Annotated in this window: 157 protein-coding genes, 4 tRNA genes, 6 rRNA genes and 4 pseudogenes (2 of these 171 only partly in view); 76 read left to right on the top strand and 95 right to left on the bottom strand. The window is 55.3% G+C overall.

What is annotated here, in order from left to right; all coding sequences use genetic code 11:
- Positions 1-171, top strand: partial view of a hypothetical protein gene (locus PT279_RS01070; protein WP_277164619.1) — the end only. The gene continues 234 nt to the left of window position 1, outside the view; 171 of the gene's 405 nt are visible here — the last part of the coding sequence; its start codon lies beyond the left edge, outside the window; the stop codon is at positions 169-171.
- A 154-nt stretch (positions 172-325) separates the two neighbouring features.
- Here the strand turns inward: PT279_RS01070 and PT279_RS01065 are convergent, their stop codons facing one another.
- From PT279_RS01065 to PT279_RS01035, 7 genes are all read right to left on the bottom strand, one after another.
- Entirely contained in the window at positions 326-3,085 is a 2,760-nt protein-coding gene (locus PT279_RS01065; RefSeq protein ID WP_277164617.1) for a KUP/HAK/KT family potassium transporter, read from the bottom strand.
- 240 nt (positions 3,086-3,325) lie between these two features.
- A complete protein-coding gene (locus PT279_RS01060) occupies positions 3,326-4,282 on the bottom strand; it encodes a TatD family hydrolase (protein ID WP_277164615.1) in 957 nt (318 codons plus the stop codon).
- A gap of 586 nt (positions 4,283-4,868) precedes the next feature.
- Positions 4,869-5,891, bottom strand: coding sequence for a 16S rRNA (cytidine(1402)-2'-O)-methyltransferase (gene rsmI, locus PT279_RS01055; RefSeq protein ID WP_277164613.1), 1,023 nt, complete (start codon positions 5,889-5,891; stop codon positions 4,869-4,871).
- A gap of 75 nt (positions 5,892-5,966) precedes the next feature.
- On the bottom strand, positions 5,967-6,653 hold the full coding sequence (locus PT279_RS01050) for a hypothetical protein (RefSeq protein WP_277164611.1): 687 nt from the start codon (positions 6,651-6,653) through the stop codon (positions 5,967-5,969).
- Positions 6,654-6,655: 2 nt separating this feature from the next.
- Positions 6,656-8,002, bottom strand: coding sequence for a hypothetical protein (locus tag PT279_RS01045; RefSeq protein WP_277164609.1), 1,347 nt, complete (start codon positions 8,000-8,002; stop codon positions 6,656-6,658).
- Positions 7,999-8,736 carry an ABC transporter ATP-binding protein gene (locus tag PT279_RS01040; protein WP_277164607.1) on the bottom strand — a complete coding sequence of 246 codons (738 nt, stop codon included), beginning with the start codon at positions 8,734-8,736 and terminating at the stop codon, positions 7,999-8,001. The genes PT279_RS01045 and PT279_RS01040 overlap by 4 nt, the downstream gene beginning before the upstream one ends.
- An 87-nt stretch (positions 8,737-8,823) precedes the next feature.
- On the bottom strand, positions 8,824-9,198 hold the full coding sequence (locus PT279_RS01035; RefSeq protein WP_277164605.1) for a hypothetical protein: 375 nt from the start codon (positions 9,196-9,198) through the stop codon (positions 8,824-8,826).
- 1,067 nt (positions 9,199-10,265) lie between these two features.
- On the opposite strand from PT279_RS01035, the gene PT279_RS01030 reads away from it, so the two are divergent.
- Positions 10,266-11,090, top strand: a complete 825-nt coding sequence (locus PT279_RS01030) for an alpha/beta hydrolase (protein WP_277164603.1) — start codon at positions 10,266-10,268, stop codon at positions 11,088-11,090.
- A 487-nt stretch (positions 11,091-11,577) separates the two neighbouring features.
- Here the strand turns inward: PT279_RS01030 and xylA are convergent, their stop codons facing one another.
- From xylA to PT279_RS00990, 8 genes are all read right to left on the bottom strand, one after another.
- Entirely contained in the window at positions 11,578-12,921 is a 1,344-nt protein-coding gene (gene xylA, locus PT279_RS01025; protein ID WP_277164601.1) for a xylose isomerase, read from the bottom strand.
- A gap of 272 nt (positions 12,922-13,193) precedes the next feature.
- Positions 13,194-13,502, bottom strand: a complete 309-nt coding sequence (locus PT279_RS01020) for a hypothetical protein (protein ID WP_277164599.1) — start codon at positions 13,500-13,502, stop codon at positions 13,194-13,196.
- Between the two features lie 343 nt (positions 13,503-13,845).
- Positions 13,846-16,155, bottom strand: a complete 2,310-nt coding sequence (locus PT279_RS01015) for a glycosyl hydrolase family 65 protein (RefSeq protein ID WP_277164597.1) — start codon at positions 16,153-16,155, stop codon at positions 13,846-13,848.
- A 388-nt stretch (positions 16,156-16,543) separates the two neighbouring features.
- Entirely contained in the window at positions 16,544-17,686 is a 1,143-nt protein-coding gene (locus PT279_RS01010) for a glycoside hydrolase family 172 protein (protein WP_277164595.1), read from the bottom strand.
- Positions 17,687-17,950: 264 nt separating this feature from the next.
- Positions 17,951-18,835, bottom strand: a complete 885-nt coding sequence (locus tag PT279_RS01005; RefSeq protein WP_277165193.1) for a carbohydrate ABC transporter permease — start codon at positions 18,833-18,835, stop codon at positions 17,951-17,953.
- Between the two features lie 171 nt (positions 18,836-19,006).
- Complete coding sequence (locus PT279_RS01000; protein ID WP_277164593.1) at positions 19,007-19,945, bottom strand: sugar ABC transporter permease; 939 nt, start codon at positions 19,943-19,945, stop codon at positions 19,007-19,009.
- Positions 19,946-20,026: 81 nt separating this feature from the next.
- Entirely contained in the window at positions 20,027-21,334 is a 1,308-nt protein-coding gene (locus tag PT279_RS00995; protein ID WP_277164591.1) for an ABC transporter substrate-binding protein, read from the bottom strand.
- Positions 21,335-21,553: 219 nt separating this feature from the next.
- Positions 21,554-22,741: a LacI family DNA-binding transcriptional regulator gene (locus tag PT279_RS00990; protein WP_277164589.1), complete on the bottom strand. Its 1,188-nt coding sequence runs from the start codon at positions 22,739-22,741 to the stop codon at positions 21,554-21,556.
- 662 nt (positions 22,742-23,403) lie between these two features.
- On the opposite strand from PT279_RS00990, the gene PT279_RS00985 reads away from it, so the two are divergent.
- From PT279_RS00985 to PT279_RS00970, 4 genes are all read left to right on the top strand, one after another.
- The gene (locus tag PT279_RS00985) at positions 23,404-24,123 is read left to right on the top strand and encodes a VTT domain-containing protein (RefSeq protein WP_277165191.1); all 720 of its coding nucleotides are present in this window, start codon (positions 23,404-23,406) and stop codon (positions 24,121-24,123) included.
- Positions 24,124-24,577: 454 nt separating this feature from the next.
- Positions 24,578-25,402, top strand: coding sequence for a (Fe-S)-binding protein (locus tag PT279_RS00980; RefSeq protein WP_277164587.1), 825 nt, complete (start codon positions 24,578-24,580; stop codon positions 25,400-25,402).
- Positions 25,399-27,168 carry a LutB/LldF family L-lactate oxidation iron-sulfur protein gene (locus PT279_RS00975; protein WP_277164585.1) on the top strand — a complete coding sequence of 590 codons (1,770 nt, stop codon included), beginning with the start codon at positions 25,399-25,401 and terminating at the stop codon, positions 27,166-27,168. Before PT279_RS00980 ends, PT279_RS00975 begins: the two co-directional genes overlap by 4 nt.
- Before the next feature lie 3 nt (positions 27,169-27,171).
- Positions 27,172-27,873, top strand: a complete 702-nt coding sequence (locus PT279_RS00970) for a lactate utilization protein C (protein WP_277164583.1) — start codon at positions 27,172-27,174, stop codon at positions 27,871-27,873.
- A gap of 118 nt (positions 27,874-27,991) precedes the next feature.
- Here PT279_RS00970 and PT279_RS00965 read toward each other — a convergent pair whose 3' ends face one another.
- The 6 genes from PT279_RS00965 to PT279_RS00940 all read right to left on the bottom strand — a co-directional run bounded on the left by PT279_RS00965 (position 27,992) and on the right by PT279_RS00940 (position 34,527).
- Positions 27,992-28,684: an L-ribulose-5-phosphate 4-epimerase gene (locus PT279_RS00965; protein ID WP_277164581.1), complete on the bottom strand. Its 693-nt coding sequence runs from the start codon at positions 28,682-28,684 to the stop codon at positions 27,992-27,994.
- Positions 28,685-29,025: 341 nt separating this feature from the next.
- A complete protein-coding gene (locus PT279_RS00960) occupies positions 29,026-30,393 on the bottom strand; it encodes an MFS transporter (RefSeq protein WP_277164579.1) in 1,368 nt (455 codons plus the stop codon).
- A 145-nt stretch (positions 30,394-30,538) separates the two neighbouring features.
- Positions 30,539-31,489: a sugar kinase gene (locus PT279_RS00955; protein ID WP_277164577.1), complete on the bottom strand. Its 951-nt coding sequence runs from the start codon at positions 31,487-31,489 to the stop codon at positions 30,539-30,541.
- Positions 31,490-32,015: 526 nt separating this feature from the next.
- A complete protein-coding gene (locus PT279_RS00950; protein WP_277164575.1) occupies positions 32,016-32,867 on the bottom strand; it encodes an L-ribulose-5-phosphate 3-epimerase in 852 nt (283 codons plus the stop codon).
- The gene (locus tag PT279_RS00945; RefSeq protein WP_277164573.1) at positions 32,864-33,532 is read right to left on the bottom strand and encodes a 3-keto-L-gulonate-6-phosphate decarboxylase UlaD; all 669 of its coding nucleotides are present in this window, start codon (positions 33,530-33,532) and stop codon (positions 32,864-32,866) included. Before PT279_RS00945 ends, PT279_RS00950 begins: the two co-directional genes overlap by 4 nt.
- A gap of 5 nt (positions 33,533-33,537) precedes the next feature.
- A complete protein-coding gene (locus PT279_RS00940) occupies positions 33,538-34,527 on the bottom strand; it encodes a hypothetical protein (RefSeq protein WP_277164571.1) in 990 nt (329 codons plus the stop codon).
- A 329-nt stretch (positions 34,528-34,856) separates the two neighbouring features.
- Between PT279_RS00940 and PT279_RS00935 the strand changes: the two genes are divergently transcribed.
- Both PT279_RS00935 and PT279_RS00930 read left to right on the top strand, forming a co-directional pair.
- The gene (locus PT279_RS00935; RefSeq protein ID WP_277164569.1) at positions 34,857-35,822 is read left to right on the top strand and encodes a sugar-binding domain-containing protein; all 966 of its coding nucleotides are present in this window, start codon (positions 34,857-34,859) and stop codon (positions 35,820-35,822) included.
- A gap of 215 nt (positions 35,823-36,037) precedes the next feature.
- Positions 36,038-36,110, top strand: a tRNA-Ala gene (locus tag PT279_RS00930).
- Between the two features lie 36 nt (positions 36,111-36,146).
- Here the strand turns inward: PT279_RS00930 and PT279_RS00925 are convergent.
- The 4 genes from PT279_RS00925 to rhmD form a co-directional block, all read right to left on the bottom strand.
- A complete protein-coding gene (locus PT279_RS00925) occupies positions 36,147-37,052 on the bottom strand; it encodes an HAD family hydrolase (protein WP_277164567.1) in 906 nt (301 codons plus the stop codon).
- A 156-nt stretch (positions 37,053-37,208) separates the two neighbouring features.
- Positions 37,209-38,018: an IclR family transcriptional regulator gene (locus PT279_RS00920; RefSeq protein ID WP_277164565.1), complete on the bottom strand. Its 810-nt coding sequence runs from the start codon at positions 38,016-38,018 to the stop codon at positions 37,209-37,211.
- Positions 38,019-38,145: 127 nt separating this feature from the next.
- Positions 38,146-38,916, bottom strand: a complete 771-nt coding sequence (locus tag PT279_RS00915; RefSeq protein WP_277164563.1) for an HpcH/HpaI aldolase/citrate lyase family protein — start codon at positions 38,914-38,916, stop codon at positions 38,146-38,148.
- Between the two features lie 59 nt (positions 38,917-38,975).
- Entirely contained in the window at positions 38,976-40,202 is a 1,227-nt protein-coding gene (gene rhmD, locus PT279_RS00910; RefSeq protein WP_277164561.1) for an L-rhamnonate dehydratase, read from the bottom strand.
- Positions 40,203-40,594: 392 nt separating this feature from the next.
- Here rhmD and PT279_RS00905 point away from each other — a divergent pair, with 392 nt between their 5' ends.
- Positions 40,595-41,950, top strand: coding sequence for an MFS transporter (locus tag PT279_RS00905; protein WP_277164559.1), 1,356 nt, complete (start codon positions 40,595-40,597; stop codon positions 41,948-41,950).
- A 244-nt stretch (positions 41,951-42,194) separates the two neighbouring features.
- Here the strand turns inward: PT279_RS00905 and PT279_RS00900 are convergent, their stop codons facing one another.
- The 5 genes from PT279_RS00900 to PT279_RS00880 all read right to left on the bottom strand — a co-directional run bounded on the left by PT279_RS00900 (position 42,195) and on the right by PT279_RS00880 (position 48,049).
- Positions 42,195-42,887, bottom strand: coding sequence for a helix-turn-helix transcriptional regulator (locus PT279_RS00900; protein WP_277165189.1), 693 nt, complete (start codon positions 42,885-42,887; stop codon positions 42,195-42,197).
- 389 nt (positions 42,888-43,276) lie between these two features.
- Positions 43,277-44,329, bottom strand: a complete 1,053-nt coding sequence (locus tag PT279_RS00895; protein WP_277164557.1) for a DnaJ C-terminal domain-containing protein — start codon at positions 44,327-44,329, stop codon at positions 43,277-43,279.
- Positions 44,330-44,453: 124 nt separating this feature from the next.
- On the bottom strand, positions 44,454-45,131 hold the full coding sequence (gene grpE / locus PT279_RS00890; RefSeq protein WP_277165187.1) for a nucleotide exchange factor GrpE: 678 nt from the start codon (positions 45,129-45,131) through the stop codon (positions 44,454-44,456).
- A 185-nt stretch (positions 45,132-45,316) separates the two neighbouring features.
- Positions 45,317-47,203 (bottom strand): molecular chaperone DnaK, encoded by a 1,887-nt coding sequence (dnaK, locus tag PT279_RS00885; RefSeq protein ID WP_277164555.1) that lies wholly within the window; start codon positions 47,201-47,203, stop codon positions 45,317-45,319.
- 393 nt (positions 47,204-47,596) lie between these two features.
- Positions 47,597-48,049, bottom strand: a complete 453-nt coding sequence (locus tag PT279_RS00880) for a MarR family transcriptional regulator (protein ID WP_277164553.1) — start codon at positions 48,047-48,049, stop codon at positions 47,597-47,599.
- Between the two features lie 90 nt (positions 48,050-48,139).
- On the opposite strand from PT279_RS00880, the gene PT279_RS00875 reads away from it, so the two are divergent.
- Positions 48,140-49,114: an NAD(P)-dependent alcohol dehydrogenase gene (locus tag PT279_RS00875; protein ID WP_277164551.1), complete on the top strand. Its 975-nt coding sequence runs from the start codon at positions 48,140-48,142 to the stop codon at positions 49,112-49,114.
- Positions 49,115-49,206: 92 nt separating this feature from the next.
- On the opposite strand, the gene PT279_RS00870 is transcribed toward PT279_RS00875, so the two are convergent.
- A complete protein-coding gene (locus tag PT279_RS00870) occupies positions 49,207-49,776 on the bottom strand; it encodes a helix-turn-helix transcriptional regulator (RefSeq protein ID WP_277164549.1) in 570 nt (189 codons plus the stop codon).
- A gap of 238 nt (positions 49,777-50,014) precedes the next feature.
- The gene (locus tag PT279_RS00865; protein WP_348519357.1) at positions 50,015-51,745 is read right to left on the bottom strand and encodes an MFS transporter; all 1,731 of its coding nucleotides are present in this window, start codon (positions 51,743-51,745) and stop codon (positions 50,015-50,017) included.
- 255 nt (positions 51,746-52,000) lie between these two features.
- Between PT279_RS00865 and PT279_RS00860 the strand changes: the two genes are divergently transcribed.
- From PT279_RS00860 to PT279_RS00820, 9 genes are all read left to right on the top strand, one after another.
- On the top strand, positions 52,001-52,801 hold the full coding sequence (locus PT279_RS00860; RefSeq protein WP_277164545.1) for a TetR/AcrR family transcriptional regulator: 801 nt from the start codon (positions 52,001-52,003) through the stop codon (positions 52,799-52,801).
- Between the two features lie 284 nt (positions 52,802-53,085).
- A complete protein-coding gene (locus tag PT279_RS00855; protein WP_277164543.1) occupies positions 53,086-53,718 on the top strand; it encodes a hypothetical protein in 633 nt (210 codons plus the stop codon).
- A gap of 13 nt (positions 53,719-53,731) precedes the next feature.
- Complete coding sequence (locus PT279_RS00850) at positions 53,732-54,412, top strand: hypothetical protein (protein ID WP_277164541.1); 681 nt, start codon at positions 53,732-53,734, stop codon at positions 54,410-54,412.
- Between the two features lie 51 nt (positions 54,413-54,463).
- Positions 54,464-54,697 (top strand): hypothetical protein, encoded by a 234-nt coding sequence (locus PT279_RS00845; protein ID WP_277164539.1) that lies wholly within the window; start codon positions 54,464-54,466, stop codon positions 54,695-54,697.
- A gap of 48 nt (positions 54,698-54,745) precedes the next feature.
- The gene (locus tag PT279_RS00840) at positions 54,746-55,015 is read left to right on the top strand and encodes a hypothetical protein (RefSeq protein WP_277164537.1); all 270 of its coding nucleotides are present in this window, start codon (positions 54,746-54,748) and stop codon (positions 55,013-55,015) included.
- A gap of 323 nt (positions 55,016-55,338) precedes the next feature.
- Complete coding sequence (gene nrdH / locus PT279_RS00835; protein ID WP_277164535.1) at positions 55,339-55,614, top strand: glutaredoxin-like protein NrdH; 276 nt, start codon at positions 55,339-55,341, stop codon at positions 55,612-55,614.
- 58 nt (positions 55,615-55,672) lie between these two features.
- Entirely contained in the window at positions 55,673-56,227 is a 555-nt protein-coding gene (nrdI, locus tag PT279_RS00830) for a class Ib ribonucleoside-diphosphate reductase assembly flavoprotein NrdI (RefSeq protein WP_277165185.1), read from the top strand.
- Positions 56,228-56,398: 171 nt separating this feature from the next.
- Positions 56,399-58,558, top strand: a complete 2,160-nt coding sequence (gene nrdE / locus PT279_RS00825) for a class 1b ribonucleoside-diphosphate reductase subunit alpha (RefSeq protein ID WP_277165183.1) — start codon at positions 56,399-56,401, stop codon at positions 58,556-58,558.
- A 146-nt stretch (positions 58,559-58,704) separates the two neighbouring features.
- Entirely contained in the window at positions 58,705-59,952 is a 1,248-nt protein-coding gene (locus tag PT279_RS00820; protein ID WP_277164533.1) for a ribonucleotide-diphosphate reductase subunit beta, read from the top strand.
- Between the two features lie 164 nt (positions 59,953-60,116).
- On the opposite strand, the gene PT279_RS00815 is transcribed toward PT279_RS00820, so the two are convergent.
- The gene (locus PT279_RS00815) at positions 60,117-61,604 is read right to left on the bottom strand and encodes a putative ABC transporter permease (RefSeq protein ID WP_277164531.1); all 1,488 of its coding nucleotides are present in this window, start codon (positions 61,602-61,604) and stop codon (positions 60,117-60,119) included.
- A gap of 307 nt (positions 61,605-61,911) precedes the next feature.
- Between PT279_RS00815 and PT279_RS00810 the strand changes: the two genes are divergently transcribed.
- From PT279_RS00810 to PT279_RS00800, 3 genes are all read left to right on the top strand, one after another.
- On the top strand, positions 61,912-63,561 hold the full coding sequence (locus PT279_RS00810) for a BspA family leucine-rich repeat surface protein (protein WP_277164529.1): 1,650 nt from the start codon (positions 61,912-61,914) through the stop codon (positions 63,559-63,561).
- 283 nt (positions 63,562-63,844) lie between these two features.
- Positions 63,845-66,445 (top strand): YhgE/Pip domain-containing protein, encoded by a 2,601-nt coding sequence (locus PT279_RS00805; protein ID WP_277164527.1) that lies wholly within the window; start codon positions 63,845-63,847, stop codon positions 66,443-66,445.
- Positions 66,442-68,850: a YhgE/Pip domain-containing protein gene (locus PT279_RS00800; RefSeq protein WP_277164525.1), complete on the top strand. Its 2,409-nt coding sequence runs from the start codon at positions 66,442-66,444 to the stop codon at positions 68,848-68,850. Before PT279_RS00805 ends, PT279_RS00800 begins: the two co-directional genes overlap by 4 nt.
- A gap of 42 nt (positions 68,851-68,892) precedes the next feature.
- Here PT279_RS00800 and PT279_RS00795 read toward each other — a convergent pair whose 3' ends face one another.
- The 8 genes and pseudogenes from PT279_RS00795 to PT279_RS00760 all read right to left on the bottom strand — a co-directional run bounded on the left by PT279_RS00795 (position 68,893) and on the right by PT279_RS00760 (position 79,385).
- Positions 68,893-70,140, bottom strand: coding sequence for a Fic family protein (locus PT279_RS00795; protein ID WP_277164523.1), 1,248 nt, complete (start codon positions 70,138-70,140; stop codon positions 68,893-68,895).
- Between the two features lie 194 nt (positions 70,141-70,334).
- Entirely contained in the window at positions 70,335-71,126 is a 792-nt protein-coding gene (locus PT279_RS00790; RefSeq protein ID WP_277164521.1) for an ABC transporter ATP-binding protein, read from the bottom strand.
- A 56-nt stretch (positions 71,127-71,182) separates the two neighbouring features.
- Positions 71,183-71,821, bottom strand: a pseudogene (locus PT279_RS00785) (FtsX-like permease family protein); the annotation flags it as partial.
- 540 nt (positions 71,822-72,361) lie between these two features.
- Positions 72,362-72,883, bottom strand: a pseudogene (locus PT279_RS00780) (ABC transporter permease); the annotation flags it as partial.
- A 243-nt stretch (positions 72,884-73,126) separates the two neighbouring features.
- Positions 73,127-74,491, bottom strand: a complete 1,365-nt coding sequence (locus PT279_RS00775; RefSeq protein ID WP_277164519.1) for an FtsX-like permease family protein — start codon at positions 74,489-74,491, stop codon at positions 73,127-73,129.
- Between the two features lie 182 nt (positions 74,492-74,673).
- A complete protein-coding gene (locus PT279_RS00770; protein WP_277164517.1) occupies positions 74,674-75,948 on the bottom strand; it encodes a Fe-S-containing protein in 1,275 nt (424 codons plus the stop codon).
- 479 nt (positions 75,949-76,427) lie between these two features.
- Positions 76,428-77,069, bottom strand: coding sequence for an iron transporter (locus tag PT279_RS00765; RefSeq protein WP_277164515.1), 642 nt, complete (start codon positions 77,067-77,069; stop codon positions 76,428-76,430).
- A gap of 339 nt (positions 77,070-77,408) precedes the next feature.
- On the bottom strand, positions 77,409-79,385 hold the full coding sequence (locus tag PT279_RS00760; protein ID WP_277164513.1) for an FTR1 family protein: 1,977 nt from the start codon (positions 79,383-79,385) through the stop codon (positions 77,409-77,411).
- Positions 79,386-79,671: 286 nt separating this feature from the next.
- On the opposite strand from PT279_RS00760, the gene PT279_RS00755 reads away from it, so the two are divergent.
- From PT279_RS00755 to PT279_RS00745, 3 genes are all read left to right on the top strand, one after another.
- Positions 79,672-80,379: a hypothetical protein gene (locus PT279_RS00755; RefSeq protein WP_277164510.1), complete on the top strand. Its 708-nt coding sequence runs from the start codon at positions 79,672-79,674 to the stop codon at positions 80,377-80,379.
- The gene (locus PT279_RS00750; protein ID WP_277164508.1) at positions 80,376-80,699 is read left to right on the top strand and encodes a transcriptional regulator; all 324 of its coding nucleotides are present in this window, start codon (positions 80,376-80,378) and stop codon (positions 80,697-80,699) included. The genes PT279_RS00755 and PT279_RS00750 overlap by 4 nt, the downstream gene beginning before the upstream one ends.
- Positions 80,700-80,905: 206 nt before the next feature.
- On the top strand, positions 80,906-81,778 hold the full coding sequence (locus PT279_RS00745) for an alpha/beta hydrolase (RefSeq protein ID WP_277164506.1): 873 nt from the start codon (positions 80,906-80,908) through the stop codon (positions 81,776-81,778).
- Positions 81,779-82,348: 570 nt separating this feature from the next.
- Here PT279_RS00745 and rrf (PT279_RS00740) read toward each other — a convergent pair.
- From rrf (PT279_RS00740) to PT279_RS00700, 8 genes are all read right to left on the bottom strand, one after another.
- Positions 82,349-82,465: ribosomal RNA gene (gene rrf / locus PT279_RS00740) — 5S ribosomal RNA — on the bottom strand.
- Positions 82,466-82,630: 165 nt separating this feature from the next.
- A 23S ribosomal RNA gene (locus tag PT279_RS00735) occupies positions 82,631-85,698 on the bottom strand.
- Between the two features lie 419 nt (positions 85,699-86,117).
- A 16S ribosomal RNA gene (locus PT279_RS00730) occupies positions 86,118-87,641 on the bottom strand.
- The 16S, 23S and 5S rRNA genes sit together here, the layout of an rRNA operon.
- A gap of 1,027 nt (positions 87,642-88,668) precedes the next feature.
- Positions 88,669-88,932, bottom strand: a complete 264-nt coding sequence (locus PT279_RS00720) for a type II toxin-antitoxin system Phd/YefM family antitoxin (protein ID WP_277164504.1) — start codon at positions 88,930-88,932, stop codon at positions 88,669-88,671.
- A 203-nt stretch (positions 88,933-89,135) separates the two neighbouring features.
- A complete protein-coding gene (locus PT279_RS00715) occupies positions 89,136-89,582 on the bottom strand; it encodes a GNAT family N-acetyltransferase (RefSeq protein WP_277164502.1) in 447 nt (148 codons plus the stop codon).
- 485 nt (positions 89,583-90,067) lie between these two features.
- Positions 90,068-90,184: ribosomal RNA gene (gene rrf, locus PT279_RS00710) — 5S ribosomal RNA — on the bottom strand.
- Positions 90,185-90,349: 165 nt separating this feature from the next.
- Positions 90,350-93,417, bottom strand: a 23S ribosomal RNA gene (locus PT279_RS00705).
- A 419-nt stretch (positions 93,418-93,836) separates the two neighbouring features.
- Positions 93,837-95,360: ribosomal RNA gene (locus PT279_RS00700) — 16S ribosomal RNA — on the bottom strand.
- 912 nt (positions 95,361-96,272) lie between these two features.
- Between PT279_RS00700 and PT279_RS00695 the strand changes: the two genes are divergently transcribed.
- The 3 genes from PT279_RS00695 (at position 96,273) to PT279_RS00685 (ending at position 98,006) form a co-directional block, all read left to right on the top strand.
- Positions 96,273-96,578, top strand: a complete 306-nt coding sequence (locus PT279_RS00695; RefSeq protein ID WP_277164500.1) for a hypothetical protein — start codon at positions 96,273-96,275, stop codon at positions 96,576-96,578.
- Positions 96,579-96,690: 112 nt separating this feature from the next.
- The gene (locus tag PT279_RS00690; protein WP_277164498.1) at positions 96,691-97,449 is read left to right on the top strand and encodes a Sir2 family NAD-dependent protein deacetylase; all 759 of its coding nucleotides are present in this window, start codon (positions 96,691-96,693) and stop codon (positions 97,447-97,449) included.
- Positions 97,450-97,586: 137 nt separating this feature from the next.
- Positions 97,587-98,006 carry a pyridoxamine 5'-phosphate oxidase family protein gene (locus PT279_RS00685; protein WP_277164496.1) on the top strand — a complete coding sequence of 140 codons (420 nt, stop codon included), beginning with the start codon at positions 97,587-97,589 and terminating at the stop codon, positions 98,004-98,006.
- Between the two features lie 162 nt (positions 98,007-98,168).
- Here the strand turns inward: PT279_RS00685 and ilvA are convergent, their stop codons facing one another.
- Together ilvA and otsB are read right to left on the bottom strand one after the other, a co-directional pair.
- A complete protein-coding gene (ilvA, locus tag PT279_RS00680; RefSeq protein ID WP_277164494.1) occupies positions 98,169-99,434 on the bottom strand; it encodes a threonine ammonia-lyase in 1,266 nt (421 codons plus the stop codon).
- 58 nt (positions 99,435-99,492) lie between these two features.
- On the bottom strand, positions 99,493-102,171 hold the full coding sequence (gene otsB / locus PT279_RS00675) for a trehalose-phosphatase (RefSeq protein ID WP_277164492.1): 2,679 nt from the start codon (positions 102,169-102,171) through the stop codon (positions 99,493-99,495).
- Between the two features lie 504 nt (positions 102,172-102,675).
- Here otsB and PT279_RS00670 point away from each other — a divergent pair.
- Positions 102,676-103,443, top strand: coding sequence for a sulfite exporter TauE/SafE family protein (locus tag PT279_RS00670; RefSeq protein ID WP_348519360.1), 768 nt, complete (start codon positions 102,676-102,678; stop codon positions 103,441-103,443).
- Positions 103,444-103,738: 295 nt separating this feature from the next.
- On the opposite strand, the gene PT279_RS00665 is transcribed toward PT279_RS00670, so the two are convergent.
- The gene (locus PT279_RS00665; RefSeq protein ID WP_277164488.1) at positions 103,739-104,314 is read right to left on the bottom strand and encodes a nucleoside deaminase; all 576 of its coding nucleotides are present in this window, start codon (positions 104,312-104,314) and stop codon (positions 103,739-103,741) included.
- A 151-nt stretch (positions 104,315-104,465) separates the two neighbouring features.
- Here PT279_RS00665 and PT279_RS00660 point away from each other — a divergent pair, with 151 nt between their 5' ends.
- Positions 104,466-106,544 (top strand): Na+/H+ antiporter, encoded by a 2,079-nt coding sequence (locus tag PT279_RS00660; protein WP_277164486.1) that lies wholly within the window; start codon positions 104,466-104,468, stop codon positions 106,542-106,544.
- A gap of 144 nt (positions 106,545-106,688) precedes the next feature.
- Here the strand turns inward: PT279_RS00660 and PT279_RS00655 are convergent, their stop codons facing one another.
- The 10 genes from PT279_RS00655 to PT279_RS00610 form a co-directional block, all read right to left on the bottom strand.
- The gene (locus tag PT279_RS00655) at positions 106,689-107,009 is read right to left on the bottom strand and encodes a hypothetical protein (protein ID WP_277164484.1); all 321 of its coding nucleotides are present in this window, start codon (positions 107,007-107,009) and stop codon (positions 106,689-106,691) included.
- Complete coding sequence (locus PT279_RS00650; RefSeq protein ID WP_277164482.1) at positions 106,978-108,237, bottom strand: nitroreductase family protein; 1,260 nt, start codon at positions 108,235-108,237, stop codon at positions 106,978-106,980. The genes PT279_RS00655 and PT279_RS00650 overlap by 32 nt, the downstream gene beginning before the upstream one ends.
- On the bottom strand, positions 108,221-110,389 hold the full coding sequence (locus tag PT279_RS00645) for a YcaO-like family protein (protein ID WP_277164480.1): 2,169 nt from the start codon (positions 110,387-110,389) through the stop codon (positions 108,221-108,223). The genes PT279_RS00650 and PT279_RS00645 overlap by 17 nt, the downstream gene beginning before the upstream one ends.
- A gap of 1 nt (position 110,390) precedes the next feature.
- Positions 110,391-111,215, bottom strand: coding sequence for an ABC transporter permease (locus PT279_RS00640; RefSeq protein ID WP_277164478.1), 825 nt, complete (start codon positions 111,213-111,215; stop codon positions 110,391-110,393).
- A complete protein-coding gene (locus PT279_RS00635; protein WP_277164476.1) occupies positions 111,212-112,174 on the bottom strand; it encodes an ABC transporter ATP-binding protein in 963 nt (320 codons plus the stop codon). Before PT279_RS00635 ends, PT279_RS00640 begins: the two co-directional genes overlap by 4 nt.
- A complete protein-coding gene (locus PT279_RS00630; protein WP_277164474.1) occupies positions 112,167-113,156 on the bottom strand; it encodes a DUF2961 domain-containing protein in 990 nt (329 codons plus the stop codon). Before PT279_RS00630 ends, PT279_RS00635 begins: the two co-directional genes overlap by 8 nt.
- On the bottom strand, positions 113,137-114,309 hold the full coding sequence (locus PT279_RS00625) for a cytochrome P450 (RefSeq protein WP_277164472.1): 1,173 nt from the start codon (positions 114,307-114,309) through the stop codon (positions 113,137-113,139). The genes PT279_RS00630 and PT279_RS00625 overlap by 20 nt, the downstream gene beginning before the upstream one ends.
- A 148-nt stretch (positions 114,310-114,457) precedes the next feature.
- Positions 114,458-114,772, bottom strand: coding sequence for a hypothetical protein (locus PT279_RS00620; protein ID WP_277164470.1), 315 nt, complete (start codon positions 114,770-114,772; stop codon positions 114,458-114,460).
- 525 nt (positions 114,773-115,297) lie between these two features.
- Positions 115,298-116,092 carry an alpha/beta hydrolase-fold protein gene (locus tag PT279_RS00615; RefSeq protein ID WP_277164468.1) on the bottom strand — a complete coding sequence of 265 codons (795 nt, stop codon included), beginning with the start codon at positions 116,090-116,092 and terminating at the stop codon, positions 115,298-115,300.
- A 172-nt stretch (positions 116,093-116,264) separates the two neighbouring features.
- Positions 116,265-116,981 carry a hypothetical protein gene (locus tag PT279_RS00610; RefSeq protein ID WP_277164466.1) on the bottom strand — a complete coding sequence of 239 codons (717 nt, stop codon included), beginning with the start codon at positions 116,979-116,981 and terminating at the stop codon, positions 116,265-116,267.
- A 567-nt stretch (positions 116,982-117,548) separates the two neighbouring features.
- Between PT279_RS00610 and dcd the strand changes: the two genes are divergently transcribed.
- Both dcd and rlmB read left to right on the top strand, forming a co-directional pair.
- A complete protein-coding gene (gene dcd, locus PT279_RS00605) occupies positions 117,549-118,130 on the top strand; it encodes a dCTP deaminase (protein ID WP_277164464.1) in 582 nt (193 codons plus the stop codon).
- A gap of 188 nt (positions 118,131-118,318) precedes the next feature.
- Complete coding sequence (gene rlmB / locus PT279_RS00600) at positions 118,319-119,326, top strand: 23S rRNA (guanosine(2251)-2'-O)-methyltransferase RlmB (RefSeq protein ID WP_277164462.1); 1,008 nt, start codon at positions 118,319-118,321, stop codon at positions 119,324-119,326.
- Positions 119,327-119,876: 550 nt separating this feature from the next.
- On the opposite strand, the pseudogene PT279_RS00595 reads toward rlmB, so the two are convergent.
- Positions 119,877-121,235, bottom strand: a pseudogene (locus tag PT279_RS00595) (DUF4032 domain-containing protein); the annotation flags it as partial.
- A 149-nt stretch (positions 121,236-121,384) separates the two neighbouring features.
- Complete coding sequence (gene ugpC / locus PT279_RS00590; protein WP_277164460.1) at positions 121,385-122,512, bottom strand: sn-glycerol-3-phosphate ABC transporter ATP-binding protein UgpC; 1,128 nt, start codon at positions 122,510-122,512, stop codon at positions 121,385-121,387.
- 624 nt (positions 122,513-123,136) lie between these two features.
- On the opposite strand from ugpC, the gene PT279_RS00585 reads away from it, so the two are divergent.
- On the top strand, positions 123,137-123,487 hold the full coding sequence (locus tag PT279_RS00585) for a hypothetical protein (protein ID WP_277164457.1): 351 nt from the start codon (positions 123,137-123,139) through the stop codon (positions 123,485-123,487).
- Positions 123,488-123,498: 11 nt separating this feature from the next.
- On the opposite strand, the gene PT279_RS00580 is transcribed toward PT279_RS00585, so the two are convergent.
- The gene (locus PT279_RS00580) at positions 123,499-127,014 is read right to left on the bottom strand and encodes an FtsX-like permease family protein (protein ID WP_277164455.1); all 3,516 of its coding nucleotides are present in this window, start codon (positions 127,012-127,014) and stop codon (positions 123,499-123,501) included.
- 2 nt (positions 127,015-127,016) lie between these two features.
- The gene (locus tag PT279_RS00575) at positions 127,017-127,718 is read right to left on the bottom strand and encodes an ABC transporter ATP-binding protein (protein WP_277164453.1); all 702 of its coding nucleotides are present in this window, start codon (positions 127,716-127,718) and stop codon (positions 127,017-127,019) included.
- A gap of 337 nt (positions 127,719-128,055) precedes the next feature.
- Between PT279_RS00575 and PT279_RS00570 the strand changes: the two genes are divergently transcribed.
- Complete coding sequence (locus tag PT279_RS00570; RefSeq protein ID WP_277164451.1) at positions 128,056-131,310, top strand: InlB B-repeat-containing protein; 3,255 nt, start codon at positions 128,056-128,058, stop codon at positions 131,308-131,310.
- 534 nt (positions 131,311-131,844) lie between these two features.
- On the opposite strand, the gene PT279_RS00565 is transcribed toward PT279_RS00570, so the two are convergent.
- The 3 genes from PT279_RS00565 to PT279_RS00555 form a co-directional block, all read right to left on the bottom strand.
- Positions 131,845-132,861, bottom strand: a complete 1,017-nt coding sequence (locus tag PT279_RS00565; protein ID WP_277164449.1) for a class C sortase — start codon at positions 132,859-132,861, stop codon at positions 131,845-131,847.
- A 229-nt stretch (positions 132,862-133,090) separates the two neighbouring features.
- Positions 133,091-135,094, bottom strand: coding sequence for a hypothetical protein (locus PT279_RS00560; RefSeq protein ID WP_277164447.1), 2,004 nt, complete (start codon positions 135,092-135,094; stop codon positions 133,091-133,093).
- A 97-nt stretch (positions 135,095-135,191) separates the two neighbouring features.
- Complete coding sequence (locus PT279_RS00555) at positions 135,192-140,639, bottom strand: hypothetical protein (RefSeq protein WP_277164445.1); 5,448 nt, start codon at positions 140,637-140,639, stop codon at positions 135,192-135,194.
- A 615-nt stretch (positions 140,640-141,254) separates the two neighbouring features.
- Here PT279_RS00555 and PT279_RS00550 point away from each other — a divergent pair.
- Both PT279_RS00550 and PT279_RS00545 read left to right on the top strand, forming a co-directional pair.
- Positions 141,255-141,581 carry a hypothetical protein gene (locus PT279_RS00550; protein ID WP_277164443.1) on the top strand — a complete coding sequence of 109 codons (327 nt, stop codon included), beginning with the start codon at positions 141,255-141,257 and terminating at the stop codon, positions 141,579-141,581.
- 413 nt (positions 141,582-141,994) lie between these two features.
- Positions 141,995-142,375 (top strand): hypothetical protein, encoded by a 381-nt coding sequence (locus tag PT279_RS00545; RefSeq protein WP_277164441.1) that lies wholly within the window; start codon positions 141,995-141,997, stop codon positions 142,373-142,375.
- 241 nt (positions 142,376-142,616) lie between these two features.
- On the opposite strand, the gene PT279_RS00540 is transcribed toward PT279_RS00545, so the two are convergent.
- The gene (locus PT279_RS00540; RefSeq protein ID WP_277164439.1) at positions 142,617-144,134 is read right to left on the bottom strand and encodes a hypothetical protein; all 1,518 of its coding nucleotides are present in this window, start codon (positions 144,132-144,134) and stop codon (positions 142,617-142,619) included.
- Positions 144,135-144,513: 379 nt separating this feature from the next.
- Here PT279_RS00540 and PT279_RS00535 point away from each other — a divergent pair, with 379 nt between their 5' ends.
- Both PT279_RS00535 and PT279_RS00530 read left to right on the top strand, forming a co-directional pair.
- Positions 144,514-145,233, top strand: a complete 720-nt coding sequence (locus PT279_RS00535) for a LytTR family DNA-binding domain-containing protein (RefSeq protein WP_277164437.1) — start codon at positions 144,514-144,516, stop codon at positions 145,231-145,233.
- Positions 145,230-146,555, top strand: a complete 1,326-nt coding sequence (locus tag PT279_RS00530; protein WP_277164435.1) for a sensor histidine kinase — start codon at positions 145,230-145,232, stop codon at positions 146,553-146,555. Before PT279_RS00535 ends, PT279_RS00530 begins: the two co-directional genes overlap by 4 nt.
- Positions 146,556-146,691: 136 nt before the next feature.
- Here the strand turns inward: PT279_RS00530 and PT279_RS00525 are convergent, their stop codons facing one another.
- From PT279_RS00525 to PT279_RS00515, 3 genes are all read right to left on the bottom strand, one after another.
- On the bottom strand, positions 146,692-147,267 hold the full coding sequence (locus PT279_RS00525; RefSeq protein ID WP_277164433.1) for a GtrA family protein: 576 nt from the start codon (positions 147,265-147,267) through the stop codon (positions 146,692-146,694).
- A complete protein-coding gene (locus PT279_RS00520; protein WP_277164431.1) occupies positions 147,264-149,711 on the bottom strand; it encodes a glycoside hydrolase family 3 C-terminal domain-containing protein in 2,448 nt (815 codons plus the stop codon). Before PT279_RS00520 ends, PT279_RS00525 begins: the two co-directional genes overlap by 4 nt.
- A gap of 417 nt (positions 149,712-150,128) precedes the next feature.
- Entirely contained in the window at positions 150,129-153,065 is a 2,937-nt protein-coding gene (locus PT279_RS00515; RefSeq protein ID WP_277164429.1) for a glycoside hydrolase family 3 N-terminal domain-containing protein, read from the bottom strand.
- 271 nt (positions 153,066-153,336) lie between these two features.
- Here PT279_RS00515 and PT279_RS00510 point away from each other — a divergent pair, with 271 nt between their 5' ends.
- From PT279_RS00510 to PT279_RS00495, 4 genes are all read left to right on the top strand, one after another.
- Complete coding sequence (locus PT279_RS00510; RefSeq protein ID WP_277164427.1) at positions 153,337-155,991, top strand: glycoside hydrolase family 2 TIM barrel-domain containing protein; 2,655 nt, start codon at positions 153,337-153,339, stop codon at positions 155,989-155,991.
- Positions 155,992-156,313: 322 nt separating this feature from the next.
- Entirely contained in the window at positions 156,314-157,153 is an 840-nt protein-coding gene (locus PT279_RS00505) for a histidine phosphatase family protein (RefSeq protein WP_277164425.1), read from the top strand.
- 100 nt (positions 157,154-157,253) lie between these two features.
- Positions 157,254-159,620 (top strand): serine/threonine protein kinase, encoded by a 2,367-nt coding sequence (locus PT279_RS00500; RefSeq protein ID WP_277164423.1) that lies wholly within the window; start codon positions 157,254-157,256, stop codon positions 159,618-159,620.
- A 198-nt stretch (positions 159,621-159,818) separates the two neighbouring features.
- Positions 159,819-160,775, top strand: a complete 957-nt coding sequence (locus PT279_RS00495; protein ID WP_277164421.1) for a thioredoxin domain-containing protein — start codon at positions 159,819-159,821, stop codon at positions 160,773-160,775.
- An 89-nt stretch (positions 160,776-160,864) separates the two neighbouring features.
- Here the strand turns inward: PT279_RS00495 and PT279_RS00490 are convergent, their stop codons facing one another.
- Positions 160,865-161,860, bottom strand: a complete 996-nt coding sequence (locus tag PT279_RS00490) for a thioredoxin domain-containing protein (RefSeq protein ID WP_277164420.1) — start codon at positions 161,858-161,860, stop codon at positions 160,865-160,867.
- A 527-nt stretch (positions 161,861-162,387) separates the two neighbouring features.
- On the opposite strand from PT279_RS00490, the gene PT279_RS00485 reads away from it, so the two are divergent.
- From PT279_RS00485 to PT279_RS00470, 4 genes are all read left to right on the top strand, one after another.
- A tRNA-Thr gene (locus PT279_RS00485) sits at positions 162,388-162,461 on the top strand.
- 529 nt (positions 162,462-162,990) lie between these two features.
- The gene (locus PT279_RS00480) at positions 162,991-164,484 is read left to right on the top strand and encodes a G5 domain-containing protein (RefSeq protein WP_277164418.1); all 1,494 of its coding nucleotides are present in this window, start codon (positions 162,991-162,993) and stop codon (positions 164,482-164,484) included.
- Positions 164,485-164,799: 315 nt separating this feature from the next.
- The gene (gene rsmA, locus PT279_RS00475; RefSeq protein ID WP_277165178.1) at positions 164,800-165,690 is read left to right on the top strand and encodes a 16S rRNA (adenine(1518)-N(6)/adenine(1519)-N(6))-dimethyltransferase RsmA; all 891 of its coding nucleotides are present in this window, start codon (positions 164,800-164,802) and stop codon (positions 165,688-165,690) included.
- A gap of 225 nt (positions 165,691-165,915) precedes the next feature.
- Complete coding sequence (locus PT279_RS00470; protein WP_277164416.1) at positions 165,916-166,545, top strand: LytR C-terminal domain-containing protein; 630 nt, start codon at positions 165,916-165,918, stop codon at positions 166,543-166,545.
- Between the two features lie 68 nt (positions 166,546-166,613).
- Here the strand turns inward: PT279_RS00470 and PT279_RS00465 are convergent, their stop codons facing one another.
- The gene (locus PT279_RS00465) at positions 166,614-168,041 is read right to left on the bottom strand and encodes a CCA tRNA nucleotidyltransferase (RefSeq protein WP_277165176.1); all 1,428 of its coding nucleotides are present in this window, start codon (positions 168,039-168,041) and stop codon (positions 166,614-166,616) included.
- Between the two features lie 533 nt (positions 168,042-168,574).
- Between PT279_RS00465 and PT279_RS00460 the strand changes: the two genes are divergently transcribed.
- The 7 genes from PT279_RS00460 to PT279_RS00430 all read left to right on the top strand — a co-directional run bounded on the left by PT279_RS00460 (position 168,575) and on the right by PT279_RS00430 (position 180,125).
- Positions 168,575-169,231 (top strand): NUDIX hydrolase, encoded by a 657-nt coding sequence (locus PT279_RS00460; protein ID WP_277164414.1) that lies wholly within the window; start codon positions 168,575-168,577, stop codon positions 169,229-169,231.
- On the top strand, positions 169,228-172,080 hold the full coding sequence (locus PT279_RS00455; RefSeq protein WP_277164412.1) for a DUF6049 family protein: 2,853 nt from the start codon (positions 169,228-169,230) through the stop codon (positions 172,078-172,080). The genes PT279_RS00460 and PT279_RS00455 overlap by 4 nt, the downstream gene beginning before the upstream one ends.
- Positions 172,077-174,188 carry a murein biosynthesis integral membrane protein MurJ gene (gene murJ, locus PT279_RS00450; RefSeq protein WP_277164410.1) on the top strand — a complete coding sequence of 704 codons (2,112 nt, stop codon included), beginning with the start codon at positions 172,077-172,079 and terminating at the stop codon, positions 174,186-174,188. Before PT279_RS00455 ends, murJ begins: the two co-directional genes overlap by 4 nt.
- A 3-nt stretch (positions 174,189-174,191) precedes the next feature.
- Positions 174,192-174,806 carry a hypothetical protein gene (locus PT279_RS00445; protein WP_277164408.1) on the top strand — a complete coding sequence of 205 codons (615 nt, stop codon included), beginning with the start codon at positions 174,192-174,194 and terminating at the stop codon, positions 174,804-174,806.
- Positions 174,807-174,968: 162 nt separating this feature from the next.
- Positions 174,969-177,425: a hypothetical protein gene (locus PT279_RS00440; RefSeq protein WP_277164406.1), complete on the top strand. Its 2,457-nt coding sequence runs from the start codon at positions 174,969-174,971 to the stop codon at positions 177,423-177,425.
- Between the two features lie 243 nt (positions 177,426-177,668).
- Positions 177,669-179,081: a PLP-dependent aminotransferase family protein gene (locus PT279_RS00435; RefSeq protein WP_277164404.1), complete on the top strand. Its 1,413-nt coding sequence runs from the start codon at positions 177,669-177,671 to the stop codon at positions 179,079-179,081.
- Positions 179,082-179,093: 12 nt separating this feature from the next.
- Positions 179,094-180,125 carry a D-alanine--D-alanine ligase gene (locus PT279_RS00430; protein ID WP_277164402.1) on the top strand — a complete coding sequence of 344 codons (1,032 nt, stop codon included), beginning with the start codon at positions 179,094-179,096 and terminating at the stop codon, positions 180,123-180,125.
- A gap of 193 nt (positions 180,126-180,318) precedes the next feature.
- On the opposite strand, the gene PT279_RS00425 is transcribed toward PT279_RS00430, so the two are convergent.
- On the bottom strand, positions 180,319-181,086 hold the full coding sequence (locus PT279_RS00425) for a rhomboid family intramembrane serine protease (protein WP_277164400.1): 768 nt from the start codon (positions 181,084-181,086) through the stop codon (positions 180,319-180,321).
- A gap of 455 nt (positions 181,087-181,541) precedes the next feature.
- Here PT279_RS00425 and PT279_RS00420 point away from each other — a divergent pair, with 455 nt between their 5' ends.
- Both PT279_RS00420 and PT279_RS00415 read left to right on the top strand, forming a co-directional pair.
- On the top strand, positions 181,542-181,757 hold the full coding sequence (locus tag PT279_RS00420) for a hypothetical protein (RefSeq protein ID WP_277164398.1): 216 nt from the start codon (positions 181,542-181,544) through the stop codon (positions 181,755-181,757).
- Positions 181,758-181,859: 102 nt separating this feature from the next.
- Complete coding sequence (locus tag PT279_RS00415) at positions 181,860-182,276, top strand: sterol carrier family protein (protein ID WP_277164396.1); 417 nt, start codon at positions 181,860-181,862, stop codon at positions 182,274-182,276.
- A gap of 158 nt (positions 182,277-182,434) precedes the next feature.
- Here PT279_RS00415 and PT279_RS00410 read toward each other — a convergent pair whose 3' ends face one another.
- A complete protein-coding gene (locus PT279_RS00410; RefSeq protein ID WP_277164394.1) occupies positions 182,435-182,851 on the bottom strand; it encodes a DUF3073 domain-containing protein in 417 nt (138 codons plus the stop codon).
- Positions 182,852-182,990: 139 nt separating this feature from the next.
- On the opposite strand from PT279_RS00410, the gene trpS reads away from it, so the two are divergent.
- Complete coding sequence (gene trpS / locus PT279_RS00405) at positions 182,991-184,100, top strand: tryptophan--tRNA ligase (protein ID WP_277164392.1); 1,110 nt, start codon at positions 182,991-182,993, stop codon at positions 184,098-184,100.
- 109 nt (positions 184,101-184,209) lie between these two features.
- Here the strand turns inward: trpS and PT279_RS00400 are convergent, their stop codons facing one another.
- The 3 genes from PT279_RS00400 to PT279_RS00390 form a co-directional block, all read right to left on the bottom strand.
- Entirely contained in the window at positions 184,210-184,755 is a 546-nt protein-coding gene (locus PT279_RS00400) for a hypothetical protein (RefSeq protein ID WP_277164390.1), read from the bottom strand.
- Between the two features lie 359 nt (positions 184,756-185,114).
- A complete protein-coding gene (locus PT279_RS00395) occupies positions 185,115-186,026 on the bottom strand; it encodes a hypothetical protein (RefSeq protein WP_277164388.1) in 912 nt (303 codons plus the stop codon).
- Between the two features lie 74 nt (positions 186,027-186,100).
- Complete coding sequence (locus PT279_RS00390) at positions 186,101-187,864, bottom strand: threonine/serine exporter family protein (protein ID WP_277165174.1); 1,764 nt, start codon at positions 187,862-187,864, stop codon at positions 186,101-186,103.
- Positions 187,865-188,882: 1,018 nt separating this feature from the next.
- Here PT279_RS00390 and PT279_RS00385 point away from each other — a divergent pair.
- A complete protein-coding gene (locus tag PT279_RS00385) occupies positions 188,883-191,747 on the top strand; it encodes a phosphoenolpyruvate carboxylase (protein ID WP_277164385.1) in 2,865 nt (954 codons plus the stop codon).
- 206 nt (positions 191,748-191,953) lie between these two features.
- Here PT279_RS00385 and PT279_RS00380 read toward each other — a convergent pair whose 3' ends face one another.
- Positions 191,954-193,762 carry an FAD-dependent oxidoreductase gene (locus PT279_RS00380; protein WP_277164383.1) on the bottom strand — a complete coding sequence of 603 codons (1,809 nt, stop codon included), beginning with the start codon at positions 193,760-193,762 and terminating at the stop codon, positions 191,954-191,956.
- 215 nt (positions 193,763-193,977) lie between these two features.
- Positions 193,978-194,541 carry a redoxin domain-containing protein gene (locus PT279_RS00375; RefSeq protein WP_277143034.1) on the bottom strand — a complete coding sequence of 188 codons (564 nt, stop codon included), beginning with the start codon at positions 194,539-194,541 and terminating at the stop codon, positions 193,978-193,980.
- Positions 194,542-195,033: 492 nt separating this feature from the next.
- On the opposite strand from PT279_RS00375, the gene PT279_RS00370 reads away from it, so the two are divergent.
- From PT279_RS00370 to PT279_RS00335, 8 genes are all read left to right on the top strand, one after another.
- Positions 195,034-195,795, top strand: coding sequence for a carbonic anhydrase (locus PT279_RS00370; protein ID WP_277164381.1), 762 nt, complete (start codon positions 195,034-195,036; stop codon positions 195,793-195,795).
- Between the two features lie 334 nt (positions 195,796-196,129).
- Positions 196,130-197,170, top strand: a complete 1,041-nt coding sequence (locus PT279_RS00365) for an NAD(P)-dependent alcohol dehydrogenase (protein WP_277164379.1) — start codon at positions 196,130-196,132, stop codon at positions 197,168-197,170.
- A 387-nt stretch (positions 197,171-197,557) separates the two neighbouring features.
- Positions 197,558-197,986, top strand: a complete 429-nt coding sequence (locus tag PT279_RS00360) for a hypothetical protein (RefSeq protein ID WP_277164377.1) — start codon at positions 197,558-197,560, stop codon at positions 197,984-197,986.
- Between the two features lie 45 nt (positions 197,987-198,031).
- On the top strand, positions 198,032-198,346 hold the full coding sequence (locus PT279_RS00355; RefSeq protein ID WP_277164375.1) for a hypothetical protein: 315 nt from the start codon (positions 198,032-198,034) through the stop codon (positions 198,344-198,346).
- A gap of 24 nt (positions 198,347-198,370) precedes the next feature.
- Positions 198,371-198,646, top strand: a complete 276-nt coding sequence (locus tag PT279_RS00350) for a hypothetical protein (protein WP_277164373.1) — start codon at positions 198,371-198,373, stop codon at positions 198,644-198,646.
- A gap of 49 nt (positions 198,647-198,695) precedes the next feature.
- Positions 198,696-199,862 (top strand): hypothetical protein, encoded by a 1,167-nt coding sequence (locus PT279_RS00345; RefSeq protein ID WP_277164371.1) that lies wholly within the window; start codon positions 198,696-198,698, stop codon positions 199,860-199,862.
- Positions 199,859-200,473, top strand: a complete 615-nt coding sequence (locus PT279_RS00340; RefSeq protein ID WP_277164369.1) for a hypothetical protein — start codon at positions 199,859-199,861, stop codon at positions 200,471-200,473. The genes PT279_RS00345 and PT279_RS00340 overlap by 4 nt, the downstream gene beginning before the upstream one ends.
- 53 nt (positions 200,474-200,526) lie before the next feature.
- Entirely contained in the window at positions 200,527-201,117 is a 591-nt protein-coding gene (locus PT279_RS00335) for a hypothetical protein (RefSeq protein ID WP_277164367.1), read from the top strand.
- Positions 201,118-201,283: 166 nt separating this feature from the next.
- Here PT279_RS00335 and PT279_RS00330 read toward each other — a convergent pair whose 3' ends face one another.
- Complete coding sequence (locus tag PT279_RS00330; protein WP_277164365.1) at positions 201,284-203,833, bottom strand: leucine-rich repeat domain-containing protein; 2,550 nt, start codon at positions 203,831-203,833, stop codon at positions 201,284-201,286.
- A gap of 534 nt (positions 203,834-204,367) precedes the next feature.
- On the opposite strand from PT279_RS00330, the gene PT279_RS00325 reads away from it, so the two are divergent.
- From PT279_RS00325 to PT279_RS00315, 3 genes are all read left to right on the top strand, one after another.
- Complete coding sequence (locus tag PT279_RS00325; RefSeq protein WP_277164363.1) at positions 204,368-205,717, top strand: hemolysin family protein; 1,350 nt, start codon at positions 204,368-204,370, stop codon at positions 205,715-205,717.
- A gap of 248 nt (positions 205,718-205,965) precedes the next feature.
- Positions 205,966-207,033 carry a Fic family protein gene (locus tag PT279_RS00320; protein ID WP_277164361.1) on the top strand — a complete coding sequence of 356 codons (1,068 nt, stop codon included), beginning with the start codon at positions 205,966-205,968 and terminating at the stop codon, positions 207,031-207,033.
- A gap of 276 nt (positions 207,034-207,309) precedes the next feature.
- Positions 207,310-207,807, top strand: a complete 498-nt coding sequence (locus PT279_RS00315; protein ID WP_277164359.1) for a DNA starvation/stationary phase protection protein — start codon at positions 207,310-207,312, stop codon at positions 207,805-207,807.
- 197 nt (positions 207,808-208,004) lie between these two features.
- Here PT279_RS00315 and PT279_RS00310 read toward each other — a convergent pair whose 3' ends face one another.
- Positions 208,005-208,832 carry an SDR family oxidoreductase gene (locus PT279_RS00310; RefSeq protein ID WP_277164357.1) on the bottom strand — a complete coding sequence of 276 codons (828 nt, stop codon included), beginning with the start codon at positions 208,830-208,832 and terminating at the stop codon, positions 208,005-208,007.
- Positions 208,833-209,005: 173 nt separating this feature from the next.
- Positions 209,006-209,602, bottom strand: a complete 597-nt coding sequence (locus PT279_RS00305) for a SprT family zinc-dependent metalloprotease (protein ID WP_277165172.1) — start codon at positions 209,600-209,602, stop codon at positions 209,006-209,008.
- Positions 209,603-209,739: 137 nt separating this feature from the next.
- On the opposite strand from PT279_RS00305, the gene PT279_RS00300 reads away from it, so the two are divergent.
- The 3 genes from PT279_RS00300 to PT279_RS00290 all read left to right on the top strand — a co-directional run bounded on the left by PT279_RS00300 (position 209,740) and on the right by PT279_RS00290 (position 211,362).
- Positions 209,740-209,813: transfer RNA gene (locus PT279_RS00300), tRNA-Ile, on the top strand.
- Positions 209,814-209,870: 57 nt separating this feature from the next.
- Positions 209,871-209,943, top strand: a tRNA-Ala gene (locus PT279_RS00295).
- A gap of 192 nt (positions 209,944-210,135) precedes the next feature.
- A complete protein-coding gene (locus PT279_RS00290) occupies positions 210,136-211,362 on the top strand; it encodes a site-specific integrase (protein ID WP_277164355.1) in 1,227 nt (408 codons plus the stop codon).
- Positions 211,363-211,919: 557 nt separating this feature from the next.
- Here PT279_RS00290 and PT279_RS00285 read toward each other — a convergent pair.
- From PT279_RS00285 to PT279_RS00270, 4 genes are all read right to left on the bottom strand, one after another.
- The gene (locus PT279_RS00285; protein WP_277164353.1) at positions 211,920-212,309 is read right to left on the bottom strand and encodes a hypothetical protein; all 390 of its coding nucleotides are present in this window, start codon (positions 212,307-212,309) and stop codon (positions 211,920-211,922) included.
- Positions 212,302-212,691, bottom strand: a complete 390-nt coding sequence (locus PT279_RS00280) for a hypothetical protein (protein ID WP_277164351.1) — start codon at positions 212,689-212,691, stop codon at positions 212,302-212,304. The genes PT279_RS00285 and PT279_RS00280 overlap by 8 nt, the downstream gene beginning before the upstream one ends.
- On the bottom strand, positions 212,688-213,014 hold the full coding sequence (locus PT279_RS00275; protein ID WP_277164349.1) for a helix-turn-helix domain-containing protein: 327 nt from the start codon (positions 213,012-213,014) through the stop codon (positions 212,688-212,690). The genes PT279_RS00280 and PT279_RS00275 overlap by 4 nt, the downstream gene beginning before the upstream one ends.
- A gap of 115 nt (positions 213,015-213,129) precedes the next feature.
- Positions 213,130-213,678 carry a hypothetical protein gene (locus tag PT279_RS00270; protein WP_277164347.1) on the bottom strand — a complete coding sequence of 183 codons (549 nt, stop codon included), beginning with the start codon at positions 213,676-213,678 and terminating at the stop codon, positions 213,130-213,132.
- Between the two features lie 362 nt (positions 213,679-214,040).
- On the opposite strand from PT279_RS00270, the gene PT279_RS00265 reads away from it, so the two are divergent.
- Positions 214,041-214,511 (top strand): hypothetical protein, encoded by a 471-nt coding sequence (locus PT279_RS00265; protein ID WP_277164345.1) that lies wholly within the window; start codon positions 214,041-214,043, stop codon positions 214,509-214,511.
- Between the two features lie 50 nt (positions 214,512-214,561).
- Here the strand turns inward: PT279_RS00265 and PT279_RS00260 are convergent, their stop codons facing one another.
- A complete protein-coding gene (locus PT279_RS00260; RefSeq protein WP_277164343.1) occupies positions 214,562-215,575 on the bottom strand; it encodes a class I SAM-dependent methyltransferase in 1,014 nt (337 codons plus the stop codon).
- A 120-nt stretch (positions 215,576-215,695) separates the two neighbouring features.
- On the opposite strand from PT279_RS00260, the gene PT279_RS00255 reads away from it, so the two are divergent.
- The 4 genes from PT279_RS00255 to PT279_RS00240 are packed head-to-tail and all read left to right on the top strand — an operon-like array spanning position 215,696 to position 219,371.
- Entirely contained in the window at positions 215,696-215,974 is a 279-nt protein-coding gene (locus PT279_RS00255) for a ferrous iron transport protein A (RefSeq protein ID WP_348519356.1), read from the top strand.
- A gap of 57 nt (positions 215,975-216,031) precedes the next feature.
- On the top strand, positions 216,032-216,229 hold the full coding sequence (locus PT279_RS00250) for a hypothetical protein (RefSeq protein WP_277164339.1): 198 nt from the start codon (positions 216,032-216,034) through the stop codon (positions 216,227-216,229).
- Positions 216,229-218,958 (top strand): ferrous iron transport protein B, encoded by a 2,730-nt coding sequence (gene feoB / locus PT279_RS00245; protein WP_348519355.1) that lies wholly within the window; start codon positions 216,229-216,231, stop codon positions 218,956-218,958. Before PT279_RS00250 ends, feoB begins: the two co-directional genes overlap by 1 nt.
- A complete protein-coding gene (locus PT279_RS00240) occupies positions 218,955-219,371 on the top strand; it encodes a hypothetical protein (protein ID WP_277164337.1) in 417 nt (138 codons plus the stop codon). Before feoB ends, PT279_RS00240 begins: the two co-directional genes overlap by 4 nt.
- A 236-nt stretch (positions 219,372-219,607) precedes the next feature.
- On the opposite strand, the gene PT279_RS00235 is transcribed toward PT279_RS00240, so the two are convergent.
- From PT279_RS00235 to PT279_RS00210, 5 genes and pseudogenes are all read right to left on the bottom strand, one after another.
- Positions 219,608-220,000, bottom strand: coding sequence for a hypothetical protein (locus tag PT279_RS00235; RefSeq protein WP_277164335.1), 393 nt, complete (start codon positions 219,998-220,000; stop codon positions 219,608-219,610).
- A 192-nt stretch (positions 220,001-220,192) separates the two neighbouring features.
- Positions 220,193-220,827, bottom strand: a pseudogene (locus PT279_RS09230) (CshA/CshB family fibrillar adhesin-related protein).
- A 636-nt stretch (positions 220,828-221,463) separates the two neighbouring features.
- Entirely contained in the window at positions 221,464-224,997 is a 3,534-nt protein-coding gene (locus PT279_RS00220; RefSeq protein WP_277164329.1) for a CshA/CshB family fibrillar adhesin-related protein, read from the bottom strand.
- Positions 224,998-225,542: 545 nt separating this feature from the next.
- Positions 225,543-229,517 (bottom strand): CshA/CshB family fibrillar adhesin-related protein, encoded by a 3,975-nt coding sequence (locus tag PT279_RS00215; RefSeq protein WP_277164327.1) that lies wholly within the window; start codon positions 229,515-229,517, stop codon positions 225,543-225,545.
- Positions 229,518-229,939: 422 nt separating this feature from the next.
- A protein-coding gene (locus PT279_RS00210; RefSeq protein WP_277164326.1) for a helix-turn-helix domain-containing protein crosses the window boundary here: on the bottom strand, positions 229,940-230,686 show its 3' portion. Its footprint extends 246 nt past the window's final position; 747 of the gene's 993 nt are visible here — the last part of the coding sequence; its start codon lies off the right edge, out of view; its stop codon occupies positions 229,940-229,942.

Below are 230,686 nucleotides of genomic sequence, written 5' to 3'. Positions count from 1 at the left end.
TGGTTCGCCAATTTGTTCGTCTTCCCGGTTCACGGCTCTATCGCCATACTTTTCATGCACTGCACCTGGGACAACGCTTTTGTCCGCGCGGGTCAGTTCATGGACATCGCAGAATCAATTCAGCTCGTCGATGATGAACCTAACGGGAAAGGCTCGCACGACGAAGAATGACACCTGGCACGGGTCTCGTATCATTCTTTTCTGTCGCTCAATCGGCAGAAACAGGTTATCTCATATTGTTTTTGGAGCAATAAGCAAGGGGCACCATCCGCATTGAAACGGATGGTGCCCCTGTTAGTTGCCTGCCTAGCTACCCAACCTCAAGTTATGACTGCTTTTCGGATCCGGTGCCGGAAGTATCGGGACGCTGCATAATCTTGGTCTGCTCGCCGGTATCCTCCATCGACGCTGTACCTTTCTTGGCGAGATTGGCCAGCTCCTGTTTCGCGACCTGCGAGACACGCAACGCCTTGTCGGCCTGAACCGCGCGGACCGCCTTCAACGTTTTGGCGGCGCGCAACGCCTTGGCCTTTTCGCTTTCACTCAACGTCTCGTTTTCGGCTTTGGCCTTCACTTCATTAAGCGTCACACGCTTGGCGGTTTTGGCGGAAGCGCCGGCTTCGCCCTTTTTGTTTTCCGTGGCCTTATCAGTACGCGAATCCTTGGATTCGACGCGACGCTTGCCGGTGCTGGCACGCAGCGAGACACGCTTGAGGCGCGGGGGACGGCGGGTGGAGACGAAGAGCGGCTGCACCTCGACCACCGGGTTATAGGGGGCCAGGCCGAACCACTTGACCGGCGAACCGGCCACATGGCGAATGGCGTACTTCATCTTGAGCGACAGCGACTCACGCGCCGTCAGCTTCGATTCCGGCATCAGGGCCTTATGCACCAAGACATAGCGGACGGTGCCGATGTCGGGATCGGCATCGACCTTCGGATAGACCGACTTCTGCTCCGGAAGATCGCCGGAAGCGGACAGGTCGTGCATGATCTGATGAATATAAGCAGGAATCGATTGCGAGACCTTGAAACCGAGCCTGATCCGCACACGGAAGATATAATCGGTACCGAAGTCCTCAACAGAGTACTCACGCGTGAACGGCTCATCCGTGGTGACCACCGAGACGGCCCACCAGGCGCGGGCACGCTTGGGATGGTCGGCGAAAATCGAGAAGAAGATATCCGTGTCAAGACGGTGCATTTCCCAATCGGAGGTCAGGTAGACGATGTTGTCGGCGAAATAAGGAATGCGGAAATCATCATGCAATTTCGCGAGCGCAGGCTTGAAATCGCGCGGCTTCATATGGCGACGCTGCGAACGTTCAATCTTGGTGGCGTCGTTCCAAGTGATCATAATCAGGAGGATCAATGCCGTAAGCAACATCGTGAACCAGCCGCCGTGTAGGAACTTCGCCATGGAAGCGACGAAGAACAACGTCTGGATGGCGATGAACACCACGAAGAAGACAATGGCGAACACGCGATTGTGCTTGAACCAGAGATAGACGGTGAGCAAGATCGTCGTCGTAATCATCGTGACGGTCAGCGCCAGACCGTATGCCGCTGAAATATGTTCGGAATCCTTGAAAATGGCCAGCACTGTAAGGGTTGCCACGCACAGCACGACGTTGACCACGGGGATATAAAGCTGGCCGCGCGTACGTGCCGGATAACGCACCTGAAGATGCGGCATCCAGTTCAAACCGGTGGCCTCGGAGACCATCGTGAACGCGCCGGTAATTAGAGCCTGCGAGGCGATGACGCCAGCGGCCACCGAAAGGATGACGCCGACGTAACGGACATTCGGGCTCATCATCTCAAAGAACGGATTGACGTTGCCAAGCGCGGTGTTGCCTTGGTTGCGCAGCATCCACGCGCCCTGTCCGAAGTAGTTGAAGACCAGCGCCACGAAAATGAACGGCCAGGTGAAGTAGATATTGCCACGGCCGACGTGACCCATATCGGAGTAGAGCGCCTCGGCGCCGGTGGTCGAAAGGAAGACCGTGCCCATGATGGCCAGGCCAGCCAGATTATGTTTGCTGAAGAGGAATTCGATGCCGTAAACCGGGTTGATGGCCTCGAAGATGCTCCAATCACCGCTGATATTGACGATGCCGGTGATTGCGAGGAACGCGAACCAGACCATGACCACCGAGCCGAACACCTTGCCGATACGCTCGGTGCCACGCGATTGGACGCAGAAGAGGATGACGATGATCACGACGGTGATCACGAGTGTCAAACTCGTGTTTTCATGGAACACAGGTTCGAAAAGCGGAATGGTCTTGAGACCTTCAACTGCCGAGGAAATCGAGACTGCCGGCGTCAGGACGGAATCCGCCAGAAACGCGGCGCCTCCAAGCATTGCAGGAATCACCAGCCATTTGCCATGGTGACGAATCAGCGAGAAGAGTGCGAAGATGCCGCCTTCACCTTTGTTGTCGATACGCATGGCGACGAGCACATATTTCACGGTCGTAATCAGCGTAATCGACCAGAAAACCAGCGAGAGCAGACCGAGAATCGCAGGACGGTCGATATTGCCGAACCCGCCCTGACCGACAATGAAGGTCTGCGAAGTGTATAGCGGAGAAGTGCCGATGTCGCCGTAAACCACACCGAGGGCAACGATGGCCATGCCGAGGGTGACTTTGTCCTGACTGGACTGCATCTTGCGCCACCAGCGACCGATCGGACCGTGCGAGGAGGCCTTGGTCAGTTTTTCGGCTTCCTCCTGTTCCTCCTTGTCATGCTTGGCGATTTCCTCGCGCTCCTCTCGGGTCAACGTGTCGCGCGAGACCTTGGGGGCGTTGGTGAACGTGTCGGCACGCAGCAACGCCTTCTTTTCGGCGTTCACCGCACGTTTTTCGGCTTTAAGGGCCTTCTCTTCGGCGCTAACAGCTTGCTTCTCTGCCTTTGATACGACCTTGCTGGCCTTGTCGGTTTCCCGGACGAGCTTACGAACGGCTTTCTTCTCCGTCGGCTGTTTGTCTACGCCGCTATTCTCGGTTTGATTCTTGCCGCGACGACGGTTTCTTCGATTTTGAGGCTGCTTCGACTCGCGATCCTGCGATTGCGCCATGACCTTGCCCTCCAAAACGGGAAAGCGGACACTCTCCCGTATTTATCTTCTTTCAAGCCCGGCTACCGGGCGCTCTCGTTTATAAACCAAGGCGCTAGTTTAGTCTGGCACCCCAAATAAACCAAAATCAACCCGGAAGAAAGAACATAGGGAAACTTGCAAAATCAGGTCAAATTCATATAAATTTTTGCAATTGCATATTTTTCACCAAAGTTGCGCAAAAATCGCTGTAGCTTAGCTTTATACTCCGTACACGGCCCTCGTTGTTTGGCGCGTCGCCTTTGCGACTTCACCTACCGGCAAATCAAGGGTGTCCGCCAGTGCTTTCAAGGTATAAGGAATCATATACGGAGCATTTGGGCGGCCACGGTAGGGCATCGGAGTGAGGTAGGGAGCGTCGGTTTCCACCATGATGTGATCGAGGCCCACAATGGCAGCGGACTTGCGGATTTCCTCGTTGCCCTTGAAGCTCGAAGCTCCTGAGAAGCTCAAATACCAGCCCTGCTCTCGTGCGATTTGCGCGAGCGAGGTGTCGCCGGACCAGCTGTGGAAAACGGTGCGCTCGGGACTGCTGTCTTTGAGCAGGGTTTCGATGACCTCGTTATGTGCATCTCGATCGTGAATCTGCATGGGCAGGTTGAGTTCCTTGGCCAGTGCGATATGGGCGCGGAAGGCGTCGCGCTGGATTTCCATCGCGGCCTCGCCTGTGCGGAAGAGGTCCATGCCGGTCTCTCCGATAGCGACCACCTGCTCGGGGTATGTTGTGGCCAAGCGGTGGACTTCCGCGAGCGCATCTTCAAAACTCACGTCGTGCCAGGACTGATACTTCAACGGCAATCCATCCGGACCGGGGACTCCGCGATGGCCGTGCAGAACCGCTTCGTTAGGGTGGATTGCCAGACCAGCGTGAACAGTCCCCGGATGATCGAGCGCCATCTGCACCGCAACCTTGAGATTCGGCAACTCGCAACTCACGTCAATGACGCCTTCAACGCCAACGGCCTTGGCCTGGTCCAGAATCTCGTCGACGCTGTAAACCGGCACTGGCGGCTGGCTGCGCTCGATGGCCTGCCGGTTCATCTCGCGCGCGAACGGCACCACACTGGCTACATGCGTATGGTCGTCGACCACATGCACTCCATCCGGAAGTGCCTCCGGTGCCGGCGCCCAACTACGATCCCGATGTTTCTTGCTCATGCCGCCCAAGTCTAGTGAAAGCCGTAACAGAGCACGCCAGCAAAAGCCAACGATTCTGCGACTTTCAGACGTTCGTTGCCAGTTTTGCGCTAGGAAAATCAACAAAGAGAAAACACAACGCACAGCATAAAACTCGCTGCGCTGATGAAATGCGACTAAACGATACCTACCGAGCCAATCGCAAGCATCACGATATTAATGAAACTATGGCTGAAACGAATTGGCGGAAATTTTTACGGGACACCTTCGTACCGAACTCAGACCGCCAGACAAGGGAGAGGCACCAGCTTCTGATGCTGGGTTGTCTACTCAATCGCTCCACATAACGAACGCGATGCCTACTCCGATTTTCATCCTATCTGCACATCAGATCAGCCGAAAAGATGCACAATAATAGGAAGCAAGCCGTTCAAAGGGCCGAGTATCGCGTGGAAAGCACCGATAAGAGGTCCAACAATAGCTCCGAGCATCAAAATCACCCCCTTCCATCAAATTGACAACGGATGTTTTATATCATAAAAGACTGGACATTAGCTATTTATAACTGCCATGCACGCTCAATTTCTCTCTCGAAAACCCAGCACTATCACTTCAGCTTGAGGGCGGCGGTGTAGACGGACTTGCGATTCGGAAGGGAGCCGTCGGGCAGTGGGTGGACTTTGACCACCTCGGCAATGGCGTCTTTGATGCGTTCGTTGGTTTTGGCGGCACGTTCGACGGCAAGCGCAGCTAGATCATCGACGCTTAAGACCGTTGCCGTCGCTTCGCCGGCTTTGAGGGCTTCGTCCTCGCTCGCGCCGGCGATGACCAAGACGATTTCACCGCGCGGTGGATCGTCGATGACCGACTGATGAATCTCGCTGACGGTTCCGCGACGAATCTGCTCGTAGTCCTTGGTCAGCTCGCGGCACAGGGCCATCGGGCGATTCGGGCCGAACATCTCCAGCAAATCGTCCATCGTCTCGGCGATGCGGTGCAAGGTCTCGTAGAAAACGATGGTGCGCCGCTCCCCCAGCAGCGAACGGAAGCGCTGGATGCGTTCGTTGTGTTTGCGCGGCACGAATCCCTCGTAGCAGAAGCGGTCGGTCGGAAGACCGGAAAGCGCGAGCGCATCGAGCACAGCGGAGGGGCCGGGGGCGCAGGTCACCGGCAGATCGCGCTCGATTGCGCGGCGGACGATGGCTACGCCCGGATCGTTGACGGTGGGCATGCCCGCATCCGAAACCACCAGCACCGTCGCTCCACGCTCGACCTCGTCAAGCAGGCCGTCGGCCTTCGCACGCTCATTGTGATCATGATTGGCGACGACGCGACCACCCACATGCACGCCGAGCCGGTTCGCCAAATCATAAAGCCGTCGCGTATCCTCCGCCGCAACGATATCCGCACGCTCAAGCAACGCGCGCAACCTGGCCGAAGCATCGCCGACGTTGCCGATCGGCGTGGCCGCCAACACGACGGTTCCACGCGGAATCTCGACCATCACGCCGTCTTCCGGAACTTTGTCACCGTCAGGGTTTTCACGAATATTGTGTTCGCCAATCACGTCTTCCAGCACGTCACGTTCACCGGTATCGTTCTCCGCAGATTCCATATCGCTTGCTTTCATATCTCAAGTATCCATCACCACAATGACGCATCGCAAAACGAATATCCCCTACTGCAGACTAGCGCAAGAACAGAGCTAACGATCACCACGAAGCAGCGGCGCACCAGCACTAGTGACATACCATACACACAACGATGCAACAAGGGCGACGGCAGCCACGATCAACGAGACAAAAGCCCCACTCGGACTACGAGCAAAGCCCCCTTGCAGAAATTCGTTTTCAGGATAGGCCGCCGCAAGCAATGTGTAGACGATAAAAGCAAGAAACGAAACGGCCACACCGAGAATCTTACCCATCAAAGCTATGGATATGACCGCAATCGCCATATACACCGCAATGCATATGCAACAGAAGACCGGCAACGAGAAGGAGATCGCATCACCGAACCGCAAACCACCAGTGATGTAATTCTTATAATCGGGAACCATTCTCAATGGCACAACAGAAAAAAGGCCATACCATATATACGGGCCGATGCATGAAACCAACACGATACAACCCACAACAATTGTATTGCATACTCTTACTTTTGTAACCGAAAGATAGTCGACAAGCGGCAACCTGGGAGAAACACAAACAATCGCCATCGTCCCACAAACGTGACTCACCACCACCGGCAAGGTCAGATATGTGGGTATACCTTGTCCGGTAAGATAAAATGCCGGACGAACATACCAATACCTAGCGCTCAGACAAAATCCCACAACCACAAGCGCCACAGAAAGTACGAGGAAACGGCCTCTGGCATAATAACGAATCATCCTCAAGGCAGATCCTTTTCCGTAATGGCACACGATGCAACCAGTTGCCGGTGCTCCTTAAACCAAGCCGCGAATTGCGCATCGCTCATAGCCCTGAAACCATGACCAAGAGTCTCATTCGGACTCACCGCTTCCCCATCCGACATAGTCGAACCGGACACATCCATGCCGACTCTGCGCTCCAGCTCACGGTGCACAAGACCCGCAGCAGTACTGTTTACCCCAGGTTTTGTGCACCTATCATCGGGAAACACAATCTGTCCGGTGAGCTGAGTCAGAATCTGCTCAGTATCGAGGTTTCCATGTCCGTCATCGTCGATATTGAACGATATGCCAATCGGATTCTTGCCTGTCACCCACTCCGAATACACGCTTCGCTCCGTGCCCGTAAGCCCAGCGACCTTATCAACCAGAGGAGCCAACTCTCTTCTTGCTCGAGCATCCGCAGGATGCAGACACAACTTCACACCCATCTCCGTAACAGCACATTCTTGAGAAAATGGTTCCGGAATGACTAGCTTCTGCGGAATCGCTATGACAAAAACGAGCATGCAAGATATTGCCACAGCCCAAACCCCCGACAACGAATCCAACAGCAACGTATTCCCATCCAAAATCCTCGTGGCAACACATACGACAAGTAAGACGAGCATGGAGAAAAACAGAATGCGCATCACATGTGTGGATATTGACACTTGATACCCAAGATAAGGGTTTTCATCGCCCCAAATAGGCGAAAGCATCAACGAAGAATACCCCGTGTTCACTAGTACCCATTCGTTGACGAACCGCAGACAGACCGAAGCCAAGAGCAACGCGGCCGGGACAACCATTACGCCCCAAGGGCGAGAGCACACCAACGCCAATACCATGCCAAAGGCAACAAAGAAAATCAACACGCTATAAGAATCCGGTAACGCCCACCAATCTACGCTACCCCAAGTGGCATTTGCCGAAAGCCTCACCAGCAACGGAATAAAGCCGATGGTATATCCCACGATGACGGCAACCACAAGTCTGATGACATGATGGAGCCATATGCTCCTTGTTCCCCTTGAGGCGACCCGACCGACAATCACGTTTGAGGGACCGAAATTGCGCCCGACCAAGAACGTCATAACGCCGATAACCAGTGACGGCAACAACACACCCTCACGGCAGGCAACGGTAAATGAGGACCAACAAGTCAAAAAGCCAGACAAAGAACCAAGAGAAGAAAAAAATGACGAAACTGCGCACAACAGCATCGTAACCGCCAGCAACCCTAAAGATGGAAACCATACAGGCAATTTTCGATCAAACAACCGATGGCCCCGCGGACAGGTAAGAGAGATTTCAGAAGCACTCATGACGCCATCATCCTGAAAGCCGTTTCGATGGCCACCGTTCGATCAACGGCAGTCGGCACCTTCGCCACAAGATCATCCACGCTACCATCAAATACCAATCGGCCACAATCCATAATCAGCACACGGTCAGCAAGCCTAGCAACATCCTCCACCAGATGCGTGCTCAGAAGTATGGCAGAACTTTTACCAAGTTCGGCAATCATGCCCCTCAACGCATCCCTTTGAAGCGGATCCACGCCCACCGTCGGTTCATCAAGCAACAACAATTCGGGCTTATGCGCTGTCGCGCATGCAATACCAAGGCGTTGACGCTGTCCCCCGGAAAGGGTGCGCACCCTCCGTTTCGCCAATTCGTCAAGCCCCACCGCTTTCAACGTCTCAAGCGTAACGGCACGCACATTCTGTTCATCAACGCCATGAGCCCATGCCGCATATTCCACATTCGCCTCTACCGTGGAAAAATTCATTACTTCAAAAGATTGAGGCAGATATCCCAAATATCGCCTAGCCTCGATACTTCCTGCACGGGCGGTCACATCCTGCCCCGCCACTTCAACACTGCCGGATGAAGGTCTACGCAACGTGGCCAACAGACGAATCAGCGTGCTTTTGCCGGCACCGTTCACTCCTAACAGACCTGTGATACCGGGAGAGAGACAAAAAGAAATATCCGACAATACAGGATGCCTCCCATAAGAGAAGCTCACCCCCCTGCACTCGGCAATGGTATTCATCGGCAAACCCCTTTGAAAATTCAAAGCCGGTCATGCATATCTGACAATAAATCACTGAATGTGCATGACCGGCCTCATAAGAAACGACTACCGGAATACAGTACGATTGGACTGCGTCTTCGCTCCGGTATCCGAGTATGTTTCCGTATAATATTGCTGACCTCTGGTACCACCAACACGTGTTGTTATCGTACCGTGTCCATAACGAATCAAATAATTCGAAAAGACCTGGTCAGGACCAAATGACACATCACGCTTTGCCAGAACATGAGTATCGGAATTATTGGAACAGTTAACCCGCCCACCTCTAAAAACAACATTGCCACCAGACTGCCATGATTGCGCAACAAGAGAGCATCCCGCCGCCTGGGCGCTAGAAGGTAAAACGGTAAACATTCCCAAGGATAATGCGGCTGCAATAAGCGCAACCAGCGACTTCTTTGTCTTCGACTTTTCAGTCATGATAACTTCTCCTTAAATAAGTTGTTACAGCTTAAAATAAGAGGGTTATATAACCAGTTTTATTATAGACCTAAAATTATCAAATCAGATAACGACACGCCGAACATTGTAACATTCTGTTATAAACTGATCAATCTAGCCTGAAACGTACGATTGTGATCTAAAAAACTTGGGGTACGGACGGAAAGTTAGGGGTGTTTTCCTGTTTTTCGTTGTCTGACCATGCCATGAGGCCGAAAGCCCAGCAGCGTTGGTCAGAGCTTCGGTAGACGAACTGGCCTTGATTATGAACGGTGCTGTACCATTCGATGCACTCTCAGGCCCTGGCGATGACCTGTTCACCGGTGAGTTTCTTTTAGTGTTTGGAACAGATGACTTCGATCTTCAGCCTGCCGAAGAACCATTCCACTGCGCTGTTGTCCGGTGAACAGTCCTTCCGGCTCATAGAGCTTCTGAGACCGGACGCCGGTAGTGGCCCCAGTCGGAATGCATAACTGACCGCCGCCCGCCCCCGGGCGGGAATAGCCACCGCCGTTCTGAGCGACGAGTTCGTCAGTTGGCGTCAGGGTGGTGGCCGGATCTTTTTACCAGTGCCACTACTTCCCGCAATAGGTCGCTCTCCAGCCGCTGGTCCAGCAGCATATGCTTCAATACTTCCGGATCATCCGGCAAGACGCGGTGCCATCTCAGATCTGTGCGGACCCACTCACCCAACGTCATCAACCCCGGACACCCTCCTCGCCGACGCAGCGCCTCTCTAAACCCCACTCGAAACATTCCGCCTGAAGAAATCGCTATACATCGGACCGGAACTCCCATCCAGTCTCCAACCTTCCGCCTGCCCCGCTGCATTCTCAGCAGCAATAACCATTTAGTGACGTGATTGACCGGTTGGAGGTAAGGAAGAAATAAAATTCAGAAGCATTAAATTTATCCTTATCGATCGAGTGCACAACCGTCGGGCAACCTTCTTAGAATCCGGAAGTAGGAATCAGTTGGTTCGACAGCATCATTGATAATTATTGATAAGACACGAAAAGACCACTGACTACAAAAAGGGGCATGAAATGCAATATATTACTAAGACCATCAAGGGTATCGACGGCAGCGTCGCCACGCTGACCGGTTATATCATCGACAATTCCAAGGAAATCGACCCAGACCGTCGGCGTCCGGCGGTGCTCATCTTCCCCGGCGGCGGATTCAACAAGGTGACCGATCGCGAGGCCGAACCCATCGCGATGATGGCCGTGGGCGCGGGCGTGCAGGCATTCGTGCTGCGCTATTCCATCGCGCCCTCGCGTTACCCGGTACAGATGCTCGAAGGTGCCGAAGCCATGAAAATCATCCGCGAGAACGCCGAAGCCTGGCACACCGACCCCGATGCAGTCACCGTGATCGGCTTCTCGTGCGGCGGCCAGCTTGCAGCGTCGATGGCAACGACCACCGGCGACGATGTGATGCGCGAAAACGGCTACGACCCCGACCAGGTGCGTGCCAACGGCCTGGCGCTGGGTTATTCCGTGCTCACCGCCGGCAAATACACGCATGCTGGCACTGTTGACAAGCTACTGGGTGAAAAGAAAACCGACCAGAAGATGCTCGACGAAATCTCTTGCGAGAAGCACGTCGACTCCAAGACGCCGACCACTTTCATCTGGCAGACCGTCACCGACGCGGTGGTGCCGGTGCAGAACTCACTGCTCTTCATCAACGCCTGCGTCGATGCCGGCGTGCCTGTCGAAGCGCACATCTTCCCACACGGCCCGCACAGCCTGGCCCTCGCCACCGCCGAGACGGCCGCAGTCGGCAACGCCGCGCAGATCGAGCCGAGCGCACAGGTCTGGCCGAGCCTCTGGGCTGCTTGGATCAAGCGCAATTTCGTGAAATAAAGTATCGAAATCGAAGGGCTGGTTTGTGCAATGACGCAGAAACCAGCCCTTTGACGGTAAAACCACAACGTTAAAAACTGACTGCCGTTAAAAGCAAGGCATCCGTAGCATTGAAGCCAGAAAACACTCGCTTCACGCTTCAATGCTACATAACACAAAAACGCTGAGGGACAGATTCGCGCAATGATGCCGTTTTCTGAATAACGCTCAATGTGCAGACTACCAAAACGCAGCTTTAAAGCCCAAAATCACGGTTCCCGTCGTTCCGCGCTACACGCACCGAGGAATATACCACCTCAGAGCGCAAGTTTCCCTGAAATCCAAGAAAGTCGGCCCCCGAATTCTCATTCGGCATCCGAGCCTACATACCCATTTCATACAAGGCATTTTGACCGATAACCGACATTTGGCCGGTCACCCGATTGTGGGTGACCGGCCAAATGCTTATAGAAAGAAAAGTATGAAATGGGACTGCAGTTGCCTGGCCTTACTCGCTCAAAGCTTCGATTATGTAGTTGTTGATCGTGGCCTTGACGGACTCAAGGTGATCGGAGTGCGTGGAGGCGATAAGGTCCTTCTGCGGCATATCGATCGCATAGTCTTCGAGCGTGGCCAGCGTGGCGGTGCCGTCTTCGACGGTCTTGCCGATGCCGGAATCGAAGGATTCGTAGCGCTTAGAGACGAGATCCTCGATGTACTTGTCCTCGTGCATCTTCGCGGCGACCAGCAGACCGGCGGCGAAGGAATCCATGCCCGCGATATGGGTACGGAAGAGGTCTTCGGCTTCGAAGGAGCTGCGGCGCGGCTTGGCGTCGAAGTTCAGGCCGCCGTGAGGGCCGATCTGGCCTTCGTCGAGGACCTCCCACATCACTGCGGTGGTCTCGTAGAGGTCGGTCGGGAACTCGTCCATATCCCAGCCGATGAGCTTGTCACCCTGGTTGGCGTCGAGCGAACCAAGCTCGCCGGCGTCGCGCGCAATGCGAATCTCGTGCTGGTAGGTGTGGGTGGCGAGGTTGGCATGGTTGCCTTCGAGGTTGAGCTTGAAGGTGCCCATCAGGTCGTACTTCTGCAGGAACGAGATGGCGGTGGAGGCGTCGAAGTCATACTGCAGGCTGCAGGGCTCCTTGGCCTTCGGCTCGATCAGGAACTGCGCGTTCATGCCGATTTCCTTGGCATAGTCCACACACATGTGGAAGAACTCAGCCATGTGATCCTTTTCGCGGGCCATATCGGTGTTCCAGAGGTTTTCATAGCCTTCACGGCCACCCCAGAAGACGTAGTTCTCGCCGCCGAGGCGCTTGCCGATCTCCAGGCTGTGCTTCAGCTGTGCGCCGGAATAGGCGAAGATGTCGGCGAACGGCGAAGTGGAGGCGCCGTCGACAAAGCGCGGGTTGGTGAAGAGCGATGAGGTGTTCCACAAGAGCTTGACGCCGGTGGACTTCATGTTCTCTTCGATCTTGTCAACGACCTTGTCGAGGTTGGCGTTGGTCTCGCGCAGGGTGTCACCTTCCGGCGCCAAGTCGCGATCATGGAAGCAGAAGTACTGCACGCCGAGCTTCTGGAACAGCTCAAAAGCGTAATCGACCTTGGCAAGCGCCTGATCCATCGGATCGGTGTACTTGTAATAAGGACGATGGGCGGTGCCGTCGCCGAACGGATCGACGAGCTGCTGGTCGAAGGTGTGCCACCAAGCCACGGCGAAACGCAGCCAGTCCTTCATCGGCTTTCCGGCAACCACACGGTCGGCGTCATAATAATGGAAACCAAGCTCTTCCTTGACTCCCTTGTCATGCCCGACATACTGAATTTTGTCAACATCCCACAACCCCATAGGTTGCTCCTTTGCGCACATGCCGTCGTTGCAGGCGACATTGGTTAATTCGTTTCATTTACATCGTAAACCGCCCGATCCTATTATGTCAAATCATTTAATTATTGTGCGGGAAAAAATCCGTTCTCACTCGAAGCTATGTTCCGGGCGTCAAATAGCCTGCGCCGATATCCTCGCCATTAGCGACCCAATCGCAACAAACAAAATCCGCCACCAGCAACATCAATTGCAGGCGGCGGATTCCGTTTCCTATAAATATTTAATTGTTTGCGTTAGCCTTCAAGGCTGCGGGCGCGCAACTGCGTCTTTCCGATCGTACCAGAGCCGTTGCTACGTTCAATATTGATAGTGGCGCTCGGCGACGCGCCGGACCCCTTGCCACCATCGAACGTGAGGACGTTGGTCGTCATTTCATCCGCCGTCCCCTCCTGCCAGCTAACCGTCGAAGGAGCAGCCGCGGCAGTGGGCTCGGCACCCCAGAATGTTATGGAGCCTTTGAGAGAAGCATCATCAGAGGAGTTCGGACTGGTAAATGAGACGGAAACCGAACCATCGGAGAACTGCTGGGCTTGATAATTCACACCGTCACTCTGCCAGGTTATCGGCGACTGATCCAAAGGCTGTGTGGGTTGGGCAGCAAAAGCTACCGACGGGCTGACAAACGCCACGCTCGCAAGTAGCGCCGCAGGCAGACGCCGCGCCCAAAAACTGCTTTTTGCTGTTACTCATGATGCACTTCCTTCGCCAATGAATCGGAGTTGATAAACCGCTTAGCGATAGATTATACCTTATAAAGCAAGCCAAGCGATACCGCCACCAACCACATATATGTCGAGAAATACGCGACCAACGATATCGTCAGAAACCGCCGAAAAGCACCGAAACATCCCGGGAAAAGACGTCACAGAAAGTGTCGGCCACAACTCAGACCGTGCGAAGCTCGCCCTTGACCTTGAGCGTCACCGAGTCGCCGGAAACTCGGCGGACCGTGACTTCGCCGTGGGTGACGGTGATGACCAGGCGCGAGCCATGGATGGTGAGCCGGTAGGTGAGGCTCTCCCACTCATTGGGCAGGTGCGGATCAATCGAAAGCTCTTCGCCACCCGAATCGCGCAGGCCGCCGAAGCCGGCGACCACCGACATCCACACGCCGCCGGCCGAAGCCAGATGGATGCCATCGGAGGTGTTGCTGTGCAGGTTGGCGACATCGGCGTAGAGCGACTCCAAAAAATACTGCATGGCCAAATCGCCATAACCGACCTCGGCCGCCAAGATGCACTGCGAGGCCGCGGAAAGCGAGGAATCACCCGTGGTCAGCGGGTCATAGAAGTCGAAATCGCGCCGCTTGACGTCCAAGCCGAAATTCGAGGAAAGCAGGTAGAGCGCCAGCACCGTATCCGTCTGTTTCAGCACGCGACGGCGGTAAATGACCATCGGGTGATAATGCAGCAGAAGCGGGCGCTCGGTATCGTGTTCGAAATCCCAAGGTTCGCGACGCATGATGTCGTCGTCCTGAAGGTGGATACCGAGCTTCTCGTCGTACGGCAATTTCATCAGTTCGGCGATCTCGCGCCAGCGCATCGATTCACCAGGCTTGATCGAAAGACGCTGGACCACGGCGTTGAGCTCCTCGCCCTCAAGCGATTCCAGAGCGTCTGCGGCCCGGCGCAGGTTGAACTGGGCCATAACGTTGGTGTAATAGTTGTCATCCACCAGGGCGGTGTATTCGTCCGGGCCGGTGACCGTGTTGATATGGAAGGTGCCATCCCAGCCCATATAGCCCAGGCTCGCCCACATCCTCGCGGTCTCGACCAGAATATCGATGCCTTCCGTGGCCAAAAACTCGTGGTCGCCGGTCACCGAAACGTACTGGTTGACGGCGTAGGCGATGTCCGCATCAATGTGGCATTGGGCGGTTCCGGCCTCGAAGAAAGCCGAGGCCTCCTCACCGTTGATCCCACGCCACGGGAAGAGCGCGCCTTCCACGCTCATCATCCGGGCACGTTTGCGGGCCGCCGGCAGCATGCGGAACCGATAGGAAAGGATGTCGCGGGCGCGCGCCGGGTTCGTATAGATAAGGAACGGGACGATATACGTTTCCGTGTCCCAGAAGTAATGGCCGGAATAGCCGGTGCCGCTCAGGCCCTTGGCCGAGACGCCGTTGGATACGGTGGCGGTCGCCTGCGCGAGCTCGAAAAGCTCCCAACGCAACGTCTGCTGAAGCCGGCCTTCGCCGTCATCGATGACGACGTCGGATTCCTCCCAAAAACGGTTCAGCCATGCCCGCTGTTGCTGCTGCAACTGCTCAAGACCTTGGGCGACGGCCCAGTTCAAAGTTTCCGCGCAAAGCCTGATCAGCTCAGCGGAATTCTGGGTTTCGAAAGTGGAAACCTGGAGTCCTTTATCTATTCCGATAGGATTTATCCGATATGTATTGTAAGCGGCGTAGCGCAAAACTTGCTTTTCACCGCCATCGGGCACATTGACATCGAAGATTTCGGGAATCATGTCGTCGTCGAGCTGCTGGCAGAAGCCGACGCCCATCGTCAGACCGGAATGCAGGCAGTGGAAGGCACCGAAACTCTCGTCGGCCACGCCTCGGGAAATGGCATCGACCTCGAGCTTGCGCAGGCCGCCGTCGGCGATCAGGTCGGCCTTGCGCGGGTCGACGTCGCGGGAAACCACGGGATGGTCCGTGTTCATCTTGCCTTCAACGTGGATGTTCAGGTCGCGCCCGCTGGCACGGAACGTCAAGGTCGTGGCCATCAGATCGGCGCGGAAAAGGCAGACCATGGTGACAATATCGACCTCGAGGCTCACACCGTCATCAACGTCATACGTATAGGAACGGGTGGCAGTACCTTCTTTGAAATCGAGGCTCTGCGAGACATCATGGGGATCGCTCAGCTCCTTGCCGTCAACGGAAAACTTGAAATCCACCGTATCGGGCACGCCCTGCACCACCTGGCCCACACGCGCGAAGCCGTAGGCCTCCTCAGCGTGACGGATGGCAAAAGTCTCATGGAAACCGCTCAGGAACGTGCCGGCACCGAGATTACGCGGCGCGTTAGCCTCGCCGCGCACACCGATGGTGCCGTTGGAAAGGGAGAACAGCGTGGCGCTTTCGGCCGTCGGCTCACCATATTCGGTGAATTTCCACGGGTCGATAGGGTAACGGCCAGTATCGAGCGGGTCGTCTTGCAAGTCCAGTTGCCGAATCTCGTTACTGTCCAACGCTTTCCTCCAATATTTTTAACATTGTGCCGTCTACGGATGCCTCCGTCGACATTACTCACGGTTGGTAAGCATACTCCATATGGAGTAATGGCGTGGCCTGAAGGCAGCTTTAAAAATCTACAATTTGCGTCATAAACAAGCCGCTGACAAACCCCTAGCGGCTCAAAAATGACACAACCCGGCACCCCGCCATGGCAAGACATTGGGGCCCGCTCAGCGGCTTGCCTATGGAGCAAGCATGCTCGAATTGTTGGCGCTGCGGCACTGCCGGAAGCACGGAGACTGGCCGCCGACCAGAGCACGGCGAATCGGACATGACTTTTGTGCCGAATCCGAAGACCAGCCACCTCACCAGCTTTTTATCGCCCGCAATCTCACCTGCTGGTTACCTGGGCTGGCGGAAACGGCGGCCACCAATCGGCGCGAACGGTGCGTGCGGCTCGCGCTGATACCAATAGGCGACGCTGGCCACATCGTCGCTGCGTTCGAAGAGGCCAGTCTCGTCGGCGCCTATCTGCTGGATGGTCACGCGCAGGTCATCCTCAAAATAAATGGGGTCAGGAATGTGCCAACGATAAAGGCCGCGAGTCACCGGCGTGGCTTGGTCCCAATAGTCGCTTTCGCGACCAACCAAGTTCTGCGAACGGAACGGGAAACCGACGAACGGGGCACAATACGTCTGTTCGTGCATGCGATGATTTTCATCGAAATCGGCGAAGCTCCAGGCCCCGCCGAAATAATCCTCGGTGCCAGTGCTGGTAATCGTGGGAAAATCGGTGTCGCCGTCAAGATAGAACTTGACCTCGCCCTCGCCCCACCAGCGACTTTCCAGCGCCGTCAACGCCAGGTAGGTGCCGACATAGGTGCCCTGACCGCGCACGTTGTCGAGAATGGTGTAATCCTGCTGTTCCTTGGTGACCCGCTCACGACGCCACTGGGCGTGGAAACGCATCGCATCAGCCGGCAACGCATCGTATTCGGTGTAATCAATCTGGTAGAAGAACGCCGGAACGTCCTCGTTGTGATCGTTGCGCAAGACGATTTTGGCGTGCTCGAACGGCATGGCGAAATAGCAGTTGAAGCCGCGGTTGGGCGCGACCATGATGGGCATGGAGTTGACGCGGCAATCCTGCGCATGGCCGCAGCAGAAGAAGTCGCCGATCGGGCAGAGCACGGACGGGGTTTCCTCGCCGTCCCAGTAGAACTCGAGGATGAGGTTGCGCAAGACGTTCGGGCCGGTAGGGCTGGTCTTATCTGTCACGGTCATCCAGATATGACGGATCACGGCCGGGCCGTCGACGTCCATCAGGGTCACGGATTCGCCGGCCGGAACAGAACCAAGGCAAGGCGTCCCCTTACGAGAGGGGCCAAGTTTGCTGGCGGTTTGCGCCGCGACTGCCTTGTCACCGGTCGGGTTTTCGGCATTGATGCAACGCGAGCGCCCGCGCGAGGCCGTCGCCAGCCCGTCCATTATGCCGAGCCCGTAACCTCCAAGCCCTTGGGCTGCCTCCGCCGTTACATCGTTCATCGATCTTGCCTTTCCTTGATTTATATATCATTATTCTTACCGGCACATATGACACTGGCATGACATCGAATCCGATGCCAAAACCTCTGATTGCGCCATAGTTGCACCATATACAAGCCACTCATCCACTTCCAGCGGCCCAAATATGGCGCAACCCACCAATCCCGCCATTTTCAAAGCCACTCAACTTCTCTCAGCGGCTTGAAAATGGCGACAACATAGACTTGCGCCATATTCAAGCCGCCAGACCAGCTGAAGAACCAGCTACTTCACCGCGCCGGCGACGATGCCCTGGTTGAGCTTGCGCTGGAAGATGATGAAGAAGATGATGGTCGGAATGATGCTCAACAGCGACGCGGCGGCCAAGGTGGTCGCGTCCATCGTGTGCTGGCCCTGCAGGGTGGCGAGCGCCAGCGGCACGGTCTGCACGTTGTCATCCATCAGGAAGGCCATCGGGATCATGTATTCGTTCCAGGTCCACACGAAGAAGAAGACGAACAGGACGCTGATGGTCGACCACGAAATCGGCAGCACAACCTTCAGCAGCGTCTCCCAGCGGGTTGCGCCGTCAAGCGTGGCCGCCTCAAGGATGGCTTGTGGGAAGGTGCCGTATACCGAGGAAAGCAGATAGGTGCCGTATGCGCTTTGGATGATGGTGAAGATGACGACGATCGCCCATTGCGTGTTGTAAAGGCCGATGTGCTTGAACATCGTGTAAAGCGGGAACAGCAGCGCTTCCTGCGGCATCATGTTGGCGAGCATGATCGCCAGGATGATCCAGCGGTTGCCTTTGACCTTACCGATGCCCAGTGCGAAGGAGTTGAGCACGGAAAGCACCACGCCCAGCACCGCGACGATCAGCGAGATCAGCAGGGAATTGCCCAGCTTCACCGGGAAGTCGCTCATCTTCCAGAAGCTGACGATGCCGCTCATCGTGGGGTGCGCCGGCAGGGATAGCGGGCCGGTGGCGTTGTAGTCGCCGATGGTCTTGAAGGCGTTCATGGTCAGGATGATGATCGGGAAGAGCATGATCACAGCACCTACAATCAGGAGGATCAGCGCCATCCAATCGCCCCACGACCTTATGTGTTTGGCTTTGGGGTTGACCTGCGCGGTTTTCGCCTCGCTTTGTTCCCGTTCGCCGCTCATAGCGGTTTTTGCATCACCTTGCCCGGAAGACGAGCTGGTTTGCGCCATGCGAACGTAGCGCAAACTGCGCGCGTTGCGCCTTACGGTTTTAATGGCCGTTGACTTTGCACCTGATTTTGCGTTGCCCATTGCGGCAGCCGATATTGTTGCTTCAGACATGTTGCACTCCCCTCAGTCGTCCATGTTCTTCTCGACATGGCCCTGGAAAATCGTGAACACCACGGAGAACACGATGATGACCAAGGTCAGCGAAGTCGAGATGGCGGCGCCGTAGCCGACCTGATGGATTTGGAAGAATTGGTTGTAGGAATAATAGGACGGCACGATCGTTGTGGTGCCGGGGCCGCCTTTGGTCAGCAGATAGACCGGGCCGAAGGTCTTCAGCGCGCCGATGGTGGCGGTGAGGATGACGACCATCAGCTCCGGCATGATCGACGGCAAGGTGACCACGCGGAACTTCTGCCACCAGTTTGCGCCGTCAAGCCCAGCGGCTTCGTAAAGCTCGGGGTCGACGCGCTGCAGGCCGGACATGAATATCACAATCGGATAGCCCAGCTGAATCCAAATGAGGATGAACATCAGGCTTGGCAGGGCGAGTTTCGGGTTGCCGAGCCAGTTGATGGCGACCGGGCCGCTGGTGAACTTGGCGATGAGCGCGTTGATGGCACCGTCGTCCGGGCGGAAGATCCAGCCCATGATGATGGCGGCGACGGCCACCGGCAGCAGCTGCGGAAGATAGTAGAGCGCGCGGATGAACGAAGCCGTCTTGGAGCCGAACTTTTTCTGGATGACGTCGGTCAATACCGAGGAAATCAGCAGGCCGAGGATGGTCGGAATGACCACGATGGCCACGATGATCCAGAACGAATTAAGGAACGATTTCCAGAACGTCGCGTCGGCCATCAGCCGGATCCAGTTCTTGGTCCCGACGAACTTCAACGGCCCCACCCCGCGCCAACGCGTGAAGCTCAGGCAGACGTTCCACAGGAACGGGACGATGATGATGACCGCTAGCCCGAGAACGCCAGGAATGAGGTAGGGAATGAATTTCGAGGATTTATTGCCGGGAAGGCGCGACATTGCGGGCCTCTTGGCTTTGTCTTTTTGCATTACAACCTCCTTGGAAGTAATGAACTGATGAATTAATGGTTGCGCCGATTGGGGCAGATCGGAACGGAACGAAAACGCCGCTCAATCCTTGAAGCCCATGTCGACCACACCGGTGTCGTAGGACTTGTGAAGCGAATCGAGCACCTGCTTGGGCGTCTCGGTGCCGTTGACGAGCTCCTGGAATTGCGCGGAGATGTCGTCGGTCAGGTTCGAGGCCGGGTAATCCGGGTAGTAGGAAAGATCGCCTTTCTTGGAATACTGGGAATATTCCTTGATCATCTCTTGATTCTTCACGTTGGTGATCTTGCCCATATCGGCCGCCAACGGGATGCCGCCGGCATTGCCGATACCGTCCTGGTTCTCCACGAACAGGACGTTGTTCAGAAGCTTCGCGGCAAGGTCCTTGTGATGCGATTTGGTGGGGATGGTCAGCAGATTGCCCGTGCAGCCCTGCAGCATCTTGGTGCCCGGCAGCGCGGCCGCGGTCCATTCGAAGTTCTTGACCTGGTCGATGAAACGGCTTTGGTTCCACGTTCCGGTCTGGTAGATCGGATATTGACCGCCTTTGATGAAGGAGTTTGTGGTGTCTTCGGCCTTGAGGCCCGTGGCGCTGCGGGAGATATAGCCTTCCTTGACCCAATCGTTGATGGTGTTGGTGGCATAGGTCAGCGGTTCGGCGTTCCAGTTGACATCGTGCTTGTACATCTGCCAGTCGGCGATGAATTTCTTGTCGGACTTCGTGCCAACAAGCGACCACCAGAGCCACATCACGCCGTATTCCTGGGCATCGGCGGCAATCGGCGTGATGCCATGCGACTTGAACTGCTTGCACGCCTGCTCGAATTCAGCCATCGTGGTGGGAATCTTGATGCCGTATTTGTCGAACATCGTCTTGTTGTAATAGACACGCTGATATTCGGCGTAGCTGGGCAGACCGACCCACTTGGTGCCATCCATGATGCCCATCGCATCATATTTGGCGATTGAGGCGTCGGCTTTGGTGATCTTCTTGTCCCAACCGTATTTCTTGACGTACGGCTTCAGATCGCTTAAGAGCTCCATCGAGGAAAGCATGCCGGCCGAGCCGTTGCCGCGGTTGGATTCCATGATGTCCGGAGCCTGGTTCGAGTCAAGGAACTGGCTGGAGTTCTGCGCGATCTGCGTGAACGACTTGACTTCGAATTTCACCTTGACACCGGTCTGTTTGGTGAACTGGTCGGCCGCCTTCTTCCAAGCCTCAGTCTGGGCCGCGGTCGGCAAATCATAATACCAGAACGAGATGCTTTGCGGATGCGCGTCGTCCTGGGCGTTGCTCGACCCGCAGGCCGAAAGCGCCGTCAACGAGAGCACCGCCGCGAGCGCTGTCGCGACAATCTTCCTTATCTTCATCTTTCCTCCTTGAATGTTTACTTATGAATGGAATTAAGCTACTTATAATCGAAACGTTTCGATTTACAGGACAATAAAACTGCTTTTTCTATTTTCGCGCAGTTTCCTTACTTCATTGAAAGGCAGAATCAAAAGCCGTCACGCGCACCGGGCCCTCATCGCTGAAAACCTGGCCACCGGGCCGCCGGTCCTTCACTCAACTCAACGTTTGGTATCGAGTCAACCCATAGGCTCCCCCTCCAGGTCACTGCTTTGAAGAGCAGAGGCGATTGGTCTCGAAGTCGAAGTTCCACAGTTCGCGCGAGCCGAACCCTCCGGCTGTGTCTGCTCCGTCCGTCTGCCGTCAAAAGACGCGGAAACGGAAGTCTCATCGTCGCCAGAACCCAAATTTTGCGGGGCGGAAGCAAGCGAACCGCGATCGATGAATTTTGGATCGATCAGCGTCACCTGTCCGGCGATGCCCTGACGCTTTTCAATCGATGAAACCAACGAGCCCATGGCGATCGAGCAGAGGCGTTCCGGCTCGAATGGTTCCTCGCTGACCGGCCGGCGCATCGGTTCATCACGCAGAAAAGTGCCGCAGGAAAGCACCGAGATATCCTCAGGGATTTTCAAACCGGCGGACATCAAAGCGGTTACCGTCAGATTCAAAATATTGATCCCGGTCTGACTAACCAAAGCCGTCGGGCGTGGATTTTGCACAAGCATATCAGCCACGAATTTTCTGGCGTCGAACGTTGCGTTGTCGACGGGGCCGGATTCGAAGACCTCAAGCCCGATTTCGTCGGCACGTGCGAGGAACGCCTCGTGGAATAAAAGCACATAACCGGCACGGCGCTCGTAGTCAATCTCCTGGGCACGCAGCAACACGACCCGACGATGCCCCAACGCAAAAAGCCTGTCGGCGCTACGTCGACCCATCTTGGCGAAATCAATATCGATGCAGGCGCAATCCCTATGGCTTTTCGGCAGTCCGATGGCCACGCAGGGCTTGCGGTATCGGGCGGCATGCGTCACACGCGCATCACGCTCCTCCACGTCGAGCAGGAGCACACCGTCGACGAGATTGCTGTGTGTCACGCGCTCAATATCGTCCACGGCATCGGGGCCGGTAAGAAACAGCACATCATAGCCGGCGCTTCTGGCCTGCCAGGCGGACTGCATGAAGTAGGCACTATATTGCATCTGGTTCATGCCCTCGTGCATCGGTTCGCTGATGGCGATGATGTGGTTTAACCGGCCGCGCATCTTCTGCGCGCTGGCGTCGGGGATATAGCCGAGCTCGTCGATGGCCTTCAAGACCTTGTCGGTGGTTTTCGAGGATATGGGGCGCTTACCGGACAGCACATAGGAAACGGTGGAAACGGACACTCCCGCCGCCTTTGCAACGTCCTTGATGCCGGCCATGCGCTCATCTCCTTCTGCATTCCTTGCACGGCACTGGCGCAACGACCACTTAGTCGCTTGGTCGCCAAAGTCGCCCGCTGATCGCTTCAATTTCGATTAATATTATCGAAACGTTTCGAGACTTTCATTAGTTTATAATAAGGTCCATTAAAAAGTCAATTTTTTGATTTCTTGAACGTTTCTTACCTTTATTATCTAATTCACGATTCGCCGCCAAAAGCCGTCAATCGCTATGATGCCCGGTCTCAGCGGCTTAAATATGGCGCAAACGGCTCAATCCCGCCACATTCAAACCGCCGACCAACCCCCAGCGGCCCAATTATGGCGCAAACGGGCGGCGGAACCCGACAAGTGCGATGTCCGCTTAAGACCGGGGTGGATCCGCTCCTTCCCGCGTCCGCAAGAGCGAAAATCAACTCCACTTCTGAGTTTGTGCAGATTCATGGAAAACTCAGTTAACGCCAAGCCCTATCCATGCCTCGGCTGATAAAGTGGCGAAGGTTAAAGAACCTTGGGAGCTCAGGCAGGCAGTCCGACATGGAGACGCACGTCGAAGCCCGCGCCGCTCTTCGAGTTTCTCTACAGCGGATTTACGTAACGCCTCCCCATTGCGGTTCAAGCGCGAAGGCGACACCACAGATTTCAGCGACAGACGGGACACCATGGGCTTCATTCACTTTCTCATCGAGCTTCTGAAAGACCCGCGCACCATCATCGCCGGCTGGATCTCGATGGGGGTGGCGCCGACACTCGGGTTCATCTTCCTCATCGTCTTCATCGAGACCGGCGTGGTCTTCTTCCCGTTCCTGCCCGGTGACTCGCTGCTCTTCGCCGCCGGCTTCTTCGCCGCGCCCGACGCTGTGACCGGTAAGTCCGCACTTCCTTTGATCGCGCTGCTGCCGGTTGTATGGAGTGCGCCCATCATCGGCGACCAATGCAACTACTTCATCGGTCATTTCTTCGGCCGCAAGATCATCGAAAGCGGCAAGGTCAAGGCCATGACCCCCGAACGCCTCGCCAAAACGGAAGCCATGATCGACAAATGGGGGCCGCTCGCCGTCTTCCTCGGCCGCTTCTTCCCCTTTATCCGCACGTTCATGCCCTTCATCTCCGGGCTTTCTGGGATGCGCTGGCGCAGGTTTACGCCCTTCTCGATGCTCGGCGGGCTCACCTGGTCGACGCTCTTCACCCTGCTCGGCTACTTCTTCGGCGGCATTCCCATCGTTCAGAAGAATTTCGAGCTGGTCATCGTCGCCATACTCGTCATTTCGCTTTTGCCCACCATCATCGGCCTGCTGAAGGCGAAGTTCGGCAAGAAAAAAGACAACGGCGAAGCCACAGGCGCTTCCATCACGCTCGAAGAAGGCGAAGCCTCCGAATGAACGGCGTCTTGTCGGTAAAATTAGATGTCAAACGTTATTATCATCTTGAAACCTACCATTTGCTGGCTAACAGAAAATAAAAAAGACTGCTCAATGAAAACAGCGGAATCAAGCAAAATGCGTTTCGATATCTTTAAAAACGCCGCAAACCGATAGAAGTATAGGCTTGGCCTATACTTATTAAATCGGCTAGTTCATTTGGTTTATCGACTTTTCCAAGTCTTCTATTGCAACAATAATATGCAAGATGGCTAATTTTATTGAAAAATGTGAGCAAACTCACATTGACAATTTCCGATTTACGATAAATCGCGGCCTTTTTTAAATCTTTGGCATATATCGTTATAAGTTGAAGGTTATTTTTGATGGAAAATTGAACGTTATATTTACGCGCAAAGAAGCCATCGATACAAGCCTAATACTAATAAGTCTAAGGCCACTCGAAGGAGTCAAGATGAAGGTAGTGATTTTCTCCACCTGCCTGGTCGACCTGATATTTCCCAACGTCGGGAAAGCCATGGTCGAAGTTCTGGAAAGGTTCGGCTGTGAAACTTACATGCCGATGCAACAGATCTGCTGCGGGCAGATCACGTTCAACAGCGGGTATGTCAAGGAATCCAAAAAGGTAATGCACAATGAAATCGACGCACTGATGAGCGTCGACGCGGACTACATCGTCGGGCCCGCCGGTTCCTGTGTCAATATGCTCAAGGAATTGCAGTTCCACCTGCCCAAGGGCGATGACGCATACAAGGCCAAGGCCCACGAAATGGCCAACAAGACCTACGAATTTTCGCAGTTCCTCTACCGTGTGCTCGGCGTGCTCGACGCGGGCGCGGAGCTTGACGCTGTGGCCACCTACCATCGTTCCTGCCATATGACCCGCCTGCTCGGCGAACGCGAGAGTCCTTACATTCTGATGGACCACGTTAAGGACCTCAAGGTCCAGGAGCTGCCTCACATCGAAAACTGCTGCGGTTTCGGCGGTATGTTCTCCATGAAGATGCCCGAAGTCTCGCGGGAAATGGTCAACGAGAAGGTCGCGGACGTTGAGAGCACCGGTGCTCAGATACTGATTTCCTGCGATCCCGGCTGCCTGATGAACATCGGCGGACGTTTCAACCGGCTTGGCAAGAAAATCACCATCATGCATCTGGCGGAAGTGCTCAACAGCAATGTCGACATGAGCCGCGTGAAGTATGTCGACGCCGCACAGCGCAAGGCCATCGACCAACAGACCCTGCAACATTCCAACGCGCACGAGGAGGCCTTGGTATGAGCAACACCCAGATGGACGACACCCTGTTCAAACGCACCGGCAAGAAAACCGGCACGATGCTGCAATATGGCGATCCCGATTTCGTCAAGCGCGTCGAAATCAATGAAAAAGACAAGTTCGCACACAAGGCCATTTCCAACGCGCAAGACGCCCAGTGGGTCAAGCGCGAGACCGCCCGCGCCGAACTCGGCAACTGGGAAGGCTGGCGTGACCTCGGCGAGCAGATTCGCCAGCAGTGCGTACGCTACCTGCCCGACTATCTTGAGGAGTTCTCCGATAACGTTGAAAAGCGCGGCGGACACGTCTTCTTCGCGCAGACCGACGTCGAGGCCCGTGATTTCATCACCGACTTGGTGAAGAAAAAGCAGGCGCACAAGATCGTCAAGCCGAAGTCCATGGTCACCTCGGAAATCGGGCTCGACAAGGCGCTGCTGAAGATTCCTGATGTCAAGGTCACCGAAACCGACTTGGCCGAATTCATCCTCGAGCTCGACCACTGGGACGAACCCTCCCACCTCGTCTTCCCTGCCCTGCACAAGAACCGTGACGAGGTGCAGAAACTCTTCCAAAAAATTGGCTACACCGGCGACAACGACCCGCAGCACGAAGCGCGTTTCTCCCGCAAAGTGCTGCGTGAGCGGTTCCTTGAGGCCGATATGTCCATCACCGGCTGCAACTTCGCCGTAGCTGACCAGGGCATGGTCAACATCGTCACCAACGAAGGCAACGCCGATCTTTCCATGTCCATCGCGCCCACACAGGTGGTCGTCATGGGTATGGAACGCATCGTGCCGACGCTGCGCGAGGCGGAGACGATGGACAACATGCTGGTCCGTTCCGCCGTTGGTTCCAAGCTTACGTCCTACTGCAGCTTCGTTTCGCCGAAACTTCCGGACGAGGCCGACGGCCCCGAGGACTTCTACGTGGTCATCGTCGACAACGGACGTTCCAACGCGCTGGGCACCGAGTTCGAGCCGATTCTGCAGTGCATCCGCTGCGCTTCCTGTCTGAACGTCTGCCCGATCTACCGCAACATCGGCGGCAAGGGCTACGGCTCCATCTATCCGGGGCCCATCGGCGTCGTGCTCTCCCCGTTGCTGCAAGGCGACTACGACGAATTCCACGACCTGCCCTACGCCTGCTCGCTCTGCTCGGCGTGCACCGCGACCTGCCCGGTGAAGATTCCGCTGCACGAGCTGATTTTGAAGCACCGCGAAGTCGAAATGAACGACAAGCACATGGGCGATCTCATCGCCGACACCGTGATGAAAGTCGTCGGCATGGGTACCGGCCATTCCTCGCTCTTCCGCACCGCGCTCACCTTCGATCACGTCGCGATGAATACTATCGCCAAGAAGGGCGTCAAGGATTCGAGCGGCAAACGCGTGCCCGATACCGCCAAGAATCTCGACGAAAACGGCAAGCACGAGGAATGGATGCCGTTCGTCTTCGGTGGATGGACCAAGGTCCGCGATCTGCCGGAACCGCCGGCCCATTCCAAGAACTTCCGCACCTGGTTCAACGACCGCAAGACCAAGCAGTACAAGGCCGCGGGCAATGATGTGGAGTTCAACAAGGAGCAGGCCAAGATTCTTGCGCAGAACCCGAACACCCCTGACTTCGGATCGTATGACAACAGTGTTTCGGCGCGCAAGGCCGCGAAGAACGGCACTACCGAGCCCGCACCGCTTTCGGATGCGACCGTGCCAGTGGCTCTGGGATCGATAGAGGAAGCCGGCACCGGCAACTATGGGAAGAAGGACTGAGCAATGACCGATCGCGAAGTATTTCTTGATTACCTGGCAGCCAAGAGCGGCCGCCCGCGCCATCAGCTCAAGGATCATCCGATGGTCCCGGTCAACGATCTTCCCGAAAGCACCCTTTCCGGGCATACCCAGGACGAACTGCTTGAAATCGCACGTAAGAACGCGCCTGCGGTTCACGTCGATTTCCAGACGACCGACAAGGCCGGACTGCCTGCCACGCTCAACGAGTTCATCGCGGCCAAGGCCGACGGACGGCTGATGCTGCCCACCTATGACGAGAATTATCAGGCGTTCGGACTGGAAGCCTGGCGCGACACGCTCGACCCGAAGCCTTCTTTCTGGGTGCCGGGTGCGGGGCGCGAAGCCAACATCGATACCGCGAACCATTCGGAGGCAGCCATCGGTTTCGCCGACTTCCTGTGCGCGGAATCCTGCACCATCACCGCTCCGACCACTCCCGGCCAAGGCCGTGCCTTCCACTTCCTGCCGGTTCATTATCTGAGCATCATCCGCAAGTCGAAGATCGTTCCAAGGACCCGCCAAGCGATGGATTACTACGAGCCGGCGCTGAAGTCGGGCGAGCTGAAGACTTCGAACATCAACTTCATCACCGGCACCTCATCGACCGGCGATATCGAGATGGTTCTGGTCGTCGGCGTCCACGGCCCGTTGGATATGACCTATCTGGTCGTCGAGGATATGTGATTGACGTCGCCTTATCTGTTGCCTGACTAGTCACAGGCGATAGATAACAGCTGAGAATAATAAATTGGGCACTCCCTGAATATTCAGGGAGTGCCCAATTGCTATGTACTGATATTTTTTAGTGCTGACCGTATACGTTCTGATAACGGTCATTCAATTTGTCGATATCTTCCTGAGCGATGGGGATGATGTCGCCGATCTGATGGGCGGCCCACATCGTGTGCGCCACCTCTTCGGTCATCGCAGCAGCCTTGACCGCATCCTCTCCGTCCTTGCCGATAGTGAACGGCCCATGATTCTGCATCAGCACAGCCGGCGAAAGCGGGTACTTCTTCAAGGTATCCACCACGCCCTTGCCGATGGCTTCCGAACCAATCAGCTCGAACGGGCCCACCGGAACCGGGCCGCCGAATTCGTCGCCCATCATCGTCAGGCCGCACGGAATGTTCTGGCCGGTGGCCGCCCAAGCCGTCGCGTAGGTGGAATGGGTGTGCACGACGCCATAGACACCGGGCATATTACGGTAAATATAAGCATGAGACTTGGTGTCGGAGCTGGGAGCAGCCAGTCCGTCAACCGGATCGCCGTTGAGGTCGCAGACAACCATCGACTCCGGGGTCAGGCTTTCATAGCGCATGCCGGAGGGCTTGATAACCATCAGATCAGCGGAGCGCAGACGCTGCGAGACATTGCCGGCGGTCCACACCACCAGGTTCCACTTGATCAGCTGCTCGTGCAGCGTGGCGACGACCTCGCGCACCTGCTTGACCTCGGCGCGAACCTCGGGCCCAAAATCATTCAATGTAGTCATAATGGCTGTTCCTTTCAGTTGCGATCACCGCCGACGCGAACGTGACTTCGCAGCACCGGCAATCAACTATTCCTTTTTGATATTTCTAACATACAGTATCTATGTTACCGCTCACATAAGCACGGCGGGGAACGCGGCCGAAACCCGCCGTAAACAAGACACTCACCTCAATCCAATGTTTCTTTTTATGGGGGAACTGCTTAAATCCGCCATAAACAAGCCACTGCGAGCGCATAAGCGACCCTAAAATGTCGCTACAAAAAAATTCCGCCATATTTGAGCCGCTGACAACAAGTGAGCGGATTGAATATGGCGGAACCTGACAACAACCTCATCCGACCTTACAGGCTCTCGAGGTCCTTGCCGCGGGTCTCCTTCGCGAACAGGTAGGTGATCGCGCCGATGACCAGGCAGATACCGAAGAAGCTGAACGCCTTGGTGATCACGGAGATGTCGATGTGCTGAGCGACGAAGCTGCCGCCGACGAGCACGCCCATGAGCGCCGGGCCGATGACCTTGGCGATGGCGCCGAGGCCGTAACCCAGGCCGAGTCCGGTGGAACGCACGTCGTTCGAGAACTGCTCGCCGCCGAAGGCATTGAGGATGCCGAAGGCGCCGTCGGCGAAGGTCATGATGATGAGGATCGCGATGTAGAACGCCCAGCCGGAGCTGTGGAAGAACGCAGCATAGAAGCAACCCAGAGCACCGACCATGCCGAAGATGAACATCGTCCAGCGACGGCCGATGACGTCAGCGAGCCAGGCGGAGCCGAAACGACCGATGCAGTCGGCTACCGAAACGCCCATGAACAGGTAGGCGACCATCTGCGGAGTGAAGTGGAACGCGTCCTTCAAGAGCGTCTGGCCCCAAGACTGGATAGCGAAGCTGCCCATCATGAAGCAGAAGGAACCGATGGTGATGATGACCAGCGGACGCATGTGCTTGCTGAAGAGCTCGCCGTAGCCGACCTTCTTCTCAACCTCGACGGCCGGCAGAGTGCCGACTTCGCTGACCGGAAGTTCCATGGCCCAAGCGAGGGCTTCGCGCGCCTTGTCGTCCTGACCCTTGGTCTGATAGAAACGAGGAGATTCAGGCACATAGTGCAGCCAGACGAGCAGCAGCACAGGCAGAGCGCCGATGGCGATGAGGATGCGCCAGTTGTCGCCGACGATGCTCTGAGAGAGGGAGCCGAGCAGCAGGCCAAGCGGGATGAAGACCGAAGCGAGGCCGGAAAGCATGCCGCGGTTCTTGCTCGGGACGAACTCCTGGACGTAAGGGATGGAGGTGATGTTGAGACCGCCGACACCTACGCCCACGCCGACGCGCAGGAAGGCAAGCAGCGCCCAGGCGCGATCGGGCAGGAACACCGAAAGGACGGTGAAAATGACGAAACAGATCACGCACCACTGGAAGGCGCGCTTACGGCCGAACTTGTCGGCCAGACGTCCCCAGAGAATGGAGCCGATGACGGTGCCGAGGCCCGAGCAAGCCAGAATCACGCCGGCTTCGAAGCCCGTGAGCTTCCAGGCGGTGGTCAGCAGCGAGACGACGAAACCGATGAGGAACATGTCGAAGAACTCCGAGACGTTGCCCAGGATCACCAGGGAGATGATGCTCTTCTGATGGCCGGTCAGCGGCTTGGAATCCATCTGCTCATACGCCGTGACCGGTTTGGTCGACGCCGCTGGAGCGTTTGTATTGGTACTCATATTCTTTTTCCTTGTTTCTTTTTAATATTTTGCAATAATACATGCCGTCGTTTTGAAAGCCCAGACCAGCGGCCTTACGAACCAGCGGACTTAGAGACGAACGGCCTCAGGAGCTAACGGTCTTAAGAACTAACGGACCAACAGGCTATCGGTCGATATCGCTGCCAAGCGGGATGTCCAGCTCGTCGGGACGGATACGGGTCAGGTCGCCCTTGTGGGTGATGGCGAACTTGGACGCGCGCTGGCCCCACTTGACGCCTTCGGCGATGTCGTCGGAAAGGTAGCCATGCAGCGTGGCGGCGACGAACGAATCGCCGGCGCCGGGGCGATCGATGACCGGAACCGGTGTGGTCTTGTATTCGGTGAAGCCTTCGTGGGTGCGCAGGTAGGGGCCGTCCATGTGGTTGGTGGAAACGACGTACTCCGGCTCAAAGCGCTTCATGAGCTCGGCGGTCACCTCTTCGGGCGTGCCGGTGATGCCGAAGACCTTCTCGGCGTCCGCAATCGAGCAGAAGATGACATTGGACTCCTCGGCAATGGGGGTGAGTACCTTGCGCGCCTGTTCGCCGCTCCACAGCTTGTGGCGGAAATTGACGTCCAACGCGAGTTTGGCACCGCGCTCGATGGCATGATCGGCGGCATAGCGCACCACTTCGGCGGTGGTGTCGGTAAGCGCGGCGGTAATACCGGTGACGAACATAAGTTTGGTATCGAGCATCGAGTCCCAGTCGTAATCGTCGATGCCGGTGTCGCGGAACGAGGTCCAATCGCGGTCATAGATGACGTTCGCAGGCATCGGGCCGGCTCCCGGCTCCATGAAGTAGAGGGCCGTGCGGCCGCCGGGCTTACGCACCATGGTCTTCATGTCGACGCCGACGGAACGGTACTCGGTCAAAATGTAATCGCCGAGATCGCCTTCCGGCAGCGAGCTGGTCCACAGCGTCTTGCGCCCGAGCTGGGCCAGCAAGCCGGCGACGTTCGCTTCGGAGCACGCCGGGTTCATCGAAACCGAACGTGTGAACATGAGACGTTCCCCGCTATTGACAGTGAAACGAATCTGGCCTTCACCGATGGTGGAAAGATCATAAGTTGCCATATCAGCACTTCCTTGTAACTAGTTGCTTTATGCCACGAAACGCTTGGAGAGCGTTACGCCTCTTTTCCCGCCGAATTTCCGACAGGCTGATATCACGACGATTCGGACGTTGCCGGATTTTGCGTTTTGCGCAAGGAACAGGAAACCGACACCTTCCGAACCGTCATTTCGGGCTGCAGCCGTGTCACGCAAACACGGCCGAACCGAAAACCGTTGACCTATATCCTTCAGTTGACGCAGACAACGGCGAAGCTGCATCCGACCACAATCACGAGTGCAGAACCATGAAGTTATGTATCAGCGCAACAGACCTGCCTTGGCACCGGTATCAGCGCCAGGCGCAAGCCGTCTGTTTCGTTGTTTCCGATCGCGGTGATGAATTTGCGGCATCAAAGCGGCAGACCACAAATCCATCACCACAATCAGTTGTATTTAATTATAATTATTCAATTATGTTAATTCGTCCATTGCGACATGTTTCGCAACGTTTTGCTTCGAGCCACACGACGCAGGAAACGACAAACCGTCAGCGCGAAGCGACATCGATGCCGGCATCGGCCAGCCAACCGGCGACCTTCTGACGGGCCGCGGAGCTGATCTCGCTGGAATTCGGAGCATCGTCGTTCCACATCTCGAGCATCATCCGGCCGGACCAATCCTGCCGCTTGAGCTCCTTGAATGCGGCGGCGAAATCGGTGACTCCGGTGCCCATGGGGATGCGGCGCGGCTGGCCTGGCAGCACGTCCTTGACGTGGATGGCAAGCATCCGGCCTTCCCCGGCCCGCAGTTCCGAAGTGGTATCGAGCTGCTGCTCGGCGAGGTTGCCGATATCGGGGTACATCGTCAGCCATTGCGAATGAATCTCATCGCAAATCGCGAGACCCTTGGTGATCGAAGTGACATCGTTGCCATCGACGTTCTCGATACCCAGCATCACACCGGCCTGCGCGGCATACGAGGCCGCTCGGCGCAGGGAATCGACGTAACGGGCACGCTGTCCGACGTCCGGCTCCTCGTAATAGGCGTAATACCCGGCGACCTGCACCACAGGGATACCGGCCTCATGGCAAAGGTCGATAGCCTTGCGGAAGATATCGTCGGCTTCCTGGCGGACTTTCGGATCGGCGGAACCCGGCCCCACCTTGCGATGGCAGCTCAGGCACATGCCCCCAATCTGCACGCCTTGGCGGTCGGCCGCGGCTCGGAATTCACGAGCCTGAGCCGGCGACCAATTAAGACGGGCCATACGCTCGGGCGACTCATCGACGGAGATGTCCATGAACATGAACCCGCCGTCGCGCACCTGGACGAAGAACGAATCCCAGTCGTCGGTATGCTTGAGCGCCTTCTCGTAGATGCCAAGCCTGACGGTGCTCATTGCGGCCACACCTCGCTGATGGTGTCCTGCAGATGCTTCGCGGCGGCCAGCGGATCGTCGGCCTTCACGATGCCACGCCCGGAGATGATAACCCCGACCGGCGCACCCTTGAAGAACGGCAGGTCGTCGGCTTTCACGCCGCCGGTGACGGTGACCATGAAGCCCATATCGTGCAGCTCCTTGATGCGCTGGATGTCGTTGGGGCCCCAAGTGAGCTTTCCGGCGACTTCCGCGTCACGCGAGCGGTGCACGATGACCTGCGTGGCACCCAAACGACGCCATTCACGGGCCTGCTCCGGGTCGTACTTCTCACCGAGCTCGATCTGGACTTCGCCGCCGAACTCGTTGGCGACCTTGACGACCTGCTCGACGGTGGTCATCGAAGCGCCGGCCACCACCGAAACCCAGTTGGCTCCGGCTTCGAAGCAGTTGCGGGCGATCAGGGCACCGGCCTCGGCGATGCGCACGTCGGCCAGAATCGTCTTGTTCGGATAGAGAGCACGCACCTCGCGTACGGCCTTGAGACCTTCGGCGATGATGAGGATCGTGCCGCATTCGATGACGTCAATCTGACTTACCGCCTGATTCAACGGGCGCAGGGCGCTCGGCATATCGGTGGTGTCGAGAGCGATCTGCAGCTTCGGACGTTGCAATTTCTCTGCCATCGCGCTCAGCCTTCCTTCTTGAAGGTGAAGAACTTGGCGGCGTTCTTGATCAGGAGCTTGTCGACGTACTCAGGGTCGAAGCCCTCGTCGATCATGCGCGGACCGTCGACGGCGGGGTTGTAATCCACGCCGGAGACGGAGCCATAGGCCTTCTGATAGGAGCGCTTACCGGAATCGGTGCCAAGCAGGATGCGGTCTTCGAAGCCATCCTTCTTAAACGCGGCGAGTTCCTTCATACGGTTGGAATCCGGCTGGTACTTGATGCGGTTGGTGCCGTCGATCTCGAGGTAGACGCCCAGGTCAAGAATCTTCTCGAGGTAATAAATATCGGCGTTGCGCTGGATATGGCCGATGGCGATCTGGTCGGCAGGCACGCCCTGCTTCAGGAGCTCCTGGGCCTGCTCGAGGCCACAGGTGCCGTAAGTGGTATGCGTGTTGACCGGAGCGCCGGTCTCGATGGCGGCAGCGGCAGCGGCCTCGAGGCACTTGTGCTCGAACGGGGTGATTGCACCGTAAGCGGTGCCGACCTTGATGACGCCGGCCTTGTATGGCGTGCGGTTGACGAATGGGCCAGTGTAATCGTTCTGGTCGACGCCCTCGCGGATGTCGGCAATCACGAGTTCGGTGATCTGGTCGACGGAATAGCGGTTGACCCAGTGCGACTGGGTTTCCAGATAGACGTGCTCGCGATGGAAGCCGGTGGCACCGATGACCTTCAGGTCCTTGACGTTCTTGGCGACCTCGACAAGCTTGGCAGGGTCACGGCCGCAGTTGATGGGGCACATATCGACGATGGTGCCGCCGTACTTGCTCCACTTCTTTGAGGCCTCGGCGAAGCGGGTGGCCTCCTCCTCGGCCTTTTCGACGGAATCGAGCTGATGATCGCCATCGATGTAGACCTCGCCGGCGCCGACGCGGATGAGATGGTCGTGGGCGTCGACCACACCGAGGGTGCTCGGATCGACATCGCCCAGAATCGTACGTGCAAACGACATTGTTAACTCCTTGTTTGATTCGCCAACTGTTGATTTGTGGATTGCCGACTGTCTGCCGCCGAATATTCACGGCCGGCTGCCGGTCACTCGCAATTCCTTACGCAACGGATTCGTCCGGATTGCAGACTTTCGAAGCGACAAATCGAAGCCACGGAACTTTTGCAATCTCGTCCACTGCGTTTCGGTTTTTACGATATGCGATTATCGACGGAATAACTCGCCTATCCATGAACATATGTTCATCAAGAAGTACTACAAAAATTTCCCAATATATTAAAAATCTCAAGAAAATCAATATAAAACTTATTAAAATGTGATAAGATGAACATATGTTCAGCGACGAATCATTGGCAACCAGCTCATCACGGCAGCATATCGAACTCGTGCTGCGCGTGGCGCGGTCCTATTATCTGGAAAACAAGACGCAGGCCCAAATCGCTCGCGATATCGGCTACTCCCGCCCCACCGTCTCGCGGCTGCTCAAGGAATCAAGGGACTCGGGGATGGTCCATATTTCCATCGGCCATGAATTGGAACGCATTCGTGAGCTCGAGCAGAAGCTGGAACGCAAATTCGGGCTCAAACATGTGCGCGTGGCAACGGTGAACGACGGCGAAAGCTCGGGCCAGGTCGTACCGAGATACGCGGCGGCGCTGTTCTGCGAACTTTGCAAGCCTGATTCGCTGGTCACTGTCTCCAACGGGCGGGCCGTGGCGGCAACGGTGCATGAAATGCCGATTTGCGAATGGCCAAAATCCAACGTCGCGCAGATGATCGGCGCTCTGAGCCCCGACAACCCGATGATCGACTCCCCCGACATCTGCCGCATGCTCGCCAGCAGGCTCGGAGGCACTTTCACTGCCCTGCCCGTGCCAATGATTCTTTCAAACGCGAAAATCGCCAACAGCATGCGTAAGGAACCACAAATCGCCACAGTTCTCGCACTCGGGGGAGGGGCCGATATCGCCATCGTGGGGGTCGGTGCCGCCACCGAAGACCGGCTGGGCCACATTTTCGATGAATACGTGGATCCCGCCACCGCCCGAACCCTGCACCAGCGCGGCGTCGTGGGGCACATCTGCGGCCATCTCATCGACGCGGAAGGCAATCTCGTCCATTCCGACCTTTACGAGCGCACGATCTCCATCGATTTCGGACGACTCAAAAAAATACCAATGGTCATCGGGGTAGCCTGGGGTGCCGCGAAAGTCAACGCCATCCATGCCTGTCTGGTCGGGCATCTCATCTCCGCCCTTGTCACCGACCAAAAAACCGCCGAGGCCTTGCTGGCCTGATAAAACAGCGGTCAGGCCTGCACATCGCGTTCACTGTTTGCGCCATGAACAAACCACTGACACCGGCCTAGAGGCCTATTTATGGTGCAAAAATATAAACTGCTATATTCCGCCAATCCATGGCCGGCACCGCTTCGCCAACGCGCCAGATTGTGCTTGGGATTGGGTTGTACTAGAATATGTAACGTTGTCTTGAGCGACGAACTCAAAGACATGGGGCTGTAGCTCAGTTGGTAGAGCGCTTCGTTCGCATCGAAGAGGTCGTGGTTTCGATTACCATCAGCTCCACAAGCAGGGTTTCCGGGATTTTCCGGAAGCCCTTTTTCAATCTTCCATAGTTGCCAGCCGCTGCTCGACATAACGTTCAAGCGATTCCGCGGTAAGACTTTCGTAACTATCGATCGAGGCGAACTGGGGGCCGGCAGACGTGTCCGTTCCGATAAAACCGGTTTGGGCTATCGTCGTCGCGCCGGAGGCAGCCGCGGACTCGAGGCCGGTCATCGAATCCTCGAGGGCTACGCATCTCGCCATTTCCCGGTGAAAAGCAGCCAACCGTGTATCATCCGCGGATTCCGCAAAACGGCGAGAAGCAGAAATATTGCGACTATCCACGTTGCCGAGACTATCGGAATCCGATATACGAGACGAAATGCCGGTATGGCTGGTAGCGCCATCGTCTGTCCGGGCCGCCATACCGTTTGCCGTCAGAATCCCTTCCGGAACCTTGACACCTACAATCTTTGCAGCGGCAAGGTACGGCGCGGGATTCGGCTTTTTCGGCAGCTCATCCTCGCCGCAAACATAGCCGACGAACGCGCCTTGCGGAGCCTGGCGCACCAAATTCTCGGCCATGCGCCGAGGCGACGCCGTGACCAGGACCGAGGGGATGCCGGCAGCGACCAGTGAACGCAGCACGTCCTCAACACCTGCAATCCATGGCATATGCTCCGCTTCCTTGCGGGCCACACCTTCGATCATGAGCCGCTGCACTTCGCAGACCGGCAGTTTGGTACCTTTGTCAATCATGAGCTGAGCGACCTGTGGCACCGGCTTGCCCGAGCAGGTCCAGCCGATATCCTCACTCCAATAGCCGCCATGCTCGCGCGCAATGTCCATTTCGACCTGGTGCCAGTAAGGCTCCGAGTCGATCAATGTGCCGTCCATATCCCAAAGCACGGCTTTGAGCAGAGTCGAGCCAGACTTATCATTTGCCGAATGCAGTACCATCATCTAACCTAATTCGTTCTCAAATCGTTTTGCTGACGCACAAAACATCGAAAACCGGCTAACCGTCAAAAGCAACTACCCACAAACCTGTGAACGATTCTCTTTAGCAGTTTCCCTATAATTCTGCACGTGACAAACCATTATAGAGGAAGGCCAAACTCAGGATTCCGACTTTGTAGAGATATCGTCTGAAATCCTATATCCCATCTCTTCAGAAATCTCCTTGGCATATTGCTTGATACGCACTCCCAGCTTGCGCATACGCTCAGTCGGCATAAACGTGGCAATCGCGGAAATCGATATAGCCGCGATAATCTTGCCATTAACCCCTTTGATGGGTGCCCCCACGCAACGTATGTACTTTTGGTTCTCCTCGAGGTCGTATGCGAACCCTTGTCTTGCGAACTTTGCCATCGCATTCGCAAAAATGTTGGCATTGGCATAATCGTGTTCGGGCGAACGGTCTTGCAGGCTCCTGTCCTGCAAATATTGAGAAGTCCAACGCTTGGAATCATCGATGAGAAGCGCCTTGCCGATGCCAGTATAGGTCAACGGCATCCGGCAGCCAGGCCACGAACGAATCTCCACACCTCGTTGGCCATGTATCTTGTCAAGATAAAGCACGCTCCCGCCATCCTCTATAGCTAAGTGAATCGTGTCTTTCGTCTCGTGACCCAAATCGACGAGATATGGGCGAGCGACTTCCTGTATCGAGATGCTGTCGCGGGCCTTAAACCCCAACTCGATAAGAGCTGGCCCCAAGCTCAGGCCGCTTCTGCCTTCATCTCTCAGAAAACGTTCACTGCACAAAGCCTGTACCAATCTATGGGCCGTGCTTCGGTTCAAATGAGTGGAGGCCACAATCTCCTTGAGGTTCCTGGCTCCGTCTGACACCGCCCTCAACACGGCGATTCCATGCATTAACGTCTGTGTTCCTGCTGGAGCTTCATTACCATCCATATAATCCATAATATCGCCATTTTTATCCAATAAACGTTCGAACACGATACAGAAAATGGCCGTGCAGCAAAACCGCAACGGCCATATTCCGTGACTAGAACTTATTGACTTCCGACAGACATTGATGACTCCACGACTACCGGAACTGCTCAAGTTCCTCGCTCAGGGCATGCACATAAAGATCGGTGTCCCCCGCAACTGCGACGAAATTAGCTCCCCAGTCAAAATACTTCTTGGCGAGATCAGTGTCGAAAGCCAGTGATCCTATAGCCTTGCCATGCGAAGCAATCACATCAAAAGCATGGTGGATTGACTTTTGGACATCTGGATTCTCGGCATCGTCTGGATGACCAAGGGAAGCCGACAAATCGGCCGGTCCGACGAACACGCCATCAATGCCATCGACGGAGGCGATCTCATCCACATTCGCAAGTGCTTCCTTGGTCTCCACTTGCACCAAGACGCAAATGTCATCGGCGGCAACGCGCATGTAATCGGAAATCCGCCCCCAACGCCCGGAGCGAGCCAAAGACGCGCCTACACCTCGGAAGCCTTCTGGGGCGTAGTGAGCGGCGCGAACCATTGTTTCGGCTTGTTCTCGAGTGTTGACCATCGGCAACAACAAGGTCTGGGCGCCAAGGTCGAGGACTTGCTTGATGAGCACAGGATCGGAGTTAGCCGGTCGCACGATCGGATTGACCGGATACCCATAAAGGGCGCGCAACTGGTCGAGAATGGTCGTCAGGTCGTTCGGACCATGTTCGCCATCGACCAATACCCAATCGAACCCGGCATCCGCTGAGATTTCAGCAGCGGTCGCCGACCCGAATGCGAGCCACAGGCCCAACAGTTTCCGGTCGCTTTTCAACGCCTCCTTGAAGGCGTTATGTGGATTTGTATATTCCACGGGTTTTCCTTTCCTATAAAATTTATCTCATCTACCTTCAGATGACGCCCAAACGCAAATCAGTGCGTGTAAGGACGCTCGAGCGGGCACTCGGTGTTCAGCTCAACGCCGAAGCCAGGCTTGTCGAGTTCTTCGGCGGTGATGATGCCGTCATGAGGCACGGGCTCACCAATGAGGACCGGGTCGAACTGCGGACGAATGTGATCGGCCTTCGGAGCAACCATGAGCATCTCGCTGAACGGCGTGTTCGTGAAGGTGATGACCGCATGGTGCGAATACACTGAGGAGCCATGAGGAACCACCAGCTGACCATGCGACTTCGCCAAGGCAGCGATCTCGCACAGCGAGGTGATGCCACCGCACCAACCGACATCGGGCTGCAGAATGTCAACTCCTGCCTCGCACAGTTCCTTGAACGAGCTGAGATTACCAGTGTGTTCACCCGTGGTCATCATCATGCCCTTCGGCATATTGGCCTTGAGCTTACGATAGCTCTCAACGTCAGCCGGCGGGAAGGATTCTTCCAGCCACTTGAGGTTATAAGGTTCAGCTGCTTTGGCAAGCTTCGTAGCGTAATTAACGTCCTGGCTCATCCAGCAATCGAACATCAGCCAGAAATCATCGCCGACCTTCTCGCGCATATCTTTAAGACGCGCAATATCTTTCTGGATGCCTTCATCCCCGAAAGCAGAGCTCCAATGCGTCGTCATCTTTCCACCGATGAAGCCCAGTCCCTTAGCGAGATCCGGACGATCGCCGGTCGCGTAGAAGTGGATCTCGTCGCGAACCGCACCCCCGAGGATCTTATAAACAGGCAACCCAAGGACTTTGCCATAAAGATCCCACAGCGCCAAATCAACGCAGGAAATCGTGTTCATCACGACACCGCCGCCACCGGAGTAGAACCAAGTGGAATTAATCATCTGATCGTGGATCAGCTTGATCTGATCAACACGCTTGCCCTCAACAAAACGGTTCAGGTGCTTCTCGACGATGAAGCAGCCAACCTGCCCTGCCGTTGAAATAGCAAAACCTTTGGTACCGTCGGAAGCCTCAACTACAACCACCAGCGTGCCCAGCACGTTGAGGCCGAAGGACTGACGAGACTGCTCATATTCCTTATACTTGCTCATCGGGGTCGCAATATGATTGTCGATCCAATGACCCTTGGGCTGGTCGTGGTAATCGCCACCGCCTTGCCCATGGACTTTGGCAGCGGCACCACCCATATTGTAGGCTCTGATCGCCGTAATCGTTGGTAGCTTCATTGCTGCTTTTAGCGACATATCTGTCTCCTTCATAGACGTTTCAGAACAGCCTCTATACCGTTCTGTATTGCGCAGCCCCACCTAACTACACGTGGTGGAGCCGTTAATTGCCACTATAAGATTCACAAATGGGGCATCCCTATATATGAACAACTCCTCACACAAACGGATAAGCAAACCGCACTTCTCTCTTTATTTTTTAATGTAACCTAAATCACATTTGTTCACATACCGGGACGGCCTTTACCTCCCACATACGATAGTGGCAACAGAGAGAACAGGCTTAAACCTTATTTATGGTCGTCATTAGGCTATATTGCGCGCAACGTCGCGTAAACATTCAATCAAACACAGGCCTGAACTTTTTGTTGCGATATATGTTCGATTTGCCGTGCAACAGGGAGGTTTATATGGCGGAAACAAACGTTTCAACGAAGAGACAGGAAACAACGAAAGAAGATAAGCGGGCAGAGCTGACTCGAATCATCAGCAAGACTGCACGGCACCTTGTTCCGTTCCTGCTACTGATGTACGTCATGGCGTTCTTCGACCGCAGCAACATCAGTTATGCACAGCAGTCATATATGGCAGACACCGGGCTGACCGCTCAAGGATATGCGTTGGGTTCAGGCATGTTCTTCGTCATATACGCGTTCCTCGGCACACCGGCAAACCTGATGCTCCGAAAGGTCGGAGCTCGTAAATGGCTGACGATACTGACCATCGTTTGGGGCATCGTCGGCGCTTCGATGGCGTTTACCAACGGCACCTCTTCCTTCATTATCGTTCGAGTACTACTGGGCGTGGCTGAAGCCGGGTTCTTCCCCGGTGCGATCTACCTGACCACAATTTTCTTCCCGAAGAAGCAACAGGATCAGATACGTGGCCTCTTCTATATGGGCGTTCCGATAGCCATGGTCATAGGCGCTCCGCTTTCCGGCTTGCTGCTGCAGATGCACGGCCTGCTCGGAAAGCCTGGCTGGTTCTGGATGTTCCTCATTGAAGGCATCCTCGCTATTTTCGTCGGCTTTGCGGCTTGGTATTGCCTCGACGATTCACCGCGCGTGGCACGCTATCTCACTCGTGATGAGGGCGAATTGCTCTCGCAGGCAATCGAGGAGGAAGCCAATTCCGGTGAGGTCAAGACCGAATCCAGCATGTCTGGAGCCATCAAATCCTGGCGCGTGTGGGTCCTCTCCATCGTCTATTTCATGATTCAGATTGGCGTCTATGGAATCACCTTCTACCTTCCCACCCAGGTCTCGGGGCTTATCGGCAAGAAAGTCGGCATGACCGTCTCGCTTGTTTCAATGATTCCATGGGCTTGCGCACTTTTGGGAACCTGGCTGCTTCCGAAGATTTCTTCAAAGTATGGCCATCATCCTCAATTCGTAGCCCTTATCCTGCTCGTCACCGGACTGGCCATCGCACTTTCGCCATTCGTCCCGCCCGTGCTCGCCATTGTGTGCCTCTGCTTCGCAGCGACTGGCGTTGTCGCTTCGCAACCAATCTTCTGGAGAATGCCCACCGAGCTGTTCACCGGTGCCGCTCTCGCCGGCGGTATCGGCATGGTCAATATGGTTGGCAATTTCGGCGGATTCTTCGCTCCCAACCTCCGCGTTTGGTTCGATACGTTGTTCGGCACCCTTGGTTCCGGTAAGGCGGGCCTTGTAGCGCTCGGTTCCTTTGTTCTGGTAGGAGCTTTGCTTTCCTGGATCGTAGGATTGTCAGAACGGAAGCCGAAGAACAAAGCCACATCGAAGTAAATAGCCGAACCTCAAAAATCGAGATATAACGGCCAGCTTTCGTCCAGTCAGCGTCAACTAGTCAACGCTGACTGGACGAAAGGTCTGTAAATCTCAAATCGACCTCAATCAAACCAATGGTCTGGGGCTTTTGGAAACACACATTATTGTGCAATATCCAAAAACCTCAGACCATTTTGTTTTCCAGATTCAGCAGTTTACGATTCCGGTTATTTTTGTTTCATCTAAGTGCCACAATAACCAATCACTCGAAATAGTGGCCCCAGACGACCAACGAACGCGGATCAACGAACGGATCGGAATGCGGCGAATCACCCTCAGGCTTCGCGGCATGGCGAGGTTTGTGAGCAGTGGCTTGTGTCTGTGATACCTCGGAGTCAGCACCATCCGCTTGCCTATTTGGTGCATACGAATTGGTGGCATCGTTGGCATAATAGGGTCGGCCGGGGAGCTCGCGCGTGTGGGCCTGCACGTCGTGACGCCAGCGACGGGCCTGACGCGAGCGCTGGATCTCGGTGATGTCACCGTCGGAATCCGCCGCGAAAATGCTGGAACCGCGTGGACGCTCGAGACGCTTCACCTCACGCCGCAACTGACGGTTCTCCTCCTGCAAGTCGAGGATGCGCGAAATACCGGCGAGGTTGATGCCATCCTCCTGGCTCATCTGCTGGGCTTCGGCGAGCTTGTGGACGTCGCGCAGGGAGTAGCGGCGAGCGCCGCCTTCCGTGCGCTGCGGGACGATGAGCCCCTGACGATCATATTGACGCAGAGTCTGCGGATGGATGTTTGCCAGATCCGCAGCGCGACCCACGCTGAAAACCGGCAGATCGATATCGAAACCGACATCATCGGCACCATCCAGATCCGCGCGCTGCTCGACCAGCGCGACCGCGCACAGTCCATAGAGTGCCTGTACCTCACGAGAAATTCGAGCCATCATTCACCTCCGCTCGTCATTGTCCATAACTTCATTCATAACGTATGACGTTGACCGCCTTATCCGTCATTGTCATACAAACTGCCTAGCCGACCCAGAACTGCTTGATTGGCCTATCCGTAACATTCTTACACGGTCACGAATAGACCAATCAGACAGCCTATCGCTCGACTCGGTAAATGCGATCGGCAATCGCTATTCACCAAATCAATATGTCAAACACATATCCCAACTAGCATTCAAACCAAAGCAGCGGTTCTTTCAGCCAGCCGTTTTCATCGCGAGGTTCGGCGGCCGATTACAACCAACCAGCCGACAAATCAATTACCCAAACTCAAGCCGGATATTGCCTATCCCCTACCCGGCTTTTCGCCTCCACACCACGCGAATCACTCGCGCTCTTTGGCCACCTCGTCGACGAACTCGCCGGAATTCTTGTCGAATTCCTTGGCATCGTGCTTCTGCGCCATGCTGGGCCTGCTCGGCACGCGAATCTCAACGCGTCCGACCAAGTCGCCATCACGGCCAGGAACACCCTTGCCGCCGACACGCACCTCGGTGCCGCTTGACGTGCCGGCCGGCACGCGGAACGTCACTTCGTTGCCATCGAAGTCCAACGCCTTGACGCGCGCGCCCGCAACGGCCTCGCCGATGGTCACTGGCAACGGCATCACGATGTTGTTGCCGTCGAGGCTAAACTTCGTGTCGTTCTTCACGTGAATCTGCAGGTACATATCTCCTGCGGACCCGCCGTTGGAACCAAGCTTGCCCTTGCCGGGAAGCCGAATCTTCTGCCCGTCCTTCACACCGGCCGGAATATGGGTCTTGAACTTGCGTCCGCCTGCTTTAAGCGAGACGGTCGCACCCTTCACGGCCTGACGGAACGTCAGCGTGATCTTCGAGTTACGATCCTCGCCGCGCACCGGTTCCTGCGGTTCGCGGTAAGTGCTCGACCCACCACCGAAACCGGAGCCGTAAGACGAGCCCGTTCCCGCACCTGCATAGCCGCCGGCACCCTGGCCAGCCGCGTTGCCGAACATCGAGAAGATGTCGTTGAGGTTGGTCGGACCACCACCGGAGGTCGAGAAACGAACCCCACCGGGGCCGCCGGCACCTCCGCCAAACATCGAACCGAAGATGTCGGAGAAGTCGGAGGCGCTGCCGCCGAATCCGCCTTGTCCGGAGCCGCCGGCGAACCTTGCGCCGCCACCCGCGAACTGGCGAATCGCGTCGTACTTGCGCCGCTGATCCTCGTTGTTGAGCACATCGTAGGCCTCCGAGATGTCCTTGAACTTCTCCTCGGCCTCTTTGGTCTTGTTGAGATCGGGATGGTACTTACGCGCGAGCTTGCGGTAAGCCTTGGTAATCTCTGCGCTCGTCGCGTCCTTGGAGACGCCGAGCACCTTGTAAAAATCTTTATCTAGCCATTCATTCTCAGCCATATCACTGCCCTCCTTTTCGGGCTAAGCCGATACATTCCCTGCAACGACTCTACAAAACGATAAGTGCGACCCTCCGGCCACGCGGGGAATCGCACTCTACGTACTACGTCATTGCGGAAACCCGCTAGGCCTTCGGGGAAGCCACCACCACACGGGCGGCCCGGATCACCCGGTCGCCGATGCGATAGCCCGCCTCTACGACGGTGTCCACAGTCTCTTCGGTCGCGTTGGCATCCGGTTTGTGAAGTATCGCCTCGTGTTTGGTCGGATCGAAGGCTTCGCCCTTCTTGCCGAACTTCTCCACGCCGAACTTCTCGAACGCCTTGTCGATCTTGTTGGCAACCGCGGCGAAGGAATCGTCCAAGTCGCTGTGCTCACGAATACGATCAATGTCGTCGAGAGCCGGGAGCAACGCGGTCAGCACATCGATGATGCCGTGCTGGCGGAAGATTTCCTGCTCTTTCTTGGAGCGGTTGCGGAAGTTGACGAACTCGGCACGCTCACGCTGGAGCGCATCGAGATAGTCGGCAGCTTCCTTCTTCGCCTGCCCGAGCGGTGTCAGCGTGTTCTCGCCGTCTTTGCCATCGGTAGCATCGTCCGTTGCTTTGTCGCCATTAGCGGCAGCTGCAGCACCAGAAGCATTGGCCTGGCCGTCGTCAGTCTGCTTGCCGCCCTCGCCCGTTTGTGCGGAACCGTTGCCTGCGTTCACGTTGTCGTTGTTGTTGGCAGCTGAAGCGGCAGTACCTTCTGGGTTCTGCTTCGCTTCGTCGTCGGCCTTGTCATTCGACTGTTCGGAGCTCATTGTTTCACCCGCCTTTTCGCCGGCTGCACCGGCGCTAGTCTGCTCGGGTTCTGCGGAACCATCCCCATCGGGGAACCCGCCGAATCCCGCACCCGGCGCATTGAACCCAGCCATGGAGTTGAGCCATGCGTCGTCGGGATCCGGCAGATCCTTCAGATAGTCGTCCTTATCGAACCCGGACATAATTACTTGTTGTCCTTCTTGTCGTCATCGTCGTCAACGACCTCGGCGTCAACCACGTCGTCGTCATCGGACGAGGACGAGCCTGCGGCACCAGCACCAGCCGCGCCCTCAGCGCCAGCGGCACCTTCAGCACCCTGCTGCGCATAGAGCGCCTGACCGATCTTCTGCGAGGAAGTAGTCAGCTTCTCCTGGGTGGACTTGATCTTGTCGATGTCGTCGCCCTTCAGGGCTTCCTTCAAATCGTTGACATCAGCCGTGACTTCCTTGACGACGTCATCGGAGAGCTTGTCCTTGTTGTCGTTGACCATCTTCTCCATCTGATAGGCGAAGGATTCGGCGGTGTTGCGGGTCTCAGCCTCGTCCTTGCGCTTCTTGTCGTCGGCCTCGTGGGCTTCGGCTTCCTTGACCATGCGATCGATCTCGTCCTTCGGCAGAGCGGATCCGCCGGTGATGGTCATGGACTGTTCCTTGCCGGTGCCCTTGTCCTTGGCGGAGACGTGCACAATGCCGTTCGCGTCGATGTCGAAGGTAACCTCGATCTGCGGGACGCCACGAGGAGCCGGAGCGATGCCGGTCAGCTCGAAGGTGCCCAGCGGCTTGTTGTCACGGGCGAACTCGCGCTCACCCTGATAGACCTGAATCAGCACGGAAGGCTGGTTGTCCTCAGCGGTCGAGAAGACTTCGCTGCGCTTGGTCGGGATGGCGGTGTTGCGGTCGATGAGCTTGGTCATGATACCGCCCTTGGTCTCGATGCCGAGGGAAAGCGGGGTGACGTCGATCAGCAGGACGTCCTTGCGGTCGCCCTTGATGACGCCGGACTGCACTGCGGCGCCAATCGCCACGACCTCATCCGGGTTGACGGACTGGTTTGCGGCCTTGCCACCGGTGAGTTCCTTGACGAGCTCCTTGACGGCGGGCATACGGGTCGAACCACCGACGAGGACCACATGGTCGATGTCGGAAACCGAGATGTTCGCATCGTGCAGCACGTTGTTGAACGGCGTGCGGCAACGGCCGAGCAAGTCGGAAGTCATTTCCTCGAAGTGTGCGCGAGTCAGCGTCTCATCGAGGTGGACAGGCGTTCCGTCAGGGGTCATGGCCAGATACTGCATCGAGATGTTGGTCTCGGTGGAGCTGGAAAGTTCCTTCTTGGCCTGTTCCGCGGCTTCCTTCAAGCGCTGCAGAGCGATCTTGTCCTTGGACAGATCGACGCCATACTTGTTCTTCACTTCGCCGACGAGCCAATCGATGATCTTCTGATCCCAATCGTCGCCGCCGAGCTTGTTGTCGCCGTTCGTGGCCTGCACCTGAATGGTGGAGAAGCCGTCGTCATCCTTGCCGATCTCCAGCAGGGACACATCGAAGGTGCCGCCGCCGAGGTCGAAGACCAGGATGCGTTCGTCTTCCTTGCCCTTTTCAAGGCCATAAGCGAGTGCCGCAGCCGTCGGCTCGTTGATGATACGCAGCACGTTGAGGCCTGCGATCTTGCCGGCGTCCTTGGTCGCCTGACGCTGTGCGTCGTTAAAGTATGCAGGGCAGGTGATGACCGCGTCGGTCACCGGCTCGCCCAGGTACGCCTCGGCGTCCCTCTTCAACTTCATAAGAATCTGTGCGGAAATTTCCTGCGGAGTCCACTTCTTGCCGTCGATATCCACCGACCAGTCAGTGCCCATGTGGCGCTTGACCGAGCTGATGGTGCGGTCGACGTTGGTCACGGCCTGACGCTTGGCGACCTCGCCGACGAGAATCTCGCCGGACTTGCTGAACGCAACCACCGACGGGGTGGTGCGAGCGCCCTCGGCGTTCACGATGACCGTGGGTTCGCCGCCTTCGAGCGTCGCGATGCAAGAGTTTGTGGTACCCAAATCAATACCTACTGCACGTCCCATATTCGTTTCTCCTTATTCGTTACGTTTCACATCTGTTCGCTCAGGTCCGGAAACCGTGCCGAGACTTTGTTTCTCGTTCGCGGCCCGCATCCAGGTTCGCACCTGATTGATGTTCCAAAACCTGAGCCTACTTCACTCAACTTTGTATTGTCAAATTATATTCCCGAATTTCCGAAAAAACTTGAGTCTTTTTGGCTCAAGTTTTTGAAAAAGCTAGTTCAACAGCATGAAAACGTTGGTATTCCAGCAATCTTTAAATTCAATTAACGAAAAAATATATCCAAAAACTTTATTTTTTAAATCAACTAGATCATCAGCAAAATAGCAAAACCCACACCGATGAACACCGACCCATACCGAAAAACTCAGAAAAAATCTGTGTACGAGACACCATCAACGAGTCCGCTCAAGCTCCGCAACAACCCGGTTGAGAGCAGCCGTAAGCATCTTCATGTCATCGCCGACAGGCTCGGTAAACACACTATGGATAAACGCAACGTGGCTTCGGACCGCCTCCTGGCATACCTCACGCCCTTTATCGGTAATCCGGGCAAGGATGGCACGCTGATTGCCTTCGGCATGACCACGCTTCACAAGTCCAGCCTTCTCCAGCTGGCCTATCTGATAGGTCATGCCGTTGCGCGAATGGTTGAGACGCGCAGCGAGATCATACATACGCAGGCCGCCCTTTGATTGAATAAGCGCATACAGAATCTCAAGCTGGATGGCGGTGAGCCCCGCGTCGGCGGCGGCCTGACGCTCGGATGCCTGACCGAGAAGCTTGGCGCAGCGCATAAGGGCAGCGTAACCGTCAGTTTCTTCCGGAGCAGGGCGCACAGTAGTCATGGCAGCAATTCTACCTCTTCATTGAATTCTAATTAGAATTCGTGCTATAGTAATTGAGTTCGAATAGGAACTCAATCAGGAGGATACGGGATGAAGGCCGTTATCTATACGAAGTCAGGCGATTTGGACGGGCTGAAAATCCAAGATGCGCCAACCCCAACACCCAACGACGACCAAGTGCTGATCAGAGTCAAGGCATGCGCGCTGAACGTCCTCGAATTTACTCATTTTACGAATAAAGACAAGCAGCCAAGCCTATTCAGCAAACTTACCGACAAAATGACCGGAGTCCTGGGCCATCCCCTAGGAGGAGAAGTCGCAGGCATCGTCGAACGGATCGGCGCAGACGTGAAAGGCCTGAAGGCGGGAGACGAAGTATTCGGCGTGACACCAGGGTCGTTCCCAATCGGCGGTCTGGCGGAATACGCTGTGCTCGACAAGAACAACGTAGCACTCAAACCGGCAAACCTGTCATTTGCTCAAGCCGCTTCCGCCACACTCATGTTCGAAACGGCTTTAGGCGCGCTGCGCAAGGCAAAAGTGAAAAGCGGCGACCAAGTCTTGATCTATGGTGCCTCCGGCGGAGTCGGACAGTATACGGTTCAAATCGCCAAGGCCATGGGCGCGGAAGTCACGGGAGTATGTAGCACCAGAAACATCGAGCTGGCCAAGGAAATGGGCTGTACGCAGGTCATCGATTACCGGACAAAGGACTTCAGAAAGACGGATGCGCGTTTCGACGCTGTCCTCGCAGTCAACGGCTCTGTAGACATCAATGACTTTCTGAAAATGCTCAAACCAAACGGCGTACTGATTCCAGTCGGCCAGCACTATACCAAGGCCATATTCCGAGCACCGTTCAACAAACATATTGCCACCTACGCGCAGCCCATGGCCCCGCAGAAGGACTACCTGCAAGTGGCCACCAAACTTGCCAACGCAGGCAAACTGGCACCCCACATCGACCACGTCTGGCCCGCTTCCGAAGCCAAGCAGGCGTTCGAATATGCCCTCACCCAGCATGTGCAAGGCAAGATTGTCATTGCTACCGATTTCAGCGAATGACAAAGAGTGTTCACAAGCGATTGCCAACCATGCCAATTAGGAATAAAGCCAAGATATGGACAATGGCCGGCCATTACGTAACAGCGTTCTTTTCACCAGCTCAGCCAGATATAGACTCCGATGAAAAGCACAACTAACAGCACGCCCGCAACGATGGACACAACATTGTTGCGATGGGAACGATCCACCGGTTTGCCGGAAACGTAGGACAGCAGCTCCTTGAACGTTACGACATCGAGCTTTTTCTGCAATTTGTCGCAATGCACGGCCGAACCGGCAGCGGCGAAAGCCACGGGAATAACGATAAGGCTCCACCATTTGTTCCAATATCGCCCGCGCGTATAAGCGTCAACAAAGGCGAATACGACGCAGAATGCGAACAAGACCCACATCACGATCGTCCAGAATAGGATTTTCCGCCTGTTGCGCTTGATTTCTTCATTCATGGTTTCCACATCCCCTTTGACCAGTTCGTCCAGTGTGATGCCGAAAAAATTGCCGAGCAACAGAAGGTTCTGCACGTCGGGATAGGTGCGGCCGGTCTCCCAATTCGAAACCGTCTGACGAGACACGAAGATCTTTCCAGCCAAGTCATCCTGAGATAAGCCCATTGCCTCGCGATGGTCACGAATCTGACCACCCAACTGCATCTCGACCGCCATCGTCGTGCCTTTCCTTCTTACCACTCTGCAGCCGTTCCGCTGCCATGCGCTCAATCAAGAGTACTTCAAATCATCCTTGCTTCTGCAATTGCGAATGAATACTCTTGTTCAAACCGCAGGAACCATTTCGGCAATTTCAACGTAACCCAACACGCTCGGACACTTCAAGCCAGAGTATAAAAAAGCCCTGTCAAAAGTCTTTGACAGGGCGGAATTCCAACGATTTTAGGTTCGCATTTTACGCTTCAACTTCGTCGCGCTTGGCGGCACGGGCGACCCAGATCGAGGCGATGAGGCCGATGGCAAGCAGGACGATGGCGGCTACCAGCGTCCATTGGCTGGCACGGGTGAAGGCCGAAGCCATCGCATCGACCACCTGCGGACCAAGGACGCCAAGCTTGCCATGGATGCCCTGGGCACGAATGCCGACAATGGCCGAGCCCGCTGAAGCGTCCAGCGAGGTGGTGAGGCTGGAAACGAGCTGCGACGATAGACCATGCACACCTTGCAGTGAGGCCGGCGCAATATGCGTGACCATCACGGAAAGCACCAAACCTGCGAGCGCGGCACCCACACCGGTTCCAAGCTGGCGGACGGTGGATTGCGTAGCGGAGCCCTCTCCGGACTGGGCGATGGGCACTTCGGAAAGCACAAGACTGGTGAGCTGGGCGGCGGCGAAGCCGAGGCCGAAACCGTAAAGCACGAACGGCACAAGAAGCCAGACGACGGAAACGCCGGGCCGCATCATCACCATCAGAATGATTACGCTCAGCACCTCGACAATCAGGCCGAACTGCACGGTATGCGGGGCACCGATTTTTTGGGTGACGGGATGCGCGAGACCGCCGGAAACGATGGAGCCCAGGCCCATGGTTGCCAACAGCGCACCTGTCGGAATCATCGCGAGGCCGCGCACATTAATAAGGTAGAGCGGCAGCACGAACATGATGACGAACTGGCCGGCCTGGATGGTGCCGGCGGCGATGTTGCCCATCGCGAAGGTCGGGATACGGAAGAGCGTCAAATCGAGCATCACCGGCAGCGAGCGCTTGGCACGGCTGTTTTCGGTATGAATGAACAGCACGAAGAAAACGATGCCGAGCACGATGCAGATCGGAATGACGGAAATCGGCCAATTCGCACCCCACTTGAAGCCAAACATGCCGAAATCACCCTTGGGCTTGGCCCAGCCATAGGTCTGGCCTTCGATCAGGCCGAAGAGCAGGAACGCGGAACCCAGCGCGGAAAGTACGATACCCAGCGGGTCGAAGCCATCAGGTTTGGCGGCGGACTTGGAAGCATCGGCGGCGGCGAGTTTCTGCGCAGCCGCTCCCATAGCAGAGGCTCCGGCCTTGCCGCCGGTTTTCGGCACGAAGAATATGGCCGAAACGAACACGATAAGCCCAAGCGGGACGTTGACGAGGAATATCCAACGCCAACCGATAGTCCCGGTCAGCAAACCGCCCAAGAACGGGCCGACGGCTGCGGCCGCGCTCATCACCGAGCCCCATACGCCGAATGCGATGGCACGGTTCTTGCCGCGGAATGAAGCGGAAACAATGGAAAGCGTCGAGGGCATCACCAGCGCCCCGCCGATGGCCTGCACGGCACGCGCGCAAAGCAAAAGCGTCGCGCCGTTGGATGAGGCGGCGAGCACGGAACCCACGACGAAAACGACCACGCCAACCTGCAAGGTCATCTTGCGGCCCTTGAGATCGCCGAGCTTGCCGAACGGCAGCAGCAACGCGGCCAAGATAATGTTGTAAAGCGAAGTGACCCATTGTGCGTCGGTCAGGTTCAGGCCGATTTCGCGGATCATTGTCGGCATGGAAACGTTGACGATGGAGCTGTCGAGCACGATCATCGCCAACGCGAGCGCCAAAACCCACAGAGCGTTCCACGGAGGCTTAACCGCGGAAGCCGTCTCTTTGCTCCCCTGAGCAACCTGGCCATTTTGTTGTTGAGTCATTATCAGTCTTTCGTAATGGCGGCGAAACACATCGTACCCCTGTAAGACAGATCGCCTGCAAATGCCTATTTTTGCGACTCTACGTCGCAAACCTTCGGAGACTATACGCCCTCCTGGTAGGCCGCGCAAATCCATACGCTTCATTTAGCCGGAAGCCCAGAAATCCAGCACAAACGGAACACGGACAAGACACACGGATAACATAGAACGTAACAGTGCCGCCAGCAGCTGCGCTCAACAAAACGAGAGGACGATATGCCACGCATCAATGAGGCAAACCTTGAGGAACATCGCCGTCACACCATGAACGCGCTGCTCGATTCGGCAGAGAAGATCATGCGCGAGCAAGGCGGAGAGGCCCTCACTCCGGCCAACGTCAGCAAGGGTGCCGGCATCGCGCGCAACTCGATATACCGTTACGTCAAAGACATGAAGGACCTCCGCCGCCAGCTTATGGCACGGCACATGCCGCAGTGGGTCGCGGCGCTCGAAAAGGGCTTGGGCGGCATCACCGATCCGGCCGAAATCATCGTGCAGTGGGTCAAGATCAATCTCGAACAGTCCATTTTGCAAGGTCACGACTGGATGACGCAGATACCGCTGAGCGACGCCCAAAGCTATCGCGACGACAAGGGACTTTGGCCAAAGCCCGGCAACGACAACGACGATGGCCACGAAACAGAAGACCAGCCTGCAGCAAATCGCGCTCAATCAGCGGGAAACGACGAGAACGTAAAGGGCAACGTTTCGCGGTGCCCGATAGACATACCACCGGCCGCCTTGCGCGAGGGCGACGCGCAAGCTCCCACCGACCAACCGCTAGAACCGACGCAGCCGAGTCTGCACGAACGCATAAACGCCCCTATCGTCAGGGCCTGGGGCCAATTGAGCCCGACCAGCCCGCAAGTCGGCATCGCGACGACCGAAGGCCTGGTTTCCAGCGGCATGAAATTGCTCAGCGGCAAAGAGCAGACCGAAGAACTGCAAGCCGCCGAAATCGGTGACATCGAACGCTCCATCCGCGCCATCGTCAAAGAACTGCGCGAAAACCAGTAGCCTCACGAATACTCGCAGCCAACCAGACATTTTCGCAGCCCAGGCAACGGCATACCGTTTCCCAGAAAAACTGAAATCGTCATATCAGAGCGCCTGCGCTACCGCAGCGAATTCCTGCATGCCAAATCAAGTAGCTTACTTTGCGTCAACGGCGATCTTAAAGTCATTATAAAAAGATAATTATCATTCTTTATAGTAGTATGGAATCATTCCAACATGGAGATGAGCCAATGCCGCTTCCCCCAATCCCTCCCTTCGTCCCCGCATTCTGGAAGAACCTCCGAATGGAAAAATCTCAGTTACGACAGAAAACCGGCCTGCAGACAACAACCGCACTGCTGCTCGTCACCCTCACCATATTCTTCGCCACCGCATGCGGTTCAGTACCCCAGGCCAGCACACCGACACCTTCTCCAAGACCGGGACACAAAACCGAACAAGTTGTTTACCCGGCACAATTCCTATACACCTTTGGCTTTGAGAACAATCTTAACGGATCGCGCAAAGCAGCTAAAAAATTCAAAGAGACAGGCGATTTCACGGATGTCTACGTGAAGAAAAACGGCGACGTCATTATCGTAGTCACGGAACAGCAACGACAAGAACGGATACAAAAAAACGACAAATGGATTGAAACTGGAGAAGAAAATTTCCAGCAAGTCAGTTCCAATTATCGATATGAAATCAATTCCGACGGGACCGCCATGACCATATGGACAGACAGAAACCTCACTCCTACTGGTGGGGACATTCTCACCGTCACACCCATAGAATACGGCTACAACTACTACTTGAAAGGCAACACCGGCATCTGGGATATGACAATCACAGTCCGCAACTGCCACACCGATCAGCTCATCCACCAATACCAATTCTCACAAGGCTGGGGTTTCAACGCTGACCAACTCGGCGACTAATCTAAGGACAAATATGCAACACGGAAACCGCACACGCCAAGAAGCGAGACCAGCTGCTTCCCGGCAGCGCAAGAAACAGCAGACCAGCCTACAGACAACCGCCACACTGTTACTCGCCGTGCTCACCATGCTTCTCATCACTGCATGCGGATCCGCACCCACGGCCCACACGAAGCAAACCGACAAGTCACAGCCCAAGACCGAAAAAATCGTATACCCCGCCCAATTCGTACGCACTTTCGGATACTACGATGACATAAAAACACCTGCCGCCGTGGCAAAAAGCATGGAAGACACCGGCCAGAAGTATGTAACCAAAGCATACGCCGACAACAACGGCGATGTCGTCGCACTCGTCACCGAGCGGCAACGACAAGCCAACATCCAAGCCAACAACGAATGGATCACCAAAGGAGAAAGGTACTTCCGGGAAGGCAGCCCGGACTACCACTACCAGATCAACCAGGACGGCACCGCCATGACCGTATGGACCGACAAGCACCTCACCCCCAACCCCAGCATCGGTATCTTCACCACAGTGCCCGGCTACAGCGGCTACAGCTACTACCTAAAAGGCCACGCTGGCCCCTGGGACATGACCATCACCGTACGCAACTGCCACACCGACCAACAGGTCGGCCAATTCACCGCTACACAGGGCTTCACCCTCGACCCCGCCACCTTCGGCGACTGAGCGCGTTAAAACCATCGTGAAACAAACGAATATTTTGAGCAAGGAGCAGAGATGAAGGAAGAGAGCATTTTCGACAGGGCGGTAACGCTTATGATTCCGGATAGCTACGAACGTTGGGACGAGAACACACAGCAATCCGATGACGCAGCAGAAACCGCATCATCACAGACCAGCGCCGCCGAAGATCCGTACAATGCCCAATTCATCCAAAACCTCGCGCTCAGCGGCTTGTTCAAAGCGCGCACCGACACATACGTCACCGGGGTGAAAAGCGAGAATCCTTGACAACCCAACAAACTCAGCGAGCGCCTTAACGACTATTACCAAACCGCCATGCGCAGCCTACCGATGGTGCGCAACGGCGAAATCGGAACCCACCCGGCCTCATGCGGCGAGGAAACTCAGGAAATCGGCATGCTTCAATACACGTTCGCAACCCCGACATGCGACTGGTTCGCCTGCACGATCCTCCTGCCGGTCGCCTCCAACGAAGCCACGCTCACCATGCTGTGCACGCTCGACCATGCCGTCTTAGGAGCCATGGAATTCATGTCCATCGCTGACTCCATCACGCTCAATCAGCTTTCGCCAGCACAAGAATAATTCTTGTTCCAATTCTCGTAATCGATAATCCGGAATCCGGAAAATCGCGTATTTATCCACAGATGTATCCACGTTTTTCCACATCAATTCACTTGTCTATTTTCTTTTGCCGGCTTGTATTGTGAAATATCCCACATCGTATGTAATACACAATGTTACGGCTCTTTGCGACACCCGTTGTGGCATCTACCTTTACAGACCTTAAGCACTATATCTAGTGGTCAATAAACCGACACGCTACTAGAAGTTGGGGTTCAGTTTGGAACTACATCCATGTAGTCTGAGTTTTTGAAAGCTTACCAGACATCAATTCGGAGGTTACGATGACCGTCACTGTTTTCACCAAACCACGCTGCCCGCAATGCGAAGCGACCAAGCGTCAGCTTACTCGGGCGAATATCGCCTTCGAGACCGTGGATCTGACTGAAAACCCCTCCACCCTCGAGCAGCTCACGCAGGCTGGCTTCCGCCAGGCGCCCGTGGTCATCACGCCCGACGCTTCCTGGAGCGGCTACCGTCCGGACCTCATCAAGCAGCTTGCGGTCAACGCCGTCGAGACTCCTGCTGACGCCACGGCTCCACAGACCGTTCTCGCCTAACCCGCCGATGAACCAGACCAACCACATCAACCAGACGAATCCCAGAGAGAAGGCGATGATGGCGAACGCGGGTATCGATGACGCCGCCACCACGGACACGAAACCTTACGACGACGAATGCGTTACACCAAGCGAGCCGGAGGCCAAGTCCAAAGGCGAGCATATCGGCGCCGTAGTCTATTTCTCGTCAGTTTCGAACAACACCGCGCGCTTCATCGAAAGCTGCGGCTTCCCCGACGAGGGCATCAACGTCTACCGCATCCCGCTGCGTCCGAAAGATGCACCGCTCCAAGTTCGCGAACCTTACATTCTCATCGTACCGACCTACGGCGGCGGCAACATCCAGAAAGCGCTGCTACCGCAAATCCGCAAATTCCTGAACGGGCACAAGAACCGCAGCTTCATCCGCGGCGTCATCTCCTCGGGGAACAGGAACTTCGCAACGGCCTTCTGCGCCGCCGGCGACATCATCTCCAAGAAATGCCACGTCCCGTTCATGTACAATTTCGAGCTTTTGGGCACCCCGGACGACCAGCGTCAGGTGCGCGAGGGCGTTCGCGACTTCTTCCTCAATGCGAAGAAGGAACAGAACGAACCAGGCCAGCAGCAGTAAACGCTGCAACCAAGAAGTTATAAAAGTTTTGCGCCGCCATCTTGCCATTCATCGGCCAAGCAGCAGCCATAAAAATTCAATTTGATATAGACAATAGACAATTGCCGCGTTTTGACGACGGCACCGTAAGAAGATAGGAACACAATGGCTCTCAACGACACAGCGCTGAGCATGGATAACACCGTCGAAGACACCGGTTTCGACCCGGAACACGACTACCATTCGCTCAACGCGATGCTCAACCTCTACGACGAAGACGGCAAGATCCAGTTTGACAAGGACAAGGAGGCCGAGCGCGCCTACGTCAGCACCCACGTCGCGGAGAACACCAAGAAATTCGGCTCCACCGCCGAGCGTCTGAAGTACCTTATCGACAATCTGTATTACGATGGAAAGGTCTTCGAGCAGTACACCCCCGAGTTCCTTGATTCCTTCTACAAGCACATCGAAGACTTCGGCTTCGAGTTCGAGACCTTCCTTGGCGCCTTCAAGTTCTATCGTTCCTACGCGCTGAAGACCTTCGACGGCAAGCAGTACCTCGAGGACTTCCCGCAGCGCAGCGGCGCTGTGGCGCTTGAGCTCGCAGCCGGCGACGAGAAGCTCGCCGTCAAGTACGTCGACGAGATTCTCTCCGGACGTTTCCAGCCTGCCACCCCGACCTTCCTGAATCTCGGCAAGGCGCAGCGCGGCGAGCCCGTCTCCTGCTTCCTCGTGCGCATTGAGGACAACATGGAGTCCATTTCCCGCGGCATCAACTCCGCCCTCCAGCTCTCCAAGCGCGGCGGCGGCGTGGCCCTGCTGCTCACCAACCTGCGTGAGCAGGGCGCTCCGATCAAGCACATCGAGCACCAGTCCAGCGGCGTCGTGCCGGTGATGAAGCTCTTGGAGGACTCCTTCTCCTACGCCAACCAGCTCGGCGCACGTCAGGGCGCGGGCGCGGTCTACCTCAACGCTCACCATCCCGACATCCTGCGTTTCCTCGACACCAAGCGCGAGAACGCCGACGAGAAGACGCGAATCAAGTCGCTGTCGCTCGGCGTCGTCATCCCCGACATCACCTTCGAGCTTGCCAAGCGCAAGGAGAAGATGGCCCTCTTCTCCCCCTACGATGTCGAGCGCGTCTACGGCAAGCCTTTCGCAGATATTTCGGTCACCGAAAAGTATGACGAGATGCTGAACGACGACCGCATCCACAAGACCTACATCGACGCCCGTGAGTTCTTCATGACCCTCGGCGAGGTGCAGTTCGAGTCCGGCTACCCCTACATCCTCTTCGAGGACACGGTCAACAAGGCCAACCCGATCGACGGCCGCGTTACCATGTCCAACCTCTGCTCCGAAATTCTGCAGGTGCAGGAACCCTCCACCTATAACGCCGACCTCAGCTACGACCATGTCGGCAAGGACATCTCCTGCAACCTCGGCTCCCTCAACATTGCGAAGGCGATGGACGGCGGCCTGGCCGACCCGGTGGAGACCGCAATCCGTGCCCTCACTTCCGTTTCCGAGCAGACCCACATCGATTCCGTGCCGTCCATCAAGCGCGGCAACGAAGAGGGTCACTCCATCGGCCTGGGACAGATGAACCTGCACGGCTTCCTTGCCCGTGAGCACATGTATTACGGCTCCGAAGAGGCGCTGGACTTCACCGACATGTACTTCATGACTGTGGCCTACCACGCCTACAAGGCCTCGCACAAGCTGGCCGTCGAGCGCGGTCACGCCTTCGCAACCTTCGACAAGTCCGATTACGCCAAGCCGGCCGGCCAGGGCAACTACTTCGACAAGTACACCGACGGCCGCCGCTCGCTCGAGCCCAAGACCCAGACCGTGAAGGACCTCTTCGAGCGCTTCGGCATCCACATCCCCACCGTCTCCGACTGGGAGACGCTGCGCGACGAGATCCTGAAGGACGGCATCTACAACGAGTACCTGCAGGCCGTGCCGCCGACCGGTTCGATCTCCTACATCAACCACTCCACCTCCTCGATCCACCCGATCGCCTCGAAGATCGAGATCCGCAAGGAAGGCAAAGTCGGCCGCGTCTATTATCCGGCGCCGTACATGACCAACGACAACCTCGATTATTTCCAGGACGCCTACGAAATCGGCTGGAAGAAGATCGTGGACACCTACGCCGAGGCCACCCAGCACGTCGATCAGGGCCTTTCACTCACCCTCTTCTTCCCCGCTGGCGTCACCACGCGTGAGCTCAACAAGGCGCAGATCTACGCCTGGCGCAAGGGCATCAAGACCCTCTACTACATCCGCATCCGCCAGCAGGCGCTTGAGGGCACCGAGGTCGAAGGCTGCGTCAGCTGCATGCTGTAAATCCAGCGCTCAAGCCTCAAGCTGAAAAACACAAGTGCCCGCCAGATATCCGTTGATATTGGCGGGCACTTGCATAGATGCCTCTTACGGAATTGAGCAGCCGTGCGATACTGATAGATAATCACATACCTTATAAAGGAACTTTCATGACTTTTACCGCGATGGACTGGAATCTTGGCGGAGCGGACGCCGATGCAGACCGCGACACATTCAACACCATGACCGCGAATCTCTGGACACCCGAGCAGGTCTCACTTGCCGATGACGCAGAGGATATTCGCGGGCTGAGCGACAACGAACGAGTGGCGCTGAGCCGCATTTTTGCCGGGCTTTCCGCACTCGAATCGCTGCAGACCAGCAGCGCAACCAGCGCTTTGAGTACTGACGCCGAGCGCGATGGCGCCGGCACAAGGCAGGCGGTTTTGACCGCTATCGCCTTTGGCGAGTCGGTGCACACCAAGGCTTATTCAGCACTGATTGCCGCACTTGAAAGTAATATAAACAAAGCAAAAGGCATCAATAACAGCGAAAACAATGATTCCGCACAATCCGCGTTTGCTTGGACACAACAGAACGAATCAATGCAGGAAAAACTGCAGCTGCTCGAAAATGAGTACGCCGCTGCTTCCAATAATTCGAATACCTCCACCGCTGAAAACAATGGCCAAAACCAGGATTCGCCTGCCGATTCATCGAGTATTTCTTCGCCGACGGAAATTGCCACGCCGAACGCCCCGGTTTCCGATTCCGATTCCGCCACAACCAACATCCCCGACCTCGGCGCGCTCAAGCGGCTCGCGGCGGCAGTGCTAGCTGAAGCGCTGCTGGTCGAGTCCGGTTTCTATCTGCCAATGTGGCTTTCCAGCCGCGGAACGATGACGAAATCCGCCGATATCATTCGCCTGATCAATCGCGACATCGTCACATCCAGCTCATATCTCGGCTCGATTTACCAGCAAAAACTCGAACAGCTTGACGATGCCACGCGTGAGACCATACGCCAGTATGCCTACGATCTTGCCAATAACCTGTACTTTGCTGAGGAAGATTACAGCTATACGCTGCCTTACGCCGATTTCGGCCTCGACGACGATATCGAAAAATTCCTGAGCTACAACGCCAACAAGGCCCTCTCCTACCTGGGCTACCCTGCCCTGTTCCCCGCCGAAATCAGCCAACCGAACCCTGCGGTAACCGACGAATTGAACGATATGGAATCGTTGGCATCTGCCCTCAAACCCGCCAGCCTGTTCGGTGGCAATGGCATTAATTTCGGGTCAACCGCTTCCGCGGGTGCCACCGCCGGGATATCCTCTCCTTCGACCCCGGCCTCAACCGGTGCAAACTCCGCCAACAAGGCCGAAGAAACCAGCGACGACGACTGGGATTTCTGATGCCAGCCCATCGCGGTCCTTCGTCTGAAGATTGCACCAAAACAAGCCACTGACCAGTCTGGATTACCCTTCAGCGGCCCGAAAATGGCGGAACTGGGAAACTGCGCCATTTTTACGCCACCTATGGGCCGTCAGTGGCTTGTTTATGGCGGTATTGAGAGGATTCAGCCGCGACCCGACCACTTCGGGTTGATGCTCATGGTCTGGAAACGGTGCTGCATCATGGCGTTGTCGAAATGCTCGCCGAAGAAACGCGCGACCGGTGAGGTCTGCGGCAATCCGGCGATGCGGCCATACCAGCAATCGAACGCCATCAGGGTGACCGCGATATCAATGAGCATGAACACCAACATGACGGCGGTCAGCGCGTAACGCCATTTCCACGGGATGAGATTGATGAACTTCAGCAGACGCGGCAGCAGCTCGCGCAGCCAGACCAGGCCCGCTAACCCCCAGAAAAACATGTATTTGCCACAGGTCTTCCCACCGAAAAGAGGTAGCCAGTCGTTCGAATAATTCCATGCAATGATGCCGAACGCAATCTGCATAAACCATGCCACAAACGATTCAAAACAACCGCCGATAATCGCACTGGCGAAGAAAATCAGGATGGCGTTGGCATGCCACAAACGATTCAGGCACATCGTCAACACCACGACGCCGAAGCCGTAAATCGGCGAGAACGGGCCCCAAATGAGCCCTGCGCGGTCCTGCCATTCGTTGAAGAAGATGAGATGGTAGATTTCCTCGACGATGAGCCCGCCGACGCAGCCGACCACGAAAAGCCAGAACACATTGAAAATGTTGAGTTCGACGTAGCCTTTGCCGCTCGGATCCCGGCCGAGCATACCGGCACCTTTGGCCTCGATGTATTCGTCGTGCTCGTCCATCCGTTTGAGTTTGCGCTGCACAACGCGTTCGCCGATCAACGCTGGATCGAGCGCGATGGCAAGCGCCACCAGAATCGCGATCTGAATAAGCGATAGCCCAACGCCGGGCCCAAGCCCCTGCAATGCCAACGAAAGCATGCCTTGGACGAACGTCACCGCCATAAGCACATATGCCCATTGCGCCGCATGCTTGCGCAGGTCACGCAGCAGCATCACACCAAAAACAATCAGGGCCGCGGCATTGGCCAGCGAGACGACAGCCTGCGCGCAGGTCAACAGGAACGTCAGATCGAGCGGGTCGGCATGGAGCCTGCCGGTAAAGAATTTATGGATGCCGTCGAAAATCGCATAACCGACGTATGGCACGCCAACGAGTCCGACCAGCAGAACCAAAACACCATAGACACGGCCAATCAAAGTGAGATGTCCGGACGCATGGTTGGCGAAGTTGCGGGAAGCGTCGCTGACGCCTTCGGCGGCACGGGCGGCTGAATGCGCCACGGCACCCGCGGCAGAGCTCGCCGCCTTGCCAAGTGCGTTTGCCGAGGATTTAGCCGAGACCGTCACCCTGTCTAGAGCTTTCGCCGAAGATTCCGCGGAATTGTACAAAGTTTTGTCGGCATTTCCGGCGCTCTCGGCTTCGCCGGCTTTACTCGCCCGCCCTGTCTTGCCGGCGTTGCCGATTTTGCCGGCTTTGCGAGTCAGCGGTTTCCCCGAATTTTCGTCACCAGGAGCAGCCCCCATAGTCCCACTCCCCTTCATAGCACATCTTCTCAGCAATCCTCTCAAGGGTACCTTGCACTGCGGTCGGGTTCAAATCCGATTTGAAAAGAATCAATATAAATTAATCAATATATTCTTATTTGTCCCATAAAACCGATACGTTGGATTTGGGGATATTTCATATATCACACCGAAGATGGCGTGACGTCATCGCTCATAACCAAACACACGATCTTTTAGATCGTAAACTACGCGAACAAACAAAAATCAGAAAAACAAAAGAACAAAATTAGACAATTAAAAAGAACGACCGACCATCCGACTAACGAATGATCAGGAACAATCAATGAAGACACGAAACGTAATAGCCACTGCGGCCATCTCATTGGCCGCTGCCGCCCTTGCCATAGTGCCGCAAACCGCGATGGCCGGCGAGCATGAGCCATCCTTCGAGAGCACCAATCAGGCATCAGTCGCTCAGGCCCACTGCGATGCCAGCAAACGCTCGTTCGGCACCGACGCTTACTGGCAGTTGAGTTCGGACTGCTCGCAACTGCATCTTGGAACCAGATACGAGGGACGCATCGGCACCTTGCCCAACACCCGCCCGTGGTATTCCGTCAGGTACTCGATTAAAACCGTGACGGTGGATTCGCCCGTCAAGGCCCACGTCGACTCCTCCCAGATGTTTTATGATATGCCGTATCTGACCAGCATCGACCTGACCGGCCTCGATACCAGCGACGCAACCGATATGAGAAACATGTTCTATAAGAACCCGTCGCTCGGCAGCATCACTTTTGGCGATAAATTCGACACCAGCAATGTGACCGATATGAGCTATATGTTCGCAGCGAATTCCACGCTCCAAAGTCTTGATTTAGGGGACAAATTCGACACCTCCAAGGTCACCAACATGAATCACATGTTCGGAGGCATGAAAAGCGTGACATCAATCAACATGGGCTCATCGTTCTCCACCGGCAACGTGATTACCATGGCCGCCATGTTCCGAGGCGACTCTGCGCTCAAAAGGCTCGACCTTTCTGGCTTCGACACCAGCAAAATCAGCAGTGACGACCGAATCGACAATATGTTCGAAGGCTGCACCGACCTGCGCTTCGTCAACGTCGGGGCCAACGCGGCGTTCAGAGGCGCGGCAAACGCACCTTCCGCCAAATGGAAAAGCCAGGACGGTAATTGGACAGGCAATCCGGCCCTCGGTTTCGGGCAGGACTCACCAAGCACGACTTGGTACGGCAAGGCCGAGGTTTCGGTGAGCTTCAGCGCCAACGGAGCGCAGGGTGCAGCCCCGGCGACGATGACGCGCGACGCTTGGCCGGGCACGTCAGCCGAATTCGAGATGCCCGGACAAGGCGAAATGATCAATACGGACCATACCTTGGCGGGATGGTCACACGATCAGGATGCCCAGGAACCCCATTATCTGGCCGGTTCCGTATTCACTGCGAACAATAACGACAACGCCACGATGCACGCGGTGTGGCAGCGTTCGGGAGGCGAAGGCGGAACCGAGACTGGAGAAGGGGAAAGTGGAACGGAGCCCGGCGAAGGCGGATCCGAGATTGGTGAGGGAGAAACCGCACCCGGCGAAGATGAAGGGGAAGTCAGCGGCAGCGAAGGAGAGAGCGGGATCGACGAAGTCGAATCCGAAGAAGGCGAAACCGACATCGACGAAAGTGAAGTCGAGCCAGAGGACGAGGAAACCGAGCCAATCGTCGCCGGGCCGACGTTGCCGGGAACGCCCGGCCACTCACCGATAACCAATCCGGACCACATCCCATCGCCCGCAGTCTTCACACAAAAGCCCGCAGACGCGTCCAAAACATCCGGCCAACAGCAAACAGAAGGCGCGCAGCGGCAAAACGGGCTGGCGCAGACCGGCTCACCCATCCTGCACCTCGCCATCATCGCCGTCGCCCTGACGCTCACCGGTCTGGCCATAATCTTGCGCGGGTTCTCGGCCGGCTGCTAATCGATCTAGACAAACCATCCCAATCAACGAAGCACGCGCAATGCGGCGGGAATGGAAGCACCGGCTCCATTCCCGCCGCATTCATAACCTCGCAACAATCACCGTTTCGACCGCGCAATCACCCAGCCCGCAAACCATCAGATTTATTCGCTTTAAACAGAAGATTCAGGGCTTCAAATAGGGTGATAACATCGGGGATAATAGTAGATACAAGCGGGAATCGTCAGATCGAGTCCGATGTCGTTATTCCCTTCCCAACAGAACAAGCCCAAGGAGCCCATTCATGAGCAACGTGATGGCCATTGCGCGACGTGACATCGCACGTTTGCTGCGCGTCCCTGCCGCGTGGGTCGTCCTCTTCGGGCTCGTCTTCATCCCGCCGCTTTACGCGTGGTTCAATATCGCGGGTTTTTGGAACCCCTACGGCAACACCAACGCCATTGAAGTAATCGTCGTCAACAACGACCGCGGCACCGATTCGAAGACCATCGGCAAAATGAACATGGGCGCGCAAATCGTCCGCCAGCTCAAAAGCAATACTCAGCTGGGCTGGAAATTCGCTGACCAGTCCGCAGCCATGCAGCGCGTGGAATCCGGGGCCAGTTACGCCTCCATCATCATCCCGGGAGATTTCAGCGACCGCGTCGCCGGAGTCATCGAAGGACATAGCACGCGCCCGACGCTGGAATACTATGTCAACGAAAAGGCCAACGCACTGGCAAGTCGCATAACCGATACCGGCGCATCCACGGTCGATAGCCAGGTCAATGAGACCTTCGTTTCCACAGTAAGCAAGGTGGTTTCCGGCGTTGTCAACAAAACCGATGCCGAAATCAATACCAAAGCCGACAGCGCAACGGCCGACACACTTGCCGACCTCAACAAGGCACAGCAGTCCGTCGCCGATATCCGCAGCAATATCAGCGACTTGACGACTACATTGAATGGCGTTCCCGACAAGACCAAAGCAGCTCGGGGAACCCTTGACAAAACTCAAAAAGCCGGAGCCGGCACTTCCCAGCAGTTGAACGACGCGTCTTCCGCCATTGCAAAAACGCAAAACACCCTCAACGACTTCGTCAACGGCGCCGGCGGCACGCTCGACCAAAGCTCGAGTCTGCTTTCACAAGCAAGCTCGCAATCGAACGTCGCTATCAATTCGATTGCAGCCGGACTGACGAAAGCCAACGGGGACGTGGGTTCGGCACTTTCCACGGCCCAGCAGATCAACACGGATACCGGTAGCCTCATCAGCCGCTTGGAAGCGGCGGGCGTGCCAGGAAGTTCTAGCGCCATCGCCGATCTCAAAACGCAAAATCAACGTCTCGGAGATTCCATTAATGCCCTGAGTGATCTCAATTCCAGCAAGAACCTTGGCTCGACGGTTTCCAGCACCGTTTCGGCGGCCAACGGCATCAATACTTCCACGCAATCGGCTTTGGGCAACGCTGCAAACGCAAGGAAAACCATTACAACGGGCGCGCTTCCGCAGCTCAACAACGGCCTCAACGGACTTTCGAGCGTCGCAGCGACGTCTTCGGCCAACCTCGCTTCGCAGGGCTCATTGATTACGCAATCCACGCTCGTCCTGAACCAGCTCGATCAAGCCGCCACCACCGCCGCCAAGGCCCTCGCCGGCACCGACAAAGGCTTGGCGAATCTGCAAAGCCATCTGACGACACTCACCACCGATATTTCCGCACTTTCCGGCTCTTCGACGCTTGGCAGCTCGGGGATACTGGCGAAATCCGTGGGCGGCGACGGCAAGCTCGACGCTGCGAAAATCGCGGATTTCATGCTCTCACCGACCGTCCTCGACACGAAAATCGTCTATCCGGTGAGCACTTACGGCTCCGGCATGGCACCGCTGTTCACGAACCTGACGCTGTGGGTCGGGGCGTTCATGCTCGTCGTCTTGATGAAGCTGGAAGTGGACGATGACGGGCTGGAAAACGAGCCGACGCCCGGCCAGCGCTACTGGGGTCGCTGGATTCTTTTCGCGCTTATCGCTTCGATTCAGGCCGTCGTCACCGTGCTGGGCGAGCTGATCATCGGTGTGCAATGTTACAACGTGCCGATTTTCATCATTACCGCGATACTTGCCTCGATAGTCTACGTCAGCATCACCTACGCGCTTTCCGCTACCTTCCTGCACGTCGGCAAGGCGTTATGCGTCGCGCTGGTCATCATCCAGATTCCCGGTTCGTCAGGCATGTACCCCATCGAAATGATGCCGAAATTCTTCCGTGCCCTGTACCCCTACCTTCCGTTCACCTATTCCATCAACGCGTTGCGCGAGACCATCGCCGGCTTCTACCGCGCCGACTGGTTCGCCAATATGGGACGCCTGATGATTTTCGCCATTCTGTTCTTCATCCTGGGGCTCGCAGTCAAGCCACATATGGGCAATCTGCAGCGCTTGGTCGACCGCCAGCTCAAGGCCAGCGACATCATCAGCAGCGAACCGGCACTGCACAAGTCCGGTGAATACCCGATTTCTCAGGCTCTGAACATGTTGGCCGACAAAGAGGAATATCGCGCCGGCATCGAGGAACGCGCTAGGAAATTCGCCCTGCTTTATCCAAAGCTCATGCGGGGCGCGCTGGCATTCGGCATCGCGGTTCCGGCAGCTATGGCCATCACGTTCTCGCTGACCACCGGCACCAAGCTGATAGCGCTGGCCGCGTGGGTCATTTGGTTCCTTGTCACCATTATCTTCCTGGTCGTCGTCGAGTCGATTCGCGACAGTCTCGCCCGGCAAGTGCGCCTCGGCAATCTGGAAGACGATGCCGTACGAACGCTGCTATACGAACGCCAGCGACCACGCAAGAAGGCAAAAGCCAAAACGGCTCATAAGAACACGGAAGGAGGCGACCTTCAATGAGAACCATTTGGAAACTCTTCACTGGCGACATTCGGCGCATCACCAGCAATATCATTTCGATCATCATCCTGATGGGCTTGGTCGTCATCCCCGCGCTGTTCACCTGGTTCAATGTCACCGCGAGCTGGGACCCGTTCGGCAACACCAAAAACCTCAAATTCGCCGTGGCAAGCGTCGACGAAGGCTATTCCAGCGACCTTATGCCGGTGAAAATGAAACTCGGCGACCAAGTCATCGGCCAGCTTCGCGCCAACAGCCAACTCGATTGGACGTTTACGACCAAAGACAAAGCCATCGAGGGCACCAAAGCCGGCACCTACTACGCGGCGGTCATCATTCCCAAGGATTTCAGCCGCAACATGATGACCTTCTTCTCCTCCGACGCCAAACACGCGACACTCGAGTATTACACCAACGAGAAAAAGAACGCCGTCGCGCCGAAAGTCACCGGGCAAGGCGCCGACCAGATTTCCAAAGAAGTCAACGAGATGTTCGCGAAGACCATCACGAGCACCGCACTGAGCGTAGCCTCCGGATTGTCGAAACAAATGGATTCCTCTGACGCCCGCGAGCGCCTGACCACATTCAATGGCAATATCAACGATTTGGCCAGCCAGCTCAACGATTCCGCAACCAACGTGGATGTCTACGCAAGTCTTATCGACATTTCCCAAACCCTGCTTTCCAGCTCCTCGGCCCTGCTCAACAACGCTTCGAGCGATGCCGGCAAATCATTGAAACAGCTCAACAAGGCAGGCGGCAACGTCAAGGACGTTTCGGACGCGCTCGATACCGCGACTTCCACACTTTCGCAGGCGTTAAACGCCAGTAGCTCGAGCAACGCCGCCATCGGCACGGATATCGGCAACGCTTTAGACAGCGCCGGCAAATCCTCCGCCGACGTCTCGGCGACACTGCGCAAACAGGCCGGACTGATAGGAGACCAAGCAGCTCAATATCAGAAAATCCGAGACACGTTGGCCGGGTTGCCGTCCCCTCCAACCGAGGCGCTCAAGACCCTTGACGGCATCATCGCCCGTCAAAATGCATTGCAAACCACTCTGAACACCTCAGCCAGCGACCTTGATGCCAAAACCGGGGATGCGACAGCGCAACGCGAACAAATCGTCGGCCTGGCCAACCAATCCAAAACGGCCATCGACGGGCTCAACACCAATCTTTCCAAGACCCTGAAACCGCAGATTGCAAGCATCACTTCATCGCTTTCCTCCGTTTCCGGGACTCTCGGTTCCGGCGCCTCAGACCTTAACAACAGCATGACGGATCTCAATAACACGGCCAACCAAGCCAACGGCAAACTTAAGCAGGCGCGCGCCACGCTCGCTGACACCTCAGCCACGCTTTCCGATGCAAGCAGCAAACTGACCACTTTCAGCCAGCAATTGACCAATGCGCTCAACAGCGGCGACATGGCTAAAGTCAAAAAGCTGCTTTCCGGCGACCCCGACAAGCTCGCTGCAACCCTCGCCGCACCAGTTGCACTCAAACGCAACGCAGTGTTCCCGGTCGAGAATTTCGGTACGTCGCTGACCCCGTTCTACACGTTCATACCGTTGTGGGTCGGTTCACTTCTGATTGCGCTGACCATCAAAACCAACGTTTCACGTGAAACGCGACGCAAGTTGGGCGAAGCCAGTTCCGGAACCGGTTGGAGCTGGTTGCACAGACGTCGTCGTCAAAAGAATCCCGGCACGAAAACAAATGCGGCCATTGCAGACAAAGCGGATACACTCGTTCTCAGCAATCCAATCGATGCCAATAACGAGACCACACAACCCATAGATACCACCGATACCCGTGTTGAAGCCAAGACTTTCGCAAGTCCCGCTTCGCCGGAAGATGAATCCGTCTCCATCGATGATGCCGGACGCCTTTTCGACGAACCGAAATCCTACCAGCTCTTCCTCGGCCGTTTCGGCATTTTCGCCCTCATCTCTCTGCTGCAAAGCACATTCTCCTGCGCAGGAACCTTGCTGTTCCTACGGGTTCACGCGGTCCATCCGATGCTGTTCATGCTCGCCGGATGGGTTTCCGGCTTGGTCTACGCGTTCGTCATCTACACGCTGGTGGCCTGCTTCGGCACCATCGGCAAAGCAACGACAGTCATTATTCTGGTGATGCAGATTTCCGGCTCCTCTGGCACTTACCCGCTGCAGGTGCTGCCGAAATTCGTACAGGTCATCAACCCGTTCCTGCCCGCAACGCATTCGATCCAGGCCGCCCGCGCCGCCATCGCCGGCATCTATCAAGGCGACTTCTGGATTCAGATGGGCATCGTCCTGGTCTACGCCGCCGTGATGCTCGTCATCGGCCTCATCATGCCGAAGCCCTCGAAATTCAACACCTGGTTCTCCGGCCAAATGGAACGCACCAAGTTGATTTAATAACCCGAAAGAACGAAATCTAAATGACGGGATTCATGGACTCTAAGCATACATCCGTTTTCTCAATTCCTCGGAAACGGTGAAACTCAATGGTCTTCTTGTACGAATCGAGACCAAGCCTTTCCGTTCAAGCTCGACGCAATATTTGCGTACGGTTTGCTTTGAGCACTTACATTGCTGTGCCAAGGTGTCAAGTTCTACAGCATCGTTGACACCGAATAAATTTTGTTTCATGACACACTCCAATATCTCCGAAGCCTTATGGCTCAGATTGTCCTCGAGTCTAAGCTGGAAATGAAGCTTTTCTGCCCGCTTGTCAATTTCGTTTTTCATGAGCAGCTCATCAATAAGCTGATTCTGCGCCAATTTTATAAAATCAAGCATGTCGGAAACAAAGAAAGTCAGTTCCCCGCAATTCAACGTATCCTCAGCTTGTGAAAACGCTTTATAATACTTTCCCTTGTTATCTGCGATCACTTTGGCTAATGATAGAACGGTCGGAAGTGTCAATACTTGTCGCAAATACAAAGCCAACAAATATCTACCAGTGCGTCCGTTTCCATCATAAAACGGATGAATATATTCAAATACAAAATGGACCACCAACGCACTAAACAACCCGGTAAGCCTATCGGTTGAACCCATCTCAAGCATGCCATTCAACAAAGCCTCGATATGCGCTTCCCCGCTCACACCAGAATGGACAACCCCATGAGGACCTATAATTTCTTCGTCACCAGAACGGAACAATTTTCCATCCGGCCTATCAACGTCAGTTATCTCACCTTGGGTGACTTGATCATAAATATGCCGCAAATCCTCCAAAGTTCTTGGCAATTTATTGTCATCCCGCGAAAGTTTCATATATAATTTCGCAAATTCACCAAAACGGATAGTCTTGGAAAGAGGTTTAGTCTTACCGCCGTTGAGAACTTCACGTGCCGAAGAAACCGCCAAATCAGTTTCTTTTCTAGTGCTGCGTACGCCTTCCATCTGGTTAGTCGACAACAATTCCCCAGAGATAAAATCATCGATAAATTCGTCTCTCATCAGATCGGACAAATCCATCCACATAGGTAGGATACCTATTTCCATGATAAAAATATCTTCAACTTGCCGAGATAGAGTTCGAGGCACTGCTACAAACAGCTCACCTAACTGAGTGATAATCCCCGTACGGAAGGTGGAGCGCGCCTCGAGCCGTTCATGCGCTAATTGCAAATGTTTGGTCCTGCTTGAATCTTTATCAGCATGAAATAGACTCGCCAATGAACGGTAATCTTTCATCATTTTTGCCTACCCTACAAAAGAAATATCTCTCCAAGTATCAATAGTAAACGCAAAAAACTTGCTTATTGATATTTTTATACTATTTTATCAATAACAGGTCGATAAAAGATATGGAATTGATAAAAATTTATATTTTTATCAATTCCAATCAATCAAGATAGGGAGAATGTCCTTCTTTTTGATAGTTCTAGATTTTACCCTCTGACTTTAGCGGCTTTCGTGGGGTTGGCGAACGAAATCGGGGTATCACCCTGCTGGGCACCTTCGACTTGCGCACCGGTGAAAGCCGGCTTGCCACCCGCAGCCTCGTAAGCCTCACGCGCCTTGTCGTCATTCCACTGCTCGCCGACAAGCACGCCGTGGTTCAGCATGATCTCGCGCTGTGCGCACGAAGCGACCAAAGCGTCGTGCGTCACCACGACAATGGTGGTTCCCTGCTCGTGCAGTTCGCGGAAAAGGTCGAGCACAATCTTCTCGTTCTTCTCGTCCAAATTGCCAGTGGGCTCGTCGGCCAGTATCAGCTTGGGATGATTAATCAGCGCACGAGCGATGCACACTCGCTGCTGCTCGCCGCCGGAAAGTTCGCTGGGCAGATGCTTCGCGCGGTCTTTCAACCCGACATGGTCGAGCGCCTCGAGCGCCTCCTTCTCGTCAACCACCGAATGGTAGTACTGCGCCACCATCACGTTCTCAACGGCGGTGAGATGCGGCACGAGGTAGAACTTCTGGAAGACCAGGCCGATGACGTTCTTGCGCACGTCGGCCAGCTGAGTGGCGTTCAAATCGTTGAGCTCATGGCCTTCAAGCGTCACCGATCCCTTGGACGGCGAATCCATGCAGCCGATGATGTTCATCAGCGTGGTCTTGCCGGAACCGGACGAGCCCACAACCGCGAGCCACTGCCCTGCCGGCACGGTGAGACTGAGGTCATCCACCGCGTGAAGGTCGCCGTAGATCTTCGAAATATGATCAAGTTCGAGCAGCATAGCCACTCCTTTCAATAATTTCTTGCACTTTTACGTTTATTCGCGAAGGACTTCCGTCATTCTTCCTGCAGCACCACGGCCGGATCAATCCGCACCGCGTTGCGCACGGGTGGTAGCGATGCGAGCACCGCGACCAGCATGCTTACCAATACGGAAGCGAGCGCCAGCGGCCAGTTAAGCGAAAGTTTTTGTCCGAAAACGGACGCGCTGAGCGCACGAGCGAGCAGGTAGCCGATGGCCGTGCCAAACAATCCGCCAATCAACCCGTAAAGCGCTGCTTCAACGGTGAATTCCACCGCAATGTCACGCGATGAGGCACCAAGCGCCTTGCGCAAGCCGATTTCGTTGCGTCGCTGCGAAACAATGGATGAAATTGTGGTTCCGACACCGACCAGCGTCAGCACGAGCACGACCACGGTGACAATCCAGAAAAGCGTCTGCAGCATGGTAATGATACGAACGTTCGACGAGGTGATCTTCGTGACCTTCTGCGCCTTTGCGTTAAGCGATGTCTTCTTGTTGACGGAGCTGACGAGATTGCTCAGCCCTGCATCAGAAGTGTCGACGGAGAATTCGACAACGTCCGCGCCACGCTCGAAACCGGTGAGCTTGTCAACATCGAGGTTGTTGGCGTAGACCATATCGTCCTCGCTGCCGCCGGTGTCAACGATGCCATCCACACGGAATTCCGTACCGCCCGCGTTGGGAGCAGTAGGCTTCCACTCGGCAAGTTGGACCGAACCGAAATGATCATCCGAATTCTCAACGTTCGTTCCCGACAAGCTCCATCCCATGGTCGTTGCGGAACCAAAATAATTGTTCGTCTTCCCAACGCCCGTCGTTTCCGACGATTCCCATTCCGCAAGATTGACGGAACCAAGATCTGTGGCCGACATCTTCATACCCTGCATGCCCGTCATATTCTGCATATCGCGCGAACCCGTGCCAGACATATCCATACCCGGCATATCGGGAGTCTTGGCCTCTGCCGATATCCCGTCCAGCGCCTTGCCTAACTTGTCCTTCACGGTCGCGTCAACCATGCCCTGCTGCACGTTATCGGCATGTGCAGATTCGGACATTTTCATGTCCTTCATATTCGACATGTCATGCCCAGATGAATTGCCGTCAGTATTGGCCGAGCCCTGCGAGCCTGAGCCTTCGCTTCCCGAACCGGAGTTGCTGGAACCGCCAGACCCACTGGTGGTCGCAGCAGCAACGCTTTTGCCGGGACTATATTTGATGGTGATGATCGAGCCGATTTTCGCGTCAAGCTTGGTCGCCGCGTCGCGTCCGAGCATCACACCGCCGTTCGACGGCCACTTGCCCTCGACGCTCCAGTGATGGTTGAGCGCCTTCACATCGTGCGAATTGATGCCCGCCACCACAAACGGCAACGAATTGATACGCGTGTTTTCGTACCGATACGCGGCCGAACGTTCGGAACCAGCATTTTTGACCGTCGAGTTCAGTGCGGTGACAGTTTTCTGGTCGAACCCGGAATCTGCGACATTCGTGGTGTTAGAACCTTCAACCGCCTTCCCGGCCACAGTTCGTTGCGTAGGAGTAACGATGAGGTTGGCACCGTAAGCACGCATCTCCTCGTTCATCTGCTGCGGCACAGCCACGCAAATGGCAGCAAGGCAGAACAGTGTCGCCGCACCTACCAAGGACGCGACCACGGCCATCAGCGCCCGCGAGCGCCGCCTGAACACCGCGCTGAACAGCATGCGGAAGAACATGCGCCGGTTGGTCATCGGATGCTCGATAGAGACGTCAGGAGCGTTCGCAGGAACATTCGGATTACGTTGCGCAGCAACATTAACATTTTTATCAGCACTCTTACCGGAATCTTTGCCTGCATCGTTTCGCTTCAAGCCACTCATGCTGCCCTCCTTTCGTTTTTATCGGCATCGACGAATAACCGATTTCGTCCGAATCGCGTCCGCGTATTTTGCTGTTTATATTCGTATTTACGCTCCCATCCGAGCTCATTGCAATCAGCGACCATGCAGCACCTCTGCCGGACGCAGGTGCAGAATCGAACGAATCGAGGAGAACGAGGCGATCAGAATGGTCACGGCCAGCAGGACGAACACCAACACAAACACCATCGGCCGCATCACTACTCCCGAGCCGAATACGACATGTCCGATAACTTGCGCGAGCAACGACCCAAGCCCCGCGCCAACCAAGCCGCCAATCAGCGAAATGACCGCCGTCTCGGTGAGCATCAACCTCGAAACCGCGCCGTCAGTAGCACCGATGGCCTTGAGCAGCGCCAGTTCCGAACCACGCTCACCAATCGAAGATGCCATCAAATTGGCCACGGCGATTGCCGCCGCGATAAGACTCAGCGCGGTCATCAGTATCATCACGGCCTGCGTTTTGTGTAGCACGTCGCCCTGCAACGCCGCGACCTGCCGCACTTGCTTGGCAACTGCCCCGGGCATGACTTCCTCAATCTGGTAAGCGATTGAAGACGGATAAGCCGTGCAGTACCAGGTCTCCCACTCTTCCTGGCTCAGCGCCGCCGGATCCTTTTCGGCCTTGCGAGCCAAGTCGTTTTCAGGGGTGGTGAGTGCCTTGACCTCGATCTTGTCGATGGAATCCGGCAAATCGGAAAGCCGCTGAGCCGACCACGAAGGAATGTAAACACCGTTGGCATCATTATCACCGGAATCGAAAATCCCGACAATTCGTACGCGCTGGCTGCGGTGCTGCCCGTCGGCCGTCGCCTTGGAAAGCGTGACGGTCTGCCCGACTTTGGTATGGGTGACGTTGGCCAAGTCCTTGCCCATCATGCCTTGAACGACGGCAGTTTGATTGGTATCAGCCGCCGCAACAACTTTGCCGGTTCCCGAGGCTCCGGCCCCGTCCTTGGCCCAGGCTCCGTCGACTTTCCACCACGAACGCATGCCCTTGACCCCGGCGACCACGTTTTGGCCTGTCGCCAGCGGCACTTTCTTGTTGAACCACGTCCCCGTCACCGGCACATTGCGTCCATCGATGATGGCGTTCACGTTGAGTTCCGGCGCGAAATCGGTGATATTGAACGCCCAGAACGTCGTCTTGATGCTGGGCACATCCGATTCCTTGAGGAACGAAGTCGGGTCCGCAGCTTCCGCGCCGTTGCCCGCGTCGGCCGTGTTGTACAGGTCCGACACCACCGCGTCGGCCTTGGGCTTGACCACGATATTCGAGCCGTACGTAGACAGTTCGGCATTGAGCTTGTCGCCCACGTCGAAAACGACACCGAGCATCGCCACGCAGATCGTGGCCGACAGACAGACGGTCACCGCGATCAGCAATCGCCGCTTGAGCTGCCGCGAAAACGAGCGGAATACCATTCTCAGCAGAAACATCACGCTCTCCCTTCAGCAATGATGGCATTCATGCCTCTAACCCTGCTTTTATCAGCACTTCCGTCAGGGTTAGGGGCACAATTCTGGCTTTCTGCCCTTAAACCAACAAGAACATGCACTTGCCATAGGGTTAGAGGCGGGATTATTCCCACACGCGCAGATTTCGGCATAATCGACCCTCCTCATTCCTTGAAGTGACTCGACAGAGCGTCGAGGTCGGAGGTATGGATGGTGATTTTGCCGTGCGACGCCTCGAACGGGAACGGTATCGGGTTGCAGCCGCCCTTAAAGCCGATGGTGGCGACGTTCATCTCCACCTCGCAGCGCTTGCAAATAATCTTGCCGTCCTTCTCGTAGTATCCCGCGTCACCGCATGTCATACATGCGTCGAGACCCACACCGAAGGATCCGCCGTTCTTCTTGATGATGATGAAGCGCATCACGGTGCCATCTTTGGCCTTGTACTGGAAGCGGTGCAAGTGGCCGTCGTCCACCTTGTTGAAGGCGATGGTCGCGATGCCATTGTGCTGCGAATATCCTTCCGGCGGCGAAAGCGTCGGCTGCTCGTGCACCTTGGCGACACCTGCGGTCAGCGCGAACGTCACCACAATCATCGCAATCAGACTCCACGCACCAGCCGCTTTCGCGCGCCTCCGGAACGCTTTGTGCTCACGAACCACGGCATCGTTGTCACCGGCCAGCGGAGTTCGGAATCCAGCAATAATCGAAGCGACAACGGGAATAATAAAGACCAATACCGAGGCGATGACCAGTTTCATATCATTATTCGCCGCAAGAATCAGCACGTTGAATGCGGTGCCATCAAACTCGACAAACATCATCGACATCAGCAGCGAACACAGCTGTGTCACATGCCGAACCAGCAAAACCAGCAGCATCAGCATCGAAGCCGCGAGGAAACTGCCACGCACAGCGGTCGTGCGCATGGTGCGGAAAATCGCCGCCACTACGACGGCCGTGGCAATGCCCAGCGCAAAGCCAAGCGCACGCAGCAGCATCTTGGAAGTAAACGGAGATTCACCGGTCTCCACAAAACTTGTCAGCTGCATGAAGACGTCCTGCGAAGCAAAGAACGTGGTCAGCGCAATACCGATCGCCGAAATCGCGTTGGCCACATGCAGCCGAACCGGATGCTCGTGCCAGTCGCGCACAAGCCCTTTGGAGCAGGCCATAATCGCAAGTATCAGCACATCACAAATCACACAGCCAATGAGCACCGGCAAGTTGACCCCGGACCGCCGATCGACAATGACCAGCACGCGCAGCACCGTAAAAATCAGCGCCGCCCCAATGCCAACGATCAGCCCATACAGCCGCCACTGCCTGCTGACAGGCCTATCGCGCCCCTCGCCGACCCCGAGCAGCACGCTCAGCGTCATCACCAGCAGCGCCGGCGCCACCATCCCCGGCAGTGCCCCCACAAATTCCTCGAGCATTTTCTCGAATCCTTATCTTTGCCAACCGTAATTAGCTAGCTTTTATCTCATTACCAAAAAATCTACTGACGCAGTTGTCTGGGAATATACTTGCTTCGACACCCTCCAGGCCGGTAGGCCAAGCTTTATGTCTCAGCAAGCATATTCCCAGACAACTGCTCAACCAACGAATCATTAGCATTGTCGAATGGCTAAATGAGATGGTGATACGGAATAAACGTAAACTACTAAATCTTCTCAAGCTAAGCGTTACGTAAGTTAAAGACATCCACAACCAAGCAAAAACTATTTCTTATCCGCTCCAGTCGCTTTGCATCATGGTGAACACCCACTAAAAAGTGAGTTGTATCCGTTGAGTGGTGGAGGAGGGGGACATGCTTGCTGAGGAGTAAAGCTTGGCCTACCGGCCTTGAGGGTTCCGAAGCAAGTATGTCCCCCTCCTCCGCCACGTCAGTGATTTCTCAAATCTATTTGGAAAGTCACCATTGATGCACGACGTAATTCCAATCGAAACTGGCCACAATCGGCTTCGTCCAGAAACGTCCCTTAACGCCGGTATCTGGATCGACGTGCAGCGTCCAGCCGTTGGTTTCGGGGCTGTAAATCGTGTAGGTGAGCTTGTACTGCCCAGCCTTGTCGAGCTTGATGTTGGCGCCGTAGTGCGGCCCGTCGTCGGCGTTCATCTCCATGAACGTGCCGTCCTGCTTGTTGTTCGGATCGTTCTTGTCCTGAATCTGGTACTTGACGGTGAGCTTCGGAATGAAGTCGCCGGTGCCATAGCCGAGGTTGTTGTCCTTAAGCGCGTGGATGTCGGCCTCCAGGTGGAGGTTCGACTCAGCGGCGGAAAGCCCCATTCCCTGCGGATACATATCAACCGGCTGGAAGTACACGGTCGCAATGTTCAACGGGAAGATCTGCTGGTCGTGCCCGATCGGAATCTCCTCGAACTTAGCACCATTGCTGTTCGCCTTCTTGTCGGACTTCTGCGAGGACGATGAGCTAGACTTGCCCTTGTCATCGGAAGCGGAATTCGAGCCGTTCGACCCGCACGCTGCGAGTGAGCACGCGAGCGCCCCTGCGACCACCGCGGCCAGCAGGCCGGTCAGTTTGCTTTTCTTCATTGTTTTCTCCTGTTTATTTTGGAATATTTATTATTACGTTTCATTTGATTTGGCATCAGCAATTTTGAAACGAGTTCGGAATAGATTTAGCAGAGGCTTGAAATACAGACACCAAGCGAAATCAGAAGTCCTGCAACGCGGACTTCATCTACGATCCGTTTATCAACCTTGCTATCAAACACGTTTTCCAAATCGCTATTTTGGAAACTTTCATGCGGGTGTTTCCATTGAGCCAGCGGTTTCCGCCATATTCGCTGCCTTCCCATGGCACTCGGCAGCTTCGGAAATCACGGACCACATGGCGCCTGTTAGGTGAGGAATGGAATTTTCATTATTCATTTACACCATCGCCTCCTTGCAATCAGAAGGTTGAGCAGCCTTCACCACCTTTTCATGATGCTTACGAATACCGAAAACAACGAACAGCACGATAATCACCACTGCAGCGATAATCTGCGCGACAATCGTTTCGGTATACGGATACAGACCGAGCCATTCGTTGGTCGGCATACTCGCCAGATAGGTTCCGTTGATGGCGTCGCCTTCAATCAGCGAGTGCACCCCGCCGCCGGCAAACGTGACAGCCAAAACGGCGAGCAGCGCCGAGGTGATCAGGAAGAACGGATGCAGCGGAATGTGTACTGAAGTGTATCGAATCAGCACAAAGACGAGAACCAGCACGACCGCGGCCGCCAAGCCGCCGATCCACATGCCCTTCGAATCCTTCGTCATCGAATAGACGCTTTGATAGAACATCACCGTCTCGGCACCTTCGCGGAAGACGGCCAGGAAGCTCAGCATCGCGAGCGACACGACGCCGGCGAACGTCAGCGAATCGGCCGCGCTTACATCGGAAACGGCCTTCTTGGCTTTGTTCCCGATATAACTTTGCCACGCGTCAACGTCGGATTTCGAGAGCATCCAGTTGCTGGTGTAGACGAGCATGCACATCGCAATGAGCGCGACCACGCCCTCCATGTTCTCCTGCTGTGGCCCGTTGCCGTTGAAGAACACCGCGAAGAGCACTGCCATCAGTCCTGAGCCAATCAGGCCAACAACAACGCCGAGATAAATCCACTTGACGAGTTTCTTGTTATCGCTTTTAAGCATGTAGGCAATGATGGCCGCGACCACCAACAGTGCCTCGAGCCCTTCACGTACCAGAATCAGGAATGACTGCCCAATTGAGCTGGTGGCGAATTTCGTGACACCGTTGACCTGATCTTCGGCACCGCCATCAAGTTTCTTGGCGTCAACATTGAGGTTGGCCTTGAGCTCATCGGCCTGCTTCTTGATACCGGCAGGTGCATCCCCGCGCACCATGGCCTTGCGCAGCTCCTTGAAGCAGCTTTCCATATAAGAAACGCGAGAGCCGGAAATCGCGTTCATCACGTTCTTCTCGAAACCGAGCTTTTCATAGTACTGGTAGTAGGCCTCGTTGACTTTGTCGGCACCCTTTTCGCCGTCACCGGCTTTCGCCGCAGCAACACCCTGATCGATGACCTTGCCCATCTGCCCGGCGACCTCAAGCCAGGTGCGGTTTCCCTTCCCGTAGAACTTGGTCTTCTTGTTCTTCTGCAGCACCTTTCGCTGTTCCTTGACCGTCTTCTCGATCTGGGCTGCGTAGGCCTTGGGCTTGGCGAGAGTCGGACTTGCATCGAGTTGCCCGGCAGCCGTATTGAGTTCGTTGGACAGCGCCGAAACCTGCGCGGCCAAATCGGCCCCGTGCCCGTCGCTATACGTCAGTTGCTGCACGGCTTGGAACTGAGCCATCTCACTCTGCTGACGATCCGCACCAAGCATCTCTTGCACAGCCCTGCTGAAATTGGAGGCGGTGTATCTTGTCGAAACAGCGCTCATCTGCGAGGCGGCCGTAGTCCTGTCCCCGGACGCATAGGTGCTGTTGACTTGAGCGAGCCCATTGCCAAAATCCTTGGCGACCCCGCTCCAAGTGTTATCCTCCGCGGTAACGGTATCCGCCGCGGGCTGCACCGAGTGACCTTGATTCGCAGCGGTTGTATCAGACTCGAAAACATCCGTCTTGACTACCGAACCACGAGGTTGCGCCCGACCCTCAACAGCCTCTCCTTCATTGGAGTACGCACGTTCTGCGGTTGCTTGATTACTTTGTACTAGCTGATTTGCTTCGACTAGGCTATCTGAATCATATGAAACATTCGAACTTACGGCATTTGAAGATTTGCCATCCCCTGCGATTGCAGGGTCCTGCGGCACCAGCAACGACGCAATCATCGCTAGTACCGCCAACAATGGCAACAATGCCACAAACTTGGCCAGCCTTGTCTTCGCACGCATTAGCGCTCCGCTTCACTCTATTCCGCGACAGTCTTATGCCGTAGTGTCTCCAAATAGAGTAAAGGAAAACGAGAAAGAAAAAAAGACTTGTTTTTTTAATTTTTTCATGGTATGAAACGCTAGAATTTCAACTTTTTTGTGAAACTTATCTAATTTATATAACAACGCACATAGGCCAAGGGACCCCAATAAACAAATTCAAATTTGACAAATTAGGTTTATATCATAAACTACTTTGTAGTTGCAACAATTTATCAATAGTCCAGTTTCTTGAAAGGCATTCGCAATGCTAGAAAACAAACCCTCAGATAATGAACAAATCCCGAATCCAGCCGACGCTCTGAATATCGTGAAGTCGCAACGGAAACGAACAAATCTGGCCAGGAACCAAGGATCTTATATTCATTTTGGCATCTGGGGAGCCGCTTGGCTCATCGGTTACTCGGCGCTCGCCTTGGGAACCGCGCCTCTCACAGACGGCGACACCAGTACCAGTGCATGGTCGTTTATCATCTTCGCAATCGTATTGGTATTGGCTTTCGTCGCTTCCTGCCTTCTGAACGTGCGAAACGCGTCAGGTATCCGCTCCGAAAACCCGATGTTCCATTATTTCAAACGAATGGGGAAAATGGCCGGTTGGTCATATCCCTTTGCGTTCCTCTTCAGTATGTGCGGCCTGGCGATATTCGCAGATAAATACGGTACAGGGAACACTGAAATGTCGGTACTCTACAACTTCGTAGTGCCGCTGATACTCGGACTCATTTACTGGCTCCAGGGTGCGATGTACAACGACCGTACACTATCCATCACCGGCGTATGGATGATGGCACTGAGCTGGAGCACCATTCTGGCAGGAATCCCCGTAGGATATTGGGTTATGGCCTTGCTCGGCGGCGGCGGACTGCTGATTGCCTTTCTTGCGGCACTGGTGCTAGCACACCATCGAGCAGCCGATACCGTTACCGACCTCAATCAGGAGCAGGATGCATGAGTGAACAACTCAATCCCATCATTCATGCGCCTTCGCGGCTGCGGATCATGACCACACTGACCAGCCTCAATGACGATGAATCATTGTCATTCTCGAAACTCAAACAACTCCTGAAAATGACCAATGGCAACCTCTCGGTTCACCTGACCAAGTTGGAAGAAGCCGGCTACGTTTCCATCGACAAAACTTTCGAGGGCAGAAAACCGGTAACTTACGTTTCCGTGACTTCGGCAGGCAGAAGCGCATTCGCAACGTATTTACACGATCTTCAGGCTTTATTGAAGCCAGCCACGGGTGAATCGGAACCTCCGAAGAGATAGATAAAGACGCAATCAATATGCCAGGTTATATTCGTTTTGTAGATGAGCGAATATAACCCGGCATCCCTATAAGGAAGATGGACGATGGCACATATCAGCGACGAGATGATCGATCCGGAATTGCGCAGCACCGGAAAAATAATCCGACGCACTTGCCGTATTTCACACCCACGTCCATTCATTGGGCGAATCGCGCGACACGTCTATTGAACGGCATCAACTACACCCATTTACATTATGAACAGCAGTATCTCCGTCGATCTGACGGAAGCAAACTTCGCATCTGCGTCTATCGGCCAAAGACAAAATTTGCTTACGAAACCGCCAGCGCTGATTCATCTTCTGTTCCGGTTCCCGGCATCCTATGGATTCACGGCGGAGGATTCGCCCTTGAATCGCCTGAACTCGAAGTTTTTTATTTTCAAAAGATAGTGGACGCCACCAATGCCGTTCTCGTCGCTCCCGATTATCGCAAATCCACCGAAGCGCCGTATCCTGCAGCTCTTGAGGATTGCTATTGGACGCTCCTGTGGTTGAAAGACCACGCAAAGCAACTGGGCGTTCGCTCAGACCAATTGGTTGTCGTAGGGGCCAGTGCAGGCGGCAATCTTACAGCCGCCGTGAGTCTCTTGGCACGAGACCGGAAAGACGTGAATATCGCGTTTCAGGTGCCGATCTGCCCCATGTTGGACGACCGAGAGACGCCAAGCTCATACGCCAACGATGCTCCGGTATGGAACACCGCCTCAAATCGCTTATGCTGGAATATGTATCTAGGCAATCGAAAGGTTCCCTGCAATGTGCCAGCATACGCTGCTCCAGCCAGAGCTCAGGATCTAAGCGGATTGCCGCCGACATTGAGCTATGTGGGCGATATCGAGCCGTTCTACGATGAAACAGTCACCTATATGAATCGTCTCGCCGCAGCCGGCGTGGAAACGAGGTTCCGCGTCTTCCCTGGTGCGTTCCACGTCTTCGACGCGTTGGTGCCCCACGCTGGAATCTCTGAAGATGCAACCAATTTCCTTTTGGATGGTTTTCTATACGGAATTAGGCACTATTCCGCTGTTCAGCATTAAGATTGCACCGTTGACAAGGGATTGAATCCACACCGTCGGCGGAGTGCTGGGGCTGATACGGGCCGTGCCTCCCCTTCCGCGCACCCCGAACCATTGGCTGCCCATTCTCGGTCTAGTCTTGCGGTGATTCCCCTATTCCGATGCTCGCATAGGCGGTCGGGATGACGGGTTGCGGGCCGGAAGAGTCGGTTGGGGATCGATGTTCTGGGGCCATGACCCCGAACCGCAGGTATCGCCGTCCTCACGCCCGGGTCGCCGATGAAGCAGGACGGCGTTCTCTAAGGGGTCTCCCGGGCACTCGGGGCAACCGTCCCCGGTGCCCGGGAATATTCCCGTGGCGATCGTTGGGACTGGGTCTGGCGGGTTTCGCGGCGTCGGGGACGACGGCGCGAGACGCCTGCTCCCGAAAGGCCGGACCCCGGTTACGACCGGCTCCTTCGGACTGTGGCCCGGAACAGCGGAGGCGTTCCCGGGCCGGGCGGCGGCGCCCGCGGGACCGGTTTTGGGCGGGGTATGGGAAAGGCCCCGGGCGGATCGTGTGGATCCGGCCGGGGCCTCCTGTGAAGTGTGATGCGGCGGCGGGCTACTCTCCCACACCCTGTCGGGTGCAGTACCATCGCCGTGCCAGGCCTTAGCTTCCGGGTTCGGAATGGGACCGGGCGTCTCCCCTGGGCTATGGCCGCCGCAAATCTTATATTATACGCGGAACACGAAGGAACCGCGGGAAGTGGCGGCTCGGGAACCGGAAAGCGGACGCGGATAGATGCATTGAATCGAGTCGTGTCATCACAGCGCTAGTGCTGTCTGATGTCATTCGCAGAAGATGCCTCACGTCCCATCCGAAAGGATGGAAGTGTGATTGCCTTTCGGCCGTTAGTACCGGTCGGCTCCGCCCCTCGCGGGGCTTCCACGTCCGGCCTATCAACCAGGTGTTCTCGCCTGGGGCCTACAGGGACTCGAAGTCCCAAGGAATACTGATCTCGGAGCAGGCTTCCCGCTTAGATGCTTTCAGCGGTTATCCCTTCCGAACGTAGCCAACCGGCCGTGCCGCTGGCGCGACAACCGGCATACCAGAGGTTCGTCCACCCAGGTCCTCTCGTACTATGGGCAGGTCTCCTCAATATTCCAACGAGCGCAGAGGATAGAGACCAAACTGTCTCACGACGTTCTGAACCCAGCTCGCGTGCCGCTTTAATCGGCGAACGGCCGAACCCTTGGGACCTGCTACAGCCCCAGGATGCGACGAGCCGACATCGAGGTGCCAAACCATCCCGTCGATATGGACTCTTGGGAATGATCAGCCTGTTATCCCCGGGGTACCTTTTATCCGTTGAGCGATGCCGCGCCCGTGCGCCGGCACCGGATCACTATCTCCGACTTTCGTCCCTGCTCGACCCGTCAGTCTCACAGTCAAGCCCGCTTGTGCGATTGCACTCGACACCCGATTGCCAACCGGGCTGAGCGGACCTTTGAGCGCCTCCGTTATCCTTTGGGAGGCAACCGCCCCAGTTAAACTACCCGCCAGGCACTGTCCCTGACACGGATGACGTGTCGAGGTTAGACATCAAATGGAGACAGAGCGGTATTTCACCTTGCGGCTCCACGATGGCTGGCGCCACCGCTTCGAAGCCTCCCGCCTATGCTACACAGTTTCCACCTAATGACAATACCAAGGTATAGTAAAGGTCCCGGGGTCTTTTCGTCCTTCTGCGCTTAACGAGCATCTTTACTCGTACTGCAATTTCGCCGAGCTCCTGGTCGAGACAGTGGGGAAGTCGTTACGCCATTCGTGCAGGTCGGAACTTACCCGACAAGGAATTTCGCTACCTTAGGATGGTTATAGTTACCACCGCCGTTTACCGGGGCTTGAATTCACCGCTGCCCCCTCACGAGGAGGGATGACGGATCCTCTTAACCTTCCGGCACCGGGCAGGCGTCAGTGCATATACAGCGGCTTGCGCCTTCGCATGCACCTGTGTTTTTGGTAAACAGTCGCTACCCCCTGGTCTGTGCCACCCCCCGCAGCTCCGGGCGCGAAGCCCATCACCGCAGGGGGTCTCCCTTATACCGAAGGCACGGGAGTGATTTGCCGAGTTCCTTGACCAGGATTCGCTCGATCGCTTTGGTATTCTCTACCTGACCACCTGTGTCGGTTTGCGGTACGGGCGCCGCAGCACCTCGCGCCGAAGCTTTTCTCGGCAACGGAAACCACCGGATTCGGCCCCAACGGGCCCCACCATCGCGCCTCACCCACATGCACCGCGGATTTGCCTACGGTACGGGCTGCACGCTTGGCCACGGACTACCACCGCCGCGGCCGGCTCTTCCATTGCGTCACTCCTGCGCTGGCCTACCGGAAGGTCTGTCCCAACCACCACACGTCCGGCACCCCGAAGGGAGCCATCGATGCGGCGGGAGGTTAGTACCCGACTTTCGGTCTTGACGGTCCTGCGCCGGTACGGGAATATCGACCCGTTCGTCCATTCGACTACGCCTGTCGGCCTCGCCTTAGGACCCGACTCACCCGGGGACGATGAACGTGGCCCCGGAACCCTTGGTCATCCAGCGGACGGGATCCTCACCCGTCTCTCGCTACTCATGTCTGCATTCTCGCTCCCGCACGGTCCACGGCGAGCTTACGCTGCCGCTTCACCCCGTACGGGACGCTCTCCTACCCAGTATCAAAGATACTGCCGCGTCTTCGGTGGCGTGCTTGAGCCCCGCTACATTGTCGGCGCGGAACCACTAGACCAGTGAGCTGTTACGCACTCTTTCAAGGGTGGCTGCTTCTGAGCCAACCTCCTGGCTGTCTATGCGACTCCACATCCTTTCCCACTTAGCACGCGCTTCGGGACCTTAGACGACGATCTGGGCTGTTTCCCTTTCGACGACGGAGCTTATCCCCCGCCGACTCACTGCCGCGCTATAGCGCCACGGGTATTCGGAGTTTGGTTGCCCTCGGTACGCGATACGCGCCCTCAGGCATCCAGTAGCTCTACCCCCCGGGCGAACCACACGACGCTGCACCTAAATGCATTTCGGAGAGAACCAGCTATCACGGAATTTGATTGGCCTTTCACCCCTAGCCCCAAGTCATCCCCCCAGTTTTCAACCTAGGTGGGTCCGGTCCTCCACGCGGTCTTACCCGCGCTTCAACCTGCTCAGGGCTAGATCATCCCGCTTCGGGTCCAGGACAAGCGACTCAAACGCCTTTTGAGACTCGCCTTCGCTACGGCTCCCCCACTACGGGTTAGCCTCGCCACTTGCCACTGACTCGCAGACTCATTTTTCGATAGGCACGCCGTCACCCCTCAAGGAGGCTCCGACGGTTCGTAGGCGCACGGTTTCAGAAACTATTTCATTCCCCTCCCGGGGTGCTTTTCACCTTTCCCTCACGGTACTCGTTCGCTATCGGTCAGACAGTCATATCTAGGCTTACCCCACGGTCGGGGCGGATTCACACGGGATTCCACGAGTCCCGTGCTACTTGGGAACCTGGATCGGAAGGCAGCGCGCGACCGGCTACGGGGCCATCACCCTCTACGGCCGGGAATTCAATCCCGTTCGCCTAGCACGCCGCTTTATGACTTCCGCCGGACGCTCCAGCATCCGGGCACCAGGCCCCACAACACCCGCCGCGCAACGCCTGGAGGCTATCACACGCGGCCGGTTTGGCCTGATCCGCTTTCGCTCGCCACTACTCACGGAATATCCTTTCCTGCAGGTACTGAGATGTTTCACTTCCCTGCGTACCCCCCGCACGAATGCGGTGCCGGCCCATACGGCCGGCGGGTCCCCCCATTCGGAAATCCTCGGATCAAAGCCCTGTCGGCGGCTCCCCGAGGCCTATCGCGGCCCCACACGTCCTTCATCGGTACTGTCTGCCAAGGCATCCACCATACGCCCTTACCAGCAACACACACCCATACAGGCTGCATGCCGCAAGGACCTTCTGCGAAAAACTCTGGACAACACATCATCACACTAAAATGATCACAAAACGATCGACCAAATCCCCAATTAGAAAATCGGAGACCGGTCTTAAAAATTGCATCTAACAAAGCAAGAATCATATCTTGCTCGCGTCCACTATCCAGTTCTCAAGCCACCACGCGCGACCGCATCAAACGCCCCATCCGGGCCGCCGTCAACGGAAGGCATCGAATCGCACCGACCAGAGGTCGGGGTGGCGATCCGGGAGCCCAAAAGCATGCCCATACGACTTCGTATGCGTAAAGCTGTGATTCTCTGATCTTTTCCACACCAGCAGGACCACACCAGGGAACATCCCCGGCAGGCCCGACACCGGATGCCGAACAGCATCCTGAATTCTCCGTAGAAAGGAGGTGATCCAGCCGCACCTTCCGGTACGGCTACCTTGTTACGACTTAGTCCCAATCACGAGCCTCACCTTAGACGGCTCCGCCCCAAAAGGGTTCGGACACCGGCTTCGGGTGCTGCCCACTTTCATGACTTGACGGGCGGTGTGTACAAGGCCCGGGAACGCATTCACCGCGGCGTTGCTGATCCGCGATTACTAGCGACTCCGCCTTCATGGAGTCGGGTTGCAGACTCCAATCCGAACTGAGACCGGTTTTAAGGGATCCGCTCCATGTCGCCATGTCGCATCCCGTTGTACCGGCCATTGTAGCATGCGTGAAGCCCTGGACGTAAGGGGCATGATGATCTGACGTCATCCCCACCTTCCTCCGAGTTGACCCCGGCGGTCCCTTGTGAGTTCCCACCATAACGTGCTGGCAACACAAGGCGAGGGTTGCGCTCGTTGCGGGACTTAACCCAACATCTCACGACACGAGCTGACGACGACCATGCACCACCTGTGAACCGGCCCCGAAGGGAAACGACATCTCTGCCGCGATCCGGAACATGTCAAGCCCAGGTAAGGTTCTTCGCGTTGCATCGAATTAATCCGCATGCTCCGCCGCTTGTGCGGGCCCCCGTCAATTTCTTTGAGTTTTAGCCTTGCGGCCGTACTCCCCAGGCGGGATGCTTAACGCGTTAGCTCCGACGCGGAACCCGTGGAATGGGCCCCACATCCAGCATCCACCGTTTACGGCGTGGACTACCAGGGTATCTAATCCTGTTCGCTCCCCACGCTTTCGCTCCTCAGCGTCAGTAACAGCCCAGAGACCTGCCTTCGCCATTGGTGTTCTTCCCGATATCTACACATTCCACCGTTACACCGGGAATTCCAGTCTCCCCTACTGCACTCAAGCCCGCCCGTATCCGGCGCAGACCCATCGTTAAGCGATGGGCTTTCACACCAGACGCGACGAACCGCCTACGAGCTCTTTACGCCCAATAAATCCGGATAACGCTTGCGCCCTACGTATTACCGCGGCTGCTGGCACGTAGTTAGCCGGCGCTTATTCGAAGGGTACACTCACTCTCGCTTGCTCCCCAACAAAAGCGGTTTACAACCCGAAGGCCTTCATCCCGCACGCGGCGTCGCTGCATCAGGGTTCCCCCCATTGTGCAATATTCCCCACTGCTGCCTCCCGTAGGAGTCTGGGCCGTATCTCAGTCCCAATGAGGCCGGTCGCCCTCTCAGGCCGGCTACCCGTCAAAGCCTTGGTGGGCCGTTGCCCCGCCAACAAGCTGATAGGACGCGACCCCATCCCATGTCGGTAACCCTTTCCCGCGATCACATGCGATCACGCGGAACACCCGGCATTACCACCCGTTTCCAGGAGCTATTCCGGAACATGGGGCAGGTTGGTCACGCATTACTCTCCCGTTCGCCACTCTCACCACGGTGCAAGCACCATGGATCCCGTTCGACTTGCATGTGTTAAGCACGCCGCCAGCGTTCATCCTGAGCCAGAATCGAACCCTCCACAAAAAAATTGCAGAAAGCCGTTCAACGACTCTCATAATAAATAATTGACGGAACCATTCCATAAGGGGGAATGGTCCACACTAAAAACCTCGACACGAATTAAGCCCCCTAGGGCACCCCGAAAGGCACGCGCCGAACTGGCAATCAAAAAAAGCTTTACAATAAAAGTAGTACAGACACACTCTTGAGTTCTCAAACCACCACCACACCAACAACTTCAATCAATCTCGTAGATTTGTTGTCGCCGTCAGGCAGCAAGTAGATAACTTACACGAGGTTGCCCCTGAGCGCAAGTCCTGTTCGAACAAAAGGTCAAAATTCAGTGAAATTTCAACGTTTTGTCGGCGTGTTGAAATTACGAGTATTAATCATTTTAAGACTGTTTGCTGTTTATAGAATTCTGAAAAATAACCAGAAAATATGTCAATCCGGCCGTTATCGGCGTGTCATCCTTAGCACGGGCGCGAAACGGTCATCCTTTATGGGTAAGCAACCACAACCGACATCAGCAAAGTTTTGATATCCAATAGCCTTGGTACCTAAGCTAGCGACCATCAAAACCGATAATGGACATTATGTTCGGCTGTTTTGCAGAATTTAGATCGAACATTTTTAATAACAGCGACACTGCTCAACTTGAACTTAAAACAAATCTGCTGCATTACTAAAATCGAAAACAGCCTAAGACATTAATCCTGTCTCGAAGCAATAGATACCTCGCCTATTGCACGTGCGAATTCATATGCTCATCGAAACTTACACTCCGAACTTTATTCATAGTGACTCCAGGCTGCGTAAATGGTTACAGTCTGCGTATCGTCATTGATATCGTAAACCACACGATGCTGGCTGTTGATTCTGCGAGAATACAAGCCTCGACTTGTCGGCTGAAGCTTTTCGAATGATTGGGTCGGCTGATAGGGGTCGGACTTCAAATCTGCCACTACTTGCATAAATGACTGCTGGAGATGTGAACGCTTGAGTTTTTTAAGATCGGATTTTGCCGAATTCTTGATCACGACGCGATAGGTCACAGCGTATCCCAATCAATATCATCAATATCCGTGGCTCCGCTATCATCGGCACGACGCTTTTCAGCCGTAGCAAGAGTCCCCGTGTTTTCCAGATAGAGCGTCTCCATAATCGAATTCCAATCGGCACGATTGACTACCACTGCTTCCTCATCCTTGTTGCCTCGCGCAGGAGAGATTACTATCGGCTTGCGCTGAACATTGACATCTTTGAGGATCTGATACAGGTTCTTCCTTGCCGCCGTAGGTGTATAAGTATCCATTTTTGCCACCTAAAATAAAGTCTTGTTGCTATTAACGTACGTTGTACAAGTACGCTTAATCATGAGTGTAGCATATTTTGTTTCACCTATAGAATTTTTAAAACATGACTTCCGATCCAAGAAATTGACAATTCTGATGAGTAATAAAAAATTCAGCTCTGGAGAGGTTAAAAGTCTACATGGCGTTTAAAAGATTTCCTGGTTCAACCGCAGATAGGGCGTTCCATCACAATCTCGCCATCGTCGATTGCACCGGTAGGGACGAACCCTGATTTACGGTAAACATGTTCTGCCAATGCGTTGCCAGGAACATAGCTCAAACGTAGGCCCACGAACCCATCTGTTCGAGCTCTCTCGGCCAATAATTGAATCGTTTGGGAGCCGTATCCGTGATTGACATATTCCTCCGGTATCAAAATTCTCCATATATCCCGAATATTTTTCGTCCGATCGTCATGGGTCATAGTGAAACCGACCAGCTCGTCGTCATCGTAGACCGCCAGGGGACGAACGGTATGCTCGTCACGGTAGAGCCAAGCTTCAGCAAGCGAGATACTGTTTGGTGCTACATACTTCTCGCCCTTGGGCCGATGCATGCTCAGTATCTGGTAAAAGTTCGATTCATCGATATCACGCAGTCGTACAGTCATAACTCGATATTATCCGAACATTGAAAAACACTACAACCATGATTCGAGTTAGGAAGACATAAGCGGCATACAAACTTTGCTAGTTAGAAAACTGAAATGAAGACGTGGCTGATTGGACCATACGGGTTGTCAACACATACACGCCTCGGATATTGTCCTAGTTAGTGTTGTTAAGGCTGCTGCAGTCGTGCAAGAATCTGAGTCACATATCGGTTCCGCCTTAAAACGGACATCCTGATAAGTCTCTGTCGCGGCATCGTTGGGACTGGGTCTGGCGGGTTTCGCGGCGTCGGGGACGACGGCGCGAGACGCCTGCTCCCGAAAGGCCGGACCCCGGTTACGACCGGCTCCTTCGGACTGTGGCCCGGAACAGCGGAGGCGTTCCCGGGCCGGGCGGCGGCGCCCGCGGGACCGGTTTTGGGCGGGGTATGGGAAAGGCCCCGGGCGGATCGTGTGGATCCGGCCGGGGCCTCCTGTGAAGTGTGATGCGGCGGCGGGCTACTCTCCCACACCCTGTCGGGTGCAGTACCATCGCCGTGCCAGGCCTTAGCTTCCGGGTTCGGAATGGGACCGGGCGTCTCCCCTGGGCTATGGCCGCCGCAAATCTTATATTATACGCGGAACACGAAGGAACCGCGGGAAGTGGCGGCTCGGGAACCGGAAAGCGGACGCGGATAGATGCATTGAATCGAGTCGTGTCATCACAGCGCTAGTGCTGTCTGATGTCATTCGCAGAAGATGCCTCACGTCCCATCCGAAAGGATGGAAGTGTGATTGCCTTTCGGCCGTTAGTACCGGTCGGCTCCGCCCCTCGCGGGGCTTCCACGTCCGGCCTATCAACCAGGTGTTCTCGCCTGGGGCCTACAGGGACTCGAAGTCCCAAGGAATACTGATCTCGGAGCAGGCTTCCCGCTTAGATGCTTTCAGCGGTTATCCCTTCCGAACGTAGCCAACCGGCCGTGCCGCTGGCGCGACAACCGGCATACCAGAGGTTCGTCCACCCAGGTCCTCTCGTACTATGGGCAGGTCTCCTCAATATTCCAACGAGCGCAGAGGATAGAGACCAAACTGTCTCACGACGTTCTGAACCCAGCTCGCGTGCCGCTTTAATCGGCGAACGGCCGAACCCTTGGGACCTGCTACAGCCCCAGGATGCGACGAGCCGACATCGAGGTGCCAAACCATCCCGTCGATATGGACTCTTGGGAATGATCAGCCTGTTATCCCCGGGGTACCTTTTATCCGTTGAGCGATGCCGCGCCCGTGCGCCGGCACCGGATCACTATCTCCGACTTTCGTCCCTGCTCGACCCGTCAGTCTCACAGTCAAGCCCGCTTGTGCGATTGCACTCGACACCCGATTGCCAACCGGGCTGAGCGGACCTTTGAGCGCCTCCGTTATCCTTTGGGAGGCAACCGCCCCAGTTAAACTACCCGCCAGGCACTGTCCCTGACACGGATGACGTGTCGAGGTTAGACATCAAATGGAGACAGAGCGGTATTTCACCTTGCGGCTCCACGATGGCTGGCGCCACCGCTTCGAAGCCTCCCGCCTATGCTACACAGTTTCCACCTAATGACAATACCAAGGTATAGTAAAGGTCCCGGGGTCTTTTCGTCCTTCTGCGCTTAACGAGCATCTTTACTCGTACTGCAATTTCGCCGAGCTCCTGGTCGAGACAGTGGGGAAGTCGTTACGCCATTCGTGCAGGTCGGAACTTACCCGACAAGGAATTTCGCTACCTTAGGATGGTTATAGTTACCACCGCCGTTTACCGGGGCTTGAATTCACCGCTGCCCCCTCACGAGGAGGGATGACGGATCCTCTTAACCTTCCGGCACCGGGCAGGCGTCAGTGCATATACAGCGGCTTGCGCCTTCGCATGCACCTGTGTTTTTGGTAAACAGTCGCTACCCCCTGGTCTGTGCCACCCCCCGCAGCTCCGGGCGCGAAGCCCATCACCGCAGGGGGTCTCCCTTATACCGAAGGCACGGGAGTGATTTGCCGAGTTCCTTGACCAGGATTCGCTCGATCGCTTTGGTATTCTCTACCTGACCACCTGTGTCGGTTTGCGGTACGGGCGCCGCAGCACCTCGCGCCGAAGCTTTTCTCGGCAACGGAAACCACCGGATTCGGCCCCAACGGGCCCCACCATCGCGCCTCACCCACATGCACCGCGGATTTGCCTACGGTACGGGCTGCACGCTTGGCCACGGACTACCACCGCCGCGGCCGGCTCTTCCATTGCGTCACTCCTGCGCTGGCCTACCGGAAGGTCTGTCCCAACCACCACACGTCCGGCACCCCGAAGGGAGCCATCGATGCGGCGGGAGGTTAGTACCCGACTTTCGGTCTTGACGGTCCTGCGCCGGTACGGGAATATCGACCCGTTCGTCCATTCGACTACGCCTGTCGGCCTCGCCTTAGGACCCGACTCACCCGGGGACGATGAACGTGGCCCCGGAACCCTTGGTCATCCAGCGGACGGGATCCTCACCCGTCTCTCGCTACTCATGTCTGCATTCTCGCTCCCGCACGGTCCACGGCGAGCTTACGCTGCCGCTTCACCCCGTACGGGACGCTCTCCTACCCAGTATCAAAGATACTGCCGCGTCTTCGGTGGCGTGCTTGAGCCCCGCTACATTGTCGGCGCGGAACCACTAGACCAGTGAGCTGTTACGCACTCTTTCAAGGGTGGCTGCTTCTGAGCCAACCTCCTGGCTGTCTATGCGACTCCACATCCTTTCCCACTTAGCACGCGCTTCGGGACCTTAGACGACGATCTGGGCTGTTTCCCTTTCGACGACGGAGCTTATCCCCCGCCGACTCACTGCCGCGCTATAGCGCCACGGGTATTCGGAGTTTGGTTGCCCTCGGTACGCGATACGCGCCCTCAGGCATCCAGTAGCTCTACCCCCCGGGCGAACCACACGACGCTGCACCTAAATGCATTTCGGAGAGAACCAGCTATCACGGAATTTGATTGGCCTTTCACCCCTAGCCCCAAGTCATCCCCCCAGTTTTCAACCTAGGTGGGTCCGGTCCTCCACGCGGTCTTACCCGCGCTTCAACCTGCTCAGGGCTAGATCATCCCGCTTCGGGTCCAGGACAAGCGACTCAAACGCCTTTTGAGACTCGCCTTCGCTACGGCTCCCCCACTACGGGTTAGCCTCGCCACTTGCCACTGACTCGCAGACTCATTTTTCGATAGGCACGCCGTCACCCCTCAAGGAGGCTCCGACGGTTCGTAGGCGCACGGTTTCAGAAACTATTTCATTCCCCTCCCGGGGTGCTTTTCACCTTTCCCTCACGGTACTCGTTCGCTATCGGTCAGACAGTCATATCTAGGCTTACCCCACGGTCGGGGCGGATTCACACGGGATTCCACGAGTCCCGTGCTACTTGGGAACCTGGATCGGAAGGCAGCGCGCGACCGGCTACGGGGCCATCACCCTCTACGGCCGGGAATTCAATCCCGTTCGCCTAGCACGCCGCTTTATGACTTCCGCCGGACGCTCCAGCATCCGGGCACCAGGCCCCACAACACCCGCCGCGCAACGCCTGGAGGCTATCACACGCGGCCGGTTTGGCCTGATCCGCTTTCGCTCGCCACTACTCACGGAATATCCTTTCCTGCAGGTACTGAGATGTTTCACTTCCCTGCGTACCCCCCGCACGAATGCGGTGCCGGCCCATACGGCCGGCGGGTCCCCCCATTCGGAAATCCTCGGATCAAAGCCCTGTCGGCGGCTCCCCGAGGCCTATCGCGGCCCCACACGTCCTTCATCGGTACTGTCTGCCAAGGCATCCACCATACGCCCTTACCAGCAACACACACCCATACAGGCTGCATGCCGCAAGGACCTTCTGCGAAAAACTCTGGACAACACATCATCACACTAAAATGATCACAAAACGATCGACCAAATCCCCAATTAGAAAATCGGAGACCGGTCTTAAAAATTGCATCTAACAAAGCAAGAATCATATCTTGCTCGCGTCCACTATCCAGTTCTCAAGCCACCACGCGCGACCGCATCAAACGCCCCATCCGGGCCGCCGTCAACGGAAGGCATCGAATCGCACCGACCAGAGGTCGGGGTGGCGATCCGGGAGCCCAAAAGCATGCCCATACGACTTCGTATGCGTAAAGCTGTGATTCTCTGATCTTTTCCACACCAGCAGGACCACACCAGGGAACATCCCCGGCAGGCCCGACACCGGATGCCGAACAGCATCCTGAATTCTCCGTAGAAAGGAGGTGATCCAGCCGCACCTTCCGGTACGGCTACCTTGTTACGACTTAGTCCCAATCACGAGCCTCACCTTAGACGGCTCCGCCCCAAAAGGGTTCGGACACCGGCTTCGGGTGCTGCCCACTTTCATGACTTGACGGGCGGTGTGTACAAGGCCCGGGAACGCATTCACCGCGGCGTTGCTGATCCGCGATTACTAGCGACTCCGCCTTCATGGAGTCGGGTTGCAGACTCCAATCCGAACTGAGACCGGTTTTAAGGGATCCGCTCCATGTCGCCATGTCGCATCCCGTTGTACCGGCCATTGTAGCATGCGTGAAGCCCTGGACGTAAGGGGCATGATGATCTGACGTCATCCCCACCTTCCTCCGAGTTGACCCCGGCGGTCCCTTGTGAGTTCCCACCATAACGTGCTGGCAACACAAGGCGAGGGTTGCGCTCGTTGCGGGACTTAACCCAACATCTCACGACACGAGCTGACGACGACCATGCACCACCTGTGAACCGGCCCCGAAGGGAAACGACATCTCTGCCGCGATCCGGAACATGTCAAGCCCAGGTAAGGTTCTTCGCGTTGCATCGAATTAATCCGCATGCTCCGCCGCTTGTGCGGGCCCCCGTCAATTTCTTTGAGTTTTAGCCTTGCGGCCGTACTCCCCAGGCGGGATGCTTAACGCGTTAGCTCCGACGCGGAACCCGTGGAATGGGCCCCACATCCAGCATCCACCGTTTACGGCGTGGACTACCAGGGTATCTAATCCTGTTCGCTCCCCACGCTTTCGCTCCTCAGCGTCAGTAACAGCCCAGAGACCTGCCTTCGCCATTGGTGTTCTTCCCGATATCTACACATTCCACCGTTACACCGGGAATTCCAGTCTCCCCTACTGCACTCAAGCCCGCCCGTATCCGGCGCAGACCCATCGTTAAGCGATGGGCTTTCACACCAGACGCGACGAACCGCCTACGAGCTCTTTACGCCCAATAAATCCGGATAACGCTTGCGCCCTACGTATTACCGCGGCTGCTGGCACGTAGTTAGCCGGCGCTTATTCGAAGGGTACACTCACTCTCGCTTGCTCCCCAACAAAAGCGGTTTACAACCCGAAGGCCTTCATCCCGCACGCGGCGTCGCTGCATCAGGGTTCCCCCCATTGTGCAATATTCCCCACTGCTGCCTCCCGTAGGAGTCTGGGCCGTATCTCAGTCCCAATGAGGCCGGTCGCCCTCTCAGGCCGGCTACCCGTCAAAGCCTTGGTGGGCCGTTGCCCCGCCAACAAGCTGATAGGACGCGACCCCATCCCATGTCGGTAACCCTTTCCCGCGATCACATGCGATCACGCGGAACACCCGGCATTACCACCCGTTTCCAGGAGCTATTCCGGAACATGGGGCAGGTTGGTCACGCATTACTCTCCCGTTCGCCACTCTCACCACGGTGCAAGCACCATGGATCCCGTTCGACTTGCATGTGTTAAGCACGCCGCCAGCGTTCATCCTGAGCCAGAATCGAACCCTCCACAAAAAAATTGCAGAAAGCCGTTCAACGACTCTCATAATAAATAATTGACGGAACCATTCCATAAGGGGGAATGGTCCACACTAAAAACCTCGACACGAATTAAGCCCCCTAGGGCACCCCGAAAGGCACGCGCCGAACTGGCAATCAAAAAAAGCTTTACAATAAAAGTAGTACAGACACACTCTTGAGTTCTCAAACCACCACCACACCAACAAACAATCTCAACTCTTAGAGGAGAAGTTGCCGTGTTGAGCAGCAAGAGATAAATATACGCGGAAATCGGATTATGCGCAAGTTGAAGGGTGCAAAAACCTTAAGAACCGTTGCAACGATGCGGTTCTTTCGGCGTGTCATTATAGGCGTATTGCACCTTTACGCGTTATTCTAGCCCGTAAATATCAAGAATCAAATCGACATAATTCTTTCCCCCCGGCGTGTCAAAACGAAAATGACAAAAACAAATAATTACACGTTTTTGAGACCTTTCTTCTCTGTTTTGGATATTGAGATAAGCCAGCTGGCATCGAAACATACTTCCGTTACTCAGCGATAAACCCACACAGCAACTCAGCGCTCCCGTACACCAGATTCGCAATCGATATGGTACCGGCCGATTCACCAACATCAACTTCCAGGAACGCTAGCGCTTGCCTTATTGCGCGCCCCGTGTTCAAGACATACATTTTTCCGCCCCATCCCTTGTTGCTTATCCTTTATCGGCCATAACCCAGCACAGTTTCGACAAATCATCCATGACGAAAGATCTACTTCATAAAGGACACCTCATAAAGCGGAGCAACAGGAGCTTGGCTCATTGGCAGCAAACGGGCAACGACGATAGATGGCCCGGTTATACTGTCTGCTATGAGCCCCAGAAAACACCGACACAAACTCCATTTGCCTTGGTGGGCATATTTGCTGGTGGCATTGCTGCTTGACGTGGAATGGGGCGCTGCCCTCATACTCAGCGACCGATTCGATAAAATTCCATATGCGATAGCATCGTTGGTGGGTATGGCTTTAAGCATTGCATCTATTTATTCGGCCGGCGAGCGAGTCGGAGAGGAGCACCCCAATCATTCAGTTGCCGGTCTTCTATCCATCCTTAATATTTTAGTGGTGGTATTCATTACTATGCACGTTGAAATTCCGACAAGATTTCTCGTCTTCATAGCAGTGGCGGCGCTTCTGATTTTCCTGACGTTATTCTGCTTGCAATAGCGAGCCGGCAAAAGCCGAATTCCGTAAGAAAATCGAGAACGATTCCGCTGTTGCCGCAATGGGTTGGCGACTGCAAAAGCGAAGTTGCGCAAGCCTGATTACAATAATATATATGACTAAAAAAATTGCGGTATTGACTGGTGCCGGCATTTCGACTTCGGCGGGAATCCCCGATTTCCGCGGGCCGGACGGGGTGTGGACCAAGCACCCGGACCAGATGAGCGTTTACGACATCGACGCGTTTATGAACGACAAGAAGGCACGCGAGTATTCGTGGGCCTGGCAGAAGGCATCGCCCGTGTGGAACGCACAGCCGGGCGAGGCGCACAAAGCTCTGGTAAAGCTTGAAAAGGCAGGGCTTCTGACGCTCCTGGCCACGCAGAACTTTGACGCGCTGCACGAGAAGGCCGGCAATTCAAGCGACCTCATCGTCAATCTGCACGGGACCATCGGCACTTCGCACTGTATGAAATGCCATGCCGAATACAAAACGGCCGATATCATGGACAATCTCGACAACGACCCGGACCCGCACTGCCATCGCAAGCTGCCGTATAGCGGGAATATGCCTTGCAACGGTCTCATCAAAACCGACGTGGTCTACTTCGGCGAAATGCTGCCGGAAGGCGCCATGGAAAAGTCGATGGCACGGGTGGCCAAGGCCGACGAGTTCTGGGTGATCGGCTCGACGCTTGAGGTTTTCCCCGCAGCATCGCTGGCGCCGACCGCCGTACAGGCCGGGGTGCCGATGACCATTATGAATATGGGGCGCACGCAGTACGACAACATCGCCACGCGTCTTATCCACGACGATATCGCCAAAGCGCTGCCGGAACTGGTGGACGAGACCATCGCTGAAGCGGAGAAATAAGAGTAACAGATCAAAGCCTCTATAACCGGACAAATGGTATGACTGCAGCATTTGTTTATGGTTATTGGCGACATCACGAAACTAACGGGAAATCATAAGGCGATACTCCGCTAAGAAAGGCCAATAAGTAATTGACTATGAATACGAAAGAGGAATTCTACCGAATCTTGGCGGAACAAACAGAAATGGCATTGGCGACTTCGGTCAACAACATTCCTGACGTGAGAATCGTCAATTTTTATTTTGATCCTGCTGATAACATCCTTTACTTTGCGACGTTTAAAGGCAATAACAAGGTCAAGGAAATGCAGATAAATGTCCACGTCGCCTTTACGACTATTCCTCATGGCGGCAACGAGCATGTGAAAGCACAGGGAGTTGCTCGCCCAAGTAGGAAAAGCATCGATGAAATTGCCAATCGATTCGTCGCCAAGATTCCGGCCTATGCGAACACGCTGCGCGCAGCCGACGGGAACCTATTGTTGTATGAAATCAGCTTTACCGAAGCGACCGTAACCAAGGACCTCAGCGATATCGATACTTTTACCGTCGAGTAGACACTGTTATCAACAGGCGACATCACTGGTGACAGCCATAGTCAGACAAGCCTCGCAGGTATATGAAATTCAAGTATGGAAATACCAATATAAGGTATAAAAACGTGGCCTTGCTGAGGTTTAATGCCCAGGCAAGGCCACGTTCATTGGCAAAGCGAGATATCAGTACACGCGCTTGGGATCGAAACCAGCGTCTTTCAGAGCATTTAGGACCTGAGCGATGTGGTCGGGGCCGTTGGTCTCGACGGTGACGCCGAGCGAAACCGAATTCGTGTAATGGCCGGAGGCCTTGAACTGGTCGTGGTTGAGTTCGATGACGTTGGCACGGGCGTCTGCCAGGACTTGCGCCACCTTGACCAGTTGGCCCGGGGTATCAGGTAGCTCGACCTCGAAGTTCATGATGCGGCCGCGGGCGATCATGCCCTTTTGGATAACCGCACCAATGGTCACCGTATCGATGTTGCCGCCGGAAATAATCGGAACGATGACGTGCTTGCCCTTGGCGGCGGCAAAGACCCGCGAGCGCAGGCTCAAGTGCTCAAGAGCGGCCAGCGAGACGGCACCGGCGGCTTCGACCACAAGCTTGTGCTTCTCCATCATCAGCAGGATCATCTCGTTGATGTCACGCTCGGTGACGGTAATCAAGTCATCGAGGTATTCATTGAGGATCGCGAAGGTGAGGTCACCAGGATGGCCGACCGCAACGCCCTCGGCGGAGGTGACCACCTTGTCGGCAGGAACAACCATGCCTGCCGCGAACGAATTCTTGAAAGCAGGCGAACCCTCTGGAATCGCTCCTATGACGCGGACTTCCGGCTTGAAAGTCTTGATGGCGAGCGCCACGCCGGAACCCAGACCACCGCCACCCAGGGGAACCACGACATCAGTGATGTTCGGGACATCCTCGAGAATCTCCAAACCAATGGTGCCCTGGCCGCAAAGGACCTCGTAATCGTCAAAAGGAGGCACGTAGATCATGCCTTCGCGCTGCGAAAGCTGCGAGGCGTATTCGGCGGCATCGTCGAAGAGATTGCCGTGCAGGACGACATTGGCACCGTAGGACTTGGTCGCGTCGACCTTGAGCGGTGGGGTGATTTCGGGCATCACGATGGTCGCTTTCGCGGCACGTTCACGGGCCGCGTAGGCGACGCCCTGCGCATGGTTGCCGGCAGAAGCGGTGACAATGCCACGTGCCAGCTCTTCGTCACTCAGCGAGGCAATCTTGTTGTACGCGCCGCGAATCTTGAAGGAACCTGTGACCTGAAGATTCTCCGGCTTCAAAAGAACCTCGTGGCCCGTGGCCTCCGAAAGCACTGGCGAAGGAATAATGCGTGTATGGCGCGCAGTGCCTTTCAGCCTTTCGGCGGCCTTCTTCAACTCGGATGCGTGATTGTGCTGCAGTGCTTTGACAACGTCAACTTGTTTCATACCGGAATTGTACGGCTCTGAAACACGCTGCCTGCATCAACGTCCCAAAATACGAATATTACTTCTTGGACTTTGATACGCGCCTAGGCTCGGACGCGGCTTTTGACTTTGAAGCGCGCTTGGGCTTCGGCTTTTCAACAGGGGCGGTGCCGGCAGTGACGGCCTCGGACTCGGCTACCAGGTAACCCAGCAGGCGACCGGTGTCGGTTGGGGTGGCGATGCGCGAACGGGCGTTCGTCTCGCCGGCACCGACCTTGATCGTCCATGCTGCGGAAGACCTGGGAGATTTTGAGGCGGGCTTCGAACCCGCGCCCGCAGACGCCGCGTCGTCAACCGCAGTGACCGTCTCGATGGAATCGACCATCTTCGCCACGCCGGCGTTGTCGACGTCAAGCTCATTGAGCGCATCAGCCTCATCACGGGCGCAAGCACAATCGGTGACTGAAGCAAACATCGTCTCGTCGGTGGTGTCGTCGCCCAATGCGAGCACGAAATCGTAACGGCCGCTTTCCAGCAACGGTTTCACGGCCTCGCCTTTGCTGACGTTGGCCGGGCAGACCTCGATGACCTTGGCATTGCGCATGACCATCAGGCCGTACTGCGGACATACCTTCTCCAGTTCGTCGACCAGACGCTCACGCTGCTCCTGGGCCAGCTTCTGATCGCTCATGCGATAATGCCATGCCAAATCCGTGGACTTGTATTCGATGAAGGACTGCGGGACGCGGGCGACGGACTTGTTCATGATGGTCTCGATGATCGGACGCCATTCATCCGGGTCGGGAAGGCCGTCGGCACGTCGCCAGTAACGCTTGGGGGTAATCGTCTTGCCGTCTGCGGATTTCTTGGTCTCTCCGTCAATCGGCTTGGTGTGCCAAGCGCCGTGCTCGGCAATCAGACCGATCGGCAGGCAGCCGAACCACTCGCCCATCGTCTCGCGCGTGCGACCGGAAACCAGATACAAATCAACATCGGGAATGGAACCGACTTTACGCAATAAATCAAGCAAACGATGCGTCGGCTTGGCACGGCCAGGCGTGCGGACGATCTGTGTCAAGGTTCCGTCGTAATCGCACAATACCAGCTTGCGCTTGGATTGACCCCACTCGTGGACCAAGTGATCGCGCTGGACGCTTTGCAAGCGGCGATCGGCCATACGCGGGTCGCTCACCTGACGCAACGTGCTTAGGAACTCGGAGCTCCACAGGCCTGCGGTGCGGTACTTCAGGCGAGCCTGCATGGCGGCGTTGCGGCGCTTGGCTTCGTCGGAACCGATCTCCAAAGCAGAATGCAAGGCCTCGCACACCGCTTCTGTATCGTAGGGATTGACGATGAAGGCGTCCGTCAGCTCGCGGGCCGCGCCACACTCGTCGGAAAGCACCAACGCACCGTCACGGCCATCACGGGAGGCCAGATATTCCTTGGCGACCAGATTCATGCCGTCACGAAGCGGGGTGACCAACGCGACGTCGCCGGCGGTGTAGATGCCGCAGACTGGCTTGATGGGCAGCGAACGCGTGATGTAATGGATAGGGGTCCAGGAAAGCAGTGAATATTTGCCATTGATCTCACCGACCAGCTGGTCGACCTGGTCCTTCAGCTTGCGGTACGTCTCGACGTCCTCACGCGTCGGTGTCGCCAAAAGGTAATACGTAACGTGACCGACCCACTCCGGGTAACGGCTCAGCATCAAGTCAAAGGCACGTAGCCGTTCGGGAAGGCCCTTTGTGTAATCGAGGCGATCGACGGAAACGACCACCTTGTTGCCTTCGGTGCCGCGTTTGGCCGCAGCAGACTGCGCAAGCTCAACCTCGGGCAGTTCATCGCCGGTATGGGCGCTCCACCAGTTTTCCTCCTGATCGCTGGCTTCGGCCGCAGCCTCGGATTCAGCTGTAAGGGAGGTGCTCACGCGCCTAGTGCGCTTGCCGCTGACGGCCTCGATGCCGTGGCGCATGGCCTGCGCAAGACTGGAGTGGGAATTACGGCGATAAAGACCGTAATCGATGCCGATCGGGAAGGCGTCAACCGTCACGAAACGTTGCGACGCGCCCTTTCCGACCGGGATACGGCCATCCTTGTTAACATTCAAGCCCAATAACGTGCGAACGGACTCAAGGAAATTAACGCAGAACCCTTCGGTGTGGAAGCCCAGCAAATCCGCGCCCATCAGGCCTTCGAGCAGATCCTTGCCGTTCGGCAGCTGGTGGAAGATCTCAGGGCTCGGGAACGGGATGTGAAGGAACCAGCCGATCTTGAGCTCGGGAAAACGGGCACGCAGCATGGCCGGAACCAGCATAAGGTGATAATCCTGAATCCACACGGTGTCATCGGAATTGACCAACTCGGCAATCGTGTCGGCAAACTTCTGGTTGACCTCCTGGTAGACCTTCCAAGTGGAGGAATCGAATTTGGCCTCGTGGGCGAAATCATGGAACAACGGCCAGAGCGTATCGTTGGAATAACCGGCGTAGTATCCGTCGATTTCTTTTTGGGTCAGGAAAAGCGGGATGCAACGACGACTTTTGAATTCCTCGCGAATCTTGTCGATTTCCACCTTCGTGCGCGTTTCGGGGTCGATACTGCTCCAGCCGACCCAAAGGCAGTCGTTGTGGGACTTATGGTAGGGGCCGATGGCCGTGGCGAGACCGCCGATGCTTTGTTTAAGGGCGTAGGTGCCGTCCGGTTTGGCATGCAGGGAAACCGGAAGCCTGTTGGAAACGATAATCAAACGTGCCATGAATACTCCTTCGTCGTTGGAATCGCTATTCGCAAAGGCAAATCCAAGCTCACCCTCACAGACATCTACCGCTATTTGTATTCTAGCTCACAAAACCCATATGGGAGAATCGTTTGTGCAAAGGCTGAACCTCCACGATGGGGCATGCGGAGAAATCAGGAAACTCGTTTGACCACATCATGAGCTTTCGACGGGGATCGAAGCAGAATCTTTGGCGGGCTTCATACAATATGTGGAATATAAGAGAACGGTTATTGGCCTGAAATGTTGCCCGCCTGAAATAACGACAGAACCGGAAACAAACCCGGAGGCAGCATGACAGGCAGTGACAGCGAAAAACGAGAAAGAAGCGGGAACGGCATGAGCGAGAAGGAACAGGCAGCGAACGAAGGAGCGGACGGTGAGGCGGATGACGAAGCCAGGGCTAAGGCCAGAGTGGAAGCCGGGGACGAAGTTCAGGAGGAAACGCCCGTTACGCGAGGGCCTGTGGAACAGATAGTCATCATGATCGCCGTCGGGCTCATCGCAGGTTTCTTCTCGGGGCTTTTCGGCATCGGCGGCGGATCGATCATCGTACCGGCCCTGGTGTGGCTCGGCATGACTCAGCGGCACGCGGCGGCGACCTCGCTGGCCGCCATCATCCCGCTTTCGATTTCCGGAGTTATTTCGTATGCCATAAGCGGCCACGTTGATTGGATAGCGGCGCTGCTGATGGTGATCGGCACGATTATCGGCTCGCAGATTGGCAGCTGGCTGCTCTCCCGACTTTCGGAAGTGTTCCTGCGCTGGTTCTTCGTCGCGTTTCTGGCGTTCGTCGTGGTCAGCCAGCTGATTTTAACGCCCTCACGCAATTCCAGCATTCACTTGACCGTGATCAAAGGTATTCTGCTTGTGCTGCTCGGCGTGCTCATCGGCATGCTTTCGGCGCTTTTGGGCATCGGAGGCGGAGCCGTCACCGTTCCGGCGCTTTCACTGCTGTTCGGGGCGAGCGACTTGATTGCGCGTGGCACCTCGCTTCTGGCAATGTTCCCGAGCGCCATCACTGGCACCATCGCCAATTGGGAGCGCGGGCTGGTGCACCTTAAGAACGGCCTGATCATTGGCGTCGCTGCGGCTTGCGGGACGCCATTCGGGGCTTGGATCGCCGCGTTCGTCTCAGCGAAGGTGGGCTCGTATCTGCTGGCGGCTTACCTCTTCATCATTCTGCTGCGTTCCACCTGGACGGCCCTGAAAATCACGCCCGGCATCGGCCCGAAGCTGCCGAACAAATAGAATATCCGGCTGTTTATTTTGGTAATGAAGAAGCACGGGCAATCGGGAAGTGCCACTGTACGTGGTACGCAGCACTAAAAGCTGAAATACTCATAATGGAGGTTCGCTGCTGCATTTGTACGACACTTACTGAAACCGAAAATTCTAAAACGGCATAATTTCAACGATTTGATAGTTCACCATCGAGTCCGGCATAGCAGGGAGCAGCAAAAGATTCATACCGTTCATTCAGTGCCGTAAAAACAACTTGCTCTTCACAAATTCATCACATACTTGATGAATGAAGACACCACCGCTACCGCCTTACAGAGAAAAACCTCGTGAGCAGCTGCGTGCATTCGCCCTCCCGCACACCGCCGATAACCTCGGGGCGGGCGCCGACGTGCGGATCGCGCGGGATGTCCCAGACCGAGCCACACGCCCCCAGTTTGACGTCCCAGGCACCGAAAACAATACGGCCGACATGAGTCTGTAATGCAGCTCCGGCACACATCGGACACGGTTCAAGGGTGACCACCAGTGTGCAATCGGTAAGATTCCAAGCATTCTGCATCGATATATCCTGCTTTTCATCGGCAGATGGCAAATCAGCAGAATTACCGGCTTGTTCACAGTCATCAAAACGTATCACATTAACATCTTGGCGATTATGCTCTGAATCCCCGCGCCTTCTTGCCGCCTCCCGCATCGCCACCACTTCAGCGTGGGCGAGCGGGTCGCCGTCGGCCTCGCGCCGATTGCGGCCCCGACCGATAATCGTGCCGTCAGCGTCAAGCACGACCGCCCCGACCGGGACTTCGCAGGCGGCCGCCGCCTCATGCGCCAAACCCAGCGCCTCACCCATCGCGTTATGCAAACTCGCAGTGTCCATGGTTCCCAGTCTAAAAGCAATCCGCAAAGCTTGAGGCATAATGTCGAAATACCGATTCGATATAGTGAATATAGATAGTGTCCGAAATCTTTGAAATATCCGAACCAACAAGCAAACCGCAACGAAGCCCACAAGAAAGGAACCGAAATCCGTGGCAATTTTCGAGCTGATTCTCTGCATTCTGGGGGCCGTCGTGCTCTCGTCATTCGTCAGCCGGTTTATTCCGCGAATATCGACTCCGCTCGTGCAAATCGCACTCGGCGTCGCCCTCGCTTTCCTTCCCGCCTTCCCGCACGTCAAACTTGATCCGGAACTGTTCATGGTCATGTTCATCGCGCCGCTGCTCTATGTCGAAGCGCACGAAATCGACAAGCGGATGCTCTTCAAGACGTTGAAATTCTCACTGCCCATGGCCATCGGCCTGGCCCTCGGGACTATGGCCGTTGTCGGATTCATGCTGCATGCGGTGTGGCCCGTAATTCCTCTGGCGGCGGCATTCGCGCTGGGTGCGGCGCTCGGGCCGACCGACGCGGTGGCGGTGTCCTCACTTTCCAGCGAAGCCTCGTTTACCAAGGAACAATCCGGCATACTGACCGGCGAATCGCTCTTCAACGACGCCTCCGGCGTTATCGGCTTCCAGTTCTCGATTCTGGCCGCCGTAACCGGCTCCTTCTCGATGGCCAGCGCCACCAAGGATTTTTTGCTCTCGTTCTTCGGCGGCATCATCATCGGTATCGTCGCAGGCTTCCTCGCCAACTGGATCTTTACCCTGGCACGGCAACTCGGCTGGGAAACGATGACCACACGGATCCTGATGGAACTGTTCCTACCGTTCCTGGTCTTCCTCGGGGCCGAGGAATTCCACGTCTCCGGCATTCTTGCGGTGGTTGCCTTCGGCTTGACCGTCCACTTCGACCGCAACGGCATCGGCGGTCCCAACGTCGCCCGCACGAACATCGTTTCGAACAGCGTGTGGACCGTGCTTTCGTTCGTTCTGAACGGCACCGTGTTCATCCTGCTCGGTATGCAACTACCGGGAGCCATGCGCGCCAGTTGGGACGACCACAATGTCAGCAATACCGCGCTGGTCTGCATTATTCTGTTGGTCACCGTCGTGGCCATTGCCATCCGCTTCCTGTGGGTCTGGCTGATTGCCGCCCCCACGCGCGACCGCGAAACCGGCAAAAGGGTCACCCTGAAAGCGCGCTCGCTACGCGATTCGGCGGTTATGACGTTCGGCGGGCCGAAGGGCACCATCACGCTGGCCCTGATGTTCACTATTCCCTACACCGTCGCTTCCGGCGATGCCTTCCCGATGCGTAACGAGCTTATTTTCATCGCTTCCGGGGTTATCGTCCTGACGCTGCTGCTGGCGAACTTCATGCTGCCGCTACTCGCGCCGGCCAAGGACGATGCCGATGAATCGGAAAAACTCATCGAAATCACCATCGAGGAACTCACCCGCACCGTGCAGGAACTTTCAAGTCGAGTCACCGACGATAACCGCCGTGTGATTCTGCCTGTCATTGATTCCTACAACAGCCGAATCACCCGCCTGCGCCAACGTATCAGCGGTTTCGATATCGAGGAATTCGAGACGCTGCAAATCGACGCGCTGCATTGGGAAAAGGACTATGTGCGCGACCGGCTGGCGACCACTCAAGCCGACACCGACATGAACGAGCACAACAAACAACTGCAGATTGAGGCCTGTGAGCGCATGCTCGATCAGATCATGAACACGCTGCGGCATACGGCCGACAAGAAAACGCATCATCGTGCGGTCTCGCAAATCCGCGGACGTGTGCATGCACTGAAGCGGCAGGTTACGACATTCGCGCGTCGGGCCAACAACAAGTTCCGTCGCACCGCACCAATGCTCAATGAGAATGAAATTTACTATTATCTGCGAGCCACGCAAATCGACGCCATCGACCACGTCATCGACCGGCTTTACCAGGAAATGCGCGACGATACCTACAAATCCGAATACTGCACACTACTGCTGCGCGACTACCAGCGCGCACGGGCCGAACTGCGCAGCCGCAAGGACGTCGCGGCCACCGCAAAGGCCGCTCCGCAAATCGACGAGGTCAAACATGAGAGCTATTCCATCGAACTCGGCGTGATTCAGGACATGCTTGATTCCAGTGAAATCTCGCGTAGCCAGGCGAAGTATTTGAGAAGGAATGTGTATGTGATGCAAGTTGATGCGGAAGCGGAACTGTAAAAGGTTTCCGAGTCTGCAACCACACACTCATTCCGACCTGTATCCTTCACACGCGTAAGGCGCCCTCAACCTCACCACAGAGCTTAACAGTTCGGCAAGTTGAGGCTAGTGCAAAATTCTAAGGCCCTAGTCCAACAAGCGCAGTCATTCCGATTTTTCCATTTGAGATCTCCGCTTATCCCTCAACTGCTTCTCGGTCACATAAAAAACAAAGAATCCCAGGATGAAACCCGCAGCAATCAAGAGTGGTATAAGCAATCCAGGAACTTTTAATACAGAAGTAAAAGTTTTCAGAATATACAACACAAACCCTGGTGTATAGAAAAGCAGCATCCATCTGGAAGCCCGAGCAAAACTTCCCTTCGTAACCGCTTTATCCTCATCATCTTTCAACTTTACCAAACCGAAAGAAGCGAGTATAAGAAATAGAAAACTAGCTACAAGAACTATTGTCAAAATCATCATCACGCCTCCTAGAACATACCATTTCTCCGACAGGCCTCAAGAATGAATCTTCAAGACCGAATAGTCTGGGCAAGACGTCAGCAGGCCCTCCGCCGAGCGCACAAACGGATAGCGGGAGTTGGGTGGAGACAAGATATGCCGTTTGCATCCACGCTCCTACATGTTTATAGATTAAAGACGGAGCCACACATTCATATTTTCCAGCTACTTTTCCGGCATCAGCCAATACAATGATGAGACATTGCAGTTCTTCTGGAGGAATTCCGGGCATGTGAGAGTATAATCTGATCAACGAATGCAATGCCTTTTTATTAACGTGATGCTTGTAGATAATGTTGCTCAATGGGTGATATTCAAAGCAAGTTTCACCCGTTTCCGCACCACCAAGTGTCATCCGATTTGCAATCACCAAAAACCTTAGCTCCCCCAAAGAACCACCAGAAGGATACGGGAAACGATATAAAGGCTCATTTTGAACGCCTTTGCCTGACGACTCACCGTGCGCAGACAGAAAAAGAAGAGTCATGACATCTTCAAGCGCGGCAGGAGGAGTGGAATGGTCCCTGCAGCTTCTTCTATTATGCATGGCGTCACTTAAAGCGATTTCGTTAATTGAGCTCAGCGGCAATTCAAGAGTATCCTCGCAAGGAACTATCGGGTCAAGGGATGTGCGCAGTAATTGCGGGTATTGTTTGGCCAACCGATAAGTTCCTCCGTACCCATGTTTATGGGAACCATATCTGGGATATTCCAAACACAGCTCATCTTCAAACGGCAACACCGGAAGAAGGCCGTTCTCGTCTTTTAGAAAACCCAGATTCCATAGAAGATTAGTAAAATAATTCGGTGCTTTATCAATACAGAACACCCAAGGAAGAATACCCTCGTCTATATCAAGTATCACTGGAGAAGAGGAATCCCTCAGACTGTACTGATTGGCAGCAACTCGCCGGATATAGACGTTCGGAGAAAGCTCAGCCTTTGTCTTGTCCTCCCGTCGACTCAAGACCATATCCATTATAGGTTGATGAGGGCCGGATACAATTATGTTCTCGGTTTCATCGATTTCTATGATCCCCCGGGTTAAACCATGTGTCGCGTCATGCATTATTTCACGATATCTACGGGCATAGCTGACAGATGAATCCGCGGTTTCATCGTCAGACGAGAATTTTCTCCCATCCGAATAGCACTCATAAATCTTTGAAATATCAGAAGAACATGCCAATTGGATTCATCTCCTCTTCTGCGCGAGCAGACTTAAGCCACCCAAGTTTTACCGGCACATCATATAAACGCCCAGGAGCCAGCCGCCGCCACCACGGTCTCAATCCCGGAGCTACACATCGCACGACCGGCAAGCCAATATCCGGACGGGTCTCATTCAATAAGAATACTGTGGTGCCAACGGCTTCAATCGAGGATATCAATTGCTTGATGTCATATTCTCGTTGCTTTTGATATCGCGAGGGATCGCTATGTCCGTTAGGAAGCAGAAAGTCATTGGCTTCAAGGGTTTGAAACGCGAACCAATCTATTGCTTCGCTTCCTGTCAACCGATTGGGGAGCTGCACTCCCGTAACTTCTGCCGGAAGCGCTGCCTGGAACTGAATAACTTCACTTATGGCACGCGTCGCGGCTCGGCTGACATCCACATGTGAACCGAAACCTAGCAAAATTTTGTTGGTGCCCTCAATCTTCGAAGTTGCACTAACGGCTGCGACCACAGGAATACCGATATCGTTAGTCAGGTCCAACAGCCATAAGTCCCGGCCATGTTTTTTCATCCATTGGGCGACATTGGTGATATATGTATTATTAAGAGAAGAAATTGAAATTTCCGGTCGTTTGATACGGTTATGCCACCAAATTGAAACCGCATCGCGTTCAATCAATTCGCAGATTCCTTGGAATGCAGCATCTGCCAGCGTTGTACCTGCTGCACAACCATTCGAATCCGCTCGTGCATATTTCATACCGTTGGGGTCGATCGCTCCCGGTAGAGCAGCAGCATTGGGAAACATATAGTACGCCTGCGATTCAAGCATCCAAGCAGTCGTATCCTTGCTGGGAGACCATATCGGTACGAATGAGCACAGACTATCTTGATTGAACATTTCTGGCACATGGTGGTAAAGCGATGGTAGTGAATTCAGTTCCTCTCTATTGTTGAATTGCCGTTGTGAAAATAAAGCTATGTCGTTAGGATGAATCGCATTCGCCAAATCCTTGAATTTACATCGGACTACCGGCTCATTACCTCTGGCAATAGTGGAATGCCTTTCAACGGCTTCGGCTATCGCCCCTGCCATTGCGTCAATTTCCGTCATACCTTTTCCGCCGGATTGTCCTCTTAGGCTTCGTCGAATCGATTCCGGATTATCGGTTCTCAAAGCCCAATTATGGCCAGCCGTATACACAAAAGAAGGTTCTGATTTTTCTTTGGTTTCAACCCTATTCAAAGAAGTGACAACACCCGTGACGTCAGAAACAAGGAACGAATATTTTTCCACAAATTGTTCCGAAGTATATTGGCGCTCGCCATGAGTTCCTTCTGTCAGCACCAATGGCATTGCTGCCGTGGGAACTGGACCAGGTTGGATGCGGGCGCGCCGAACATAATGCCTTTGGTTGGAGCCATAAGTATTTACTAAACTATTCCGCAGCTGACAGCCTTCTGGATCTTGTAAGAAATCAGCGATGTTCTTTAAACCGCCTAGTAAGCCTTCATGAATCGTTCTACGTTTCAAAGAAGTCATTAATTCCTCAGCGTCTAATTGCTCTGACTTTTCGTTATAATTTACACATTGGAAAAGATCCTCAGGCGTGATTTCATGTGACGGGAAAACGGGACCTACTATAAAACGGTTAGGCTCAATGATGAAGAACGAGACCTTTGACCCAGATTGCAACAATTTCTCAACCTGTCGTTTTACCCTCGAATCGGTTAAGGATCTCGAAATGATTATTGAAAATTTATCAGACCGGACAATTGATTCATTTGTTGCCCAATTATCGATGATGCTAACAAATTCTTTCAACTGCGTAACGCCAACGAAATCGACAAATCGAAAGCTGCCACTGACAAGAATCGACGGGTCGCACTGACAATCGACGAAATCAAGCAATTCGCTCGAAGACTCGACCATGAAGCCTCTACAGACAAGCGTTTTCTCTGCCATCTCAAGAGCGTTTTCCGGTGCTTGAGAGAGGGCAGGAATCTGGACACCGTTTATGGCGTGTCTGCGAATTGACTCAGCCATGGTTCCTTTAAGCTGAAAGAGGTCACTCTTTACTATAGCTACGACATCTTTGGTTTTCGGCCTTGCCAAAAATTCATAATCAGGGTTCAGTACATATCTCTGTGTATCAGAAAGCATCTTATCGACCGTTCCTTACGTCCCATTTGAAGAATTTGAGGGATATGACGACGGATGCAACCAGCCACGCGGCGCATACCGCCAGTCCCGGCGAAACCAACATTGACAGTCCCGTATGGCTTCCCAAAATCAAACCGCCGTTTTGCACCGTGGCGTGGACGAAATCCTGACCGAGCCACATGGATCGCATGGACTCGGCCAGATAGCCGACTGGGAAGAACGCGCTCAGCGTACGCAACGACGAGGGAATGATCCACGACGGCGTGAACACGCCGGAAAGGAACATGAGAATCAGCGTGGGAACCAGCAACATCATCTGCGAGGAATCGGCAGAAGGAATCAACGCGGAATACGCGACGCCGATGACGGTGCAAAGCACCGCGCCCAAAAGCGCGACGAGAATGACACCGGGAATATTGGCAGGAACCTTGAGACCAAGGAACAGCACGGCGGACAGAAGCAGGACGGCCTGGCATGCCAAGGCCACGACGAAACCGGAGAGCGCATAACCGAAAAGCACTGAAGCATCGGAGCGGCCCCTCAGCCTGATGCGCTTGAGCAGGCCCGAGTCCCTTTGCGAAACGATATCCCCGGCCACCTTGACGAACCCGCCCATCAGGACCACGTAGGAAGTCAATCCGAGAGCCGACCAGCTTGCAGCCGAGACCTGCGCTCCCCTGCCGAGCGGGAGATTATCACCTTTGTAGGCCAAGCCGAACAGGAGCGCCAACGCCACGGGAAAAGCGAGTGTGAAAAACACCGATTTGCCGTTACGAAGGAAACTTAGAGTCTGCAGGTGAAACTGAGGAAGAATGGTGTCGTTCATCGTTTGTCGTCCTTCGTTACTGGAATCTTGTCTTCCGAATCAGTCGCTCCGACCAATGCCGAATAGGCTGCACGCAAAGAGGGCTTCTCCACGCGCACATCCGTGATCTGCCATCCACGATCCGCACAGGTGCGATAGATGGCCTCCAAATCGCGAGCCGGATCATGCGATTGCCATTCCAGAAGATCATCTTTTCGCCTTGCACCATCGCCATTCTGTGGCAAGAGACTTGCAAGACCATCCAAAACATCCGGGCTCGCCGCCACCGAACTGGCCCGAGGAGCGGGAACGGATGCAGCAAGCTCCTCGACCGTTCCCGAGGCGGTGATATGCCCCTGCTTGATGACACTGACAGAATCGGAAAGCGCCTCGACCTCATCGAGATAGTGAGTGGTCAGCAAAACGGTGGCACCAAGGTCGCGCTGACTACGGATGATGTCCCAGACATTCTCGCGCGAGACGGGGTCTAGGCCGGTCGTCGGCTCATCCAGCACAATCAGTTTCGGGTCGCCGTACAAGGCTATGGCGATATCGACCCTCCGTCGCTCCCCGCCCGACAGCGAATTCAACGGCCTATCTAGCAGATACTTCAGATTCACACGCCCGGCCACGTCCAGCACATCCTTCTTCGACATTCCGGGGATATAACGCCTCCAGCTGAAAAGGATGTCCTTGACCTTCATCCCGGTCGGGAAACCCGCGCTCTGCAAAACAATACCAACATCCGGGCGCAACTTGGCGGCATCGCCTACCGGGTCGACCCCAAGTGTACGGATACAGCCGCCTGCGACCCTCCTGGCGCCGACGACCGCATCCACGAACGTGGACTTGCCGGCACCATTCGGCCCTAGCAAACCGATAATCCTGCCCGTCTCGGCCAAGAAAGTCAAATCCTGCAAAGCCGAAAAACCACCATACTTCACAGTCACACCCTCGGCATCAATAGCATAATCAGACACTGCCACGGCCTCCCGTCTTTACATGCATGCGAATAGATGACCATATATGTTCTCTGAAGGAAGATTCTTCATAATCTCGATACCATATTTGATTGTCAATTTCAGATAATGAAAAATCGTAGCCACTGATATCAGGAACATTCTGATGCGTAGTCACCAACAATATGTCCCATTCATCTTCCCGAGGAACCCTTTTGCTTTTAATTATTCCGTCATTAACGGAAACTTGGCGCCCGACTTGCTCTATCTTGAAATTAGCATTTTCTTTAATTTCAAGACCATCCGGAAACCACCTATATAAGCCCAGAAATTCATGACCTCGCACATTTGAATCGAATCTTACAGAAACCGAGATACCGCGATCCGAACCAAACCATTGTGACGTGTCAAGGCATGTTCCACCGAGCATATCCAAACCATCCGCCAACACCTCATCCCCCAAAAAGATTTTGCCTTCACCGCACCATTCAAGGTCAGAGGGACGAACCGCGACTACAAGGCCCAGCAAATCTAAAGCATTCTCAGGCAACCTCACGGAAACCAGCCCACCTTCTTTTGGCTCACGATGCGCCAAAACGGCGGACACATAGTAGCCAGACCAAATTTTTTGGTATGAGATAAGAACCGCTAAAGGTATCGGTTCAGCATCGCCATTTGTGATAACGATTCGCATTCGTCGCGGTGACGACATAGGCCATCGCAGAGTCACCGCCGAGCCAGAGCATTCAGCATAATGCGTGACCATGCTTGCGATACGTCCATGAGTCAGACCGGCAAAATCCAAAATTGGAACATCAACGATTGGAACATCATTATCATCGACATACACTGCGATTCGCTGTGCTTGGACCACAGATGGCCCATAAGGCGGCAATGAGATATTTATCGATTTGACAAGCGTCGGACCAGCTTCATCAAAAATAGTTACAGAGGATTTTCCCCCTAACCTGCTTGAAAAATGGCTAATTTTTAATCCGTTCATGTTGTATACCCTTTTTAGATGAATCCGCTATAAGAGGCAGATTCGTCCATGTAGCGAAGCTAAAGGATCTCATAGGAGTGGGGTCACTCGCCAACCTCAGCTTGACGTTGTTTCGTCTCAGATATTTCAGAACTGCTCCCAACACGGATCTTGCGATTCTCTCGCCAAGACAGCTATGTGGTCCCCATCCGAAAGCCAATAATTCTTTAGCATTCCTGTGCAAATCGAATCTGTCCGGATCGTCATAGCGAGCAGGATCGCGTTGCGCCGCACCGATTATGACAACCACATGTGTATTCTCTCGAATTGCCAAATCTGATTGCAACTCACAATCAATTTTCGCGGTTCTCGCCAGCGCGACGGTTGGCGGATAAAGACGGAGCGTCTCTGTAATAAAAGAATCGAACATTTCTTCTTTCAGATTAGAGAACAAATCAGGATGCCTTGTAATGACGTAGAACAGATTTGTGATACTTCTCTGAACCGTCCTTAGAGAGGCGTGAGAAAGCAACTTGATAGCTACAGAAATCTGCTGATTCTCCCATCCTCGGTCTTTTAGACTTTTAGCAACCCCTTTGCAATGCCCCAAAGAAATAGAAGAATTCAATTTCTGCATCAGTAAAACATCAACACTCTTGTTCTCCGGACTTAAGGCCCATGCAGTATACAGGCTTTGAAGCTCGTCCGGAATCCCGAGTATTGACGACATGAATTCCAGGCTCAGATTCAAAGCCAAATCGAATCCATTGATTTGCCTAACGATATCCGCCGACTCAGTAAGAGCTTTAATCGGAGCAAGACGACCGTCAGACAAATTGCCCACCAACGTATTGTCGTCCAAGGCCACCCGCAAGTCTTGACGAATCGATCTCGCCTGAGAATCTACACGGAAAGAAAGAAGACCGCTCGAGAACGAACCATTCCCCTCCGTCATATTCAGCAAAACACGCTCACCGTCTGGGGTGAATTTTTGTTGATCGATGAGGACTTGCTTGCACAACTCATAGTCATAGAGGTAGCAAAAGTTCTCATCATCTACCCGTTTATCGTGTCTGCCTGATTCGAATAGCTGCCGATAGACCTTACCTCTATCTTGCTCATACCAAATAGGGGAATCCAAGGCAGGTAAACCTGTCACAGTAAAATCAATCATAAAAGACTCATTAACATAGACCAATTAGCAACAATGAAGACAAGTACTCCCCCGCCTATGAGCACTATGCGTCTAATTATTTTCTGTTTACGCTTCTTTTCGTAAGCGAGAGCATCAGATTCTTCATTTTCTTCCATAAGAATCCAAATCAGCAGGGGCAGCAGCAACAGCAAATAAGATAGACATTATCTTCAGGCGCGTTATCACCAAGTTCCTCGGAGATATCCGGCACCCCAAGAATAAGATGGGTACCATCACCGCCATGTTCAAGCCGGTATCCCCACTCATCTATCTCTGGCGACAAAGTCACCTTGTCTATCTGTCCCTCTTCCAAGACACCTGTTGACGTCAGGGCTTCCGTCGGATCGACATCCAACGCTTCTCGAAAATCCGAGTCCGCGTAAGCTCGCCCCATTGCACGAGATAGCGCCTTTTCATTGATATTGACTTGGCTGTTTGACATTTTTTAATATCCCCTTTTATCAATAGATGACTATAAAAGTCTTAGAAGCATAACATAATAAAAAATAATCAAATACAATAAATATGCTTCGTTCCCATACAACACTGCTTGAAAGCATATTTACAGTTGTCTAATTTCACGCATCCGACGCCAAGCAAAATAAGCTTCCACTTCCGTTGCATGCGTTCTTAAACAAGAATTACAACTGCATATGCAATGAATGAGAGCGCCTTTGCCCAAGAAACCATACCTGTTAAGTTAAAAGTAATTGCATGACAGAATAAAAGGGAAATAGTTCATTCTTTCACATAATCACCACACTAATACGTCATTAGCATATTTACAAGCATATTTCCCTATACTTGCCGCCAAGATTACCTCATATGCCATTAGAACTAGGCTAAATTTTATTTAATACGTCTCTGCATTAAAGCCTAAAACAAGACAAATATGCATAATGCCTATTACGTCTGCATATATTTACAGAATAAAAGATTACCCAGCAAAGCTCCGTCGGATACCGACTCAGACTACTCCCGACGAGATGTTGTTGAGGAGGAGCCACTGGGTCAGGTCGGCGAATTCGGCGGGGCTGACGGCATGGTCAAGCTGATGATAGTTCTTCACCGTCAGCCATGTATGCTCCTCAAGCCAAGCCGTCGCGCCGTAAATCTCGTACTTAGGCAGGACGTTGTCAAGGTCGCCGTACCCATAGAAAACCGGCTTTTCCATATCACCGAGCCGATCGTCGGCCGGAGCCGTACCAGGAACCTGCCCGGGAGCGACAAAGCCGGAAAGCGCCGCAACCGCGCGGTAACGCTCGGGATGCACACGCAAGAGATGAATCGCTAGCGCCGCGCCCTGCGAGAATCCGATAGGTACCAGTTCACGTTCGGGGTCGATATGCTCGCTGACCCAATTGTCGACAGCAGTGGCCGCCGCGAAAATGTCCCTGTCCAAATCCTCACCAGTAGGCACGCCGTCGTGGAACCAGCTATACGCACCCGTTCCGCTTCCGAACTCCCCCGGGCCCTCGGCCTGTAGCACCAGCGGCGCGCGCAGCGAAACGTAATCATTGCCGGGAGCAACGTAACGCATCATCTGTGCCAGATCCTGCTCGTTGGAACCCCAGCCGTGCAGGCATAGGAACATCGGCCTCGTCGGACGCGCCTTGCCACCACCTTGTGAATAAATGACATGGGGAATCTCCATCGGATCGCCAAAACGTCCAGGAATGGCATCGGACTGACGGCCAATCAAGCCATTTTCGCCCTTGCTCGCCCCGTTGGAATATTCGCTGTTCACTGCTTCGTCGGTCATAGTCACCATGATAAGCAGCAAGCCCAACAGAAGCCCAAAATGTTCACTGGCAGATTCGCAGCAGGTTCACGAAATCAAATCGACCAATATCTGGCGAGATAATCGAGAGCATTCTGGCATGCAGCCAATATCGCCAGCCGCACCATCAACTTATCGGCAATGAAAGCTGAAGCTACTTGTCAGAATCGCCAGGCCCGATTTCTTCGAGTTTGCCGCCCCACTGCTGCTGCAAGGCCTTCATTGCATCGGTTTTACCAACGGCCATCCACCGGTCGTTGCTCAACACACGCAAATCATTCTGGTCGACTTTGCTACCGGCATACTGGTTGATGAGGGTCGGCGCCTGCGAGCGCACCATATCGCCATCCATCGAGGCCGCGGCCCTCGTCTGGAAAGTAATGAACGCGACCTGAGTCGAAACGCAGAGTGAAGCGGAACCGGCCCCGGGCAACTGACCGGAAACGTCCACGTCCATCCAACCGCTCGAGCAGGTTCCGGCGAATTTTTCGATGCCCTGCTTCATCTGATTTGCATCGTTTTGCGGCGCTTTGGTCTTGCCTTGAATCGACGTGGACGTATTGTCTTCACCCGACGAACTTGTATTATGTTTCAGCGTTTTAAGAGAGACCAGCAACGCAACGGCAATCAAAATAAGAACGACGATGACAACGATCGCGCTAATGATAAAAGACTTGCGATGTCGACCTATACGCGACGGCTCGGAACCGTGGCGACGCAATTCGTTGACATTATAGGTATGGGCATTTTCAGGCCGGGAATCGCTCCGGGCGCCGCCGGGGCGCAAACCGCTGTCAGCTCGAGGCGCATTGCCGGATTGCCGGAGCGAAGCATCGCCCTGATTGCCGTGATGGCCAGAATCTTCTTTCATAGCCCCTTGTGTCCCATCTGCCCGAATCCGCATTCGTGATATATATGCATGTTATGCAACCCACGATTCCAAACAACGGACTTGTGGCTTCATCCACCTTAAAAATAAACTGCTTGTTTTAGTCTACCCCGCGCGGGACCAACCTGCCGCACACCACACCGTCACGTCCACCGAGACTCGCAGAGAGCGGGGGCCTGCAGAAAAGAGAAACCCCGGTGCTAGAACGCACCGGGGAAGAGAAGAGAGAAGAAGAAAGGGTTCAATTATCGGTAAATCCAAATCTCAAGATTACCGGTCAACTCTTGCTGACAACTCTTATATAACTACATAATCCTTGGCGCAAGAATCGGATTACCTGAAAATTACCTGAAAATTTGAACTATTTTGCCTATTTCTGAGTCCGAACGGATATTTACGCAGAAAAATGCCGTTCTCCGCCACCTTAGCAAACGTCAGACCGCCGCAACGTCTACACTTAGAGCAGAACATGCAATAGCCGCGTTGGCTTGAATCCGGTTTCAGCAACCTCGTCGCACGCGGCACGCAACTCGACCTCTGGAGGAACCTATGCTGCTGTCCGATCGCGACATCCTCGCCGCCCAAGCCGACGGCCACATTTCGCTGGACCCATGGACGCCGGAAATGGTACAGCCTGCTTCCATCGATGTGCGGCTCGACCGGTATTTCAGGCTCTTCAATAACCATGCCTACACCTACGTCGACCCGGCGGAGAACCAGGGCGATCTGACCGAGCAGTTCGAAGTCGGGCCGGACGAACCATGGATCATGCATCCCGGCGAGTTCGCGCTGGCATCCACTTGGGAATATGTCAAGCTCGATGGCACCACGGCGGCGCGGCTTGAGGGCAAGAGCTCGCTCGGACGGTTGGGGATTCTGACCCACTCTACAGCTGGTTTCATCGATCCCGGCTTCGAGGGGCACATCACGCTGGAACTTTCGAACGTCAGCACATTGCCGGTGAAGCTCTGGCCAGGCATGAAAATCGGGCAGATGTGCTTCTTCGAACTCAGCTCCCCCGCCGAACACCCTTACGGTTCGCAAGGTGTCGGCTCGCACTATCAGGGCCAGCGCGGTCCCACTCCGTCGCGCTCGTACGTCAACTTCTACAAAGCCGAGATCGAAGACTGAAGTCAGGCGCTGAACGCATTATTCCGTCATCCGGCCATACAGCCGCCATTGCTCGAACGCCCCGTCTCTCCTTATTGAGCATACGAGCAAAATCAGAGGTTTGATGTCATTATCCTGATTTTCATCATAAGCTGCTTTCCAAGCGATACCGTGAAAGCTTGGCGCGGGGTGCTGGGACAATTGGGAGTATGGCTAACAAGAAGGGCCCGGTCAAAGGTTCGGGCGGAAAACATCGTAACGCGCTGAAAGGCCGCGGGCCGACGCCCAAGGCTGAAGACCGTGTGTATCACAAAGCGTATCGCGCCAAACAGCAGAATGAGAAGCGTCGCTTCGCCGATCCACGGTTGGCGGCACGCCGTCGCGCGGCAAAGTACACTTCAGAATCCGACGATCTGGTGGTCGGCCGCAACGCGGTGCTCGAAGCGCTGCGCGTGGGTGTGCCGAGCACGCAGCTTTACATCGCCAACCGCATCGAGCATGACGACCGCACCCGTGAAATCGTCAAACTCGCCGGCATGCAGGGGCTCAACCTGCTTGAAGCCGACCGACTTGAGATGGATCGCATCGCACACTCGCGCAACCATCAGGGCATCATTCTGAAGGTGCAGCCCTACCAGTACCACACGCTGGCGGAGTTGGCAGACAAAGCGGATAAGAAGTCACATGCCATGGAAGAGGCCGATTCGCAGAGTGCACGCATCAACGCGAGGCCGCTGTTTATCGCGCTCGACGGCGTCACCGACCCACAGAACCTTGGAGCCGTAATACGTTCCGCGGCAGCATTCGGCGCCAACGGCGTCATTCTGCCGGAACGTCGCTCGGCTTCGGTCAACGCTGCGGCCTGGAAGGTTTCGGCCGGCGCGGCCGCTCATCTACCTGTGGCCCGCGTGGTCAACCTGACCAAGGCCATCGAAGCGCTCAAAGAGCGCGGCTATTACGTGGTCGGGCTTGACGGCGGCGGCAACGCCATCGTCGGCGAAAGCGGCTTCGAGGCCGACCCGCTGGTCGTCGTGCTGGGATCGGAGGGCAAGGGCCTGAGCCGCCTGGTACGCGAGGCTTGCGATTCCATCGCCGGCATCCCGATCTCCAGCGAGGTCGAGTCACTCAATGCCTCGGTGGCGGCCGGTATCAGCCTCTACGCCGTCTCCCGCGCTCGCAGCAAGGCCGGAGAACAAGCCGACAATAAGGCCAAATAGGGTTACCTTCTTAATTGTTTGAGCCCGGATCATATTCCAATTCTTGGGATACGGTTCGGGCTCAAGTTTTAGGTTTGCCGGTCATGCTGTATTTGTGTCTTTTTACTTGCTTGTTCTTGCCAACTAAGTAAAAAGACACAATTAGCGCGAAATCCCTACGTGGGATGGCTCAATGGCTCCAGACGGCGGCGTCCTGGTCGTATTCGGCCGGATCGTAACCATCGTCATCGGAATCGCCCGCATCATTCGCAGCCGCGTCCGCGCCCTTCTGCGCAGCGTCGGTTCCTGTACCATCGTCGTTCACGGCCTTGTCGTTCGTATTATGAGCAGCAGCCGTGGCGGGATCCGGCTGAGTCGGCCAGATGTCTTCCGGCACGTCCGAATCGGCATCGAGATGGAAATCGTCGCTGGTGGTTTGCGTGGCACCTAGATTGCCAAGTCCGTCGCCGAGTACGCTGTAATCTCCACGTCCGATGCTGTCGACATCGTCGTTGTCGGAACCTACGGTATCCGCAACGTTCGCATTTTCCTCATCCGAAATTCCCTCAGCAGGCTCGTTGTATGTCGAACTGTCATCGACCACGCCCGAATCCGCGTCGGCGTTGATCTCGGCGAGCGCCTTGGAATCGATGTTGTACTTCGGCAAGTTGTGCTTGATGTAATCGCTCGCCGCGACGGCAGTAGACACGTCGTGCCCGGCCTTTTCTGCCATATACCAACGATTCTGCAGAACTTCGTGGAAGAACTGTGCCGGCTCGATCTTGGAGCGGTATTCCTTGGGAATCATGCGCACGACGGGTTCGAAGACCTCGCGCATCCAGTCGGTCGCCACGATCTCCAGTTCTTCCCCATCTCGCCAAGTGGAGGCGCGGTAGGCATCCAAATCGTTCAAAAGCCGACGTGCCTGGTTCTCCTGCACATCAAGACCAGTAAGCCGCAGCAACTTGCGGGAGGCATAGCCCGCATCGACCACACGCGGCCGCACCAGCACGCGCTTGCCGTCGTCGGCGGTTTTGACTTCGAGCTCGTCAACGTCGAAGCCCAAATCGTTGAGCTTATTGACACGCTTCTCGATCTTCCACATCTCGTCGGGGCCGAAGTCCTCCTGATCGGTCAGGGCACCCCACAGCGATTCATAACGCTCGATAAGCCTGTCGCCGACCTCGACCTCATCGACCTCGTCTGGCAGCAATTTGCCGGAACTCAAATCCATCAGCTCGCCGATGATGTTCGTGCGGGCGAGATCCATGTCGTAGTTGCGCTGGCCCTCGGTCAGCGACGTGTAGAGCGCGCCGGTTTCCGCATCGACCAGGAAGGCCGAGAACGCGTCGGCGTCTCGCAGGAAGAGCACGTTGGAAAGCGAAACATCGCCCCAGTAGAAGCCGGAAAGATGCAGACGCACCATCAGCACAGCGAGCGCGTCAATCAGGCGGTCGACAGTGTCGGGACGCAGATTTCCAGCGAACAGGGCACGATAAGGCAGCGAGAATTTGAGCTGCTTGGTCACCAGAATCGACTCCAGCGGCTCACCTTCGCGAGTGTGCCGCCCGGTGACCACGGCAATCGGCGTGACCGTTGGCAGCTCCAGCTTCTGCAAACGACGCAACAGCTCGTATTCGTGCGCGGCCACACGGCTGGTGATCTCCTTCATCGCGTAAATCTCGTCGCCGACGTGCACGAAACGCACGACGTGCCGGGAGATGCCTCGCGGCAGGTTCGCCAACAGTTCCTTGGGCCAAGTCGCCAGCGGCTTCTCCCATGGCAGGGTGAACATCTTCGGGTTCGAGCTCGCGGCAGTGATCTGCAGCGCGTGCGGCTCGGCGACATCTTCATCGCTTGCCTCCGCGGCCGTCACGGACGTCGCCTTCAACGCTCTTGGGTCCATTTGCATTCCACCGGTCAATTCCATACTTTCAAATCTACCGTCCGCGTGGGATAGTTCACCATTGGGCCACTTGGAATGTGCGGGCACAGACCGGAATCAGCCCGGAGACACGAAAATGAGGCCCGCGTACGAATACACGGACCTCATTCAATCAACGCTAAAAGCGATGCGAATCAGTTCAGGCGCAGCTCAGTGGCCGGGGAGAAGAGATGCATCTTGGTCGGATCAATCTTGATCTTGACGGTGTCGCCGACCTTCGGCAGCTGGCGCGGGTTCACGCGAATCGTGGTCAGCTTGTTCTGGTCGGACATCATGGCGGTGGACTCGGCTGCGGAGCCATCGGTGACGATGTTGCCGTAGATGTAGCCGTCACTTCCCAGATCCTCGACGTTCTCGACCTTCAACGAGAAGGCGTTGGCCTCGTCGGGAGCGGCGAGCGAAGCATCCTCGGGACGGAAGCCGACGACGATGCGGCCCTTGTCTTCCGGAGTCAACTTGGCGACTGCTTCCTTGTTGAGTTCGACGGTGTCGCTGCCAATCTTCGCCTTGCCGTCAACGACGGGGTGGGTGTTGATGTTCATGGAAGGCGAGCCGATGAAGCCTGCGACGAAGACGTTCTGCGGCTTGTCATACAGATCGGTCGGGGCGCCGACCTGCTGGAGGATGCCCAGCTTGATGACGGCGATGCGGTCGCCCATCGTCAGAGCCTCGGTCTGATCGTGGGTAACGTAAAGGGTGGTGACGCCGAGCTGACGCTGCAGAGCGGCGATCTGCGTACGGGTCTGCACACGGAGCTTTGCATCCAAGTTGGAAAGCGGCTCATCCATCAGGAAGACCTTAGGCTTACGAACGATTGCGCGGCCCATGGCGACACGCTGACGCTGACCACCGGAGAGGGCCTTCGGCTTGCGGTCGAGGAACTCGGTCAGGTCGAGGACCTTGGCGGCCTCTTCGACGCGCTGACGAATCTCAGCCTTCGGAACGCCGGCGATCTTCAGGGCGAAGCCCATGTTGTCAGCGACGGTCATGTGCGGATACAGTGCGTAGTTCTGGAAGACCATGGCGATATCACGGTCTTTCGGCTGCATCGTGGTGACGTCTTTATCGCCAATGAAAATCTTGCCCTTGTTGACTTCCTCAAGGCCTGCGAGCATACGCAGGGTAGTTGATTTGCCGCAGCCGGAAGGGCCGACGAGCACGAGGAATTCACCATCTTTGATGTCAAGTGAGAGATCGGATACCGAGGGCTCCGTATTGCCCGGGTAGATACGAGTGACATGGTCAAATACGACTTTTGCCATAATTAATATTCCTTTCATCGGCAGGTACGTGCCGAACGATCCGTAGTGAAGGGGTTTTGCATCCACCCGCAAGCCAACTTCGGCAAGCGAACTTCCGCACTTTCATTCCATTATGAGTGGGGCCTTCCAGGGTTCCTCCCCCTTGAGCTCAAACCCCACTATACACGGTCAGTGGCATAATATCGTGACAACACGCCACATATCGTATAAGCCTGCCGTAAGAAAGGCGGCCGGCGCCTGGTTCGTCACGGGAACAGGGCACACAAAAAGGAAAGACACGCCCGTTTTATGCCGTCGACGTAAACGGTCAACGTCATTCTATTTTAATAATTTTTTTCACAGACTTTTAAAAAACTATTGACGTAAACTTTTAACGCCAATTCTTGAATCACAAATTTTGCAATTTTACATAGCTATATCAACGTCGCATTCACGAAATATTTTTTGCAATGTAAGTGGCAGTAAATCTCACTGCTCTCAAGCTTTTTCTAAGTATCAGCACAGCACGACCTAAACTTCAATAAAAGGGCAGAAATCAGATTTAATGCAATACGTATAAACGTCAAACGTAATTATCAATTTGAAGGTCTTACATTTTTTAAGTAATTATCCGAAAATAAGAACATGGACAAAACAAACACACACCGCAGCAGGATCACCTGGCTACGCAGAATTACCCACAACGACTCTATTAACAGTATCGCAAAACGTACGAACATTCCGTATGCAACGCTCTACAAACGCTTCCAGTCCGAAGATCTGACCACTAACGAAATCATCATCATCGCCCGTAGCTATGGAATCAATCCAATCAACGCCTTGGTGGATACCGGCGTCATCAGCACCGACGAAGCTTCCGGGGTGCGAGGCGGCAACACGTTAAGGTTGTGCAGCATCGAATCCCTGGCGCAGGAAATCGTGCGCCGGAACATGGAAGGAGCATCGGCTCCGGTCAATCCAGTCCACGACGATTGAAAGCAAAGCCGCTACTCTCTGGCCTGCAACGCCTTGAGCATATCGATTTTCGCTATTCTCGCCGATACATAGAAAGCCAGAATGACAGTCACCACTGCAATCAGGATAACCGGGAACACGAATTGCCCACCAGTAAGATCGGGGGAGAACATCATGTTCTCGGGAGCGACCTGACGGATGATGCGTTCGTGCAGCAAAATGCCGGCGCCCATACCCAACAGAACACCTATCACGGTCAACCCAAGCGTCTCTCGGTAAACGTACATCGTGGTTTCACGATTGTAATACCCAAGTACTTTGATGGTGCTCAATTCGCGTACTCGTTCGGCAAGGTTGAGATTGTTGAGATTGTAAAGAATGACAACACTGAGAAGCACCGAAACGGCGATCAGCACCTCCATCAAAAGACTCATGGAAAGGACGAGCATATTGGTCTGCTCGATGAGCATCGAATTCTGCGAAACCCGCGTGATGCCATCGAGCGCCATGAATCTCGCCGCCTCACGCTTGGCATTCGAGGAGCTGCGGTCCTTTAGTCTAATCATGTCGGCATTCGGCGCGTAGCTCTGATGGAATATCTTTTCATACGATTTCGAATTCATGAAAATGAAATGACCGACATACATCTCGCAGACCCCGCTGATGGGAACCACGCGATTACGACCAAGGGAATCTTGGATGACGATATTGTCGCCGGCCTTGACCTTGTTGAGTTTCGCGAGTCGCTCGGAAATCACGGCACCATAATTATCGAGGCCGAGGTGCTGGCCACTGGCCCTCTCATGGAGGTTGACGTAGCCGTCAAAGGACTTTGCGTCTTTGGCCGCGATGACCGTAAGATCCTGTTTGTTCTGGTACGGCCCGGCCTCCATCGTAGCGCTCTCATAATGAATCGGGGAGAACCGCTTGACGCTCTTGCCATGCAACTCCTGCGATATCTGCGCCTCCTGGGTCTCGCTCGCATGGTCGTTTTGCGCTGCGACGAGATCGTATTGGATGACAGTGCCATATTGCAGATTATTGATCGAATCGACCGAACGCTGGATACCGACGCCCGCAACGAGCAGAGCGAGCGCACCGGCAACGCCGATTATCGTAGTAAATGTGCGAATCTTGTAACGGAAAATGTTGCGCAGGGTGATCTTGTTTTTGAAATCAAACTTGTTCCAGAGCCATCCGACCTTTTCCAGAGCAATGGAAGCCCCTCCTTTCGGAGGTTTCGGCGAAAGCAAGGCACTCGTCTTTTCCTTGAGCTCACGGTGCGCCGCGATATACGCGGGCAGCACGGTAGCGGCGAAAGCAAGAAGGAGGGCGACCACAGTGGCTATCACCCCCAACCGCAGATGCGCCGGCGGCACATCGAAGCCGAGGCTATAGGCATGATAGACCATCTGCGGCATAAGTAGCTGCCCTGCCGCGGCACCGGCGATACCGCCGATCAGCCCCGCGACGAACCCATAGGCGATGAACTTCTTCATCACATCCCAGTCCGAATAGCCGAACGCCTTGAGCGTACCCGCGCCAACCCGCTCCTCATCGACGAAACGGGTCATGGAAGTGAAGGTCAGAAGGGCGGCAATCAGATACATGAATATTGGGAAGAGACCGCCAAGCGAATCGATGATCCGTGAAATGGAATCGTAGGTGACATAACCGGCACCACCGGGGATATCACGCCTCGAATCGATGGTATACGAAGGGAGCATGGACGGCGAATCGCTTGAGGACTGGCCGGCGGGCGCGACGGAAGAGGCCTGCGAGACGCCGCCGCTGCTGTTGTCGAGCGAGTCGGAGAGCAGATCCTTTTCCTGCTGGACCTTTTTATCGTAATCATTACAGATATGGCTGGGCATATCGTCAAGGACCTTGTAGCGCAGTCTTGCGATATTGTATGACGACGAAGCGAATGCCTGCGGAGCCACCACACCATAGCCGTCAAGGGATCCCGAACCCGAATCCGAAAGCCCGCGATTGACGGAACCGATGATTTCCACGGAATCGACGATGCCGGTCACCTTGTAGCGGGTGCCTTTGAGCATGGTACGCCCATTAGCTCCGGGTTTTTCCAAGAAGGAAACGGTGGAACCTACCGGGTGTTTTTTGGCCTGCTGGGCATCGATGGCAATCTCATTGGACCGTTTCGGCATCGAACCGCTGCGCAACGCATAGGTCGAAATGGTACCGGAATTGGAGAAGATGCGCATGCTTTCATCGCGATGGCTGACAGCGACATCCTTGAAATAGCCGTATTCGGCTTTCGTGACCCCGGAAGCGTTGCTAATCGCCTGGACCTGGGAATCGTCGAAGCCGGTTTTGCTCAACACCGAGATATCGGCAAGCTGGTGCTGTTCGAAGTACTGATCGGCGGTGCTGCGCATATCGGGGCCGGTGACATTGAGACCGACGAGCGCGAATGAACCCAACGCCACCATGCACACGATCGAGATGAAACGGCCCATCGACTTGCCCATTGAACGGCGCATATCCCGCCAGAGCATATGGTGCGAGATCTTGTGTTTGGCGCTGGACTGGAAATCATTCCAAGCCTCCACTCGGGGCATGGAAAGCGAGAGCGCCGCGGTGGCCGGAGAACCACCTGCGGTGTTCTCCGATCGGGATTGTGTCGGGAAAGGCGGAACTGATGAAGCGTGGGGATTTTTCAATCCCGACAACCGCGACACCTGCTTGGGCCGGGGCAGCGGGACCGCACCTCCGGCGACCTCGCCGCCGCTAGGCATCCACGGATCGTACTCCGCCCATGTATGGGTGGCGTGCACTTGCTGGGGTTGGTGTCCGTATTGCCAGAATTGCTGCCCATACTGCTGGGGTTGCGGCTGGCTATACCGCCCAGGTTGCTGCGGAATTTCCCGTGGACGGGACGCCGGCACAGCCTGCGGAATCTGATGGAAGGTAAAGAAATGGTGACGTTTGGGCAGCGGAACCGAACCGCCGGCCATCTCGCCACCGCCAAGGGCCCATGGATCGTATTCCGACCATGTATGGGTGACATGAACCTGCTGCTGCGGCTGCGCCGACTGGCGTGACCGGCGTGCTTGCGGCGGTATGGAAGGAAGGGATGCCGACTGGGCGTCTATCGAATCAGCGCTGCTGGTTCTTGGACCACGCGGAAGGGCGACGGCTTTCGAAAAATCAGAATCCGATGGCCCGTGCACCTTCGTCTTGGCCGGCAGATGAGGTAAGGCGGGATCCGCCGGAAGTCCGACGTGGGGCCGGGCCGACCCATTACCATCCTGCGTACGAGGTTTTCGCCCGGAATCCCGCTTTTGGCCATCTTGCCAGCTGACCCGTTCTTCACCAGACTGAGTTCCGGAATCCTTTGTTCCGGAGGCCTTCATGCAGGCTAGTTTTGTTTCGACGGATTCCCCCGTCTTGTCGATTTCACTGCCAGAAGCCGACGCCGAGGCAATGCCATTGGCAGAAGATCGCGTTTCGGCATTCCTGGCCTTGGCAAGACGCCTGGAAGCCGAATGCTTCCCTGTTTTGTTGTGTGAAATTAGAAATTGCAAAATCACCACTCCAGCTGGTCGATATCGCACGGATTGGGATTGCACTTGACTTCGGCAATGCTGGCGTCATGCATGCGTATGACGCGATCGGCCATAGGGGAAATGGCTGAATTATGAGTCACGATGATGACCGTGGCGCCGTGTTTTCGGCTCATGTCCTGAAGAATATGCAACACCTGCTTGCCGGTTTTGTAGTCAAGCGCGCCGGTCGGTTCATCGCAGAGAAGAATTTTCGGTCTTTTCGCCACGGCACGCGCGATGGCGACACGTTGTTGTTCGCCGCCGGAAAGCTGGGAGGGGAAGTTGTTGCAGCGATTCATAAGCCCTACGCTGGCCAGCGCATCCATGGAATTATTGGAATATGGGACGATTTCGGAGGCCATCTCGACGTTTTCAAGCGCGGTCAGGTTAGGAACAAGGTTATAGAACTGGAAAACGAAGCCAACGTCGAGCCGTCGGTACTCGGTGAGTTCCTTGGCGTCGTATTTGGCGATATCCTCTCCGTCGACAATCACATCACCTTCATCGCAACTATCCATGCCGCCGAGGATATTGAGCAATGTCGATTTGCCTGTACCGGAGGCTCCAAGAATCATCACGAGCTCGCCCTGCATAATTGAAAAGGTAACATCGTTATTTGCGATACAAGTTTTTCCCCCGGTATTATATCGTTTAACCTCGTGGATGACATCTATATAGCCCATTTCCCTTCCTCATTCCCCAGAAAGTCCAGCGCAAACCTGCGGTTCTAACATACCTTGATATAATCATACCATTATTAACTAGAAAACATCTCTTCTTATAAAAAAGTTATTACTTCATGATACTATAAGACATACACTGATACCAATAGTGGATTTTTTTATTCATGGTTTGTGAATACATTCAGTTATGTTCACAACCCGGAAAGAGAGAATCATGAAGAATCCAATGCGAAATCCGCATAGAAAGTTAATCGTTACACTTACGACGATTATAACTTCAGCCTGCATGGTGATGGGCCCGGCAATCTCAGCCAACGCTGTGCCGGAAAGCTCTACTATGCAGAGCGAACAACCACAAACCGCCGCCAATAACGGGACCGCGCAGGCACCACAGGCCGAAAACCCCAGTGCACCTGCGGCGCCGACAAGCGGCGAAAACAAGCCGGTCACGCCGGCTCCTGCATCTAACAGCCCTGCTGCTTCACCCTCGAAAGAAGCGGCAAGCCCCACTTCCGGCAATGCCGCCAAGTCAGGTACGGCCTCGAAGGAAACAGCCGGGAAGACGCAGCCCGAAAGCAAGAGCACCCAGCCGCAGACGCCAAGCGCACAAAGCACCCCGCAGCCCGCAGCCCAGGGAGACGAAGCTACGGTAGACTGCGGAACGCTTAAAGGCTGCTTCCCCGACGCGTCCTTCCGCGCCTACCTCACGAAGTTCATCAACACCACGCAATACCAGAATCCCAACCATGACACCGGCTGGAGGTTCTCCAACCCGAATTTCGCCGATGATTTCCCGGTGACGCAATCGTGGCTCGACTCAGTAACCAGCATCTCCAGTGATGGAATCCCGAACGCGGGCAGCACCTCGCTTTCCAGAAAGATAATGGACATCAGAGGTATCGGTCTTTTCCGAAACCTCAAATCCTTCAATATGTATTATGACAACAGCACTGATCACCAGCAGGCGTCTTCTGTGGCGGGCTTCGCCTACCTCACTGATTTCAGCCCACTCACGTCAGCCAACATGCCCAATCTGGAAACCCTGAGACTCAATGACTTCACCGATGCCGTAGCGCAGAGCTGCAAGGGCTTCACTGAGGCCAAGGCTCCGAGATTGACCAATATCTATCTCTATGACGTCGCGCACGCCTTCTCCGACGCGAGCATGTTCTACGGTCTTCCCCACCTCAAGACGCTGTCGTTGGGCAACACCGACCTCGGGCGAAACGGCACGTCGGACGTGCAGGCGATCGTCGACCATTTCCCGGATCTGGAAAGCCTGTCGTTCGAGAACGCCTACAACCTGAAATCTCACCCGGACAGCCTGTTGGCGTTGAAGAACCTCCAGCATCTGAAGTCATTCGGATTCACAGGGCTGTTCCTTTATCAGAACCCGGTCCTCAATGACATCTCGCAACTTCACCAGATCAGCGATCTCGACCTGAGCTCCAACAGCATCTACAACATCGACTTCCTGTCAAGCATGACCAATCTCAAGACCTTGAATCTCGACGACAACGAAATCAGCGACCTGCGGCCGCTCAAGTCCTTGACAGGGCTGGAATCGGTCCAGGCGGTCCACGAGATACCGCGAATTGGCGTCGCCCCCGTAATCGGAGCGGACGGATCCGCCAGCTTCAGCTACGGCAACAACTACAACGTCGATGGAACCGTACCTTCTCTATCCTCGGTCTCCTATTTGATTACCGGTATCGGCGACCAAACCATCCCGGCGGACAAGTACACGAACGACGCTGCTAACCACGTCCTCACGGTGCCGTCCATCGACCCCAACATCCAGCAGCTCAGCTATACGCTCAGCAATTCCATCATCCTCAATGGCAGGAATGTCGGCACTCTTGAGATCATCAACAATCAGAACTATCACAATCCACAGGTCACGTTCGATTTCCGCGGGGGCAGAACCCCGAACGGAAACAACACCACGACCGCGCCTCGAAGCGCGCCATACGGTACCAAACTGGCAGCAATGTGGCACCCATGGATGTTCAACAGCGATGGGTCCAGGGACGAGACCACCAACCTGTTCCAAGGATGGGTCGGTTGCCCCACTAGCCTGAAAGTCAATCCGGACTACGACGTCAGCCTTGGCCAAGGTACGCCATATACGAATGAATGCACCTTCGACAAGGCCGAACCCTTCGACTACACGAATACCGTGATGACGCAGGATTGGACGCTTTTCGCCCTTTGGAGCAGCGACAGCTACGATGTGACGTTCGATTCGCAAGGCGGGCCGGACATAGCCAAACAACATGTCCTGCGCTTCAAGACGGCAACGGAACCCACGGATTCCAAGGGCAATGCGCCGGTCCTCACCGACAAGAAGGGCGGCACCCACGCCCTGCTCGGATGGTATACGCCCGACGGCATCAAATATGATTTCAGCCAGCCGGTAAAGGCCCCCGTCACATTGCACGCCAAGTGGCAAGGTATCAAAAACATCTACACGGTGAATTACCTTTCCGAGACTGGTTCACAGATCTCCAGCGAAACCGTCTATGACGGCGACAAGGCCGCGAGCGTGCCAACCCCCGCATCGAGAGACGGCTATAAGTTCGATGGTTGGTTCGAAGATCACGCAACGGCTCCGTTTGATTTCGGAACGACTGCTATCACCCGCGACGTCACCGTCACCGAGCACTGGACCTCTGTCCCGAAGACCACTTACACGGTGAGCTTCGACGCGAACGGCGGCACGCTGGCCGAGGGCACGACCAACCCGGAGAATATCGAAAAGGGCAAGTTCGCAACCAAGCCCGCCAGCGATCCAACCCTCGCAGGGTCTACGTTCGCTGGCTGGTACACGAAGGCTGACGGCGGCGAGAAGTTCGACTTCGACACCACTGCCATCACCGCAAACACCACCCTCTACGCTCACTGGACCCAAAACCAAAATAATGGCGGCGGATCCAACAACGGCGGTGGCAACAATAACAACGGCGGCGGTAACAACAATGGCGGAGGTTCCAACAACAATAACAATGGTGGCTCCAACAACAACGGAAACGGCGGAAATAACGGAAACACCAACGGCAACGGTGGAAACGGTAACGGCAATGGTGTAAACGGCACTAACCCGGCTCCTAGCCCTGTAGGTCCAGCCGGCCCAGCCTTCACGAATCCGAGAACGCTGGGCAATCCGGGTGTCAGGACGATGACCATCGTTCGTAACCGCTACATCGGCGCCGCCCCCAATGCGGCCACGAATCCTGCTCCAACCCAGCAGCAACAACCGCAGAACGACCAGAGCCAGGACAACAGCTCCTCGAACAAGAAGAGCGAAAAGAAAAAGAAGACTGTACCGGTTTGTCCGGAAGGCTATGTCCTGCAGCAATCCTCCTATTTCGAGAATCCCGATGGTACCGTCCAAATGGCCAAGATGAACCCCAAGTGCGTCCGGGCCAATCAGACTGCCACGCAGAGCAAGACCCACCATTCGTTCATGTGGCTCTGGTGGCTGCTGCTTCTGCTCCTGCTCGTGCTCGTGGCGCTATACGCCTACCATCGCTACGAGAAGAACAAGGAAGAGAACGAGCAGCCCGCGGGCTCTCAGCACGTAGCCTACTGAGCCGTGGACTATAGGGTCTCTCCCTGTCTAAGTAAAAGGCCGGTCGCCTTCACAGCGACGGGCCTTTTACTATGCCCGAAACAGTGCCACAACCTTATGCGCGCACATAAGCAAAAGCACCAGAATAAAAACGTTGTGGCTCAGTCAATTACGCCAGGGATCAGCAGCCCGATACCACCTGTGGAATCTGGGTTTTTACTTCTGATATTAAGTATTTCGTAACAATATTTCCCGCTTTGGGAATTCACCGTCATTGCATCCTGATAGGTTTCGGCGTCTCCGACTAACCTATTCGGAAAACCATCAGTACCAGTCTCTGAATAAACTGCTTTCTGCACCTCGTCGATTTAAAAACGAAAAACTACCAGTGCGCTAGTTCCTGAAATGAACGTTTCCGCATCCCAACTCCACCACGTCGAAAACAGTCAGCGGCAGCCACTCAATAATTGATTTCCTGCAATGAAGCAGACACAAGGACGAAAGCCGAAGCCAAAAAACAAAATCCTGTCTGCAGCTCCGAATCTTCAGACTGTATCAGCGCGAGAATTCCCCTGAGAAGTGCCACGGAATCGGCGAGAAATCGTAACGAGCATGGCGAATCATGACAATGACGACGCCGGCAAGAAGCACGCCAGCCGCGCTCAGAAGGCCACGCAACAATGCGTCGCCAGCCGTCGTGGAAGGAATGTCTTCAGGGATCCTGCCACGCTGTGCGGTGATGACAAGACGGTGTGAATTGACACCATACGGGGTGCAGGTCATCAACGTGAGCAGATCCTTGCCCGGTACGACCTTATAAAAATCTATGTCATCCGGCACAACGACGTGGATGCCGGTGACCCGATAACCCATCGTGTGCTGAAGTGTATCGATATATATGATGTCATGAACGCGCAGCTGGTCAAGACGCGTGAACATGGTGGCATTCGCGAGACCTCGATGCCCCGAAATCACTGCGTTGGTTGATGCTCCTCCAACCGGCAGACTGGTGCCATAAAGATGGCCGGCACCTTGCGAAAGCGCCGTATCGGAGGTGCCATGATAAATCGGCAGCTTCACCGATATCTTGGGAATCCTGATCGTTCCCATAATGCCTTCGACGGTGTTGAGTCTGGCCTGGTATTCCTTGTCATTGGCCGATTGAAGGTCCTTGTGCGAGTCGTCGTCGGAAAACGGATCGATCTTCTCACCGAGCAAGGGTTGGCCTGACTGGGCAATTTTGGCATTGTACTGCTGATCGGCGGTAAGCTCACCAAGAACGTCGCTCTGCGGCCATTTTCCGATTGCACGTTGAGACATGGCAATCGCCTTGCTCTCTTGCTGGGAGCTGTAGACACGGTTGATCGGTATCCAGAGAACGGCGACGATAAGCGCAAGGACGACGATATCGTGGATAATCTGAATGACCAACCCGTAGACGTCTCTTTCGTCGTCTTTCGCTTGATCGATGAAATCCTGAAATTCAGGAAAAGGGTAATTAACGATGTCCGAAGAGGAGTTTGAGGCGCGGTTCACCATTGAATCGTCTTCATAATGCGAGGTCTCAGTCAATCTAACGTACGCCATTCCCTATTTGTCCAAAAGCTAGAGTCAGCGGGCAAAATATACCTGCTAAAAGTTTATATTCCGCTAAATTATATCAGTCTAGAAAAAACAAAGCGTCTGTCGAAACGGGCATTCACCTATTCCGACAGACGCAATATCAAGATTCTTGTCTCAGCCTCTTACGCAAGGAAATCAGGAAATTCATTCTGAAAATTCATGCGTCAGAGGCCGGCAATCACTTGGCGCGACGAGCTGCTTCGTGGCGGCGCTTGAGCACCGTAGTGCCTGCGGCCACCAAGGAGAGCGCGACGATCGCGAGCACGATCAGCGCGATTCCGGCGCTACCGGTAAGAGGCAGCTGGGAGACAGCAGTCACGTTGTTGACCGTGACCGTACCGTCAGGGGCATTGTCGCTCGCGGAAACTAGCTGAAGATTCCAGTTATCGGCGCTGTTCTTGACATATGTAGCACCTGCGGAATTCTTGCCTACAGTGAGCTTGAACTGCGGCAGGAACAGGCTGCGGACACCGGTCGCACCCTTGACCTGCTTGACGACGTAATCGCCGCCATCCAGATCCTTGAGCTGAATCTTACCCATGTTCGTACCACTGGAGGCAGGAGTCACGTTGGTCAACGTATCGCCAGGCTTGGTCGACAGCGAATAGACACCAGGGTTGCTCGGATCAACAGCGAAATGAAGCGGATTGCTCAAGCTCGTGTCGGTGGACCTGAAGAGTCTGAATTCAGAACCGGCCAACTTAGCACCGTTGTCGCCATAGAGCTTGTTGATCAGGGAGACACCGTAGAGCGTGTTATCGACGACGGAAGAACCGCCGTTGTCGCCGTTCGAGTTGCCGCCGTTGTTGCTGGAGCTGCCGGAACCGGAGGTATGACCGTTGTTGCCGGAGTTGTTCGCGTTACCGTTGCCGCTATCAGTCGGCTGGTTGTTCACATCATCGGAATATTCCATCTTCGCCATGTTCTTGACGTTCTTACGATCACCGTGATCCACATCGAACTTCATCCAATAGGAAATGAGGATCTGGTCACCGTGCCTGTAATGTCCGACGAACGTGTCGTAGAAGTTGAAGACAATACGATGGGCATAACCATTGCTCGGAGCGCCGGTCACCGACGTACCATCAACATCACTATTGAGAATGCTGTAGGAATTGGAAGGAATAGCGGTATCGGTGTCAGGATCCGGGGCCGTGTTCTTGACGAAAACCTGCGTCTTGTGGGTGCTATCGTTGACATAGGTCAACGGATCGGTGGAATCATCCTGCACGTTGAAGACATAGTGCTTGAAACCGGTGGTCAGCGGCACCTGAGTCTTGATGTAGTACTGGATGTAACCATTGTTGTCACCCAGCGCCTGGTTCTTATCGGCACGTTCCTTGACGATGGTGGGCAGATCGTTCTTCATGCTCACCTGTCCCAAAGCCTGACCGCCATTGGCGACGGCGGCGTAGGCCTTTGAGTTGCCTGAGCCGAGGTCCGAATACACAGCGGTGCCCACGAGCATCGGAATCGAATTCGTACCACCGTTGGTGCTGCCGCCGGTAACATCCTCAATGGCGTACAGGCCAGGCTGGCTGACCGGCACATCGAAGGAGGTGTTGGTGGTGCTCACAGGGGCCCTCATACCAGAGCTTGCAACATTCGCGTTGGCGGCAGCTGCTTGCTGCTTGGCCGCGAAGTCGCTCTGCTTGGTCAGCGAGGTAACGAAGTCACGGACACCGCCGGCCCACATCGACGTCTTGTTGCTCTGAGCAGTCGGATCGTAGGAGGTAGTATCCTTGTTCGTCGAATTGTCCGTAGCGGTAAAGCCGAGGTATTGCGAAGCCAGCTCACCGACCGGGTTATCCGTCGAGTAGTTCGTGTCATGCGTGAAACCGGGGATGCTGTTCAACGCGGTCTTCGCACCAGTCAGCACACCGGGATCGGTGTCGAGCATGAAACCAGTCAAGGCGCCGTTGTTGTCAACGGAAGCTGCCTTGTAGGTTCCCACGCGAATCGCAGCGAACGTATGTCCGGAAATGTTCTGAGGAGAAGCCATCACCTTGATGGTCGCCCCTACGTTCTTACCCGGATCAACCAGGGTGAGCGGCGTCGAGCCGTCGTTGTCACCATGGCTTGCAGGATCTGCATTAGCTACGCCGAAAGGCGCGAACGCCAGCAACGTGGCTGCGGAAACTACCGCTCCCACGAGTGCGCTCAGTTTTTTCTTCTTATTCATTGTGTTCCTTTACTCCTTGTGTTTGTTTAGATTTCCACAACACGAGGGCCTCAGGGCCCGAGCGCTGTACAACATTGACTAATCTGACTTTTCCTCATCAGTGCGATGAACCCTCCCCTCCTATGGACTTCATCGAATGCTTTTTCTGGGGCCGTTTTTGGCTCATGAAGTAGGCAAAGGCAAGCGCGGCTACCGCCAGCAATGCAGCCAGCAAGGCCCACCAGCCGCCCGTGATCGGCAGGTTCTTGGTGCGTGTCAGGTTGAGCGGCTTGGTCTCAAGTGCTGACTGGTTGGTCTCCTTGTCAGTGACCCGAACCTGAACATCACCCTGGTTCGTGCCGTTAGGTATTTCGAAGGACCACTTTCCATCAGTACCGGTGAAAACCTTGCTGCTCTTCTGCGTAGCGGAACCCGTCGGCCATGTCACCTCAACAGTGAATCCGTCAGGTAGCGGATCATTGTCCTTGCTGTCAGAGTTATGCCAGGCGATACCCGAGAGGCCATTCCAGCCTGCAGAGGTGGCACCGGTGTGCGGGGCACGCATGTCGAGCACCGCATTCTTCGAGGCAGGATCAGACTCAACTCCGTCCTTGTTGACAAGCACGGCGGTAAGCACATAGTGCGTACGCTGGTCCGTGACGTTGCCGTTGGTGCCGACACCGGTATTGAACTGGTTCTCGTCAAGATCAACGGCCCACGTTCCGCCGGTAACTGGCACGGTATTGCATACCGGAGCCACCTGTTCGCTGCTTCCCGGCTTGTTGACCGGCTGGTAGGAGGCGTCAGCGGCTTGCGCACAAACCTTGATCGAGGCGCCGTCCTCATTCCAGACGTATGTTCCGGAAATATGGAGTTTGGCGTCCTGCGGCAGTTTGCCGTTGACTGTGTGCTGCACGGTGATCGCACCAACACCGTTGTCGCCATTGTCGCCATTGAAGGCTGGCGGTTCGCTCGGCTTAGGGGACTTGAAGGTGACGGTCTGTGCGTTTGACATAGCTGAAGTAAGGTGATAACCGCTGTTCTGAGTCTGCCGAGCACGGTATTGAATCGTCCTGTTTGCCGCGTTGGAGACGTCCAAGTTAGCATCGGAATCGACAATCGACCAGGTGCCGTCGGAATTTACCGTGGCATTGCCCACCAGGTCGTCTTCGGAGACGTCCTCGCCGCTGGCGCCGTTGTGCTCACGATAAACCATCACAGTGGAGTTCTTTTCGGCTCCTGAACCGGTAATGGTCCTGGCTACGCTCGGGCTGTCGAATGGGCTGCCATCAATCTTGTTGACGGTAAGGGCATTCGGACGCGGCACATCGTAACGGAAGTAAGCCGAATTGTTGGTCCAGCTTTCATCGAGCAGCTTGTTGACCTGATCAGGATGGTTCTTCACCATGTCCATGGTGATGCCCTTGTTGCTGGGGTCACCCGTACGATCGATCGGGTTGTAGATGTCCTGCGCCGCTGGCGTCTGCGTGCTGCAAGAGACATTGTCGGGCTGCTCCAATCCCTGAGGATTCGTGGTCACCGGCCAAGTCACCATCTTGAAGTAACCGGTCAGGTCCGGCTGGTCGGCCTTCGCCTTGGCAAAGTCGATATCGCCGCTTGCGGTGTTCGCCGCAGGACCACCGAAACTGTTCTGCAATTGTGCAGGAGCATACATAACCGGGTAATCGGTGTGATTACGGTGGTCCCTGTGCCCATCGCCGCCATTACCATTAGCGGGATCCTTGCCAACCTGTGCCACAGTGTTTGGAGTGTCACTCAAAGACATCAGATTCTGGCTTGACTGATATGGTAAATTACTGGCTTGGGTCTTGAAGTGGCCGGAATTGAGTTCGCCGTTCATTGACGAGTAGAACCCAATCTTGGTATTGCTCCAGTGCGAAAGTTGCTGCTGGGAGCGCAATTGTGCCGTAGGTGTCAAGTCCTTGACGGGCACCCAGTTGTTGTTGTGGTCAAGGCCCAGCCATTGGAAGTAGAAATCCGAGACTTCCGAACACGGATGGTTTCGGTCGGCACCGTCGTTGTCCGCATCTCGGCTCTTCGGCAACGACATGTCGTACCACATCGTCCAGAACGAATTCATAGGTGCGACGCCTTTGGGCAATTTGTTCTGCGGCGCCTGGTTGTAACCATTGTCAGTTACCAGTGCCCAGTTGCTCTCGCCGTGGTTCCATGTCTGATCGACGTTTACCGCATCTCCGTTTGTGGCGATGGGGCCTGCAGCGATTCTCGGACCGTTGCAGCCGGACTTTTCATCAGCACAATCACTGGAAGCATAGAGCTTGGTGGTGTAATGATGAATGGTATGATCACCGGCCTTGTCCTGATCAGCATCGAAGGTGTTGGCGACATCAACAGTGTTCGCAGAACTCTTGAAGGCGGTGTGGGTAGGTGTGGCGTCTGTAGCAGCTACAGCCTTCTCGCCGGTAGTGACATACACATACTGCATGTAATCCGTGCCGCCGGGGGTATCTTTGCTGATCTGGTCAGCCGTAGGATTCGCGCAGCCCTTGCTAATATTGCTTCCGTAGCATTCCAGTTCGTCGTTGCTATAGTCAACATCTGCCTTGATCGAGATGTTCAGATAATCGTAGACACCCGAATTCAACACACTATTAATAGTGAATCGCGGATCGCTGCTCTGGGCGTTTGCCCAGTACTGAGCTGCGGGATAGTCATCGATGGTCCTGGTGTACTTGACCTTCCTCAATGCACTATCATGGCCTGAACCACCGTTAAAATCGTAATACACAGAAATCGACTTCTGTCTGGCGCTATCATCTTGAATATTGTGCTGGACACCGTCCTTATCCGTTTCGACACGGTATCCCGTATCAGTGGTGTAATCGACGTCATCATGAGCCACACGGACCACAAAGTCCATACGGAGCTTGTCGTTGCCGGTGTCCATCCGGTTGAAATAATTGAGCATCTTGAAGAGCATCGGCTTATGATCCACCGGCGTGATGGTCAAGGACTTGGTCGCCGAGAAATCGGAAGGCATATCGCGCCCGCCGCCCAGAGTAGTGGGAATCTGCTGCACACGATACTGATAGACGTGCTGATTGCCGTCCGGATCCGGGGTCTTGGTGTCTTTGAACACCCACATCCCGTTCGCGCCCACGAGCACATCCTTGGAATTCTGCTGCGTGAAGCCCTTACCGTCAATCTGACGATAAATCATGACTTTGTCGCCGGGAGTACCGTGTCCGGTCAACGACGGCTTGTAAACCTCAGGAAGCTTGGAGTTATCTGCCGGAGTATCGATGGTCGGGACTTCCGTGAAAGTGTTGAAGTTATAGAACGCCGAGTTGACCGACCAACCCTTGGCCAACCATGCATTGGCTTCCGAAGGCTGCATGGTAGAAAGAATGCCCTTGCTGCTGGTACTCTGAGCTGCCAGCGGGTTGTAGACATCTTGGTTCGCCGAACAGGCGGTGTTATCCGGGTTCGTCGTTTCAGGCCAAGCGACCAGCTTGAAGTAACCGGTAAGTTCCGGCTGGTCAACACGCGCCTTGGCGAAGTCGACGGAACCATCCTGAAGCTGAGCCGCGGCAAGGTCGGAACTTCCAGGTTTCTTTGCGACCAGAGGATCGGTGGTGCGTCCGCCATAGGACGGGGAGCCATTGGTCTTGTTGAACGCGGCAAAGTAGCCATACTCATTGTTGTCAGGCGAAGAGACGACCACTTGGTTGTTCTCCTGAGCCGTTGGGGTCAAATCATTGACAGGCACCCAATTGTTATCCTTGTTAAGACCAACCCACTGGAAGAAGTACTTGCCGACTTGCGAGCAATCGTGCTTGTCTCCCTTGGGCACGTTCCCATGCGGATCATAAGGGCTTGCCGGGTTATACCAAAGGTTCATGAATGTCGTGCTCGGGGCGACACCCGTGGGGGTATCACCGGAGAGGCCGCGACCTCCTGTTGCCAGTCCTGAAGAGGTATCCAGACCCCAGTTGGCGGAATCACCCTTGGTCCCTGGGGTATCGGTGGCGTTATTGCCCTTCCAAGACCCGGACTTGCTAATATCCCACCAAGTGTCCACGGCGCCTTCTTTGCCGACGCCCAGGCGCGGTCCATTGCAGCCGCTGCTGCCGTCTGTGCAGCTTACGCTCGAATAGAGCTTCAACGGTTCGGCAATCTCGGAGGACTTGGTCATGTCAAGGGTGCTGCCGGTCACGTCAGAAGCGACATTATCGCTTTGTGTTGCATAAAGATAAAGCTGAGCGTCCACACCACCAGGCGTGCTCTCGTCCACACGAGTCGCGGAATAGTCAAGGCTGCCCTTTATCGAAACTGAAATATCGTCAAACTCAGGGTCGCCGTTTGCCGCAGGTTCCGTGTTGACGCTGTGGATGGTGAAGGCATTGGAGCTGCCGTCACTGGAGACGTTCGGGGTCTTGGCCCAGTCCGCAGCACCTTTCGAAGTACCCATCGACCTGACATACTTCGTAGGCACCAGCGCGGAATCCTTTTTCCCGTCTTTCGAGAACAGGAACGAGATTCCCGGCTTATCAAGGTTAGCGTTGACAGAACGATGCGGAACGCGCAATACAAAGTCAGCACGTAGGAAACTGCCAGGCACCTCGACACGGCTGACGTAGTTCAGCATCGTCTTCAAAGAAATCTTGGAATCCGAAAATCGCGTTCCCACTTCGGCGTTGGCCGACTTGGCAGACTCTTCCTTCTTCGCCGAGGTATCGGCCTTGGCAGCCGGAGCAGCACAGGTAATGGAGGATTGATCGCCGCACCAGGACATGCCATCGGGATTCAAGGCCTGTCCTTGGATAAGCTCGGCTGCATAACCGGAATTTTCAAGACTATCGGGAACGGCCACATCGACATCGGCTCCTGCCACGCTCGTGTCGTCAAGCGTAATAGGGGTATGGGTGTCACCGTCATTGACCACGGCATAAATCTTCAAATCGTTGATATCCGAGCTCTTCAACGCATCTGTCTTCAAACCAATGGTCAGGTCGTCGTAACCCTCTTCAGCGGAAGCGGCAACTGAATGAATGGTGAAGAAGTTGCCGGCGGCACCGCTGAAGGCCTGTTCGGCGGCGTTGAGATTCTGCGTCGTGTTGTCAGCCTCTTTACTGGTACGCAACGTATTCATATACGCCAATGGGCGCATCAGGTTCTTTGACTGCGCATCCGTGCCGTCACCGACAAAGAGCTGCAGCCCACATTTGCCCTGCTCGTCGAGACCATCTTTAGAGGCCGATCGCACTTTCTCGCCCTGGGCGCCGGTTGCAAGCCCGACACATTCCGGAGCGACGTCGCCATGGCCTACACGCAACATCAAGTCCGCATGAAGACCTTGCGTGGTCCACAAGCCGCTCGCGTTGTAGCCCATCAATTTGGTCAATGAAGGTTTGTGGCCGACAATATTGGCCGAAAGTGGCTGAACGGTGTGCGAAGACTCGGCGTCCGCCTCGGCAGGCGCGCTCTGGGCATTCGCACCGCCTACGACAGCCAATCCAATAACAGTTCCAGCTGCAACAACGGCAGCCAAAAGTCTGACGAGCACAGTACGCCAACTTGTCATGGTTTTTTTCATTCCTAGGCTTTCTCTCAATACTATTATTCTATAATAATAGTTATCGGTAAATAAAAAAGCAAATCGGTCGGCGAATCGCAGCCCTGCGAAGCCTTCACGACGACGTGATAATTATTATTATAACAGAAAAACCGCCATCATTTAATTGTTTTTCAAGACGAAAACGCAAATGACCTACACGATGCCCGAAGTTCTGCTCCCGAAAATCGAATAATTCCTTCGAAAAACGAAGGCAAACGTTTGATATACATAAACCCGGTGAACAATCAAAAAGATACCGTCCATTTTTTGAAATAGACAGATTTAGCCCTTAGCAAAATTCCTAAAATCTCACATTCACTAAACCATATATCTTAACTCATTATGCCTATATATCTTTATCGTTCGAAAAACAACGAAACAACCCTTTAAATTGCAAATAAAAGTGCTTAATATCTAGGAAAAACAAGGAAAGTAAAATGATAATACAATTTAAAAAATAAACTGTTTAGGGTAATTTTTATCACATAAGAACGTTTCATTTATGATATTCATCTCTTTTACATCAAACGTTTCAGTTTTATCGTGATTCCTTTTCAAGATTCTGTGTCGCATAATAAAGATATGAATGAAAACACGAGCAACAACCCGATTGAATGGCTCAGGCGTGTCACGCACAATGACTCCATCAATAAGATTTCACGCTTGAGCGGAATTCCTTATACAACCTTGTACAAACGCTTCAAATCGGGCACACTCAGCACCGACGAAATCATCGCCATCGCACGAGGCTACAACCTCAATCCTGTGGAGGCATTGGTTCAAACCAACGTCATCAATAAGGAGGAAGCGACCGCCGTTCGAGGAAACAACGGTCTGCGGCTCACCAGTATCAGCGACATCACCCAGGAGATCATCCGGCGCGAAAACGATGCGAACGCTTTGAACTGAAGGAAATCAGACTGAGCGGCACCTAGATGCGCAAAACTCTTAGGTGACGACGAAGGACAAAACACCCTTTTTGCGTTAGACAAATCGATAGAATTACGCTAATAACTGAATCTATACTGTTATAAACGTTTTATCTAATTTTTTTAAAAAAATTTTATTAAACGATTTTGACGTGATAAGAAAACACATCTATGTTATTTATTTGACATTTTAAGCACTTAAAATATGCGCGCAGATTAAATACTAGTCCGATTTCCCTGTTGATTCAGCGCTTTATCAGTATATTAGACAAAATAGAATTCAAAAAACCTTCTGTAGAAATATCATCAAAAACCGATAATCATTAAAAATGTCAAACGGTTTACGGAATATCCGCCCTTACATTTTCACCTGAATTATCGGAAAATAAAAACATGGAAAAAATTCGACATAATCACATTGAATGGCTACGGGAAATCACGCATGACGATTCAATCAATAGAATCTCGCAAGAGGCTGATATCCCCTATGCCACCCTTTACAAGCGTTTCAAATCAAAAGAGTTGGCGACCGATGAAATCATCGCCATCGCACGAAGCTATGGAATCAACCCCGTTGACGCACTCGTGAAAACCGGCGTCGTCAGCAGTGAAGAGGCTTCAGGCGTTCGAGGAGACAACGCTTTGCGCTTGTGCAGCATCGAGTCGATCGCACAGGAAATCGTCCGCCGCGACAACGAGAAAACACAAGTGAAAGACGGCGTCGGACACGGAAACGACGTTGACGGCGAGACGCTTGAAACAAAAACCGCCTAGATAATTTATCAACTCCAATCGGGTTGACGACCAATGTGCTGTCAATCCGATTTTTATATGGCTTACGAGCCGGCGATGACCTTACGGCCAGGATTGGCCACATGGCTGGCTGTTTGGCTTGAGTCCAGAACGCATAAAAGTCGGCCGACAGACTGCGGAAAAGGTGAAATCAATACCAAACCGCGAATCTGTCGGCCGACTTTTATGGCAAAACTGTCGTTAGCGACGAGCGAGCCGGTTGTTAGGCACGCTTGCGATCGACGAGCTTGATGGCAGCACCGGCGGCTGCGAGCAGCGCCATGATGCCAGCGACGATGGAGACCGAAGCGCCAGTCGTTGCCAGACCGGAATTCTTGCCGGACTTCTTGCTCTTGCCGACAACTGCGGCACCGGCTCCGCCCTGACCAGCAGTCTGCTGGGAAGCGTCGCGCACCAAAGCAGACTGAGCGTCCTCGAGCTCCACATAGTTGTACGTGAAATCGTCAACGGGGTTGTCGCGCAGCATCTGGGACTGCGCATCCGGATTGAGGGCTTCCTTGGCATCCTTCAAAGCTTCCGCGAAGACCTTCCAGGAATCGGCGGTGTAGTCGCCTTGCTTGAGGCTTTCGGCCTGGGCGACGAGAGCGGTCAGGTCTGCCTTGGTCTTGGTGGTTGTAGGAATATCCGCACCGGTCTTCTGGCCGACGATCGGAGTCTTCAGCGCAGCGAGATCTGAGTCGAAAATGCTTTGGGCAGTGCTGACGTCCTCTCGGGTGGCGTTTGCATCATCCACAATGCTTTGGGCATAAGGAATATCGAGGGTGACGAGGTACCAAGTGAACTCGGTATAGTCGGCAGGCTTCAAGGTGGCGGCCTTGGCGATATCGGCCTTGAGACCGGCGATGCTGATCAGGGCGTCGGCCTTCGTGTTGAGGGCCGTAGCTTCGGCGTCGAACGCGGCCTGGGTATTGTCGGTGTCAAGCATGGCCTTGGCCGTATCGCGCTCGGTGGCGAACGCGGCCCAAGGGGAAGCAGCGGTGAAGTCGCTCTGCTGATAGTCCTTCACTTTGTCATAGGCACTGCGCAGTCCGGCCTTCTTGTCGACGGGCGCAGGCGCAGGAGCAGGGCTCGGCGACGGCGACGGAACGGACGACGGCAGCAACAAGGAATCCAAATCCTTAGTCGCATGATACAAATTATCGTACGCTAAAGTTATCCCGTATTGGGAATCAGCGGCATGTCCAGGTTCAAATTCATAACTAGCCGCAGTACGGGCATTGTTAAAGGCCAACCAATTCTCGTTACCCGGATAGCTGCTCGACTGCACATCCTTGACTTTGTTATAGAAAGTCTGCAAATCACCCTTAGTCTTCAATGGATCTGCGCCAGTCGGTTCTCCGGCAACCGCAGTTTGCAGGATTGAGGGATAATTAGCGAGGCCACTCGCAAGATTATCGACATCGCCCTGTGTCGTGGCGCCACCGGCATGACTGTTGCCATCATTAGCGTCATTGAGCATGGCCACTGCCCTCTCCATATCGAGGTGCATGCTCATCCATGAACTTTGCTTGTATGCGCCAGCAGTACCACCGTTTGCAATTGCAAGCACAGCATTGTAATTGGCTTGTAATGTCGTCTTATTGAACTCCGACTGCGCCGAAACCACCGGAGCGGAGCCGGGAGCCGGGGTCTCGTCCGCCGATGCGAAACCAACACCCGCAAACAGAGTGCAAGTTGCCGCAAACGACGCGACAATGACCATCTTCTTCGTTTTCTTCATATCAACCTCCGTTGGAAAATAACATAACATCAATGTTTTTACTTTGAATTTTATAGATTTATCCATTTCTGTCAACAAACAGCAAAATATAAAAGATGAACAGTGCGAAATCGACTACGAATATGCACGGCAAACTGTTACCCTGCAAAATATGAGACACACTTATGTCATTTTTCCCACACGACGATTTTCGGCTGATGCCGAAAGATGTTCCGGTATATGAGATAATGGGATAGATGTAAATTGTTTAACCATTTATCACTCACGTAAACAAATCGGGAACGGATAATGACAACATAGCGAAATCTACGGAAAAACCGCAGAATCATGCTATAGAGGAATATTATGAGGTAAGAACCTTGTGTGAAAGGCGGCGACGATGCGCGGCATCAGAGTTGGGGTAGTAGAAGACGAGCCCGCTGCATGCCAGAAAGTGCTGGATTACCTCAATCGCTACCAAGCCGAAAACGGCGAAAACTTCACCGTTTCAGTTTTCGACGACGGCGCGAAAATCGTCGAGAATTATCGGCCGATCTATGACATTCTTTTGCTTGACATCGAAATGAAGCAGATGAACGGAATGGAGGCGGCACGGCGGATACGCAAGATCGACAACAGCGTCGTCATCGTCTTCATCACCAACGCCTCGCAATACGCCATCAATGGCTATGAGGTGCAGGCGCTCTCCTACCTGCTGAAACCTGTGCCTTACTTCGCATTCAGCCAAGAAATCAAGCGCTCAATCGAGACGGTGCGGCGGCAGGCCGACGATTCGATGCTCTTCGAGACCGGTTCACAGCGCACACGCATCGAGCTCAGATCCATCGTCTATATCGAATCAATTCGTCATACAATCATCATTCATACGCTCGACGGCAAACTTTCCGTCACTTCAACGCTGAAGGAACTCGAAACGCAGTTGGACGGGCATGACTTCTTCCGCTCCAATTCTTGCTATCTGGTCAATCTGCGGCATGTCACCGGCATCCAAGATCAGGACTGCATCATGAGCACCGGTGAGCGCCTGCGCGTCAGCCGCCCGCGCAAGAAAGCCTTCGTCGCTGCGCTGACCGGCTATATCAACGGCGGTCTGCAATGAACACCATCACCAATGCGCTGCCTAACATTCCGCGACTTTATACCGGCATCTGCGAATGGCTGGCCTGCGTGATCTACCTGTTGGTCATCTACCGGAGGGCGCCGAAATGGCGGAGCCTGCTCGTGGCCGGAATCGGACTGCCGGCGATTATCGGCATCCAATATTTCGACGGGACGATGAGCCTTGATTTCTGGATTCTGGGTATGCTGCTTGCCGTAGCGGGAATGTACCTTATTATCTTTCTTGGCGCACAAACGACGCCGCGCGAAGGGCTGTATGTCACCGCCCGCGCGTTCGTGCTCGCGGAACTCGTGGCGTCGCTGCACTGGCAGATTGCGACGTTCATCGGGTTTAATATGCATAGGCGGCTCTCCAAAACGGGCCTGCCCACAGCGATGCTCGCCACGGCAATCTATCTGGTCGGTTTTGGCCTGGCTTGGGCCATCGAACGCCATAATTTCGAGCGTGACAAGCCAATGAACCCAAGCCGCACCGCAGTATCGGGCTCCATCATCATCACCATCGTCACCTTTGCGATGAGCAACCTGAGTTTCGTTTCGACCAACACGCCTTTCTCCGGCTCCGTGGGGCAGGAGATCTTCTATATCCGCACGCTCGTCGATCTGTGCGGTTATGCGATTCTCGGCGCGCAACAGGAGCAGGCGAGGGTAGCGCGGGCCAATGTCGAGCTCGCTTCCATCGACGCCAAGCTGCAGAGTGAGCACCAGGAATACCTGCAATCCAAGGAAAACATCGAATCACTGGGACGCATTTCGCACGACTTGAAGCACCAGATCACGGCACTTCGGGCCGAGGTCGACCCGGAACACGCGGCCGCCGGCTTCGAGCAGCTTGAGGCATCAGTCAAGGAATACAGCGCGCAAGAGCATACCGGCAATTCCGTGCTTGACGTCATCCTCACTTCCAAAGTGAAGGCCTGCGAGAAAAAAGGCATTACACTCACCACCGTTGCGGACGGCAAGCTCCTGACCGATATGAGTTCGATGGATATCGCCACGCTTTTCGGCAACGCGCTCGACAACGCCATCGAAGCGACCTCCAAGGTCACGGAACCGGAACGCCGGCTGATCAAGCTCGCACTTTATCAACACGGTCAATTCACCGTCATTCGTGTCGAAAACTATTACGAATCGGCTTTGCGAACCGACGATCAGGGCGACCTACGTACCACCAAGTCCGACCAGCGCGCCCACGGCTTCGGCGTGAAATCGATCAAGCACATCGCCGGGCTCTACCACGGCGACGTCACCATCAAGGCCCGCGACCACTGGTTCACCCTGACTGTGCTCTTGCCGCGATAAAAGAAGACCACATACAACAAAAGGCCGGCCGATAGGTTATCCGCAATGGCGGAATTCCGCCAATCATGTTTCCCTATCGACCGACCTGTATGCGTTTTATAACGTCGGCACCGTATTTAACGGCGCTACGTCCCGTTTACTTTTCGGCTTTGTCGTCCTTCTTGGCGGGGGCAATCCACCACTTCAGCAGCGGGTAGCTGATGATGACGGCCAGGACAGTGTTGACCACCGAGGCAAGAGTGGAGGAAACGGCGTCATTCCAGCCGAAGCCCTTGCACAGCGTCGTGACGTAGCCCGGCAGCAACAGACCACAGACCACGATGATCACGGCCAGAATCGCGTACTTCCACGCAGCGGATTTGAAGCTCGCGTCGGACTTGAAGACCCACTTCATCTGCACCACGAAGTTGACGGCCTGCGCCAGAATCTCCGCGATCAGGAAGGTGAGGAAGCCGCCGAGGCCGTTGGTGCTGGGCTTCGAGTAGTTGAAGATGAGGAAGCTGAATGGCTGGGTTAGCTGCAAGGCGTGCACGAACAGCGCGGTCAGAATCCACACGGCCACGAAACGCGTAATAGTCGAAATGTTCGAAAGCACATTGAACTTGATGAATTCCCACAGGTTCGGGTACTTGTTGATCAGACGCTTGCATGCGGCGATGAAGCCCGTGCCTTCGACCTGTTGTGAGCTTTCGTTCTTGTTGGTGTCACTCATTTGTTTTCAAGCTCCTTCGCTACGCGCTTGTTGGCGGAAATATTGCGGAAATAACCGGCGATGAACGAACCGGCACCACGGAAGGTGTGGCCGTTCGCGATCTTGACGACGGCCTGTACCATCGCGGAATCGATCATGCCCTGCGTCATCTTGCACATCGCACGCGGCGGCATGTTCAAGATGAAGAGGATATTGAGATCAGGCTGGCCAGTCTTTTGACGAACCTTGGCCTCTTTGTTGGCCAATACCTTGGCGACGGTACGGGCCACGAAACCGCGCGAGTCCTTCCACGAGGAAATCGGATCGTTCTCGCCGAAGACGACGGTTTTGCCGGGGGCAATCACTCCGTGGCCGAAGAGGGCTGTCATCTCGTTGTCGGTGACGTCCTTGACCTGACCCTTAAGATAGTGGCCGAGCACCGGGTTCGGCGGGCACAGATCGATGTCGCCCTGAACCATCTGAGTAGTGGAAAGCGGCAGGTTCTCGACGCTATCGCCGACCAGGATCTCGCGTTCACCGGTTTCGGTCTTCCAAGTGCCGGGTACGACGTCGTAATGACGGAATGTATAGCGGTCGAACGGAATGGTGACCGTCTTGGTCTCGTGAGCACCGAGGAAGACCTTCTTGAATCCCTTGAGCTCACGGTCGGGACGCATCGCACCACCCACCGGGCCGCGGACGTACATCTGGGCGACGGTCGCTCCGGCGATATCGGAATCGTTGGTCACAGTAAACGTAATACCTTTTTCGTCACTGGTCAATCCGTAGTAAGTAAACTCGCTGTAACTCAGGCCGTAACCGAACGGGAAACGCACGGGCACGCCGGCGGTCTCGTAATAGCGATAGCCAACGAACGGGCCTTCACGGTAGATGGCGTCACGGCCGATGGCCGGGTACCAGCCGGAGCTGGGGACGTCTTCATACTTGAGCGGCCAGGTCTCGGCAAGATGTCCGGAAGGATTGACAGCGCCAGTGAGCACGCGAGCCGTAGCCGAAGCGCCGGCCTGACCGGAGAGACCGATATACAGAAGCGCGGAAACATCGTCGAACCAAGGCAGCTCGACGGGGGAGCCTGCCACGAGCACGACGACAACGGGCTTGCCGGTAGCGGCCAATGCCTTCACCAAGTCGTTCTGACCTTCGGGAATGGCCATGGTGGAACGGTCAAGGCCTTCGGATTCGCTGCGTTCGTCGAGACCGACGACAGCCACGACCACATCGGTGGTGTCGGCTGCGGCCAGTGCGACGGCATCCTCGACCAGGACGTTGTTCTTGCCGCCGTGACGTTCATAACCCTGCTGGTAACCGGTGACTTCGACGCCATCGATTTTCTTGAGCTGATCGAGCAGGTTCTCCTCGTCCGTCGCGTTGACTTTGGAAGAGCCGGAGCCTTGATAGCGCGCCGTTTCGGCCATATCGCCGACAACAGCGACACGAGTGCCTGCCTTCAGGGGAAGGACCGGGGCGATTTTGCCGTCCGAGCTTCCGTTCTTGAGCAATACACTGGTATTTTCGGCGACATGACGGGCGATATTATGGTGGTCTTTGGCCACATCATCGGCCATCAGGTCATCGCGGCCCACGCCTTCGAAATGCGTGCGTTCGGCAAGCTTGGCGACCTCGCCGGCGCGGACGTTGATATCGGCCTCGGCCAGCGTGCCGGCCTGCACCGCGCCGACCAGCTCGCGCACGGAAGTGTATCCGGGAGACGGCATCTCAAGCGATCCCCCGGCCTTCACTGCGGCGACGGCAGAATCCGAACCGCCCCAATCGGAGATGACCGTGCCGTCGAAACCCCACTCCTGACGCAGGATTTCGGTGAGCAAATGCTTGTTTTCGTGGGCATATGTGCCGTTGATCTGATTGTAGGAGGTCATGATGGCCCAAGGACGCGCCTCGCGAACCATGATCTCGAAACCGGTCAGGTAAAGCTCACGCAGCGTGCGTTCGTCGACCACGGAATTGGAAGCCTGGCGACGCAGCTCCTGGCTGTTGACCGCGAAATGCTTGGGGCAGGAAGCGACACCGTTGCTCTGGATGCCCTTGACCAAGCCTGCGGCCATACGTCCGGCGACCTGCGGATCTTCGGAATAGTACTCGAAATTGCGGCCGCACAAGGGGTTGCGCTTGATGTTCATACCCGGCCCAAGCAGCACGTTGACGCCAAGATCGTGCGCCTCGCGTCCGAGCGCCTCGCCCATTTTCTCGGCCAAAGCCGGGTCCCACGAATTGGCCACGGTTCCGGCGGTGGGGAAGCAGGTGGCGGGCTTGGAAGCCCCGATGCCAAGGTGATCGCCCGCGCCAAGCTGACGACGCACGCCGTGCGGACCGTCACTCATCACAAAGCTCGGAATCCCGGCCCGCTCGTTGCCGCGCGAGTCCCATTCGGAGCCACCGGAAAGCATTGCCGCTTTCTCCGTAACGCTAAGTTCCTCGAGTTTCATGATCCTCCTTATTAAAAATCCTGCTGTCCGCACCGGCTCACCGACTTACCGGCCTGTCGGTTTCATCGTCTCGCCGCGCGAGAGCGGCCCGAACACTGGTTGGCACATATATGCGGCGCTGCACGACTTGTGCCACCTCGCATACAATCCACCAATAGCAAATCCATTTAACCAATAATTTCCAAAGCCCAAGCTCCCGAAAGCCTAAGCTGTCATTTCTTTCGCACGATTGGCGCGCGGGTAATTACTCCGTCGCGCGAGCCTTGATATGCTCCGATATTCCTTTACATCCGCTCTATATCCGCTGCTATACAAAGGAAACGAAAAGGGTGGTGAAGCCCCGCCGTATCTGCTACGGCGAGGCTTCACCTCAGCAATTCCGTATTACAATTCTGTATTAACGGAACCGCTCAGAACTCATTTTTCGTCAGGGGTCACGTCATCAGCCGAATCGCTGGTGACAGCGACCTTGGCTTCGTTGCGGCGACGGAGGTAACGGCGGACCGTTACGACCTCAAGGCCGACGAAAAGCACCGCGACGACAACCCAGACGACGTACATGGCCGTCTTCCAAACCGGCGTGGCCGTCTTAGGATCACCATGCTCATACTCCCAGCTGTTCACCACAGTGTAGAGGATGTTCTTCGAGGCACGACGCATCGCGATCACGGAAGTAGCGGACTTGTCAGTGATGTGATTGGTCACCTTGGTGGTGGCGAGCATGGTGTCGCCGCCGCCGCGAATGACCTGATCAGCGTTCTGATAGCCAAAGCCGGAGAAGTAATCAGTCACCACGAAGCCACGGAAGCCCCATTCGTTACGCAGCACATTGTTGAGCAACGCACTGTTGGCACCGGCGTAAGTATTGCCAATGTAATTGAAGGCGCTCATCGCGGCAGTGGTCCCACCGGTCTTGACACCCATCTCGAACGGCTTGAGGTAGATCTCACGCATCGACTGCTCATTGGCCCAGGTGCACAGCATGTTGGTGCGGTTGGTTTCCTGGTCGTTGAGCGCGAACTGCTTCATGAAGGCGTAGACGCCCTTGGACTGCGCACCCTGAATCTGGCTAGCAGCCAAAGCGCCGGCAAGCTCGCCATCCTCGGAGAAGTACTCGAAGTTACGGCCGGAGAACGGGCTGCGGTGCGTATCCATACCGGGAGCGTACCAGCCGTCCACGTGCATGTCGTGCGCCATATCGCCGATCATCTTGCCGAATTCCTTGTTCAGATCCTTGTTCCACGTGCAGGCGAACGAAACCTCGGCCGGGAAACCGATGGAGCCGACCTTGGTGAAGTTGTTGTTCAGGGCCGCAGGGCCGTCGGCGTCCGTGGTCTTGATCTTGCCGACAGAATCTACAGCAGAGGTTCCGTAACCGCCGTTGGCGATCAGTTCATCCATGTCCTTGAAGGTCATCTGGTCGAGCAGCTTGTTCCATTCCGGATCGTCGTAGGACTTGCCGCGCAGCGAAGCCAGACGGACGTTGTTCTTGGCGCCAGTGGTCGGCATCTTGTCGCTGGCCTTGTCGAACTTCTTCGGGTCGTAATTGCCGTTGTTGTAGAAAGTGGACTTGGCTTTGTCACTCATCGCGAAGTTCGTCGGGGCCGCGGTGGCAGCAGCATAGTTCGCAAAATGGTTGGCGCGAGAAAGATAGGTCACATTGCCTGCTGCATCGTCGAACTGGTTGGTGGCAGCAGTCTTGTCGCCGTTGTGGGTCTTCGACTTGTTGTAAGTAATGGTGGACGGAACATTGACGCTCTGGTGATCGATCACCGTGTGCGAATCCGAGTTGATGGAGATGTCGTAATCGCCCTTTTCCAGCACCCAGGCCTTGGCACCCTTGGAATCATAAGAGGCCATGTCATCATCCTTGAAGGAGATCTTCACGGTCTGGGATTCGCCGGGCTGCAGGAGCTTGGTCTTGCCGAGCGCCACGAGGTTGGTAGAGGCCTTTTCAATGCCACCGTTAGTGTACGGCGGATCGAAGTAAGACTCGACAACGTCCTTGCCGGCCTTGTCACCGGTGTTCTTGACGGTCACGTCGAAGGAGACCTTGCCATCGGCATGGCTGACTTTGCCCATCGACTGGCTGAACTTGGTATAGCTCATACCGTAACCGAACGGATACTGGACAACATCGTTGTAGTTGATGAGGCCTTCCTTGGCGGCGGTCTCATAGAACTTGTAGCCCAGATAGATGCCTTCGGTGTAGTTGACGAACGTCGGCTTGACGGTTCTGGTCTTGCCAGTGGAGCTGGTGACGGACTGAGCGAGCTGGTCGACGTTATTGTACTGGAAATCGCCGTAGTTGTTGACGTTCACGGACTTGTGCAGGTCGCGCAGGAAGGTGTCGGAGGTCTTGCCCGAAGGATTGACTGCACCGGTGAGCACCTCGCCGAGTGCGGTGAAACCGGTCTGGCCGGCGGGCGGGCACCACAGCACGGACTTGATCTGCGGGTAATCCTTCAGGAAGCTGAACTGCATAGCGTTGCCACCGTTGTAGACGAGGGTGACGTTCTTGAAGTTCGCGGTGACCTGATCAAGCATGTCCTTCTCGGACTGGTCGAGCTCAAGGAAGGACTGGCCGTCCTTGAAGTCCTCGTAATCCTTGGAATTGTTGTGATAGGGAACGCCCTTGGCCTTCATATTGCTGGGCAGATCGTTGCCTTCACCACCCTGACGAGCCAACACCACGACGGCCTGGTCAGAGAACTTCTTGGCGTTGTCCATCGCGCCGGCCGGATACTGCTTCATCGGCAGTTCAGGCAGGTCCCATTCAGGAGCGAAAACACCACCACCAGGCGATTGCGGACGTGCCTTCTGATACTTGACATAAGCATCGCTAAGCTGCGTATTGGTCTTGAGACCTGCGTTCTTCATGCCTTCGAGGATGGAGACCGTCTTGTACTGGGTATTCATGGCGCCTGAACCGGTGCCGGAATAAATCGGGTTGGTGGAAGCCCAGCCGAAAACATTGACCTTCTTGCCGCTCATCGGCAGATTGGAGTCATTGTTCTGCAGCATGGTGATGCCTTCGGTCTGCACCTCTTGGGCGAGCTTGTTGGCGCGGCTGATGGTGTCCTGCGAAAGCACGTATTTCTTGGAAGTCACGTTGTTGAGCAACGTGGACATCGGGCCGGTGAGCATCATCGAAACCGCGGCAACGATGGCGACCAGCACCACCAGCCACGTTTCGCTGCGCACGAGCTTACGTGTTCCGGTATTTTGCACCGTCTTCTTGTTGACGGCGACGCTGATGATAATGGCCAGCAGCAGCAAGACGCCGATGACTACCAGGTAGGGCACCAGCGACTTGATGACGTTGACGACATCAGCCATGTTGATCTGCAACATGAGAAGTCCTCTCTTTATGTTTTACATATCATGAATGAACAATGGCCGTCACGTCTCATTTGACGTAACCACCACATCTACTCGCTCAACTTTGAACCAAGCCATGCGACGATGCTACATTCATACAGCTTCATTGTGTAATGGCAATCTTGAATTCTCAAGGTTGTGGCTCAGCCTGTCATTTTCCACGCACGTTTTGCAGCCATCCCACGTCAAATCTTTTTCGACAACGCACGACGGTAGTATCAAGACATAGTAGAAAAGAGCATCTATGCAGTCAACGGGATTCGACAGGAACTGGCAGGTTCGGCACTTGGACAGCGACGAAACGTTTACGCCGGTGACCTTGCCCCACGACGCCATGCTTTACGAGCCCCGTCTGGAGAACGCTCCGGGAGGGACCAACACCGGATGGTTCGACGGGCGCGATTACGAATATATCCGCCACTTCACGCCCGGCGAGGACCTGCGCGGCAATGCCGTCATTCTCGAGTTCGAAGGCGTCTACCGGCTTGCCGAAATCTTCGTCAACGGACGAAAGGCCGGTTCCTACGACTATGGGTACAACGGGTTTACCGTCGACGTCACCAACTTTGTCGCCATCGGCGAGGACAACGAAATCCGGGTGGTGGCGCATAACGCCGACCAGCCCAACTCCCGCTGGTATTCCGGGGCGGGCATCTATCGCCCGGTCACGCTTTGGACGGGGCCGCGCAAGCATATCCGCTTCGAAGGCATCGGGGTACGCACGATATCGATGGACCCGGCGAAAATCGAGGTCACGCTGCAGACCACCGGAGCGGGCAGCGCGCATATCGAAATCTTCGAAGGGAAACAGGATACCGATACGCCGGCAACCTCCACGCCAGCATCCGAACACATTACATCAAAAGCTTCCAAATCAATACCATCAGTGGCATCCACAAACTGCAAAACCGACGAGCAAGGCAACGCAACCGTCATGCTGGATATCCCCAATGCGCAATTGTGGAGCCCGGAACATCCCAATCTTTATACATGCCAAGTAAGTTACCAAGCCGAACACGGCGAGATCGCCACAGACACGGCCAGCACGACGTTCGGCGTGCGTACGCTTGCCTGGGGCGAGCGCGGATTCCTCATCAATGCAAGACGCACCGTCCTGCAAGGCGCCTGCATCCACCACACCAACGGCATACTGGGAGCCGCCGCGTTCCCCGATGCCGAACGGCGCAAAGTCGAAGAGCTGAAGGCCCAAGGCTACAATGCCATACGCTCGGCCCATAACCCCTGCTCCAAGGCCCTTCTCGAGGCATGCGACGAACTGGGAATGCTCGTTCTGGACGAATACATCGACCATTGGTACATTCACAAAACCCTCTACGACTATGTCGATTACTTCTCGGCCAACTGGCGCAAGGACCTGGCAGCCATGGTCTCGAAAGACCGCAACCATCCCAGCGTCGTCATGTATTCGATCGGCAACGAGGTCAGCGAAACCGCCGAAAAGAAGGGCATCGCGCTGACCCGATCCATGGTCGATCTGCTGCACACCCTCGACCCGAGCCGACCGGTGACTTGCGGGATCAATATCTTCTTCAATTTCTTGAGCTCGATCGGTTTCGGCGTCTATTCCGACAAGAAAGCGCGCAAAGAGGCCGAATCGGAATCCGGCGAGCGCACACCCGAGCTTTCGCGAGAAGACATCGTACCCGGAGCATGCGTGGTCTCAACCGCCGAAAACGGGCAGAATAAACCCAAACACAAAGCCGTGGGCAGCGAGTTCTTCAATAATCTTGCGGGAATCATGGGCGCCGATTTCATGAAAACCGGAGCCACGCTGCATGCCTGCGATATCAAGACCCGCGACGCGTTCGCACAGCTCGATATCGCCGGCTACAACTACGGCATCAAACGCTACCGAAAGGATCTGCAACGCTACCCGCATCGGCTCATCCTCGGTTCCGAAACGTTCTGCAACGATGCCTACCGGTTCCATGAAATGGCCAAGGCAAACCCGCGGCTTATCGGGGATTTCGTATGGGCAGGTATGGATTACCTGGGCGAAACCGGCATCGGAGCCTGGGAATACGAGGATTATGCACCAGCGGAAAACGGGTTGGGATGGCTCGCCGCGGGCTCGGGCCGTCTCGATCTGACAGGAAGGGTGACCGGCGAGGCTCTCTATACCCGCGTTGCGCTTGAAAAGGACCAGGGCCCTTACCTTGCGGTACAGCCAGTGAACCATACCAACGGCAAGCACTCCCCAAGCGCCTGGAGAATGACCGATGCCATGCCTTCCTGGAGTTGGGCGGGCTGCGAAGGCCACAAGGCGAACGTGGAGGTTTATGCCCGCGCGGCCAACGTTGCCCTGATATTGAACGGACAGGAAATCGGCCGGAAGACATTGCACGACGATTGCCTTGTGCGATTCAGCTGCGAATATCAACCTGGAACTCTTGAGGCCGTAAGCTTCGATGCGAACGGCGAGGAAATCGGCCGGCGTGCATTGACCAGCGCCCAAGGCCCGACCCGGCTCACCGCTTCTCTGGAACCCGAAAGCGGTTTCGAGGAATCGCAATCCGTTTACGCGGATTCGACGGAGCATAAACAACACATGGCCTCGTCCGGCATCTGCCGTCCGGGACATCTGGCATACGTGCGCGTGCGTTATACCGATGCCGCCGGAATCACCAAACCGCTGGAACGCGGCATTTTGCGGGCACGAATCAGCGCCGGCCGGCTGGTCGCTTTCGGCTGCGCGGCACCGTTCAACCCGGGCAGTTTTGTCATCGGCAGCACCGACACCTACTACGGTGAAGCACTGGCAATCATAGAAATGCCTACTGCGGAAGAGGCCCCGAAAGCCGACGCCGAACCATCGCCGATAATCCTGAATGTCACCGACGGCAAACTGGAAACCAGCCTTGCCATCAAAATGGCGTAACGGGCTCCGCGCATTTCAGTATCGAATATCCTGCCATCAACGCCGTTACGCACGAATCCGCTACGCCCTGTAAACATATGACAATTTACCTATTTAAATAAAATAGACACGCAAAAATGCTCTATTTCGATCACATGATATCATTTTAGAATAATCATAATTCAAATAGGTCACAGCGGAGCACCTATATTCCTTTAATCCGGACGTGTGTGTTGCCATCATTGCAGAGCACATGAACGATAGTCTTCCACGCTGGATTCACCCACCGCCCGTGCTGTTTACGACGAAGTCACGCAGGGCAACCCAAAGAGAAAGGGATATCATGAACAAAGTCCTAGCGAAAGCAATCGCCATGCCTGCGGCTATCGCGCTTATCTGCCTTGCCGGCGCATGCGGATCCGATACGAAAGCAAATAATACGGCCCAGACGAATGCAGCCGCGCAAACCACCACCATCTACCTGGTCCGTCACGGCGAGACCGCGGCAAATGTGATGCATCGCGCACAAGGTTGGAGCGACTTCACGCTGACGCAAAACGGCGTCGATGGCGCCAAATACTTGGGCAAGGGGCTGAAAGACGTGAAATTCGCAGCAGCCTATTCCGGCGATTTGACCAGGCAGGAAAAGACAGCCGACGGCGCGCTGAAGGCCTCGGGCAACAACAAGGTCAATCTGAAAATAGACCCGCGTTTAAGGGAGTGCAACTACGGCAGTTACGAGGGGGTACCGGACACAGACGAGGCCATACCTGCAATAGCCCAGCATTTCGGCTACGCGAACGCCCAAGACTTCATGAAAGGCTCCGGAAGCCAGTTGATGAGCAAGATGCAGGAAGGATACTACGAACTTGACCAGGCCAACAGCCTCAAAACCGACCTGCCGACGGAATTGCGCGCCGAAAAGCCCGAAACCGTTGAAAACAGAATGAGCGAAGCCCTGACCCAAATCGCCAAGAAGCAGGGCGACAAAGGCGGCAACATCCTCGTGGTGAGTTCCGGAATGTCAATCAGCCTGTTCCTGGAAGCGCAAAAAATTCCCAACAACGCAGGGCCGCTGAAAAATGATTCGGTCACCGAACTCACCTACAAAAACGGCAAGTTCACACTAGTTGGCGACATCGGAAGCCTGAAATATTACGACGCCGGCAAAAAAGCGGCATAACGGGCTTACGCCACCGTCGAGAAAGTGCCCATATGGGCCGGGCCAGGGACGATGCGGCAACCAACCGGCAACGTGCCATGCCCCAAAGTAGTATTGAAGTATGAGCGACTTGAACGCGTTGGATTTACAACCCGGGGAGATTGTCGGCGGATATACACTGATCTCGCGGCTGGGTGGCGGCGCGATGGGTTCGGTCTGGCGCGTACGGGACGACGGCGGGCAAATCTATGCAATGAAAATCCTGCGGGATTCGCTCAAGGACGACGACGAAACCGATAGTCAGGATTACCAAAACAGCGGTATTTCAGACAACAATGCATCCGATGATTACGGCAACACCACTGCCAATGGCAACGGCGACTCGACGCGCCATCACCACAGCCACGACCCGCACGTCACGGCCCGCGAGCGCATGCGGCGCGAGGCGGTGGCTATGCGCAAGGTACATCACCCCGGAGTCTGCGCCATCGTCGACATGGAACTCGACGATTCGCTCGCCTTCATCGTTACGGAGCTGATCGAAGGCAAGAACCTGCGCGATGACGTGGCGGCGAACGGTCGGTACGTCGGCAACGATTTACAACGCCTCGCCGCAAAGCTTATCGACGCGGTTCGCGCGGTGCACGCCCAAGGCATTATCCACCGCGACATCAAACCCACCAACGTCATGATTTCGGCTTCCGGCCCGGTACTGGTGGACTTCGGCATCGCGATGACCGCCGGCGAAAGCCATGTCACGCGCACCGGCTTGGTGATGGGCACGCCAGGCTTCATCGCCCCCGAAATCATCGACGGCGCGGAAAGCAACGAGGCCACCGACTGGTGGTCGCTCGCCAGCGTCATCGCCTTCGCAGCCACCGGCCGGCCGGTTTTCGGCAGCAAACCGATGATGGCCGTGCTCGAGCGCGAGGCGAGTGGCAACGCAAATCTCGCCGGCCTTCCGCCCAATACGCTTAACGCCTTGCGCGGTGCGCTTGACCCGGACCCCGCCAAACGCTGCAACCCCGACCAATTGCTGCAAGCCATCACGCTCGACGCCCTCAACCCCTTCGAAAACGGCGAGCTGGATGATGAGGACGAAAACGTGACCGGCAACAACGCCAACGGCTCTGGCGGGGTGGTGCCCCCTTTTGGCCAAACGCCTCGGCCTGATTCTGACCCGGATTCGGGGAGTCCGACGACAAGCAATCCCCGAACCAATTGGACCGATGACATTCCCCTATCACCGGCGGTATCAGAGAATGATACTTCTGAACGCGATGTCAATAATGTCGGAACAAAGCCAATGGCCCCGCAAAGCCGGCAAATACGCGGTTCCACGCGAGCGATGCCACAAGGAGACAATAAAAGAAACGGTGACGCTGCCGCAACGATACCGCTCGTCCCGTCCACCGGGACAATGCCACTGAGCACAGAAATGACGCGAAGCCTGGAGCCGACGTCGCCTCTGAGCTCTGCGAGCCCGCAGGACGTTGAACAGACGGGAGCAGGAACCGTACCTATGGCAATCGCCCCACTGGCTCCGGGCCAGCAACAAGTCCCTGGCGCACAGTACCCGACACCATATATATACGGTCAGCCGAACGCGCAACCTGGTTATATGCCCCAGTCGGCTTCAGCCCAACCCGTGATTCAATCGCTTGAATCCGAACCGGCAGTGAACCCGGCAGATATCAGGCGTGGCAAACTTCTCTCGCGCTCGATCCTGACGCTATGGCTTCTGGCAATTCCGCTCGCGCTGCTTTCGGCAAGCATGCCAATGATTTCGATTTGCTGCGCTGCAATCCTGCTTTGGTTCCTCCTAACGCTAGGCTACAGCGAAGAGGGCCAACTTGAGCGCGAAGGTCGCCGCGGCGGCATTCGCAAAGGCGGGGACACCGCGTTACGTACGGTCAGTTTGCCCTGGCATATCCTTGAGGCCCTGCTTTTCACTATTCCGCGAGCGCTGATCCTCATCGTCATCGCCGGCGTGGGCCCAGTGATCGTCAATCTGGTTTCAGGACTTCCCACCCACATGGTTGCGTTGTCGATCGGTCCCTGGCACATCCCATTCCCCTTGCCTGCGGACCTTTCACTGTCCTATTCGAGCGCATCGCTGGCGGTATTCATGGCCGCCGCCTGGCTGGTCACCGTTTTCGGTCCGAAGGCCACGTTGCTGCGCATCGGTGCCGGCCGCCTGCGCGGATCCTCCTACCCCAAACCGGACAATACGATACAGGCAGAGCCTCAACCCCTTCCTTCAACCCCGACTTCCAACAAATACGGATATAATTTATCAAGGTATGAAAACGATGCCAGCGATATCAACGCTGAAGCAGACATGAATGGCAGTGGGTCTTCCAAACGTCACTCGGCTGGGCACTGGGTACTTTTGGCGATTTGGCTGATACTGTCGCTTGCGGCGCTCACGTTGGCCCTCAGCAACCATCAGATCAACTGGGTCCCTCTACCCACCCCTCAATTGTGATCGCGCAATCCGAACGTACGGCCAGAATCCGCATCGGTCGCAAAATGCAATCCATGTTCGCCGCTGGGCTATTTCATCCACCCATACGTGCAAAATAAGAGAGCACTAAGTCCATTTTGAGCACACTGGTTGTTTTACCTGTTTTAACAGGAAATCAACCGGCAGTTAACACTATTTTGCAATCATAAAGAAGGACACATGGCACAACAGGGCAATAAAAAAGCGCAAAAACGCCAGACGAGAGCCAGACGCCAGGCCGAGGAAGAAGCACGGCAGAAAGCGCTCGCAGAGGCCGCCGCCAAGGAACGCAAGCAGCAGACCATCATCGGCGCCATAGTTGTGGCCGTCATCATCATTCTTGTCGCCGTTATCGCCGTCATCAGCCTCCGTTCGATCCACAAGAAGAACGAAGCGAACAAAGTCACCGCCGACGCTTCGTACTCCGCCCTGCAAAAAGTGAAGACCAAACCGAAGTACGCCGACGACAAGGGCGGCATTCTGATTTCCAAGGACGGCTACAACAAGAAAATCGCCAAAGTGCCGACCGTCGAGATCTATATGGATCCGCTTTGCCCTGGCTGCGGTTCGCTGCACCGTCAGATTGACACCGACCTCGATAAATTGGTGAACTCCGGCCAAATCAATCTGGTCTACCATCCCATGAACTTCCTCGATGCGGATTCGACCGACCAGTACTCCACCCGCGCCGCCGGAGCCCTGCTTTACGTCTCCAGCCACGATCCGGACGCCCAGCACCTGCTTGATTTCGTCAGCAACCTTTACAAGGAAGGCTACCAGCCTGGCGAAGGTCCTGAATACAAGCCGACCAGCAACGCCCAGATCCGGGCCCAGGCCATCTCCGCCGGAGTTTCCCGAGACGTGATGAGCAAGGCGTTCGACGGCACCTACAACAAGTGGCTCAAGGCATCCTACGACTACACGGTTCGGCGCAAGGACCTGCTCAACAGTTCCGGGCAGATGAGCACCCCGGCCGTCACCATCAACGGCAAGCTCATGGACATGTCTGAGATTTCGCAACTGGGCATCACCCAGAAGCAGGCTTTGCTCAAGCAGCTTGGCATCAAGGAATCGCAGGTCGGCGAGGAAGGGGTCCGGCCGAAGATCGGCACCGGAGCTCCCGAACCCTTAAACTGACAAGCTGATTACGAGCTTCAAGACCGGCGGCAGATTCACGCGTTCGTGCGCGATCTGCCGCCGGTTTTTGTTTTGTTGATGCGCTGGACTCACGCAGACGGCTGAGTCTTGGGGAATGTGGGATTGCCGTTACTGCCGATGGCCGGCTGCTTGCCAACCCTCCCGACATCCTCGTTGGAAAGGCCTATGGACTGCAGGATGGCCACCTTGTAGGTGAGGCCAATATCGGAAATCCCGGAAATATCTAACATTTTGCCGTTAATGACCACGACGGGGGTGGTGAGCTTGCCTTTGAACTGGCCTGCGACATCCTTGAGCTCCGGACGGCGCAACGTGTATTGTGCGGCAGCCGAAAGCCAGGGGTTGTATTCGCCGCCGAACGCTTTGGCGGCTATGTCCGCGGGAACACCGGACGCCATGGCCTGCTGCCGCAGTTGCTCGTTACTCACCGACTTGTAGTTGGAAGCCTCTCCGGGCTGGAAGCTGTCGGCATGGATGTTGGTGAGAAAGTCGAGAAGATGGTCGGGATTAGGGTCGTTCGATGCAATATAGGCGACGCCGTTATCCGCGCGTGACGAATAATGGTCGGTCGACATGTTGTCGAGGAACGTCACCGGATGGATTTCAAAATTCACCTGGCCGGCATCGAGCAGCGCACGAAACGTCGCGTCCATCTGCTGATGAAGGACCGCGCATCCCGGGCACATCGGGTCGGTGTAGATTTCCACGGTCGGGGCATCGTTCTGCTTCATGCCGTATCCGGCTTTCGAAAAAAGAATGCCGCCCTTGTCGTTGGTAAACTTGGGCTTCACCTTTACATTTTGCAACGCGACATATGCCTGCTCTTCGGTAATATTTTGCGCTGCATTGCGCTTGGCGATGGACCGGTAACTGACCAATCCGATAACGGCCACGAAAATCACGACGATGAAGAAAGCGATGGATCCAATAATACGACGTTGCTTGCGTTCTTTGGCTTCCTGCGCCCGACGCGTCTGAATCAACAAATCGCCGGCGTCCACACCACCATACCAGGAGGTAGCAGTTGCCGCCTGTTCGTAGTCATTGCGTGTATGCCGAGCCATACTCCGTCCTCTATACCCTTTGCGCTAGCAACGTTGTCTATTCGCCGGATCTTTGAGGGATACCGGCCGTTTATGTCCTACCATTCCTACCCCCTAACAAACTATGTGGCCTATGCCGAAAAAGCGCAACGCCAATCAAGCTGTGCAAGAAGCAGCATTCTTACAATATAACACGAGTCAAAACTCGACGAATTCTCTCTCGTCTAGCGAAGGCGTTTTGCGCAAAACGCAACTTCGTTTTATATGACGTAAAACGGCAGCAAGGGTCGAGAATCTATTAATATCAACAATTATTGCCTTCCGATATATTCTACAGAGAATCAACGAAGTTGTATTGAAACGTTTTATGTTTTGAATCGATGTATATATATTTCGTTTTAAGCGACTTTCATTACAAAGCGTTTGGATTACACAAAATATCAACACGATTTCACGTCGCTCAATACCACGCAGGCACATCTCAGTAATCGAGCCTTCCTGTTAGAGTATTGGTCTGTCTGGTTTTGTCGGATACGATTGAAACCAACGCCTCCTTAGCTCAGATGGCCAGAGCGGCCGCCTTGTAAGCGGCAGGTCGTCGGTTCGATCCCGACAGGAGGCTCACCGGTGCGATGTTGCGGTGACAGACAAGAGTTGTTGATAGTTGTAGTTGCCCACGGTAGAGACGGGCAGCGCGCTTCGATTGAAGCAGTAATGAATTTGTTGTAAGGCCCACGAGAGTGGGTTGCGTGCGTTGTGGCGGTTCGTAAACCTTACGTCCACAACGATTCCGGCGTGAAGGAGGTGCCGGCGGTATTACTCGTGCTCGAGTAAGTAAGCGTTGTTCCTCTTCCATATGAGGGCAGCGTCCAAGGGCGAAACTTCCCCCAATTTGCTTCGCCCTTTAGGGGCGGGAATATCCCCTTCTCTCCCGCCCCTTTTCCCCTCTTTAAAGGGCTTTTCCGTTACATTCGTTGCTATATATGCCACCTTTCGTCACGCTTTCCGCGCTTTCTTTGCAAAACCTTGACCTCATAAGCCGGATGCGTATTGAAGCCCTCACAGTGAAACCGATAGACTGTAGACTAGATAAGGCGAGAGCATGCGCAGCGATACGCGTCATGCTCGGAAAATGACTTCAGGGGGTTCGCATGGCACGTCGATGGACACCACGGCGGTTCGTCACTTTGCGCAGGATTCGCGTGGCGGTTTGCGTCGGGGTGGTGCTGCTCGCCAGCATCATCTTCTTCGCCATCACCGCGCGCAAAACGGTGGCCCTGACGGTCAACGGCGAAACAAAAAATGTCGCCACCTATTCCGCCTCCGTCCCCAGATTCCTTGAATCGCAAGGGGTCAAGACCAAGTCCCACGATTTTATCGACTCCACCAACGAAAAGGCGGGCCTGACCAATCACGACGTGGTCACCGTGCGCAGCGCCTACCAGACCACCATCAACATCGAAGGCCAGGACGTGCCTTTCTGGACCTACGCCACCAGCGCAGACCAGCTGCTCGGATTCTTCAAGGCCAATGACCAGAACGCCGCAAAGGTGTCGGTCGATGTCGGCAACGTCTACAATCAGCTCACCGGCGGGTTCGTGATCAACAAGGCCGGCCCGGTGACGGTAATCGCCGACGGCAAGACCTCCATCGCGCCCAACGGCAAGCTCACGGCCGCCTCAATTTTGGACTCCAAAAACATCACGATCGGCAAAGATGACCGCGTGAGCGTCAGCGAGGAAAACGGGCAGACCATTCTGCGCGTCCAGCGCGTCACCCACGGCGAGGAGACAAGAGACGTCGCTCTGCCTTTCTCCACACGTACCGTGGTCGATTCGAGCCTGCAACCCGGCCAGACCGAAATCCGTCAGGCTGGCCAAAATGGCAACAAACAGCAACTTTACGACGTCACTTACGTCGACGGCCAGGCCGAAAGCTCCACGCTCAAGTCTGAAACCGTCACGCAGGTAGCCCTCGACCAAGTCGTGGCTGTTGGCCCTGCCGCACCCGCTGCTCCCGCGCCTTCAACCGGTAACGACAATGGCACTGGAACAGATAAAGACAACGGCTCAAACAACAACGATTCCAGCAAAGACAATAACTCGAATAACAATTCGACTCCGTCCACACCAGCCCCTTCGACTCCGTCACAGCAACCCAGTCAACCGAGCCAACCAAGCACACCCTCCGCACCGGCTCAGCAGCCTCAGCAACCGAGCAAGCCCTCGCAACCGGCACCGGCACCAAGCCCTGCACCAGCTCCGGCCCCCGCGCCTTCGACGCCCAGCCATGGCGGCTTGTGGCACGCTTCCGGAACGGTGGCGCAGACCTATGCCTGCGCGATGGTGATGCAGCACAGTGGATGGGGTTGGGGCCAGGGAGATTGCCAGCCACTCATCAACATGTGGAACAAAGAATCCGGCTGGAGATGGAACGCGCAGTATTACAATAACGGCCGTAACGATCCGTACAACAATGCCTATGGCATTCCCCAGTCGTATCCAGGCAGCAAAATGGCGACATTCGGCAGCGATTGGCTGGACAACTCCGCCACCCAAATCGATTGGGGCTTGAGCTATATCCACAGCAGGTATGGCAGCCCGACAGGCGCTTGGAACCACTGGCAGCAAACCGGCAACTACTGATATAAGCTTCGCGGTATCACCAGCCCTCACGAACTCAGGTTCTTGATTTAACTGGTGAATCTTCGTCTTCCTGAATATGAAAGTGTCAGTTATACCTGACACTTTCATATTCATGATGGGAAGTATCGGTTATACCTGAAACTTTGATATAGCTGACCATCAAATTTCGAGTGTGACGGAAACTTTTCTGTTAAAAGCACTGACCTTTCAGGAGAAATGAAACCCCGCACCATCTCAGTTGTCTCCAACAAGTTACTTGACTATGAAAATTTCCGATTCTTGAGCTGAGGGTATGTTGAAAGCATGAGTGAGCATATGACAGACCACGATAGCGCGGACAATGTTGGCCACCTGTTGGGGGCTGGGGATATCCGGCGAATTGCCGCAGACGCCGGCATCAGTCCGACCAAGAAATTCGGACAGAACTTTGTGATCGATCCCGGCACCGTGCGGCGTATTGTGCGCGAAGCCGGAGTGACGGCTGATACCAAAGTACTCGAAGTCGGGCCGGGTTTGGGCTCGCTTACGTTGGCTTTGCTGGAAACCGGAGCTGCCGTCACCGCCGTGGAAATCGACCCGGCGTTGGCGGCAAGGCTGCCGGAAACTGTCGCCGAATTTATGCCGGAAGCGGCCGACCGGCTTACCGTCGTCACCGCCGACGCAATGAGCCTGAGTCCCGAGACGCTGCCTGAATTTGCGCCGAACAATGGGCCCTTCACCCTCGTCTCCAATTTGCCTTATAACGTGGCGACGCCGATATTGCTGACGCTGCTGGAACGATTCGAAAACCTTGACCATTTCCTCGTCATGGTACAGAAGGAAGTGGCCGACCGGCTCGCGGCCAAACCCGGCTCGAAGATCTATGGCACCCCGAGCGTGAAGCTGGCGTGGTACGGGCAGGCCGAGCGGGTGGGACTCGTCGGCCGCAACGTCTTCTGGCCCGCACCGAACGTCGATTCCGCGCTCGTTTCGTTTACACGCTATAACGAAGACGAAAGAATCGGAATAGCATCGAAAGCCAACCGCGAGAAGGTGTTCCAGCTTATCGACGCGGCTTTCGGTCAACGCCGCAAGACTCTGCACGCAGCACTGAAAAAGCTGGTACCGGCCGAAGCGTTCACAAAAGCCGACATCGACCCGACCAGACGCGGCGAGACCCTGACCATCGACGAATTCGTTGCCTTGGCCGCGGCGGTTGAAAACTGACATTCCTTGTTTTTGTCACCCAAAAGTCAATACAATCCGACCATTTTTACTACAATATATTTTACTACAATATATAAGGAACGATCTTTGCAGCTGGCGTCGAACACGCGTCACACTCTCACGGTAAAGTGAAAACGTCGATATTTCGCCAAATCTTTGACACACCGAGTGAGCTTCACCCGTTTGCAAAGAAACGGCGCAGGCACGGGTTGACAGGAACGAACAATGCAGCAATTTAGCGATGAACGCCAGGCGCGCAAGGAGTATGTGCATCACCGTCAGGTGCGCGTGTTTTCAACGATTGCGGTCGTCCTCGTCGTCGCGCTGATAGTCTCGTTCTTCGTTTTCTTCCACACCATCGGCAAAAGCAATGCCGGGGTGCCCCAGGCGCAGACCAATTTCGGTGCGCCTCTGGTCTGCGCGACCAACGACCCCGATAAAAGCCCGGCCACGTATCAGCAGAACGGCAGCATAGAGGTCAACGTGCTCAACGGGACCAAGGCAGTCGGCCTCGCCAAGGCGGTCGGCGATGCGTTGCAAATCCGCCATTTCAACGTGTCCAGCGTGGGTGATTTCAGTTCGCGAAAAGTGGAACGGACCACCATCTACTACGGGAAAAACAATATGTGGCAGGCCTACACGGTCTACAGTAATTTCACCGACGCAAAAATGGTGATGGACCAGCGGCAAGACGGGGTCGTGAGCGTGGTCATCGGCTCGACGTTCACCGATCTGACGAAAAAAGAATCAGTGCCCGCCGCCGGCACGGAAATCAAGAACATCCAAGGCTGCACCCCACCGAATAAGGTCGATGCCAGCAAGCTTCCCGCAGACTTCCGCCAGCCCAAGCAGTGATAGCCGACTTCGCCAACTTATACGGTTCACTGCCTCCGGTTGGCAGCACGGCGAAGTTTTCTCTGTAACTATTCGGCACCGAGCCCAACTTCGGCAGCCCAACGCTTGAGCTCTGTGACGGCGGTGTCATGGTCGGCAGGGCCGTGGTCCAAGCGGTAATCGAGCATGTGCTTGTAGGCGCGGCCGACTTCCGGGCCGGGCTTGATACCAAGGATTTCGATGATTTCGTTGCCGTTGAGGTCAGGGCGAATCGCGTCGAAGTCCTCCTGCTCCTTGAGCTCCTTGACGCGTGCCTCCAGCTCGTCCATCGCATCCGAGAACATCAGCGCCTTGCGCTTGTTCTGCGTTGTGGCATCGGCGCGGGTCAGACGATTTAGGCGTTCATACAAGTGTCCGGAATCCTTGACATACCGACGCACGGCCGAGTCCGTCCAAGGCTCGTCGACGTAACCGTGGAAGCGCAGATGCAGGTTCACCAGTTCGCTGACGTCGGAGATGATATGGTGATCGAAACGCAGTGCTTTCAGACGCTTGCGCACCATTTTGGCACCCACTGCGTCGTGATGATGGAAACTCACCTTGCCGTGCGGCTCGAAGCGACGGGTCGCGGGCTTGCCGATGTCGTGCAGCAACGCGGCCAAGCGCAAGGTCAGATCGGGCGCCGGCACTGGGCCGTCGGGGCCGGTTTCCAGCGCAATCGCACGGTCGAGCACCATCAGCGTGTGCTCGAAAACGTCCTTGTGACGGTGATGCTCGTCAATCTCCAGCTTCAACGCCGGAATCTCAGGTAATACAATATCGGCCAAGCCTGAATCGACCAGCGCCTCAATGCCCTCGTGCGGACGCTCGGAAAGCAGCAGCTTGGTGATCTCGTCACGCACGCGCTCGGCGGAAACGATGGAAATGCGGTCGACCATATCGGTGATAGCTTCGGCGGTGTCCGGCTCGATGCGGAAACCAAGCTGGGCGACGAAACGCACCGCGCGCATCATGCGCAGTGGGTCGTCCTCGAAGGATTGCCGCGGATCGACCGGCGTGCGCAAAATGCCTTTGGCCAAGTCGCTGGCCCCGCCGAACGGGTCGACGAATTCAAGATCAGGCACGCGCAACGCCATTGCATTGACGGTGAAATCGCGCCGGGAAAGGTCGCCTTCCAGCGAGTCGCCGTAGCTCACTTCAGGCTTACGGGAATCGGGGTCGTATTTATCGGAACGGTACGTGGTGACTTCGACCTTGACTTCAGTGCCGTCCTTGCGCCGCCGCATCGCACCCAACGTGCCGAATTTACGGCCCATGTCCCAGAAACCGTCGTGGCCGAAACGCTTCAGAATCGGCTCGAACTGCTCAGGACGCGCGGAGGAGCAGAAATCGAGGTCATGGCTTTTGCGGTGCAGCAGCAGGTCGCGCACGGGCCCGCCCACCAGCGAAAGCTCGTATCCCTGATCGGCGAACATGTGCCCCAGCTCAATGGCCTCAGGCCACACCTCAAACTCCACGATTTGCCTCCAACGTTCGAATTTCACGCGCTTTCCAGCATACCGTCACCATTGCACGCACACATAAGAATCGAAAATTCAGCCGTGTCCTCAGCAATTCATAGCAGTAAAGGCTTCAAAAACACCACCACAGTTTCCGCGCTGTCCAACAGCTATTCATTAATATACGATTCGTTGAAAATACGCCATTTTATATTTTATATGCATGGCAATCACAGCAGGGAAGCAAGAGACTGCCATAAAAATGGTTCAGTGCTACAGATGCACGATAGTCGAAAATATGATTCGTTGATATTCTGTGATTGCTTATTTACAATAATGTAATACATATAGTAGGGAGATCATCTTAAGAATTAAACGAAGTTCCATGCTTTGCTAGGCCGCAAATCCAGCATAATTGCACAGCTTATTTCTGTTATTTATGGCATTGGCAACGCTTCCGCCAAGAATCGCCAGCAGACTTAGCACGGCTGTATCACTGCGAAAAGCATTCCGTTACCCTACCTGCACATCCTTCTGAGTAAGCTGGAGGTATGATTACGCCCGCAGACTTGGCCCGCATGATGGCCAACGCCTCGGGCGACCACGCCCAAAACGAGGGCAGGGAAGACAAATTGCTCTATACCTCCGAGTCCGAGGGGCATATCGTGCGCTTCATCGAACCGGACGGAGCACCAACGCCGAAGATGATGCCGCACCACCGCAACGGCCACGGACCGATGAAATTCGCCACACTCGACGCCCAGGAACTACCCGTGGCCCGCGAATATTCAGCCGGCGGCTTGATTTTCGATTCCCACAACCGCGTCGCGCTCATCGCACGACATTCGCGCAGCGGCCACCTTGAATGGTGCCTGCCGAAAGGTCATATCGAAAAAGGGGAGACGCCGGAAGAGACCGCCGTGCGCGAGGTGCACGAAGAGACGGGGATATTGGGCGAGGTCGTGGATTCCATCGCCACCATCGATTATTGGTTCACCGGCCAGGCCGAGCGCGTCCACAAATTGGTTCACCACTTCGCGTTGAGGCAAGTCGGGGGAACGCTGACGGTGGAAGGCGATCCGGACCACGAGGCAGAAGATGCCATTTGGGTGGATTTCGACGATCTTGACCGAGTGCTGAGCTATCCTAACGAACGTAAAATCGCGTGGCTTTATGCCAAGAAACTGAACAGGCAGGCAGAAGGTTGAAACACTCGCACCCCTGCGTCACCCGCGCAAATGCGCACCACAAGCAATCGCTGATCCGCACCCGGATTTCGGCGATTGTTTCGTCCGTCATAGCACTGCTCTGTGCGTCCGCCCTTATATTGTCGCCGAATACCGCGTTCGCCGCAGATCCGGCGGAAACCAATCCACCTTCCAGCGGCACAACGGAGCCGGGTGGATCCAGTACGCCACAAACCCCGACCTCACCTTCCGAGCCGAACGGTAATACAAATCCGGAACAAGCAAAACCAACTACGCCGGTCCAACCTGCGCCGTCCCAGCAAAACGGAACTTCCAAAACGCAAACACCGAACCAGCAGACAACCACGACGCCGCGCTCGTCCAATAATTCCTCGTCTTCCTCAAGACGTTCAACACAAAACAGCACTGGCAACAGCAGCAACACTCAAGACAACTCGGCTTCCACCGATTCCGACACCGAAAGTACGGAAAAGGACGCAGAGGTGACGATTGCCGCGTCGACGCCCGTGGTCACGTCGAATTCCGGCTATCACCTGAGCGTGGCCATCAAAAACACGGGTAGCGATGCGCTGCCTGCAGGCACCCTCACCGTGGCCGTCAACGATTATTACACCTTCGCTTCGCGCTCGGATCTGCAGCAATGGGCGCAGGGGAATTCGCGAATCCAAGTGCCCAACCAGATCGGGCAGGTCAACGTCCCGACAATCGCAAAAGGCGAGAAAACCGATATCACCATCGACGCGAACCCCGATCAGCCGAGCCTGAAAAACATGCTTTCGTGGGGGCCGAAGCCCGTACGCGTTGACTATTCGTTTGTCCGGGATTCGACGGGCAACGGCAACGCCTCTTCAAAATCGCAGAACACCTATCTCAACACCACCCATACATTCCTCACCCGTTCCAGCGACGGCCTCAAAACGGCCGGAACGCCCCCAATGAATATCACCGTCGCCATGCCGCTCACGAGTGACGGCTGGCAGGTCGACGGCGAAAAACTGACGCAGTTCATGACCGCGGGGGAGGGTGACACCGCCAAAATCGTCAATACACACAAGCTTTCGCAGACTGTCGAGCAGCTGGTCAACAAGCATCCCGGTCTGCAGGTGATCGTCGATCCGACACTGGAGCAAAGCCTTTCCGTGCCGCCGAAATCCAGCGGAATCATGCAGTCGGGCGGTTTCGATATCACTGCGTATTCCGCTATCAACGACAGCAGCGCCTACGAAAAAGCAGGAATCGCAGCCAAAGACTGGAACGCGGAAACGGGACTCAAGCAATACCGCGACGCTCTCGGCGACAGCAACGCCAATGCTCCGGCTTACGCTTGGCCGGGGCGCGGGCAGTGGACGATGGCCTCGCTGGAAACGGCCAAAGCGCAGGGATATTCCACCGTTATCGCACCCGACGCAACGGAGGCCGGCGACAATAATACAAACTCCACCATCCGCACCGGCAAATATATCGTGCGCACTTCCACCGGTGACGTCACCGTGCTCACCGGGCAGGATGAGCTCAGCCGGCTCGCGCAAGGCAAACCGACCGACAAAACCGTGGACGGAGAATCGAGCGCGGCCGGTCGGCTTGCTCGTTTCATGGCACAAAGCGCCTTCTACCAGATGGAAAGCCCTTACGCCACGCGCAACCTGCTGGTCTGCTTCGACACCGCCACCGCGAATTCCGAAAGCAACGCGCAGGATGCAGATACCCTGATGCAGACGGTAGAGCAAGCGCCGTGGCTCAAGTTAAGCAATATGAGCGAGCTCGACCAGGCCAAACCCTATCTTTCCGGGGAAAAGGCCAATGCTCTGGTGCCCGGCTCGTCCAATATCCACGCTTCCACCTTGCAGAATATCCGGAAAACGCTTGCCACGCTCGCCACAAGCAAAAACGACATCGACCGATTCAACACCTCCATTCTCGATGAGTCCTCGGCTTCGGCCAATTCGTCTTCATCGTCCGCCGGAACGTCGGGAGCATCAGGAACATCAGGAACGTCGGGCGATTCGGATAATTACGGGAATTCCAAGACGCAAGGCGGGAAAAACGGCTCGCCAACCGCCAAATCAGGGTCTGAGACAGGTTCGGGAGCAGGCACGAGCACGAATTCAGACGGCACTTCAGGCCAGTCCGGCGATGCCTCCAAAACCGGCAGTTCCGACAAATCAAGTAATACAAACAATTCCGGAAATGCTTCGTCCTCTTCAAATGCCAACGACGGCAACGCAGCCAACGGCAACAACGGCAAGGTAGACACCGGCGACGCACAATCCCTTGCCCGCCAAGACGCGGACGCCACGGCGAAACGCTCGAAGAACGGTTACGACTGGATCGCCACCATCTCCTCCCTTCAAAATTCCATCGCCCTGCATGCGCTTTCCGGCAGCAACGCCGTGGCCAAACGTATGAGCGCAAGCGCCCAGAACATGGCTAGCCAGCTGATGGACGGTATCAAAATCACCCCTTCGGAATCCATCACCGTCTTAAGCGAGTCCGCGAAAATGCCGGTGACGGTGAGCAACAACCACCCTTACCCGGTCACGGTCAAGATCTCGTCACTTTCGGATTCGATGGAAATCGTTACGACACGTTTCGTCACCCTCTCCATCCCGGCCCGCAGCGAGGCCCAGACCACCTTCAACGTACGCGTTTCAACTTCCGGCACAGCCACCGCTCACCTCGCGCTCACCGATCGCAGGGGAGACCCGTTCTCCACCCCGCAGTCGACACGGATCACCAGCACCTTGCGCTTGAGTGACATGAGCGGCATGATTTTCATTGCCATCGCGCTGGTTCTCGGCGCGCTCGGCCTGTGGCGCCAATTCAACCGTAAGAAAGATCCTGACGAATGAGTTCTTCTGTAGGTCATAATTCCATGGTTATGGCCGTGGGCACGGCCGCGAGCCGTGTCACCGGTCAGGTTCGCACGATTCTTTTGGCGGCGGCCCTAGGCACCACCGGTCTCGCCGCAAACGCCTATCAGGCCGGCTCAACCATCCCGCAGGTCATCTTCACGCTCGTCTCCGGCGGCATCTTCAACGCCGTGCTCGTCCCGCAAATCGTACGGACGCTCAAGGCCAAGGACGCCGAAGACCGGCTCAACAAGCTCATCACCTTCGCCATCATCCTTCTCGCCGGTGTCACCGCGCTGGTGGCTGCGCTCACCCCGCTGCTCGTACGCCTTTACGTCCATGCCGGGCCAGATATGCTGGCGCTTTCCACCTCGTTTACCTTCTGGTGCGTCCCACAGATTTTCTTCTATGGCCTTTACACGGTCATCGGCCAGATTTTGGCGGCGAAAGACCATTTCGGCACTTACGCGTGGAGCTCGGTGGGCGCCAATGTCATCAGCTGCATCGGTTTCACCGTTTTCATCCTGATGTTCGGCCGCTCAAGCCACCAACCGCTCGGCTACTGGACCACCGGCAAAATGGCGCTGACCGCCGGAACATGGACGCTCGGCGTCGCCTTCCAGGCGCTGATTCTGTTCGTTCCGCTCTTCCGCATCGGCATCCATTACCGCCCGAGCTGGGGCATCCACGGTATCGGCCTGCGCTCGATGGGTTCCGTGGCAGCGTGGAGCGTCGGCATCGTCGTGGCCGGGCAGATCTCGAATATCGTCAATACCCGTGTGCTCACCAGCATCCCCGGGAAAGCCGCCGCAGCGCAGCACTTGAGCCAGTTCGACGTCGCCGGCAACGCCTCGTACCAGAACGCATACACCATTTATATATTGCCGTATTCGCTGATTGCGGTGTCCGTGGCCACGGCCGTCTTCCCGAAAATCGCGCAAGCCATCGCCGACCACAACATCGACGCCGCGCGCGGCGACCTGAGCGAATCCCTACGCAACGTATGGCTGATGATGTGCTTCTTCACCGTCGCCTTCGTCGTAATGCCCACGCCGATCGCGCTGGCCTTGCTTCCCAGCGTCAGCGTCAAGGAAGCGGTGCTCATGGCCGCGCCGATGAGCCTGCTTTCCCTGAGTCTGCCGATTTCCTCGGCCTACCTGCTCATCCAGCGCACGTTCTACGGCTTTGAAGACGGCTATCATCCCTTCCTGTTTGTTGTAATACAAAATATTATGCAAATCGCCATCCTGCTCGTCGGCTGCCTCTTCATCTCGCCTTCGAACTGGGCTTCGTTGCTCGCGTTCTCGAGCGCGGTCGGCTATATCCTCTCGTTCCCGACGTTGCTGGTGATGATCCGCAAACGTTTCAACGGCAACATCGACGGCAAGCGCATCACCGCGACCTATACCAAAGGCATTATCGCCACGCTGGTCGCCATCGTGGGCGGCCTGCTGCTGCGCTACCCGGTCTACGCGCTGTTCCACGCGGATATCGAGCCAGGCTCGGGCGTGCGCGGCGGACACATGAACTGGTTCCAGGCCGTCGGCGTCTGCTGCGTGCTGGCCATTGTCATCATCCTGCTTTATGTGGGTACGTTATGGGTACTTCGTACACACGAATTGATGCCGATCGCCCGATCATTGGCCGGCAAATTCGGTATCAAACTTCCCAGCGGCCCCGACACCGCTGGTCGAGGGAATAGTAACGGCAAGGTTACCGGCAACGGCAACACTAACGTCGACGGTAACGTCAATCAAAACGCCACCAAGCGGACCGCCCAAAGCAGCCCGCGCAACGACGACAGCTTCTGCCAAATCATCAACGGCACCCAACCCAGCACCGCCTCGTCCGATCACAACTTCGCACGGACGGAGGAAATCGAAGACGCCGGCATCCCCGATAATTTCGGTGTGCCCGACGAACCGGACGTGCCGCAGAACGATGAAACCAGCGGCTCGAACGGATCGGCCGCGACCCCAACAGAAGACCCCGATATGTCGCAAGAAACAACGGTTTCTGACTCGCCTAGAGCAACTCCTGGCGCTAAAATAGAGGGCATGCCCACCACAAACGTCGATTCCTCCGGTACCGAAAAGAAGGGCTTTTAGACTTTGTCAGACAGACTTCCTTTCGGCGTAGGCCATCCGCGGCATTATGACCCGGTCGGTTTCAATCCGTTGGATCTCAATCCAGCGGATGACGCTTCGTCGCATGGAAATCCATCTGCTGATCCTGCTATCGGCGTTGATTCTGCCGATAACACGGCAAGCACTGTCTCGGAGTCTGCACCGGCACCGCGCAATGCCGAGCCGCCGGCCGATTCCGCACATCTCCAAGGACGGAGTCCGCTTCAGGATTTCGGAATTTCGGGCGATTTGACATTTTCTTCCATCTCGCCGACTTCGGAATCGAGAAATACCGACGAAGCGGAACTCCCCGCCCTGCCGATCGCACCCATCAATTCCGGCGATTCGGCTTATGGCGAGCGCCCGCCTTCGCAGATCAAGCCTCTTTTCGACGCTGCGGGCATGCCCACACGTCAAACCGACGCCGAGTCCGACGAGACCGAAAACGACGGCGCCGAATCTGGCACCCGGCTTCCGGCCCATGCCGATGATTTTGTATGGCTTTCCCCACAATCGCTGGGTTTGCCGCCGGCCGCCGAAGACGGCGGAACAGCCCCGGAAAGCGAGATCGCCAAGACCGCCCGCCACCGCGCACGCTGAGTCGGCGGGAATCTGAACTCCGCCAAGCGGACGACATTTTATAAATCGACACGAAACCTTGCCATAAAAACTTTCACCCCGGCCACGGCCATGGATAGAATAAAAGGGGCGTTTTGTCGCCTGACATTTTTATATTCGTTTGCGCGTAGGGTCGAGGACATTATGAAGCCACAGCTGGGAGATATCGTCATCAGCAGATATACGTTGGTGTCGCCACTGCGCAGCATACCCGGGCTCGAAGCATGGAAGGCCAACGACCGTATTCTCGCCCGCGACTGCCAGCTTTTCATCCTCACCGACAAGGCCGCCATCCCCAGTTTCGAAGCGATCGCGTCGACACTCACCCTTTCGCGCAACCCGCATTTCACCCAGGTCATCCAGATACAGCACGTCGGCGATATCCCCGTACTCATCACCCGCCTCGATCAGGGGCTTTCGCTCAATAATTTCATCGGCCACGGCACACGCAAACTCGGATACGCCGCCATGCGCTCCATCATCGCCGAGACCGCCAATGGGCTCGAAACCCTATTGCGCGATGACGTGAAAATGCGGGCTCTGAGCACCGGCATCATACGCATTACATCAAAAGGCGTCCAAATCGCCGATGCCCCTCTTGAGGCGATGTTCGTCGCCAACCGCAAAACAGCGAATCTGAAACCGGAAATGCTGGCGGTGCACGAGCTTGCCTCGCTGCTTTATGCCATGCTCATCGGCGAATGGTCTTCGGAAATCAAGGATTTCGACCTTTCCGCCCTTCCGAAAGACACCCCGGAAGAGCTGCGTATCATCTGCGAACGTGGATTGCCCATCAAAAACGTGGATGGCAGCACGACCCTTTCGATGGTTTCCCTTTCTGAGCTTGTCGCTCTGCTCGGATCCGCCAAACCTCTTGTGGAACTTCCGGCAAAGGAAGTGAAACGGCCCAATTCCGATGGCGAGGCTTCGATTTCGAGGCTTCCGCTCCGCAGGGCCCGGCCAGGCAACCTGCTTGATTTCCCGCAGAACCTCTCAACTAATCAGTTGCAGTTCCGTGCGCGTCAGGCGCAATCCGCGGCAACAAAGGGTGCCAACGCAGCTGCGGGCGCTGCCGGGGCCGGAGCTCTGGCCTCAGCAGCACGAAAACAAGGGAACAAGGCAGCCTCCAAAGCCGCCACTTCCACCGTCTCGGGGGCGTCTGCGGCTTCCAGCCGGTCTGGCGCAAATCCGGTAAACGCCGGTTCACCGAACCAGTCAAAAGCCTCAAAGCCAGCTGACGGAGCCAACCGAACTCCCGACAATGCGCCGTCCGTTTCATCACAACATACCCCGGCGGCACCATTGCCGCTGCCAGCAGCCGCTGCACAAGGCACTTCTTCCGGCTCCGCAAACAACGCGAACAGCAACCCCGCCGCCTCACAGAACCCGAGTCCGAAGGAACCCGCACAAGACAAATCCACAAGATGGTGGCGTCAACGCAGCAAGTCCGGCAACAACCAACCCGCCTCCGATGACCTCACCAATGCCGACGCTCCACGCATGGATCTGCACGATCTGGCCGCCGCGGAAATGGCAGATGCCTTCAAATCCTTCGATTCCACCGCCGACGATTCCTTCTTCCCGGATTTCGACCAGAATACCGTGCAGACCACCAACCCGACGATGCAATTCGACTTTGCCATGAAGGGCAACCCCGCTGCACCGTCCGACACCAATCCCGGCAACCGTACCGACGCCACGGGCCGCATTCCGCTGCTCGATACCAACGGCAATCTCATCGAACCCGGCCATGAATCCGCTCAGGCGCTCCAGGCGGAGAAGGAGGCCATCGACGCGGCCAACCCGGTCATCACGCCTCCCAGCTTCACACCTCAGCAGAAGACGCAGCAGCAATCCGACAACCCGACCAGCGACGACATCGCCGACACCCCGCTGCTCGGCAAACTCACGACCAAAGTCGTCGCCATCATCGCCGTCATCGCAGTAATCCTTGCGGCCGCCGGCGTCGCGGCGTACGTGCTGATCGACCACAACAACAAGAGCGCCTCCTATCAGCAATCCAGCTCCGACCCGTGGCCCAACATGAACCTCAACAAAGTACCCTTCGGCGCACAAGGCAACGGAAGCGAGGAGCAGGGATCGGGAGATGCCGGCACTTCCGGCAAGCAGAACAACGGTTCCTCAACGGAGTCGGCCAATGGGTCCAATGGCTCTTCGTCAAAGTCCGAAGCCGATTCCGGCTCGAATTCCAAAGTGATAACCGCCGACAAGATCGCCAACGCCGTGCCAGCGCCATCCATTCCGGTCAACAACACCCCGCTGACCATCGACAAGCAGGAGTTCTACCGACAGCCTGCCGGCCAGAACGGGCTTGCGTATTACATGCATGTGAGTGAGCCGGCCACCGTCACTCGCTTCGTGGTCCAGATTCGCACATCCGGCGGCACGGGCTACCTCATCGCCAACACCGCGGAAGATCCGAATGCCGGCCAGCAGGTCGCGCAGTTCACCTTCGACCAAAGCGGCACCACGGAAGTCAAGCTCCAGAAGCCAGTCAAGTCCCAGGACTTCCTGCTCTGGGTGCCCATGGATTCCCTGCCCAACCACTCCCTCTACATCAACCACGTCCAGCTATTCTAAAACGTCCAGCTATTCTAAGGATTCTGTTGTTTTAAGGACTCGGCGTTCTAGAGACTTCCGATTCTTGAGTTTCGATTCGGCGAACCGTCGGAAGCGTGTTGAAGCAGTGCCGGTTTTTCGTGAGTGTTTACGCCACGACTGATGGCGACTAAAGTCTTCTTCTATATTGTTTAAACGCGCGAAATCTGTTTGGAAGGTGGCGCTCGTTTAAGGCTGTGCCGCAACCGAAGAAAGGGATGGTTGATGTCTGAGACCAAGAACATTTCCGGAAAACCGAACGAGGGCAAAGGCAACGGTCCCAAAGCAACCACGAGCGCTGCGGCCGCAGCCGCGAAAACCGAGGGCGCCGAAACGAAAACCACGGAATCCAAGGTCTTCAAGAACGACCCGTGGTACGGCTCCTACGCGGCCCGCGCCGACAATATGCGCGCCTCCGAGATTCGCGCGCTTTTCGCCACGGCCTCGCGTCCGGATGTGGTCTCGCTTGCCGGCGGCATGCCCTACCTCGAATATTTGCCGTTCAAGGAGCTCTCCGAGCTCATCGCCAAGATGCTCGTCGACAAGGGCGATGTGGCCTGGCAGTATGGCTCGGCGCAGGGCGACCCGCATCTGCGCGAAGACGTGCTGCAGATCATGGCGCTCGAGGGCATCAAGGACGTGCAGCCCGACGACGTGGTGATTTCCAACGGCTCTCAGAATGCCATCGATCTGGTCACGCGCATCATGTGCGACCCGGGCGACGTGGTGATTGCCGAAGCTCCGAATTACGTGGGTGCGCTCGGCGTTTTCTCGTCGTTCCAGGTCGAGGTGGTCAACGCGCAGACCGACAAGGACGGGCTTATCCCCGAATCGTTCGAGGAGACCATCAAGGCTCAGCTCAAGGCTGGCAAAAAGGTCAAGTTCCTGTATACCGTTCCCAATTTCCACAACCCCGCCGGCGTGACAATGAGCGTCGAGCGTCGCCCGAAGATCCTTGAGATCGCGCGCAAATACCATGTGCTCGTCGTGGAAGACAACCCTTACGGCCTGCTTGGTTTCGACGGCCAGACCTACCCCGCGCTACGTTCGATGGACGCCGAAAACGTGGTCTACCTTTCCAGCTTCTCCAAGATCATCGCGCCGGGCATGCGCATCGCGTGGATCGTGGCACCTCCAGGAATCCGCAAGAAGCTCATCCTGGCCAACGAGGCGTCAATCCTCTGCCCGCCGAACATGAGCCAGATGACCATCACCACCTACCTCGACAACTTCGACTGGAAGCATCAAATCAGCCAGTACCGCGGTATGTACAAAGAACGTTGTGACACCATGGACGCGGCGCTCAAGGAATATCTCCCGTACTGCTCGTGGAACAAGCCCAAAGGCGGCTTCTACATCTGGCTGAAGATCCCCGAGGGTTTGAATTCCAAGGAAATGCTGCCTCGCGCCATCACCGCAAAGGTCGCCTATGTGGCCGGCACCGGCTTCTACCTCGACGGCAGCGGCACGCACCATATGCGCCTTTCGTTCTGCTATCCGACGCCGGACAAGATCACGTTGGGCATCAAGCGCCTCGCGGGTGTGATGAACAACGAGCTCAAGACCGCCGAACTCTTCGGTACCGCCAAGGCCGACGCCGACACGCACCGCACCACGGGCACGGACAAGAAAAACTGAAGGAGCGTAATTATGGCAAAGCATATGAAGACCACAAAGCCTGCAACCACAATGAAAGACATTGCTCCCATCGACCGCGCGGCCACCAAGGTGCTCGTCATCTGCGGCGGGATGAGTCACGAGCGTGACGTTTCGCTTGCCAGCGGCCATCGCGTCGGCGGCTACCTCGAAGAGGCTGGCTGGAACGTCGCCATGCACGACATGGACAGCGAACTGCTACCGTACCTGAGCGACCCCAAGACCCGCCCCGACATCGTCTGGCCCCTGCTGCACGGGGCCAACGGAGAGGATGGATCGATCCGCGACATCCTCGAAATGGAAGGCCTGCCGTATATCGGTTCGCGCGCGAAGGCCTCGCGCACCGCCTGGAGTAAGCCCATCGCCAAGAACGTGGTGCGCAAGCTTGGCGGGCTCTCAACCCCCGTTTCAGTGGCACTTCCCGAGTCAACGTTCCGCGAACTTGGCGCGAAGAAAGTGGTCGACCTGCTGGTTTCCTCGCTCGAACTACCGCTTTTTGTCAAGCCCACGCAGGGCGGTTCGGCAATGGGCTGCACCCGCGTCGACAAGGCTTCGGAGCTGCCGCAGGCTATGGTCAACAGCTTCGCCTACGGCAACGTGGCGCTGGTGGAACGGGCCGTGGTCGGCACCGAGGTTTCGGTCTCCGTTTTCGAAATCGATGGCGAACCGCTCGTCCTGCCTCCGCTGGAAGTGGCCACGCCTGATGGCGACTATGATTACGAGGCCCGCGTCACCCCTGGCCCGACGGACTTCTACGTTCCCGCACGCCTGCCCGAAGCCACACTCAAGGCCGTTCAGGACGCGGCGCTCACCGCGCACAACACCCTGAGCCTGCGCGACATCTCACGCACCGACTTCATCGTCGATTCGGCCGGAACCCCGCAATTCCTCGAATCAAACGTGGCACCCGGCATGACCGCGACCTCACAGCTGCCGCAAGCCGCCATCGCAGCGGGCTACAGCCTTGCCGACCTCTACTCGCGCTTGGTCGAATCCGTCCTGCGCCAGCATCGCGCCGATCAGTAGGAACTACTCCCGTTTTCTCACCGCCTGAGATAGCGGTCTTCCGTCGGCAGACGCACTCCGTCTTCCGACGGCTGGTACACGTCGTAATGTGCAACTTGTCTATACAGGTTGCACATTTTTATGTATTACATAACTTATGCTCCACATTGATGCTTTTACTTGCTTGCTTATGGGCACTATGTAAAAGACACATTTACGGCAGGTTGAACTGTCGTGCATACCTCTCTACGTCGAGCACCCACGTCGGGGTCAACACCACCGTCAACGCCACCAGCAACACCGTAAGAGCAGCCCCATAAATCAGCGTGCGCACCCATAGCGGGCGACGGCGCAACGCAGGAATCCCGTCAAGCAGCAACCAACCCAGCAGCAAGCCGACCACAAATCCGCCAACGTGCGCCTCCCATGCCACATGCGGCACGAACAGCGGCATCGCCAAATCGATGGCAATCCAAACCAACATCCCGCGTATGTCTTCGTGCGTGCGCCGAAAAACGAGCAGCACCACACCGAAAAGTCCGAACAGCGCGCCGGAAGCACCATATGAAGACATGGCCCAATCGTGGGTAAAATAGCTGTAGACTATTTGGCCATCAGAAGCGCCAAGCCCGCAAATCAGGTAGACCGCAAGGAAACACCAATGCCCGAGCAGACCTTCCAAGTACGGCCCGATGATGATCAGCGTGAGCATGTTGCCCAGCACGTGCAATACGTTCGGGTCGTGCATGAACATCGAGGTGAACCACGTCCAAGGCTTCAGCAACGCGAGACCCGAGGTGAACGACCCGTTGTAAATCAAGCTGGCGAACTGCTCGGGCGAACCGTATTTGAACAGGACTTCCAAGAGCCATACCAGCACGCAGGCAACGACAATCACCCATGTGATCACCGGGCCGCCGGATTGCCATTGATACCTGAATTTTCGCCACCAGCGCTGGATGCTGTCGCTCTCATTGGTCATTGTTGTATTTTATCGATTGAAGCGTACAAGGCCAGCCGCGCCATCCTACATTTTCGTTGTATTTTCAGGGTTTTCCCACCTTTCCGATATTTTCATATCGGTTGCTGCATTTTCTGGCGTAGCCGCGCCTCACGTTGCTTTTGTATTACTTTATCCGTTCGCTACAACAAGCCCGCGAAACCACAACTTCGAAAATCCCGATTGCCACGTCAGAAACCTTGAGTTGAACCAAGGGCTGAGGTTGCGCCTTACCGCCGCACGCCCGAACATGGGCATCTACCAACAAACCGCCAATCGTATGCTAAATTCCTCCATTCAGGCACATGGGAGACGCGACAAAACCTTGAACTTTTTGGTTTTCTTCAGGTTTTCCACCCAATTGTCACAGAACATCGGCTAGGATAGAAGCAACGTTGGCTTGGATGTGCAAGCCGGCACTTAAGAAAGGAGCCGTCATGGAGAACAAGTCTTCTAACGGTTGGAAGTTCTTTGCGCTGCTCTTCGGCGGTCTGCTCGCTGCAGTCGTCGGCCTGTATATGTACAAGCAGCAGAACCCCGACTATGATCCGTGGGAAGAGCCGTGGGAAAACAGCTCTTCGCCAGTCGATTTGGGTCTTGATAAGGAAGCCGATCCGAAGCCTGAAGAGGGCCCGGAAACCGCCACCGCCTGACCTTTATTTATTTCATTATTCAAAACCGCTGCATTGCCTTCGAGGTAGTGCGGCGGTTTTGTTATATCTGCTTCCGTCCACAACGCGAGGGACGATGGCCTCATGGCAGCGATACGGGAACAGGATATTTCGAAGGGTATGGTGGCGCTGGATCAGTGGCGTAAAGCAGCGGATGCGCATCGTGGCGAACCGCTTGAGGCAAGGCTTGCATTCTCGCCGAGCGGGATGCCACGCAACACGTGGGCCATGGCCGTACGATATTCGCTCTATCTCTTGGAAAACAAGGCTCCCGGCCCCGGCGTCGAAGTACGTGTGGCGCCTTGGGGAGCGGTGAAAATTCTTGACGGCCCCGCTTCGGACCCGCATAATCTCACCCCACCCGACGTCATCGAACTCGACCCTGACGTCTGGCTACGCTTAGCTTGCGGTCTAACCAAATGGTCGGAAGAAAAGGATGCCGGCCGCATCAGCGCCATCGGCGAGCGCGACGATCTGAGCGCTCTGCTTCCACTGGATTAATACAACTCACGTACTTGATAAACACGCTTATCAAGTACGCAAATTCCGCTTATCAGTATGTCAATTCCGCTATTTAGCAACACCGTGTGTCAACTATTAAAAAGAAAGCTGTCAAGCCACATTCACTTGACAGCTCTCAATACAAATAACTAAACCTGCTAGGCCTCACTGGCCTTGGGCTTGGGCTTACGCAAAGCACTGGGGACAGGCATGTGAATCGGCTTGTGCGGCTTGGGCATTGGAGCCTTCTTGACGCTCGATCCGGATTTCGCGCTGTCGCCACCGGCTGCCTTGGCTGCGGCTTCGGCGGCCCACTTGGCATAATCATCCAAATCGTCGTCGGCAACCGGCGAATCCTCATGATTGTCTGCAGCTTCGGCATTCGTGTCTTCACCGGGCTTGCCATGAGCGCGCGAATATTCCTTTTCGACTTCATCGAACGGATCCGCCGCTCCACTACCCGGTTCCTGACTGCCAAGCTCCTTTGCCAGCTCGTCATAATCGGTATCGGTTGTCAAATACTTCAGCTTACGGGCCATTTTCTTTTGTTTAGCCTTTTGACGTCCGCGGCCCATTTGACCCCCCGAATTATTTTCAGTCGCAATTAATCCATCAATATGTAGGATACCACCCAATCCGTCACGTTTCATTGTCGGCTCAGACTTTTACCATAAAAACAAGATTTCCAAGGATTCCAGACATTAAGGGCAGGTCATGGCGGACACACAAAACGGCGCGAAAAACGAACAGGTCACTGCGGCGGGCAACGAGATAAGCGCAAGTTTTGTCGAAGCGAAGAAGCGTTCCGACGCGGTTTTGGCCAAGCTCGAGAAGGATCCGGGCAAATTCACCATGCTTACCGGCGATCGCCCGACCGGACGTCTGCACCTCGGCCACTATTTCGGCTCGATCCGCGAGCGTGTCGCGATGCAGAACAAGGGCGTGCACACCAACGTGCTCATCGCCGATTATCAGGTCATCACGGACCGCGACACCACCGAGCACATCCAAGACAACACGCTGAACATGGTTCTGGATTATCTTGCCGCCGGCATCGACCCGAACAAGACCATGATTTTCGCGCATTCCGCGATTCCTTGCGAAAACCAGCTGATGCTGCCGTTCCTTTCGTTGGTCACCGAAGCTGAATTGCTGCGTAACCCGACCGTCAAGTCTGAAGCCGAAGCAAGCGGCCATGCGCTGACCGGCCTGCTGCTGACCTACCCCGTCCATCAAGCCTGCGACATCCTCTTCTGCAAGGCCAACGTCGTGCCGATCGGCAAAGACAACCTGCCACACGTCGAAATCACGCGCACCATCGCCCGCCGCTTCAACGAACGTTACGCCAAGAAGAACCCCGTTTTCCCCGAGCCGACGGCCATTCTTTCCGATGCGCCTGAGATTCCGGGCCTCGACGGCCGCAAGATGAGCAAGTCCTACGGCAATTCCATCATGCTCGGTGCCACCGCGGAGGAAACCGCCAAGCTCATCAAGAAGAGCCCGACCGATTCTGAACGTCGCATCACCTTCGACCCGATCAATCGCCCGCAGGTTTCCGCGCTGCTGACCACTGCCGGTCTCGTCACCGACCGCGACCCGAAGGATATCGCCGAGGAGATCGGCGATGCCGGAGCCGGAGCCTTGAAGCAGTACGTCATCAAGTCCGTCAACGAATTCCTCGCCCCGCACCGCGAGCGCCGCGCCGAGCTGGCCAAGGACATGGATTCAATCCGCGACATCATCCACGACGGCAACAAGCGCGCCAACGCGATCGCCGAGGAAACCCTCGACCAGGTCCGCGACGCCATGGGTATGAAATACTAAGGATTCCAACAAAAGGTCGGCCGACACGAAATTCGGAATGGTAAAAATCAGCCATTCTGCGAATTACGTTGGCCGACATTCGGATTGTTGAGATTATTGGGATTTTTCGTTATTCCTGTCCTTCGCCCTCATCTTCGTCCTCGCCCTCATTTTCATCGCTGTCATTCGAAACGCCTCCGATCTTACCGAATGCCCAACAAATAATGCCGAGGAGGATGCCGCAAACTATCGCTCCCTGAAGGAAGCCCATTCGCGAATTTGTTTTCTGCAACATCCCGACGAAAATCACAGCCACGACTTCCAGCACGCCAAAGGAATACGCGTAATTCAGCATCGCCTGCCTGAATATCCTGGCGAAGAGGACAACCCTACCGGATTTGATCCTCCGAATCCTCCTTCTTTGCATATACCCTTCGAGACAGATATAGACGAGGAGGACTATCACCATGGCAATGGCGGTGAGCCGGGCCGCTTTCAATTCCCCGATATTCGATGGGATGAAATCCGGTTCGGCGAAATTGGAACCTGGAGGCGGACCATTGTGGGTAAGAAACTTGGGATAAACGTAGGCAATAGGGGATAATTCGCCAACCAACCTGCCGAGTCCCGACACAAGTAGATTCACGGCCATTCCCATCAGATCCATTATCAACAAAAACTACATTCCATTATATAAATCACCTGATCAGCCTCACACGTCGTAGCGCCAGAACTTGTCGGTGATGTAATGTGTTTTGGGAATACGGAACTCGGTCTACCCTACGCAACGAGCGGAGAAGGCAAGCGGAGCGGCATCGAATTCGATGGCAGGATACCGGCATCACGGCAATATGGACGAAACCGATTTCGCATCATTACGCGTCGTCGAGACGAAAACCATAGAATCGCTGGGCTGCAAGGCCCCCCTTCGCGGGAATCAAGGAAATGGACGGCAAGCAAGACTTCGCTATCCTCATTGCGAAAGCGTTCTAGCTAAGACTCATAGCAATCAACACAAAGTTAGAACCGCGAGAATCAGCCATTCTGCGAATTACGTTGGACGGTATTCGGGTTATTGGGATTATTGCCGTTAGGGTTATTTGGGTAATTAGGGCTGCTCGGATAATTGGGATAATTCGGGTTGCCCGGATTATTCGGGGTAATCGGGTAATTCTGATAATCGGGATAATTTAGATTATACGAACGACGGGGATAGTTTGGGTAATTAGGGTTGCCCGGGTTATTCGGATAATTAGAATTATTGGGGTAATTCAAATTATTGGCGTTGCTTGGGTTGTTCGGGTTATTGGAATTACCGGGATAATTTCGATAATTAAGGCTATTGGGATAATTCGTGTTACTGTAATTGGGATTATTCGGATACCTCGGGTAATTCACGTTATTCGGGTAATTCGGATTATTCCTGCTATTGAAACTATTCGGGTTATACGGGTAACTTCTGTTATTCGCGTTATTTTCGTTACCCGAAACGCTTCCGATTTTGCCGAGTATCCAACCAATAACGCCAAGGATGATGGCACCATACATCGCTCCTTGGAGGATACCCATTCCCAAGCTTGACCACGGCAACATCCCAATGAAAATCACGAATATGATTTCCGCGACCCCGAAAGTATTTGTGTAATCCAGCATCGCCTGTCTGCACATTCTCGCGTAGAAAACGGATTTACCGGACTTCAGGCCTCGAATCGTGTCTCTCTGCCTACGCCACTCAAGGTAAATGTAAACGAGCAGAACTACCGCCATGATAAAGATAGTGTTGCAACATACTATCAACTGTATGATGTCCTTGGGGATAAAGTCCGGATGGGCTAAATTGGAACCTATCGGCGGGGCATCGTTGGTAGCAAGAAACTTGGCGTAAACGTAGGCGACAGAGGACAATCCGCTAAGCAACTTGCCGAGCCCCAACACGAGTACATTCATGGTTATGCCCATTCCCCATCAAATGAATTATCAAGTAAAGATTAAATCTTACTGTATATGATACTCAATCAGCCTCACACGTCGTAGCGCCAGAACTTGTCGGTGATGACGCGGGCCATCGCCAGGCCGATGGGCAGGCAGAGGATGACCATGAAGGCTCGGAAGGCCCAGTCAAGGGCATTCAGGGTATCGAACTGGCCGAGGTAGAACATCGCACGGTACATATAAAGGCCAGGCACCATGATGACGATGGCCGGGACGGTCAGGCAGATGCGCGGGTAGCCGAGGTAGGGCGGCAGAAAGCCATGACGCACCGACGAACGCCAGGCCGAGGCGAGCAGGCCGGCGAGCATCGCACCGAGGAATGCGGCGGCTTCCGGCGGCATGCCCATGTCAACGATCGTAAGACGCAGGGTGTCGGTGATAGCTCCGATGAACGCGGCGGTGAAGCACATGCGTTGTGGCGAATTGAAGAGCACCGAGAAGCCCCAGACCCCGCCGAACGCGGTGAGCGCGCGCAGAGCGGTATTGATCCACGGGTTGAGGCCGAGTGGTTCGAATCCCTGTGGGTTGAGGTGGACGATGGCCGCCACCATCCAGCCGGCGAGCGTGGCCATCAAGATGATCGCCATTGTGTAGACCAGGCGCTGGATACCACTCGGCAGGTCCATTTTCGCAATATCGAGACCGCCGGTAATCAGCGGGAAACCAGGGATTACGAAGAGCATCGCGCCGATGTAGGCGGTGTCATGGCGGAGCGCGACGGGATCGATGAAACCGATTAATCGTAACGTACCGATACAGGAGAATGCAGCCACCGCAACGGCCACGAAAGTGACGAAGAACTGGTTCAAATGATAGACAAAAAGCCGCCGCCGAACCCAATGGCCAATGCCCGCACCCACGAACGCGCCGATCATGTCGAACGGACCACCGCCAAGCAGGAAAACGAAGCAAGCGCACGCCACGGCCGAGGCAAGGCCCGAGAACCACGGAGCGTATAGCGGCTTGCGATGCTGGATGAGGCTCAGACGTTCGTGCGCCTGCCGCACGGTGATGCCGCGATTGGCTTTTGCCTCCGTTTTTGTAGTGGCTTGTTCGGACTCGGAAGTTGCTGGTTTCGTTGCTGCAGAAAGGCTTGCAATGTTGCCCACACTGGTACCGGCCGAATTATCGGATACCTGATTATTAACGGCACTCGTGCCACCGCTACGAATATAGCTGGAATCAAGCTTCTTATCGGCAGCCGCGGCCTGTTCGGCGGCGACGTCCTCACGCGTCTTGCCGATGTGCTCGAAATGCTCGGCGTACTGGCCTTTTGGCGGACGGAAGCCGCGTTTTTTGGCCCGCTTGACGGCCTTGTCGTGGACACGTTGACGCTTTTCGAGCTCACGGTGGGCCTTCTGCGTGGCCGACAATAGGGAACGCTGAGCCTCCGGGTTGTCGAGCTGCTGAACCATTTCCGCCGAAACGGAAGGCTGGGCGTGATAGGTCGTTCCCGGCTCGCCGATATTGACGCTGAACCAGTCCGCGAAATGCTCAAGCAGCCAAATGCGCTCCGTATTGACTCCGGTTGTCGGCAAATCGACAACCTGCGTAATTCTGCTGACGCCATCGCTGCACGACACATTCATGTCAGTAAGATTGATGTTCGCACGAACGTGGACACCAAGCGGGTAGCCGATACGATGCATCAGCTCGTGAATGCGGAAGCTCCCTGTGCCCGCGCGCAAATCAAGCAGCCCTACACGCGTGATAATACTAGCTTTCGCCGCGATGCCGGCATCGACCACCGGCGTGTCCCAATCCCGTTCGATATCGGCGGTATCCAGCGGCATGTAATGAGTCAATCGGTCGTGGACCTTGGCCCTGTGGTCGCTGCGGGCTTTGTCCCCGGCCTCATCGCCGGTATCATTGCTGCTGTCTTCAATATCGTCAATGGAAGCCACCGCTTCGGCCACCCGGCGGTATTCCTTGGAATCGGATTCATCCAAATCCCCGAAAATATCTTCGAGCTCGGAATCACCCTCGTCTTCGACCTCGTCGCCGCTGCTGTTCACCGTCTTCTCGATATCCTCGGCCACCGCATCCAAACCGACCTCATCGTCCTTGTCGCCATCAATCGAGTTTGCATTTTTCATCGACATAAAATCGGCTTCCCCCATCGCCTTTCGGCATCTTCTCACATCTTTTCAGACGTCTCTCGCGCCCAGTGCCAATAGCCCGAGTTCTCTACGTTCAAGCTTCATTGGAATCTAATAGATGTTGACAAATCACAAAAATTTTGGCATATCCTGATACACCATTTCTAGCACTCTGCCTCTAACTTATTCGCAGCATCAATGCACAACAATCATGATTTGAACGATTGAAATTTTATTTCCCATCAGAAGTTAGCAATTTTTAGACCCAGCTTATATCCTTGATTTAAAGCCTAATTCACGCCCTTGCAGCATTGCATCTTACATTCTGCACCATTTTGATTGAGCATTTTGCACCACACTTGATGGGACATTACGAAGTCTTGCCGATTCTAGACCGCCAACTCTGGAAGTAAAAATGGTCCAACTCTGGAAACAGGATCTCAAAACCCTGATATAACAACGAAACGACTAGGCCCTGATTTTGCGTCGCAAAAGCCAAAGCCAATACGAATGTCCTGATGACGCAACTAATTCGTCCGGAATATGGCCATTGTCGAGTTCTGTTACCGAAATGTCGATTAGGTCACCTTACAATTAAATCGACTCGCCAAGCAATGGCTTTGGGTTCGCAACAGATGGCACCACAACCGCGGAGGAGCCGCGGAATGCCAACAGATCGAGCAACCGGACGCTTGGTTTGAAGGAGGTCTGAATGGCTAAGAATATCAAAAAACAGCCAGATAGCAATCAACCGATCACACAGCCCGATGCCGCACTGTTCACTTCCGGAGTAGGGACCAAAGGCCCCGAGGAACGTGATCTCCCCGAATCGCTCAACGACGATCTTGCACTCTGCCTTGAGATTCTGCGCACTGTGCTCGGGGAATACGACAAGGATCTGCTCTCCACATTCGATACAGTCCGAGACTATGCGGTCAAGGCGAGCGCCGAACACTATGCGGAGACCATAGGCAAGGAACAGCCCAGGGAAGACAACCTCGAAAAAGCCGAAAAGGTCATCGACGCCTTGGACGTGCACCAAGCGCAACTACTTGCGCGCGCGCTCACCACGTACTTCCACCTGGCGAACCTTTGCGAGGAGAACTACCGCGTTTCCGTGCTACACAAGCGCGAATCGGACGTCGGCGAGGACGCTGCCACCGATCCGGTCAACGAACTGACCGGCGCCTACCACCAGCTCATCAACGAAATGGGCCCGGCCAAGGCAAAGAATCTTCTGAACAAGCTCGAGTTCCATCCCGTCTTCACCGCACATCCCACCGAGGCCCGTCGCAAGGCAGTCGAGGGCAAGATTCGCCGCATTGCCACGCTTCTGAGCGCCGGCAAATTCATGGGCGGCTCCGACAAGAAGGAAAACTACCGTCGTCTTTACAACGAGATCGACGCGCTCTTCCGCACCTCGCCGATCGGCGCCAAGAAGCCGACACCGGTAGAGGAAGCCGATACCATCATCGATATTTTCGACAACACTCTGTTCGACACCATTCCACAGGTCTACCGCCGCTTCGACGACTGGCTTCTGGGCGACCAGGCCGGAATCGCCGAGCCGCAGTGCCCCGCGTTCTTCCACCCGGGTTCCTGGATCGGCACCGACCGCGACGGCAACCCGAACGTCACCGCCAAGGTCAGCCGCGCCGTGGCCCGCAAGTTCAGCGACCACGCCATCGAGGCGCTTGAAAAGGCGACCCGCACCGCCGGTACGAACCTCACCATGGAGGCCGTCACCACGCCTCCGAGCGCCGAACTCGTCAACCTCTGGAGCCACCAGAAGGAAATGAGCGAACGCCTCACCGACAAGGCCGCCTCCACCTCCTCGCATGAGCTGCACCGCGCGGCCATGCTGGTCATGGCCGACCGTTTGCATTACACCGTGGTGCGCGACGCCGACCTGATGTACAAGAGCTGCGATGACTTCATCGCCGACCTCAAGATCGTGCAGCGTTCACTGGCGGCCGCCGGCGACAAGCGCGCGGCCTACGGCCCGATTCAAGACGTCATCTGGAAGGCGCAGACCTTCGGGTTCCACCTCGTCGAAACGGAATTCCGCCAGCATTCGCTCGTTCATTCCCGCGCCCTGGAGGACATCCGCGAGCACGGCCTGCACGGCGAACGCGGCGAACTACAGCCAATGACGCACGAGGTGCTCGACACCTTCCGCGCACTCGGCGCCATCCAGAAGCGCAACGGTCAGAAGGCCGCCCGCCGCTACATCATCTCGTTCACCAAGTCCGCGCAGAACATCCGCGACGTCTACGAGCTCAACCGCATGGCGTTCTCGAATCCCGAGGATGTGCCGACCATCGACGTCATCCCGCTCTTCGAGCAGCTTGAGGATTTGCAGAACTGCGTCGACGTGCTCGACGAAATGATCAAGATCCCCGAGGTACAGGCCCGGCTCAAAGCCACCGACGGCAAGCTCGAGGTCATGCTCGGCTACTCGGATTCCTCCAAGGACGCCGGCCCGACCACCGCAACGCTCGCACTGCATTCGGCGCAGGGACGCATCGCGGAATGGGCCAAGAAGAACAACATCGACCTGACGCTCTTCCACGGTCGCGGCGGCGCTGTCGGCCGAGGTGGCGGCCCCGCGAACCGCGCGGTGCTCGCACAACCCGCCGGTTCCGTCAACTGCCGCTTCAAGCTCACTGAACAGGGCGAGAGTATTTTCGCTCGCTACGGCAACCAGGCGCTGGCCATCCGCCACGTCGAGTCCGTTGCGGCCGCAACACTCCTGCAGTCGGCTCCGAGCATGGAGAAGACGAACACCGAGATGACCAAGAAGTACGCGCCTATGACGCAGAAGCTCGACGAATCCGCGCACAAGCGTTTCCTCGACCTGCTCAATACGCCCGACTTCACACCTTGGTTCTCTACGGTGACCCCGCTGACCGAAATCGGACTGCTGCCCATCGGCTCCCGCCCGGCCAAGCGCGGCCTCGGCGCCAAATCGCTCGACGATCTGCGCACGATTCCGTGGGTGTTCTCATGGGCTCAGGCACGCATCAACCTGGCCGCCTGGTACGGCCTCGGTACTGCATGCGAGGAGTTCGGTGACCTTGAGACCCTGCGTGGGGCTTACAAGGAACTGCCGATGTTCTCGACGTTCATCGACAACATCGAGATGTCGCTAGCCAAGACCGACGAGCGCATCGCCAAGATGTACTTGGCGCTCGGTGACCGTGACGACCTGCGCGACAAGGTCCTGAACGAGATGGAGCTCACCCGCAAGTGGGTGCTCGCCATCGTCGGCGACCAGTGGCCACTGCAGCACCGCCATGTACTCGGCCAGGCCGTCCGCGTGCGTTCGCCGTACGTCGACATCCTTTCCGTCATCCAGGTACTCGCTCTACGCGACCAGCGCGAACTGCAGAAGAAGCAGGACGCCGAAGCTGCCAAGGCGAAGGCCAATGGCGGGGCTCCTGCGGGCGCAAGCGCCATTGCCGCCAAGAAGACGGACAACGAGGAACTGGCCCGCGACCAACAGCGCGGCGGCTACACCTACCTCATCCTCTGCACGGTCTCCGGTGTCGCCGCCGGCCTGCAGAACACCGGCTGAGTTTTGTAGTCGCTTTAGTTGGGAAAACGCCACAGACGTTCCGGAATCGTTATTGATTTCGCATTCGTCTGTGGCGTTTTCTTATGCTTTACCCCATCCCAAATCAGTGAAAGCATACATGAAAAAGGCCTCCGCCGGAATCAGCCGGGGAGGTCTTGAGAATGGTTCAAGCGAAGTCCTATAAGCGGGCTTCGCAAGTCAGATTATTATGCTTCGTTGATAAGATCCAGCATTTGCGGAACCGTCTTCTTGCCGAACTCGACCTTTTGGCGGGTCGTGCCGTCAGCGGAAGTCTTGTTGACAACGATGCAGGGGACGCTCATCGCGCCGTAATGGCTCTGCAACGCGGGGAAGTGCGAGATGTCGTACGCCTCGGCCTTCACCTTCGGATTGTCGGAGGCGATGCGCTGGGCGGAAAGCACCGTGGTCGGGCACATCGTGCAGGTCAGCGAGACGAGCACCATCACATCGGTGGTGCCTCCGTCCGCGTCAAGTTTCTCGATGCGTTGCTGGGTGTCGTTGTCGACGGACTGGCCAGGGCCGGCCGCATTGTATAGCGCGAGCACGAACGAGTTGAATTCATGGCCGCTCGGTACGCCGTGGAACGCAAGCCCAGTAGACTGCGGCTTCCCGTCGGCACCCACCTTGCACAAACGAACGCACGGGCGGGCCATCGGCATCACTTCTTCGACGTCGAACTTGGCGCGGCCTTCCGCGTCTTCCTCACCTTCGGCAGGTTCGGGCGCGACAACGGCGGAAAGCTTGCCATCGCTCAGAGAAACCAACTCGTCAATGAAGCCCTTGAGCTCCTGTGAAAGCTTGGTCTTGTCGAGCGAAAGCTCGAGCACCAGCGGCTGGCTCATGCGGCCGAAGACCACATCGAGCTGCTTGCGAATCGCATCGTCGAAGAACCCGGAGGTCTTGACGGGACCGCTTTGAGAAGCGGATGCGTCAGATGCGGCGGCCGGAGCCGGGGAAGTGCCCGAATTGGCGGCTTCCTTGGCCTGTTCAGCCTCACGCTTCTCGTAGTTCGAGCTGGTCGGACGAGGCGGCACAAGACCGGTCTTCTCGCTCAGATCCTTGGCGTAACGCTCAAGTTCGACGCCCGCGACGGCCCCGTCGGAAACGGCGGTGACCACCTGACGCAGGTTCTTCTCGCGCAGATCTCCGGCGGCGTAAACCCCGGCGGCGGAAGTCTCGAGATAATCGTGCGTGATGACGTAACCGTGGTCGTCAAGGTCGATGACATCCTTCAGGATGTCGGTCTGCGGCACATAGCCTGCGAAAACGAAAACACCGAAATTCTTGCTCTTTGTGGGCTTCCATTCCGTGTCCTCGCCGGTTTCGCGGTTGTGGAACACGGCACTCACCAAGCCGCCTTCGCCGGCCGAAACCGACTTCATTTCGGTGTTGTAGTGAATTTCAATATTAGGGTCGTGCTTGGCCTCGCTGGAAACGGAGGCGTCGCAGGTGAAATCGCTGCCACGCACCAGAATCGTGACCTTGCTGGCATATTTGGTGAGGAACACCGATTCCTCGGCCGCGGAGAAACCACCGCCAACGACAATGACCTCCATGCCGTTGAAGAATTCACCGTCGCAGGTCGCGCAGTAGGAAATGCCACGGCCGGCGTATTCGGTCTCACCTTGGAAGCCGATCTTGCGCGGATTGGCGCCGGTAGCTACCAAAATGCCGAAAGTCTTGAGGTCGCCGCGATTGGTGTGCACGGTTTTGATGTCGCCCTCAACGTCAAGCCCGGTAGCGTCAGCCGCCATGAACTCCGCACCGAAATCCTCGGCCTGCTGGCGCATGGTCTCGGTCAACGTGCGACCGTCCGTCTTGGCGATACCAGGATAATTGACCACCTCATTGGTGATGGTGATCTGGCCGCCGTACTCTTCCTTTTCGAGGATGAGTACACGATACCGCGCACGCGCAAGGTAGAGACCGGCGGTAAGGCCTGCCGGGCCTCCGCCAATTACCACTACGTCGTACAAATCGTCTTGTTGCTTCATAGTTTCCTTTGATGTCCATTCCTGACGAACGCCGCTACCAGACCAATCCACGCTATTCCGCCATATTCAAGCCATTGACACCACCCAAGCGGTCCGAAAATGGCGAGAAAATAAAAACGCGCTATATTTCAAGCCACCGAGCCTGCTTAAACGGCTCAAAAATGGCGGAAACGGAATGGAGCAGCCTGCGCCGCGCCGCCAGAATCGGGAATCGATCAGAGCTGGCCGACGAGGTCGAGGCTCGGGGCGATGGTCTCGTCACCCGGCTCCCACTTCGCGGGGCAGACCTGGTCGCCGTGCTCGTAAACGAACTGTGAGGCCTCGACGCGGCGCAGAATCTCTTCCGCGTTACGGCCGACGTTGGAGGAGATGACCTCGTAGGCAACGACCTTGCCCTCAGGGCTCAAAATGAAATCGCCACGCTCGGCCTGGCCGTTGACCTCGTCATAGCTGTCGAGATCACGGGAAAGCGTGTTGGTGGGGTCGGCGACCATCGGGAACTGGATCTTCGCGATCTTCTCGTTGGCCTCATGCCAAGCCTTGTGAACGAACTCGGTGTCGTGCGAAACGCCGTAGATCTCGCAGCCGGCCTTCTTGAAGTCCTCGTAATGATCGGCGAGGTCCTCAAGCTCGGTGGGGCAGACGAAGCTGAAATCGTTCGGATAGAAGAAAATCAGGGACCAGTGGCCGAGCACGTCAGCCTTGGTGAGCTTGCTGAACTCATTGTTCTGATAAATGTTGGCCGTGAAATCGGTCAGTTCATGTTGCAGCATGGTCATAGTTATGTACCCCTTTACCTCGAAAGTGTCATTGTCTACATGCGATTCTGGCCTTTATGTGTTCCGCTTGACGCCCTTTACGAACGTCCGCAACCATACCCAGCACCTTGCAGGAGCGCCTGTGGAACCGTTCATCGCCGTGACCTCATCATGGTAACGCCGGAAACTGCATTATCAACAGTCGATATGCGCCTAAAGGCACTTCTTTTCGTGAACCGCAATAAAGAAGGACACATACAGGCACAATATCCCGAAAATCACCAATTAATTAGATATATTTATGTCGAATATTAAATTCATATCGAATTATGAACATTTATTCTGTGCGGTTTAATTATTTCATATATAAAAATACTTATTTGCAATACTGTTATCTATTCAGGCTATCACATAAGAAAATTGCGAAAATCCCAAGGTGACGCGGCAAGAGGGTAACCTTGAAGACAAACAACTTCACCCCTTGAGCGCTTTTCGCTTGGAAGGAAGGCTCAGATGACAGACGACCCGAATTCTACCGAATCCACAGCCAACGCGACCTGGAGCCGCATGCTGCAGGGCAACTCGCGCTTTGCTTCCGGGCAGGCCGAGCACCCTTGGCAGGACAGTGAAACCCGGGAATCGCTCATCGACGAGCAGCACCCCGATGCGGCGGTGCTTTCCTGCTCGGACTCGCGCGTGCCGCCGGAAATCATCTTCGACCAAGGCCTGGGCGATATGTTCACCGTGCGCACCGCCGGCCAGACACTGGACGACGCCGTCATCGCCTCGCTGGAATATGCCGTGACCCATCTGGGGGTCAGCGTTTTGGTCGTGCTCGGGCACGAACATTGCGGGGCCGTCGCGAGCGCCGTTGCCGAGCTCGATGCCATCGCTTCAGGTGCCGGCATCGACCTGGGTGCCGCCTTCGCCGCGGAAGTCACCGATTCCGAAATGATCGATCCGGCAGCGGATGATGCTTCGGATTGGGGGTCACGCACAGGCATCGACTCCGATGACGTTTTCGACAAGATGGAGGAGCTCGTCGCCGCTTCCGGGTCAGTGCTTGTTCGCTCCGTCGGCGCGTCCGTCCTAGCCGCGCAAGAGGCGGCACTGGGCGATACCGACGATTTCGAGCGCGTCCACGTCGCCCGCACCATCGAGTCGCTGGTCGACCGCTCACAGGTAATACAAGAAGCGTTGGCCGCGCAACGCCTCTCCATCGTCGGCGCCCGCTACCAGCTAACCAACGGCAAAGTCGAAGTCCTCTCGTTTTAAGACAGTCTTTGAGAAGACTAGCCCCATAAAAACAAGCAGAAAATGACAAAGTAGGCCTTTTCTAACCAATCTTTACGACACCAATGCCTTAATCGACTGACAGTTTTCCTTTTTTAAGTGCAATCGTTTTCATATTTTTTAATCATTATAATATTGCCAAAAACCGGTATTTTTCTGCCGCTATTGCAATTTGCAAATAATAACGCTTTCATATAAAATAATAAAGCGTATGCTTTCCGGATAATGGCCGTTGTTTTACTCGAAAAGTTCTTACTACTTTTAGTTAGTTGATATTGGTCAAGAATATAACGAATATCAACGGAAAGGCACAACAATGAAGGCTGTGGTTCTTGAGAAAAAGGGTGTCATCAACGTCCGCGACGTTCCGGATGCAGGCAAGCCGGGGCCTGGCGAACTGAAAATCGCCCCGCACAGCGTCGGCATCTGCGGCTCCGATGTCCACTATTACACGCACGGGCGCGTCGGCAAATACATCGTTGAGAAGCCGATGATCCTCGGGCACGAGGCCTCCGGCACCGTGCTGGAAGTCGGCCCCGGCGTCAAAGGCTTCAAGCCCGGCGACCGTATCGCAATGGAACCCGGCATCCCCGACATGAACTCGCGCGCCACGAAACTCGGCCTTTACAACATCGACCCGAGCGTACGCTTCTTCGCCACCCCGCCGGTCGACGGCTGCCTGTGCGACGAGGTCATCCACCCCGCCGCCTTCACCTACAAGCTGCCGGACAATATGAGTTACGAAGAGGGCGCCCTGCTTGAACCGCTCTCGGTAGGGCTCTGGGCCGCGACGAAAGCCACCATCAAACCGGGAGACATCGGCGTGGTCACCGGCGCCGGCACCGTCGGCATGCTCACTGCGGCTTGTGCGCTTGCCGGAGGTTGCTCGAAAGTCCTGATTTCTGACACTTCCGCCGTCAAGCTCGATATCGCATCCAAGATTCCGGGGATTATTCCCGTCGATATCACCGAAGAAGACCTGCTTGAGCGTGTCAAGGAGGAGACCGGCGGCTGGGGTGCCGACCGCGCATTCGAGGCATCCGGCAATGTGCGTTCATATGACAACTTCTGGAAGCTCGGGGCGCCAGGCAATACGTCCGTGATCATCGGCATCCCAGCCGACGGCAAGGTTCCGATGGACATCACCGAGGTGCAAGCCCGCGAGACGCGAATCGAAAACGTATTCCGCTATGCCAATGTCTATCAGAAGGCGATCGACCTGGTCTCGGCTGGCAAGATCAACCTCAAGCCCTTCATCTCCAAGGTCTACCCGATGGATGAAGCGAAGGACGCGTTCGATCGCGTTGTTGAAGCCCATCCCGAGGACGTCAAGATCCAGATCCAGGTAACGAAGTAGCCTTTGCCAGCATTCTGAGCATCTTTACAAGAAGAAAGCGCGTAACGTGTATTCATCTATGCACATTACGCGCTTCGCAATATCCAAAAGCCAATAACAATATCATCGTTCCTGAAAAACTCGTCGCCTACATCATTCTGAACACTTTAAGATAAAATATGGATTCAGACATTTTATTTGCGCACGTTTAACAAATAAAACGATACTTCCGATTTTTCTCAAGGCACGCATTTGCGTCATATTCGCTTGCCGCACTGCCCAAAAGCAAGATTTCGCCTTCCCCTAAATATCCACAATTAATGACGTTTTTAATTTCGGTTAAGAAACAGTAGAAGGTATACTGATTATTCAAAAAGAATAATATCAATTCCATCTAGTGGAGACCACATGTCCTATTCAGATGACCTTCTCGCTGAAATAGCACGGTTAAACCTTAAAAAATCCGATTTCGAAGTTGAGCAGGCTCAACTGAAGAAAAGACTCGCTCAACTAAATGAACAACTTTCACACCTCATCAGGCGACGAAACGATTTCGAGACCAGACAAAGCAAACGCCGAAACGCCTTGCAGGATCTAAGATGGGCTTGCCTAGAAAACCATAGTGCTGAGCGCTATGCGGACATGATGGAAAACATGGTCAACGGCGGGAAGAACTCAAATATCGTAGACACCTTTTCACAATCTATCACCCTGTTCAAAAACCATATACGAGATGCAGAAGAAAGGATGGTAGAGCTTGGGTCATCACTGAACAACATAGAAAAGCAACAGGTAGACTGTCGGTATCGGCTCAGTCGAGCATCGGACAGGAAATAGAAGAAACAGGAACATTCTTACGCAAATAAAACGACGGGAGCAGTAATGGCCGCAGCAGCTGGTGAAGATCCGAAGCTAATCATCGTAGATGATTTTGTCGAAAAGGCAGCTAAAGACTATGGAGAGCGTGGAGACGCACTCGACAAAGCCATGAAGCAATATCTGTCAATACTCGACAAAATTAGTTCAGAGGCAATTCCTTCGGGAGCCCAGCATGATGCCCTTGTAGCATTTGCAAGCACAGCAAAGACATTATACGGCGGTAAGTCTGCACGGCTAAAAACGATTTCCGACAATTTGAATAGCAAATGCAAAAATTTCATCTCACAAGTCGATCAAGACGACAGCTTCTTGTATTGAGCCTGTCAACAAAGGAGCACATCAATGGATGCAACCATAGACTTCAAACCGGACCAACTGCTTGAACTCATTACCGAAATAGAAAGTATTGACATAGGTGCATGCAATACCGGGAGTAAAAAGCCAGATACATGTGGGAGCGCTGGCGCGTCTATGACCGCATTAGCCGATATTGACAACCAATACAACCAACTGGCCTCCTCGATGAAAAATTTGTTCGATAGCACCGCAGAATTTCTTAAAAAAGCACGAGAATCGATGACATCAACCGATGACGCTATGAGCCATCAATTCAAGTAACGCTTAGACGAAATTCAATCATCTATCCTTAAACGAAAGAAGGTATCCCATGACATCAGCACGCAGAGATTTCACGGGGGATACGAAGGAAAGACTATTAAAAATAGCCGATGAAGTCGCACCTAAAAATTGGTGGGAAACGTTCACAGATAGCATCAGCGATGGTTATTCCTTAGCAGCTCTAAACCAAGAAGAAACCGCAGCCATCCAAAGCGGCACAGAGGCCCCTAAAAGCTATGAGCGCGACATCATAGATATGAACAATATGTCACAACAGCAAATCCAGCAAATCTGGTCGAACGTCAACGCTGACGCAAGCACGGCTTTAGCCAGTTTTACTGCTGCGGACAACGATTTGGAAGGATTCCGGCAGCAGCTAGACGCGTTGACGGCTACCATGAATGGCGGTTCTCAAACAGGCCGACTTGATCTCACCTATATCAATGGCACTCTAAAGAATCAGATAACTTTTTATGACAAACTCAGCAAGCTTTACGCCCAAATTGAAGACAAAGGTCTGACTTCAGGCGCAGGCGATAGGCAGACGCTGACAGTACTTCTGAAATCCCTCGGGGCCAAAGTATTGCAATTCGACCCCAGCCTAGAACTCGATCATGATTGGAGTCTTCCAATCGGCCCAGGACTTGAACTTACTTTTTCAATAGGAACGAAAAATAAGGATGGCGTAGGAATCGCTCTCAATGTACCCGGCTCCGTCGCGAAAGCACAACGTCAAGAACTGCAGGACATGCTCTCCTTCAATCTCGGCGGAGGATCATTGCAGTTAGACGCCAACGGCAATCCCGTCAATGACCCGAACGACAAAGACTGCACTACCTGGTCCAACAACAGTAACGGCGGCATCGGAACAGACGGCGAAGCAAAGTATTCTTGGAGCCGTGCACATGGGGACAAGGGGCAGACATATACCTTCGGTATTGGCGGCCATTCAACTTCCGTTTCCGTCGGTATTTCACAAAATTACGGCGACGCCTCCATCTCATCGGACCTCGGATTGCAAGCCAGTACAGACTCCCATTGGCGAGATTTCCGCACACCCGAACCGGTTAAAGTCCAAGTCTATGTACCAGAGCTAAACCCTGATTGGAATATAGGGACTGTGCCAGAAACGAGTCCGTTGGTTAAAGGTGCCGAGACGCTAGTAATAATCGGTGGCATCCTTTTAATCTTCGTAGGATTGCTGAGCTTGGCATGAAAAAGAAAATATCCACAACACAGTACACCCGATTCGTTGCCGTTATCCTATGCATGCTGCTGGTATCCTTGCTTCCCGCCTGCAGCAATCCCAGCAGGGATGACCCGCCAAAACCGAAAACGGAGGAGATTACCTACCCCGCAGACTTTGTAAAAAAATTCTTATACTACGGTAATATAGATACTCCTAAAAAAGTTGCCCAAGATTTCAAAAATGGGGGTAGCAAGTATGCTACCGACGCATACGCAAAACCCGACGGAAGCGTAGTCGTCGTTGTCACCGAACGGCAAAGACTCGCCTACATCAAGTACAACGACAAGCGCATGGGTCTTGATGAGTTTGTACAGGAAAGTCCGAAGTACTACCACTACACCCTCAACAAAGAAGGTACCGAGCTCTCATTCTGGGCCGATAAACGCCTCAGCCCCATGGCAGGCACCACCCTTCTGTATGCGGCACCCCGATGCTCGGGCTACAACTATTACATGAAACACCACACCGGCAAATGGGACATGCTGATTACGGCTTACAACTGCCACACCAACCAACTCATCCATCAATACCATGTATCGGAAGGCTGGCAAATGTCCATGGATGAACTCGGTGAGTAAACCACCACACTCAACCCTGCGGGCAACAGGCAAACCAAACAAGGAACACAACAATGCAGAAACTGAATATTTTTGGCAATTCGGCAACGATCGAGCTACCCGACGACTACCATCCTTGGCGACCAGCCGAAAATCGTTCTAACGCAACCCCTGAGAAGCCGAATCCCACATCTTCATTGTTGGCAGCAGCCGCATCGCTCTGCGAAACCGTCGACTTCCCAAACGATACCATGTTCGAAGGCAACGGTTCCCATATCATCGGTGTCATCAGCAAACAGGAATGGGATCAAAATCTGCTCAACAAAAGATTAGACGAATGCTATCGAACCATAGCGCGCAGCTTACCGCTGGTCGACAACGCACAAATCGCTACCCGAAAGACATCAGAAAATACCTCAGATGAGAAAGAGAGCGATCGAGAAGACGGGAAAGACGAGACAAGCGGCGAGCCCACCATTGGCATGATTCGCTACACTTTCGCTACACCGCAAAAAGATTGGTTCGCGTGCACCGTCCTCCTCCCCGCCAAAAATCACGAAGCGACGCTGACCATGATCTGCAACACCGAAGCACTGCCAGGAAAAGCCGAGGAATTCATGTCCATCGCCGAATCCATCGATTTCCCGCTCAATGGTTCACACTGATTTTATGATTGCTGAAATAACAACAACAGCGGCTAAACGCCCATAAAAAGCAGCAAAATCGGAACTGCCGACGCAGGGGGATTGCCGGTTTACAAGTAACTAGTGAATATTCCAAATAGCTATTTTAGAAACCGGCAACTTTTGTACTGTGCGGATGATTGCTGCTTCACGATTTCAGAGACCCGTTCCGTTTCATTGATCCACTGACCAAAACCAAACCAAAGGCGATGACGGCAAGTCCGGTACGCCACAAATCACCTCGGTACGAAGCGCCGGTAAACGGAAGCGCCGCGGCCATGGCGATCCAACCCGCATGCAGCGTCATGTCCTTGGTCACCGGCGTATTGGTGAAATCGAACGTGCTGCCAACCCCCGAGCCTGACGGATTCACCTGAGCATACCAACCGGCGAAACGGTATCCCGCACGCGTCGGAGCAGCGGTCGGAGCCGCGATCTTGTAGCCGCTATGCACCTGTACCGATGAGGGTTGCCCTGGCAGCAATATGCCTCCGCCAAGATCGAACGTGACCGTATGTTGCGCAACCTTGTACGGCTCGGTGATGGTGCCCGAAAAGTTTCCGATGGTGTTGGGCAATTGCGCGTCCGCGTCGAACGTCTGGGTCAAGGGTTTCGCCGAATCGTCATTGTTGTACTGCATCGGACCATCCCATGTCAGCTGCTGATGTTCGGCATCGAATCGGGCGCCAGGCGTGGTGGAGTGGATGGATGTCGAATCGACGGACGCGCCGGCAATCGATCCGTCGGCTGCTTTCTTCAGCGTCACCGCCGTCGACATTGACAGCCCCGGATCGGCGATTCCTTGCGGTAAGGTCACCTTCTGCTTGTCGGCACAGAAGCTGGAATCACCGACATCGCAACTGTTGCTGGTGCCGCCACTTAAGCCTGCGAGATTCTTCAGTGACGAAATATCGAGGATGCTGTTACTGCCGAGATAAAGCTTGGTCAGTCCCGTCAGCCCCGCCAACGACGACACGTCCGAAATCTTATTATGATGCAACCACAATTGCGTGAGGGTGGTCATGTCGCTCAGCGAGCTGATATCACTGACGTTGTTGGAGGATAATCCAAGTTTGGACAACCACGGGAAATTCGCCTTATTGATGACGCTGATATCGCTAATCTGATTGTTGTCCAGATACAGCGCATATATTCCCGTAAATGACGTCCATGAAGCAATGGACGTAATCTTGTTGTGCTGAAGCTGCAACTTATTCAAGGCGGTCAGATGCGCCAAAGCCGAAACATCGCCGAGCTTATCGTTGTTCAGAGACAGCCATTGAAGACTGGTCAACCCTACGGTGGGGGATGAAATCAGGCTTGAGAGATCTGGAATCGTGCTGCCGCGCGCGTTGTCATCCAGATTCAGGGTCTGCAGCTGCGTTAACCCGGAAAGACCGGCCAAATCGGTAACATTGTTGTGGTTCAGGTTCAAAGTCAGCAAACTCGATAAACCGGAAAGTGCGTTCACATCGGAAATGTTATTGTTGTCCAAGTGCAGGGTCTGCAAACTCGACATGCCCGAAAGTGCGCCCAGATCGGCAATACTATTGTTATCCAAATACAGGGTCTGCAAACTCGACATGCCGGAAAGCGCACTCACGTCGGTTATCCCGTCGCCGTTCGCGAAAAAGTTGTTCATTTTATCCAGATATTTCAGCTGGTGCAAATCACGGCTGTGCACATTAAGCGTGTGTCCGTCAACATTGCTGATATGCAATTGCCCCAGGCCCGTGAGCGTCTGCAAACCGTCCAGCTCACTGACACGCAGCGGAGTATCTTCCGTCTCGTTTCCTGAATTATAATTCAAGCTTCCAAAGCTTAATGCGGCACTCAGCGACCACACATCCGTGACGTTATGGACGATAGTCGCCGGCTGCGCACCACCCACCAGCGGCGGGGGCGAACTGGCTACTTTCTGCGCCAACGTTGAATCAGGAAAACAAGTGGCAACCGTATCAATACCCAAGACACACTTGTGGGCGACCGCAGTGTCTTCATAACCCCACAACGTCCACACCGTCTCGTTAGCAGTGATTGGCGCCGACTCATCGAACCAAGTCATCTTGCCTTCGCCATTGCCAATGCTATCTGCCGGAACGCCCCAACCCATGAACTTGATGCCCGGGTTATAGGAGGCCGGCGGTGAAGGTATCGAAGACGCGGGCAACGTACCGCCAGGGGTCACCGTCACCGTCGTCAAAGCCGGTACTTCGGCAGCGATTCCAGCGGAATTCATCTGGGTTTTGAACGTCACAGTATAGGAGGTTGGGGTTTCCCCGTCCCTCGCCCAAACGGCATACACCGTTTGGACATCTTTCGGCATGGTCAACGTATCTACGACGTGGGCCTGAGCTTCCGAAAGCGAGTCGAACGGAGGTAGTTTCACTGTCGACCAGCCCACGAACTCCATACCGTCTCGGGTTGGGTCACTGCTCTGGCAATCATCCGCGGCACTTGTCGGTAACGTAACCATCTCGCCGGGAATGTGTTGGGACGGGCAAGTCGCGACCTCACGCGTGACTTTAGCCCCGGTCGGTGACGCCTCCGTGCCGCCGTTCGTATCGTACGTCAACAGATAATCGGGGTTGAAACCGGTGCCATTGGCGACATGGCCCTTAAGGCTGACGTCGCCGAACGGGGTGCAATTTCTCGTCCTCGTTCTTGTCCGAGGTGCCGGAACCCCGGAACGCCGCATATATGTTGCTAAAGAATCAGTCCCGAAGATGCCCTTGCTTTTCGGGGAGAATAGGACAGATGACGCATCCCCCGCAGCCGCAGCACCCGCATAACCATCGAAAGCAGCTTTCGGCCGAAAAACACTGATGAATACACCAAAGCACAAAGCCAACAACAACGCTCCCATGACGATCCACAGCCATATACGCACCCACGTCCGCACAATATCCCCCTTTCGGCGGCCTTGACGCATCGCTCCCCAACCGTGTTCATTCGAACACGCGCCATACTCGCGATGTGGGCAATAGCTAAAATTACGAAATCATAAAATCGTTCTCAGCAAGCAATCCCCCAATGGCAGATTATTGTATTATCTATCGACGCAATATTCAACAATCTCATCTTCATTAAATAGAAAACACGTCACGAATTTCTTGAATATCCAGTAATTCGTGCATTACATTCTCGTCCCAGGCGCTTTACTTTGAGCGTAATGCGGCACCCGGCCACACAAGAACGCAGCAATGCCCCGCCGGTCTTCTAGACTGGGAGCATGTCTTTGGCCTTGGATATCGTCTTCGTTTTCGTCTTCCTAATCATCGGTGGCGTCTTTTCGTGCACCGAGCTCGCTCTGGTGAGCCTGCGCGGTTCGCAGCTCGACGAGATGGAGCAGGAGGACGCTCGCGGGCAGAAAGTCGCTCGCATTGCACGAGACCCGAACACCTTCCTTTCGACCGTGCAAATCGGCGTGACGCTTTCGGGCTTCTTCTCGGCGTCATTCGGCGAATCCGCCATCGCGCCCTGGGTCGAGCCGGTTGTGGAGAGTTGGGGAATTCCGCACCATATCGCCTCGCCTGGCACTACTATCGTGCTGACTTTGATTATCTCGTTCTGCGACATCGTCATCGCCGAAATGGTGCCGAAGCGCATCGCCATGCAGCGCACCGAGCAAATCGCGCGCGCCGCGGTGCCTGCTGTCGATATTTTCGCCAAAATCTGCCGGCCGATCATCTGGCTCATCGGCAAAAGCACCAACGGCATTGTGCGGCTTCTGGGCTTCGACCCGAGCCAGACCGAAACCGAGGTCAGCGACAAAGAATTGCGCGTGCTGGTCAATTCCAACACCAACCTCAGCAAAGACGAGCGCACGATTTTGGATGACGTGTTCGACGCCTCGGAAACCATTGTGGCAGAAGTGATGAGGCCACGCGCTGACGTGGTTTTCTTGGAAGGTTCGCAACCGATTGAGGAGGCCGCGAAATATGTACGCGAAATGCCGTATTCCCGCTATCCCGTCACCGGCAAGGACTTTGACGACGTCATCGGCTTCGTGCACGTGCGCGATCTGCTCGACGTGCGCGACCCGAATGCGAAAACCGTGGCCGATGTGATGCGCGAAGGCATTTCGCTGCCTGGCACCTCGAAGATTCTGCCAAGTTTGGCTTTGTTGCGCAAACGCGGGATTCACTTGGCTGTGGTCATTGATGAATACGGCGGGACTGACGGCATCGTCACGTTGGAAGACATGACCGAAGAGCTGGTCGGTGATATCCGCGACGAATACGATTTGCCGGAAGACGGCAATGGCAGCAAAGCAAACGGTATCGGCGACGACCGCAACAGCGAAACCGCATTCGTCGATGGCATGGTCACGGTCGACGGCGGCATGACCATCGAGGACTTCGACGACCTCACCGACATCGAGCTGGAAGATGGCCCCTACGAGACGGTCGCCGGCTACTTCCTCGCCCACACCGGCCGTATGGGCGAAGTTGGCGAAACTCTCCACTCCGACGACGGCTACGACATGGTGGTTACCAAGGTCGACGGCCGCCGTATCGAAACCATTGAAGTCCGCAAGAGTGGGCTTGATGATGCAGACTCAGTCGAAGAGAGCAAGTAGCAAATTACCGTTACCATACCAATCGCACAACGACAGTATTTATCGGCCCAAAAACGGCGATCCATTCGCCCTATAAATAAGCCACAGACGGCCCCTCAGCGGTCTTTTATGACGAAACCAGAAGCAGCAGCCTGCGCATCTGCTATAGCTCATTATCTTTTTCTACCTCATTCAATATTTTTCTGCATCAGATTGGTATAATATGATGCAGAAAAGTTATTGATGATGCAGAAAATGGTGCAGATAAGATGCATACTTTCGACTATGAGAAATCCGGGCACGAGCTGCTGACTCCGCAGACCGTGAATCTGCTCAATGCGGTTCATGAGGCCAAAGGTCGCCAAAACACTCAGTTGCAGGTCAGTCCCGAACTCGCGGAACCACTCGTCAATATTGCCCGCATCCAAAGCACTGACGCTTCAAATCGCATCGAAGGAATCTCGACCACCAACAAGCGTTTAGCGGGTATTGTCAGCGAGAAAGTGTCCCCACGGAACCGTGACGAGGAAGAAATCGCCGGTTATCGAGACGTACTCAAAACCATCCATGAAGACTATGCGTATATACCGTTGAAACCGAACGTCATCCTGCAACTGCACCGCGATCTCTTCAAGCACACGCCGCTCGCCTTCGCCGGTCATTGGAAAGACGCCGATAATATGATTGTCGAATCGGACGGAACCGGGCACGCGAAGCTTAGATTCACACCACCATCGGCGCTTCAAACATCAGAACTGATGGCAGCGGCTTGCGACAATTACAACAAAACCAACGAGACCGGTGATATTGATTCATTGTTGCTGACCTGCATGTTCGTTTTCGATTTCACTTGCATCCATCCGTTCAACGACGGTAATGGCCGTATGAGCCGTCTGCTGACGCTACTCCTGCTTTACCGTTCCGGCTACGAAATCGGAAAATATATCAGCATCGAGCACCTTATCGAGCAAGGCAGAGCCACCTATTACGAGGCCTTGGCCGCGAGCACCGTCGGCTGGGACGGAAACACCTATGATTACGCGCCATTCGTCAACTATCTGCTCGGCATCATTCTGGCGGCATACCGTGAGTTCGACGGACGAGCCGCAATCGTAAGTGCGCCCGCTTCGTCGCATCATTCAACAACCAAAAAGCAACGCATCGCCGACGTCCTGAGCCAAAGCCTGAGGCCACTCTCCAAAGCTGATATCCAACAGACACTTCCTGACATCAGCACCTCGACCATCGAGCGCACACTGAAAGCCCTGCTCGACGCTGACCAAATCCAAAAGCTCGGAGCAGGCCGATCCACCAGATACGTCAGCCTGCATCGCTGATAAACGCCACCCAGCGCAAACGAAAACCGCTAAACGCAACGCAAATCTCGACGTTCGACGATATTTTGTCAGACAAAATTGCAGATGACGTGGCGAACCTTTCAATACACGCAAACTTTGGGTTCGATAACCGGCGGTAACCCTACTTCAACACCCCGAAAACCGCTACATTTCAAGGGTTTTAACAGGATTGGGCTAAAGACGAACCCCTGAGACGCACACCACAATTCACTAGAATAGTAATTAGCAATATTCGCCAAAGGAAGGAAAATTACTATGGCAAATGAATTTTTGAGCCCCGGCATTGATCAGGCTGCATCCGATAAGGTCGTCTCGATCTTGCAGAACCGTCTGGCGCAGGAGGAAGAGGCCTCGCTGATCCTGAAGCACGCTCACTGGAACGTCGCTGGCCCGAGCTTCATCGGCGTACACGAAATGATCGACCCCGAGGTCGACGCCGTGCGCAACATGGCCGACGAGACCGCAGAGCGCATCGCCACCCTCGGCGGCAGCGCTGAAGGCACCCCGGAGTCCATCATCAGCAACCGCACCTGGAGCGAATTCAAGCTCATGGGCCGCCAGAACACCCAGGATTACCTGAAGGCTCTGGTCGACTACTACAGCGACTTCATCATCGCCGAGCGTAAGGCCTACGAGGAGCTCGATCCGATTGACGTCATCAGCTCCAACATCATGCAGGACCATGTGCAGGAACTCGAGCACTTCAACTGGTTCATGAACAGCCACCTGATCGAAGAGCAGGCTCACGCCTGAGCTTCGGGGCTGCTTGGTTTGGGGCGAATCAATTCGTGAGTTCGCCTGAAACCACAAACCATCAATTAATGCCTTGCCATTCACTCTCATCCTGAATGGCAAGGCATTTTGCATTGTATAGCGCAACAAACATTGTGCCTTCACCCACTTAATCTGGATGAAGGCACAATACGGTATCTGCGAGTTTTCGGGAAAACTCAGCTTTCGCGATAGACCCGCTGGGCCGAGGCCTCCGCACGCGGGCGAACCACAAGCGAATCGATGTTGATATCGTCGGGAAGATCAAGCGCCCACTCGATGCACTCGGCGATGTCGTCGGCGTTTAGGGGGTTTGGCACACCTTTATACACGGCTTCCGCCTTGGCCTTGTCGCCGTGGAAACGGTTGAGGGAGAACTCTTCGGTATGCACCATGCCAGGAGAAACGTCAATGACGCGTAGCGGTTCGCCGACCTCTTCGTAACGAAGCGTCTGGGCAAACACCCGTTCAGCGGACTTCACCCCGCAGTATCCGGCGCCGTTTTCATAAGCTTCGATGCCTGCCGTCGAAGAAACGACAACAACCGTTCCGCCGCCAGTCGCCCTCTTCAAGGCCGGCAGCAATTTCTGGGTGATACGCAACGTACCGAGCACATTGACGTCATACATCTTGCGCCAATTCTCGACATTGCAGTCCTCAATCCGGTCTTTTCCGATTGCGCCACCCGCACAGTTGACCAGCGCCTTTACGGGCCCACCGCGCAAAATCCTCGTTACCGCGGCCTGCGTAGAGGCCTCGTTGGTCAAATCGCACACCACGTATTCGCAGGCGTCGCCAAGCTGGTCGGAAAGCTCGATGAGCTTGTTCTTCCGTCGGGCAAGCGCCACGACCTTCCAGCCGACCGACGCCAGCTGCAGCGCCGTCGCACGCCCGATTCCGCTGGATGCGCCCGTAACCACCACTCGTTTGGATGTGACGGTGTTGCCGAGACGAATCTCCGACTTTCCTTCGTTTTCCGCCGTGTTGCCGGCCCGCGTTCCCACCATCGAGAACCTCCTCGCTGCTCTTTCGAGCGCATTTCCATCGCGTCGCCCGCGTTGGCGATGCGGCAATAATTCATTACTAACGCTACCCCAAATTACGTCGCTTATCCCTCAGCAAGACATGCAAAAATGCACAGATACTACGAAAATTTTTCCCCATTATCCCCGAGATTCCGTCACCACACCAATTCGCGGTTGAGATCTCGCCGTAGCGTGCGCCAATTCGGCAGATACATGTCCATACGCCGCTGGAACTCGGCACCGTGGCCGCTGGCCCACAGATGCGTCATTTCATGGACCAATACATATTCCAGAAATCGCGGCTCCATCAGCCCGAGCTGCAGGTTGAGGCGGATGCGGCCGGTCGCGGGCGTGCAGGAGCCCCAGCGCGAGGTCATCAGCCGCAGGGTGATATGCGTCGGTTTGCGCCCGATAACCAGCTCCCAGCGTTCCAACAAGGCCGGTAGCTGCACATTGATGCCGGCTTGCGCTGATTGTTTGCGTTCATCCGTCCACTCAAATGAAGGAGAAACGGCCTTCTCAGCCATCGCTTTCCGCTGCCGTTCGATCCAGTCCTGGCGTTCCCTGACGAACGCCGCAATTTTCGCATCACTCATTCTTGCCGGTGCGCTCACTTCGATTTTGCCGGTCAGCGGCTTGACGCGCAGGTACATATTACGCATGGTTTTGCGGGTCACGTTGACTTCCAGATCATCAACCCGCAGCACAGTGCACGAAACGGTCCTGGCTTTCTGATGACGGCGATAAGGCATACCCGCATTGTCTCGCATGCGATTGACGGAAATTCCCCATATCTTCAACAAACGTTCACGACACGCAAGCCTGTCGGGTTGACTCTGAGCCCTCAGCTGGTAAACTAACTCTTTGTACGTCTCAAAGCGTGCTGATTGGGCCCGTAGCTCAGCTGGTTAGAGCGCATCCCTGATAAGGATGAGGTCGGAGGTTCAAGTCCTCCCGGGCCCACGCAAGATTCTCAAGTCCAAATCCCAAAGGTTTCAGCTTAAGAATTGTTGTGTTTCTGGGGCTATGGCGCAGCTGGTAGCGCATCTGCTTTGCAAGCAGAGGGTCGCCGGTTCGAACCCGGCTAGCTCCACTCCAGAATCCGCAGAATATCAACGTTCTGCGGGTTTTTCTGTTTTTAATATCTCGGCAACTTTGACCAGCATTTGACACATTTACACAGGTCAAGAGATGCACAAGAGATGCAAAGAATCTTGACCATGACACACCGGGGGTGGTTGTTATGGCTAAAAAATCTAAAAGAAGTTTTGGGAAAATACAACAGATGAGGTCGGGACGTTTTCAAGCGTCCTACGCCGACCATGCCGGACACAGACGGACGGCACCGGACACGTTCACCACAAGAGCGGCCGCAGACGAATGGCTTGCCGAGATACGCAGACGCCTGAACAGCAACGAACGAATAGACTTGGACAAAGCAGCCGAGACGTTCGAGGAATACTCAATCTCGTGGCTGCTGGACAAACGCGAGACGATAAGGCCCAAGACGGCACAGATTTACGCGGGCTTGATTGACGAGCATCTGCTACCGTTCCTCGGGGCCTTCGCCTTGAAGGACATCACCCCGAGCGTGGTCAAGGAATGGCGGCGTTGGCTGCTTGGACGGTTCAAGGCACGCAGCGAGTCGGGCGACGTGCCCCGAAGTGACACGACGGGTAAGACACGAACGGCGCAAGCCTACCGCCTGCTTCATGGCATCATGGCGACAGCTGTTCGAGACCAGATAATCACGGCGAACCCTTGCACGATAAAAGGCGCTGGCACGAGCGAGGCAGTGGAACGCAAACCCGCCACGATCGGGCAGATTGAGACGATAGCGGACAATATGCCGGAACGCTATAGGGCGCTTATCCATGTGGCGGCGTGGTCGGGGCTTCGTTTCAGCGAGTTGGCGGGACTGACAAGGGCCGACGTAGCGCTGACGATACTTGACGACGGTTCGAGGGGCTACCGGCTCAACGTCAACAAGCAGACCTACCGGCTTAACGGCAAGCTCTACGAGAAGGAACCGACCAAGACGAAAGCGGGTCGCCGCGTGGTGTTTCTGCCTCCACACCTCACGGAACTGTTGACCAAGCATCTTCGCACGTTCACGGGGCCAAAGAACGATGATTACGTATTTCCCACGCGCAACGGCACACCTATGAGCAACAACGTGGTCGGCAAGCTCTTCAGAGTCGCGCGAAAGGCCGCGAACCGTCCAGACCTTCGTTTTCACGACCTTCGGCACACTTGCGCGACAATGGCGGCACAGACCGGGGCCACGACGAAAGAACTCATGTCGCTTATGGGCCATAGCAGTTCACGGGCCGCGCTGATTTACCAGCACGCCACTGAGGAACGTGAACGACAGATAGCCGCGAATATGTCGAAACTGGCACAAGAGCAAATGAGCCGAGAAACGGTGCGGCAGAGCCTTACCGTCATTCATGGCGGCAAGTCCTACACCAATACGGGGCGCTACGATTTGAAAACAAGAATGGCGGCATGAACGTCACAGGCAAGAACCCGAAACCGTCACTAAAGCGTGGCATTCACCGTAATCGACATTGAAGGCATTGAAAATGACCGGAATGGTGCTATTGCGTTGGCTTACTAACCGATGCAATAGCACCCGTGCAATAAAACGAGGAAAGAAAAGCAGATAACAGAATAATCCATTCGAATAGATTCTTTTCGATTTTATATCGAATTTCAAGACCAGATTTTTTAATTTTTTTATTAAGTTCGAGAGAAACCAAAACTTGGCGCGGGGTGATTTGACCCCTTCGGCTTTTAAAAAACGAGGCCGGTAGTACAAATGTTGAGTTATCCACAATCGTCAGGCGTGGGCGAAGCTCCAAATTTACTGTAATAAGTTGTTATAGTCCAGTGTAATCAGTTGTAGTTAGTTGTTATCTCCTATATGTACGCAACTAATAGTTGTGTTTGGCGCAACTTAAAGTTGTGTCCGGCACAACTAATAGTTACGCGCAGCACAACTATTGGTTGCGTCTGGCATAACTATTAGTTGCGTCCCATGCTGCATCTGTTGCCGAGTTATCCACATTATGGGCCGAGCAGACTACGGCCCACGGTATCGTTCCAGAGTTCATCAACCCTCAATGTGTATTCTCGTGTGTTTCCAGATTCAGACGGGCGGACGAACTCAATCGCCCCACATTCTTCAAGCGCATTGCAATCATCACGAAGTTGCACCTTGAAACTGTTGTCACTCGAATTGGGGTACACTCGCTTGTGAACGGTATCCAGCTTGACTCGAAACCGGTTGGGAGTGAGGTTCTTTCGTCTGGCTGTTTCACGTTCGTGGTCTTTGGTCGGTGCATCTACAGCCGTTTTAGCCATGAATAGCAACAGAACGATCTTGCTGCCGTTTGCCCTCAGAGGCTCGATATATTCCCTGAGGGCAAACACTTTATCTTCAAGTCGCTTACCCATTGGTCTCTTGACCAATCGCTATAGGTTCGGCCGGTTCCCAGTCAAACAGTCCGTTAATCTCCCAGTGAAGCCGTTTGTAGAACTTCTTGGGATTACGGCGCAACAGCACTTTCACGCTGGTATGGTTAGCCGGTTTAACTCGGATACAGTCGATTGCCTGAATCCGTGCGAGGGCATTGCGTAGCAGCACGATGGTCTGGGCGTTGTCGTCGCCAATCCAGAACCACGGCAATCCGACACGCTGAGCCATTGGCCCGTAGGCTATGACCTTGTATCCGCTGTGGTGCTTGCACTGTTCAGCGCAGTATTCGTATATCCGCCTTACTACGTAATCCTTGAGCTTGCCGGTCTCACGATCTATCAGTTTGTTGCCACGCTTCATCGTGCGCCCGCTTTCCGCAGAGCCTCAACCGCTGAACGTCGTGGTTTGCGTGAATGACTACGGTTTGGCCTGGGCTTACGGACATCAATAGTTTCGTCCAGATAGATACGTTGCGAGTCGATGAAGTGCTGAATGTCAGCAAGGGCATACATGTTGCGCGGTCGGCCGACTTTGCCAGTGCTGGGCACTTGGACTACGGCTATGGCACCCTTGCGCGAAAGACGCTCTAGGGTTGCCTCGGATATACCGAGCATGTCGGCTGCCTCGGGCTTCGAGGCGAGAAGACGGCCTACTTGCTTGCGGTTTGTATGTTCCTTTGACACGATTTGTTACCCCTCGTGTTTGGGGCCGAGTTGTCCGAACTGAAATTACTTGCTATCTCCCGTGGGCATGACACTAAGCGTCTACAGGATAGTTCGGATACTTTCGTACCCCCAGTTAAGCCACTTTGGGGCAGAACTGAGGGGCACGAGGCGCAAGGATAAACGCCACGATCAGTAGAACAACAGTCGGTGAAATGTCGGGTGGTGGATTGATTAAAACCGCCCTCGCAGTATTCCCGCTTTGCTTTATACGAAGTATCAACAACAACGTTACGAAAAGCAAATAAGAGTAGACATTGAACGTCTTAAACACACCGTCAACAGACCCACCACGCTTCACGCAGATAAATACCGAAAGCAACGAATCTAGAAGACCGGCTAAACGCTCATCTAAGGAATACGCCTCATCATGCCGCCCATTATTTTCTTCCCATATAAAGCGCTCGACAGGCTTGCATTTGACGTTAACGCTTTCTGCGTTTAAGTTCAGTGCTTCGGCTAAATCATGAATCAGCTCCAACACTTCGCCAATACGGCCATTGCCGCGAGCTTTAGCCACCACAGTTTCAACATGTTTCATGAGTGCTGGCTGCATTGCCATAAAAATTCGAGTAGCACCGTCTAATCCACTTTGCTCAACGCTTCTTCGCTCGACACGAGTCATCCCGTTTACCCTAAAGTATTCGTTACAAATTGGACAATCAGTTACACGTTTCCATTCGCACGTATCTAAGTCGTGCCCCTTGTAAAATTCGTGTGGCTCTGACGCAACATGCATGTTGTCTTCTGCGTCTTGCCCAATTTCCATGTTCTATAGACTACCGTATTTTCGGACTATTCACGACACGTTTCTTGCATCTCTTCTATCGAGTTTTTCAGTCAAGAGATGCACAAGAGATGCAAAGCGCGGAGCCGACAAAGCAAAACCGTTGTAAAATAGGGGATTGCGGGTTAAAGTTGCTAGACTTTGCAAGCAGAGGGTCGCCGGTTCGAACCCGGCTAGCTCCACTTCAGTCAGCAGTATTCGTGAATAGCAAAGAAGTTATTATGTACAACTGGGACAAAGTTACAACTACCGGAACTTTCACATTGCCGGCGCTTAATACGCTTGCCGGTAGGACACAACGGGAATGCATAGAAAAATTAATTAAAGGCGGAGTTACAACGGGCTGGCCCATTTGGCCACAACAGCAAAATATTTCAACATATAACGTTAAATTTACTACGCCTCAATCAATCAAACCGGAAGAGATTGGGTTCTTCACTGAGCGGAATCCCAATTCATACGATTATTCCATCGCGGATTACACCTACTTCATAGAATACGACGTGCACAATAAATGGCCGCGCAATATCAATAATATTGGTCAAAAACGCTATATTTTTTCTAAAGAATATAACGAAAATGACAATAACACCCCACGTTATTTTCGCGGCTTATACGCAATCGTCGGTGTATCTCAAGACGGCAGAGTAACGATCTGGAAGCGGCAATAAGACCTCCTGCATTGAATCGTTCTCTTTTCGGCGAATGATTCTTCAGCTGTTCAGTCCTTGGGCTTGCGGGCGACCAACGAGAAGGTGAGGGGAACGCGCGGGTAACCTTGCGGCATGTGCCACGACTGCGTTGCCTCGTCCAACACCAGCATCGGCAGTGATTGCCAATCCGATTCGTCGTATTCGCCGAGCTGCTCGAGCACAAGCCCTGCGTCCAGCAACACCTGCGTCATCTCGCTGAAATCGTGGGCCCAGTTGTGATTACGTGTATGGATGATATGCGGCTTCCGGGCCGCAGAAGTCGCTTTCGACAGCTCAACGGGAGCAGCGGAATCAGGCAATTCCGCAGAGCCGGCGGCATCGGCCACATCCATGCCAACTGCCGCACCGGCGTCATCAGCCGCCTCCGCACCGACTTCCAAATGATACGTTTGGTCGGTGTCGTAAGAGTCCTCGGTGCCAGGGAAATAATCGTTGCCCAGCGTCAGCCCGGAGTCGTCGAGCGCGAAATGCAGCGGGTGGTCGTCACGAATCATGAATACCCCGCCCGGAGCCAGCAAATCGGCGATGGATTGCGCCCACCCATCCAGTTTCGGCAGCCACGTCACGGTGCCGACACTAGTGACGATCACGTCGAATCGCTTGCCCGGCAACGCCTCCGCGGCCTTACACGCATCTCCCTCGACATACGTGATGTGCTGACCGGCCCGCGCGGCGATATCGCGGGCGTGCCGCAGCGAGACAGGCGAAAAGTCGAGCCCGTACACGTCTTTGGCGCCGAGCCGCGCCCAGCAAAGGGTGTCCGTGCCGATGTGACATTGCAGGTGCAGCAGCCGCTGGCCCGTCAACGAGCCGTTCGGCAGGAACGGTTCCAGCACGCGCCAATCGCGTCTGACCACCGGCGTCAAGGTCTGCGAGTCGGCAATCAGCGCGTCGATGTCGCCATAGGCGCCGTTGAAATGCACCTCCGCACGGTCGTCCCAGTTCGCGCGGTTGTCTTCGATGTCGGAATCGTTGGCCGCGCTTGCCGCGTTCGCCGCATTGTTATCGGTCTGTTCAGTCATAAGATTTGATCTTCTCGTCGTCGTTAACGTTTTTATTTATTATCAGCACGACTATGGTATCAAAAGCGAGACAAATCGCTTTCATGTATTTGTGAAAAATGCTTTACTCGCAGCAGTGGGATGCGCTATTGTCCAAGTATGGTCGAATCGTTACGAACCTGCCCGCTTGGCGTGGACGTGGAGATATGCAGGATGGATTTCGATGCCCGCAATCGCTTCAGATTGAGCGAGCTCGGGTTTCGCTTGCATGAACCGATTCGCGTGATCCAGAAAGCGATGTTCGGCGGGTGCGTGGTGGCGCACGGCGGCGAACGCATCGCCATCGATGGCGCCACAGCCCGGCACATTTTCGTTTCCCCTCGAACCCAGACACAGAAACCTATCGCAAATATCGGTTAGCTGGCAACTGGCAACAAATAGCGAACAACAAAATAAACTCCAATGAAACCGTGCAAAATGGCAATGACCAATATGTTTACGTTTTTCACGGCGTTATCAGCCCGACCGGTCGATACCTCAGCGAGAAAATATCAAATTCATCCAGTCGGTTCATTTTCATTAATCTCGAAATTCATTACGTTGCTTGCAACGATCGCTGATCGTAACGCTATAGTGGTGAATGGTTTTATTCGCATGATTCGGCGGGCAGATTGATGAACAAAACGAATATGGGTGCATCACCCGCTCAGACTTCAAAGTTCGGTGACATGTCGGCATCCGGAGAAACCACTGATGCCCAGCAGGTCAAAGACCCCAACGACCCCGATCTGATGCCGGAACCGGCGGATTGCTGCGGCGGCGGCAGTTCCGTCAGCAGCCCCGAAGGCGGACATGGCGCAGCTGACGAAAGCGACGAGTGCCACGCAGGGCATGGCGGCCACGGCGGACACCATCATCGGCGTGGACTTGCGGTGCTGCTGCCGCAATCTCACCGTCATCATGGCGCGGAATCCAGCTCGATGTTTTCAATGCACGGCATGGAATCGATGGACGGCAAGGCCACACACGCCAACCCGCGCATCGTCTTTGTCGGCAATCCCAACGTCGGCAAATCCACGCTCTTCAACGCGGTACTCGGCGCCAGTGCCACAGTGATGAACGCGCCGGGAACCACGGTTCTGGTCGAATCCGGCAGCATCGAACACGACGGCGAACGCTGGGACTTCATCGATACCCCTGGCACGGCCTCACTCGATGCCTACAGCCCGGACGAACAGGTCGCAGGGGAGGCCGCGATGGGCCGCCGCAGCTACGTGAAACCAGACATCATCGTCTTTACATTCAATGCAACTTCACCCTCGAAATCATTTTATCTTTTGAGCCAGTTGATGGACTTGGGCTTCCCGATCATCATCGCGGTCACCATGCTTGACTTGGGGGAAAAGCAGGATTCTCCGGTCACGCTCAAGCGGCTCGAGCGCACGCTTCCCGGTATTCCGATGGTTCGTGTCGACGGTCGCACCGGCTACGGCAAAACCGAGTTATTAGACACCATCGCGGCAACACTCACCGAAATTAGGGCGCAGGAAGCAGAACGGAGTTCGGAGCGCACTGAGTCATCGAAGAACACTGTAGCCAGCACAAATGTAGACGGCGATGGGAAATTACTGCAAAGTTCGCCGGCAATAGAAGGCTCTCAACGCAATCCCATCGAAACGAATCCAGACAACAACGTTCAAGCAGACTCGTCCGAAAACTTGGATTCGCAAGGAGCTGGAGCAGAGAAACCAGACAGCGGCGCAAATATGCATCGAGTTGCTGGCGAACCAATCTCACAACCTCAGACGGACACAGCGAAAGAAACGGTAAGTGAGGCAGCACACAAAGCCTCGGAAGTCATGGAAACCACGCTCGCAAAGGCCGAAAATGCGACACCTTCTTTAAACGGCGGCGGAGCCGATGTTTCCCGCGAAATTCACGTGCAACTGACCCCCAAACCAGTCACCAGCATTTCGGCGCCACCCGCGAGCGCAACGCAGGAGGAAGTCTCGCAATGGGTGCGAGCGACTTCGGACGAACGCTTCGAATGGATCGCCAAGAAACTCAAGGAAATCAACAAAGGGCTGCCGCAGGGCGCGGCGACCACGGCGCACCGCGAGACCTTCTCCGACAAGCTCGACCGCGTACTGCTGCATCCGGCGGTCGGATTGGTTGTTTTCCTCATCACGATGTTCCTCGTTTTCGAGGCGACCACCACGCTGGCCGGCCCGTTGCAGGATTGGTTCGACGTCACGCTTCGCGGTTGGTGCACCGACGGCATCGCTTGGATTTTCACCGCCATCGCCGGCAAGGGCTCGCTTGACGGATGGCTTTATTCGCTTATCGTCGATGGGTTCCTGAACGGCGCAATCACAGTCTGTACGTTCATCCCGCCGATGGGCATCATGTTCATCATCCTTTCGCTGCTTGAGGATTCAGGCTACTTGGCTCGTGCGGCGTTCGTAATGGACCGCGCCATGCGCATGGTCGGACTTGATGGACGGGCCTTCCTGCCGTTGGTGGTCGGCTTCGGCTGCAACCTGCCTGCACTGGCCTCCACACGTACGCTGCCGGATTCGCGGCAACGTTTGCTCACCGGCCTGCTAATTCCGTTCACCTCTTGTTCCGCGCGTCTGAGCGTCTACGTGGTGCTGGCGTATGCGTTCTTCGGCAAGTACGCGGGCGTAGCCATTTTCCTGATGTATGTAAGCTCGATCGCCATCATTCTGGCCGTCGGCTTCGCACTGCGCAAGACGCAGTTCAAGGACCTCAAAACCCAACCGTTCGCCATGGAACTGCCGCCTTACCAGATGCCGCGCTTGTTGCAATTGCTCAAGTCCGTGCTGCAGCGCCTCTGGTCGTTCATCACCGGCGCGAGTTCCGTCATCGTCACCATGCTCATCGTCGTGTGGGTGCTTTCCGCCATCCCGATTTCGGCTGGCGCTGCCGGCACCAATTCCTTCGGACACGTCGACAAAGTCGAAAATTCCGTATTCGGCGCAGCTTCGTCGGCCATCGCACCCGTCTTCAAGCCTGCCGGTTTCGACGATTGGCATGCTTCCGCAGCGCTGGTCACCGGTTTCGTGGCGAAGGAAGTCGTGGTCGGCTCACTTTCGCAGAGCTACGCCATCAACGATTCGGGCGACCAGTCCGAGCAGGCCCAAGGCCAGGGGAGCCTCGGCCAAGCGGTACACAAGAGCTTTGAGAAGTCCAGCGACGGCCACCCCAATGCTGCCGCTGCAGCGTTCATGATCTTCATCCTCGCCTACACGCCGTGTCTAGCGACGGTAGCCGAAATGAAGAGACAATACGGCATGAAAACCGCCCTACAATCGGTGGCGACAGGGCTGATAGTGGCCTATATCCTTGCCATTATCGTCTTCCAAGTCGGGCGATTATTATGACTTCCGCGCCCGTCAATAATGAGGACAATGGTTTCCATAAAGTATTCGGCAATTCGCCAAAACTATCAAAAACCAGTAATCAAATTCCCTTAGGAAATCAAACCGCGTTATCCGTTTCCGAAAAGGTCATCGACGGCCTCACCCGCGGCCAGACCCCACGCATGATCGCCACCAATCTCAGCCTGCCACTCGATTTCATCGACCTTGTCATCGAGCAGGAACGCACCGCCGGCCGCCTCAATATCTACGACCTGCGCTCATGCAATTCCACCACCGGCGAGGGCTGCAATCCCGACCCGGAATCCCTGGTCTGCGCCGGTTGCCCGATCCTCCCCAAGGCCATCCGCCAGCGTCAGTCCGTCTTCGGCCGACTCAAAGCGAAGTTGAGAATCAAAACATTTCAAGATAAATAAGCCGTCTCGAATAAAATCTAGTTTTGCCCCCGAATAATCAAGAGGATGGCAATAGCGAAATCACTGACCGTTCGAGAAGAGAAATATTACAAAATCCTAGACGAACAAGCAGAACAAGGCACTTTGCCGCACGATATTATCGGTCACGATCCGCACCGGCGCAAAACGCATTCGGCCAGTTCCGTTTTGTCGAAACCGGCCGAATGCATTCGTCGCGTTGCCGCGATATCGCTCTTTTACTCCTCCCGACGACGCAGCTGCTTGAAAGCGACAGAGGCAAGCGGCACTGCAAGTGTCAATGAGACGAAGGCGACCACTATGACGATGGTGATGTCCGAGCCGGAAGCGGGGAGCTGACCGGGCGCAGGGTCAGACGCGGGCTTGGAGACGGGATTCCGCGCAGGATTGGACGCAGGCTTTGATGCCGAGGCCGGTTTCTGTTCGGATGATGATGTCGGATTATGCTCAGCTGATGGTGCAGGATCGAGATCAGGATTCGGACCTGGACCAGGATCCGGCACCGGCACCGGTGCAGAAGACTTGCCATTCTGGAACTGGGTCTGCTGGAGTAATCCATTCTCGCCTTCGGCAGGATTCAGCGTCAGGGGGAACAGGCTCGGAAAGCTCATGCCCCGCTGGAGCCACGATCTCGCAGACCGTCCATGCTCCCCATTGGCGTCCGGTAACCCTGAATTTGCCCGGCGTGGGGTACTGGTCGGCCCCGATGCAGGCAACGGCGGTGCAATCCTCAACTTCAAGGCTCTGGTCTTCAGGGCCGGTCAGCCGCCACTTGAAACCGCGCAGGCAGAGTCGTGCCGTCCTTATCGAAGCGCGACCATTCCAACACACCGGGTTTGTCCACATCCCTGATGGTGACGACGACATCCGCGTCCGCAGGCACTTAGAATGTACCGTCGGGATTGATAGTGAGTGGCCTTGATGTATTCCTCCTGCTCGTAATAGCCACCCATGATGGGATATTTGGCCCAGTTGTTGGACTCCGCATCAGCGAACACCAGGCCCTGCAACGGCACTTCCGTAAATGAAGTGACATTGGTGCTGTCATTCAACGTTGATGACGGATCGGTAGCCGATGGGATGAGATAGGCAGAGCAGCTGAAATCGAATGAAACCTTCTCTCCATCAATCTTGTTTTCCAGACCGGTCACCATGGTGTTGGAGGAACCCGATCCCCTTGGTTGTACATATATGGCAAACCGTCACCCGGCCATCTGCCTGTCCGGTAAGTCCTCATCAGATGGGCGGAGGAATATTCCTCGCCAGGTCCTCCCGCAGGAGTCACCGAGCATCTGGTGGAGAACCAGTGATCACTGCCGACTTGGGTTGAAGTGGCCCATACCACCTTTGATGTGGTCACATCCTCTTCTTCGGTGGCGCTCCATTGCACCCAATTGATGGCATCACGGAATCTACCCTGACCGCCAGTGGCTACCATCTGCGGGCCGACTATGGGTGCGGAGCCCAGCTAATCGGCGTTCGCCGTTGACGATACCGCTGCTCCGACCAGACCTACGGCAAACACACTTACTGTTCCAGCTAATTTAGCAAAGCCTCTGCGCCTCAGCATTTCGGTTCCTCTCATCGAACCACAGAAGAATAAAACAACTTCTCAATCCGTCACCTTTGAATTACAACAGAATACTTCTAATAATGCCGCAATCGGCATAAATCAGGATAATGAAGCAGACACCAAACCCATTTGACCTATATTCGAAATCCACAAACAAGCATCAACCGTTATATATAGCAAATAACCGCTGATTCGTTTAGATTGTCAGTATTGATACAAACGAAATAAACAAGACCTGTTATCAGTATGGCTTCGCCTAAAAAATCTAAAAACAACCAGATATTCCATACCTGACTTTCACAGGTTTATCACACTTTGGTATTGCGGTAAACCTATTGTAATTGCAAGCAAACGAGAACATCCTCGGAATTCCGTCCAGACAACAGCAAGCCCCACCATCCCGATACAAGAATGGGCGACGAGGTGTATCACTACCCTCGTCGCCCATTCTTACCAATTCATCTCAGATGACGTCAACCGAATACGCCAACCATGCTCCTTTCACTCCTCGCGGCGGCGCAGCACCTTGGTTGCACCGGTCGCAAGCACAAGTCCAAGCGCCAGTGTCGCGAAGGCGATCATCACCACGACAGCGATATCGGAGCCCGTGGCGGAAAGCCGCGGCCCTGGCTTCTTGACATTCTGCCCAGATTCCTTTGCACTCTGCCCAAGCACGGCATTGAAATCAGGATCGAGCTTGACACCCGGCGTGACATTAGCGCACTTGCCGTCCTTGAATGCCCCCATCTTGAGCAGACCATACTGGCCTTCGGACGGGTTCAAGGTCAGCACCAAGGGCTTGGAGAGTCTATGGCCGAGTGGGGCAATCGTTTCCGTAATCGTCCAATCGCCCCACTTGAGGCCGGTGACGCTGAACTTGCCGGGCGTAGGGTCCTGGTCAAGACCGGTGCAGACCGCAGCGGTGCAATCCTCGATGTCAAGCGACTGCCCGTCTGGGCCGTTGAGCCTCCACTTGGAGCCGGAAAGCAACGTCTTGCCGTCCTGATCGAAGCGGGACCATTCCAGCGTGCCGGGCTCGTCCACGTTCTTGAGCGCAATCACCACATCGGCGTCGTCGGGCACATTGAACGTGCCGTCGGGGTTGATTGCGACCGGCGTGCCGTCGGGGTTGATTGCGACCGGCGTGCCGTCGGCGAGCGTCACCTTGATGTCGCTCTGCTTATAGCCCGCTTTCAGCAGCTGGGAAACCGAATAGGTGCCAGCGGCAACGTACTCGGGCTGGTCAAGGGTCGCATCCTGGCTGCTGCCGCCCAGCTGGTTCAGTGTAATCTTGGAGCCGTCGCCGGATGCCGTACCGCCAAACCGGTAGTCGCGGTCGAGCTTGACGGTGAGCTTGGGCTGATGGGTGGTGACCTTGCGGATGCCGGTCACGCTCTCGCCGTTGTTGAGCGCGGTCTGTGCCTCGGCCAATGTCAGTGGAGTGGTGTGGTTGGTGTCACTATCTTTGTAATACACAATAGCGGCGGATTCCACGTAATTGGCCTTGTCGGAGCCGACCACGCTGGCGATGCCACCGGCCGGCGGGGCTTGTGGCACACCCTCTGCATACGTCACCGGGTCGCCCGTGGTCGGGTTGACGGTGAAGTTGAAGTCACCGGGCGTCGCGCTGCCTCGTTCAACCTCCGTCTTGAAGGTCAAGGTCGGGGTCTTGGGAGCCACGGTCTGTTCGCAGACGACGCTGTCGCCATTGGCCATGGCCACCGTCGCATCAGTGAGGCTGATCGGCGAGCCGCCCAAGGTGCAGGCCAGCGGACTGGTCACTTCGTAGCCGGGCTTGCTGCTCATATCGGTGCTGATCCTGTAGGAACCTTCCGGAAGCGGCAAACCAGTGCCGTCCGGTAGGCCAACCGCAGACCCGCCAGTCGTCGGCGACGCCGTCACCGGGAAATCGTCCGTGGTTGCCGTGCCGCCACCGGCGATATGCGTGGTCACAGTCAGCGTCGGGTTGGAACGGATCAGTTTCTTATAGGTGCACTGGATATTGGAATCGTAGCTTGTCGGCGTTGTAATCTTGCCGTCCGTCACCGTCACTGGCGTGGCCGGGCTGGTGGCCAGATCCTCACAGGTAAGCTCTGTGGAATACCGGCTCTCGCCGCTGGCCGAACCGGCGTCGAGCGGAGCCGCAAGCGTATACTGCGAACCCGACTTGACGCTCGTAGGGGCAATTTGCTCGGTTTGTACACCAGGCAAGCCGCCTGTGGTCGTGGCGCTGCCGACGGTGCCGTCGGTGGAATCCTTGACGGTCATTGCGAACTGATCGCTGCCGGCATATCGTCCATCAGGCAGATTCATCAGCACGCTGAGCGTGGGAATATACACGTCGACCGCATAATCCTCAACCTCACCGTTGGTGGTGGTGATGCCGGAAGCGGCAAGCGTACCAACCGAGGCGGTGCCGAGAGGCCCGGTGTCGCCAGTGATACGCACACGCTCAAACGTCTGGCCGCTCGCCGTCTCACCCTTCACAGAACGCTTGGCATCGCTCGGAATCGTCCAAGTCAATGTGGCGGTGCCTTGAGAATAATTACCGCCAGACGGAACCGAACCCACGCATTCCACCTGATCACTGGCCTCGGTAGTCTCGTCAAAGACACCATTGTGATTCCAGTCGATCCACCCTTTCACTCGCGCTGCAGCGGTATCCGTTGCGCAGCTTACCGCTTGGGTGAACGTGTTGCCAGTAGGCAGAATCTTGACGTTCTTATCGGTCGGGGTGTTGTTGTGCGGCGCGTCCTTCAACCCGTCCTCATCACTCACCGCCTTGGTCGGATCGATCGGGTCGGTCTTGCCATTCAGGTCGTCCCAATCGGCGTTAGTGGAGAAATGACGCCGGGATTCCGGATCCTCCCATACGCCAAGCCTGGGCACGGAAGCGGCCATATCGGCTACTTTGTTGGTGTCGCGAGCCTGGGAAAGGTTGTATGTGACCCATCCAGGGGCCAAAGGATAATCGGGGTCTTCGGTATCATTCGGGGTGGGGACGGAGGACGAAATATCGTCAGCACCAGTGCCACCGAGTTCGCCGCCCTCCCATTGCGGCTGCATGAGCGAGCTGCCGACCTTATAGTCGGCCGCGCCAGGCGAGGGGGTCACACCGGGATTGACACCGGGTGCATCACCGAAATCGGTGGCCGCCACGACACCGAGCGCAATGGCCGTCTTGCCACCACCTTTAATCTCCACATCGGCCTGTTCGGAATTCTCAAGGAACATAACCGACGATGGTCCTTGCTGACCGTGATTGCCGCACTGTGAGCCATCCGAACGGAAACGCACAGTATCTCCATTACGATCCGCCACAGAATTGGTGGGGCATGAGGGCGTACGATAACTATCGATCAAACGCCACTTCGGGGTTTTGCCCGGCTCCGGCACGGGAGTGGCCTTGATATACTCATGCTGGCCGCCGCTTTGCCAATTATTGGACTCCGCATCGGCGAAGACCATGCCTTGCAGCGGCACTTCCTGATAAGAGGTGGTCGGCGCTGTCTCAGTGGTGTAAACCGGCCTCGTAGGAGATTGAATGAGATAGGCCGTGCAGGAATACTTGAAAGTGATTTTCGCACCTTGGGTCTTATTGGCCAAGCCAATGGTCATAGTGTTCTCATCGGCAGGATTCGAAGACTTGTTGTTATATAGCTGCACCAAACCGTCGCCGAACCAATCACCTGGCAAATACGACTGCATCTGATTGGCGCCGCTCAGCGGGTCGCTGCCGTCCGGAGCGATTTCGCAGCGTGTGTCAAGCCAATACCCGTCACCGGCATTGGTGGCATCCATCCATTTCGCTGTCGCGCCGTTGATATCGACGCCATCGACATCGTTCCACTGCACCCAGTTGATGGCGGCGCTAAGGCGCCCGTCACCGCTAGTGGCGGAAACCTGGGGACCGACCACGCTACCACTGGGCGGATCCGCGTTCGCAGTCCCGGCCACCAACATGCCTGCTAGTGCCATGGCAGTTGCGCCGACGACGCCGGCCAACTTTGCCAATCCTTCGTGTCTGAACATCATTGTCTCCTTCCAAAAGAACCAGTAACGGAAGGTGAGTAACCGCTGTACCAGAAACTCGCCCTTGAATTACAAAAGTACTGATTCAATAATGACATAAATCAATAATCAGCGTTAGATTATGCAAATGAAGAAACTTTTATTGTGTAATTCGGACATCGCAGAATTCGACATCAAGCGATATAACATTGACGAAACGATGAAATCAAGCGAATTTGCGTAAAAGTATTAAAACGAAATACAAATACCTCATCTTGGCCATCACAGCAATCTGCCGGTGGACAGGGGAAAATATTGAAGCTATAATATTATGCCCTTGTTTGCGTGGTCGGCCTTTTGCCGCCTATTGACGAAATTCATCCCTGAATTTTCTCGACGGTCCGCAAAAATAGGTGGGGCAACGGAAAGTGGCTTCCGTTGCCCCACCAGAATCGCGGGCCGGCCTTGCAATCAAACCGGCTTGCGAAATTCCTTAGCGCTCAGCGTTTCAGCGCCGTAACGCCACAGCGAAACGGCCCCACAGCATCACAGCGCTTCAACGCCTCACCTCACTCATGACGTGCGTGACGTCCCTTTCGCGACACCCTGGCCGTCACGATGCCGAATGCCAGCATCAATGCGGCCAGCGCAAATACGGCCATCATGGCGACCGCCGAGCCGGTCGAGGAAAGTCTCGGCGCGGCAGCGGGCTGGGACCGGGGCTGGACCTGAACCGGCGGATGCTGGGCACCGGGAGTGACGACCGGCTTCTTGCCGTCCTGGAATTCGGCGTGCTGCAGGAGCCCGTCGGTCGGGTTCAGGGGCAGATGCGCCGGCCTGGTGAGCTCATGGCCGGCCGGAGGGATGACCTCGGTGATCGTCCATTCGCCCCACGGGAGGTTCGGAACCTTGAATTTGCCGGGCGTCGGATCCTGATCGGCACCGGTACAAGGACCGGATGTGCAATCGGTGACATCGATGCTCGCGCCGTTCGGTCCGTCCAGATGCCAAGTCGAACCGGGCAGGAGCGTCCTGCCGTCCTCGTCGAAGCGCGACCATTCCACCGTTCCCGGATCGTCCTCGTTCTTGATGGTGGCGATGACGTTCTCGTCTTGCGGTACAACGAACGTGCCGTCGGCGTTGACCGTGACCGGCGTGCCGCTATCGAGCTTGACCTCGATGGAGACCTGCTTGTAGCCCGCGCTCAGCAGCTGCTTGATGGAATACGTGCCGGAGACGACGTGCTTGGCTGTGTCGAGCGTGACGTCCTGCGCGGAGCCGGTTTGCGGAACCAGGCTGATATGCGAGCCGTCACCCGTGGCGGTGCCACCATAACGGTAGTTGCGCACGAGCTTGACCGTCAGGACGGGCTGGTGACTTTTCACGGTTCTCACGCCAGAGACACTCTCGCCGTTGGCGATCGCGGCCTGCGCCTGGGCCAGGGTCAGCGTAACGCTGGGGTCGCTGTCCTTGTGGTAGACAATGTCACCGACCTGCTCATAATCGGGCTTGTCGCTGCCGACCACGGTGAAGTTGCCGGTCGGAGCATCTTGCGAGACGCCTTCCTTGAAGGTTTCGCCGGTGCCGCCGGCCGGAGTGACCGTGAAGTCGAAATCGTTGGGAGTGGCGGTGCCGTCGCCCTGAACCACCGTCGAAAGGGTCAGGTGGGCCACGCCCGGGGTGACTTCCTGGGTGCAGACGACGTTCTGTCCGTAATTGAGCGGAACCTTGCCACCCGCCAGAGGCACCTGCACGGAGTTGTTGAGCACACAGCTCAAAGGACTGCTGATGGTGTAACCGGGCCGTCCACTCATATCCGTAGCGACCTCGTACTGGTTGCCGGGGAAGTTATGGGAAACACTGTCGGGCATCGAAACCGCAGAGCCGCCGTTCGGGGTGACAGTCACGGGGAAGTCCGAAGGAACCGCACTGCCACCGCGCACTACGGTCTTGATCGTGAGGCTCGCCGGTTTGCTGGCCACCTTGCGCACGCCGGTCACCGACTGGCCGTTGGCGATGGCGATCTGCGCGGCACTCGGGGTCAACGGCAAATGGGTGATGTCATCGGTATACGCAATATCGCCCACTTGAACGTAGCCGGGAAGCATGGAACCGACGACCGTGTACTTGGCCGCGGGAACCTCTTTCTGATCACCCTCGTTATAGACGACCGTATCGGTTTCGTTGCCACCGTCGGGCGTCACGCCGAATTGGAAATCGTTGGGGGTGGCGGTGCCGCCGTTGGAGTTGTCGACCTGCGTGACCAGCTTCAGCTTGCCGGGCATATCACGCACGATGCGCTTGCCGGTGACATGCTGGCCGGGGACGAGAGTGATCTTCCCGGTCACCGGATCAGGGGTTATTGTATTTCCGTTGGAATCATCGGTATAGACCACATTGCCGACCTGCTCATAGCCCGCAGGGAGTTCGGACGGCGTGACTAGATAATTGTCATCGACCAGCGAATGGGAATCGCTGCCGGTGCCGCCGGTGCTGTGGAAATCGTTGATCGTGCCGGGCGAGCGATCACCCACAACGCCGAAACTGAAATCGTCAGGGGTTTTTGTACCGCCGTAGTTGTTTCGGACCACCGTGGTCATCGTCAGCGACGGATCGCTGTTGCGGGTCAGGATATAGGTACATTGCACATTCGTGTCGAAACTGCTTGGCATGGTCAAGTTTCCGCTGGAATCTATCGGAACGTCGGCGCTACCATTGTTCAGATCAACACATTTGACCGTCTTACTGTAATACGAAGGGCCACTGCCGCTGCCATAGGTGACCGGCGCGGTGACGGTATAGCCATAGCTCGGCCGCACGCTGCGGGGCGCGATGATCGCCGACTGCAAACCGCTGACATTGCCCGTAGTGGTCGCATTGCTGATCTCCGGGCCACCGCTGCTGCTGTTGCCGACATTGATGGCCATACGCACCTGGTCGTCCGGGCTCTTGCGGTCACCAGCGATCTTGGTGCGGACGCTCAGGGTAGGGACATGCACATCGACCCTGTAGTCCTCCACCTCGCCGGAGCTGCTGGTCATGCCGGTCGGCTGCATATTCATGATGCTGCTGCTTCCGGGAGCCGTTTGGTTTGTAATACGCAAACGCATATAGGAAGGCTTGCCTTCTGCCGAAATCTGGCGCTTGGCGTCGCCGGGCAAATACCAATGCAACGTCGCCGAATAGCCAGTGGGCGAGCTGGAATCTGCAGAACAGGCCACCTGGTTGCTGGCCTCGGCCTCTCTTTCACCGGCCCCAGTCGCCTGGGCCGTTTCGAAACTTCCGTCGTGGTTCCAATCGATCCAGCCACGCACATCACCGGAACCGTAGCAACGAACTTTCTGGGTGAATGTACCGTCCGCATCAGGCAATACTTTGACGGCGTGGGTGGAGGTCGGGATATCGACGCCATCCTCGTCGTTGACCACGTCACCGGGGGCGACTGCAAAGGCGGAGTCACCGTTGAAGTCATCCCAATCGGCATCAGCATCGAAATGCGGCCCGGTTTCGCCGTCCTCGTGGGCTCCAAGTCGGGGGCTCGGCGCCTCGGCCTGTGCGATCAGATTCGCATTGCTTCCCATCCCGTCCCTGGCTTCGGAAAGGTTGAAAATCTTGCCGCCAACCATGCTGGTGTCGGGATCGTGAGGATCCTGGGTGGCGTAATCGGTGCTGGGGATGTCGCCGTTGCCGAGCTCGCCGCCCTGCCAAGAAGGCTGGAACATGGAACCGGCCACGCCGAAGCTTTCAGGCGCGTCGCCGAAATCGGAGGAGACGATGCTGCCCAAGGCCACGGCCGTCTTGCCGCCGCCCTTGAGCGTCACCGTCGCGTCGGTGGAACCTTGCAGGAACATCGTCGAGGATGGGCCTGTGCCGCCGGAATTGGAGCATTGACCGCCGTCGGAGCGGAATCGCATTGTGCTGCCCTTGAGTTCGGCCACGGAATTGGTGGCGCAGCCGGGAGTGCGGTAGCTGTCAAGCAGGCGCCAAGCCGGGTTGGTGCCGTTCTTCGGGGTGGCCTTGATGTATTCGCTTTGGTAATACGTCCAGTTATTGGACTCGGCATCGGCGAAGACCAGGCCCTGCAGCGGGATACTGAAGAAATCGCTGCCGCTGGTGTTGGTCGTGTCGGTGAGGTTGCCGCTCGGATCGGTGGAGGAGTCGATCAGATACGCGGAACAGTTGAAATCGAACGTCACCTTTTCGGCGTCGTTGGTGGTGGCCAGGCCGATTTTCATATTGTTGCCATAACCCGAAGCGCCGTCAAAGTACATCTGTCCCAAACCGTCGCCGCTGTAGCTGCCCGGCTTGTAGACCGTCACCGTATTGGAAGACGAAAGCGCATCGGTTGCACCGGCGGTCGGCGACAGGGAGCATCGAGTCGACATCCACTTGCTCGGGCCTGCCTGAACAGGCTTGGTCCACGTCACCTTCGAGCCGGAAATGGAGTCGTGTTCGGCACCCCATTCGACCCAGTTGATGGCCGTGCCCATACGGCCGTTGCCACCGGTTGCAGGAATCGCGTTGGCAGTGTTGGTGAATGCCACAAATCCCGTCAGAAGCATAGCTATCGTACCGATAATAGCAGCGATTTTAGTGGATAATTTATTACATATCTTGTGTGAAGTTAGTTGATTAGACACTTCTTCGTCTCCTGACGCTTTTTACGAATTTCGTGAGAAGCAAGCTGTTCCAAGTATTTTCAGCTGTTTTTAACTTTGTCACACAAAACTATTTAGCATTACGAAAAATGAATATTATGCGTCAAGCGAAGTCATATATACATTCAATGTATAACAAATTACCTTCAAAGTTTTACATTGCGCAATACAATAGACAAATAGAAAATGTGATCTAAATTACACAAACAAAACGACACGCCGAGAAACGCAATGAGCACTAAAATAGCAAAATAATCAAAACGACTCAATAGGCGACACACACCCAAGCGACCAACAAAAAGGTCAGACTACTCTTCGTCGTCCTCGTCTTCCATTTCCTCGTGGATCTTCAACGCACGACGCAGCGAAGAGACGGAACCGAACCCACAGCGATCTCCGATCTCCACCAACGTCAGCGACGGCTGGCTCTTGCGCAGCTCCAGGGCCGCTTCGGTGCGGGCGCGGCGGACAAGCGCGGTGAAATTGGTGTCCGCCTCCTGCAGCGCGAGCTGGACGGTACGCACGGAAACGTTCTCGTGCTCGGCCGTCTTCGTGACGCTCAATGCGGAATCGGTGTAGTTTTCGGAAACGTATTTGCGCACGCGCTCGATCAGCGGCATCACGCTCATGCCTCGGCCGAAGCACGCGATCAAGAGCGCACGCGCCACGTCGTTGGCTACGGTTTCCAGCGTATCGACCATCTGGGCATGCTGGTTGTTCAGGTTGCAGGCGCTCACCACGAAGGCGAGCAGCGGCTGCAGCGAAACGACGTCAAGCTTGGAATTCTGCCCCATCATCGAATAGGTCTTGTAATCGGGAAGGATCGTCGCGAAAAGCCGCGAGGAAAGGCTCACGCCGATCAGCTCGTTGGCCGGAGCCGTGGTCTGGAAAACCACATCGCCGGTTTCTGGAGGAATGAGGAAAACGCCTGGACGACGCTTGAGGATCTTGTTGTCGGACGTACTGATTTCGACGTGTCCGTGGAGCAGGAAGACCATTGTGGCCATTTTGGCGGCGGCCTCGTCGCGCGTCCATTCCATCACCGTGGCCGGCAA

Source organism: Bifidobacterium sp. ESL0784, assembly GCF_029433295.1.
In the GTDB taxonomy this organism is placed as follows: Bacteria; Actinomycetota; Actinomycetes; order Actinomycetales; family Bifidobacteriaceae; genus Bifidobacterium.
The sequence above is the reverse complement of the archived record's forward strand: the minus strand, read 5'-3'. Positions and strand labels throughout refer to the sequence as shown.

Coding starts and splice junctions, on each gene's coding strand:
- PT279_RS00640 (WP_277164478.1), bottom strand. CDS start 111,215: ATGAACGACACCATTCTTCCTCAGTTTCACCTGCAGACTCTAAGTTTC.
- PT279_RS00755 (WP_277164510.1), top strand. CDS start 79,672: ATGCTAGAAAACAAACCCTCAGATAATGAACAAATCCCGAATCCAGCC.
- PT279_RS00305 (WP_277165172.1), bottom strand. CDS start 209,602: ATGCCTTATCGCCGTCATCAGAAAGCCAGGACCGTTTCGTGCACTGTG.
- PT279_RS00350 (WP_277164373.1), top strand. CDS start 198,371: ATGGATGCAACCATAGACTTCAAACCGGACCAACTGCTTGAACTCATT.
- PT279_RS00575 (WP_277164453.1), bottom strand. CDS start 127,718: ATGGGCTATATAGATGTCATCCACGAGGTTAAACGATATAATACCGGG.
- PT279_RS00865 (WP_348519357.1), bottom strand. CDS start 51,745: ATGACTCAACAACAAAATGGCCAGGTTGCTCAGGGGAGCAAAGAGACG.
- PT279_RS00520 (WP_277164431.1), bottom strand. CDS start 149,711: ATGAAACTCGAGGAACTTAGCGTTACGGAGAAAGCGGCAATGCTTTCC.
- PT279_RS01040 (WP_277164607.1), bottom strand. CDS start 8,736: ATGAATACCATTGCCGAGTGCAGGGGGGTGAGCTTCTCTTATGGGAGG.
- PT279_RS00765 (WP_277164515.1), bottom strand. CDS start 77,069: ATGAAGAAAAGCAAACTGACCGGCCTGCTGGCCGCGGTGGTCGCAGGG.
- PT279_RS00685 (WP_277164496.1), top strand. CDS start 97,587: ATGAATACGAAAGAGGAATTCTACCGAATCTTGGCGGAACAAACAGAA.
- PT279_RS00895 (WP_277164557.1), bottom strand. CDS start 44,329: ATGGCTGAGAATGAATGGCTAGATAAAGATTTTTACAAGGTGCTCGGC.
- PT279_RS01010 (WP_277164595.1), bottom strand. CDS start 17,686: ATGAACGATGTAACGGCGGAGGCAGCCCAAGGGCTTGGAGGTTACGGG.
- PT279_RS00420 (WP_277164398.1), top strand. CDS start 181,542: ATGGAGAACAAGTCTTCTAACGGTTGGAAGTTCTTTGCGCTGCTCTTC.
- PT279_RS00960 (WP_277164579.1), bottom strand. CDS start 30,393: ATGAGTACCAATACAAACGCTCCAGCGGCGTCGACCAAACCGGTCACG.
- nrdI (WP_277165185.1), top strand. CDS start 55,673: ATGGCGAACGCGGGTATCGATGACGCCGCCACCACGGACACGAAACCT.
- PT279_RS00355 (WP_277164375.1), top strand. CDS start 198,032: ATGGCCGCAGCAGCTGGTGAAGATCCGAAGCTAATCATCGTAGATGAT.
- PT279_RS00585 (WP_277164457.1), top strand. CDS start 123,137: ATGGACAAAACAAACACACACCGCAGCAGGATCACCTGGCTACGCAGA.
- PT279_RS00525 (WP_277164433.1), bottom strand. CDS start 147,267: ATGAGTGACACCAACAAGAACGAAAGCTCACAACAGGTCGAAGGCACG.
- rsmA (WP_277165178.1), top strand. CDS start 164,800: ATGACAGACCACGATAGCGCGGACAATGTTGGCCACCTGTTGGGGGCT.
- PT279_RS00270 (WP_277164347.1), bottom strand. CDS start 213,678: ATGACTCGTGTCGAGCGAAGAAGCGTTGAGCAAAGTGGATTAGACGGT.
- grpE (WP_277165187.1), bottom strand. CDS start 45,131: ATGAGCTCCGAACAGTCGAATGACAAGGCCGACGACGAAGCGAAGCAG.
- PT279_RS00490 (WP_277164420.1), bottom strand. CDS start 161,860: ATGGCTCGGCATACACGCAATGACTACGAACAGGCGGCAACTGCTACC.
- PT279_RS00620 (WP_277164470.1), bottom strand. CDS start 114,772: ATGTCAAACAGCCAAGTCAATATCAATGAAAAGGCGCTATCTCGTGCA.
- PT279_RS00615 (WP_277164468.1), bottom strand. CDS start 116,092: ATGACCGACGAAGCAGTGAACAGCGAATATTCCAACGGGGCGAGCAAG.
- dnaK (WP_277164555.1), bottom strand. CDS start 47,203: ATGGGACGTGCAGTAGGTATTGATTTGGGTACCACAAACTCTTGCATC.
- PT279_RS00380 (WP_277164383.1), bottom strand. CDS start 193,762: ATGAAGCAACAAGACGATTTGTACGACGTAGTGGTAATTGGCGGAGGC.
- PT279_RS00545 (WP_277164441.1), top strand. CDS start 141,995: ATGGAAAAAATTCGACATAATCACATTGAATGGCTACGGGAAATCACG.
- PT279_RS00985 (WP_277165191.1), top strand. CDS start 23,404: ATGGGCTTCATTCACTTTCTCATCGAGCTTCTGAAAGACCCGCGCACC.
- PT279_RS00330 (WP_277164365.1), bottom strand. CDS start 203,833: ATGCGGCGTTCCGGGGTTCCGGCACCTCGGACAAGAACGAGGACGAGA.
- PT279_RS00820 (WP_277164533.1), top strand. CDS start 58,705: ATGACTTTTACCGCGATGGACTGGAATCTTGGCGGAGCGGACGCCGAT.
- nrdH (WP_277164535.1), top strand. CDS start 55,339: ATGACCGTCACTGTTTTCACCAAACCACGCTGCCCGCAATGCGAAGCG.
- PT279_RS00665 (WP_277164488.1), bottom strand. CDS start 104,314: ATGGACACTGCGAGTTTGCATAACGCGATGGGTGAGGCGCTGGGTTTG.
- PT279_RS00425 (WP_277164400.1), bottom strand. CDS start 181,086: ATGACCAATGAGAGCGACAGCATCCAGCGCTGGTGGCGAAAATTCAGG.
- PT279_RS00540 (WP_277164439.1), bottom strand. CDS start 144,134: ATGAAGAAAACGAAGAAGATGGTCATTGTCGCGTCGTTTGCGGCAACT.
- PT279_RS00900 (WP_277165189.1), bottom strand. CDS start 42,887: ATGGCTCGAATTTCTCGTGAGGTACAGGCACTCTATGGACTGTGCGCG.
- PT279_RS00935 (WP_277164569.1), top strand. CDS start 34,857: ATGTTCAGCGACGAATCATTGGCAACCAGCTCATCACGGCAGCATATC.
- PT279_RS00770 (WP_277164517.1), bottom strand. CDS start 75,948: ATGCTCGAGGAATTTGTGGGGGCACTGCCGGGGATGGTGGCGCCGGCG.
- PT279_RS00965 (WP_277164581.1), bottom strand. CDS start 28,684: ATGACTACATTGAATGATTTTGGGCCCGAGGTTCGCGCCGAGGTCAAG.
- PT279_RS00720 (WP_277164504.1), bottom strand. CDS start 88,932: ATGGATACTTATACACCTACGGCGGCAAGGAAGAACCTGTATCAGATC.
- PT279_RS00440 (WP_277164406.1), top strand. CDS start 174,969: ATGAAGCCACAGCTGGGAGATATCGTCATCAGCAGATATACGTTGGTG.
- PT279_RS00920 (WP_277164565.1), bottom strand. CDS start 38,018: ATGGATTATATGGATGGTAATGAAGCTCCAGCAGGAACACAGACGTTA.
- PT279_RS00645 (WP_277164480.1), bottom strand. CDS start 110,389: ATGCTTTCTGATACACAGAGATATGTACTGAACCCTGATTATGAATTT.
- PT279_RS01035 (WP_277164605.1), bottom strand. CDS start 9,198: ATGACTGAAAAGTCGAAGACAAAGAAGTCGCTGGTTGCGCTTATTGCA.
- rsmI (WP_277164613.1), bottom strand. CDS start 5,891: ATGAAAGCAAGCGATATGGAATCTGCGGAGAACGATACCGGTGAACGT.
- PT279_RS00335 (WP_277164367.1), top strand. CDS start 200,527: ATGCAGAAACTGAATATTTTTGGCAATTCGGCAACGATCGAGCTACCC.
- PT279_RS00955 (WP_277164577.1), bottom strand. CDS start 31,489: ATGGCAACTTATGATCTTTCCACCATCGGTGAAGGCCAGATTCGTTTC.
- PT279_RS00515 (WP_277164429.1), bottom strand. CDS start 153,065: ATGTTGCAGATCAACATGGCTGATGTCGTCAACGTCATCAAGTCGCTG.
- PT279_RS00530 (WP_277164435.1), top strand. CDS start 145,230: ATGAACACCATCACCAATGCGCTGCCTAACATTCCGCGACTTTATACC.
- PT279_RS00505 (WP_277164425.1), top strand. CDS start 156,314: ATGAACAAAGTCCTAGCGAAAGCAATCGCCATGCCTGCGGCTATCGCG.
- PT279_RS00630 (WP_277164474.1), bottom strand. CDS start 113,156: ATGAACGGATTAAAAATTAGCCATTTTTCAAGCAGGTTAGGGGGAAAA.
- PT279_RS00855 (WP_277164543.1), top strand. CDS start 53,086: ATGGAAAAATCTCAGTTACGACAGAAAACCGGCCTGCAGACAACAACC.
- PT279_RS00860 (WP_277164545.1), top strand. CDS start 52,001: ATGCCACGCATCAATGAGGCAAACCTTGAGGAACATCGCCGTCACACC.
- PT279_RS00550 (WP_277164443.1), top strand. CDS start 141,255: ATGAATGAAAACACGAGCAACAACCCGATTGAATGGCTCAGGCGTGTC.
- PT279_RS00385 (WP_277164385.1), top strand. CDS start 188,883: ATGGCTAAGAATATCAAAAAACAGCCAGATAGCAATCAACCGATCACA.
- PT279_RS00950 (WP_277164575.1), bottom strand. CDS start 32,867: ATGAGCACCGTCAGGCTTGGCATCTACGAGAAGGCGCTCAAGCATACC.
- PT279_RS00875 (WP_277164551.1), top strand. CDS start 48,140: ATGAAGGCCGTTATCTATACGAAGTCAGGCGATTTGGACGGGCTGAAA.
- PT279_RS00285 (WP_277164353.1), bottom strand. CDS start 212,309: ATGGGTAAGCGACTTGAAGATAAAGTGTTTGCCCTCAGGGAATATATC.
- nrdE (WP_277165183.1), top strand. CDS start 56,399: ATGGATAACACCGTCGAAGACACCGGTTTCGACCCGGAACACGACTAC.
- otsB (WP_277164492.1), bottom strand. CDS start 102,171: ATGGCACGTTTGATTATCGTTTCCAACAGGCTTCCGGTTTCCCTGCAT.
- dcd (WP_277164464.1), top strand. CDS start 117,549: ATGCTGCTGTCCGATCGCGACATCCTCGCCGCCCAAGCCGACGGCCAC.
- PT279_RS00430 (WP_277164402.1), top strand. CDS start 179,094: ATGGCAAAGCATATGAAGACCACAAAGCCTGCAACCACAATGAAAGAC.
- PT279_RS00280 (WP_277164351.1), bottom strand. CDS start 212,691: ATGAAGCGTGGCAACAAACTGATAGATCGTGAGACCGGCAAGCTCAAG.
- PT279_RS00460 (WP_277164414.1), top strand. CDS start 168,575: ATGATTACGCCCGCAGACTTGGCCCGCATGATGGCCAACGCCTCGGGC.
- PT279_RS00365 (WP_277164379.1), top strand. CDS start 196,130: ATGAAGGCTGTGGTTCTTGAGAAAAAGGGTGTCATCAACGTCCGCGAC.
- PT279_RS00905 (WP_277164559.1), top strand. CDS start 40,595: ATGGCGGAAACAAACGTTTCAACGAAGAGACAGGAAACAACGAAAGAA.
- PT279_RS00625 (WP_277164472.1), bottom strand. CDS start 114,309: ATGATTGATTTTACTGTGACAGGTTTACCTGCCTTGGATTCCCCTATT.
- PT279_RS00850 (WP_277164541.1), top strand. CDS start 53,732: ATGCAACACGGAAACCGCACACGCCAAGAAGCGAGACCAGCTGCTTCC.
- PT279_RS00800 (WP_277164525.1), top strand. CDS start 66,442: ATGAGAACCATTTGGAAACTCTTCACTGGCGACATTCGGCGCATCACC.
- PT279_RS00325 (WP_277164363.1), top strand. CDS start 204,368: ATGTCTTTGGCCTTGGATATCGTCTTCGTTTTCGTCTTCCTAATCATC.
- PT279_RS00390 (WP_277165174.1), bottom strand. CDS start 187,864: ATGCCGCTGGATACCGCCGATATCGAACGGGATTGGGACACGCCGGTG.
- PT279_RS00880 (WP_277164553.1), bottom strand. CDS start 48,049: ATGACTACTGTGCGCCCTGCTCCGGAAGAAACTGACGGTTACGCTGCC.
- PT279_RS01045 (WP_277164609.1), bottom strand. CDS start 8,002: ATGAGTGCTTCTGAAATCTCTCTTACCTGTCCGCGGGGCCATCGGTTG.
- PT279_RS00255 (WP_348519356.1), top strand. CDS start 215,696: ATGCGCTATTGTCCAAGTATGGTCGAATCGTTACGAACCTGCCCGCTT.
- PT279_RS00315 (WP_277164359.1), top strand. CDS start 207,310: ATGGCAAATGAATTTTTGAGCCCCGGCATTGATCAGGCTGCATCCGAT.
- PT279_RS00560 (WP_277164447.1), bottom strand. CDS start 135,094: ATGAATAAGAAGAAAAAACTGAGCGCACTCGTGGGAGCGGTAGTTTCC.
- PT279_RS00250 (WP_277164339.1), top strand. CDS start 216,032: ATGGCAATGACCAATATGTTTACGTTTTTCACGGCGTTATCAGCCCGA.
- PT279_RS00260 (WP_277164343.1), bottom strand. CDS start 215,575: ATGACTGAACAGACCGATAACAATGCGGCGAACGCGGCAAGCGCGGCC.
- PT279_RS00815 (WP_277164531.1), bottom strand. CDS start 61,604: ATGAAGGGGAGTGGGACTATGGGGGCTGCTCCTGGTGACGAAAATTCG.
- PT279_RS00470 (WP_277164416.1), top strand. CDS start 165,916: ATGCAGCAATTTAGCGATGAACGCCAGGCGCGCAAGGAGTATGTGCAT.
- PT279_RS00655 (WP_277164484.1), bottom strand. CDS start 107,009: ATGATGATTTTGACAATAGTTCTTGTAGCTAGTTTTCTATTTCTTATA.
- PT279_RS00990 (WP_277164589.1), bottom strand. CDS start 22,741: ATGGCCGGCATCAAGGACGTTGCAAAGGCGGCGGGAGTGTCCGTTTCC.
- PT279_RS00995 (WP_277164591.1), bottom strand. CDS start 21,334: ATGAAGATAAGGAAGATTGTCGCGACAGCGCTCGCGGCGGTGCTCTCG.
- feoB (WP_348519355.1), top strand. CDS start 216,229: ATGAACAAAACGAATATGGGTGCATCACCCGCTCAGACTTCAAAGTTC.
- PT279_RS00750 (WP_277164508.1), top strand. CDS start 80,376: ATGAGTGAACAACTCAATCCCATCATTCATGCGCCTTCGCGGCTGCGG.
- PT279_RS00290 (WP_277164355.1), top strand. CDS start 210,136: ATGAGGTCGGGACGTTTTCAAGCGTCCTACGCCGACCATGCCGGACAC.
- PT279_RS00940 (WP_277164571.1), bottom strand. CDS start 34,527: ATGTCGTTTGCACGTACGATTCTGGGCGATGTCGATCCGAGCACCCTC.
- PT279_RS00320 (WP_277164361.1), top strand. CDS start 205,966: ATGCATACTTTCGACTATGAGAAATCCGGGCACGAGCTGCTGACTCCG.
- xylA (WP_277164601.1), bottom strand. CDS start 12,921: ATGGGGTTGTGGGATGTTGACAAAATTCAGTATGTCGGGCATGACAAG.
- PT279_RS00375 (WP_277143034.1), bottom strand. CDS start 194,541: ATGACCATGCTGCAACATGAACTGACCGATTTCACGGCCAACATTTAT.
- trpS (WP_277164392.1), top strand. CDS start 182,991: ATGGCGGACACACAAAACGGCGCGAAAAACGAACAGGTCACTGCGGCG.
- PT279_RS00410 (WP_277164394.1), bottom strand. CDS start 182,851: ATGGGCCGCGGACGTCAAAAGGCTAAACAAAAGAAAATGGCCCGTAAG.
- PT279_RS00810 (WP_277164529.1), top strand. CDS start 61,912: ATGAAGACACGAAACGTAATAGCCACTGCGGCCATCTCATTGGCCGCT.
- PT279_RS00610 (WP_277164466.1), bottom strand. CDS start 116,981: ATGAAAGAAGATTCTGGCCATCACGGCAATCAGGGCGATGCTTCGCTC.
- murJ (WP_277164410.1), top strand. CDS start 172,077: ATGAGTTCTTCTGTAGGTCATAATTCCATGGTTATGGCCGTGGGCACG.
- PT279_RS00395 (WP_277164388.1), bottom strand. CDS start 186,026: ATGAATGTACTCGTGTTGGGGCTCGGCAAGTTGCTTAGCGGATTGTCC.
- PT279_RS00760 (WP_277164513.1), bottom strand. CDS start 79,385: ATGCGTGCGAAGACAAGGCTGGCCAAGTTTGTGGCATTGTTGCCATTG.
- PT279_RS00340 (WP_277164369.1), top strand. CDS start 199,859: ATGAAAAAGAAAATATCCACAACACAGTACACCCGATTCGTTGCCGTT.
- PT279_RS00235 (WP_277164335.1), bottom strand. CDS start 220,000: ATGAGCTTTCCGAGCCTGTTCCCCCTGACGCTGAATCCTGCCGAAGGC.
- PT279_RS00690 (WP_277164498.1), top strand. CDS start 96,691: ATGACTAAAAAAATTGCGGTATTGACTGGTGCCGGCATTTCGACTTCG.
- PT279_RS00715 (WP_277164502.1), bottom strand. CDS start 89,582: ATGACTGTACGACTGCGTGATATCGATGAATCGAACTTTTACCAGATA.
- PT279_RS00845 (WP_277164539.1), top strand. CDS start 54,464: ATGAAGGAAGAGAGCATTTTCGACAGGGCGGTAACGCTTATGATTCCG.
- PT279_RS01000 (WP_277164593.1), bottom strand. CDS start 19,945: ATGCAAAAAGACAAAGCCAAGAGGCCCGCAATGTCGCGCCTTCCCGGC.
- PT279_RS00970 (WP_277164583.1), top strand. CDS start 27,172: ATGACCGATCGCGAAGTATTTCTTGATTACCTGGCAGCCAAGAGCGGC.
- PT279_RS00360 (WP_277164377.1), top strand. CDS start 197,558: ATGTCCTATTCAGATGACCTTCTCGCTGAAATAGCACGGTTAAACCTT.
- PT279_RS00510 (WP_277164427.1), top strand. CDS start 153,337: ATGCAGTCAACGGGATTCGACAGGAACTGGCAGGTTCGGCACTTGGAC.
- PT279_RS00555 (WP_277164445.1), bottom strand. CDS start 140,639: ATGACAAGTTGGCGTACTGTGCTCGTCAGACTTTTGGCTGCCGTTGTT.
- PT279_RS00945 (WP_277164573.1), bottom strand. CDS start 33,532: ATGGCAGAGAAATTGCAACGTCCGAAGCTGCAGATCGCTCTCGACACC.
- PT279_RS00840 (WP_277164537.1), top strand. CDS start 54,746: ATGCGCAGCCTACCGATGGTGCGCAACGGCGAAATCGGAACCCACCCG.
- PT279_RS00310 (WP_277164357.1), bottom strand. CDS start 208,832: ATGGTGGGAACGCGGGCCGGCAACACGGCGGAAAACGAAGGAAAGTCG.
- rlmB (WP_277164462.1), top strand. CDS start 118,319: ATGGCTAACAAGAAGGGCCCGGTCAAAGGTTCGGGCGGAAAACATCGT.
- PT279_RS00775 (WP_277164519.1), bottom strand. CDS start 74,491: ATGTTTCTGCTGAGAATGGTATTCCGCTCGTTTTCGCGGCAGCTCAAG.
- ugpC (WP_277164460.1), bottom strand. CDS start 122,512: ATGGCAAAAGTCGTATTTGACCATGTCACTCGTATCTACCCGGGCAAT.
- ilvA (WP_277164494.1), bottom strand. CDS start 99,434: ATGAAACAAGTTGACGTTGTCAAAGCACTGCAGCACAATCACGCATCC.
- PT279_RS01065 (WP_277164617.1), bottom strand. CDS start 3,085: ATGGCGCAATCGCAGGATCGCGAGTCGAAGCAGCCTCAAAATCGAAGA.
- PT279_RS01030 (WP_277164603.1), top strand. CDS start 10,266: ATGCAATATATTACTAAGACCATCAAGGGTATCGACGGCAGCGTCGCC.
- rhmD (WP_277164561.1), bottom strand. CDS start 40,202: ATGTCGCTAAAAGCAGCAATGAAGCTACCAACGATTACGGCGATCAGA.
- PT279_RS00980 (WP_277164587.1), top strand. CDS start 24,578: ATGAAGGTAGTGATTTTCTCCACCTGCCTGGTCGACCTGATATTTCCC.
- PT279_RS00500 (WP_277164423.1), top strand. CDS start 157,254: ATGAGCGACTTGAACGCGTTGGATTTACAACCCGGGGAGATTGTCGGC.
- PT279_RS00415 (WP_277164396.1), top strand. CDS start 181,860: ATGGCAGCGATACGGGAACAGGATATTTCGAAGGGTATGGTGGCGCTG.
- PT279_RS01005 (WP_277165193.1), bottom strand. CDS start 18,835: ATGAGCGGCGAACGGGAACAAAGCGAGGCGAAAACCGCGCAGGTCAAC.
- PT279_RS00495 (WP_277164421.1), top strand. CDS start 159,819: ATGGCACAACAGGGCAATAAAAAAGCGCAAAAACGCCAGACGAGAGCC.
- PT279_RS00370 (WP_277164381.1), top strand. CDS start 195,034: ATGACAGACGACCCGAATTCTACCGAATCCACAGCCAACGCGACCTGG.
- PT279_RS00790 (WP_277164521.1), bottom strand. CDS start 71,126: ATGCTGCTCGAACTTGATCATATTTCGAAGATCTACGGCGACCTTCAC.
- PT279_RS00805 (WP_277164527.1), top strand. CDS start 63,845: ATGAGCAACGTGATGGCCATTGCGCGACGTGACATCGCACGTTTGCTG.
- PT279_RS00480 (WP_277164418.1), top strand. CDS start 162,991: ATGGCACGTCGATGGACACCACGGCGGTTCGTCACTTTGCGCAGGATT.
- PT279_RS00240 (WP_277164337.1), top strand. CDS start 218,955: ATGACTTCCGCGCCCGTCAATAATGAGGACAATGGTTTCCATAAAGTA.
- PT279_RS00975 (WP_277164585.1), top strand. CDS start 25,399: ATGAGCAACACCCAGATGGACGACACCCTGTTCAAACGCACCGGCAAG.
- PT279_RS00345 (WP_277164371.1), top strand. CDS start 198,696: ATGACATCAGCACGCAGAGATTTCACGGGGGATACGAAGGAAAGACTA.
- PT279_RS00925 (WP_277164567.1), bottom strand. CDS start 37,052: ATGATGGTACTGCATTCGGCAAATGATAAGTCTGGCTCGACTCTGCTC.
- PT279_RS00670 (WP_348519360.1), top strand. CDS start 102,676: ATGATCGCCGTCGGGCTCATCGCAGGTTTCTTCTCGGGGCTTTTCGGC.
- PT279_RS00435 (WP_277164404.1), top strand. CDS start 177,669: ATGTCTGAGACCAAGAACATTTCCGGAAAACCGAACGAGGGCAAAGGC.
- PT279_RS00870 (WP_277164549.1), bottom strand. CDS start 49,776: ATGGCGGTCGAGATGCAGTTGGGTGGTCAGATTCGTGACCATCGCGAG.
- PT279_RS00220 (WP_277164329.1), bottom strand. CDS start 224,997: ATGATGTTCAGACACGAAGGATTGGCAAAGTTGGCCGGCGTCGTCGGC.
- PT279_RS01060 (WP_277164615.1), bottom strand. CDS start 4,282: ATGAGCAAGAAACATCGGGATCGTAGTTGGGCGCCGGCACCGGAGGCA.
- PT279_RS01050 (WP_277164611.1), bottom strand. CDS start 6,653: ATGATTCGTTATTATGCCAGAGGCCGTTTCCTCGTACTTTCTGTGGCG.
- PT279_RS00535 (WP_277164437.1), top strand. CDS start 144,514: ATGCGCGGCATCAGAGTTGGGGTAGTAGAAGACGAGCCCGCTGCATGC.
- PT279_RS00570 (WP_277164451.1), top strand. CDS start 128,056: ATGCAGAGCGAACAACCACAAACCGCCGCCAATAACGGGACCGCGCAG.
- PT279_RS00795 (WP_277164523.1), bottom strand. CDS start 70,140: ATGATGAAAGATTACCGTTCATTGGCGAGTCTATTTCATGCTGATAAA.